This is a genomic window from Anaerobacillus sp. (genome assembly GCF_046314235.1).
In the GTDB taxonomy this organism is placed as follows: Bacteria; Bacillota; Bacilli; order Bacillales; family Anaerobacillaceae; genus Anaerobacillus.
The window spans coordinates 1-230,686 of record NZ_JBKBWN010000003.1; the positions used below are offsets into that span (position 1 = coordinate 1).

General features: G+C 36.1%; 215 protein-coding genes, 1 other RNA gene, 1 pseudogene and 5 riboswitches (1 of these 222 cut by a window edge). Of the genes and pseudogenes, 173 read left to right on the forward strand and 44 right to left on the reverse strand.

Annotated features, from left to right (window positions below; translation table 11 throughout):
- Together ACK4M9_RS04140 and ACK4M9_RS04145 are read left to right on the forward strand one after the other, a co-directional pair.
- Positions 1-367 (forward strand): FecCD family ABC transporter permease (locus ACK4M9_RS04140; protein ID WP_409848284.1); only part of this gene is annotated, 367 nt, incomplete at its 5' end.
- Positions 368-385: 18 nt separating this feature from the next.
- Entirely contained in the window at positions 386-1,219 is an 834-nt protein-coding gene (locus tag ACK4M9_RS04145; RefSeq protein WP_409848286.1) for an ABC transporter ATP-binding protein, read from the forward strand.
- Positions 1,220-1,469: 250 nt separating this feature from the next.
- On the opposite strand, the gene ACK4M9_RS04150 is transcribed toward ACK4M9_RS04145, so the two are convergent.
- The gene (locus ACK4M9_RS04150; RefSeq protein ID WP_409848287.1) at positions 1,470-3,038 is read right to left on the reverse strand and encodes a helix-turn-helix domain-containing protein; all 1,569 of its coding nucleotides are present in this window, start codon (positions 3,036-3,038) and stop codon (positions 1,470-1,472) included.
- Positions 3,039-3,156: 118 nt separating this feature from the next.
- Between ACK4M9_RS04150 and ACK4M9_RS04155 the strand changes: the two genes are divergently transcribed.
- From ACK4M9_RS04155 to ACK4M9_RS04265, 23 genes are all read left to right on the forward strand, one after another.
- Entirely contained in the window at positions 3,157-4,122 is a 966-nt protein-coding gene (locus ACK4M9_RS04155; RefSeq protein WP_409848288.1) for an ABC transporter substrate-binding protein, read from the forward strand.
- A 190-nt stretch (positions 4,123-4,312) separates the two neighbouring features.
- Complete coding sequence (locus tag ACK4M9_RS04160) at positions 4,313-5,116, forward strand: hypothetical protein (protein WP_409848289.1); 804 nt, start codon at positions 4,313-4,315, stop codon at positions 5,114-5,116.
- A gap of 263 nt (positions 5,117-5,379) precedes the next feature.
- Positions 5,380-6,516 (forward strand): ABC transporter substrate-binding protein, encoded by a 1,137-nt coding sequence (locus tag ACK4M9_RS04165; RefSeq protein ID WP_409848290.1) that lies wholly within the window; start codon positions 5,380-5,382, stop codon positions 6,514-6,516.
- Entirely contained in the window at positions 6,516-6,947 is a 432-nt protein-coding gene (locus ACK4M9_RS04170; RefSeq protein WP_409848292.1) for a periplasmic substrate-binding domain-containing protein, read from the forward strand. The genes ACK4M9_RS04165 and ACK4M9_RS04170 overlap by 1 nt, the downstream gene beginning before the upstream one ends.
- Complete coding sequence (nikB, locus tag ACK4M9_RS04175) at positions 6,948-7,892, forward strand: nickel ABC transporter permease (protein WP_409848293.1); 945 nt, start codon at positions 6,948-6,950, stop codon at positions 7,890-7,892. It begins immediately after the preceding gene.
- Between the two features lie 2 nt (positions 7,893-7,894).
- The gene (gene nikC / locus ACK4M9_RS04180; RefSeq protein WP_409848710.1) at positions 7,895-8,713 is read left to right on the forward strand and encodes a nickel transporter permease; all 819 of its coding nucleotides are present in this window, start codon (positions 7,895-7,897) and stop codon (positions 8,711-8,713) included.
- Positions 8,714-8,723: 10 nt separating this feature from the next.
- Positions 8,724-9,692 (forward strand): ABC transporter ATP-binding protein, encoded by a 969-nt coding sequence (locus tag ACK4M9_RS04185; RefSeq protein WP_409848295.1) that lies wholly within the window; start codon positions 8,724-8,726, stop codon positions 9,690-9,692.
- Positions 9,689-10,462, forward strand: a complete 774-nt coding sequence (locus tag ACK4M9_RS04190) for an ABC transporter ATP-binding protein (protein WP_409848297.1) — start codon at positions 9,689-9,691, stop codon at positions 10,460-10,462. Before ACK4M9_RS04185 ends, ACK4M9_RS04190 begins: the two co-directional genes overlap by 4 nt.
- Positions 10,463-10,479: 17 nt before the next feature.
- Positions 10,480-10,977, forward strand: coding sequence for a GNAT family N-acetyltransferase (locus tag ACK4M9_RS04195; RefSeq protein WP_409848299.1), 498 nt, complete (start codon positions 10,480-10,482; stop codon positions 10,975-10,977).
- Between the two features lie 3 nt (positions 10,978-10,980).
- Complete coding sequence (locus ACK4M9_RS04200) at positions 10,981-12,336, forward strand: MATE family efflux transporter (RefSeq protein ID WP_409848300.1); 1,356 nt, start codon at positions 10,981-10,983, stop codon at positions 12,334-12,336.
- Complete coding sequence (locus ACK4M9_RS04205) at positions 12,336-13,202, forward strand: DMT family transporter (protein WP_409848301.1); 867 nt, start codon at positions 12,336-12,338, stop codon at positions 13,200-13,202. The genes ACK4M9_RS04200 and ACK4M9_RS04205 overlap by 1 nt, the downstream gene beginning before the upstream one ends.
- Before the next feature lie 647 nt (positions 13,203-13,849).
- Positions 13,850-17,473 carry a hypothetical protein gene (locus ACK4M9_RS04210; protein ID WP_409848302.1) on the forward strand — a complete coding sequence of 1,208 codons (3,624 nt, stop codon included), beginning with the start codon at positions 13,850-13,852 and terminating at the stop codon, positions 17,471-17,473.
- 286 nt (positions 17,474-17,759) lie between these two features.
- Positions 17,760-18,323, forward strand: coding sequence for a hypothetical protein (locus ACK4M9_RS04215; protein ID WP_409848304.1), 564 nt, complete (start codon positions 17,760-17,762; stop codon positions 18,321-18,323).
- Entirely contained in the window at positions 18,320-19,087 is a 768-nt protein-coding gene (locus ACK4M9_RS04220; protein ID WP_409848306.1) for a cytochrome c3 family protein, read from the forward strand. The genes ACK4M9_RS04215 and ACK4M9_RS04220 overlap by 4 nt, the downstream gene beginning before the upstream one ends.
- 16 nt (positions 19,088-19,103) lie before the next feature.
- Positions 19,104-19,745 carry a tetratricopeptide repeat protein gene (locus ACK4M9_RS04225; RefSeq protein ID WP_409848308.1) on the forward strand — a complete coding sequence of 214 codons (642 nt, stop codon included), beginning with the start codon at positions 19,104-19,106 and terminating at the stop codon, positions 19,743-19,745.
- A gap of 9 nt (positions 19,746-19,754) precedes the next feature.
- On the forward strand, positions 19,755-20,417 hold the full coding sequence (locus tag ACK4M9_RS04230) for a tetratricopeptide repeat protein (RefSeq protein ID WP_409848310.1): 663 nt from the start codon (positions 19,755-19,757) through the stop codon (positions 20,415-20,417).
- A gap of 22 nt (positions 20,418-20,439) precedes the next feature.
- Positions 20,440-21,420 carry a 6-bladed beta-propeller gene (locus ACK4M9_RS04235; protein ID WP_409848312.1) on the forward strand — a complete coding sequence of 327 codons (981 nt, stop codon included), beginning with the start codon at positions 20,440-20,442 and terminating at the stop codon, positions 21,418-21,420.
- Positions 21,421-21,441: 21 nt separating this feature from the next.
- Positions 21,442-22,713 (forward strand): cytochrome c3 family protein, encoded by a 1,272-nt coding sequence (locus tag ACK4M9_RS04240; RefSeq protein WP_409848314.1) that lies wholly within the window; start codon positions 21,442-21,444, stop codon positions 22,711-22,713.
- 240 nt (positions 22,714-22,953) lie between these two features.
- On the forward strand, positions 22,954-25,488 hold the full coding sequence (locus ACK4M9_RS04245; protein WP_409848711.1) for a cytochrome c3 family protein: 2,535 nt from the start codon (positions 22,954-22,956) through the stop codon (positions 25,486-25,488).
- Between the two features lie 16 nt (positions 25,489-25,504).
- A complete protein-coding gene (locus ACK4M9_RS04250) occupies positions 25,505-26,413 on the forward strand; it encodes a hypothetical protein (RefSeq protein ID WP_409848316.1) in 909 nt (302 codons plus the stop codon).
- A 53-nt stretch (positions 26,414-26,466) separates the two neighbouring features.
- The gene (locus ACK4M9_RS04255; RefSeq protein WP_409848318.1) at positions 26,467-26,739 is read left to right on the forward strand and encodes a FeoA family protein; all 273 of its coding nucleotides are present in this window, start codon (positions 26,467-26,469) and stop codon (positions 26,737-26,739) included.
- Between the two features lie 118 nt (positions 26,740-26,857).
- Positions 26,858-28,852 (forward strand): ferrous iron transporter B, encoded by a 1,995-nt coding sequence (gene feoB / locus ACK4M9_RS04260; RefSeq protein ID WP_409848320.1) that lies wholly within the window; start codon positions 26,858-26,860, stop codon positions 28,850-28,852.
- A gap of 9 nt (positions 28,853-28,861) precedes the next feature.
- Entirely contained in the window at positions 28,862-29,014 is a 153-nt protein-coding gene (locus ACK4M9_RS04265) for a FeoB-associated Cys-rich membrane protein (RefSeq protein ID WP_409848322.1), read from the forward strand.
- A 254-nt stretch (positions 29,015-29,268) separates the two neighbouring features.
- On the opposite strand, the gene ACK4M9_RS04270 is transcribed toward ACK4M9_RS04265, so the two are convergent.
- Positions 29,269-29,721, reverse strand: a complete 453-nt coding sequence (locus ACK4M9_RS04270) for a flavodoxin (RefSeq protein ID WP_409848324.1) — start codon at positions 29,719-29,721, stop codon at positions 29,269-29,271.
- Positions 29,722-29,742: 21 nt separating this feature from the next.
- Positions 29,743-30,651, reverse strand: a complete 909-nt coding sequence (locus ACK4M9_RS04275) for a WD40/YVTN/BNR-like repeat-containing protein (protein WP_409848326.1) — start codon at positions 30,649-30,651, stop codon at positions 29,743-29,745.
- A gap of 234 nt (positions 30,652-30,885) precedes the next feature.
- Positions 30,886-31,053: riboswitch (M-box (ykoK) riboswitch) on the forward strand.
- Positions 31,054-31,315: 262 nt separating this feature from the next.
- On the opposite strand from ACK4M9_RS04275, the gene mgtE reads away from it, so the two are divergent.
- From mgtE to htpG, 15 genes and pseudogenes are all read left to right on the forward strand, one after another.
- Positions 31,316-32,683: a magnesium transporter gene (gene mgtE, locus ACK4M9_RS04280; protein WP_409848328.1), complete on the forward strand. Its 1,368-nt coding sequence runs from the start codon at positions 31,316-31,318 to the stop codon at positions 32,681-32,683.
- 3 nt (positions 32,684-32,686) lie between these two features.
- Positions 32,687-32,852, forward strand: a riboswitch (M-box (ykoK) riboswitch).
- A 60-nt stretch (positions 32,853-32,912) separates the two neighbouring features.
- Positions 32,913-33,014: pseudogene (locus tag ACK4M9_RS04285) on the forward strand (magnesium transporter); the annotation flags it as partial.
- Positions 33,015-33,230: 216 nt separating this feature from the next.
- Positions 33,231-33,662, forward strand: a complete 432-nt coding sequence (gene sufU / locus ACK4M9_RS04290; RefSeq protein WP_409848712.1) for a Fe-S cluster assembly sulfur transfer protein SufU — start codon at positions 33,231-33,233, stop codon at positions 33,660-33,662.
- A gap of 36 nt (positions 33,663-33,698) precedes the next feature.
- Positions 33,699-34,238: a dCTP deaminase gene (gene dcd, locus ACK4M9_RS04295; RefSeq protein WP_409848330.1), complete on the forward strand. Its 540-nt coding sequence runs from the start codon at positions 33,699-33,701 to the stop codon at positions 34,236-34,238.
- A 124-nt stretch (positions 34,239-34,362) separates the two neighbouring features.
- A complete protein-coding gene (locus ACK4M9_RS04300) occupies positions 34,363-35,352 on the forward strand; it encodes a CobW family GTP-binding protein (protein ID WP_409848331.1) in 990 nt (329 codons plus the stop codon).
- A gap of 170 nt (positions 35,353-35,522) precedes the next feature.
- Positions 35,523-35,792 (forward strand): 30S ribosomal protein S14, encoded by a 270-nt coding sequence (gene rpsN, locus ACK4M9_RS04305; protein ID WP_409848332.1) that lies wholly within the window; start codon positions 35,523-35,525, stop codon positions 35,790-35,792.
- Between the two features lie 71 nt (positions 35,793-35,863).
- On the forward strand, positions 35,864-36,952 hold the full coding sequence (locus tag ACK4M9_RS04310) for a CobW family GTP-binding protein (protein WP_409848333.1): 1,089 nt from the start codon (positions 35,864-35,866) through the stop codon (positions 36,950-36,952).
- 23 nt (positions 36,953-36,975) lie between these two features.
- Positions 36,976-38,157: a GTP-binding protein gene (locus tag ACK4M9_RS04315; RefSeq protein WP_409848334.1), complete on the forward strand. Its 1,182-nt coding sequence runs from the start codon at positions 36,976-36,978 to the stop codon at positions 38,155-38,157.
- Positions 38,158-38,376: 219 nt separating this feature from the next.
- Positions 38,377-39,099, forward strand: a complete 723-nt coding sequence (locus tag ACK4M9_RS04320; RefSeq protein WP_409848335.1) for a class I SAM-dependent methyltransferase — start codon at positions 38,377-38,379, stop codon at positions 39,097-39,099.
- Between the two features lie 19 nt (positions 39,100-39,118).
- Positions 39,119-39,511 carry a (2Fe-2S) ferredoxin domain-containing protein gene (locus ACK4M9_RS04325; RefSeq protein ID WP_409848337.1) on the forward strand — a complete coding sequence of 131 codons (393 nt, stop codon included), beginning with the start codon at positions 39,119-39,121 and terminating at the stop codon, positions 39,509-39,511.
- A gap of 225 nt (positions 39,512-39,736) precedes the next feature.
- The gene (locus ACK4M9_RS04330; protein WP_409848338.1) at positions 39,737-40,717 is read left to right on the forward strand and encodes a CobW family GTP-binding protein; all 981 of its coding nucleotides are present in this window, start codon (positions 39,737-39,739) and stop codon (positions 40,715-40,717) included.
- Positions 40,718-40,876: 159 nt separating this feature from the next.
- A complete protein-coding gene (locus ACK4M9_RS04335) occupies positions 40,877-41,875 on the forward strand; it encodes a permease (RefSeq protein ID WP_409848340.1) in 999 nt (332 codons plus the stop codon).
- A gap of 11 nt (positions 41,876-41,886) precedes the next feature.
- On the forward strand, positions 41,887-42,738 hold the full coding sequence (locus ACK4M9_RS04340; RefSeq protein ID WP_409848342.1) for a TIGR03943 family putative permease subunit: 852 nt from the start codon (positions 41,887-41,889) through the stop codon (positions 42,736-42,738).
- A gap of 98 nt (positions 42,739-42,836) precedes the next feature.
- Positions 42,837-43,733, forward strand: coding sequence for an oxidoreductase (locus ACK4M9_RS04345; protein WP_409848344.1), 897 nt, complete (start codon positions 42,837-42,839; stop codon positions 43,731-43,733).
- 158 nt (positions 43,734-43,891) lie between these two features.
- Positions 43,892-45,769 carry a molecular chaperone HtpG gene (gene htpG / locus ACK4M9_RS04350; protein WP_409848345.1) on the forward strand — a complete coding sequence of 626 codons (1,878 nt, stop codon included), beginning with the start codon at positions 43,892-43,894 and terminating at the stop codon, positions 45,767-45,769.
- A 151-nt stretch (positions 45,770-45,920) separates the two neighbouring features.
- Here the strand turns inward: htpG and ACK4M9_RS04355 are convergent, their stop codons facing one another.
- The 4 genes from ACK4M9_RS04355 to ACK4M9_RS04370 all read right to left on the reverse strand — a co-directional run bounded on the left by ACK4M9_RS04355 (position 45,921) and on the right by ACK4M9_RS04370 (position 49,989).
- Positions 45,921-46,619 carry a DUF1287 domain-containing protein gene (locus tag ACK4M9_RS04355; protein ID WP_409848347.1) on the reverse strand — a complete coding sequence of 233 codons (699 nt, stop codon included), beginning with the start codon at positions 46,617-46,619 and terminating at the stop codon, positions 45,921-45,923.
- A gap of 274 nt (positions 46,620-46,893) precedes the next feature.
- Positions 46,894-47,802: a hypothetical protein gene (locus ACK4M9_RS04360; protein WP_409848349.1), complete on the reverse strand. Its 909-nt coding sequence runs from the start codon at positions 47,800-47,802 to the stop codon at positions 46,894-46,896.
- A 19-nt stretch (positions 47,803-47,821) separates the two neighbouring features.
- Entirely contained in the window at positions 47,822-48,847 is a 1,026-nt protein-coding gene (locus ACK4M9_RS04365; protein WP_409848351.1) for a toxic anion resistance protein, read from the reverse strand.
- A gap of 155 nt (positions 48,848-49,002) precedes the next feature.
- The gene (locus tag ACK4M9_RS04370) at positions 49,003-49,989 is read right to left on the reverse strand and encodes a sodium:calcium antiporter (protein ID WP_409848352.1); all 987 of its coding nucleotides are present in this window, start codon (positions 49,987-49,989) and stop codon (positions 49,003-49,005) included.
- A gap of 111 nt (positions 49,990-50,100) precedes the next feature.
- On the opposite strand from ACK4M9_RS04370, the gene ACK4M9_RS04375 reads away from it, so the two are divergent.
- The 3 genes from ACK4M9_RS04375 to ACK4M9_RS04385 all read left to right on the forward strand — a co-directional run bounded on the left by ACK4M9_RS04375 (position 50,101) and on the right by ACK4M9_RS04385 (position 52,413).
- Positions 50,101-50,340 (forward strand): YqkE family protein, encoded by a 240-nt coding sequence (locus tag ACK4M9_RS04375; RefSeq protein WP_409848354.1) that lies wholly within the window; start codon positions 50,101-50,103, stop codon positions 50,338-50,340.
- A gap of 16 nt (positions 50,341-50,356) precedes the next feature.
- Positions 50,357-51,502, forward strand: a complete 1,146-nt coding sequence (locus tag ACK4M9_RS04380) for a glycerate kinase (protein ID WP_409848355.1) — start codon at positions 50,357-50,359, stop codon at positions 51,500-51,502.
- A gap of 305 nt (positions 51,503-51,807) precedes the next feature.
- Positions 51,808-52,413, forward strand: coding sequence for a YpjP family protein (locus ACK4M9_RS04385; RefSeq protein ID WP_409848356.1), 606 nt, complete (start codon positions 51,808-51,810; stop codon positions 52,411-52,413).
- Positions 52,414-52,560: 147 nt separating this feature from the next.
- Here ACK4M9_RS04385 and ACK4M9_RS04390 read toward each other — a convergent pair whose 3' ends face one another.
- Complete coding sequence (locus tag ACK4M9_RS04390) at positions 52,561-53,466, reverse strand: diacylglycerol/lipid kinase family protein (RefSeq protein ID WP_409848357.1); 906 nt, start codon at positions 53,464-53,466, stop codon at positions 52,561-52,563.
- 69 nt (positions 53,467-53,535) lie between these two features.
- Here ACK4M9_RS04390 and ACK4M9_RS04395 point away from each other — a divergent pair, with 69 nt between their 5' ends.
- From ACK4M9_RS04395 to ACK4M9_RS04450, 12 genes are all read left to right on the forward strand, one after another.
- Positions 53,536-53,859, forward strand: a complete 324-nt coding sequence (locus tag ACK4M9_RS04395; RefSeq protein WP_409848358.1) for a hypothetical protein — start codon at positions 53,536-53,538, stop codon at positions 53,857-53,859.
- Positions 53,860-53,980: 121 nt separating this feature from the next.
- Positions 53,981-54,181, forward strand: coding sequence for a twin-arginine translocase TatA/TatE family subunit (locus tag ACK4M9_RS04400; RefSeq protein WP_409848359.1), 201 nt, complete (start codon positions 53,981-53,983; stop codon positions 54,179-54,181).
- 102 nt (positions 54,182-54,283) lie between these two features.
- The gene (gene tatC / locus ACK4M9_RS04405; RefSeq protein ID WP_409848361.1) at positions 54,284-55,015 is read left to right on the forward strand and encodes a twin-arginine translocase subunit TatC; all 732 of its coding nucleotides are present in this window, start codon (positions 54,284-54,286) and stop codon (positions 55,013-55,015) included.
- A gap of 293 nt (positions 55,016-55,308) precedes the next feature.
- A complete protein-coding gene (locus ACK4M9_RS04410; protein WP_409848363.1) occupies positions 55,309-56,187 on the forward strand; it encodes a hypothetical protein in 879 nt (292 codons plus the stop codon).
- 672 nt (positions 56,188-56,859) lie between these two features.
- On the forward strand, positions 56,860-59,442 hold the full coding sequence (gene napA / locus ACK4M9_RS04415; RefSeq protein WP_409848365.1) for a nitrate reductase catalytic subunit NapA: 2,583 nt from the start codon (positions 56,860-56,862) through the stop codon (positions 59,440-59,442).
- 11 nt (positions 59,443-59,453) lie between these two features.
- Positions 59,454-59,903, forward strand: coding sequence for a nitrate reductase cytochrome c-type subunit (locus ACK4M9_RS04420; protein ID WP_409848366.1), 450 nt, complete (start codon positions 59,454-59,456; stop codon positions 59,901-59,903).
- Positions 59,904-59,933: 30 nt separating this feature from the next.
- A complete protein-coding gene (locus ACK4M9_RS04425) occupies positions 59,934-60,200 on the forward strand; it encodes a chaperone NapD (RefSeq protein WP_409848368.1) in 267 nt (88 codons plus the stop codon).
- The gene (locus ACK4M9_RS04430) at positions 60,197-60,748 is read left to right on the forward strand and encodes a 4Fe-4S dicluster domain-containing protein (protein ID WP_409848369.1); all 552 of its coding nucleotides are present in this window, start codon (positions 60,197-60,199) and stop codon (positions 60,746-60,748) included. Before ACK4M9_RS04425 ends, ACK4M9_RS04430 begins: the two co-directional genes overlap by 4 nt.
- A gap of 405 nt (positions 60,749-61,153) precedes the next feature.
- Positions 61,154-63,724 carry a nitrate reductase catalytic subunit NapA gene (gene napA, locus ACK4M9_RS04435; RefSeq protein ID WP_409848370.1) on the forward strand — a complete coding sequence of 857 codons (2,571 nt, stop codon included), beginning with the start codon at positions 61,154-61,156 and terminating at the stop codon, positions 63,722-63,724.
- A gap of 11 nt (positions 63,725-63,735) precedes the next feature.
- Positions 63,736-64,188 (forward strand): nitrate reductase cytochrome c-type subunit, encoded by a 453-nt coding sequence (locus tag ACK4M9_RS04440; protein ID WP_409848371.1) that lies wholly within the window; start codon positions 63,736-63,738, stop codon positions 64,186-64,188.
- A 22-nt stretch (positions 64,189-64,210) separates the two neighbouring features.
- Positions 64,211-64,477: a chaperone NapD gene (locus ACK4M9_RS04445; RefSeq protein WP_409848372.1), complete on the forward strand. Its 267-nt coding sequence runs from the start codon at positions 64,211-64,213 to the stop codon at positions 64,475-64,477.
- On the forward strand, positions 64,474-65,034 hold the full coding sequence (locus ACK4M9_RS04450) for a 4Fe-4S dicluster domain-containing protein (protein WP_409848373.1): 561 nt from the start codon (positions 64,474-64,476) through the stop codon (positions 65,032-65,034). The genes ACK4M9_RS04445 and ACK4M9_RS04450 overlap by 4 nt, the downstream gene beginning before the upstream one ends.
- Before the next feature lie 127 nt (positions 65,035-65,161).
- Here the strand turns inward: ACK4M9_RS04450 and ACK4M9_RS04455 are convergent, their stop codons facing one another.
- Positions 65,162-65,314 (reverse strand): hypothetical protein, encoded by a 153-nt coding sequence (locus ACK4M9_RS04455; protein ID WP_409848374.1) that lies wholly within the window; start codon positions 65,312-65,314, stop codon positions 65,162-65,164.
- A 165-nt stretch (positions 65,315-65,479) separates the two neighbouring features.
- Between ACK4M9_RS04455 and recQ the strand changes: the two genes are divergently transcribed.
- Positions 65,480-67,597, forward strand: coding sequence for a DNA helicase RecQ (recQ, locus tag ACK4M9_RS04460; protein WP_409848375.1), 2,118 nt, complete (start codon positions 65,480-65,482; stop codon positions 67,595-67,597).
- 51 nt (positions 67,598-67,648) lie between these two features.
- On the opposite strand, the gene ACK4M9_RS04465 is transcribed toward recQ, so the two are convergent.
- Both ACK4M9_RS04465 and ACK4M9_RS04470 read right to left on the reverse strand, forming a co-directional pair.
- Positions 67,649-68,302: a deoxynucleoside kinase gene (locus ACK4M9_RS04465; RefSeq protein WP_409848377.1), complete on the reverse strand. Its 654-nt coding sequence runs from the start codon at positions 68,300-68,302 to the stop codon at positions 67,649-67,651.
- Between the two features lie 20 nt (positions 68,303-68,322).
- Positions 68,323-68,967 carry a deoxynucleoside kinase gene (locus tag ACK4M9_RS04470; RefSeq protein WP_409848379.1) on the reverse strand — a complete coding sequence of 215 codons (645 nt, stop codon included), beginning with the start codon at positions 68,965-68,967 and terminating at the stop codon, positions 68,323-68,325.
- A 165-nt stretch (positions 68,968-69,132) separates the two neighbouring features.
- Here ACK4M9_RS04470 and ACK4M9_RS04475 point away from each other — a divergent pair, with 165 nt between their 5' ends.
- The gene (locus ACK4M9_RS04475) at positions 69,133-69,306 is read left to right on the forward strand and encodes a hypothetical protein (RefSeq protein ID WP_409848381.1); all 174 of its coding nucleotides are present in this window, start codon (positions 69,133-69,135) and stop codon (positions 69,304-69,306) included.
- A 310-nt stretch (positions 69,307-69,616) separates the two neighbouring features.
- Positions 69,617-70,459 carry a DegV family protein gene (locus ACK4M9_RS04480; protein ID WP_409848383.1) on the forward strand — a complete coding sequence of 281 codons (843 nt, stop codon included), beginning with the start codon at positions 69,617-69,619 and terminating at the stop codon, positions 70,457-70,459.
- A gap of 48 nt (positions 70,460-70,507) precedes the next feature.
- Here the strand turns inward: ACK4M9_RS04480 and ACK4M9_RS04485 are convergent, their stop codons facing one another.
- Together ACK4M9_RS04485 and ACK4M9_RS04490 are read right to left on the reverse strand one after the other, a co-directional pair.
- Positions 70,508-70,651: a hypothetical protein gene (locus tag ACK4M9_RS04485; protein WP_409848385.1), complete on the reverse strand. Its 144-nt coding sequence runs from the start codon at positions 70,649-70,651 to the stop codon at positions 70,508-70,510.
- A gap of 8 nt (positions 70,652-70,659) precedes the next feature.
- Entirely contained in the window at positions 70,660-70,848 is a 189-nt protein-coding gene (locus ACK4M9_RS04490; RefSeq protein WP_182080710.1) for an alpha/beta-type small acid-soluble spore protein, read from the reverse strand.
- A gap of 482 nt (positions 70,849-71,330) precedes the next feature.
- Between ACK4M9_RS04490 and ACK4M9_RS04495 the strand changes: the two genes are divergently transcribed.
- A complete protein-coding gene (locus tag ACK4M9_RS04495) occupies positions 71,331-72,596 on the forward strand; it encodes an L-lactate MFS transporter (RefSeq protein WP_409848387.1) in 1,266 nt (421 codons plus the stop codon).
- Between the two features lie 88 nt (positions 72,597-72,684).
- On the opposite strand, the gene fdhF is transcribed toward ACK4M9_RS04495, so the two are convergent.
- The gene (fdhF, locus tag ACK4M9_RS04500; protein WP_409848388.1) at positions 72,685-74,748 is read right to left on the reverse strand and encodes a formate dehydrogenase subunit alpha; all 2,064 of its coding nucleotides are present in this window, start codon (positions 74,746-74,748) and stop codon (positions 72,685-72,687) included.
- Positions 74,749-74,930: 182 nt separating this feature from the next.
- Here fdhF and ACK4M9_RS04505 point away from each other — a divergent pair, with 182 nt between their 5' ends.
- The 42 genes from ACK4M9_RS04505 to ACK4M9_RS04710 all read left to right on the forward strand — a co-directional run bounded on the left by ACK4M9_RS04505 (position 74,931) and on the right by ACK4M9_RS04710 (position 121,306).
- Complete coding sequence (locus ACK4M9_RS04505; RefSeq protein WP_409848390.1) at positions 74,931-75,806, forward strand: patatin-like phospholipase family protein; 876 nt, start codon at positions 74,931-74,933, stop codon at positions 75,804-75,806.
- A gap of 113 nt (positions 75,807-75,919) precedes the next feature.
- Entirely contained in the window at positions 75,920-77,707 is a 1,788-nt protein-coding gene (locus ACK4M9_RS04510) for a S9 family peptidase (RefSeq protein ID WP_409848392.1), read from the forward strand.
- Positions 77,708-77,980: 273 nt separating this feature from the next.
- Positions 77,981-78,514, forward strand: coding sequence for a zinc-ribbon domain-containing protein (locus ACK4M9_RS04515; RefSeq protein WP_409848394.1), 534 nt, complete (start codon positions 77,981-77,983; stop codon positions 78,512-78,514).
- A 238-nt stretch (positions 78,515-78,752) separates the two neighbouring features.
- Entirely contained in the window at positions 78,753-78,923 is a 171-nt protein-coding gene (locus ACK4M9_RS04520; RefSeq protein ID WP_409848396.1) for a hypothetical protein, read from the forward strand.
- Between the two features lie 213 nt (positions 78,924-79,136).
- Positions 79,137-81,485 carry a phosphoenolpyruvate synthase gene (gene ppsA / locus ACK4M9_RS04525; RefSeq protein ID WP_409848398.1) on the forward strand — a complete coding sequence of 783 codons (2,349 nt, stop codon included), beginning with the start codon at positions 79,137-79,139 and terminating at the stop codon, positions 81,483-81,485.
- 385 nt (positions 81,486-81,870) lie between these two features.
- On the forward strand, positions 81,871-82,104 hold the full coding sequence (locus ACK4M9_RS04530; RefSeq protein WP_409848400.1) for a helix-turn-helix domain-containing protein: 234 nt from the start codon (positions 81,871-81,873) through the stop codon (positions 82,102-82,104).
- Positions 82,105-82,227: 123 nt separating this feature from the next.
- Positions 82,228-82,557 (forward strand): helix-turn-helix domain-containing protein, encoded by a 330-nt coding sequence (locus tag ACK4M9_RS04535; RefSeq protein ID WP_409848401.1) that lies wholly within the window; start codon positions 82,228-82,230, stop codon positions 82,555-82,557.
- A 178-nt stretch (positions 82,558-82,735) separates the two neighbouring features.
- Positions 82,736-83,437 carry a YveK family protein gene (locus ACK4M9_RS04540; protein ID WP_409848402.1) on the forward strand — a complete coding sequence of 234 codons (702 nt, stop codon included), beginning with the start codon at positions 82,736-82,738 and terminating at the stop codon, positions 83,435-83,437.
- A complete protein-coding gene (locus tag ACK4M9_RS04545) occupies positions 83,409-84,083 on the forward strand; it encodes a CpsD/CapB family tyrosine-protein kinase (RefSeq protein WP_409848403.1) in 675 nt (224 codons plus the stop codon). The genes ACK4M9_RS04540 and ACK4M9_RS04545 overlap by 29 nt, the downstream gene beginning before the upstream one ends.
- Positions 84,084-84,348: 265 nt before the next feature.
- Positions 84,349-84,489, forward strand: a complete 141-nt coding sequence (locus ACK4M9_RS04550; RefSeq protein ID WP_409848404.1) for a hypothetical protein — start codon at positions 84,349-84,351, stop codon at positions 84,487-84,489.
- A gap of 24 nt (positions 84,490-84,513) precedes the next feature.
- The gene (locus tag ACK4M9_RS04555) at positions 84,514-86,337 is read left to right on the forward strand and encodes a polysaccharide biosynthesis protein (RefSeq protein ID WP_409848406.1); all 1,824 of its coding nucleotides are present in this window, start codon (positions 84,514-84,516) and stop codon (positions 86,335-86,337) included.
- 15 nt (positions 86,338-86,352) lie between these two features.
- The gene (gene galU / locus ACK4M9_RS04560; protein WP_409848407.1) at positions 86,353-87,228 is read left to right on the forward strand and encodes a UTP--glucose-1-phosphate uridylyltransferase GalU; all 876 of its coding nucleotides are present in this window, start codon (positions 86,353-86,355) and stop codon (positions 87,226-87,228) included.
- Between the two features lie 15 nt (positions 87,229-87,243).
- Complete coding sequence (locus ACK4M9_RS04565) at positions 87,244-88,410, forward strand: glycosyltransferase family 4 protein (RefSeq protein ID WP_409848408.1); 1,167 nt, start codon at positions 87,244-87,246, stop codon at positions 88,408-88,410.
- Complete coding sequence (locus ACK4M9_RS04570; protein ID WP_409848410.1) at positions 88,373-89,437, forward strand: glycosyltransferase; 1,065 nt, start codon at positions 88,373-88,375, stop codon at positions 89,435-89,437. Before ACK4M9_RS04565 ends, ACK4M9_RS04570 begins: the two co-directional genes overlap by 38 nt.
- Before the next feature lie 47 nt (positions 89,438-89,484).
- Positions 89,485-90,552, forward strand: coding sequence for a glycosyltransferase family 1 protein (locus ACK4M9_RS04575; protein WP_409848411.1), 1,068 nt, complete (start codon positions 89,485-89,487; stop codon positions 90,550-90,552).
- A 27-nt stretch (positions 90,553-90,579) separates the two neighbouring features.
- Positions 90,580-91,479 carry a glycosyltransferase family 2 protein gene (locus ACK4M9_RS04580; RefSeq protein ID WP_409848412.1) on the forward strand — a complete coding sequence of 300 codons (900 nt, stop codon included), beginning with the start codon at positions 90,580-90,582 and terminating at the stop codon, positions 91,477-91,479.
- Positions 91,480-91,510: 31 nt separating this feature from the next.
- Entirely contained in the window at positions 91,511-92,578 is a 1,068-nt protein-coding gene (locus ACK4M9_RS04585) for an EpsG family protein (RefSeq protein WP_409848413.1), read from the forward strand.
- Between the two features lie 81 nt (positions 92,579-92,659).
- Positions 92,660-93,274 (forward strand): sugar transferase, encoded by a 615-nt coding sequence (locus tag ACK4M9_RS04590; protein ID WP_409848415.1) that lies wholly within the window; start codon positions 92,660-92,662, stop codon positions 93,272-93,274.
- Positions 93,271-93,915: an acetyltransferase gene (locus tag ACK4M9_RS04595; RefSeq protein ID WP_409848417.1), complete on the forward strand. Its 645-nt coding sequence runs from the start codon at positions 93,271-93,273 to the stop codon at positions 93,913-93,915. The genes ACK4M9_RS04590 and ACK4M9_RS04595 overlap by 4 nt, the downstream gene beginning before the upstream one ends.
- Before the next feature lie 34 nt (positions 93,916-93,949).
- On the forward strand, positions 93,950-95,068 hold the full coding sequence (locus ACK4M9_RS04600; RefSeq protein WP_409848713.1) for a DegT/DnrJ/EryC1/StrS family aminotransferase: 1,119 nt from the start codon (positions 93,950-93,952) through the stop codon (positions 95,066-95,068).
- 22 nt (positions 95,069-95,090) lie between these two features.
- Positions 95,091-95,825, forward strand: a complete 735-nt coding sequence (locus ACK4M9_RS04605) for a glycosyltransferase family 32 protein (protein ID WP_409848418.1) — start codon at positions 95,091-95,093, stop codon at positions 95,823-95,825.
- Positions 95,826-95,834: 9 nt separating this feature from the next.
- Positions 95,835-97,073, forward strand: coding sequence for a glycosyltransferase (locus ACK4M9_RS04610; protein WP_409848420.1), 1,239 nt, complete (start codon positions 95,835-95,837; stop codon positions 97,071-97,073).
- Positions 97,074-98,105, forward strand: coding sequence for a glycosyltransferase family 2 protein (locus tag ACK4M9_RS04615; protein ID WP_409848422.1), 1,032 nt, complete (start codon positions 97,074-97,076; stop codon positions 98,103-98,105).
- 18 nt (positions 98,106-98,123) lie between these two features.
- Positions 98,124-99,287, forward strand: a complete 1,164-nt coding sequence (locus ACK4M9_RS04620) for a polysaccharide pyruvyl transferase family protein (RefSeq protein ID WP_409848423.1) — start codon at positions 98,124-98,126, stop codon at positions 99,285-99,287.
- 8 nt (positions 99,288-99,295) lie between these two features.
- On the forward strand, positions 99,296-100,492 hold the full coding sequence (locus tag ACK4M9_RS04625; RefSeq protein WP_409848425.1) for a glycosyltransferase: 1,197 nt from the start codon (positions 99,296-99,298) through the stop codon (positions 100,490-100,492).
- Positions 100,493-100,499: 7 nt separating this feature from the next.
- Positions 100,500-101,687: a glycosyltransferase gene (locus ACK4M9_RS04630; protein ID WP_409848427.1), complete on the forward strand. Its 1,188-nt coding sequence runs from the start codon at positions 100,500-100,502 to the stop codon at positions 101,685-101,687.
- 15 nt (positions 101,688-101,702) lie between these two features.
- Positions 101,703-102,881, forward strand: a complete 1,179-nt coding sequence (locus ACK4M9_RS04635; RefSeq protein ID WP_409848429.1) for a glycoside hydrolase family 88 protein — start codon at positions 101,703-101,705, stop codon at positions 102,879-102,881.
- 7 nt (positions 102,882-102,888) lie between these two features.
- Positions 102,889-104,448 (forward strand): lipopolysaccharide biosynthesis protein, encoded by a 1,560-nt coding sequence (locus tag ACK4M9_RS04640; RefSeq protein ID WP_409848430.1) that lies wholly within the window; start codon positions 102,889-102,891, stop codon positions 104,446-104,448.
- Positions 104,449-104,510: 62 nt separating this feature from the next.
- Complete coding sequence (gene galE / locus ACK4M9_RS04645; protein WP_409848431.1) at positions 104,511-105,542, forward strand: UDP-glucose 4-epimerase GalE; 1,032 nt, start codon at positions 104,511-104,513, stop codon at positions 105,540-105,542.
- Positions 105,543-105,584: 42 nt separating this feature from the next.
- Positions 105,585-105,893, forward strand: a complete 309-nt coding sequence (locus ACK4M9_RS04650; RefSeq protein ID WP_409848432.1) for a DUF5658 family protein — start codon at positions 105,585-105,587, stop codon at positions 105,891-105,893.
- A 692-nt stretch (positions 105,894-106,585) separates the two neighbouring features.
- A complete protein-coding gene (locus ACK4M9_RS04655; protein WP_409848433.1) occupies positions 106,586-109,444 on the forward strand; it encodes a hyaluronate lyase N-terminal domain-containing protein in 2,859 nt (952 codons plus the stop codon).
- 195 nt (positions 109,445-109,639) lie between these two features.
- Positions 109,640-110,428, forward strand: a complete 789-nt coding sequence (locus ACK4M9_RS04660) for a class I SAM-dependent methyltransferase (RefSeq protein WP_409848434.1) — start codon at positions 109,640-109,642, stop codon at positions 110,426-110,428.
- 197 nt (positions 110,429-110,625) lie between these two features.
- Positions 110,626-112,569, forward strand: coding sequence for an asparagine synthase-related protein (locus tag ACK4M9_RS04665; protein ID WP_409848435.1), 1,944 nt, complete (start codon positions 110,626-110,628; stop codon positions 112,567-112,569).
- A 14-nt stretch (positions 112,570-112,583) separates the two neighbouring features.
- A complete protein-coding gene (locus ACK4M9_RS04670) occupies positions 112,584-112,739 on the forward strand; it encodes a paeninodin family lasso peptide (protein WP_409848436.1) in 156 nt (51 codons plus the stop codon).
- A gap of 269 nt (positions 112,740-113,008) precedes the next feature.
- On the forward strand, positions 113,009-114,226 hold the full coding sequence (fliB, locus tag ACK4M9_RS04675) for a flagellin lysine-N-methylase (RefSeq protein ID WP_409848437.1): 1,218 nt from the start codon (positions 113,009-113,011) through the stop codon (positions 114,224-114,226).
- Between the two features lie 199 nt (positions 114,227-114,425).
- Complete coding sequence (locus ACK4M9_RS04680) at positions 114,426-116,360, forward strand: asparagine synthase-related protein (RefSeq protein WP_409848438.1); 1,935 nt, start codon at positions 114,426-114,428, stop codon at positions 116,358-116,360.
- 5 nt (positions 116,361-116,365) lie between these two features.
- Entirely contained in the window at positions 116,366-116,533 is a 168-nt protein-coding gene (locus tag ACK4M9_RS04685; protein ID WP_409848439.1) for a paeninodin family lasso peptide, read from the forward strand.
- A gap of 66 nt (positions 116,534-116,599) precedes the next feature.
- Positions 116,600-117,535 carry an aldolase gene (locus tag ACK4M9_RS04690; RefSeq protein ID WP_409848440.1) on the forward strand — a complete coding sequence of 312 codons (936 nt, stop codon included), beginning with the start codon at positions 116,600-116,602 and terminating at the stop codon, positions 117,533-117,535.
- Complete coding sequence (locus ACK4M9_RS04695) at positions 117,532-117,828, forward strand: lasso peptide biosynthesis PqqD family chaperone (protein ID WP_409848441.1); 297 nt, start codon at positions 117,532-117,534, stop codon at positions 117,826-117,828. The genes ACK4M9_RS04690 and ACK4M9_RS04695 overlap by 4 nt, the downstream gene beginning before the upstream one ends.
- A gap of 6 nt (positions 117,829-117,834) precedes the next feature.
- Positions 117,835-118,323, forward strand: coding sequence for a lasso peptide biosynthesis B2 protein (locus tag ACK4M9_RS04700; protein ID WP_409848714.1), 489 nt, complete (start codon positions 117,835-117,837; stop codon positions 118,321-118,323).
- A complete protein-coding gene (locus ACK4M9_RS04705; RefSeq protein ID WP_409848442.1) occupies positions 118,313-119,482 on the forward strand; it encodes a nucleotidyltransferase domain-containing protein in 1,170 nt (389 codons plus the stop codon). The genes ACK4M9_RS04700 and ACK4M9_RS04705 overlap by 11 nt, the downstream gene beginning before the upstream one ends.
- Before the next feature lie 12 nt (positions 119,483-119,494).
- Positions 119,495-121,306, forward strand: a complete 1,812-nt coding sequence (locus ACK4M9_RS04710; protein ID WP_409848443.1) for an ABC transporter ATP-binding protein — start codon at positions 119,495-119,497, stop codon at positions 121,304-121,306.
- A gap of 1,009 nt (positions 121,307-122,315) precedes the next feature.
- Here the strand turns inward: ACK4M9_RS04710 and ACK4M9_RS04715 are convergent.
- Complete coding sequence (locus tag ACK4M9_RS04715; RefSeq protein ID WP_409848444.1) at positions 122,316-122,438, reverse strand: anti-repressor SinI family protein; 123 nt, start codon at positions 122,436-122,438, stop codon at positions 122,316-122,318.
- A gap of 32 nt (positions 122,439-122,470) precedes the next feature.
- A riboswitch (cyclic di-GMP riboswitch) is annotated at positions 122,471-122,557 on the reverse strand.
- Positions 122,558-123,046: 489 nt separating this feature from the next.
- Between ACK4M9_RS04715 and ACK4M9_RS04720 the strand changes: the two genes are divergently transcribed.
- Positions 123,047-124,186 carry an MBL fold metallo-hydrolase gene (locus ACK4M9_RS04720; RefSeq protein ID WP_409848445.1) on the forward strand — a complete coding sequence of 380 codons (1,140 nt, stop codon included), beginning with the start codon at positions 123,047-123,049 and terminating at the stop codon, positions 124,184-124,186.
- A 107-nt stretch (positions 124,187-124,293) separates the two neighbouring features.
- Positions 124,294-126,069: a S8 family peptidase gene (locus tag ACK4M9_RS04725; RefSeq protein WP_409848446.1), complete on the forward strand. Its 1,776-nt coding sequence runs from the start codon at positions 124,294-124,296 to the stop codon at positions 126,067-126,069.
- A gap of 235 nt (positions 126,070-126,304) precedes the next feature.
- A riboswitch (cyclic di-GMP riboswitch) is annotated at positions 126,305-126,391 on the reverse strand.
- 152 nt (positions 126,392-126,543) lie between these two features.
- Here the strand turns inward: ACK4M9_RS04725 and ACK4M9_RS04730 are convergent.
- Positions 126,544-126,684, reverse strand: coding sequence for an aspartyl-phosphate phosphatase Spo0E family protein (locus tag ACK4M9_RS04730; RefSeq protein WP_409848447.1), 141 nt, complete (start codon positions 126,682-126,684; stop codon positions 126,544-126,546).
- A 390-nt stretch (positions 126,685-127,074) separates the two neighbouring features.
- A complete protein-coding gene (locus ACK4M9_RS04735) occupies positions 127,075-127,218 on the reverse strand; it encodes a hypothetical protein (protein ID WP_409848448.1) in 144 nt (47 codons plus the stop codon).
- A 151-nt stretch (positions 127,219-127,369) separates the two neighbouring features.
- Here ACK4M9_RS04735 and ACK4M9_RS04740 point away from each other — a divergent pair, with 151 nt between their 5' ends.
- The 3 genes from ACK4M9_RS04740 to ACK4M9_RS04750 all read left to right on the forward strand — a co-directional run bounded on the left by ACK4M9_RS04740 (position 127,370) and on the right by ACK4M9_RS04750 (position 132,566).
- Positions 127,370-129,361, forward strand: a complete 1,992-nt coding sequence (locus ACK4M9_RS04740; protein WP_409848449.1) for a sigma factor-like helix-turn-helix DNA-binding protein — start codon at positions 127,370-127,372, stop codon at positions 129,359-129,361.
- A 175-nt stretch (positions 129,362-129,536) separates the two neighbouring features.
- Entirely contained in the window at positions 129,537-130,184 is a 648-nt protein-coding gene (gene pgmB, locus ACK4M9_RS04745; RefSeq protein WP_409848450.1) for a beta-phosphoglucomutase, read from the forward strand.
- 75 nt (positions 130,185-130,259) lie between these two features.
- On the forward strand, positions 130,260-132,566 hold the full coding sequence (locus ACK4M9_RS04750; RefSeq protein WP_409848451.1) for a glycoside hydrolase family 65 protein: 2,307 nt from the start codon (positions 130,260-130,262) through the stop codon (positions 132,564-132,566).
- Positions 132,567-132,873: 307 nt separating this feature from the next.
- On the opposite strand, the gene yppF is transcribed toward ACK4M9_RS04750, so the two are convergent.
- Complete coding sequence (yppF, locus tag ACK4M9_RS04755) at positions 132,874-133,086, reverse strand: YppF family protein (RefSeq protein ID WP_409848452.1); 213 nt, start codon at positions 133,084-133,086, stop codon at positions 132,874-132,876.
- 266 nt (positions 133,087-133,352) lie between these two features.
- The gene (locus ACK4M9_RS04760; RefSeq protein ID WP_409848453.1) at positions 133,353-134,312 is read right to left on the reverse strand and encodes a polysaccharide deacetylase family protein; all 960 of its coding nucleotides are present in this window, start codon (positions 134,310-134,312) and stop codon (positions 133,353-133,355) included.
- A 115-nt stretch (positions 134,313-134,427) separates the two neighbouring features.
- Here ACK4M9_RS04760 and ACK4M9_RS04765 point away from each other — a divergent pair, with 115 nt between their 5' ends.
- The 5 genes from ACK4M9_RS04765 (at position 134,428) to ACK4M9_RS04785 (ending at position 138,434) form a co-directional block, all read left to right on the forward strand.
- Positions 134,428-134,583, forward strand: a complete 156-nt coding sequence (locus tag ACK4M9_RS04765; protein WP_409848454.1) for a hypothetical protein — start codon at positions 134,428-134,430, stop codon at positions 134,581-134,583.
- Positions 134,584-134,619: 36 nt separating this feature from the next.
- Positions 134,620-136,191, forward strand: a complete 1,572-nt coding sequence (locus ACK4M9_RS04770; protein WP_409848455.1) for a M2 family metallopeptidase — start codon at positions 134,620-134,622, stop codon at positions 136,189-136,191.
- A 38-nt stretch (positions 136,192-136,229) separates the two neighbouring features.
- On the forward strand, positions 136,230-137,156 hold the full coding sequence (locus ACK4M9_RS04775; protein ID WP_409848456.1) for a dipeptidase: 927 nt from the start codon (positions 136,230-136,232) through the stop codon (positions 137,154-137,156).
- A gap of 98 nt (positions 137,157-137,254) precedes the next feature.
- On the forward strand, positions 137,255-138,058 hold the full coding sequence (locus ACK4M9_RS04780; RefSeq protein ID WP_409848457.1) for a nitroreductase family protein: 804 nt from the start codon (positions 137,255-137,257) through the stop codon (positions 138,056-138,058).
- A 169-nt stretch (positions 138,059-138,227) separates the two neighbouring features.
- The gene (locus tag ACK4M9_RS04785; protein ID WP_409848458.1) at positions 138,228-138,434 is read left to right on the forward strand and encodes a hypothetical protein; all 207 of its coding nucleotides are present in this window, start codon (positions 138,228-138,230) and stop codon (positions 138,432-138,434) included.
- Between the two features lie 26 nt (positions 138,435-138,460).
- Here the strand turns inward: ACK4M9_RS04785 and ACK4M9_RS04790 are convergent, their stop codons facing one another.
- The gene (locus ACK4M9_RS04790; RefSeq protein ID WP_409848459.1) at positions 138,461-138,940 is read right to left on the reverse strand and encodes a DUF1722 domain-containing protein; all 480 of its coding nucleotides are present in this window, start codon (positions 138,938-138,940) and stop codon (positions 138,461-138,463) included.
- 100 nt (positions 138,941-139,040) lie between these two features.
- Between ACK4M9_RS04790 and ACK4M9_RS04795 the strand changes: the two genes are divergently transcribed.
- The 11 genes from ACK4M9_RS04795 to ACK4M9_RS04845 all read left to right on the forward strand — a co-directional run bounded on the left by ACK4M9_RS04795 (position 139,041) and on the right by ACK4M9_RS04845 (position 150,996).
- Complete coding sequence (locus ACK4M9_RS04795; protein WP_409848460.1) at positions 139,041-140,012, forward strand: YbgA family protein; 972 nt, start codon at positions 139,041-139,043, stop codon at positions 140,010-140,012.
- Positions 140,013-140,228: 216 nt separating this feature from the next.
- Positions 140,229-141,380: an exonuclease SbcCD subunit D gene (locus ACK4M9_RS04800; RefSeq protein ID WP_409848461.1), complete on the forward strand. Its 1,152-nt coding sequence runs from the start codon at positions 140,229-140,231 to the stop codon at positions 141,378-141,380.
- Positions 141,377-144,517 carry an AAA family ATPase gene (locus tag ACK4M9_RS04805; RefSeq protein WP_409848462.1) on the forward strand — a complete coding sequence of 1,047 codons (3,141 nt, stop codon included), beginning with the start codon at positions 141,377-141,379 and terminating at the stop codon, positions 144,515-144,517. Before ACK4M9_RS04800 ends, ACK4M9_RS04805 begins: the two co-directional genes overlap by 4 nt.
- A gap of 203 nt (positions 144,518-144,720) precedes the next feature.
- Positions 144,721-145,260: a peptide-methionine (S)-S-oxide reductase MsrA gene (msrA, locus tag ACK4M9_RS04810; protein WP_409848463.1), complete on the forward strand. Its 540-nt coding sequence runs from the start codon at positions 144,721-144,723 to the stop codon at positions 145,258-145,260.
- Complete coding sequence (msrB, locus tag ACK4M9_RS04815; protein WP_409848464.1) at positions 145,253-145,678, forward strand: peptide-methionine (R)-S-oxide reductase MsrB; 426 nt, start codon at positions 145,253-145,255, stop codon at positions 145,676-145,678. Before msrA ends, msrB begins: the two co-directional genes overlap by 8 nt.
- Before the next feature lie 424 nt (positions 145,679-146,102).
- A complete protein-coding gene (locus tag ACK4M9_RS04820) occupies positions 146,103-147,110 on the forward strand; it encodes a sodium-dependent bicarbonate transport family permease (RefSeq protein WP_409848465.1) in 1,008 nt (335 codons plus the stop codon).
- Positions 147,111-147,128: 18 nt separating this feature from the next.
- Positions 147,129-147,458: a P-II family nitrogen regulator gene (locus tag ACK4M9_RS04825; protein WP_409848466.1), complete on the forward strand. Its 330-nt coding sequence runs from the start codon at positions 147,129-147,131 to the stop codon at positions 147,456-147,458.
- Positions 147,459-148,224: 766 nt separating this feature from the next.
- Entirely contained in the window at positions 148,225-148,944 is a 720-nt protein-coding gene (gene pxpB / locus ACK4M9_RS04830; RefSeq protein WP_409848467.1) for a 5-oxoprolinase subunit PxpB, read from the forward strand.
- The gene (locus ACK4M9_RS04835; protein ID WP_409848468.1) at positions 148,928-149,926 is read left to right on the forward strand and encodes a 5-oxoprolinase subunit C family protein; all 999 of its coding nucleotides are present in this window, start codon (positions 148,928-148,930) and stop codon (positions 149,924-149,926) included. The genes pxpB and ACK4M9_RS04835 overlap by 17 nt, the downstream gene beginning before the upstream one ends.
- Positions 149,901-150,632, forward strand: a complete 732-nt coding sequence (locus tag ACK4M9_RS04840; protein ID WP_409848469.1) for a 5-oxoprolinase subunit PxpA — start codon at positions 149,901-149,903, stop codon at positions 150,630-150,632. The genes ACK4M9_RS04835 and ACK4M9_RS04840 overlap by 26 nt, the downstream gene beginning before the upstream one ends.
- 238 nt (positions 150,633-150,870) lie before the next feature.
- Positions 150,871-150,996 carry a hypothetical protein gene (locus ACK4M9_RS04845; RefSeq protein ID WP_409848470.1) on the forward strand — a complete coding sequence of 42 codons (126 nt, stop codon included), beginning with the start codon at positions 150,871-150,873 and terminating at the stop codon, positions 150,994-150,996.
- Positions 150,997-151,062: 66 nt separating this feature from the next.
- Here the strand turns inward: ACK4M9_RS04845 and ssrS are convergent.
- A non-coding RNA gene (gene ssrS / locus ACK4M9_RS04850) (6S RNA) lies at positions 151,063-151,244 on the reverse strand.
- A gap of 175 nt (positions 151,245-151,419) precedes the next feature.
- Between ssrS and ACK4M9_RS04855 the strand changes: the two genes are divergently transcribed.
- The 3 genes from ACK4M9_RS04855 (at position 151,420) to bshB2 (ending at position 153,488) form a co-directional block, all read left to right on the forward strand.
- Positions 151,420-151,986 (forward strand): GNAT family N-acetyltransferase, encoded by a 567-nt coding sequence (locus ACK4M9_RS04855; protein WP_409848471.1) that lies wholly within the window; start codon positions 151,420-151,422, stop codon positions 151,984-151,986.
- 484 nt (positions 151,987-152,470) lie between these two features.
- The gene (locus tag ACK4M9_RS04860) at positions 152,471-152,818 is read left to right on the forward strand and encodes a YojF family protein (protein WP_409848472.1); all 348 of its coding nucleotides are present in this window, start codon (positions 152,471-152,473) and stop codon (positions 152,816-152,818) included.
- A gap of 19 nt (positions 152,819-152,837) precedes the next feature.
- Positions 152,838-153,488, forward strand: coding sequence for a bacillithiol biosynthesis deacetylase BshB2 (gene bshB2 / locus ACK4M9_RS04865; RefSeq protein ID WP_409848473.1), 651 nt, complete (start codon positions 152,838-152,840; stop codon positions 153,486-153,488).
- Between the two features lie 78 nt (positions 153,489-153,566).
- Here the strand turns inward: bshB2 and ACK4M9_RS04870 are convergent, their stop codons facing one another.
- Both ACK4M9_RS04870 and ACK4M9_RS04875 read right to left on the reverse strand, forming a co-directional pair.
- Positions 153,567-153,806, reverse strand: a complete 240-nt coding sequence (locus ACK4M9_RS04870; protein WP_409848474.1) for a hypothetical protein — start codon at positions 153,804-153,806, stop codon at positions 153,567-153,569.
- 78 nt (positions 153,807-153,884) lie between these two features.
- Entirely contained in the window at positions 153,885-154,547 is a 663-nt protein-coding gene (locus ACK4M9_RS04875) for an HAD family hydrolase (RefSeq protein WP_409848475.1), read from the reverse strand.
- A gap of 135 nt (positions 154,548-154,682) precedes the next feature.
- Here ACK4M9_RS04875 and ACK4M9_RS04880 point away from each other — a divergent pair, with 135 nt between their 5' ends.
- Entirely contained in the window at positions 154,683-154,892 is a 210-nt protein-coding gene (locus ACK4M9_RS04880) for a YozQ family protein (protein ID WP_409848476.1), read from the forward strand.
- Between the two features lie 133 nt (positions 154,893-155,025).
- On the opposite strand, the gene ACK4M9_RS04885 is transcribed toward ACK4M9_RS04880, so the two are convergent.
- Entirely contained in the window at positions 155,026-156,258 is a 1,233-nt protein-coding gene (locus tag ACK4M9_RS04885; RefSeq protein WP_409848477.1) for an aminopeptidase, read from the reverse strand.
- Between the two features lie 141 nt (positions 156,259-156,399).
- Here ACK4M9_RS04885 and ACK4M9_RS04890 point away from each other — a divergent pair, with 141 nt between their 5' ends.
- Both ACK4M9_RS04890 and ACK4M9_RS04895 read left to right on the forward strand, forming a co-directional pair.
- Positions 156,400-157,074, forward strand: coding sequence for a peroxiredoxin (locus tag ACK4M9_RS04890; protein WP_409848478.1), 675 nt, complete (start codon positions 156,400-156,402; stop codon positions 157,072-157,074).
- A gap of 172 nt (positions 157,075-157,246) precedes the next feature.
- Positions 157,247-158,389, forward strand: a complete 1,143-nt coding sequence (locus ACK4M9_RS04895; RefSeq protein WP_409848479.1) for an alpha/beta hydrolase — start codon at positions 157,247-157,249, stop codon at positions 158,387-158,389.
- 66 nt (positions 158,390-158,455) lie between these two features.
- Here the strand turns inward: ACK4M9_RS04895 and ACK4M9_RS04900 are convergent, their stop codons facing one another.
- On the reverse strand, positions 158,456-159,835 hold the full coding sequence (locus tag ACK4M9_RS04900; protein WP_409848480.1) for an MATE family efflux transporter: 1,380 nt from the start codon (positions 159,833-159,835) through the stop codon (positions 158,456-158,458).
- 147 nt (positions 159,836-159,982) lie between these two features.
- Between ACK4M9_RS04900 and uvsE the strand changes: the two genes are divergently transcribed.
- The 10 genes from uvsE (at position 159,983) to ACK4M9_RS04950 (ending at position 169,161) form a co-directional block, all read left to right on the forward strand.
- Complete coding sequence (gene uvsE, locus ACK4M9_RS04905; RefSeq protein WP_409848481.1) at positions 159,983-160,858, forward strand: UV DNA damage repair endonuclease UvsE; 876 nt, start codon at positions 159,983-159,985, stop codon at positions 160,856-160,858.
- A gap of 160 nt (positions 160,859-161,018) precedes the next feature.
- Positions 161,019-162,191 (forward strand): aminotransferase A, encoded by a 1,173-nt coding sequence (locus ACK4M9_RS04910; protein WP_409848482.1) that lies wholly within the window; start codon positions 161,019-161,021, stop codon positions 162,189-162,191.
- 250 nt (positions 162,192-162,441) lie between these two features.
- Positions 162,442-162,552 (forward strand): YezD family protein, encoded by a 111-nt coding sequence (locus ACK4M9_RS04915; protein ID WP_409848715.1) that lies wholly within the window; start codon positions 162,442-162,444, stop codon positions 162,550-162,552.
- 41 nt (positions 162,553-162,593) lie between these two features.
- Positions 162,594-164,216, forward strand: coding sequence for a nitrite/sulfite reductase (locus ACK4M9_RS04920; protein WP_409848483.1), 1,623 nt, complete (start codon positions 162,594-162,596; stop codon positions 164,214-164,216).
- 3 nt (positions 164,217-164,219) lie between these two features.
- Entirely contained in the window at positions 164,220-164,420 is a 201-nt protein-coding gene (locus ACK4M9_RS04925; RefSeq protein WP_409848484.1) for a DUF3906 family protein, read from the forward strand.
- Positions 164,421-164,460: 40 nt separating this feature from the next.
- The gene (cobA, locus tag ACK4M9_RS04930; protein WP_409848485.1) at positions 164,461-165,909 is read left to right on the forward strand and encodes a uroporphyrinogen-III C-methyltransferase; all 1,449 of its coding nucleotides are present in this window, start codon (positions 164,461-164,463) and stop codon (positions 165,907-165,909) included.
- A gap of 19 nt (positions 165,910-165,928) precedes the next feature.
- Entirely contained in the window at positions 165,929-166,651 is a 723-nt protein-coding gene (locus ACK4M9_RS04935; protein ID WP_409848486.1) for a sirohydrochlorin chelatase, read from the forward strand.
- Between the two features lie 315 nt (positions 166,652-166,966).
- Complete coding sequence (locus tag ACK4M9_RS04940; RefSeq protein WP_409848487.1) at positions 166,967-167,695, forward strand: ZIP family metal transporter; 729 nt, start codon at positions 166,967-166,969, stop codon at positions 167,693-167,695.
- Positions 167,696-167,795: 100 nt separating this feature from the next.
- The gene (locus ACK4M9_RS04945; RefSeq protein ID WP_409848488.1) at positions 167,796-168,431 is read left to right on the forward strand and encodes a pentapeptide repeat-containing protein; all 636 of its coding nucleotides are present in this window, start codon (positions 167,796-167,798) and stop codon (positions 168,429-168,431) included.
- 259 nt (positions 168,432-168,690) lie between these two features.
- The gene (locus ACK4M9_RS04950; protein ID WP_409848489.1) at positions 168,691-169,161 is read left to right on the forward strand and encodes a GNAT family N-acetyltransferase; all 471 of its coding nucleotides are present in this window, start codon (positions 168,691-168,693) and stop codon (positions 169,159-169,161) included.
- Between the two features lie 93 nt (positions 169,162-169,254).
- On the opposite strand, the gene ACK4M9_RS04955 is transcribed toward ACK4M9_RS04950, so the two are convergent.
- Together ACK4M9_RS04955 and ACK4M9_RS04960 are read right to left on the reverse strand one after the other, a co-directional pair.
- Positions 169,255-169,608, reverse strand: a complete 354-nt coding sequence (locus tag ACK4M9_RS04955; RefSeq protein ID WP_409848490.1) for a DnaJ family domain-containing protein — start codon at positions 169,606-169,608, stop codon at positions 169,255-169,257.
- 251 nt (positions 169,609-169,859) lie between these two features.
- Positions 169,860-171,044 (reverse strand): class I SAM-dependent rRNA methyltransferase, encoded by a 1,185-nt coding sequence (locus ACK4M9_RS04960; RefSeq protein ID WP_409848491.1) that lies wholly within the window; start codon positions 171,042-171,044, stop codon positions 169,860-169,862.
- A gap of 135 nt (positions 171,045-171,179) precedes the next feature.
- Here ACK4M9_RS04960 and ACK4M9_RS04965 point away from each other — a divergent pair, with 135 nt between their 5' ends.
- The 4 genes from ACK4M9_RS04965 to ACK4M9_RS04980 all read left to right on the forward strand — a co-directional run bounded on the left by ACK4M9_RS04965 (position 171,180) and on the right by ACK4M9_RS04980 (position 174,234).
- Complete coding sequence (locus ACK4M9_RS04965; protein WP_409848492.1) at positions 171,180-171,380, forward strand: DUF6501 family protein; 201 nt, start codon at positions 171,180-171,182, stop codon at positions 171,378-171,380.
- 41 nt (positions 171,381-171,421) lie between these two features.
- Positions 171,422-172,075, forward strand: a complete 654-nt coding sequence (locus ACK4M9_RS04970; protein ID WP_409848493.1) for an oxidoreductase — start codon at positions 171,422-171,424, stop codon at positions 172,073-172,075.
- Positions 172,076-172,223: 148 nt separating this feature from the next.
- The gene (locus ACK4M9_RS04975; RefSeq protein WP_409848494.1) at positions 172,224-172,928 is read left to right on the forward strand and encodes an ABC transporter ATP-binding protein; all 705 of its coding nucleotides are present in this window, start codon (positions 172,224-172,226) and stop codon (positions 172,926-172,928) included.
- A complete protein-coding gene (locus ACK4M9_RS04980; RefSeq protein ID WP_409848495.1) occupies positions 172,915-174,234 on the forward strand; it encodes an ABC transporter permease in 1,320 nt (439 codons plus the stop codon). Before ACK4M9_RS04975 ends, ACK4M9_RS04980 begins: the two co-directional genes overlap by 14 nt.
- A gap of 173 nt (positions 174,235-174,407) precedes the next feature.
- On the opposite strand, the gene ACK4M9_RS04985 is transcribed toward ACK4M9_RS04980, so the two are convergent.
- Positions 174,408-174,635 (reverse strand): DNA alkylation repair protein, encoded by a 228-nt coding sequence (locus ACK4M9_RS04985; protein WP_409848496.1) that lies wholly within the window; start codon positions 174,633-174,635, stop codon positions 174,408-174,410.
- A 230-nt stretch (positions 174,636-174,865) separates the two neighbouring features.
- On the opposite strand from ACK4M9_RS04985, the gene ACK4M9_RS04990 reads away from it, so the two are divergent.
- The 9 genes from ACK4M9_RS04990 (at position 174,866) to ACK4M9_RS05030 (ending at position 185,092) form a co-directional block, all read left to right on the forward strand.
- A complete protein-coding gene (locus ACK4M9_RS04990; RefSeq protein WP_409848497.1) occupies positions 174,866-175,738 on the forward strand; it encodes an NAD-dependent epimerase/dehydratase family protein in 873 nt (290 codons plus the stop codon).
- A 190-nt stretch (positions 175,739-175,928) separates the two neighbouring features.
- A complete protein-coding gene (locus ACK4M9_RS04995) occupies positions 175,929-178,397 on the forward strand; it encodes a U32 family peptidase (RefSeq protein WP_409848498.1) in 2,469 nt (822 codons plus the stop codon).
- 295 nt (positions 178,398-178,692) lie between these two features.
- Complete coding sequence (locus ACK4M9_RS05000; RefSeq protein ID WP_409848499.1) at positions 178,693-179,025, forward strand: hypothetical protein; 333 nt, start codon at positions 178,693-178,695, stop codon at positions 179,023-179,025.
- Positions 179,026-179,159: 134 nt separating this feature from the next.
- Positions 179,160-179,621, forward strand: coding sequence for a spore coat protein (locus ACK4M9_RS05005; RefSeq protein WP_409848500.1), 462 nt, complete (start codon positions 179,160-179,162; stop codon positions 179,619-179,621).
- 324 nt (positions 179,622-179,945) lie between these two features.
- A complete protein-coding gene (locus ACK4M9_RS05010) occupies positions 179,946-180,158 on the forward strand; it encodes a hypothetical protein (protein WP_409848501.1) in 213 nt (70 codons plus the stop codon).
- A gap of 229 nt (positions 180,159-180,387) precedes the next feature.
- On the forward strand, positions 180,388-181,161 hold the full coding sequence (locus tag ACK4M9_RS05015; RefSeq protein ID WP_409848502.1) for a S1C family serine protease: 774 nt from the start codon (positions 180,388-180,390) through the stop codon (positions 181,159-181,161).
- A 141-nt stretch (positions 181,162-181,302) separates the two neighbouring features.
- Entirely contained in the window at positions 181,303-182,151 is an 849-nt protein-coding gene (gene glcT, locus ACK4M9_RS05020; protein ID WP_409848503.1) for a glucose PTS transporter transcription antiterminator GlcT, read from the forward strand.
- A gap of 319 nt (positions 182,152-182,470) precedes the next feature.
- Complete coding sequence (gene ptsG, locus ACK4M9_RS05025; protein WP_409848504.1) at positions 182,471-184,465, forward strand: glucose-specific PTS transporter subunit IIBC; 1,995 nt, start codon at positions 182,471-182,473, stop codon at positions 184,463-184,465.
- Between the two features lie 294 nt (positions 184,466-184,759).
- Complete coding sequence (locus tag ACK4M9_RS05030) at positions 184,760-185,092, forward strand: hypothetical protein (RefSeq protein ID WP_409848505.1); 333 nt, start codon at positions 184,760-184,762, stop codon at positions 185,090-185,092.
- A 685-nt stretch (positions 185,093-185,777) separates the two neighbouring features.
- On the opposite strand, the gene ACK4M9_RS05035 is transcribed toward ACK4M9_RS05030, so the two are convergent.
- Complete coding sequence (locus ACK4M9_RS05035) at positions 185,778-187,334, reverse strand: ABC-F family ATP-binding cassette domain-containing protein (RefSeq protein ID WP_409848506.1); 1,557 nt, start codon at positions 187,332-187,334, stop codon at positions 185,778-185,780.
- 282 nt (positions 187,335-187,616) lie between these two features.
- Positions 187,617-189,209 (reverse strand): ABC-F family ATP-binding cassette domain-containing protein, encoded by a 1,593-nt coding sequence (locus tag ACK4M9_RS05040; protein WP_409848507.1) that lies wholly within the window; start codon positions 189,207-189,209, stop codon positions 187,617-187,619.
- A 113-nt stretch (positions 189,210-189,322) separates the two neighbouring features.
- Here ACK4M9_RS05040 and ACK4M9_RS05045 point away from each other — a divergent pair, with 113 nt between their 5' ends.
- The gene (locus ACK4M9_RS05045; RefSeq protein ID WP_409848508.1) at positions 189,323-189,700 is read left to right on the forward strand and encodes a YncE family protein; all 378 of its coding nucleotides are present in this window, start codon (positions 189,323-189,325) and stop codon (positions 189,698-189,700) included.
- Between the two features lie 158 nt (positions 189,701-189,858).
- On the opposite strand, the gene proC is transcribed toward ACK4M9_RS05045, so the two are convergent.
- The 4 genes from proC to rarD form a co-directional block, all read right to left on the reverse strand.
- Positions 189,859-190,653 carry a pyrroline-5-carboxylate reductase gene (gene proC, locus ACK4M9_RS05050; protein WP_409848509.1) on the reverse strand — a complete coding sequence of 265 codons (795 nt, stop codon included), beginning with the start codon at positions 190,651-190,653 and terminating at the stop codon, positions 189,859-189,861.
- 62 nt (positions 190,654-190,715) lie between these two features.
- Complete coding sequence (locus ACK4M9_RS05055) at positions 190,716-191,930, reverse strand: DUF2515 domain-containing protein (RefSeq protein WP_409848510.1); 1,215 nt, start codon at positions 191,928-191,930, stop codon at positions 190,716-190,718.
- Between the two features lie 77 nt (positions 191,931-192,007).
- Positions 192,008-192,757 (reverse strand): YqcI/YcgG family protein, encoded by a 750-nt coding sequence (locus ACK4M9_RS05060; protein WP_409848511.1) that lies wholly within the window; start codon positions 192,755-192,757, stop codon positions 192,008-192,010.
- Positions 192,758-192,865: 108 nt separating this feature from the next.
- Positions 192,866-193,801 carry an EamA family transporter RarD gene (gene rarD, locus ACK4M9_RS05065; RefSeq protein WP_409848512.1) on the reverse strand — a complete coding sequence of 312 codons (936 nt, stop codon included), beginning with the start codon at positions 193,799-193,801 and terminating at the stop codon, positions 192,866-192,868.
- Positions 193,802-193,963: 162 nt separating this feature from the next.
- Here rarD and ACK4M9_RS05070 point away from each other — a divergent pair, with 162 nt between their 5' ends.
- The 4 genes from ACK4M9_RS05070 to ACK4M9_RS05085 all read left to right on the forward strand — a co-directional run bounded on the left by ACK4M9_RS05070 (position 193,964) and on the right by ACK4M9_RS05085 (position 199,926).
- Positions 193,964-194,416 carry a MarR family winged helix-turn-helix transcriptional regulator gene (locus ACK4M9_RS05070; RefSeq protein WP_409848513.1) on the forward strand — a complete coding sequence of 151 codons (453 nt, stop codon included), beginning with the start codon at positions 193,964-193,966 and terminating at the stop codon, positions 194,414-194,416.
- Positions 194,413-197,241 carry an MMPL family transporter gene (locus ACK4M9_RS05075; RefSeq protein WP_409848514.1) on the forward strand — a complete coding sequence of 943 codons (2,829 nt, stop codon included), beginning with the start codon at positions 194,413-194,415 and terminating at the stop codon, positions 197,239-197,241. Before ACK4M9_RS05070 ends, ACK4M9_RS05075 begins: the two co-directional genes overlap by 4 nt.
- Positions 197,242-197,349: 108 nt before the next feature.
- Positions 197,350-197,607, forward strand: coding sequence for a hypothetical protein (locus tag ACK4M9_RS05080; protein WP_409848515.1), 258 nt, complete (start codon positions 197,350-197,352; stop codon positions 197,605-197,607).
- 129 nt (positions 197,608-197,736) lie between these two features.
- A complete protein-coding gene (locus ACK4M9_RS05085) occupies positions 197,737-199,926 on the forward strand; it encodes a DNA topoisomerase III (RefSeq protein ID WP_409848516.1) in 2,190 nt (729 codons plus the stop codon).
- A gap of 134 nt (positions 199,927-200,060) precedes the next feature.
- Here ACK4M9_RS05085 and ACK4M9_RS05090 read toward each other — a convergent pair whose 3' ends face one another.
- On the reverse strand, positions 200,061-200,399 hold the full coding sequence (locus ACK4M9_RS05090) for a nuclear transport factor 2 family protein (RefSeq protein WP_409848517.1): 339 nt from the start codon (positions 200,397-200,399) through the stop codon (positions 200,061-200,063).
- Between the two features lie 173 nt (positions 200,400-200,572).
- Between ACK4M9_RS05090 and ACK4M9_RS05095 the strand changes: the two genes are divergently transcribed.
- Positions 200,573-200,881: a hypothetical protein gene (locus ACK4M9_RS05095; protein ID WP_409848716.1), complete on the forward strand. Its 309-nt coding sequence runs from the start codon at positions 200,573-200,575 to the stop codon at positions 200,879-200,881.
- Positions 200,882-201,012: 131 nt separating this feature from the next.
- Here ACK4M9_RS05095 and ACK4M9_RS05100 read toward each other — a convergent pair whose 3' ends face one another.
- Positions 201,013-201,648 (reverse strand): GGDEF domain-containing protein, encoded by a 636-nt coding sequence (locus tag ACK4M9_RS05100; protein WP_409848518.1) that lies wholly within the window; start codon positions 201,646-201,648, stop codon positions 201,013-201,015.
- Between the two features lie 208 nt (positions 201,649-201,856).
- On the opposite strand from ACK4M9_RS05100, the gene ACK4M9_RS05105 reads away from it, so the two are divergent.
- Positions 201,857-203,116, forward strand: a complete 1,260-nt coding sequence (locus tag ACK4M9_RS05105; protein WP_409848519.1) for a DHH family phosphoesterase — start codon at positions 201,857-201,859, stop codon at positions 203,114-203,116.
- Positions 203,117-203,387: 271 nt separating this feature from the next.
- Here ACK4M9_RS05105 and ACK4M9_RS05110 read toward each other — a convergent pair whose 3' ends face one another.
- Complete coding sequence (locus tag ACK4M9_RS05110) at positions 203,388-203,648, reverse strand: DUF2524 family protein (RefSeq protein ID WP_409848520.1); 261 nt, start codon at positions 203,646-203,648, stop codon at positions 203,388-203,390.
- A gap of 234 nt (positions 203,649-203,882) precedes the next feature.
- Here ACK4M9_RS05110 and ACK4M9_RS05115 point away from each other — a divergent pair, with 234 nt between their 5' ends.
- Complete coding sequence (locus ACK4M9_RS05115) at positions 203,883-204,338, forward strand: YtxH domain-containing protein (RefSeq protein WP_409848521.1); 456 nt, start codon at positions 203,883-203,885, stop codon at positions 204,336-204,338.
- 54 nt (positions 204,339-204,392) lie between these two features.
- Positions 204,393-205,133: a PRC-barrel domain-containing protein gene (locus ACK4M9_RS05120; RefSeq protein ID WP_409848522.1), complete on the forward strand. Its 741-nt coding sequence runs from the start codon at positions 204,393-204,395 to the stop codon at positions 205,131-205,133.
- A 275-nt stretch (positions 205,134-205,408) separates the two neighbouring features.
- On the opposite strand, the gene ACK4M9_RS05125 is transcribed toward ACK4M9_RS05120, so the two are convergent.
- The 3 genes from ACK4M9_RS05125 to ACK4M9_RS05135 form a co-directional block, all read right to left on the reverse strand.
- Positions 205,409-206,770, reverse strand: coding sequence for a PFL family protein (locus ACK4M9_RS05125; RefSeq protein WP_409848523.1), 1,362 nt, complete (start codon positions 206,768-206,770; stop codon positions 205,409-205,411).
- A gap of 14 nt (positions 206,771-206,784) precedes the next feature.
- The gene (locus ACK4M9_RS05130; protein ID WP_409848717.1) at positions 206,785-207,060 is read right to left on the reverse strand and encodes an ACT domain-containing protein; all 276 of its coding nucleotides are present in this window, start codon (positions 207,058-207,060) and stop codon (positions 206,785-206,787) included.
- A 172-nt stretch (positions 207,061-207,232) separates the two neighbouring features.
- Positions 207,233-207,309, reverse strand: a riboswitch (glycine riboswitch).
- Positions 207,310-207,797: 488 nt separating this feature from the next.
- The gene (locus ACK4M9_RS05135; RefSeq protein ID WP_409848524.1) at positions 207,798-209,027 is read right to left on the reverse strand and encodes an MFS transporter; all 1,230 of its coding nucleotides are present in this window, start codon (positions 209,025-209,027) and stop codon (positions 207,798-207,800) included.
- 231 nt (positions 209,028-209,258) lie between these two features.
- Between ACK4M9_RS05135 and ACK4M9_RS05140 the strand changes: the two genes are divergently transcribed.
- The 4 genes from ACK4M9_RS05140 (at position 209,259) to ACK4M9_RS05155 (ending at position 213,416) form a co-directional block, all read left to right on the forward strand.
- Positions 209,259-210,146: a 5'-3' exonuclease gene (locus ACK4M9_RS05140; RefSeq protein WP_409848718.1), complete on the forward strand. Its 888-nt coding sequence runs from the start codon at positions 209,259-209,261 to the stop codon at positions 210,144-210,146.
- A gap of 231 nt (positions 210,147-210,377) precedes the next feature.
- Entirely contained in the window at positions 210,378-211,046 is a 669-nt protein-coding gene (locus tag ACK4M9_RS05145; RefSeq protein ID WP_409848525.1) for a GNAT family N-acetyltransferase, read from the forward strand.
- Positions 211,047-211,125: 79 nt separating this feature from the next.
- Positions 211,126-212,028, forward strand: a complete 903-nt coding sequence (locus ACK4M9_RS05150) for a DUF4349 domain-containing protein (RefSeq protein ID WP_409848526.1) — start codon at positions 211,126-211,128, stop codon at positions 212,026-212,028.
- Between the two features lie 449 nt (positions 212,029-212,477).
- A complete protein-coding gene (locus ACK4M9_RS05155) occupies positions 212,478-213,416 on the forward strand; it encodes an NAD(P)H-dependent flavin oxidoreductase (protein WP_409848719.1) in 939 nt (312 codons plus the stop codon).
- 285 nt (positions 213,417-213,701) lie between these two features.
- Here ACK4M9_RS05155 and folE2 read toward each other — a convergent pair whose 3' ends face one another.
- Positions 213,702-214,607, reverse strand: a complete 906-nt coding sequence (gene folE2, locus ACK4M9_RS05160) for a GTP cyclohydrolase FolE2 (protein ID WP_409848527.1) — start codon at positions 214,605-214,607, stop codon at positions 213,702-213,704.
- A 252-nt stretch (positions 214,608-214,859) separates the two neighbouring features.
- On the opposite strand from folE2, the gene ACK4M9_RS05165 reads away from it, so the two are divergent.
- The 3 genes from ACK4M9_RS05165 (at position 214,860) to ybaK (ending at position 217,172) form a co-directional block, all read left to right on the forward strand.
- Entirely contained in the window at positions 214,860-215,585 is a 726-nt protein-coding gene (locus ACK4M9_RS05165) for a hypothetical protein (RefSeq protein WP_409848528.1), read from the forward strand.
- A gap of 66 nt (positions 215,586-215,651) precedes the next feature.
- On the forward strand, positions 215,652-216,617 hold the full coding sequence (locus ACK4M9_RS05170; RefSeq protein ID WP_409848529.1) for a 3'-5' exoribonuclease YhaM family protein: 966 nt from the start codon (positions 215,652-215,654) through the stop codon (positions 216,615-216,617).
- Between the two features lie 102 nt (positions 216,618-216,719).
- Positions 216,720-217,172 carry a Cys-tRNA(Pro) deacylase gene (gene ybaK / locus ACK4M9_RS05175; protein WP_409848720.1) on the forward strand — a complete coding sequence of 151 codons (453 nt, stop codon included), beginning with the start codon at positions 216,720-216,722 and terminating at the stop codon, positions 217,170-217,172.
- Positions 217,173-217,415: 243 nt separating this feature from the next.
- Here ybaK and ACK4M9_RS05180 read toward each other — a convergent pair whose 3' ends face one another.
- Both ACK4M9_RS05180 and ACK4M9_RS05185 read right to left on the reverse strand, forming a co-directional pair.
- A complete protein-coding gene (locus ACK4M9_RS05180) occupies positions 217,416-218,474 on the reverse strand; it encodes a DUF3900 domain-containing protein (protein ID WP_409848530.1) in 1,059 nt (352 codons plus the stop codon).
- A gap of 137 nt (positions 218,475-218,611) precedes the next feature.
- Positions 218,612-219,403: an alpha/beta fold hydrolase gene (locus ACK4M9_RS05185; protein ID WP_409848531.1), complete on the reverse strand. Its 792-nt coding sequence runs from the start codon at positions 219,401-219,403 to the stop codon at positions 218,612-218,614.
- 265 nt (positions 219,404-219,668) lie between these two features.
- On the opposite strand from ACK4M9_RS05185, the gene ACK4M9_RS05190 reads away from it, so the two are divergent.
- The 4 genes from ACK4M9_RS05190 to ACK4M9_RS05205 all read left to right on the forward strand — a co-directional run bounded on the left by ACK4M9_RS05190 (position 219,669) and on the right by ACK4M9_RS05205 (position 223,855).
- Positions 219,669-221,363, forward strand: a complete 1,695-nt coding sequence (locus tag ACK4M9_RS05190) for a M3 family oligoendopeptidase (protein WP_409848532.1) — start codon at positions 219,669-219,671, stop codon at positions 221,361-221,363.
- Positions 221,344-221,751 carry a thiol-disulfide oxidoreductase DCC family protein gene (locus tag ACK4M9_RS05195; protein ID WP_409848533.1) on the forward strand — a complete coding sequence of 136 codons (408 nt, stop codon included), beginning with the start codon at positions 221,344-221,346 and terminating at the stop codon, positions 221,749-221,751. Before ACK4M9_RS05190 ends, ACK4M9_RS05195 begins: the two co-directional genes overlap by 20 nt.
- 108 nt (positions 221,752-221,859) lie before the next feature.
- Complete coding sequence (ilvA, locus tag ACK4M9_RS05200; protein ID WP_409848721.1) at positions 221,860-223,065, forward strand: threonine ammonia-lyase; 1,206 nt, start codon at positions 221,860-221,862, stop codon at positions 223,063-223,065.
- A gap of 382 nt (positions 223,066-223,447) precedes the next feature.
- The gene (locus ACK4M9_RS05205; RefSeq protein ID WP_409848534.1) at positions 223,448-223,855 is read left to right on the forward strand and encodes a cupredoxin domain-containing protein; all 408 of its coding nucleotides are present in this window, start codon (positions 223,448-223,450) and stop codon (positions 223,853-223,855) included.
- 754 nt (positions 223,856-224,609) lie between these two features.
- Here ACK4M9_RS05205 and ACK4M9_RS05210 read toward each other — a convergent pair.
- Positions 224,610-229,004, reverse strand: a complete 4,395-nt coding sequence (locus ACK4M9_RS05210) for a S8 family serine peptidase (protein WP_409848535.1) — start codon at positions 229,002-229,004, stop codon at positions 224,610-224,612.
- 645 nt (positions 229,005-229,649) lie between these two features.
- On the opposite strand from ACK4M9_RS05210, the gene ACK4M9_RS05215 reads away from it, so the two are divergent.
- Together ACK4M9_RS05215 and ACK4M9_RS05220 are read left to right on the forward strand one after the other, a co-directional pair.
- Complete coding sequence (locus ACK4M9_RS05215; protein ID WP_409848536.1) at positions 229,650-230,384, forward strand: HAD family hydrolase; 735 nt, start codon at positions 229,650-229,652, stop codon at positions 230,382-230,384.
- A 264-nt stretch (positions 230,385-230,648) separates the two neighbouring features.
- On the forward strand, positions 230,649-230,686 hold the 5' portion of the coding sequence (locus ACK4M9_RS05220; RefSeq protein WP_409848537.1) for a MerR family transcriptional regulator. The gene runs 661 nt beyond the window's last position; only the first 38 of its 699 coding nucleotides appear in the window; it begins with the start codon at positions 230,649-230,651; its stop codon lies off the right edge, out of view.

The following is a 230,686-nucleotide window of genomic DNA, read 5'->3' on the forward strand; positions in this document are numbered from 1 at the left end:
AATTTATAAAGCAAGATACTTAAATGTCTTAAATCTTGGGGATAATACTGCGACTGGATTAGGTGCAGCAGTTGAAAGAGAACGTAGAAAGCTATTACTTTTAGCGGTAGGTTTAGCTGGTTCTTGTGTAGCTGTAGGTGGAGGAATTGCTTTTGTAGGCTTAGTTGCTCCGCATTTAGCAAGAAGAGTAGTTGGACCGAAACATCAAATCATGTTACCAACCACCGCTTTGATGGGTGCGTTATTACTACTTGTAGCAGACACGATTGGAAGAAATATTCTCTCTCCTTCTGAAATTCCTGTTGGAATTGTAGTGTCCATCTTGGGTGCGCCATACTTTATTTATTTATTAATGAAAACAAATTAAAGAGAGTGGGTATGTCGAATGGTCATGTTATCAACAGAGCAACTTGGGATTTCCTATGGAGATTTAGACATTGTTAAAGGTTTGAACTTAGAAATTCCAGAGGGAAAAGTAACGACAATTATAGGGCCGAATGGGTGCGGAAAATCTACTATTTTAAAAACGATGTCTCGTATTTTAGAAGCGAAAACAGGGGCAGTTTATTTAGACGGGAAAGCAATTCATAAGACACCGACAAAAGAAATCGCCAAAAAAATGGCGATTTTACCACAAACACCAACAGCTCCAAGTGGGTTAACCGTATCAGAACTTGTATCTTATGGACGTTTTCCCCACCAGAGAGGCTTTGGTAGATTAACAGATGAAGACCGAGAAATTGTAAGTTGGGCAATTGAAGTTACTGGAATGGAACAGTTCTATGATAGACCGATTGAAGCCCTATCTGGTGGTCAACGTCAAAGAGTCTGGATCGCTATGGCTTTAGCACAAGAAACCGATTTATTATTACTTGATGAACCTACTACTTATCTAGATCTTGCTCATCAGCTAGAAGTTCTACAGTTACTTGAAAAGCTAAATAAACAACAAAAACGGACCATTGTTATGGTTATTCATGATTTAAATCATGCAGCCCGTTTTGCTCATCATATGGTCGCAATTAATAATGGAATTATCATAAAAGAAGGAACAGCAAACCAAGTCATGACATCATCAGTTTTAAAAGATGTTTTTAATATTGATGCAGAAATTGTTGCCGACCCACGGACTGGAAAGCCAGTTTGTATCACTTATGACCTGTTAGGAAAAGAAACTAGCCATGTAAAAGAAAAGGAATTAGTGGGAGCACTAGCCTAAAATGCCAAGAAAAAGAGTACTAGAAAGTCAGTTCATGACTATCTTTGTACTCTTTTATTGATTACTGTTCATTACTTATTTTCCATAACTGCTTGCATAAAGCTGATTTATCTGGGACAAGAAAGCAAGAGAAATAAATCCCTAGTTATTTAAGATATATAAAATATAAAAACATTAGAGATCATCTTGTTAATAGGTTGTTATTTATAGAACATAATGGTCTGTAAATGCACTGCAATAGTTTACAATGTTAAATAAACTGCGAAAAATACTCCATACTTTTCTTCACCATATGTTCTCTGCCAAGTGGCCCCCAAGGATCCCATTCTTTACTTTCTGGGATATAAATTTGATGTTGACGAGCTGCACGTAATTCATTCCAATAAGGTGAATTCCTAAGTTTATCAATTTCGGATTTCTCAGTCCAGATAATTAAGATTTTTTCAGGATTTAAGTGAACGAGATCTTCTTTTGAGATGACTTTATAGCCAGAGTGATTTGAGCTTTCATCTGGTTGAAATCCTAAATCATGAAAGAACAAATAACTTACTGCATGACCGTTGTCCCCATATAAGCGAATTTCGTTACGAAAGATACGAATAATAACCCATTTCCCTTTACGGGTAAATTTCCGTAACATTGATTTTCCTTTTCTCTCATGAACTTCTATTTGTTTAATAACGCACTCCGCAACAGCCTCTCTTTCTAGTTTTCTAGCTAGTTCTATTTGATAGTCTTTCCAATTTTCTAAATCATCAAGGTAGATTGTATCATATGAATTATTTCGTAAATTATCATACTTGCAAAATCTAGTATCCATACAAAATAATAGGTCTGGACAAAGATTAGCAACTTCCACTTCACAAATTTGTTTTTCGATATTTAAAGGGGTACTTTCCATTAAATGTTTTTCTAAGTATGAGGGATAGCCCGTTTTTGTTGAATAATAGTTTGGTAATGACGGTGCTGCAATTGGTGTAATTCCCAATGATAATAGATGATCCTGTAACATGAGTCCACTTACGACTGCTATGCGAGTATCCTTATTTTTTATATAGATGGAAGGAGATACACCTACAGATTTCTTGAATACTCTACTAAAATATAACGGATCCTGATAGCCAATAGATTGAGAAATTTCTTTTAAAGAATGGTTCGAAACCTTTAACAGCTCTTTTGCCCGGTTAATTTTTAGCTCAGTTAAATAGTTACCTGGTGTTTGACCAGTCTCCTTTTTAAAAGCACGGCAAAATGAGCTAGGTGTTAAATTTACCATAAATGGTAGTTCTCCGATGTTATCGAGCTTTGTAAAATGTTCTTCCATATATTCAATTACTTTTTTTATCGAAGTCGGTTGATCTATTTGGAGAGAGTCCAACTCTATAACAAGAAAATAAAGTAACTCATAAAAAAGAGCCTTCCTTTTTAAAAAAGAATGAAAATTACTTTTCTTTAATTGTTCTAACTGAAGAAGTAAGTTTGAAAGTGTAATCTGTGATGAAATGCTTACTTTTATATAGTTAGATAAATTTTGCCATTCATTTTCATATGTAACGTTATTGGCGGAATACATTACGTAAAAAATTTGTAATGGTTCTTCAGCTGTTTTTATCTGAAACTCCATTGAAGGGTTTAGAAACAGACAATCACCAGACTTCACTTTATAGATCATATGATCAATAGAAACTGTAGCTTCACCATATTGAATATAGCAAATGGCATTGTATTGAAGGACCTTTTGCTTTAGTAGAGTATGTGGTTTGTAGAAATGCTTTTTAAATGATCGAAGGTTAAAGTCACTTTCTCCTCGAATGTTCATATAGTCCTCCTAACAAAACAATATAATCCATAATACCATGAAAAGATTGTCTATAGAAAATGATAATCATTCTCTATTATAATCAAAGAGTATTAAAAATATATTGGGGGTTTATATTGTGAAAAAAATAATTACTTTAGGAATTCTAATGGTAGCAATGCTTGTTTTACTTGTTGCTTGCCAAGAAAAACAAACAGCGACTAATGAGAAAGTGGTAGAAGCTGAAAATAAAGAGGTAAAAGTAGAAGAAGAGGTAAATTTAACACGTAAGATTAGACATTATAAAGGAGAAATTGAAATTCCAGCTAATCCAGAACGGGTAATTGTACTATCTCATGTTTCATGGGAAGGTTCACTACTTTCTGTAGGTGTAAAGCCAGTTGCTGCTGTTACTTTTGACGGAGAGTTTGCCCCACATTTAGCAGTGCACCTTGAAGGAACTCATAAACTTGAATATACAGTAGAACCAGACTTAGAAGAAATTCTAGCGTTAGAACCTGACTTGTTAATTGTAAGTGATCGCTTTGATAAAGTTTATGAACAACTACTAAAAATAGCACCGACTGTGATGATCGAGGTTGGTGGCGATTGGAAAGAAGATCATCTAAAGATTACTGAGGCCGTTGATAAGCTTGAAGATGGACTGAAAGTAATCGAAGAACTTAATGACAAGGCAAAAGTAACAAGAGAGAAATTAGCTGATATTGTGGCAGATAAAACAGTTTTATCTGTTGCAATTAACAGAGAAAATATTAGAGTGTATGGTCGTACAGACCACGCCATGAATGCCTTATTATATGATGATTTACAATTAACTCCGCCAGCAGGGATTCCATATGGTTTTGGGGAAAATATTTCTGTTGAAGGCCTGACAACGTTTGATGCAGATTTTATAATTGATTCAACATATTTTAACAGTGGTGATTACTATAATTCTGTTGTAAAAGGAAATGTTTGGAAAGGTTTGAAGGCAGTTAAAGACGACAATGTCTTTACGCTAACAAATGTGTGGGGCTTTTGGGACCCTATTGAGCGCTCGAATGGTATGGATGAAATTGTTGCCCTTTTTGAAGAAAAAAAATAAGAATCAATAGCCTGGCCTTATGTGTAAAGGACAGGCTTTCTACTGTGGGTAGAATTAAACTTTATATACCATCAAAAATATCCATAAAACTAATCAATTTTCTCCATGGTTATCTTAGCGAAAGAGTGATAAAATCTAGATTATATCTAATTAAGAATGATTTTCATACTCGGTAAGGAGTGATACTTAAATGGTAGCTATTGATTTTGAGTTTTTGGAAAAAGAATTTTATTATTTTCGCATGATTGATCATCCAAATAAACTTTACTCTGTTCATCTGGCTGACTTTAATAAAAAAGAGGTTATTAATGAATTTATCAATATTTATGGGGAAAAAATTAAAGCGTTGAATTCTGAGGTTGCTGCTACATACTTTTTTAGTATTTATGGTTGGATACTTTCTGGGCTTCAATATGTTCTATCCCATTACGATACAGCTTTAAACGTTTCATTATCGAATATTGAGCTACAAATGTATTATGATAAAGAGCATAATTATTATGGTCTTGGTTTTCGATTTATAGATTGTAAGGATTTTCCTTTGTCAACAGAACGGAACCAATGGAGAAGAGATGTACTAGAGAAATTATATTCTACTAATGTAGTGCCGCTAGTAAATTTATTTCACGAAGCTACAAATGTAAGATTACGCGATCTATATGGGCAGCTTTCTATTGGGTTATATCATGGGCACGATAGAGTGGTAGAGATATGCCAGTTGGTAGAAGAAGTAGCTAAAATCAAAGATGATTTTAATTTCTTAACAAAAGAGTTAAGTCCAACTATATTCAACTTAAAGAAAAATCCTTTTAATATTTCATTTGGCATGATTGAAAGTCCTCGGGAAGAAGGCGTCATGATTCGCATGAAGCCATCATGCTGTTTATATTATCAAACAGAAGGAGCAACAACGAAATGTTATGGGTGTCCTAGAATGACTAATGAAGAAAGAAGAGAGCGTAAAAATCAAATACTTGCAAGTATGAGTAATTAACGCTAATTATACAAAAATACTCCATTAACCAAAGTGCTTTTAAAAAAAGTATTTGTTCTAGATATATAATTTCACTTCAAAAAGTCTTAAGATGATTTTAGTTGTCTTAAGTCTTTTTTGTCTTGAAAAATCCAATTAATGTTTCTAGTAAACTAGAAAATTGTCAATCAAATTTAATTGACTTCTTACAAGGAATTGTTTATATTTTGATAGGTGATAATAATCGTAATCATTTTGATTTGTTTTAAAAAGGAGAGATTTTTTTGAAAAAGAATTCGATATTATTTTTCGTGTTAATAACAGTTATGTTTCTAGCGATAGGTTGTTCTTCAACAAAGGATACTGAAGTGGCTGAACAAAGGGATACAGAAACGAAGTCAAATGAAGAAGCGACAAAGGTTGAACCGAAGTCAGTAACATTAGTGTACAGCTTTGCACCAACGAGTTTAGATCCGCATACAGAGTCTATTACTGTAAGAGCGGGTATTACAGAAACTCTTGTGAAAATTGATGAAAATCTAGAGATACAACCGTGGCTTGCAGAAAGCTGGAAGCAAGTAGATGAGAAAACATGGGAGTTCAAAATTTACGATGGAATTAAATTTCATGATGGCACATCCGTTGATGGAACTGCCGTTAAAGCTTCATTTGAAAGAGCAATTGAGCTAAGTAAGGCGCTACAAACTTTATTAAAATTAGAAACAATTGAAGCGGAAGGCCAATATGTAACATTTAAAACGACTGATGAATATCCAGCTTTTATTTCAGAGCTTGTTCATACAAACGCGTCAGTTATTCAAGTAAATGCAGAAAATATTGAACAAGCTCCAGTAGGTACTGGACCGTTCAAAGTAGTATCTTACACTCAAGATGTTGAAATTCAATTAGAACGTTTTGATGAATACTGGGATGGTGCTGCGAAGCTAGACAAAGCAACAGTAAAGTTTAATTCAGACGGAAATGTTCGCGCTCTAAGTTTACAATCCAAAGATGCTGACATTGCATACCACATTCCAACAGAAGCAATCCAAACCATAGAACAAACAGATTTCTTACGCGTAGAATCAATTCCAAGCTTACGTGCTCATTTCATCCTTTATAACCAAAACAAACCTATGATTCAAGATGCGAAAGTTCGTCAAGCATTAGATATGATCATAAATCGCCCAGTAATTGCTGAACAAATTATGAATGGGCACGCTACACCAGCAAATGGTCCGTTTAATGTCAATCTTCCGTTTGGTAGTAAAGAGAATTTCACAGAGTTTAATCCAGACAAAGCAAAGGCATTATTAGTAGAAGCAGGTTATCAATTAAATAGTAATGGAAAGTTAGAAAAGGATGGAGAAGTGTTATCGTTAAAAATTGCTACGTATCAAGGTCGTCCTGAACTACATTAATGGCCCAATATTTGCAAGGTGAAGCGGGTAAAATTGGTATTGATATTGAAATCTTAATGATTGAAAATGTAGATAGTTATTTATTTGAAAAACAAGATGAATGGGATATGGTTACTTATAGTAACCTAACGACGCCACGTGGAGATGGAGGGTACTTCTTTAACGTAGCGTATCTTCCTGATGGATCTTTAAATCCAGGACAAATTAATTTGCCTGAACTAAATTCAATTATTGGTACTCTTAATGGAACTAGTGATCAACAAGCTCGTAATGAATTGAAAAAACAAGGCGTTGAAATTATTCAAAAAGAAGTGCCACAATCATTTGTTGTATATCCGCATATTGTAGTTGGTGTGAATGAGCGTGTGGTAAATTGGAAACCAGGAGCCGAAGAATATTATTTAATTACAAAAACGCTGGATGTGAAGTAGTTGACTAAGCTAGTTCTTTCTAGATTAGGTCAAATGGTGCTAGTTTTATTCATGTTATCAGTTATTACATTTACGTTAATGAAGCTAGCTCCAGGAGATCCAATTTGGTCTATTTTAAAAATCGATGAAGTAACAGTTACAATTGAAGAAAAAGAAGCGTTGCGAAGAGAACTCTTATTCGATCAACCAATCCACGTTCAATATTTGAATTGGATAGGCAATCTACTTCGACTAGATTTAGGAAACTCGTTTATTAGTCAGCAACCCGTAACGAAAGAAGTAGAAAGTAGAATATTGCCTACATTGTACTTAACTATTGGTGGATTAGTAGTAATGATGTCCATTGCCTTAGTATTAGGGATCCTTGCAGCTGTATATCAAAACAAGTGGATCGATCATATAAGTCGGTTATTAGCATTTTTAGGAGCGTCTGTTCCAACATTTTGGCTTGGGCTTATTCTTATTTACGTATTTTCAGTAAGGTTGGCACTACTACCTGCAATCGAATATGGAAGTATCAAAAACTTGATACTTCCATCTTTTACGTTAGGGCTAGGTCTTGCTGCAGTGTATGCGAGATTGCTTCGAGCCGGTCTTTTAGAAAGTTATTCACAAGAATATATTCGCGCAGCAAGAGCACGAGGACTTGGGGAATGGCGTATCCTACGCGTTCATGCCCTTCGTTCTGCCTTATTACCTGTAATAACGATGTTCGGGATGAGTTTTGGTAGTTTGCTAGGTGGGTCAGTTGTCGTTGAAGTTATTTTTTCTTATCCAGGACTAGGGAAGTTAGCGGTAGATGCTATCTTTAAGCGAGATTATCCAATTATCCAAGGGTATATTCTATTTACCGGTGTAGTAGTCGTATTCATAAATTTACTTGTCGATCTTTCCTATCGTTTCCTTGATCCAAGAATCCGCTATGGTAAGGGGGAACAAAAATAGTGATGAAGGTTATTTTACGAGATCCGATGTTAGTATTAGGTTTTTCGATTTTACTTTTTATTTTAACGCTAGTAATTCTTGGTCCAGTAATCGTCCCTAATGATCCGTTAGAAATGGATATGGGAAATCGTTTAGCGGGCTCTTCATTACGATACCCTTTAGGAACTGATTTTTTTGGGAGATGCATTTTCTCTAGGATTGTAGAAGGTGCAAAATATACGTTAGGGCTTGCTTTTCTTGTTTTACTAGCATCTGTAATGATTGGAGTTCCCATTGGACTATTATCAGGTTTTATTGGCGGGAAATTAGATGCAATTTTAATGAGAATTGTTGATGGCTTAATTGCTTTTCCTGATTTTATATTAGCTATAGCCATTGCTGGTTTTTTAGGCTTAAATATGACAAACGTAGTGATTGCTATTATTATCGTTAAATGGGTAAGTTACGCTAGACTAGTCCGCAGTAGTACACTAGCCGAAAAAGAAAAAGATTATATCTTAGCAGCCCAATTAAATGGTTCAAGGCATGGGAAAATCATCGTTAAACATTTGCTGCCTCATATTGCGTCTCAAGTCGCCATTGTAGCTAGCTTAGATTTAGGAAAGATTATTTTAATTATTGCTTCGTTATCGTATTTGGGAATCGGGGCTCAGCCACCTACACCTGAATGGGGGGCGATGTTAAATGATGCAAGAGCCTATTTTCAAACGTTCCCAACATTAATGATTTATCCAGGATTAGCAATTATGATGACCGTTCTTAGTTTCAACTTAATTGGTGATGGCTTAAGAGAAGCTCTTGATATAAAAAATCGAACGTGAGGTGATCGGTGTGACAGCAGCTATTTTACAATTGAATGATGTTTCCATTCAAAATAAAAGAACAGGGCAACAGTTGTTAAAGAGCGTTTCAGTATCGATCAACCCAGGTGAAATGGTTGCCTTAGTTGGCGAAAGCGGAAGCGGTAAAAGTATAACAGCCTCTCTAATTATGGGGCTTCTCCCTAGGCAGTTACAATTGAGTGGCGGAGTTATTTTTTTTCAAGGTGAAAAAATTGATCAACTTCCCCAAAAACTTTATCGGAAATTAAGGGGAAGAGAAATGTCGATGATTTTTCAAGATTACAATGGAAGTCTTACCCCTTTTATTAAAATTGGTGACCAAATGGTTGAAACTCTTCAGGTTCATGAAAAACTTTCAAAAAAAGCAGCAAAAGAACAGGCGTTAGCTGCATTACATCAAGTAAAGTTGCCTGAAAAACGTGTATTTGATAGTTATCCGTTTCAACTAAGTGGGGGGCAAAAGCAACGAGCCGCAATTGCGATGGCGATTATGCTAAAACCTGCTTTAATTATTGCTGATGAACCAACAACAGCACTTGATGTAATTACAGGTGAGAAAATATTAGAGCTTATTAAAGAATTACAACTAGATTTGCAGTGTGGTGTCCTATTGATTAGTCACCATTTAGGAGAAGTATTGAAGTGGTCCGATCGAGTTGCTGTTATGTACGGTGGTCGTTTAGTTGAAGAAGGATTAACCAAGGAAATTGGACAACATCCATATACCGATTTATTATTACGATCAAGGCCACAACTAACGAATGAAAGAGAAATGTTAAAGATGATACCTGGTGAACCAGGAAGTATCTCTCTTCAAGGATGTCCTTTTGCCAATCGCTGCCCTAAAAAAGTAAACAAGTGTCATGAAGACATAGAAGAAGTGTTTTTAAAAGAAAATCATCGGGTTTCATGTCACTTGCTAAATGAAACTAATTATAAAGAGGAACGTTTATTATGACGACAACGGTACTTGATGTTTGCCATGTAGAGAAGCGGTATCAACAAGAATTTTATGCAGTTCAAGATGTATCCTTTCAAATAAATGTAGGTGAATGCATTGGTGTAGTTGGAGAAAGTGGTAGTGGCAAAAGTACTTTAGCAAAATTAATTCTTTCGGTTGTTAGACCAGATAACGGAGAAATCTATTTTTATGGGAGTAGACTAGACCTATTAAAAGGTGAGAAACTAAGGCAAATGCGTAAACATATGCAGATGGTTTTTCAAGACCCTACTTCATCATTAAATGAACGTTTACCGATCATGAGTTCACTGATGGAGCCTTTAGATAACTTTAAAAAAGTAACCCCTTCTTTTTTGTCCGATGTGAGACAGTCAAGAAAGGAAACGGCTGTTAAACTATTAGAAATGGTCGGCTTATCTAGTGACTATTTAAAGCGCTATCCTCATGAATTAAGTGGTGGTCAAAAGCAGAGGGTAGCTATTGCACGTGCTATTAGTTTAGGGCCAGATTTATTAATTTGTGATGAGCCAACGGCTAGTTTAGATGCTTCGATCCAAGGGCAAATTTTAAACTTATTAAAAAAGTTACAAGAAGAACTAGAAATGTCTTATTTGTTTATTAGTCATGACATTGCGGCAGTTCAATATATGAGTGATAAAATGATTGTCTTGAAAGATGGGAAAATAGTTGATCAATTTGCCACTTCAGGGCTATTAAATGAAGATCGCCATGAATATACTCGTAAGCTTATTAGAGCAAGTACGTAAAAAGAGGTGTCAGTATAATGATTAAAGTGCGTGAAGTTGCTGAAAACGAAATTGAAAAAGTAGCCCAATTCCTTATCCGGACAATGGGCGAGGTTTATCCATTTCCATTAAGTGAGAGGTCTTTACAAGACTTATGGGAAATGAAGGAGCTATTTCTTGATCGACAGGACGCTGTTTTTTTAGCGGCTTTTAACGACCACGAAGAAGTAGTAGGGACATTGGCACTTTGCCGTTACGATAATCGGATTATTTCTATAAAGGATCACTATGATTTAGGCAGTACGTGTGAAGTAATTAAATGCTATGTTGACCCGGTGAAACGTCAGCAAGGAATTGGTTCATTACTCTTTGATGAGGCCCTTCAGTTTGTACAGAAGGCTGGCTATCGAACAATGTATTTACATACACACCGCTTTTTACCAGGTGGTTTTACATTTTGGAGCAAAAAAGGCTTTACGATTGTTCTTGACTGCCAGGATGAATTTGAAACCGTACATATGCAAAAAGATGTGTAACGAATGAGCGCATTACAATCATTGAAACAAACTAGCAAAACAACACTTACAAATCGTGAGTATCTTACGATTGCGATACCGTTAATTATTTCCACATTAACAACTCCATTACTAGGAGCTGTTGATACAGCCGTTGTTGGACACCTACCCGATCCAGTATTTATTGGCGGAGTGGCAATTGGAAGCCTGATTTTCAGTCAATTATATTGGGTATTAGGATTTTTACGAGTAAGCACTTCTGGTTTTACCGCCCAGGCAAAAGGGGCAAATAACGCTTCAGAACTATTTTTTTCTTTTATGCGACCACTAATAATCGCGGCGGTATTAGGAGTACTCTTTGTTCTTTTTCAGACACCGATAAAATTTGTGGCATTTACGATTTTCCAAGGTAGTGAAGGAGTACTCACTCAAGCGACCAATTATTTTGATATTCGGATCTGGGGAGCGCCGTTTGCCCTTATTAACTATGTCATTCTCGGTTGGCTAGTTGGGTCAGCCAATATTCGTTTAGCTGTATTTTTACAAATAGGGATGAATGTAGTAAATATTTTTCTAGACGTTCTATTTGTTTTCTACTTTGATTTTGGTGTCAAAGGAGTTGCTTTTGCTAGTTTAATAGCAGAAACAGGTGCTGTCTTTATCGGTTTTATTTTATTATGGAAACTTCGTTATTTCTCCAGTGTAACATCATCACTTAGTCATTTAGTTGAAAAATCTATGTTTATTCGAATGATTAAAGTAAATCGGGACTTATTTATTCGAACCATATGTTTACTGACTGTATACACAATGTTTACTGCAAAAGGGGCGAAAATGGGGGAAGTAGAACTCGCAGCTAATGCGATTTTGTTTCAGATTCATTTTATTTTTGCCTATTTTCTAGGTGGCTTTTCTAATGCTAGCAGTATTTTTATTGGCAGAGCAGTTGGAGGGAAACGAGAAGATTTATTTAAAGAAGCAGTTAAAATGTCAGTCAAATGGGGGGCTATTGCAGCTATTGTGGCTTCCATTGTCTTGTTTCTCACTAGTCAATGGGTTTTCCCATTATTCACTTCTATTGAGGAAGTATTAATGGTTTCTGACAAATATATCATTTGGCTATTATTATTCCCGTTAGTCAGCTTTTGGGGCTTACAGTTATATGGCATATTTTCTGGAGCGACTGAAGGTGCGCCAATTCGAGATTCAATTATTCTAGCACTTATTGTCTTTCTTCTTACCTATTATATCTTTATACCAACATTGGGTAACCATGGACTATGGCTTGCGTTTACTCTATTTTCATTGGGGCGGACATTGTTTTTATGGCCATATTTTGGATCTCTAAAAAAGAAATTATTTAAAAATGAGGTTAGCTGATGAAAAATGGTGTTATTCTTGCAGTGTTTTCTTCATTTATTTTTAGTATCATGAATGTTCTCGTGAAAGCAGTAAGTGTCAACATACCTACAGCAGAAGTCGTTTTTTTTAGAAGTGTCATTGGGGCAGTTGTTGTGTTTTGGTTGATGAAACAAAGTAAGGTTATATTTTCGAATAAAGGAGTTCCCCTTCTTGTAACAAGAGGAGTTCTTGGTGCTCTTTATTTAATGGCGTATTTTTACGCCATTGCTCATATGCCATTAACAGATGCTAGTATTCTTGTTCATTTATCACCTGTTTTTGTTATTATTTTATCAACCATTTTTTTAAAAGAGAAACTGTTAAAACAAGCCATTCCATATATCACCCTTGCTTTTTTAGGAGCCTTTTTCCTAATAAAACCATTTTCTTATTCAACGTATTCATTAGTAGCTCTATTGGGGGTTTTAAGTGCCTTGTTTGCAGCAGGTGCTTCTATCTCCATCCGCATGTTAACAAAAAAACATCATAAATATGAAATTATCTTTTACTTTTTAGTAACCTCAACAATCGTTTCTATTCCACTAATGTGGAAGAACTTTGTTATTCCTTCTTTTGTTGACCTTCTTTATTTGATCGGAATTGCCTTAATCTCGTTATTAGGCTTGGTTGTCTTAACAACAGCCTTAACGCACGAAAATGTTATTGTCGTTGAGGTTGTCCGTTATATTGGTATTTTCTTTAATGCGATATGGGGATTTTTGTTTTGGCTGGAGGTTCCAGATGTTCTAACGGTATTTGGTGGTGTCCTCATTATTGGGGCTTGTATTGCGTTATCTAAGAAAGAAGGGACCAGTCAGAAAGATAAACTAGCCTTGGATAAATAAAAAAATTCAGTAGAGAAAACGTCTCATTTTTTGAGATGTTTTTTCGTTTAAAAAAAACATTATTAATCGAAATAGTTCTTATTTACATAATGAAAAATGAGTTATATAATGAGTACGAATTCTAATTTGAGGTGATAATGATTATCAATATTCAATATTAATTGTTTTCTTTCAGTTAGCGCGGAACATAGAAACGACATAAAAAAGTTATTTATATTTAAAAAATTCGCTAATTTGACACATTTCCCAACAAAAATGAAGTAACCTATAAAATTTTTATTTACGCAAATTATTTTTAAGTATAAAATTTACCTAGAAGTAATAGATAATCATTCTCAATTAGTTCAGATGTTTAAAGTACCTGATTTATTAGTTTCTGATCTATAGTTCATTTCGCTTTTAATATTTTAATTAGTCTAAAAGAGAAAGTGCTACAATCTATAAAAATGGCACCACCATATTTTTCCGAAGGTATTTGCATTCGGAAAATCTTAAATATAATTAAATTGTACTACATAACTTTGAAAATCATTATCAATGAAAATTTGAAGAGAATTCCTTTCTTTTTTTTGCTCGATTTCAAATGAGAATGATAATCAAAAATTGTTGTAGTGAAAAAAGAAAAAGGAAAATGGGGAGGTTTTTGAATGAGCACGTTAGTAAGAAAACAAGGGAAAGCGATTGGCACTTATTTATTAATTCTTTTTATGCTATTCCCAAACTTTGCACATGCAAGTAGTAATCAAGTTACGAAAGCAGAGTCCGCAGTTGTTTCTTTAGAAAATGCAGCAAAAAGAGATTTAACAAGAAAAACTAATCTAGAGCGAGCAGAGCAATTGATACGTCCAGCTGAAAGAGAAGTAGCAAAATTAAAGAATGGCACAACAAAGACACAGCTCCAGAAAAAAACAACTACAGCAAAGAATAAAATTACAACCGCCAGATCAGTTTTCGATGCGGAGGCAGCGGTAAAGGCATTAGAAACAGCAGCGAACCGAAACTTAACTACAAGAACAAATCTAGAAAGAGCAGAAAGTTTAGTTCGACCAGCAGAGAGAGCGGTAGCCAAATTAAAAAGCGGAACAAAGAAAACACAGTTACAAAGAAAGATAACAACTGTTAAGGACAAAATTACAGCAGCAAGATCGGTTTTCGATGCAGAAGCAGCAGTAAAAGCATTAGAAGCAGCAGCAAGCCGCAATTTAACTGGAAATGCTAATTTAGAGCAAGCGGAAAGCTTAGTTCGACCAGCAGAGAGAGCGGTAGCTAAATTAAAAAATGGAACGAAGAAAACACAGCTTCAAAATAAAACAAAAACAGCAAAAGATAAAGTAACAACAGCTAGAACCGTCTTCAATGCAGAGGCTGCCGTAAAAGCTTATGAAAACGCCTCGATAAGTACTATGGCAAGAGTTGCAACTGCTGAAAAGCTTGAGTTAGATGCTAGAAATGCAGTCAATCTTGTCAAAAGTTCTACAACTAGAAGGGACTTTAATAATCGTATTGATGCTAAGAAATTACTAGTCGATGCGCAGAAACAAGAATTTAATCAAAGAGAGATTGCAACAGCAGCCGTCGTTGCCTATGAAAATGTATCTCTTACAACTTTATTAGAACTCGCAAATGTTGAAGCTTTAGAACAGTCAGCTAGAGCTCAGGTAAATTTAGTAGGTAGTTCTACCATAAGAAGCAGTTTGTTCTCCCGTATTACAGCTAAATCAACTTTAGTTGAAGCGTCTAAGCAACAACTTAGAGAAGCACAAGTTCCAAGTCTTCATAATAGCCAACTTGTAAAACATCCTGGGGAAGTTTTCATTAATGAAGAATATACTTTTGAAGTGCTGATCAGAGATACGAACAACATCCCAATGGAGGGTGTAACAACATTTTCATTAAATGATGGTAGTATCGTTGAAGTAGTAGACAATGGATCTGGAAACTACCAAATTACTGCTATTTATAGCAAGGACAAAGCAGAAACAAAATCTATCAATCTGAGAATTCACAGAGCAAGTAATATAAATGTCGTACAATTAGGCAGTTTACATTTTAAAGTACGTGAAGGTGAAGGGATTCCAAGCATTTCAAAAACATCTTATACTCATCCAATTGGTGATGTTTTTGTACGTGAAGCGTTTACGTTTGAAGTAACTTTAAGAGATATAAATGATCAGCTAGTAACTGGCCAAGATGATAGAATGTCAGTAAATAAAGGTTGGTATTCTATTATTGAAAAAGAAGGTCACCCTGGGGTTTATGTAGTAGAAATTACCCATGAACAAGTTAAAAATGAGAATTTTAAAGTAATGTGGAATGGAATTCAACTTTTTGAAATTCGAGTAGACATAAAGGCTCCTGTAGGCCCTGGAATTCCATCCCCAGCAACATCAACAATGACAAGACCAGAGGCTATTTATGTAAATGAAGACTTTGTAGTTGAAGTAACTGTAAGAGATATCCAAAGTAATCCTGTAAATGGTATTGATCCAAGTCGTTTTACAGCACCACAAGGTCACGCTGAACTAATGGGTGTTAAAGAGTTAGGTAATGGAGTTTATGAAATTACATTAAGAACCAATCGTCAAAAGGATAAAGAATCATTTAAGATTGCTGTTGACGGAATGGATTTAGTTGAAATTAAAGATGTTCCTGTCATTGGGTCAAGAGAATCTGGTGTTCCAAATATCATGAACAGTTCAATGGAAGCACAGGTCCAACCAATTTATGTAAATGAACCGTTTATAATAACATTGACAATTAAAGATTTTAACGCCGATCCTGTAACTGGAATTGCAGCTAACCGTTTTTCAGCACCACAAGGGCATGCAGATATAAGAAAAGTGGAAGAAAAAGCGAATGGCGTTTACGAAGTTAGCTTTACTGGAAATCGTGCACGAGCAATGGAAAACTTTAAAGTAGCAATTGATGGCTCAGACTTCATTGAATTAAGAGGTATAGCAGTAAATCCACCGAGAGAACCAGGATTAGTAAACTATTCGATGAGCACTATTGTAGGTCCAATTGGTAATGTTTATGTAAATGAGCCGTTCTTAGTAACTGCTACACTTAGAGATTTTAGTGGTAATGTAATTGCTGGAATCGCTCCAAACTTATTTGTGGCACCACAAGGGCATGCGAACATTACTAGCGTAGTAGAAACGTCTCCAGGTACGTATCAAATAATGCTAACTGGAAATCGACAAAGTTCTAATGAGCAAATTAGAGTGGAAGTTAATGGAGTAGATGTTTTTGGATTAAACAATATAGTAGTAGTTACTAAGCCAGTTCAACCAGTTCAACCAGTTGAACAAGGAGATGAAAACGAACCTATTATTTCTATTGGAACTCCTTTTGCTCTAACTAGTACTGTAGCAAAACCAGTAGGACTAGTTTTACAAAACCAACCTTTTACATTCCAAGTTACAATTCGTGATGCAAAAGGGGAACCAATACCAAACATAGCATCACAAATTAGAGTAAAAGATGCAACATCTTCAAGTGCTATTGAAAGTGAAACAACACCTGGTTTATACACAGTAACAGCAACTAGAAATCAATCACCAAGAACAGAACATCTATGGTTACAATTGAATACTCAAGACTTTATTCAACTTAGAAACTATACGATTCAATCTGGAGCTAATACACCGACTGCTAGTACTAGTGAAGTAGAATTTCCTACAGGGCTTGTTGTAAATGAAAGTTTTACTTTTTCAATAACTGTTCGAGACGAACAAGGAAATTTACGTGGGGGATTAGAAGATAGCATCTTAACTGGCTATAACAATATTAGAATTGATAGCTCTAAAGAAACAAGTGAAGGTGTTTATACAATAACTGCCACACCAACTGCTGCATTTGTAAATCAAAATATTTGGATTAGGATAACAGGATTAGGTCTAAATAACAACAACTTCTTCCAAGTTGAAAATATTTCTGCAGTAGCAGCCGATACCAATATTCAAACACCGAGTAGAGCGAATACAGAAGTGGTAGAATTCCCAAATGTATTGACTGCTAACCAACCGTTTACATTCAAAATTAAAATTAAAGATACGTTTAACCAACCAATATTAACTGTTACTAAAGAAAATTTATCTGCGAATAGTAGTACTGTTGTTTCTGATGTAGTGCATTTAGGAGAAGGAGAATATGAGGTAACAGCACAGAGAAATACAGTTGGTACAACGAAAGTCAAATTTGAATACACGCTTCCAGGAACATCTCAGAAGAGAGATGTAATAGAATTCAACTATCTAGTTTTTAACTAAATACTATAAGTTAATATATATTCTTGGCATCAATAAAGTTTTATGTCACTAAGATACTTTCTTGTATGTATCTTAGTGACTGTAATTACTTTATGTTGATGCCTCTTTTTTGAATATATAAAAATGTGTAAATGACGCAAAAATGTAGATAAATGTGAAAAATATCATTGACCGTTTATTTACTTATTTTTATAATTAATTCATAGATTTTTGATAATGATTATCATTTTTGCTGTTAATGACATTAACATAGAATAAGTGATTGTAGGGTGATAGAGTGCTACGAATGGCAGTTTTTACAGGGGTGATTTATTCGATCATTCTGAATTTAATCGTTTTTGCTTTTATAACAGCCACTGGAGGTTATTTTGCAAAAAATACAGTTGTACATTTCGGTATTATAGGTACTGTTTTGATCATCATTTCTTTAGGATATATCTTTCGAAAAAAACATTTAAAAACCTTAACATCTATGAAAACATGGCTTGATATCCATGTAGTGACTGGAACTATTGGGGCATTTCTTATTCTAATTCACTCAGAGTTTTATTTTCGAGCATTAATACCAAGTATAGCGTTGATTGCTTTAGAGGTAGTGATTATAAGTGGGATAATTGGCCGATATATGTTAAGTAAAATGCTAAAAACAATATCAGAAGAAAAGAGGAATTTAAAAGGGTTAGGAAAAGAAAATAGCGCTACGGGTGAAGATGATTTGTATTTTTTGGTTATGTCAGCGTCTTTAATGAAAAATTGGAAGTTTTTCCACGTTCAAGTGACTGTTTTGTTTGCTGTTACAACGCTTCTTCATGTCGTATCAGAATTCTATTATAGAGGTTTAAGATTATGAAGTGGACGACGACTAAAGCAATAATCTTGTTTTCTATAGTAGGATTTTTTTTAGTTTGTTTCATGTTCTTTTCGCTAAATGATGAACCTATTACGTTTGAAAGACATGAGGATATGACAGAAATAGAAAGTTCATGGGACTTAAATAAGTTAGCTACTGTATTTTATTCACCTGGCGAACTTCATTCTGTACATAATCAAGTCATTATTCAATGTCAACACTGCCACAAGCCACTAAACCAAGTTAGTAATGAACGGTGTTCAGGTTGCCATACAGAAAACGATTTTATTGAAAATACAAAGAATATCGTATTAAAAGATGCTCATTTAGAGATAACAGCAAATTTGCAGTCTTGCTTTGACTGTCATACTGAACATCAAGGATTTGGTGGTTCGATTAGTGGAGTCTTCAATTACGATGGACATCGCACCTTAATTGAAGAAAATTACCGTGAAGAATGTAGTCGGTGTCATTTAAGTGAAGCCAAAACAAAGCATGTAAATATGATTAACGAAACATGTAGTGATTGTCATAAGCTTGAAGAACCATTTCAATGGTCTGCTACAACATTTAATCATCTAAAAGTAGAAAAGTTAAAAATTGATATAAACATTCGTAATTTCACTAGATTACCTTTTCCTGATAAAGGTCAATGTAGTGATTGTCATGAATCCGGCTTTCATATCGAAAAAGAGAAAAAAGTTGATGGAGTAATAACGAACGTAGAAGGTAATTTTGATTGTACGATTTGTCATGGTTTTTAACAAGGAGGGGAGTATTATGAATAAATCAATTAGTAAAAAAATGAGTCTTGCAATTATAACATTTATTATATTAGTGGTGGTATCAAGTGGATTACTAATTTTAAAAATCGTCTTATGGAATGATTATGATGTAACCACTTATTATGAAAAAGATTACCGCAAAAGTATGGAAACGATAAAAAAAGACCCAAATGATCTTCAGGCAAGACTTTCATTGCTGGAAGGCTTTTATAGGAAAAACCAGTTCGAAGATGCTGAAGTACAAATAGAATATATAGTCGAGAATGCTGATGAACAATTTCCCCATCTAAATAAAGTGAAGTATTATCGAGCGTTGCTAAATGCTAAAAAAGGAGACTTTGATAAAGCGATAGAAGACTTTTCTGAAATTGTTAAAACTGATGTCACAAATGGTGATGCTTGGCTAAGTCTAGGTCATGTCTATTACTCTATTGGTGAATATGAAAGGTCAATAGAAGCTGTTTCAGTAGCAGAAGAACTTTTAAAAACCTCTGCAGAACCAATATATTTAAAAAGTTTAATTTTATTTGTAAATGGCGAATTTGATACTTCTCAAATACTATTAGAACGCGCTTTAAGTATTGACCCATTGCATCTAAACTCCCAAGAGTTATTAAGTAGAATTGTAGAAAGGTGAGGAAATTAAATGAATGGGGATTTAAGGTTAGGAAAGATACAAGTGATAGCGATCGTTATAGGTGCTTCTTTACTTACAATAGGATTTTGTTTTCTTGTTGTTAAAGCTTTTTTTGAAGACTCATCATCAAAGATGCTAACTAGTAAAGAAAAAGAGGCAATGTACTATGAAGAAAGGTTATTAATAAACCCAAATGATCTAAGTAATGCTATTTTATTAGCTTGGAATTACTTTGAACAAGGGAAACTTGAAGATGCCATAAAGCAACTAGAAAAGGTAATTGTAGAAGATCCTTCAAACATAGAAGCTCTATTTGCACTTGGTTTTGTTTATTTTGAGAATGGATTACTAGATAAGTCAGAAGATATATATAGACAGGTAATTGAGCTAGAACCATTACATGATCATGCCATTCATTCGTTAGGAATTATACTTAGAGAAAAGGGCAATTATGAAGAGTCCTTGAAAGTTCTATTACAAGCGTTGGACCTTATTCCGTTTTCGGCAGATTTAAATTTTGATTTAGCTTTGTTATATGAAAGGATGGGGATGATCAACGAGGCAATTGATCATTATAAAATAAGCGTAAACTTCATCCCAGATTATGATGAAGCTTTAGAGGGACTTGGAAGACTGGGAGTTACTAATTATCAACCAGTAAAGTATCACTGATGAATGAAGGAGAAATTTCAAAATGAAAGTAAAACATCTAGTAATCTTGTTAATAGTCATAATAGGTGGCATAGTTGGAGCATTTAGTTATTATTTTCTTGACTATTCAAGAACACCATTTAAAACTTTGCCAACTTATAATGCCAATAGAGAATTAAGCGATTTGACGTTTTTATACTCTTACGGTAATAACGAGGGAAGTGAACTGGAGTTGAAAATGCCACTCAATCTAGCTTTAGATGCGAGTGGAAACTCTTATGTTGTAGATAATGGAGACAGCCAAATTAAAGTTTATGACGCAAAAGGAACTTATATGTATAGTATTGGTTCACCAGGCACTGAAGAAGGGGAGTTATTAGCGCCTGCTGGTATAGCTTATCATAATGGTTTCGTTTATGTTACAGAACCGACGCTAGGTAGTATTCAAGCTTTTGAGATGAATGGAACGTATTCACATACTTTAGTTAAGGAGAGTAAAGAGAATAGATACTCTCCAGTAGGAATTAAAGTGACAAAAGATAATACAATTATGTTTACTGATGTAGCAGGGCATCGCATCATTGAAATTAATGACAAAGGTGAAGAACTTTTTAGCTTTGGTAGGCCTGGAAGTGGAGAAGGGGAATTCTCTTACCCTCACGATTTAGTATTAGATAGTCAAGAACGAATATATGTAGCAGATTCAAATAATGGAAGAATCCAAGTATTTGAGAGAAATGGAACTTATTTATTCCAAATAGATGGTAGTTTAAATGAAAACATGAATTTTGCCTTACCAAGAGGTATTGCCATTGATAGTTTTAATCGGCTAATAGTTGTAGATACGTTAGCAAATCAAATTCGTTTCTTTGAATTAAATGGTGAGCCTATGTTTGAATATGGTGATAGAGGATCTGATGATGGACTTTTAAACTTCCCTAATGGAGTCATAGTGGAAGGTAATAAAATTTTTATTGCAGATCGGGAGAATAACCGTATTCAAGTGTTTTCACCTGCTATGTGAGCAGTTAAAGAAGGGGGAAAAATGATGAAGAGAATGTTAACGAGAGTGTTGACTATATTTTTTATCTGTTTTTTTATCGAAAATGTTGCCCATGCAAAACCAAGTTCTGTTGAGGTATGGCAAGAAGCAAATAAAAATAACTTCAATGTTCACCTTAAGTGGGAGTTTCAACAAGGTGATAGATTGTTTCGAACTTTAAATGGTGATGAGTGGATAGAAATATCAATTCCAAAAAGAGAAAATGGTTTTGCTGTTGCAAAAGATACGAATAATGGAAATGGATTTAGACCGGCAAGTATTGTTTATTTTGAAGTCCGGGATGCAAATTACCAACGGGAGTTAACTAAAACTAAACATAATGTTAGAAATGCCGCGGTTCAAGAAACTTTAAAAAGAGTAAATGTCTTTATTGGGACAGGTGGTTCTACAGCCGAAAATGCCCATGGTAACTATGTAAGTAACACAAATACATGTAAAAGTTGTCATATTACACATAAAGCAGTTGGACCCAAATTAAATGCAGCAAGCTCAGTACGAGCTCTATGTGCAACATGCCATACAGCAGGTTTAGGTGGCAGTAGGTATGCAGCAGATTGGGGAGGAGTTGTAAGTCGTAATGGTAGTCTTACAGCATCATTGGCAGGACCAATAACAACTGGTACGGAAAAATCAGGCAGGTTCGGTACGGCAGCAAAAGCCAATGGCCCGCACGGGGGGAAGGCAACATCTGCGCATTCTTATATGGATGCTCATAAAGCACCAGGCGATAGTATTAGTGGTAATCGGCAAATGAGTTGTACTTCGTGTCATCAGGGGCATATTAATAATAACAATTACCGATTATTAAAAGATATTAACCCTAATGTAGTAGTTGAGGCGTACGCAGTGAATGTGAATGGATTAGAGGAAAAGGCGCGCTATAAATCAGGGATGAGTAGTTTTTGTTCGCAATGTCATGGTGATTTTCATAAAGGTAGTAGTACTGGAAACGTAGCAAACAACGGGATCTACGTCCACCCAACAGATGTTAATCTACTATATAAACAAGGAAATAAAGTAGAGCGATTAACAACTATGTTACCTTTAGAAAATCCTTTTAATTTAAATAATAATAATCCTAATAATAGTAAAAGCCCACAATACGAAAATAGTACATTAACATGTATTACTTGTCACTATGGTCATGGCACAGCAAAAGTTGGCACACAAAAGTCTAATTACGGTAATGGAAATTCAACAATGCTAAAACGTACAGATAATTTAGGGATGTGTCAAGAGTGTCATCAAAAATAATGAAGACTATAAAGAAGATGACAATGTACGTTGGAATTACCAGTTTTACTCTTGCAATTTCCTACCTTTTTATCATTGGGAGTAACTATGTAGATAATCTGCTGACACTTCTGATATATGTGATAACCTTGTTTTTACTATTGCCCTATTTTTCTTTTTATGTAGTTTCCTATTTTATCTATATGCTAGACAAGACAATGGGAAAATGAAATCAAATGACGTTAAGGGGGTGAGGCTTTGATGATAGCAAGAAGTCTTCCAGCGAAATTAATTCTCTTAGTTTGCTTAATAACAGCACAGATAGTAGTATCACCAACTAATTTTATCAAGGCAAATAGTACGTTTGAAAACTTGTCCCCACCATCAAACTTCATTATCGAAAATCTAGGTGATGGAAAATCACTTAAACTTAGCTGGGAGCCGTCTTCTCCTACGGTACGATATTATATATATAAAAGCATTGATAATCTTAATTTCGAAAAAATATTAGAGTTGCCAATTCAAGGAAGCAGTTATGTGGATCGTGCGGTTGAAGAAGGAACGAAATATTTTTACAGAATTATATCTGTTGATTTTATGGGGAATAAGTCAGAGCCATCTGTTAATCTTGAAGCAATTGCAGAAAAACAGCATCCAGCAATGCCTACAGGGTTTGAATTAAAGTTGGATGATGACTATAAAACCTTATATTTTCAATGGAATAAAAATGAGGAAGAGAATTTAGCAGGATATAATCTTTACGTTAGTTATGATGAGGTGAACTATCGAAAATTAAATGAACAGTTAGTTCAAGAAGAAAGCATTTCATTAGAAAATACGGAGAGTGATAGTAATCTTCCTCATTATCGAATAAGTGCTGTAAATGAGTTTGATTTAGAATCACCACTAACGTATGCGTTATCCTATTTGACTATTGGTGAAAAAATTGGGAATAACGCCATCAAAAATCATCAATTTATTAAAGATTTAAAATATTGGGGGTATAGTTCTTATCAAACTATTTCAAATAACTGGGATGAATCAACAGTTAAGTTTGATTTCGAAGGTTACAACGGTTTAATTAACAACGGTGATCAGAGTTTTGATAGTAAAGGTGGTTCTGTCAAGGTTGAACTAAAAGGCTCAAATAAACGTGCGAGAACAGGTATTTATCAACGTAAACTTAATGTTATACCAAATGGAGACCCAGTATTACTAAGTTTTGCATGGAAGAAGAACTATAAGAATGTTAATGCGAGACGTCAACAGATATGGGTAGATATTGTTAGACCAGATAGTTCTTGGGTAAGAATTTGGCAAGATACGACCACTAGGGATATGGAAACATATGAAATAGTTGAGAATTTAGATATCACAAGGCATTTTAATCAATCTGGCACGTACGAACTTCGATTTATGGCTTGGATTGAAACAAATGTTCAAGCAAATGCTGAAGTTCAAGTTAATTTTGATGAAGTGTATTTAGACTTACCAAGGGCTCCAGAAGTGCCTCTTGGGCTAACGGTTGAGCCTACTTCAAAAGGCGAAGCATTAAAAATTTCATGGTTAGTCTCAAGGCCAGATGTTCTCGGCTACAACATTTATCGAAGTGAGCGAGAAGAGTATGGAGTTTATAGAAAAATAAATCATGAACTGGTAACTACAAATTTTTATCATGACGAAAACTTGCAAAATAATCAACTGTACTTTTATCGAGTTACAGCTGTTGATTATAGAGGGTTAGAGTCTATACAGACTAGACACATTAGAGGGGTGCCAAACTTTATTGATGAATTAAACCATCCTCATCATAGTTATTCAGAAAATACAAATGCTTGTAGTTCTTGTCATATATCACATCAAGGTAGTAATGAGAGATTACTAACTAACGCTTCTGAGGCTCAAGTATGTTTGACTTGCCATAATGGTACTGGTAGTCGATATAATACAATGGTGGATTTTTCAAGTGGTAATGTTGCTTTTCACCCTGTAAAAGGAACTGAAGTTTCTCCTGATGGTGAAATGAGTTGTAGTAGTTGCCATAATCCCCATGCTGGAAACGGTATGAGAACAACACCAAGATACGCAGTAGGTAGTTTAGAAGCTGTTCCTGGGGTAAAGGTGGAGTATGGAGTTGAACCATTTACCCAGCCTGTCACTTATGCATTAAGATCGTCCATAGATTATGAGTATCAGCTTTGTTTTGTTTGTCATTCATCATATAATGAAAAACCAGTTGATACAGTAAGTACAAATACGGCAAAAGAATTTCATCCTGAAAATCTCTCTGGACACCACAATGTATCTGAATATCAAACCAGTGGCTTTGGTAGCTATATTAATGGGTGGACAGCGGACAGCCCAATGTTTTGTACAGACTGTCACGGTAGTTCTTCCATAAACAATCACGAGGGTGTCCACGGTTCGCAAAATCTTAAACTCTTAAAGCAACCTTTTAATGAGAGAACGAAAGGTATGGATAGCAACAACCTGTGTTTAACATGCCACGACCCACGCTCATATGGCACTGGCGGAAATAATCAAGGAAAAACAAGGTTCTGGGGTAGAAACAAAAATATTAATCTCCATAATATTAACAAACATCGTGTGGCTTGTGCTCAATGTCATTCCGCAGTACCTCATGGAATTGGGAGACTCCCTGCCTTATTAGTAACAACGGAAGACCCAGCCCCTTACCAAAAATATCGAACTAGTACAAATACCAGGATCTTGTATCCGCCTGATGGAGATTGGTCAGATAAAAAGACATGCGGAACAAATGGGAATTGTCATTAAAGGAGATTGACAAAGTATGTATCAGAAAATTATATTCTTTACATTTGTGCTGGGAATTTTCTTTATAGGCTCTAAGGTAGAAGCGGTTTTTAAAATAGACAATGTGTCCCAACATAAAGTTGCCCCTATGATTAGGATTTTTACTGATGAAACGGAATTACCTAAGACAGGAGTAAATCGAGATGCAAAGCCTCAAAGTGGAGTTGTACAAATTGGCGAAATAGAAGGGATATATCGCTGGGTACCTAATGAAGATCTTGAAGTAACTAAAATCCAATTTTTCAGTTCTGCACCTGGAAAGGCAGTAATTAAAATCTATAGTGATAATGGATTTGGAGATCCCGGAGATGTATTAGGAGAAGCACTTTTCTACTCTAATCAAGAAGGATGGCAAGGCGTAAATCTAACAGATTTTGTAAAAGTTAATAAAGACATTCCTTATTTCATAGGTTATGCACATGAAAAAGAAATAACAAACTTTTTAGCAGATAATTCTAATGAGCTGACTGACTTTTATTGGAATAAGTGTGAATTTGATAAGGTAGTAGATTACCTTATTCCGTCTATACCTATAATTAATGAGGTCGATGTTTCCTTAGACTATATTACGTTTATGTGGGACCCATCCTTTGATAACTTCGGTATTAAAGGGTACTTAGTCTATCGAAATGGAATTGAATTAGGGTTTACCAATGAGCTCTTCTTTTTAGATTTTTTTGTTAATGATGAAGAAAATGAAATAGAGTTTTCGTACACCGTACAGGCAATAGATACTTCCAATAACTATTCCGAACTTAGCGAGGAGATAGTGGTTAGAATTAATACCGATAGACCAAATGTAGATACAGAAGACATCTTAATAGAAAATCATTACGATCAGTTAGAGGAAATCGAAATTGAATTAGAACGTGAAGCAGCAGACTGAAAGAAGTATTAGCGTTGGATTAAAAGAGACTATAATTCTTTTGGGGGGATTAGATGTTTAAAAAGTTATTTGGATTTATGACAACTATGGAAAGATGCAGTAGTGAAGGAACTACCTTGGCAAACGCGAAGATTAACAAAGAATACATCATTAAAGAAGTTAGGACCAATGATGAAGAACTTAAGAATTTTTTATTTACATTAGGATGTTACGAAGGGGAAATAGTAACAATTCTTTCTATCCTAGCTGAAAACTATGTTATTTCTATAAAGGATGCAAGGTACAGTATTGATAAAGATTTAGCTGAAACGATCATTACAAACTAGTTTTATTAATCTTAGACACCACTAACTTTTAGGACGAATTTTTTAGAAACTTCTATGAAATTATTATTAACAAAAACTTGGCTAAGCAAACAATTTAATAAATATGGAGGAATATATAATGCGAGTAGCACTGACAGGAAATCCAAATAGTGGAAAAACTACGTTATTTAATGCAATCACTGGTAGGAATGAGAGTGTAGGTAACTGGGCAGGTGTAACGATTGATAAAAAGGAAGGGGAAATTAAGAAAAATCTTAATAAGTCATCGGAAAATATTAGAGTAGTAGACCTTCCAGGGGCATATTCAATGTCACCTTTTACTTCAGAGGAACATATTACGAGGGACTTCGTAAAAAGTGAAAAACCAGATGTAATTATTAACATTCTTGATGCAACCAATTTAAGCAGAAGTTTGTTCTTTACAACTCAGCTTCTTGAACTAGGCATTCCAGTTGTTGTTGCATTAAACAAAAGTGACTTATCAAAGAAGAAAAAGACAATGATTGATGTCGATAAATTATCTGAACAATTGGGTTGTCCTGTTGTGAAAACAGTATCAACGACGAGCGATGGTTTAGAAAACCTTTTCTGCAAAGTAGTGGAGGTGAAAGGTAAAAACCAAACAGCACCATTTGATAGTAAAGGTTTAAATATGGCAGATAAAAGCTCAGTAGAAGCATCTGACAAAAAACGATATGAGTTTGTTAAAGGCATTGTTTCAAAAGTAGAAGTTAGACAAATGAGTGGTAATATTCAAACGAAGCAAGATATAGCTGATAGAGTATTAGCACATAAATGGTTGGGGATTCCAATTTTTGCAATAGTTATGTGGGCAGTATTCTCTATCTCACAGACTCATGTTGGACCGATCTTAGCTGAAACGTTTGTTGGTTGGATAGATGCATTCTATGGTTGGACTGAAGGATTACTTGGTGAAGAAGTTTCACCTGTACTTGCAGCGCTGTTACTAGATGGTATTATTGGTGGAGTTGGAGCAGTTTTAGGTTTCTTACCACTTATCATGGTATTATTTTTCATGCTGGCATTACTTGAAGATTGTGGTTACATGGCTCGTGTTGCGGTTGTTTGGGATCGTTTTTTCAAACGAGTAGGTTTATCAGGTAGATCAATTATCCCTATGATTATTGGTACTGGTTGCGGTATACCAGGTGTTATGGCAACGAGAACCATTAAAAATGAAAGGCAAAGAAGAACTACGGCCATGCTAACAACTTTTATGCCATGTGGAGCAAAATTACCTGTTATCGCTTTATTTGCAGGTGTGTTTTTTAATGATGCAGCATGGGTGGGTACTACAATGTACTTTATGGGTATTTTAATAATCATTGTAGGAGCACTAATCGTAGTAAGAATAACAGGTGAGAAACATACAAAATCATTTTTCATTATGGAGTTGCCTGAATATAGCCTCCCGAATATTAAAAGAGCTACTAAATCTATGCTTTCAAGAGGGAAAGCTTTTATTGTTAAGGCTGGTACAATCATACTTATTTGTAGCGCAGTAGTTCATATTTTACAGACATTTAACTGGAAATTTGAAGTCGTTGCTGAAGGTGCGGAAGGAACAAGCATTCTAGCAAGTATCGCATCACCATTTGCTATTTTATTAATACCATTAGGTTTTGGTGCATGGCAACTAGCAGCAGCTGCAATTACTGGCTTTATCGCTAAAGAGAACGTAGTTGGTACACTAGCAGTAGTATACTCAATTACAAACTTTATTAATCCTGAAGAATTTGCACTAGTAGGTGATGGAGCAAGCGTTGCAAGCATTATGGGTTTAAGTTCTGTAGCTGCATTAGCATACCTAGTGTTTAATTTGTTTACACCACCGTGCTTTGCTGCTATTGGTGCGATGAACTCTGAGATGGAGAATAGGAAGTGGTTATGGGGTGGTATTGCGTTCCAATTCGGAATGGGTTATGTAGTGGCATTTATTACTTATCAAGTAGGAACTTTGATTACAACGGGTGCTTTTGGTAGTGGTTTTGTTCCAGGGTTAATTGGTGTCGTTGTATTGGTTGGTTATGTTGTATATCTTATGAAAAAAGGTGATGAAAAAGCCCAACGAAAGTTAGCGTTAAGTGCTTAGGAGGGAACTATGGCAAATATAATTGTATTTCTAGTTATTTTAGTAATCGTAGGTGCTGCAATAGCAAAGATTATTAGCGAAAAGAAAAAGGGAGCTAAATGTGTTGGGTGTTCATCATACAGTGAAGCGAGCAAAAGTAATTGTTGTGACACTCGCAAGTAGAACAACATTCATAATTTGGAATTCACATAGAGAAGATGTTAAGGTAGGTTACCAGTAGCATTCTGAAGATAGTTAAAGTAATTTAATAATATGTAATGTAAAGAATGCGATAGTATATTGCTTACCATTAAAAAAGAACTATTGAAAAATCGGCTTAATTTTTCAGTAGTTCTTTTTCTTCATTTTCTTTTAACTGTAATAATACTTGAGATACAACTGCAAGTATGGTAGCTCAAGTAAAAAATTCATTAAATTTACCCCATTACTTTTAAAGCTTTTGCAAAATCTACACCGAACTGAATAGAGCGATCTTCATCTTCACCTTCAGGGCAATTTTCTACTTTTAATCCTTCTAACGCAAGCTTTCCACCTTTTTCTTTAATTACATCTTCTAAAAGGTCAACGGCACCACAATAAATCGCATAACCTGAATCACCTGTACCAAAAACTGCAAACGTTTTACCGCTTAAATCGATTGTTTCCATGTCGTCATATAAATCAAGAAACTCGTCAGGTAAAGCACCTTCACCCCATGTATAGGCACCTAAGATGATGTTTTCATATTCTTCTAGAGTACTTAAATCAACGTCAATGACATCTTTTTTGTCTACTGTTACACCTTCAGTTTGAAGCCCCTTTTCAACTAAGTTTGCCATTTCTTCGGTGTTACCTGTCATACTTGCATAGACTAATAATACTTTGCTCATTAAAAATTCCTCCCCGATTGTTTAATGTTGAATAAGGTGTTGGTATTCTGAATTTGAGTATAGGGATGTATAGAGGCCAGCCACTAGAAATTCATTTTGTTGATTTGAAACGCGCCAGCCATGCCCATGAACAATGGCGCATGGGACAATTTTGTTCTCATCTAAGTATACTCTCGAAACTTTTCCAACACCGTTTTCATCTTGAGAAGTAGATGTATACAGGAAGCCATCACTTGTAGATAAGTCTAAGTAACAGCGCTCCTTGCAATCACTCTCACAGGTTTCCCATTGATATTTTTTGGAGCTTGAAATGGATTCGTGACAATACTCCACAGTTCCTTTGAAGCCTTTACAAGTTCCTGTAGCAGAAACAATGAATTGATTGTGTTTTAAAATAGCGGCAACCATTCTTGTATCTCTTTTAATTCGGACCATCTCAGAATGTTGCAAATCAATTCTCCAAATTCCGCCATGCTGTTTATGCACTTTTGTGCCAACGTACACATATTGACCATCTAAAAAAATTGAACGAATTGATGGTTTATTACCTAGTAAACTTTGAAAAGGATGCAATGTTTTCCAAGTCTTACCGAAATCAGAGGAAAGAAATAGGACATTGTTCCCGTGGGTTACAACAGTGCCGTCATTGTTTGCGCAAATACTCCATATCGAACCACTTGTAGGTAAAGTTGTCATTTCCCAAGTACATCCGTAATCGGTGCTACGAATAAAAATTCCGTTATCACCAACTCCATAAACGATAGCCTCATTAAATGTTAAGTCTAAAATGCGATGATCTAGCTTTAATAATTGTTTCTGTATACCATTCTTTTTAACTAATATAATTCCGCTATTTACAGCTAGAATATAGTCACCATTGAGAGCTATAGTAACAGCAGTGGCACCTGACAAACATTGAGAAATTAGCATGTTATACCTCCTGGAAACACCATGATATTGATAATCATTTTCAACTACGTTATCATTTTAATTGATGATGATAATTGTTGTCAATTATAATTTTAAGAGCGATTTTAAAAAAAAACGCTCAAATTTTTAGAATATAAAAAAATAAATAATATCGTTGCTTACATTAAATAAAAATATAAAAAACTATTTATCTATTGACAAATCGGAATGATTAAGATAATTTTAATAGTGAATTAAATACCTCGTTAGGTGAGGCTCCTGTGCTGGAGATATGCTGCTGCCCAAAAATGTCGAAAGACGCCAATGGGTCAACAGGAACCATCGAATTAAGGTGGTTTTTAACGTAGCTGGAATAAATTCCTATGCCGCACAGTGCTAAAGCTCTACGAATGGAGGGAAAAGAACGTTTTTTGTTTTGTCTATTGTTTTATCAAGGGCAGAACATCGTTATTTTTGTTGTGCTTAAAGCACCTTCATTCGTGAAGGTGTTTTTTTACGTTTAATAAAACTGGAGGTGGGGAAATGGATAGTGACCCGGATAGTACAAATAATTTATTAATAAAACAAACGAAATTAATACACATTACTATTAAGAATAAGTGGAATTCCATTTCTACATCCCAGGTGTTAGTAATGCTGAATTCCTAATCAGGAGGTAAGCATCATGGTAAAATTAGACCAACAAAACCGTGAAACGTATACAAAACAAATCATTCAAACACTTATTGACCAAAATATGAATGATTTCCGGGAGTTATTTTTTGAATTACACCCAACAGATCAAAAAGACATTTTAAATATTGCAACAAAAAAACAAAGAGGGATTATCTATAAGTTCGTCAAACCTGAAGAGTTTGCAGATATTTTCCAGGATCTAGAGTTTCCTAAACAGAAACTTTATATTGCAGAATTACAACAAAACTATGCTATCGATATGATTAATCATATGCCTTATGATGATATTGCTGACTTTTTTGCACAGCTTCCAGAAAGTACGAAAGAATTATATCTTAGTAAGATGGATAGCGCAGAGGCAGAAGAAGTAGTTCAATTACTTAAATACGATGATCAAACAGCTGGGGCAATAATGACCACTGAGTATATCTCCGTTTCTTCTTCAGACACTGTAGCCAATGTCATGGGGCGTCTACGAGTCGAAGCACCAGAGGCGGAGACGATCTATTATTTATATGTCGTAGATGAACAGCTTAAACTAGTAGGAGTTGTTTCCCTTAGAGATTTGATTGTTGCAAATTTAGAGCAAAAAATTGATGAGATAATGTTGACGCGCGTAAGAGCTGTAGAAACCCATACGGACCAAGAAGAGGTCGCAAGAATAATGAGAAAGTACGACTTTCTTGCGGTTCCGGTAACAGCACAAGGAAAACTTGTTGGAATTGTAACGGTCGACGATATTATGGACGTTGTTGAAGAAGAAACAGAAGAAGACTTCGGAGAAATTTCTGCCGTTCGTGGATCTATTGATACAAATGTTTCTTGGTTCTCTGCAGGTTTAAAGCGTTCACCTTGGATTATTATTTTAATGTTCTTAGGTTTAGTTACAGCAGAAGTTATTGGTGGCTTTGAAGATACATTAGCAGAAGTCATTGTATTAGCTGCCTTTATTCCGTTAATTATGGATTCTGCTGGTAATACAGGGACTCAGGCATTAGCGGTAGTAGTTCGTGGGTTAGCAGTAGGTTCAATCGAAAAGAAATCTATAGGGAAAATGCTTCGACGCGAATTTGGAACAGGTATTATGTTAGGGGTAGTTTCTGCTATTACTTTAATAATTGTTATTCCTTTCTTATATGAAGGTGGAATTATTTTAGCGGGAATTGTAGGAGTATCTTTATTCTTTACGTTAAGCTTTTCAACAATGGTAGGAGCAACGGTTCCATTAATTATTAAAAAGTTGAAAATCGATCCAGCCATTGCATCAGGTCCATTTATTACAACGATTAATGATATTATGGGATTACTTATTTATTTCACAATAGCTACTGCATTACTTGATTATATTCCACAATAAAAATATATGCTTCGTTAGGTGAGGCTTCTGTGTCGGAGATACGCTACTGCCCAGAAATGTCGAGAGACGCCAATGGGTCAACAGGAACTATCGATTAAGGTAGTTTTTAATGTAGCTGGAATTTATTCCTATGCCACACAGTGCTATAGCTCTACGAACGGAGGGAAAATAACGTTTTTTGCCTATTGTGTTGTACTTAAAGCACTTTCATTCGTGAAGGTGTTTTTTTGATCCAGCAGTTGCTTCTGGTCCATTTATTACAACAATTAATGATATCATTGGACTGTTAACATATTTTTCAATAGCTTCATTACTATTAAAGTATTTATAAGAAAAACCACAAAAATTGGAACGATTTACTTTTATAGTAGTCGTTTTAATTTTTGTGAGCAAATTGGAAGAATAGTATTGATCGTTTTTCTTTACATAAACCCAATGACGGGGTATTATTTATTATAAATCGTAATTATTATTATTTAGATAGTGTATTGTATGTATTCTACTATTACTTCTGTTAAGTAAATGAAGAATTTTATACGAGGGAGTGATCGGATTGTTAGACCAAATATACCGCCAATTAGTTGTAGATCATTCGAAAAATAGGCGTAATCATAGAAAGCTTGATGGGACAAATGTTAAGCACCTACATTATAAAAACCCGACCTGTGGAGATGTTATGACTTTATTTATGAAGCTATCAGAAGAACAGGTGATTGAAGATATCTCCTTTATTGGAGAAGGGTGTAGCATTAGTATGGCATCTGCATCAATGATGACAGAGTTACTAAAAGGTGTACCTATGGATGAGGCATTGAAACTAAGGAGTGCAATGGAGCAGTTCATCAAGACTGGTGAAGTTGCCGAGGACTGTGATTTAGGAGATTCGTTATCATTACAAGGAGTTCATAAATTAAGAGCCCGTCATAATTGCGCACTGATGGCTTGGCAAGCCTTTGATCGAGTAATTGAAAAATCTTAAGCACTAGAAAGAAAACAATAGAAATGAGGAGTACACTTGATTTTAACAGGAAAGACAATTGCAGAGAAAGTAAAAGTGAAGGAATTAGTAATTGAACCAATATCAGAAGAACAATTTCAACCTGCATCTGTTGATTTGCGCCTAGGTGATCATTTTCTTACGATTGATGAACATGTAAATGGAATTTTATCTTTAGATAAGCCTGCCAAGTACCGAGAGATTATTCCACAAAATGGCTCAATTATTATCCCCCCTCGCTCCTTTTTATTAGCGACAACGAAGGAAACAATCGAACTTCCAAATCACTTAACGGCATTTGTAGAAGGTAGAAGTTCAATTGGTCGTTTAGGGTTATTTATTCAAAATGCTGGCTGGGTTGATCCCGGTTTTAGAGGTCAAATAACATTAGAATTATTTAATGCTAATAGCCTACCAATCGAATTAACTGTTGGAAGACGCATTTGCCAATTGGTTATTGCTGAAGTGAATGAAGAAGCAGAAGGTTATGCGGGCAAGTACTTAAATCAAAAAGGAGCAACCCAAAGCAGAATTTTTAAAGATAAAGATATAAATTAGTTTTTTGCGTCCACGTATATAAATAAACTTAAAGTAGTAAGTATTTTTTTTGTAAAGAAGGCAATAATACCCAGTGTAAATCGAAATGATGTCGTTTTATTAAACAGGAAATTGGAGGAAATGTATGGTACTTAGCAAACAAAAAAAAATCCCCGTTACTATTTTGACGGGATATTTAGGCGCAGGAAAAACAACCCTGCTAAATCGAATTTTAACAGAGAAGCATAATCAGAAAGTAGCGATTATTGTAAATGAGTTTGGAGAAGTAGGAATTGATAATCAGCTAGTTGTAAATTCTGAAGAGGAAATCGTAGAAATGAATAATGGTTGTATTTGTTGTACCGTTCGTGGCGATCTCATTCGAATTTTACGTACACTTGCTTTTTCTATGGAACAAGGAGATGTAATGTTTGATAGAGTTCTTATCGAAACAACGGGACTTGCAGATCCAGCACCAGTTGCCCAAACATTTTTTATGGATGAAATCGTCTCTGAGAAGTTTGAAGTAGATAGTATTGTCACAGTGGTTGACAGTCTCCATATCACAAAACATTTTGATACCAAGGATGAGGCCCAAGAACAAATTGCTTTTGCAGATATTATCATTCTAAATAAAACCGATTTAGTAACTGATGAGGAATTGGCGGATATCGAATCAAGAATAATTCAGATGAATCCAGCAGCAAAACGATTATATGCTGAAAATTGTAATGTTAATTTAAAGGACATTTTAGGGATAAATAGCTTCGATCTTAATTTAAAGTTAGAAATTAATCCCCACTTTTTAGACGATCATCATCACCACCATCATAACGATAAAGTTACTTCAATCGCATTTCGCGAAGAAAAACCTCTTGATATAAGAAAAGTAGATCAGTGGATGAGCTATTTAGTACAAGAAAAAGGCGAAGACTTATTGCGATATAAAGGTATATTTCATATCAAAGATTCGAAGGAACGAATCGTATTTCAAGGCATCCATATGCTTTTTGCTGGAAAGGCGGATCGGAAATGGCGTGATCATGAGACGAAAGTGACAGAACTTGTTTTTATCGGGAAAAATTTAAATAGGCTAGAACTAGAGCGACAATTTAATGCATGTATTGCAAATTAACGTAGAGAGTTATTGAATGCAGTATAAGAAGGAGAGAAGTAGCAAAACGAATAAATAGGTTTTGTCACTAGTATAGATGAGTATATTTACTGTGATGTAAAGATATTTGGAACATTAAAATAGTAATGATTACGACTATCATTGTAAATTTAAAAGGAGAGTTTCTTAAAATGGCTAAAAAATCTATGGTAGCAAAAGAAAAAAAACGACAAGAACTTGTTGCAAAATATGCGGATATTCGTAGAGAGTTAAAAGAAAAGGGAGATTATGAAGCTTTGGCTAAACTGCCAAGGGATTCATCGCCAACGCGTCTAGTAAGAAGATGTGAAGCTACAGGAAGACCAAGAGGTGTGTTGAGAAAGTTCAAGTTATCTCGAATTAAATTTCGTGAGCTAGCTCATAAGGGTCAAGTTCCAGGAGTGAAGAAGTCTAGTTGGTAAGCAATCTCCCACCCGGGAGTTTTTCTTTTCACTAAGATGTAATACCGATTTTAGGGGGTGTTTATATTTATATGGAGAAAATTCCAATAGTTCTTGTCAGTGGTTATATTGGTAGTGGAAAAACAACCATTATTAATCAAATAGGAACAGCATGTAAACGTCCAGCTGTTATTACTTACGAGCCAGCAAATGTGACATTAGTTGAACAAATTCATGATGTTAGAAAAAGGACTACTACTCATCATCATTGTTCTTCATTGTTCCATGCGAAGACTGTTGATGAGATGTTAAGTACTTTAGATAAGTTAGCAAAAGATTGCTCGGCCGACAATATATTTATTGAATTGGCTGGTACGGTAGAACCCTATTCTATTGCAAGACTCCTTGAAAATCATAAGCAAGAACCATATTCTCTTAAATCGGTACTGACAGTGATCGATGCCAAAAACTTTTGGTTTGATTTTACTTCTAATACAGAGGTGCTCTTTAATGAGGTGGAATGCAGCGAACACTTGTCAATAGCAGATGTCTTAGTTGAACAAATTGAATTTTGTAGTAGCTTAATATTGAATAAATGTTCGGCTGTTAGTAAAGAAAGTAGCGATGAACTAAAATGGTTGCTAGAAAAGTTGCAAAAAGAAGCTTCCATCATCAAAACAACTACTGGTGAAATTCATCTTCAAGATGTTTTAGATGAGAATGAGCTTGATATAAGCAAAATAAAAATGTCCGCAGGTTGGATCTCTGCACTGATGAAAAAGAAAAATCGATTTCAATTAGTCGATGATTATGGAATAGGTTCTTTTATTTACGAAAGAGACATTCCATTTCATCCTGAACGTTTTCAACAATGGTTCGAATACTTTCCGCCAGAAATTATCAGATCAAAAGGAATTCTTTGGTCAATTTCGGAATTGGATACTCCTTTATTGTTGTCGCAAGCGGGGCGTTCTTTAACGTTAGAGGAGGGGGCTGATTGGGACTATTTTCAGAGAAAAACTGATTATCTAGGCAAATTTAGTGGTAGAAAAACAGAATTAGTTTTTATTGGGATCGACTTAAATAGGGAAGAGATTATCAAGCAATTGGATAGTTGCTTAGTGACAAGTGAAGAGCTTCAACAAGCATGTGTGACTTGTAAGAGTTTATTAGAGAATTAATTATTATTAAAGGAGTAAAGAAAATGTCTAAAAAAATCCCCGTTACAGTAATCAGTGGTTATCTAGGTTCTGGGAAAACTACATTATTAAATCACGTTCTGAAAAATCGCCATGGCTTACGAGTTGCGGTTATTGTTAATGATATGAGTGAGATTAATGTTGATGCAGATATCATAGAAAAAGGAGGGTTCAAGAGAACCGAAGAAAAATTAGTCGAAATGTCAAACGGTTGTATTTGTTGTACACTCCGTGAAGATCTTTTACTAGAGGTAGAAAAGCTAGCAAAACAAGGTGATATTGATTACATCGTCATTGAATCGACTGGAATATCGGAACCAATCCCAGTAGCCCAAACGTTTTCATACATAGATGAGGAAATGGGAATTGACTTAACGCAATTTTGCCGCCTCGATACAATGGTAACGGTAGTAGATGCTAATCGATTTTGGCACGATTTTGATAGTGGTGAAAGTTTACTAGAACGAAAGCAAGCGCTAGGTGAGGATGATACGAGAGACGTTGGCAACTTACTTATTGATCAAATTGAATTTTGCGACGTCCTAATTCTAAATAAATGTGACATGTTAAGTGAAGAAGAAGTTAGGCAGTTAGAAGGAGTCCTCAAAAAACTTCAGCCACAAGCAAAGTTCATTAAAACCAATTATAGTAATGTCGATATAAATGAAATTCTAGATACAAAGCTATTCGATTTCGACAAGGTCAGCATGTCTGCAGGATGGTTGAAAGAATTGGAACAAGAAGCACATACTCCGGAAACAGAGGAGTATGGAATTAGCTCATTTGTTTATCGACGTACATTGCCATTTCATTCCGAGCGGTTCGTGCAATGGTCCGATAATTTCCCTGATGAAGTAGTTCGAGCAAAAGGGATTGTTTGGTGTGCTTCAAGAAACAACCTTGCAATTCTTTTATCACAAGCAGGTCCAGCAAAATCGCTAGAGCCTGTCTCTTATTGGGTTGCTTCTTTACCAAGCGCAGAACAAGAAAGTATTTTACGAGACAATAAGCACTTATTAGAAACATGGGATCCAGAGTTTGGCGATCGTAAGACAGAGCTTGTTTTTATTGGAATCGATATGGACAAAGAAAAACTTACAAAAGAGCTTGATCGCTGTTTAATTAGCCCTGAAGAATATGACAAAGATTGGTCGACATTTGTTGATCCATTTCCTTGGGATGTTTAAATGATAGATTAGTAAGATTATAGCAAACTAGATAGACCGATAGGTTTTCAGTTATGTTTTTTAGCTGAGAACCTTTTTTTGCATGAAGGTGTTTTTTGAGTATTAACTATATGTCGAATTAAATATCTTAATCGATTTTACAAAAACACTATCACCGTGTTAGAATTGAATTAAATCGTAATAATTACGATTTTTAAATGTTTTTTAGGAGGGAGTATCTTGGGTTGTTGGTATGAAGACCACTTTCAAGAAGATTACTTAAAAATCTATAATCATCGAAATGAAAATGCAGAAACTGAGTTACAGAATATAATGAAATTTATCCCGTATCAAGAAGGTCAGAAATTGCTAGATCTTTGCTGTGGTGCTGGAAGACATAGCCGTTGGTTTGCAAATCAAAAATTAACAGTAACAGGAGTTGATCTATCACTTGCCCTTTTGCAAGAAGCAAAAAAGCATTTGAATCGTGAAGAAATAAATTACGTTAAGTCAGACATGAGAGAAATCAATTTTGAAAATGAGTTTGACATCGTTGCCAACCTTTTTACAAGCTTTGGTTATTTTGATAGAGATAGTGAAAATGAACGGGTGTTTTCCCGTGTTTATTCTTCATTAAAGACAGGTGGATATTTTCTCTTTGATTACTTAAATCCAATGTTTATAAAAGGCAATTTGGTGCCGTTTTCACAAAAATCAATAGATGATACAGAAATACTTGAGTATCGAAAAATTGTTACGAACACAGTTGTAAAACGAATTATTATGAAAGATCTGTATTCAAAGCGAATTTATGAAGAGCGAGTTAAACTTTATTCAGAAAAGCAAATTAAAAAGATGCTAGAAAATAATTCATTAAAACCACTCCACTTATTTGGAAACTATGATGGAAGCCCTTATATCGCTGAGAATTCACCGAGGTTAATCTATATTTGTCAAAAGTAAAGAAAGGGAGGTAGCAAAGTTGGCGACCTGGAATTTAACAGAAACACACCTTCATCTGCTCATATGTAATGGGAGTAGTTGTAATAAGGCTGGCGCTGAGCAATTAACTCAAGCAATTCGCAAAGAAATCGCAGATAGATCGTTAGACTGCTCCATTCATACGACGAGAACTCTTTGTAATGGAAGATGTCATGATAAATGCGTAGTTATAAGTTATCCAGATGGACATTGGTACAAAGAGATGACTAGTGAAGATGCTTCTCCTTTGATCGAAAGACTCTTAATGAAAAATTGTTTAGAAGAAAAAGTTAGTCATTATTTTGAGGGGAGTGGGTTTGTACCGACAGTAGGAACTTTATTAGGAAAAGATAAAGATCGAGAAACAGTTATTAAAGTTTCAAAGAAGTTCTAATAATTAATAAGTGGCGTAATAATTGTTCTTTCGGAGTAACTATTGGTATCTTATATACATATAGAAATGGGAGCAATCTTTTAGAATGAATGAGGCTTGTTCAATTCAGTAAGTGACTTGTATTTATGAACTCTTAGAATATGACAACTTATTATAAATAGGAATAATTACGAATTGTTTCTAATATTGATGAAAGAGATTAAAATTGCTTTCAGAGGTGAGATCATGTCAAAGATACCTGTATTCATTTTAAGTGGCTTTTTGGGTAGTGGGAAAACGACACTGTTAAAACGGATGTTACATGAGTGTAATAAGAAAAATCTTAAACCAGCAGTATTAATGAATGAACTAGGAAGTACTGATACGGATGGGAATATTATAAATGAACAGAACAATGAAATAATGGAAAAATTATTAGATGGATGCATTTGTTGTAGTAAAAAAAATGAAGTCTTAAAATGCATAGAGAAGTTACTTCTACAAAAGCCTGATGTCCTAATAATAGAGTTAACCGGAGTAGCAAATCCAGAAGAAGTGGTGGACTCAATGACTGAGCCTCAATTAATCGATCGCTTATCGGTTCAAAAAATTATCTCAGTACTAGATGCAGAAAATATTTTAGAATATAACAGTATTTTAGAATCAGATCGAAATATTGTTGAAACAAATCGCAGACAAATTGAAGTTGCAGACCTATTAATTATTAATAAAGTAGACTTAGTAACGGATGGGCGAAAGTTAAAAATTGAAAAAATAATCCGCAAACACAACAGTGTATCCCCTATTTATTATTCCACTTATAGTGAAATAGATTTGGGTGAGTTGTTTGCTGATATTAAGCCATATAATGAACAGAAAATGATTATTAAGATAGGCAAAGAGAAGGTTGAACACCATCAACACACTCATCCTAAACAGACCCATACTCACTCGTATTCAAGAATTAATACAATCTCATTGCCAATCGATTTTGATACGAACACCGGACAAATAGAGAAATTTTTAAAAAAATGGCGACCAAATTTGCTTAGGGCGAAAGGATTTGTACCGATTAAAGAAAAAACGTATTTAATGCAAACAGTCCTAAAACGTACGTCATGGGAAAGTACCAATTTTAGTGGTAGCCATTATATTGTAATGATTGGCATCGACTTAAATGCGGAATTAATAAAAAAAGAGTGGGAGCGACTGTTAATTGCGCAATAACTAATAAAATTCATTAAACTATAAATAAAAAAATAAAGGTGTCTAACTCCAAGCGCTCTGCGCTTTTTTTGTTTTAAATCGTAATTATGTTGTTTTAACGGTCTTTTATAACTTTGTCCGCATATATTCCTATTATGAAATTAGTTATGGAGGAGTCATATGTTAAGACAAATACAAGCCAATTTAGTAGAGATAACAGCATTTATGATTTTCGTCTTAGTTGTATATTTAGTGAAAATAAGCGAGGGAATTTCAACTACAGTGTTGTTTATTCCGGCTTCATTATTAATGTTTAATACGATTTTTTTAAGTATTCTAATTGAAGCAATACCGTTCGTTTTGATAGGTGTCTTCATTGCAGGGATGATTCAAGTTTTTGTAACGGAAGATCAATTGTGTAAATTGATCCCTAAAAATCGGTTTTTAGCCGTTACAGTTAGTTGTGTAGTTGGAGCGTTATTTCCTGCATGTGAATGTGGGATCGTTCCGATTGTTAGACGTTTGGTGGCTAAAGGTGTACCCATTTTTGCAGGTGTTGGTTTTCTGTTAACTGGTCCATTAATAAATCCAATCGTTACATATTCGACTTATATGGCTTTTGGCCAAGACTTAAGAATAGCAGTTTTAAGAATGGCACTAGGTTTTTTTATTGCACTAATTATTGCATTATTCGTTAGCTTATTATTTAAAGGCAGCCAATTAAAAAAAGGACAAGAAATTGGACGAGAGTCCTATGTTACGAAACCTCCATTAGGAGAGAGATTTAAACATATGTATCAACATGCAATTGATGAATTTTTTAGCATGGGAAAATATTTGGTGATTGGAGCTTTGTTAGCGGCATTTGTTCAAACATATGTCTCTACAAAAGCAATCCTAGGGTTAGGGGACGGGATTGTAGCCTCTACGATTGTGATGATGGGTTTAGCCTATCTATTATCGCTTTGTTCTGAAGCAGATGCTTTTATTGGAGCTTCATTTCGTCACTTATTTCCTGAAACTTCAATACTTGCATTCTTAATTTATGGTCCAATGTTAGATTTGAAAAATACGATTATGATGATGAGTATTTTTAAATTTAAATTTGTAATTGTGTTAATTACGATAATAACGTTCGTTGTATGGGGATGTTTAATGATATTTGATAACTTGATATAAGGAGGATTCGGATGAACTTTCATTGGTTACAAGCATTAAGGGCTCTTATTTTACTATCATTTTCTGCCTATATTTTCATGTTACACCATACTGGAAATATTGGCAGATTTATAAACCCCCAGTATGTATTGTTTAGTCAGATTGCTTCGGTCATTTTTTTGTTTCTCTTTTTTATCCAAGTACCAAGAATATGGAGAGATCGTTCCGAAGTAGATGAAGACCATAGTAACTGCGGTCCATGGGGGTGTAATCATGAAGATGGCTACATGCAACGTTTTTCTATTAAAACTGTCCTATCATATGGCATTATCTTAATTCCTTTAGCTACCGGTTTTTTATTGCCTGGGAAAGACCTAGATGCATCAATTGCCTCAAAAAGAGGCGTGTTTATTACCTCGTCAAATCATGCTGATCAAGAGGAGTTAAATTGCAGTGATGAAGATTTGTTAATAACAGACACACTTTTGCAACAATCGAACCTTTTAAATGAAACTTTCCTTGTCTTAGATTCAAATAACTTTGCATCTCATGTAAATATAATCTCGCAAAACGCTGAACTATTTAAGGGAAAGCCTATTCAACTAGAGGGCTTTGTATTGAAGGATGAATCTTCTGATGAAAACCATTGGGTAATAGCTAGGTTCCTTGTTACTCATTGTGTAGCTGATGCAAGTGTTATTGGTGTCTTAGTTAAACTAGAAGAAAATATCGAAATCATTGAAAATTCATGGGTAAAAGTGCAGGGTATTCTAGAGGTAAGTACACATAACCAACGTACAATCCCGTTAATTGAGGTCAAGAAATGGGAGCCAATGAAACAACCAAAAGAGCCTTATGTTTATCCAAGTAAAAATCAGAGTTAAAGAATAATAATATATGACAAAATATGCTATAATTATACAAAATCAGCTGTTCATGAAATTATGGCAGGTTGGAATTCTAAGAACAGAGGTGTATACATTTGGATAAACAAGATTTAACAGGAAAAACAATCGTTGTGACAGGAGCTAATAGTGGGATCGGCTTAGAAGCGGCCAAAATCCTCGCTAATCAAGGTGCTCATGTGATTATGGCTGTTCGAAACGAACAAAAGGGTGTAGATGCAGTCGCAGCTCTTAAAAGTGTCAATAAAAATGCGATAATCGAAGTCATGAAGTTAGATCTCGCTGATTTAAGTAGTGTTCGAAGTTTTGTAGCAAAGTTTAATGAGAAATTTAGTAATTTAGATATTTTAATTAACAATGCTGGTATTATGAATCCGCCCTATGGCCAAACAAAGGATGGCTTTGAATTACAATTTGGTAGTAACCACTTAGGGCATTTTGCTCTAACTGGCTTGTTGCTTCCTTTATTGAAAAATACGCCAGGCTCTCGTGTGGTTACGCTAAGTAGTATTGCCCATAGAGGAGCGTCAATCTACTTTGATAATTTGGATGGATCAAAAGGATATAAGCCGATGAACTTTTATAAGCAAAGTAAGTTAGCCAATTTACTGTTTGCAAAAGAATTAGATAAGAGGTTCAAACAACATGGGATTTCAACAATTAGTTTAGCTTGCCATCCTGGGATTACTGCGACGAATTTGTTTAAGCTTGGGAAAAAAGATTCACCGCAGCTTTTGCAAAAATTATTAAAATGGCTGTTTCAATCTGTGGAAATGGGTGTTTTACCAACGATTTACGCAGCAACTGAAGCGAGCTTGAGCGGTGGTGAATATATAGGACCAGATGGTAGAGGTAACCGTACCGGAAATCCTGCGCTCGAAACTCCAGCCGCTAGTGTCTATAATAGAGAAACGATGGAAAAGCTATGGGATGTTTCAGAAACATTAACAGGAGTCGTTTATGACTTTTCATAGCAGTTTTTAGTGGTAAAATTGTTGACACAACTAAATCAATATGGTAAATAAAAAGAAGGATTAGCACTCATGTGAGTAGAGTGCTAATCCTTCTGTCACCTTTTGCCTACGCCATACCTACATATCAGTAAGTTTACTAATTGAAGGGAGAAATGATCATGACAAAAACAGAATTCAAAGCAGAATCGAAACGACTATTAGAAATGATGATTAACTCGATTTATACTCAAAAAGAGATTTTTCTACGAGAATTAATCTCGAATGCTAGTGACGCAATTGACAAGCTCTATTACAAAGCTTTAACAGACGATAACGTAGTTTTTGATAAAGATAGTTACTTTATCAAAGTTGTTGCGGATAAAGATAATCGGGTATTGAAGCTCATTGATACTGGAATTGGAATGACAAAGGAAGAACTCGAAACGAACCTTGGTACAATTGCTAAGAGTGGCTCTTTATCATTTAAAAAGGAAACTGAACTCAAGGATGGCCATGATATCATCGGGCAGTTTGGGGTCGGATTTTATTCAGCGTTTATGGTTGCAGACGTTGTTTCCGTAATCAGTAAAGCGCAAGGAAGCGATCAGGCATACAAATGGGAGTCTGAAGGGGCAGAAGGCTACACGATTGTACCGTATGAAAAGGAAACTGTCGGTACGGAAATCATCATGAAAATAAAAGAAAATACCGAAGATGAATCTTATGATGAATTTCTCGAAGAATATCGCTTAAAAGCAATTATAAAAAAATACTCTGACTTTATTCGTTACCCAATTAAAATGGATGTTACGACAAGTCGTCCAAAAGGTGAAACGGATACTGAATTCGAAGAGTACCAAGAAGAGCAAACAATTAATAGTATGGTTCCAATCTGGCGAAAAAACAAAAGTGAACTTACAACTGAAGATTATGAGAACTTCTATAATGAGAAACATTACGGCTTCGATAAACCGTTAAAACATATTCACATTAGTGTTGACGGAACGATCCGCTATAATTCGATTTTGTATATTCCAGAAAAAACACCTTACGACTTTTATTCGAAAGAGTTTGAGAAGGGGTTAGAGTTATATTCAAGCGGCGTTTTAATCATGGATAAGTGCGCCGATTTATTGCCAGACTATTTTAGTTTTGTTAAAGGAATGGTTGATTCAGAAGATTTATCGCTGAATATTTCTAGGGAGATGTTACAGCATGATCGCCAATTAAAGCTTATTGCCAAAAATATTAAGAGTAAAATAAAGAGCCAACTGCAATCACTTCTGAAAAATGAGCGAGAGAAATATGAAAAGTTCTATGGTTCATTTGGGAGACAACTTAAATTTGGTGTTTATAATGATTTTGGAATGAATAAAGAAGAGCTACAAGATTTATTAATGTTCTATTCTTCAAAAGAGAAGAAGCTAGTAACGTTAGATGAATATGTTGCAGCAATGCCTGAAGATCAAAAGTACATCTATTATGCTTCTGGTGAAAGCCATGAGCGAATTGAAAAACTACCGCAAACCGAGCTTTTAAGCGAAAAGGGCTATGAAATCTTATACTTTACTGATGACATTGATGAATTTGCTATAAAGATGTTAATGAGCTACAAAGAAAAAGAATTTAAGTCAGTATCGAGTGGCGATTTAGGGATTGCAGCAGAAGAAGATCAAACGGATGAAAACGAAGTAAATGAGAATAAAGAGCTATTTGAATATATGAAAACAGCTCTGGGAGATAAAGTAAAGGATGTAAGAATTTCAAAACGATTAAAAACGCATCCAGTCTGCTTAACTACTGATGGCGAAGTGACGATTGAAATGGAGAAAATCTTAAAAGCGATGCCAGATAACCAAAACATTAAAGCAGATAAGGTTTTAGAGATCAATATCAATCATGATGTTTTTAAATCCTTAAAAGATGCTTTTGCAAACGATAAAGAGAAATTAGCTTTATTTACTAGCTTACTTTACAACCAAGCACTTCTCATTGAAGGCTTACCAATAAATGATCCATTAGAATTTACGAATGATATTTGTAAGATAATGGTGTAATCCTATCAAATGAGGCTGTCCTAAAAGTGTCTAACACCACGCGGATCCTATTAAATATAGACGTACAGATTTATCACATGTCTATATTTGGTGTCTAGCGGTGTCTGATACTTTGTTTTAGGGCAGCCTTATTTGTTTGTTCTGTACCACATTAATAGTTCCAGCGATAATGACCTGCAATCGGTGTTTTGATTGACTTTAACTTAATTTCTGCGGCGAACGGTGGGTTATTATGAATAATATAAGGTGTACCATCTTTTGCACGGCGATCAGATACAATGGCAACATGGTGAAAACCGTCTAAATAGACAACTATATCACCGGGTTGCCATTGCCGTAGATTTTCAATATCCCCAGCAATTAATTCAGTTGTTAGCACTTGAGCGAATCTTTCGAAGTAAACGTATTGATTTGGGACACGGCGGAAATCAATGTTAGGTTCTGGTTTTCCATTTACTCTTGGATATAAACTTGTATTTTTCTCAATATCTTCATCGATTAAATCTTTTAAGTTAGTATCTATACCAAAGAGACCACGCCAAATAACATCAGTACAAACTCCTTCATCATCTGGAGGGTAACCACCATCATAATAGTTACTTTCGTATTTTGTCCGCTGTTGTACCTCTACCCGAGCAGCGTTTACGATATCAATCGGGTCTGGAATGCCATTGTTATTCCGATCAATTTGAGCATAATCATCTGGAACAATGACTGATTTTGTAAACGGAGACTCAATGTTGATATTCATAAAATCAAGAATAAGGCCACTTCTAAAAAAGGTAATAAAGGTTAAGCCACCAATTACTGCAAAAGTGCCAAAAAGAATGAATAATTTTTTTAGGTTCATGAAATCCCTCATCACTAGTATTTTTATTATAATTTTACTACTTTTGAAGACTAATAACCATATTTTAGAAGATTAGGTTACGCTGGATTTCCTTGAACAAGCCTCTAAAATTCTTTAGAATTTTACAGCGAAGAGAAAGGAAATCCAGCGGACTTTTAAAGCCTAGATAGTGGAGGCATGTAGTATTTTACTTATTAAGTTAATTATATAACACTTATGATACCAAAAAGCGCTAAAACCACAATCGGGTTCAAGCGCTTTTTCTCATTCTTTTCTATTTATCATAGCGGACCTTATTTAACCTTAACAGATGTTCCATTCTCTCCAATTTCATTTTTTCCATTTGATCAATTATTTCAAGAATCTTTAATTCAATTCTCGAAATCGCGACAAAAACATTTTCTTTTTGAGCAAGCTGTTGCTGGGGAGTTAAAGATATGAAAGAATGAAGCAGGTTCGGAAGGTCTTCCCGAAGAACTCGTTTAATCATATGGCGATCTTCTACTTCTAGCAGATGAAAGTCAGGTGTAATTTTTTCAATATGGTGGACAATTCTTCCTAGACGATGTTCAATAATTGGATCAACGGCAAGGCTATGGTTATGGTTTGAAATGCGTTTCATTTCGACAAGTAGGTTCCGTAGCTCTTGTTGCTTCTCAGTGATTGGACTGTTCGTAACTTGAGGTCTTACTTCAAGTTCATTATGCCTGACTAACCTACCAGTGAGTGCATCATCGAGCATATCTAATTTATAAAAGATACTTTGCAAATAAGGAGAACGTTTGACAGAACGAACAAATGATTGTCCTTGGTACGTATAGTATATAGTTGAGTCAACAACCTTGCCAACTCCATTATTTGCTTTGAAAATTTTCCGATAGACATCAATAATTATCCGCTTTTTAATCGGAGCCTCCGAGCCCCTGATGTCACAAAAATCTAAGCGCATTCGCTTCTTTTTAATTTTAAGCAGGATTTTAAATTGGGGTGTTTTTCGTTTAAAAATACGGTTAATTCTCTCCATTTCAGAAAGTTGGACAATATCATCGATTAACTTTTCAGTTTCCGAAAAGAGAGCCTGGCTATATTGGTCAGAAATGTATTCATCTTTTACAGGTTTGAGCCGATCCGGAAGTAAATTTTCAAAAAAAGGATTTTCAAAAAGTCGCGAAAATAAGGGCATTAACAACCCTCCTCACTAATTAATCTAATAATTTCTGTTTCATTTGCGTATTCAACTCATCTAACTCAACAATAAAACGTTTGCCACTTTCAATAATTCTTTCATTTGAACTTTCGGTTATTTTGATAGCGGAATAGACATCCTCATACGCTTTACGGAAGGTTTCAATAGCAATTGCCGGTTCCTCAAGCATTTTTAACGTTTCTTCAGTGTTGGATTTTAGCATTTGTGCATTAGATAAAAGCATGGCTTCAGTTGCTTCATTAACGTTTTTAACGGCATCGATCACTGTTTTTTGATTCCCAAGTGCTAATTGAATCGAAGCTGTCACAGTAATAATATTTTTAGTCATTGTTATTGCATTGAAAATTGCTTCCTCAAGTTTTTCATTGTTTTCAACAATTAAATCAACACTTGCTAATGATTGTTGTAGAACAAGAACAGCTTGTGACATGTTTTTAATACGGGAAATGACTTTTTGTTGTCCTTTTATAAGAGCTGGCTTCTTGTCTGCCCAATCGTCTTCAGACATTTTTTCTTCTAACAAATAATTTAGCTTTTTTCCTACTTCAATCTGTTCATTTAAGCCATTAATTCGAGAGATCGCAACTTCCTTTAATTGGTGAAGCATAACCGTATCTTCTTGCAACTTATCTTTACCAACAAGTAAAGCTCCGATAACGTTGTCTACTTGAGATTCAACTGTTTTATATTTTCTTGCATATTGTTCCATTGGATTTCTTCTTAATAAACGATCGATTAAGCCTTGGACTTGCCCTTTCTTTAAATGGCTAGGTTCAAGTTCAGCAACGATCTCTCGAAGCTTTAATAAATTTTTAGGAAGTTCATTGTTCGGTTGATCCATCATTTCTTTTACAGGCCTCTTGAGGGCCTCAAGGGATTCTCCGGCACTTTTTTGAGCATCTGCCCCTAAACCATTTAACCGTTCAAGTAATCTGTTTACGTCTTCTTCACCGTTTAACGGCTGAAAATATTCTTTTACTTTATGATCTATGTCTAACTTAAATGTGTTTTTTTCTTCCATTAGTATCCCTCCAAGCTATTCTAATGATTCATACGAATATACAAAGAAAATGTTTCAATTATCGCTAATTTTCTCCTGAATTATATAATGAAATAATTATCCCTTCAAGGCTTATAGTAAAATAAAAGGAAAAGTCTGGTGACTTTTCCAAATAGTTAAGAATAAAGAAAGATGTAATAACTCGTTGCAATATAAGAAAAAAGAATCAGTAGTGATGGAATTGAGTAATTAAACGTTGTTTTAGGTCTAACTCGAATTAATAAATAAAATGTTAGCAGGTACAAAAAGATAACTAGTGATGTTGTAAGCTCATGAATTGGTTCCACATGTACTAGCAATGGTCCTTGACGATAAAAGATATCTGTCCCACATAAAATTAAAATATTAAATAAATTACTTCCTAAGATGGAGCCGATCGCTAAATTGAAATTTCGCAACTTACAAGCGACGTAACAAGCAACTGCTTCAGGTAGAGAAGTAGATGCTGCAATTAGAAAGCTTCCTACAAAGCTTGCTCCAAGTCCAGTCACAATTGCAATTCGATCACCAACTATCGTTAATATTGATCCTGTGATTAGAATGATGACTGCTGCCACCGAAAAGCGAACCATCGCTTTTCTTGCGGTTAAGTTGGCAATTGGCACTTCTCGTGGCGTCTCAATCTCCTTATTTTTAGAAGTTTGTTTTAATTTCGATAGGATAATCATTCCTAAGATATAACAGGTTAGAATAATAAACGTATCAACGCCGATTCCTAAAATAATAAACATGCTGTTTAGACGTAATGAAAACAGGACAATAAACATTAACGCAATACCTATCCCGATTGTATACCGGTGCTGTGTCCAAACACGCTCAAAAAATTGATCTTTGCGAAAATAAAGGTCTATACACGCAAGAATAACAAGGTTAAATAAATTACTACCAAGTATACTACCTACTGCTAAATCAGGATTATTAAGCATTACAGCTGTATAACTCGTCGTAATTTCAGGAAGTGAGGTTGCTCCTGCTAATAACATCGAGCCAATTAACATGCCACCTATGGCTGTTTTTTCACTTATAACGTCTGCATAAGTAGATAATTTCGTGGCTGTAAGGACTGTAACAACAGCTACAAGAAAAAATAGCAAAAATAACATGATTATCACCTCTCGTTGAGGATTTTTCCTTTGTGTATTGATTATCATGCACTTATTGATAAAATTAAATGATATGAAAGTGGTGGTAAATTTTTTTTAGAGGGTGAAAAGATGAAACAACATAAAAAGCAAAAACAAAAAGATGATGGTACAATTCATTTAAACGAACGGATTAGTCCAGATGTTTTAGAAAAGTTAAAACAAACGAGTAAAGAGTTAAAAACAGAAGAGATTAAAAAGCAAGAAGAAGCAAGGGAGAAGGAAAGACAACGTAAAGTTGAAAAAGAAAAAAATAAATCGTTTGAAGATTTACTCAATGAGAGCAGCCTTGATTGGACAAACTACAAATAGTGGGAAGTGAGAACTGATGAAGCTTGTTATTGCACCTGACTCTTATAAAGAAAGCTTATCAGCTAAACAAGTAGCCGATACCATTGAAAAGGGATTTCGTACTGTTTTTCCGATGGCAACGATCACAAAAGTACCAATGGCTGATGGTGGCGAAGGGACAGTTCAGACATTAGTCGATGCAACAAAAGGAACGCTTATTTCGGTTCCTGTAAGAGGACCATTAGAAGAGGAAGTACAAGCATTTTTTGGGCTCCTAGGGGATCAGGAAACGGCAATAATTGAAATGGCATCAGCATCTGGGCTTCACCTTGTCCCTCCAGCAGCCAGGAACCCATTTTATACTACAACAATAGGTACAGGAGAGCTTATTAGTAAAGCTCTTGATTATGGCGTGAAGAAAATCATTATTGGGATTGGTGGGAGTGCTACAAACGATGGCGGAGCAGGAATGGCCCATGCTCTAGGCGTTAAATTTATTAAAAAATCAGGTCAGGCATTTTTTCCATATGCTTATTTACTTAACGAAATTGAACATATTGATACGTCAAGTTTAGATAATAGAATAAAGAGCACATTGATCGAAGTTGCTTGTGATGTCACAAATCCGCTTACAGGGTTGAATGGCGCTTCTTATGTCTATGGGGCTCAAAAAGGGGCTACTCAGTCACAAATGAAGTTACTTGACAATAATTTAGAACACTATGGTAAGAAAATTAGCCAATACCTTCATAAAGAGGTAACTAATATTCCAGGTAGTGGGGCAGCAGGTGGTCTTGGTGCAGGTTTAATGGCTTTTTTAGACGCAAAGACGATAAAGGGAATTGATGTTGTCATTGATGTAACAAAATTAGAAGATAAAATGAAAGATGCTGATCTTGTCATTACAGGAGAGGGACAAATAAATGAGCAAACACCATTTGGAAAGACTCCAGTTGGAGTGGCTAAGCTAGCAAAGAAATATGGTGTTCAAGTTATCGCAATAGCTGGGTCATATGTAAAAGGTTACGAAAAAGTGTATGATTGTGGAATTGACGCTGTATTTGCAACAATACCAACAGCGATGCCTTTACAAGAAGTGCTTTTAAAGGCAGAAATGAACTTGTATGAAACATCGGTAAACGTTGCTAAGTTATGGAGAATAGCAAAACAAAATCATAAATAGAAAGGGGGTATGAATGTGAACAGGAAATATTTATCGATCGCAGCTTTTATTATCTTAGTTATTGTTTACTTTTTATTTATTAGACCATACTTACTTCAGTTTGGGTAAGGATGGTACAGTTATTGATAAATATTAAACCAATGATCAAGAAGATGTCGCTCGATTTCCTAAACGAGCGTCTGAAATTGGTTAGGTTTTTTCAACGAATAAAATGGTATCTGCGTATGGCTCCTAGAAAATACTTTCATAGACTTTTAGTTTAGTTGTGGTAAAATAATAGAAAAGTACTTAAGGGGCGTTTACATATGAGACTTTGGTTGACTAAACTTTCAGTAGTCTTAATTACCTTTATGACGTTCGGTATGTTTATCCCGCCAACCTACTTAGATGCCGAAGCTTCTGATCAAGAGGTACAAGTAGACGAGGAAAAACAACTTTCCGAATTACCTTTAACTAATTTTAATGAAAAATCTGAGTTAAATCATACAGATGATATAGTAGATATTCATGAACAGTTTATTTCATACGTTTCAGAGCAAGCAAAGCGACAATCACTTGAAAAGTTTGGTCCGAAAATTGCTGATGCAGTAGGGGATGAATTTTTAGAGGTCATTCTTCCGAAAATTGAAGAAGTCATTCGTGATTTAGCTAACCAGGCTCGCGAGGAAGAATTAGTAAGTTTTGAAGTATCTGAAAAACCTTCAAATGGTTATGGGGAAAAAATCTTTCATATTTTTAACCAACAAACAGGATTGGATGTTGCTCGTTTTCATGTGCGTAGAGTAAATCACCCTCGTGAAGGTCATTCGTTTAATTTTCACTACCATCTAGTGAATGATCAATTCGAACAACATTTTGATTTAGGTGATATTTACTGGGCTAAAAATACTCCGCCGAAATGGATGTCATAGTTTATCGCTTTATATAATTAAATTTAACAAAAGAGGCTATTCCTAAATAAGTATCGCTCACCACGTGATGAGCCGTACACTTATCGGTTAGCCTCTTTTTTTAGATTAAAATGATTAAGAATTAAGTATAATGTAATGTTGTTCTGATTAAATAATTACGTTTAAATGACTTTTTAAAACGGTTATGGAAACCGGTGTATTCCCTAACATCTCTCCATCTGCTTGAACAGTGGTAGTACTCTTTGATGAGATATTGATTACTTCTCCTTTATCAGTTGCTACACAACGGTGAAGTGTATGTTTTCCTAGAAACACTAGAGGAAAAAACATTAAAAGCTCAAGCCTTGATAAAGAGTGTGCAACACAAATATTTACGATTCCATCGGCCTTGTCTGCCTCAGGACATATTTTTAAGCCACCACCATAATAAGGCGTATTGGCTATGGCAATTAACCAAACATTAGAGAAAACTTTCTCTTTGCCATCTATATTAATGGTTAGGTCCGTCGGCTGATATGAAAATACCCCTTTAAGTACTCCAAAAACATATGCCAACTTCCCTAACTTAAAGGTATTTAACCATGGCTTTAGTCGAGAGTGATTTGTGATTTCAGCGACTTTAGCGTCAAAGCCCACGCCAACAATTGTCGTGCAAAGTTCGTCATTGACTTTTATTAAATCAATTCTTTCAGTTTGTCCATTTAGAATTTTTCTTAACGCTTTTCGACTATTTTTGGGGATTTTTAATGCTCTAGCAAAATCATTTCCAGACCCTGCAGGGATAATGCCTAACGGCACCTGTGTATTCTCTATAAATCTCAAAGCATGGTGGACTGTACCATCGCCACCAATAATAACTAATGCTTTTACATTTATGGTAGAAATATCTAATTTGAGATCAACTAAATCATCGGGTTTAGTTATTAAATAGGATTTAAATTCAATTCCCATCTTTAATAATAACGGTAACGTCTGCTTCCAAACCTTTGTTCCTTTTCCAGAATGATTATTAATGATAAATAAATACAATTGATCACCTATTTTCTTGAACATGTCCTACTTTTTATATAATATAGTATACTATGAGTCTAAGGATGTAGAAATAGAAAGGAATGCAAATCTATGAAACAATGGCTAATTTTAAGTGTCGTCATATTTTTATTTTTGTTAGTTTGGGGAAGTCTCGTCTATCTAATTGTATTTAAACAAGAGTCTCCTCAAAGGTACGCTCATAATTTAGCTGAAGTTTCCATTAATGTAAATATGAAAAAAGTCCGAAAAGAAAACGAACATGTTGTCGAAGAAGTTTTATTACAAGGATATACTAGGGAGCAAACTGAGTTAAATAAGTTGAAAAATCCACCGTTAAAACTTGGAATCGATTATGGACAAGGTATTTCAGTTGATGACCTACTCCGAAGTATTGAAATTGACGTGAATAATTAATAAATAAAATAAAAACTATAAAAACATACTGTAGAATATATAAATAGGTTCATGTATACTAGTGGGGTAATGAATAAAGTAAATAACATTTTACTATTTACTTATATGGGGGGCGCAACTAATGTTAACAAACATCGGAATTCCAGGCTTAGTATTGATCCTTGTTATCGCATTAATTATTTTTGGACCAAAGAAATTACCAGAATTAGGGAAAGCAGTTGGTCAGACATTAAGAGAATTTAAGTCATCAACCCGTGAACTAACAAATGATGTTATGGAAGAGTTCGAAGACGAAAAGGGTAACTCAAAATCTAAAAAATAATATATAATCAAGAAAAAATCAGAAAAATATAATTGTGAAAGATGTGAGATCTGTTATTGTCCGTCTTGCATCTTTTTATGTTGTTTAAGGAGCTGTTAAAGCATGACTGATCAAAGTATGAATCTCCTTGATCATTTGGATGAACTTCGAAAGCGTATAATGATCATTTTAGGAGCATTTATTATCTTTTTTATTGCCAGCTTTGTGTATGTAAAGGAAATTTATGATTGGTTTGTTAAAGATTTGGATATGCCACTAACTGTTTTAGGGCCAATGGACATTATTTACGTTTATTTTATGCTTGCTGGTGTTATTGCTATCGGATTAACAATACCTATCATCATTTTCCAAATATGGTTATTTGTGAAACCAGCTTTGACTAGACGTGAACAAGCGGTAACCTTGATGTATATCCCTGCATCGCTATTTTTATTTATAGCAGGACTATCATTTGGGTACTTTGTAGTATTGCCACTAGTACTGAATTTCCTTGTCGGTTTAGGTGGGGAAATGTTTACGATGATGTTTACTACGGATAAGTACTTTAGTTTTGTTTTACGAATGACAATTCCGTTCAGTATTTTATTTGAAATGCCATTGGTTGTAATGTTCTTAACAAGCTTAGGAATTGTTACTCCAAAAGCAATGCAGAAAAATCGAAAATATGCATTTTTCTTTATTGTCGTAATCTCAGTTTTGATTTCACCGCCAGATTTTATCTCTGACGTGTTAGTAATTATTCCACTTATCTTCTTGTATGAAGTGAGTATCGTTTTATCAACGATTGTTTATCGCAAGAAAGTCAAACGTGAACGACAATTAGAAAATAAATAAGTGAATGAGGCTGTCCAGTAAAATGTTAACTCGCCCCACTGTATGAAAGATGATGCTAAATTTGGTGCTATCTTTCTTAGAACAGTAGCAGTTTAGCATTTTGCTTATGGACAGCCTTTTTGGTTGTGTTGAGAGAGGGATAGTTCATAATGGCTTGTTACAATTTTTAGAATAAAGCGGCTATAATGTACTAAATGTGTCACAAAATAATGATCCAAAATAACGTATAGTTAGTAATACGAAGATTTTTCGATTTTACTCATAGGTCCTATATTAAGGGGTGAGACAGATCTATGAACGTTATTTTGTATTGTCTAAAGTCCATATTTTTCGCGTTAATCGTTGCTTACATTAGTTTAATTGGGACATTAATAGGGCAATCTGTTGCATTATTTATGGGATTAGGACGCTCTAACCAGACTACATTCATTGAAAGTATTTCAGGTGTTATACCGTTCTTCATGGTGACATCCTTCATTGCAATTGTGATTGGGGAGATGTTTAAAAAGCTAGAACAATCTAGTTTAGAAAGATTTGTTTGTATTTTTTTCTATCATTATTTCTTTTTCTATGGTCTGAAGATGCTAGATAAGATTTTTAGTGGAAACGACTTCAGTCTTGCCTATGAATTAATCAGTCAAATAGTCCCTGCTCTGATTTTTGCCTTCTTAGTAACAATACTTTGGAAACCTGAAAAAATCGGTGAACCATTTATCTACCAACTGAAAAATTATCTAGTAAATTGTAAATTTAAAAGATGGTGGCTAAGGTTTATTATCGGTTCAGTTATTTTTGTAGTCATCTTTTACTTTACTAATTGGTTAATCGCCCCTTTTTTACAACAGTATAATACGACTCTTACGCATCATGCACCTAATGGTGTATTAATTAAATTATTTGCAGGTGTATTATATGCTCTTACAATATTACCAATTTTTATAAGGTGGAAAGAAACAAAAACAAGTATCCTTTATTGGATAGGCTTTCCGATTTTTCTGCAAATTGCCGTATATCCCGCAGTTGTAGAATTTTGGCTTCCTATGGGGCTGCGATTCCCGTACCTCATTCAATATACGGTTATTTCGTTTTTGTTGGCAATTTTTTATGTAGGTCTATTTTATGTACCTAAAGAAAGTGAAGTAATTGACGATCAATTTAAATGGATGTATTAGTTCAGAATTGCTATGGCTAATCATAAAGAAACTGCTTGTTTTAGCAGTTTTTTTTTTAAGATAAGAAAGCTTAACTTTTTGAACTTAATAAGTTATCTAGCACCGGCTACTCCTGTGGTTACTCGTCCAAAGCTTGCAAGATGTGTAATCAAGAAGTTGCTTGTCAGAGCCGCTAGGCTAAGCTTTTGAAAACTCTTTATTCCTTTAAAAGGTAAATTTGTTCAAATTTCGATCATATATAATGTGATATTAATCACATTAACAGATCAGTTTTGACGGGTAAAATAGAGTTAGTTGTGAAATCCCTAGGAAATCGGGACGTTCGCAGCTAAGAAAATATGGAACTCTATTTGACTAGCATTTAATCGTTAGGAGAGTTTAGAACTGGGTGTGCCTAGGTAACGCCTTTTAGGCAACTAAATAAGAAAGCGCTTAAAACACTAACGTTCAAATTAATTAAGATACAAAATTAAGTAGTGGCGTATCGTATGCTTCTCACAAACTTCGATTTCTTAAATGGTGAAAAACATATGTCTGATCATGTGATTGTAGCTTTTTATGGTACATGCCTAGTTGCATCTTCCATGAAGCTTTATCAAGCGGTCTTAGACCGTATATACAAATAGAAAAACAAATTCGAATGCTAAATGAGGTTAAGGGGGAAGAGTTGTAATGGAATTAACTCGTAGAAGCTTACTAAAAGCAGCGGCAATTTCATCAGCAATGATTGCAGCAGGGTGTGCACAAAAAGAAGTGGCTACACCAGAACTAAAAGAACCAGAAAAAGACCCTGTCGAAGTAAAAGCACAATCAATTGAGCCAGATGAGTGGAAAACATCCGTATGTCGTTATTGCGGAACTGGTTGTGGTGTTTTAGTTGGGGTTAAAGATAAAAAGGTAATTGCCGTTAAGGGAGATCCCGAAAATCGATCAAACAGAGGGTTAAATTGTATTAAAGGGTATTACTTAGGAAAGATTTTATTCGGAAAAGACCGCTTAACAAAACCGTTAATTCGTGAAGACAACAGCAAAAAGAGAACAATGGATGGCTTCCGTGAAGCATCATGGGAAGAAGCTTTGGATTTAGTTGCGAGCAAAATAAAAGAAGCGCGTGCTGAAGGACCAAATGGAGCTGCATTCTGGGGTTCTGGGCAAATGACAGTTCATGAAGGGTACGTAATGTCTAAGTTTTGGAAAGCGGGACTTAAGAGTAATTGTATCGATCCGAATGCACGACTTTGTATGGCAAGTGCGGTAGTTGGCTTTATGACAACGTTTAACTCAGATGAGCCAATGGGCTGCTATGATGACCTTGATTTAGCTGATACATTCGTTACTTGGGGAGCTAATATGGCAGAGATGCATCCAGTATTATATTCCCGTATAGCAGCTAGAAAATTATCAGGTACAGATGTTAAACACTATGATTTAACAACTTATCATACGATGACTTCAGAAAATGCAGATAAAGTATTGATTTTCAGACCGCAAACTGACTTAGCAATTGCTAACTGTATTGCAAACTATTTAATTCAAACGGACTCTTATGACAAACAGTTCGTTAAAGATCATTGTCAATTCTTTGGTGGTACAGAAGATCTTGGTCATACTTGGGATGACAATTACGATGCATCTGAAATAGGTCAAAAGGTTATGGGTCACGAAGAAATTACATTTGAAGACTATAAAGAGCGCGTTTCTGTCTATACATTTGACTATGTTGCTGAGCTATCTGGTGTCCCAGCGGCAGATTTAGAAGCATTAGCAAAAGAATTTGCTGATCCAAATCGGAAAGTAATGTCAACATGGACGATGGGTGTTAACCAACATACTCGTGGTACGTGGATGAACAACTTAATTTATAGTGTCCACTTATTAGCAGGGAAGATTAGTCAACCAGGTTGCGGACCATTCTCGTTAACAGGTCAGCCAAGCGCGTGTGGTACTGCCCGTGAAGTTGGAGTATTCTCTCACCGTCTGCCAGCTGACTTAGTGGTTGGAAACCCTGACCACCGTAAATTTACTGAGCTTATTTGGAATTTACCAGAAGGGTATTTAGAAGAAAATGGTGTTGATAAGCCAGGCTTCCACACAATCAAAATGTTCCGTGAACTTGGAAATGGAAATGTGAAATTCCTTTGGAGTATGGCAAATAATTGGGCTCAAACACTTCCAAAAACAAACCGTTATCGTGGAATTGATGAAAATGGAAAGGGTGTTATTGACGGCTTTATTGTTGTCTCTGAAGTTTACCCTACTCGTTCAACTGAAATGGCGAACGTTGTCTTCCCAGCAGCAATGTGGGTAGAAAGAGAAGGGATGTTTGGAAATGCTGAACGTCGTAATGCGATTTTTGAAAAATGTCAAGAACCGCCAGGAGAAGCTAAGTGGGATGTTTGGACAATGGTTCAACTAGCGAAACGCGTTCTTGAAGGTGAGAAGATTGGTGAAAAAGATGCTTTTGATGTGTTATTTGGTAAAGATGGCACAGATATTTGGGATTATGCTAATAATGATTTAATTGATGAGCATGAGGCTTGCGAAAAATTATGGAATGAATATCGTTTGTTTACAGCTCCACATTTACACCCTAATACAGAAGTTCAAGAAATGGGAGCTAAATTAAAAACAAGAGCAAAAGAGTTAGGTCCTTACAGTGAGTACTTAAAGCAACATGGTATGCGCTGGCCAGTTCGTGAAAAGAATGGAAAATGGTTAGAAACTAAATGGCGTTATGCTAATGGAAAACAAGAAGATGGTTATGATGAAATTGGTATTGAATTAATGGGCGACGGTAAGAAGAAATATAAGGATCTTGATTTCTATAAGTCATGGGAAGATCATAAGCCAAGAATTTATTTTAGACCATTTGAAGAACATGCGGAAGTTCCAGATGAGGAATATCCAATGTGGCTATGTACAGGTCGTGTTTTAGAGCACTGGCATAGTGGTTCAATGACACGCCGTGTACCTGAACTACATCGTGCTGTACCTGAAGCGTTATGTGAAATCCACCCTGACGATGCAGCGGCAATTGGCATTCAAGATAAGGACTATGTCATTGTTGAATCTCGTCGTGGGAAGACACGGGTAAAAGCTACTACAACGGGGCGCGGAAAACCACCAAAAGGATTAGTGTATGTTCCGTTCTTTGCAGAAGAAACAATGATTAACGATACTACTCTTGACGTGCATTGCCCGCTTTCAAAAGAGCCTGACTACAAAAAATGCGCTGTTAAAGTCTATAAGGCATAGGGGGGACTACCATGAAAAAAACAAGTTATTTCTTATTCGCAGTCTCTGTTGGAGTGTTAATCTTTGCAGTTGTTGTTGGAATGGCTCTTTTAAATGACTCAAGCAGTGAACATGTTGCACAACCAAAACAAGAGGCACCAAAACAAGAAACATCTAAACAAACAGCTGAAAATATTGTTGTGCCACAGTTAAATCAGGAGAGAGCGGAAGCTGCAACAATGGTACTAATTTCTGCACCAACGCTACAACCAGTTGACCATGCAGGCAGATGGAACCCAAAAACACAGGGTGAAAGCTGTTTAATGTGTCACGAACAAGCAGAAGCAATGGGAGCAAAAGTAATCCCGATTGACCATTTCGTTGATGAAGACCGTACGAAAGGGATTTTTGGACCAAGATATGTTTGTGTTACGTGTCACGGTTTAGACTCTGGAGAAACAAAAGCAGCGTTTAATGATTAAGAACTAATTACTAACTACGGAGGTGTAGGCATGGTCATTTCAGGATTTATGCTAATTACAATAAAGGGAAAAACAGAGGCAGTGATTGAACAACTACAGAAGCTTCCTGGGGTAGAGGTTCATCATGTTGAGCAAGAGGTAAAAGTGGTTTTAACACTTGAAGCCCCTTCTGTTGATGAAAGCTATCGTATTGGAGAGGCATTTAAAGAAATAGATGGAATTGTTTCGATCTGCCTTGCTTACACCAACTTTGAGGATGATGAAGCAATGCAACATCAGCCGAGTGTTAAACAATGAATGAAAATTTGAACCGTAGACAATATATAAAGGAAAACTTTCGTTCATCCTTTCAATTTCTAGGGTCAATTATAGGAGCTACTATTGAAAGTGAACGAAACTTTATTCGACCACCAGGTGCGGGTGATGAACTTGCTTTCATTGCTACATGCACCCGCTGTGGCGTCTGTGAAGATGTTTGTCCCACAACAACGATTGGACTATTTTCAGTAGATCATGGGGCGAAACTTGCAGGAACACCTTTTATCAACCCAAACGAATCTCCTTGTACATTTTGTAACAAGTGTATTACTCATTGTCCAACAGGAGCGCTAGAAAAGGTTGGACCTGAAGAAAAACTTGGAGTAGCTGAAGTTTTCGAGTTTAATTGTTTGGCATTTAAAGGGACCATCTGTGATTATTGTGTAAGAGCATGTCCATTAGGTACAAAGGCATTATTAATAGAAGATGGGAAGCCAGTCGTAGCTGAAGCTCATTGTAATGGGTGTGGGATGTGTGTTCAGGCTTGTATTCAAACTTATAAAGGAATATTTGTTAAAGCATTATAATAGTTCGTAACAAGAGGAGGATGGCCAATGGTCATCCTCCTCTTGTTTTAAGCGCAATGACTAGATTTAAATAAAGGTATATTGTCAAGTGTACTTATTGAAAATACGGTGAAAAAGAACATAAAGTTCAAAAAATTATCACATATAGACTTATCAGAAGTGATATATCTCACAAAAGTTATATAATTTACACGGTACAATTAAGTAAAAGTTGTAAGTTATTAAAAAAATATCAAAAAAGTCCTTTTGTTGGAAATTTGTAATCGAAACAACTCCCATGTGATCCAAGCGAGTGGGGTCTGCATTAATGCTTGCTGCCACGTAGCTTTATCAAATGGTCTAAGACCATATAAATACATGATTCATAGCTTCGAATTCCAAATGTGATTAGGGGGAAAAGTTATCATGGAATTAACACGTAGAAGTTTACTAAAAGCAGCTGCTATCTCATCGGCAATGGTTGCAGCAGGGTGTACACAAAAAGATGTAGCAGCACCAGAACCGAAAGAACCTGAGAAAGATCCCGTTGAAGTAGAGGCACAAACGATTGAGCCAGATGAGTGGAAAACGTCAGTTTGCCGCTACTGTGGAACAGGTTGTGGAGTATTAGTCGGGGTTAAAGACAGTAAAGTTATTGCTATTAAAGGGGATCCAGAAAATCGCTCAAGTAGAGGCTTAAATTGTATTAAAGGCTATTATTTAGGGAAAATCTTATTCGGTAAAGACCGTTTAACAAAGCCTTTAATTCGTGAGGATAATAGTAAGAAGGGGACAATGGAAGGTTTCCGTGAAGCGTCTTGGGAAGAAGCTTTAGACTTGGTTGCTAGCAAAATTAAAGAGGCACATGAAACGGACCCTAATTCAATTGCCTTTTGGGGTTCAGGACAACAAACAATCCACGAAGGTTATGCCTCTGTGAAGCTTTGGAAAGTTGGGTTACAAAATAACAATATTGACCCTAACGCTAGACTTTGTATGGCTAGTGCGGTTACTGGTTTTATGTCTACTTTTCAATCCGATGAACCAATGGGTTGTTATGATGATTTAGATATGGCAGATGTTTTTGTTACTTGGGGGGCAAATATGGCAGAGATGCACCCAGTACTTTACTCTCGTTTAACTGCTAGAAAGCTCTCAGATCCTAATGTTAAACATTATGACTTAACGACCTATCACACTCGTACTTCTGAAACAGCTGACAAAGTGATGGTGTTTAGACCACAAACAGACTTAGCAATCGCAAATTGCATTGTTAACTATTTAGTTCAAACTGGTTCTTATGATCAGAAGTTTATTGAAGAGCATTGCCAATTTAAAGCAGGTCAAGAAAACTTAGGTCATGCAACGGAAGATGACTATGATGCAACTGAAGTTGGTCAAAAAGCAAATGATTCTTGGTCAATAACGTTTGATGAATTCAAAGAAATGGTTTCAAAATATACGTTTGATTACGTTTCTGAATTATCAGGAGTTCCTGCTGAAGATTTGGAAGCTTTAGCGAAAGAGTTTGCCGACCCTAATAAGAAGGTTATGTCTACATGGACAATGGGAGTTAACCAACATACACGTGGAACATGGATGAATAACTTAATTTACGATATACACTTAATGTCAGGGAAAATAAGCCAACCTGGTAGTGGGCCTTTTTCTTTAACTGGTCAGCCTAGTGCATGTGGCACAGCACGTGAAGTCGGTGTATTCTGTCACCGTTTACCAGCTGACTTAGTTGTAAACAATCCAGAGCACCGTCGTTTTAGTGAAATGATTTGGAATTTACCAGAAGGATATTTAGATGCGATTGAAAAGCCAGGTCTTCATACAATGGCCATGTTTAGACAGCTAGGTAACGGCAATGTAAAATTTCTCTGGAGTATGTCAAATAACTGGGGCCAAACTCTTCCAAAAACTAACCGTTTCCGCGGAGTTGATGCTAATGGTAAAGGGGTAATTGATGGTTTTATCGTTGTATCGGAAGTGTATCCTACTCGATCAACAGAGATGGCTAACGTTGTATTCCCAGCAGCGATGTGGGTAGAAAGAGAAGGGATGTTTGGTAACGCGGAACGTCGTAACTCTATATTTGAGAAGTGCCAAGAGCCTCCTGGCGAGGCGAAGTGGGATATTTGGACGTTAGTTCAAGTTGCCAAGCGGGTTCTTGAAGGGAAAAAAATTGGTGACCATGATTCCTTTGATGTTGTATTTGGAAAGTATGGTCCAGATATTTGGGATTATGAGAAGAATGATCTAATCGATAATCATGAAGTGTGCGTCAGGCTCTTTGAAGAATACCGTTTGTTCAGTGCCCCACATACACATCCTAACCAAGCTGTTCAGGAGCTAGGTCACAAGTTGAAAACAAGGGCGAAAGAATTAGGACCTTACGAAGAATATTTAAAACAACATGGAATGCGCTGGCCAGTTCGTGAAGTTAACGGAGAATGGATGGAAACGAAGTGGCGATATGCTCATGGAAAGCAAGAAGAAGGGTATGACCAAGTTGGAGTAGAAACGTTTGGTGAGGTTGGTAAATATAAAGATGTTAGCTTTTATAAATCAAATGATAAACGTCCAACAATCTTTTTTAGACCGTTTGAAGATGCCCCTGAAATTCCAGACGAAGAGTATCCATTATGGTTATGTACTGGACGTGTGCTAGAGCACTGGCATAGTGGCTCGATGACCCGCCGTGTACCTGAGTTACACCGTGCTGTACCGGAAGCGCTATGCGAAATGCACCCAGATGATGCGGCTGCTATAGGAATTAATGATAAAGACTGGGTCATTGTTAAATCACGTCGTGGCGAAACGAAAGTAAAGGCAACAACTACAGGTCGTGGTAAACCGCCAAAAGGATTAGTGTTTGTTCCTTTCTTCGCAGAAGAAGCGTTAATAAACGATACAACGTTAGATGCTTATTGTCCAATATCCAAGCAGCCAGACTATAAAAAATGTGCTGTAAAAGTCATTAAGGCATAGGGGGGACTACCATGAAAATAACAAATTATTTTTTATTCGCTGTCTCTGTGGGAGTAGTAATCTTTGCAATAGTCGTAGGGGTTGCTCTCTTCAATGACTCGGGAAGTGAACTAGTAGCAGAACCAAAGCGAGACGCACCAAAACAAGAAGCGAAAAATGAAACGGGTGCTAAAAATATTGAAGTACCACAGTTAAAACAGGAAAGAGCTGAAGCTGCAACAATGGTGTTAATCTCTGCTCCTACTTTACAACCAGTCGATCATGCAGGTAGATGGGATCCAAAAACAAAGGGTGCAAGTTGCTTAATGTGTCACGAACAAGCAGAAGCTATGGGAGCTAGAGTAATTCCGATTGACCATTTCGTTGATCAAGACCGCACGAAAGGAATTTTTGGACCAAGATATGTTTGTGTTACATGTCACGGTTTAGATACAGGCGAAACAAAAGCAGCGTTTAATGATTAACAACTAACTCGGAGGTGTAAGCATGGTCATTTCAGGATTTATGCTAATTACAGTAAAGGGAAAAACAGATGCAGTCATTGAACAACTACAGAAGCTTCCTGGGGTAGAGGTTCATCATGTTGAGCAAGAGGTAAAAGTGGTTTTAACACTTGAAGCCCACTCTGTTGATGAAAGCTACCGTATTGGAGAGGCATTTAAAGAAATAGATGGAATTGTTTCTATCTGCCTTGCTTACACAAACTTCGAGGATGATGAAGCAATGCAACATCAAGAGAGTGTTCAACAATGAATGAAAAGTTGAGCCGTAGACAATATCTAAAGGAAAATTTCCGTTCTTCCTTTCATTTTCTAGGGTCAATAATTGGAGCTACTCTTGAAGAAGATCGGAACTTTATTCGTCCACCAGGTGCTGGCAATGAACTTGCTTTCATTGCTACATGCAATCGCTGTGGCGTTTGTGAAGACGTTTGTCCTACGTCAACGATTGGTCTGTTTTCTGTAGATTATGGGGCGAAACTTGCGGGGACTCCTTTTATCACCCCGAACGAATCTCCTTGTACATTTTGTAACAAATGTATTACGCATTGTCCAACAGGGGCGCTCGAGATGGTCGGACCCGAGGAAAAACTTGGAGTAGCTGAAGTGTTTGAGTTTAATTGCCTGGCTCATAAAGGAACAATGTGTGATTACTGCATAAGGGCTTGCCCACTAGGGCGTGATGCTTTAACCGTGGAGAATGGTAAGCCAAAAGTGATTGAAAGCAATTGTAATGGCTGTGGTCAGTGCGTCGCGGCTTGTATTCAGACGTATAAGGGAATTTATGTAAAAGCTCTAGAAGTAAAATGAAGAGGTTGTCCCATAAGTGACAGCTCACCTTGATATGCACGATATCTTGTATGGTTTCCTAAGTGAAACTATACAAGATATCGTGCCTTAGGTGACTGTTACTTAGCTCAGGGACAACCTCTTTCTTTTACCTTTTATCGTTGTTTTGCTTGCCAGCTTGGCCAGCTTCGACATATGGCTCGCGCGCAAACTCTTGAGTAGGTGAGTTTCCAAGAGGACTCACATGAGCACCATGCTTATTTTTCCCTTCTTTTCTAGGGTTGCTTTTTCGCTTTGTCATTTTGATCAGCTCCTATCCATTGAATTAGGGTACATCTATTATTATCTGTAATTACGAAGTTTCTATTAACTGTTGGAGACCTGTTTTTACGAATATATAAACTTCCACAATACATCTCTCTATGTTATGGTTACATTGATACTTTTTTGTTACGGAGATGGGATTATGTTAGATAAAGAAATGGCAACACCATTAACAATTTTAAAAAAATACTATGGATACGATAGTTTTAGGCGCAATCAACAAGAAATCATCACAGCACTACTGCAACGAAATGATACATTATGTATTATGCCAACTGGAGGCGGAAAATCGATCTGCTATCAGGTCCCGGCAATGCTTTTTAACGGGATTACTGTAGTTATTAGTCCACTCATTTCTTTAATGAAGGATCAAGTCGATACGTTAAATAGTATTGGCGTTCCAGCTATTTATTTGAATAGTACAGTTTCACACGCTGACCAAGCCAATATCATGAATAAAATTAAACTAGGTACGTATAAGCTCGTTTATGTTTCACCGGAACGATTGGAATCTAATCAATTTTTGTATTTTCTACAGCAGTTACCAATTGATTTAATCGCCGTCGATGAAGCACACTGTATATCGCAGTGGGGACACGATTTCCGACCAAGTTACGCCAGAATTGGTCATTTAATGCAACAACTATCACCAAGACCGGTGATTGCCGCTTTTACAGCAACAGCCACAAAAGCTGTAGCCGAAGATATCAAACAAGGGTTAATGTTAAATTCCCCATTAGATTTTGTATCTGGTTATGAACGCGAAAACTTAGCCTTTTCTGTTGTGAAAACAGGGAATAAAAAGAAATATTTACTAGAATTTATTAAGCGCCTGCAAGGTGAGAGTGGAATTATATATACAGCAACAAGAAAAGACGTTGAAGAGCTCCAGCCTTTTTTAGAGAAAAATGGAGTACAAGCAGTTACTTATCACGGGGGTATGGCAGAACAAATTCGTAATGAGCATCAGGAAAAATTTATTTATGATGATGAAAAAATAATTATTGCCACGAATGCGTTTGGGATGGGAATTGATAAATCGAATGTTCGCTATGTTATTCACTATCAGTTACCAAAAAGTATGGAAGCTTATTACCAGGAAGCAGGTAGAGCTGGTCGAGATGGTGAAAATAGCGAATGTGTATTGCTCTATACGAGCAAGGACGTTCAAACACAAAAGTATTTAATTGAACAAAATGCTTCTGAGGGAGACCGGAAGGATCATGAATATAGTAAACTTCAAGCAATGGTTGACTACTGTCATACGACGAAGTGTTTACAAAGTTACATTGTAAACTATTTTGGTGATACCTCTGACACTGATTGTGGCAAGTGCTCTAGCTGTAAATCAGATTTAGAGGAAGTAGACGTGACAACTGACGCCTTAAAAATCTTTTCCTGTATCGTAAGGATGAAAGAACGTTTTGGGGTAACGTTAGTCGCTCAAGTCCTTAAAGGATCAAACAACAAACGGATTAAGGATTTGCATTTAACGGGATTAACGACCTACGGAATTATGAAAGATAAAACCGAAAAGGAAATAAGTGAACTTACGCAATTGTTTATTGCAGAAGGGTATTTAGCCCTGACTACAGGCCAATATCCTACAGTAAAACTAACAGAAAAAGCTGTTTCTGTGTTGAAAAATGGCGAGAAAGTACTCCAAAAAGTGAGGCCAACAAGAAAGGAAGAGCCAATTCACTCTGAACTGTTTGAAGTGCTTCGTCAATTACGTAAAGAGCTAGCAGAAGAAGAAAAACTTCCACCATATATTATTTTTTCAGATGTTACATTAAAAGAGATGTGCAAATTTCATCCTAAGACGAAAGCTGATATGCTCCAAATTAAAGGGGTAGGGGAAATGAAGTTTGAGAAATACGGAGAGAGGTTCTTAGAAGCGATTATCAATTTTGAGGGTGAAAATAATCTGACTGAATCTATACTAGAAGTACAAGAAAAACCAATGAAAAAAGAAGAAGATCTCAGTTATTCGATTTCACTTCAGCTCTACAAACAAGGGAAAGATATTAATGAAATTGCCCTAGAACGAGGCTTAAAAATAACGACTGTAGAACAACACCTAATTCAAGGCGCAATAGAAAAAATTGAACTTGATTGGGAAAGAGTTTTACCTAGTTCATATCTGCAGTTAATTAATGAAAAACGTGCAGAACTTGGTGGGGAGAAACTGAAGCCTTTGAAAGAAGCACTACCAGAAGAAATTAGCTATTTTCATATCAAACTTGCGTTATGTATATAAAAACAAGAGGTAGGAAATATTCTACCTCTTGTTTTTTACTAAATTTCCGAATTATTTTAGAACGACCTCTCTAGTCGTCAAACGTTCAATTTCCTTAATAATTGCAGCAATGGACTCAGGGTCGTGACTATCATACTTTTCAATGTCTAGTCTTAATATAGGACATATTGTAAACTCGTTAATCCAGTTGTGATAACGAGCATATAAATCTTCCCAGAATTTAATAGGCGTGTCTGTCTCCATTTTACGACCACGTCTATGTATACGCTCGATAATTTTCTCAAGTGACCCATCTAGGTAGATCAACACATCAGGCTTGGGAAAATAAGGTGATAAGGTCATAGCTTCAAAAAGCGAACTATACGTCTCAAAATCACGATCACGCATGTTACCTTGATCATATTGGAGTTTCGCAAAAATCCCTACGTCTTCATAGATACTGCGATCTTGTACATAGCCATAGCCACTTTCAAACATCGCCTTTTGTTGTTTAAACCTTTCTGCTAAAAAGTAAATTTGTAAATGAAAAGACCATTTTTTGAAATCAGCATAATAGTCTTCCAAATATGGATTTCCGTCAACCTTTTCATAAGATGCTTTAAAGTTTAAAGCATTAGCTAAATTTCTTGTTAAAGTGGATTTTCCAACTCCTACAGTTCCTGCTAATGTGATTAAAGCATTACTCTTGATTTTTGTTTCAATCATGCTTTTCAACTCCAATATTATTAGTTATTTACGGTATTTGCATAGATGTGTTCATCTATTTTTGAAATAATTGTATCTAAGTCAGCTTTATTTTTTACAAAATCAAGATAATCACCTTCAAAGGTTAAAACAGGAACATTTGGGTGATCGACAATGAATTTTTCCATAAATTGATCATAATCCTTTGTAAGCTGTAATAAATAGGCTGGATCGATGTTTTTTTCGATATCTCTACCACGTAATGAAATTCGTTCTAACAACGTAGTTAAACTAGCTTTTAAATAAATTATTAAATTAGGCTCAGGCATATTTGCTGTTAAGATATAGTAAATTTGTTTATACTTTTCGTACTGTTTCCTTTGTAATGTTCGTTCAGCAAAAATTTGATTTTTAAAAATATGATAGTCAGCGACAACAGGTGCATTTTTTGCTAATTGATACTTTTCAATATCTTCCAGTTGTTTATAGCGGTTACATAAAAAAAACATTTCTGTTTGAAAGCTCCACTCGTCAATATCTTTATAAAAATTACCTAAAAAAGGATTTTCTTCGACGATTTCATTTAACAATGTAAACTGATAATAATTAGCAATTTCTCTAGCTAGAGAAGATTTTCCAACCCCTATCGGTCCTTCAACAGCGATAAATGGTACTTTTTTCAACATTTTCCCTCCTTGTTCAACAACAATAGATAAAGGTTATTTTAACATAGAGGTTATTTTTCGGATAGATATATATTCACTTTTGCAGTTTTTGTTTTAGAAGTTAAGTATACTTCCAATACTTTTGGTAAAAATAGGGTTATTACCTATATTTAAGGAGGAGTTTTGATGGAAATTGATATGAGTGTCGATCAGGTTATTAGCTCAATAAGTCAATTACATTCAAGTGGTGAAGTTTTAGCGAAGAAAAAAGTGAAAAAATCGCACCCAGAATTAATGAGAAGCGCCCTTCACTATTTCCCAAGTTGGGAACATGCAATTAAAGAAAGTGGAGTAGAGTAAAAAAGGGAAAAGAGCAAAAGAACTCTCACGGTTTTTTGCTCTTTTTCTTTTTTATGGATAATTCAATGAATTTCATAATTCATTATTTCCGCTATTAAGTTCTAAATGTAGTTGCGTTAAAACCATTCGCAACAACATTTAGTTTGATATAGCTCGATTAATGTTATGAAAAGCACTCAATTATTAACAATTGAAGGTTTTTTGTTTAATGGTGTTAACACGATTCCTATTTTTATAGTATGATAGAAATAATTAAGTAGTTTACTATATTATGTAAGAGCATAAAGATCTTTAAGAATGGGGTGCTTATGTGAATAAGGTTAAAATTGTTACAGATTCGACAGTCGACGTTCCAAAAGAGGAACTGGATGCATTAGGGGTAGAGGTAGTACCGCTTACGATCACAGTAGATGGAAAATCCTACGCTGACGGTGTCGATGTTTCAGCAAAAGAATATATTACATTGCTTAAAGAAGCAAAAGAAATTCCAAGAACTTCACAACCTGCAGCTGGTGTTTTTGCTGAAGTCTATGATCGTCTAGGTGCAGATGGAAGCGAGATTATTTCAATACATATTACAAATGGAATGAGTGGGACGTATAATTCTGCACAAAACGGTGCCCAGATGTCTAAAGCAAAGGTGACTGTCATTGACTCCAAGTTTATTTCCTTTGCATTAGGGTTTCAAGTGTTAGAAGCGGCTAAGCTAGCACAGGAAGGAAAAACGGTTGCGGAGATTATTGATCGAGTCGAGAAAATCAGGATGAATTCATCACTCTACATAATGGTTGATACGTTAGAATATTTAGTTAAAGGTGGAAGAATTGGTCGAGGAAAAGCTTTAGTAGGCTCATTATTAAAGATAAAACCAATTGCCTCTCTAGCTGATGGGGTATACACGCCAGTAGCAAAAGTGAGAACATACGTCCAACTTATTAAGTATTTACTAAAGCAACTAGAAACAGAAACGGCTAACAAGACTATTAAAGCAATTGGAATTGCACAAGCAGATACCCTCGAATTAGCTACTGAGCTAAAAGACGCAGTTGCAAAAGCGTCTGGTTTTCATAATATTAAGATTGTCGACACGACGCCAATCATTAGTACCCACACAGGACCAGGGGCTTTAGCATTAATGTACTTTGCAGAGTAGGTTTTTAAGCAAAAAACAAAGAGGTGACAATCAGTCACCTCTTTAAATTTATCCTCTTGGAACACGTTTATTTCTTTTCTTTGCTTTTGCGAGATCTACTGATTCATCTGCAAACTCTTCGTTATAAACGCTTTCTGTTGGAGTGAAATTACTTTTGGATGCAGCATCACGAAAATGTTTTCGTTTCGTCATGACTACCCCTACTTACCATTAAGCTGTTGTTCAGCCATCTGAACAAGACGCTTAGTAATTTCTCCGCCTACAGAGCCATTAGAACGGGATGTATCATCTGCATTCAATCTCACACCAAATTCTTGGGCAATTTCATATTTCATTTGATCTAATGCTTGTTCAACACCAGGAACTACTAATTTATTTGTACTTGGCATCTTAATCCCTCCTTACACAATATGCTTACCTGTAGGAGAAATTATATGAATTGTATATATAACCAAAATGATTAATTATAGGGTAACTAAACGAAATTTGCTAGCTAATTCAAGAAAAAATCCTTCATCGATGAGATTGAACCTGTCAGTCTCAAGAAGTCCTTCCCCTAGTAGGTCATCGCCTTTACCGAGATATTGTGAGTTAACGAAAATTATTGTAATTTTTAATTCATTCCTTCCTTGCATTTGCTTTTAATATACCCTAAACAAAACTGTTTTGTGATAAAAAGCACCTATTTTGTGAAATTGTCAAAAATACGTAATAAAAAATAAAATTTTTTATGAAAATGTGAAAAAAAACATTTTCAAAAAGATGATTTATAGCTAAAGTAACATTAGTACTTATTAATTCGTCAGATCATCAGATGAATAAGTAATTAAATTTAAAACCATAATTCTATGGCAGAAGGGAATTAATAATCATGAAAGAAAAAAACCGGTGGTTAATTGCGTTATCGGCAGTGGCAATCCATTTATCAATTGGATCAGCTTACGCGTATAGTGTATACGTAAAGCCATTAGAAACATTAGGGTGGCAAAAGACCGAAGTATCGTTAGCTTTTACAATTGCAATCTTCTTTTTAGGAATATCTGCAGCGGCGTTTGGTCAATTTGTGGAAAAGCAAGGTCCTAGGAAATCAGCTTTGTTAGCTGCAACTTTGTTTACTTCAGGGATTTTAGGATCTGGTTTGGCTGTATTAATGGAATCATTACTATTGTTTTACCTTACTTTCGGGGTATTGGGAGGTATGGGTCTAGGGTTAGGGTATATTTCACCCGTTTCTACCTTAGTAAAATGGTTCCCTGACCGCCGAGGTCTAGCAACAGGTATGGCTGTACTTGGTTTTGGAGCAGGAGCTTTAATTACAGCCCCAATTGCAGAACGATTAATTGTTAATATTGGTGTATCTAACACATTCTTTACTCTTGGTGTTGCTTACTTTATCCTAATGTTTCTAGGGGCATCTTATATTGCTAAGCCACCACAAGGATGGGTACCAAAAGGAATGGAACCAGGGACTGTTAGTGGTGGAAAATATGATATTAAAGGAACACAAGATTTAGCACAGTTAACAGCGAAAGAAGCTGCTAAAACCAAGCGCTTTTGGTTGTTATGGGTGATGATGTTTATTAATATTTCAACAGGTTTAATGTTAATTTCAGTAGCCTCTCCAATGGCACAAGAAAAAGTGGGAATGACTACTGTAGCCGCAGCAAGTATGGTGGCCTTAATGGGTCTATTTAACGGGGCTGGCCGAATTGCGTGGTCAAGTGCGTCAGATTTCATTGGAAGACACCGAATTTATGCGATTTTCTTTAGCATTCAACTAGTCGCATTCTTAATCTTACCAAATATTGAAAATGTACTAATGTTCCAAATCTTAATTTTCATAGTGCTTACGATTTACGGCGGAGGATTTGCAGCATTACCAGCATTTATTGGTGACTTATTTGGTACGAAGCAGTTAGGAGCTATTCATGGCTTAATTCTTACTTCGTGGTCAATGGCTGGAGTAATGGGGCCGTTATTAGTAGCCTATATTCGAGATACTACGAACAGTTACAATGCAACTTTTTACGTGTTTGTGATCTTTTTAGCCATTGGTTTAACGACATCGTTCTTTATGATGAGAGATATTAAGCGAATTAAAGCAATTAAAGCATTAGAAGTTCAAAAAGCTAGCTAAGGACAATAAAAAGAGCGCCAGGCACTCGCCTTGCGCTCTTTTTAGTTTTAGTAGATATGCAGTTACTCTAGCTCTTTATTTACGGCCGTTAAGATATTTTCGAGATTTTGACAGCACAAGCTTTGTATTCGGCAGTACCTGAAATCGGATCAAATTCATCAAGCGTTAGAGAATTTGTAGGAACGTCTGCCCAGTGAAAACTCATAAACACATCGCCTTTTTGCATTTTCTTACAAACCTTCGCTTTAACTTTTACTTTACCACGACGTGAGGCAACTTCGACATATTCACCATCTTCAATGTTTAATTCTAAACCATCCTCAGCATGCATATCGACGGTTTCTTCTGTTTGCTTTAACTTCACATTTGGTGGATAATATCTTGTTTGTGAATTTGTATTATATTGCTCTAAGCGTCTACCAGTTGTTAATGTATATGGATATTCTTTGTCAGTTGGTTCGGCTGGTAAAGAGAAATCAACTGGAACAAATCTTGATTTTTTAGCGAGCTCAATTCCTTGATGAAATCTTTCATGTAAGAAGAATGTACCAGGATGGTCAACGGTAGGGCAAGGATAATGCAATCCACCTTCATTATCAAAGCGTTCATAAGTCATTCCACCAAACAAGTCTGGTGCAAGAGTTCTTACTTCATCCCATATTTCTTCACTTGTGTTATAGCTCATGTCATAACCCATTAACTGAGCTAACTCACAAAGGATTTGCCAATCATCTTTAGTATTTGGATGGGCTTCAATTCCTTTACGCGTTCTTTGGACACGACGGTCTGCGTTTGTATAAGTACCATCAACCTCGGCCCATGACCTAGCTGGTAGGACAACATCAGCAATTTTTGCTGTTTCATGTAAAAATAAATCTTGAACGATTAATAAGTCAACATTTTCAAGTGCGGCTTTCGTATGATGCATATTTACGTCTGCCATGATCGGATTTTCACCAATTACGTATAATGCTTTCATTTTTCCGGCAGTCATTTTTTCTAACATGACCGTTTGTGTATGGCCGTTATGGGCAGGTAAGCTAACGCCCCAAGCATCCTCAAAGATTTTACGATGCTCATCATTGATGACTTTTAAGCCACCAACAAATTGGTTAGGTAAACATCCCATATCACCAGCGCCTTGAACATTATTTTGTCCACGAAGCGGTAAAATACCAGTGCCTTCTTTTCCGATGTTTCCAGTTAGAAGGGCAATGTTAGCAATATCAAATACATTGTTAACACCAAAATGATGTTCGGTAATTCCTAATGTGTAAGCAATCATGCCGTGGTCAGCTTTAGCATAAGCTCTTGCCACTTCACGAATATCATCAGCAGGAACACGTGTAATTGTTTCGGCGTATTCAGGTGTATATGATTCTACTTTAGCTTTTAATTCCTCAAAGCCCTCAGATACTCTCTGAATGTAGTCTTTGTCATATAGTTCTTCTTTGATAATGACATGCATCATTGCATTTAATAACGCGATGTCACTACCGACTTTAAGTTGAAGATGCTTCTCAGCTGACTTCACCATATCAATTTTCCTTGGATCAATAACAATTAATCTTAGGCCAGCTTTAACCGCCTTTTTAATTCGGTTTGCAATGATTGGATGAGCATCTGTAGTATTAGAACCAATTAATAGTAAAACTTGGGCTTTATCAAAATCTTCAAAACGGTTAGTAGGTGCACCAGTACCACCAAAAACAGTTGCCAGACCGGCAACGCTAGGAGCGTGTCAAGTTCGGTTACAACCGTCAATATTATTCATTCCAAGAACGGCGCGGGCAAATTTTTGAGTGACATAATTCACCTCGTTGGTTGCTCTGGCGCACGCAAATATTGAAGTGCTTTCTGGACCATACGTATTTTTAATTGTTGTAAGTTTTTCAGCAATGAAGGTTAATGCTTCTTTCCATGATACTGGTTGAAGTTCCCCATTTTTACGAAGTAGTGGTGATGTCAAACGATCCTCAGCATGAACGTAATTGTAAGCAAAAGCCCCTTTAATGCATGTTTGCCCTTTGTTTACACTACCTTCTCTGTCCCCCCGGACTTTGACAATTTTATTGTCTTCGATTTCGGTAATTAGACTGCAACCTGTACCACAATAGCTACAAATCATTTTTACTTCTTGTTTGTTCCCCATTTTCAAAACTCCCCTCTCTGTGTACAATCTATGACAACAAAAATTAGAAAACTACCATAAACTTGAATCTCCCCATAAAAATGGTAGTTTCTAGGCCTTGCATTATATTATAATTGTATCAAAGTTTCATAATTAAAAAAGGACAAAAATCACATTCAGGTGACTGAAAGAGGGAATATTTCGTGAAAAATGTAGGCTTAGTTTTAGAAGGCGGAGGAATGAGAGGGGTATACACTGGCGGGGTTCTAGAGTACTTTCAAGAACAACAATTGTATTTCCCTTATGTCGTCGGTGTTTCTGCTGGCGCATGTAATGGAGCATCGTACATTTCTAGACAAAAGGGGCGAAATCATAAGGTAACAATTGATCTTGTTAACCATCCAAATTATATATCTTATAAAAATTTATGGAGGAAAAAAGAGCTTTTCGGAATGGATTTTATTTTTCATGAGATACCAAACAGTCTCGTGCCATTCGATTATGAGACGTTTGAACAGGTACCAGAAAAATTCTATATTGGTACAACGGATTGTCATACCGGTGAACCTGTTTTTTTTGAGAAAGGCCACTGTTTGCGTGATGATTTATCACTTGTATTAAAGGCATCTAGTTCAATTCCGTTGATGGCACCAGTAGTCAAATATAAAGGGTTGGATTTATTAGATGGTGGAGTTAGTGAACCGATTCCTATCCATAAATCAGTCAGCGATGGCAATAATAAACATGTTGTTATCTTGACAAGACCTAAAGGATATCAAAAACAAAAACAGCGCTTCACCTGGGTTTTACATAAGCGCTATAAACAATATCCGAAGTTAATTGAGGTGATGGAACATCGTTATCAAAAATATAACTCGTCGCTTCAATACATAGAAGAACAGGAAAGGATGGGGAATGCCTTTGTTTTTAGACCATCTCTTTCTTTGAAGGTAGGGCGTATTGAACGAAATAAAGAAAAATTAACCGAACTTTATACACTAGGTTACAATGACGCAAAAAAATTACATTCCCAACTTAATGACTGGTTAGAAGGATCATTCGTTTCGTGTGTCGAATAATTATGTTACATTCTTAGTAAGAAAGATTGTTGATTGGAATTTGGGTGAAAGATTAACCTGAAACGAAAACCTAAATACTTTTCAACAACTTACAATAAAAGGGAGGTATATCTATGATTCAATTTCCAAAACCAGATGTTGACCAGTTTTTCCGTACATACACCATTACGAACTTTGCAGTGAGTAAAGATGAAAAGAAGGTTATTTTTAGTTGTAATTTAAATGGTAAGCAAAACTTATGGGCGATCGATTTCCCAAATCAGTTTCCGTATTTATTTGCTCAAGTTGATCAACAATGTAACTTCATTAAATTCGATCAAGAAAATCGCTTTGTGTTGGCAGGCTTTGATAAGGATGGCGATGAGAATTATCAAATTTACGCCTTGCCATTTGAAGGTGGGAAACCACAACCGCTTATTACAGGTGAAAAAAATGATAAATATTTCTTTGCCGAGTTAACTAAAGATGGTGAAAGGCTTTACTACGTGACGAGTAAAAATAATCCACAATTTTTAAACATTCATCGGTACGACTTGAAAACCAATGAAGATCAGATTCTTCAAAAGGGAGAAGGTGCACCGACCTTTATGGCGGCACTTGCACCAGATGAGAGTAGTTTCGTGACAATTAGTTCACTCGCTAATACTTACCAACTTGCGAATGTCGTTATTAATGGTGAGAAGCATCTATTAACCCCTAATAAAGAGGAGGTTCATACAGTTTCAGACCCAGTTTACACTAGTGAAACAATGATTTATTTTGTCACAAATTACGGGGAAGAGTACTCATATATCGCCTCTTATGATCTTAGTAGTAGGGAATTTAATGAAGTGTTAAAAATAGAAGCTGAAAGTGTGACAACACTAAAATGGAATAAAACCTTAAATACGTTTTATATTGTGACTGAAAAGGGAGTAACCGATTATCTTTATTCGTATTCTCTAGCTACGGAGGAAGTGACAATCCATTCAATTCCTACCGATATTATCGAACAGTTAACGATTACTGAAAGTGGAAGCGTGTTTTTATTAGGCAGAAGTGCCACAATTCCTTTTAACATTTTCAGATTAAAAGAAGAGAATAATTGGGAGCAGCTAACAACAAACAATGTATTAGGCATTAGTTCACAACAGATGGTAGAACCAGATGTTGTAAAGTACAAATCATTCGATGGTATGGAAATTGAAGCATTGCACTTCAAAGCAAAGTCAGAAGTTGATAATGGCTATACTATTTTCTGGCCGCATGGTGGTCCACAAGCAGCTGAACGAAAAATGTTTCGAGCGATGTTCCAGTGCTTTTTAAACCGTGGCTATTCTATTTTCGCACCTAATTTCCGCGGAAGTACTGGGTATGGTGCAACATTTACGAAGCTTGTTGAAGGAGATTGGGGAGAAGGCCCACGCCTGGATTGTGTCCATGGTATCCAATGGTTATTTGATCAAAAGGTTACAAGTCCAGAAAAGCTGTTTGTTGTCGGTGGTAGCTATGGTGGTTACATGGCCTTACTCCTTGCTGGAAGACATGCAGATTTATTTAAAGCAACCGTAGATATCTTTGGGGTAAGCAACTTGTTTACTTTCCTTAATTCTGTGCCTGAACACTGGAAGCCAATCATGAAGCGTTGGTTAGGTGACGCGGAGATTGATAAAGAGAGACTAAAGAAAGATTCGCCAATCACCTATTTAGAAACTATGACAAATCCTATGCTAGTCATCCAAGGTGCGAACGATCCACGGGTCGTTAAAGAAGAGTCAGATCAAATTGTCGCAGCGCTAGAGAAAAATGGTGTAGATGTAGAATACCTTGTTTTAGACGATGAAGGACATGGCTTCTCTAAAAAGCATAATGAAATAGCCGTATATGAAAAAATGCTTGAGTTTTTAGCGCGACATCAATAAGACAAGCACTAGCGCTCGGAGTTAGACAACTTTTAAAGTTCAAAAAGTTATACTTTCTTACCTTTTATAAAGATAATAAGCGGAGAGTCTGCCAAAAGTGTCAGCTCACATCGAACTACAATTAGAAGTGTAATAATTTATGCACGTTCTATTTGTAGTAGATGAGGTGACGAGTACTTGCTTTTGGTACAGACTCCGCTTTTTTGTTTGTTGATCATGAAATTGTGATAAAATGAGAGTAGGTTTTTAAGGGATTTGTGGGGTGCATGAAACATGATAAATACACGTAAAGCATATCGAATGCTAGTCGTTGTTCTATTTTTTGCCTTAGTTAGTTTGATTTCAAGATCGATTATTTACTTAATTTTATCAGTAGCCATGGCAACAATGATTATGTTTTTATTAAGTAGTGCAAAAAAAACGAGAAATCAGCAAGGCGTAAAAATCAACCAGACAGTTGTTGATAATGATCAAAATGTTCGTTTACATAAATTCTTAATTGGTACAACTGTTATAGGCGCGCTGATGCTAGGATATGGATCGCTGTTCTTTGCTGAAACTACTTTTTTTCACGAGCTAGTAACCATACCTAATCAATTGTACGTGGCAAATGTGATTATATTTGCTGGTTTTAGTATTGTTCTTATAAGTTTGTACTTTATTATCCGTGAAATGCTTGGTGTAAATGTGAAGAATTCCAAAGTTATCCAAAAAAGTAAACCGAATATTTATTGCGGTAACTGTGGCGCTAAAAACAATACCGACCATTCGTATTGTTCAAGCTGTGGAACAGAATTAACAAAATAGAGGTATTCTGGAAAGCTTTTAGCAACCGTGCAAACAGGAACCGTTTCAGGGGGATTGTTTGGACCACTTATCGGTGGTAGTTTAGTAAATGTTTCATAAAATGCTGAAAAAGTCACATCTAAAAAATCTGAGCATATATATAGTAAAGTTAAAGATCTGTAAAAAAAAGTGTCATTTTAACACAAGAATTCATTTATTTGTTAAACTTTTTGTATAACCTGCGAAAGGATGATCAGTTATGCTCCTGACGTTAAAGGAAAAAAAGTTCTTAATTCAAATGTTAACTAAACAAAAATGTAGCCTTTGGAGCTCGAAACAAGAAAAGTTAATGGCTGAAGAGCTTCTAGAAAAGTTTGAACAAAATATTAGAAATGAAAAAACAAATGATATGAAGCAGTCCCGATTATAAATAACCGAAGGTCGACCATCTTTTGATGGAATGACCTCGGTTATTTTTTTTTGTTTCCCCCAGATTGTATATTCCTCTAAAAAATCAGGTCATATGATCATCAATTTTTATGTAAGTTAACATAATTGAAGAAAATCCAAATAAAGTATAACATTAATATTATTATGTGTTATACTAATTAAGAATTTAATAACTTAAAGGGGAGATTTAACTTTGGCATCATTTCAATATATTCGTTGGTTTAAAGAAATAGCAAAAAACGATATTCCATTAGTAGGTGGGAAAGGTGCAAATTTAGGTGAGTTGACGCAAAACGGCGTTAATGTCCCACCAGGTTTTTGTGTGACAGCTACCGCTTACAGTGATTTTATTAAAGAAAGAGACATAGATAAGAAAATTAATAGTATTATTTCGAACATCGAGTGTGAAAACACGACCGAATTACAGATTAAGTCACAACAAATTCGTAGTTTAATTGAAAAAACAGATATGTTAGAGTCCGTTGAAAAGGAAATTCGTGAAGCTTATGCCCAGTTTAGTAGTCTAGTAGGTCTTGAGTCGCCACGTGTAGCCGTTCGCAGCTCAGCAACAGCAGAAGACTTACCAGAAGCATCTTTTGCAGGTCAACAAGATACTTATTTAGAAATTTCCGGGATAAACGAAGTCATTAAGCATGTGAAAAAGTGTTGGGCTTCCTTATGGACAGCACGTGCGATATATTACCGTGAAAATCAGGGTTTCTCTCATTTTGATGTGTCGTTAAGTACTGTCGTTCAAAAAATGGTTGATAGTGAAAAGTCTGGTGTGCTTTTTACAGCAAATCCGGTAACAAATAATAGAAACGAATTAATGATTAACGCTAGCTGGGGATTAGGAGAAGCGGTTGTCTCTGGAATTGTTACTCCAGATGAATATTTAGTAGATAAACCGTCTCTTACAATTACTGAAAAGCAAATTGCATCGAAAAATGTCATTGTTGTCAAGCATAAGGAAAAAGTAGGGACAGTAGAAGTAGCCGTGAAGGATTACTTAGGTTATGAACATGTTACTGCTCAATGCTTATTGGATGATGAAATTAAATACTTGTGTAAAAACAGTTTAAAAATCGAAGAGATCTATCAGGCGCCTCAGGATATTGAATGGGCATTAGATGCGGATACGAAAGAGTTATACATTTTACAAGCACGACCAATAACAACGCTAAAGGAAGAAGGGGGAGAAACAACAGAAGTGAAGATTGAACGTCGTCCACTTGTACGCGGGCTTGCAGCTTCTCCAGGAATGATAAGTGGTATCGTTAGAAAGATAAAAGACATAACGGAAATTTCGCGAGTTGAAAAAGGGGATATTCTTGTTACTGTGATGACAAACCCTGATATGATCCCAGCGTTAAAAAGAGCTGCGGCTGTTGTAACTGATGAAGGGGGACGTACTTGCCATGCTGCGATTGTCTCAAGAGAATTAGGGATTCCTTGTATCGTTGGTGCAGGTACGGCGACAGAAGCCCTACAAGAAGGTATGGAAGTAACAGTTGATGCAACAAGAGGTGTCGTATACAGCGGGAAAATTGCAACTGAAAAGAAACAAGAAAATTCAACTAATGCAACTCAAGCTGCCATTAACGATGCAATCCTAGCACAACTTGCGCCAATTACAGGCACGAAAGTGTATATGAATTTAGGTGAATCAGAGATGATTCATAAATATAAAAATTTACCTTTTGACGGTATTGGTTTAATGAGAACTGAATTTATTTTCTCAAATATTATTGGTGCCCATCCAATGTATTTAGTGAAAACTGGGCAACAAGAGTACTTTGTAAACAAAATGGCTGACGCGATTACAACCGCAGCAGAAGTCCTTTATCCGAAACCAGTAGTTGTACGTTTAAGCGACTTCCGCTCAAACGAATTCCGTGGTTTAGAAGGCGGAGAAGAAGTTGAACCAATTGAAGCGAATCCAATGATTGGCTGGCGTGGAGTTTCTAGATATATTTCTCCAGATTACGAAGCAGGCTTCCGTCTAGAGTGCCAAGCAATCAGAAAGGTCAGAGAAGAATACGGTTTAAGCAATGTTTGGGTGATGCTACCGTTTGTTCGTACACCTTGGGAAGTTGTCAAAGTGAAACAAATTATGGCTGAAGAAGGCTTAGTCCAAAACAATGAATTCAAAATTTGGATTATGGCAGAAGTACCATCCGTTGTTTTTGCTGCGGAAGAATTCGCGCAATTAGTCGATGGCTTTAGTATCGGAAGTAATGATTTAACACAATTAATCATGGGAGCAGACCGCGACTCTGGGATCTTAAATAGCATGGGTTACTTTGATGAAAGAAGTCCTTCTGTTAAAGCAGCGATTAAAATGTTAATTGAAGCTGCTCATAAGCACGGTAAAACAATTTCAATATGCGGTCAAGGACCATCTCTCTACCCTGAATTCACCGAATTTCTAGTCAATGAGGGAATTGATAGCATTAGTGTCAACCCTGATACCATTAACTACACGAGAAGACTAATTGCTTCTGTAGAACAAAAGATTATCTTAAATAAACTTCGTAAATAATTAAATAGAGAGGCTAACGAATTCGTTGGCCTCTTTATTTAATTAGAAGGATTTTGTCTATAACTAAATAATTGATAATGACCAAACTACAATGAGAAGTTGATCTTTTCCTTTCGGTTCACTTTAAAACTGTAGCGAATTTAGAGGCTCGTTCAAGGAAATTCCAAGATTACTTTACTTCTAGTTTGCCTTAATGGGTTATAACTCTTTCAAATTCAGTTTCTATCAAAGCAATTTCTGTTAAAAAACAAGAGATTCGTAAGATTTGTTTACTATAAAGAACATTTACGTTATAATATTCTTTATAAAGAACATGTTAAGGTGAATGTAAAAGGAATTGAATAAAATTGTTCGCCTAATGATAACAACTAAAGGAGTTGAATTGATGAATGGGGGGAATATTCGAGAGTTAAGAAAAAAGAAACGAATGTCTTTAGATCAACTCTCCGACCTTTCCGGTGTATCTAAATCTTATATTAGTTACATTGAACGCGGGTTACAAACAAATCCAAGTCTATCAGTATTAGGAAAAATGGCAAAAGCATTAGACGTAGAGCTTATATACTTAATAAAAATACTAGATACCTCAGAAGAAGAGAAATATCCCACCTCCGTGTAGCGAGGTGGGATATTTTCTTAAAAGTTTTTATTGTTCAAATTGACAATCCATGATATAGTCATTTTAAAGATGTTCTTTAAAAAGAACGAAAACACATAAAAGGATTACTGGGGTGAAGAACTAATGAGTATGATTGGCCAGAAAATCAAAGAGTTGCGAATGCAGCATGGAATGACTTTAAAAGAATTAGGGGGGGCAATTAATTTTAACTATAGTAACTTGTCGAAAATAGAGCGTGGGAATCGAAAACCGGCAATTGATGTTTTAGAGAGTCTTTCCAACTATTTTAATATTGATATAGCTTACTTTTTTAGTTCTCCTCAAAAAACACATAGCAAAACAGAACTTCCTGACATTGAATTAATCCATTTTACAAAAGAGTTGAAACAAAAGAATATTAGTTTACAAGAATTAAGAGAGTTAGTAGAAAAGATTGAGCCTGGTGGAAAATAAGTTTTCTGAAAAGTTGGTAAATAATGTTGACACGTTCTTTATATAGAACTAAAATAACGTTAGACATAATTTTCTAAAATGAACAATTATATTTAACTGATGAACATTAACCATACATACTTAGTTTTATAAAAACCTATGAATAGCAACTAAATTATAAGTACGGGTGGAGAGAGAGATGGCCAAGGAAATTAATTTAAGAGAAATCTTTATGATTTTTAAAAAGCGTTTTTGGATTATTGTTATTATTACGATCATTGCAACAGCAGTTGGTTACTTCCAAAACAATTCTAATCCCACCTCACTTTATCAATCATCGAGTCGGATTATCGTTGGCGCAAATTCTGAGTACATGAAGACGCTCATGGTTATTATGAAAGATCCAGTGATCATGGAAAAAGTAGTAGCGAGATTAGATCTAAATAGGTCCGCTGAGGCGTTGGCAGGACAGATAAGTGTTGATAGTATTAATAGTTCGCAGGTTGTAAGAATTAATGTCGTAGACACAGACCCAGTTGTAGCCGCAGATATTGCAAACGCAACAGCTAGTGTCTTTAAAAGTGAAATTGGGAATATCGTTGATTTTAATGACGTAAGTTACCTATCAGAAGCGAAAGTTAATCCATTTCCAATCAACAGTAAGAGTAACCGAACGATAAAAATTGCTTTTGTGATGGGACTAATCATCGGTGTAGGTTTTGTATTTTTACTTCATTCTTTAGATGATACAATCCATTCGCACCAAGAAGTTGAAGAACTAGTAGGAGTTCCAGTTTTAGGAACCATTTCTAAAATGAACAAGAGAAATATTAGAAAGAGAAAAAAGAAACAATTAGAAATTGAATACGGGGGTGAGCTGTTTGATCTTAAAAAAACTTAAGGAAATTACTACAACTACTAAGAAAAGAAATTTAATCACATATAGTAACCCCGATTCCATCATAACTGAAGAATATAGAACGATTCGAACTAATATTCAGTTCACTTTAGATGAAAAGCAATATAAATCGATCTTATTAACATCACCTTCAAAAGAAGAAGGGAAATCAACAACCGTTGCCAATTTAGCTGTTTCGATGGCTCAGCAAAAGCAAAAGGTATTAGTTATTGACGCAGATCTTCGTAACCCGAGAATTCATTCTATTTTTAAACTAGATAATTCAGTGGGCTTAACATCTTTACTTACAAGTAAAAATTGGTTAGAAAGTGCAATAAAGAAAATTAATATTGGGAACCTAGATATCTTAACAAGCGGGCCTATTCAAAATAATCCCGCAGAATTACTTGGGTCAAAAGAATTTCAAGAACTATTGCAGCCGTTATTTAAAATGTATGATGTCATTTTAATCGATTCACCGCCAGTATTGGATGTTACAGATACAAAACTTATTGCCAATCAATGTGATAGTGTGGTTCTGGTCTTAAAGGAAGGTAAAAGTAAAATTGAAAAGGCTATAGAAGCGAAAAAAGTTTTAAAGTTTGCGAAAGCCAAGTTAATCGGAACAATTATTAATGAGAAGTCATAGCTATTTTTTTTAACTGAAATGTTCTTTATTAAGAATAAAAACGTACGCTAAAACATACTGTTTTTGGTGATATCTCCTTACCACTATCAACGGAGGTACTCGGTCATGCTGTGGGTTGAAAGATACCTTAGACGTTTGTCGTCAAGAGTATGGAGTGAGGGAGGGTTAGATGCCCACATTTTACTAAAATTTTTAACTATGGGGTTTTATCAAAACCCTATAGTTAAGAACTTTAATAAAATTTCTAAGGAGTGCAAAAGTATACATGCGAGAAGTAGAAAAAATTCCAAAGTCGATCAAAAAAACAGTGAGATATATTAAACAAGATTCCTCAAAAGAGGAGCTTAGTAAGATTAAGAAAATCATTGAAGATGCCATTGAAAGAAGAACATATCTGTTGAAATAAAGTTATAAAAGGGGGGATGGACTGATGACTTACCGACAGAGACTATCATTATTTATTGTTATCGACTCTTGTATTGTCATAACCGCAATATTTATTAGTCATATTTTGGTCAGCACAAATTTTGCTACGATGACTGTACCGATTGTGATTAGTTCGATCATCATTTTGTTAAGTCATCATTTTTTCGCAATTGCGTTAAAGTTGTACAAAAAAGCATGGGAGTACGCAAGCATCGGGGAGTTATTAATCATCTTTAAAGTAGTAACATTTTCGATCATAATCGCCGCATTCGTACAACAATTTATCCTCAAGGAGACTTTCTTTAAAGCATTGGCAATCACATGGATGCTTCATGTCATGTTGATTGGTGGATCACGCTTCTTTTGGCGCATCTTACGGGATACGTATATGAATGAGTCAGATGACAAAAAACGAACGCTGATCATTGGAGCAGGGTCAGCAGGGACGATGGTAGCAAGGCAATTAAAAAATAACGGTGGAGAGCTTTTACCGATAGCCTTTATCGATGATCAAATTAGAAAACAGCATTTAGACATTTTAGGGATACCGGTTGTCGGCGGTGTTAACAGCATTGAAAAAGCTGTTCTAGATTTAAAGATTGATTTTATTATCATTGCGATCCCATCTCTAGGGAAAAAGGAATTAAATATTATTTTCGAGGCATGTGCAAAAACAAAGGTGAAAACACAAATCCTTCCGATGCTAGAAGATCTTGTGACCGGAAAGGTTTCTGTTAACGAGTTCCGTGATGTCCAAGTAGAGGATCTTCTTGGTAGAGAACTCGTTCAACTAGATATTGAGAAAATATCAGACTATGTAACAAACAAAGTTGTCTTAGTAACAGGAGCTGGAGGGTCGATCGGTTCTGAGATTTCGAGGCAAGTAGCCAACTTTCGTCCGAAAAAGCTAGTACTACTAGGGCATGGTGAAAATAGCATTTACTCAATTGAAATGGAATTAAAAGACTCATACCGTGATACAAATATTGAATTTATTACAGAGATTGCTGATTTACAAGATAAAAATAAGATGATTTCAGTAATTAGTACATATCAACCAGATGTGGTGTATCATGCGGCTGCACATAAGCATGTTCCTTTAATGGAACGAAACCCTGAGGAAGCTGTAAAAAACAACTTAATTGGAACGATGAACGCAGCAAAGGCAGCTAGTCTTGCGAATGTTAAAACATTTGTCATGATCTCCACCGATAAAGCAGTTAACCCAACGAGTGTCATGGGGGCGACAAAACGCCTTGCAGAAATGGTTATTCAAGATATGGATAAGAAAAGCAAGACGAAATTCGTAGCGGTTCGCTTTGGGAATGTATTAGGCAGTAGAGGCAGTGTTATCCCATTATTTAAAAAGCAAATTGAAAAAGGTGGACCAGTAACTGTCACTGATCCTGAAATGGTGAGGTACTTCATGACAATACCCGAAGCATCGCGTTTAGTGATTCAAGCGGGGGCGTTAGCTAGAGGAGGAGAAATCTTTATCCTCGATATGGGTGAACCAGTAAAAATTGTTGATCTTGCGAAAAATTTAATAAAGTTATCAGGACACTCCATTGACGAAATTGGCATAGAGTTTACCGGGATGCGGCCAGGCGAAAAGTTATTTGAAGAACTGTTAAAAAAGGATGAAGTTCAAGAACTGCAAGTATACCCAAAAATCTATATTGGTAAATCAGCCGAGTTATATATCGATGAAATCGAAGAGATTGTCCAAAATTTTGCTAATTTAGATCGAGAGACACTTAGAGAAACGTTACTAGATGTCGCAAATAATCGGAATAAAATTCACCCACTAATGACAATTTCAGGTTAAAAAGGAGTGCATTACATGAAAGTTAGAAAAGCGATTATCCCAGCTGCTGGACTTGGAACAAGATTCCTGCCAGCAACAAAAGCGATGCCAAAAGAGATGTTACCAATTGTTGATAAACCAACGATCCAATATATCATCGAAGAGGCAATTGCATCAGGAATTGAAGATATTATTATTGTCACTGGTAAAGGCAAACGAGCAATTGAGGATCATTTTGATCATTCATTTGAATTAGAGCAAAATCTCCTTCAAAAAGGAAAATATGAATTGCTAGACGAAGTTCAAAAATCTTCAAAACTAGTAGACATTCATTATATTCGCCAAAAAGAACCCAAAGGCTTAGGTCATGCAATTTGGTGTGCACGAAAATTTATCGGCAACGAGCCATTTGCCGTTCTTTTAGGCGATGATATTGTTAGTAGTGAAAAGCCTTGCTTACAGCAATTAATGGAGCAATACGAACGATATAATGCCTCAATCATTGGTGTCCAACATGTTTCTGACGAACAAATATCACGCTATGGAATTGTCGATGCGACCGAAATCAGTGAACGGTTCTATACAGTAAGTAATTTAGTAGAAAAACCCAAAAGAGAAGAAGCACCGTCCAATCTAGCGATCTTAGGGCGTTATATATTAAGCCCTAAAATATTTGAAATCTTATCCAAGCAACTTCCTGGTGCCGGTGGTGAAATTCAACTAACGGATGCCATTAGTACTTTAAATCATCATGAGGCTGTTTATGCTTATGATTTTGAAGGGATTCGCTATGATGTTGGTGAAAAAATGGGCTTTATCCAAACAACGATTGAATTTGCCCTACAGCGAGAAGATTTGAGGGAAGACTTATTAAACTACTTAAAAAAAGTTGTTGAAAAAAGAATTCATTAAATAGGGTGGTCAAACATGCCTAAAAAAATCTTGTTTTGCGCAACTGTCGATTACCATTTTCAAGCCTTTCACTTACCTTACATGAAATGGTTCAAGGAACAAGGCTGGGAGGTTCATGTCGCAGCTAAGGGTGACATTCAATTACCTTATACTGATGTTAAGTATAATATTGCGATTGAAAGATCCCCATTCAAGTTCAGTAACATTAAAGCTTACTTTGAATTAAAAACTATCATGAACGAAAACGACTTTAAAATTATTCATTGCCATACCCCGTTAGGTGGGGTACTAGCAAGACTAGCAGCTCGTAAAGCAAGAAAACAAGGAACGAAAGTCATCTATACAGCCCATGGTTTTCATTTTTGTAAGGGAGCATCACCTCTAAACTGGTTAATTTACTATCCAATTGAAAAGCAACTGTCTAAGTACACAGACAGCTTAATTACGATAAACGAAGAGGATTATCAGCTAGCTACAAACAGAAAATTCAAAGCTGGAATAATCGAACATGTTCATGGCGTAGGAGTCGATACGAAACGTTTTATGCCAGTCGGTGAAGATGAAAAGAGAACACTCAAAAAATCATTTGGCTATGAACCAGATGATTTTTTATTATTTTATGCGGCAGAATTCAATGAAAATAAAAATCAGCAACTACTGATAAATTCACTTGCCTTAATCCAAACCTATATGCCAAACGCTAAGCTGCTTTTAGCAGGGGAGGGCGCCTTGCAGGATCAATGCCGAAACTTGGCTAAGATGCTTGGGATTGAACATATGATCGACTTTCTAGGTTTTCGTAAGGATATTGCAAAACTCGTACCAATGTGCGATGTTGCAGTAGGTTCAAGCTATCGCGAAGGACTTCCGGTAAACATGTTGGAAGCAATGGCTTGTGGGTTACCGATAGTTGCAAGCATCAATCGTGGACACGTCGAATTGGTTCAAGACCAGATCAACGGATATCTTGTATCACCGAATGATTACGGTCAATTCGCAAGAAGTTTGCTGAAACTTTACCAATCGAAAGATCTCCGTGAGCATATGGGCGTAGCGAGTCGAAATCTCGTTAAACCATTCTCACTAACAGAAATCACGACTGAATTAGATGCAATCTATACACGTTATATGTTGGAGGAACAAGATGAAACCAAAAGTAAGTATCATCGTGCCTATTTATAATGTAGATGCCTATTTAGATAGGTGCTTTGAGAGTTTGCTTGCACAAACACTAACAGAAGTAGAAATCATCGCTGTTAACGACGGGTCTACTGATAATAGTTTAGAAATTTTAGAGAAATATGCAGACAAAGATGCCAGAATAAAGGTGATAAATAAGGAAAATGGTGGAGTATCATCAGCTCGAAACACTGGACTTTCTTTGGCAACTGGAACTTATATAGGTTTTGTCGACCCTGATGATTGGGTTGATGAAAAAATGTATGAGGTTATGTATAACACAGCCATAAATCAAGGTTCTGATATCGTTATGTGCTCTTACATGCGAGAATTTGGTAGTCATGCAAAAGAAAAACGATTTAATTTAGCAGATCAAATTACCTACAGAGATCAAGAAGTTCAAGAAATTTTGAGAAGATTAGTAGGCCCCCTTAAAGAAGAAGTAGCTCAACCGGAATTTTTAGACGCGTGGGGAACCGTTTGGTCGAAACTATATCGTAGGGAAATCATTATTGATAATTACATTAAATTTACTGATCTAAATGTCATTGGAACAAATGAAGACACATTATTCAATATACAGTCATTCTACAATGCGGAAGGTTTTACTTTTATTAATCAGCCATTCTATCATTATTGGCGAGCAAACAGTACATCGGTTACAACAGGCTACAAACCTGAGCTAATGGAAAAGTGGGCAAGTTTGTACCGAATTATCGAAAATTTTATCAGAGAAAAAAATTTAAATAATGATTTTCAATTGGCTTTAAATAATCGAATCAGTATGAATACGTTAGGTCTAGGTTTAAATGAGCTTAGTAAAGCTAACAAGGCATCGGTAGTAAAAAAAATAAATAAAATAAATAGAATTTTAAACGATACACGAATAAAGAAATCTTTTAGTCAACTAGAAACGGAGCATTTCCCATTTATATGGAGGGTTTTTTATAATTTTGGAAAGTATCGTTTTTCGGTAGGTTTTTATGGCTTATTGCTAAGCATTGAACTGTTAAGAAAGTTAATTAGATAGGAGTGTTTCAGCTGGAACCAATTCGTATACTTCAAGTTGCCTCAATAATGAATCGTGGTGGACTTGAAACGATGCTAATGAATTATTACAGAAAAGTCGATCGTTCAAAAATACAATTTGATTTTATGGTTAACCGAACGGAACGCGGTCATTACGATGATGAAATTGAAACACTTGGTGGAAAAATATATCGAATGCCTGCTATTAGACCTGGTAATTATCGTAAGTACTTTCGTATGCTAGATGAATTTTTTCAAAAAAATCCTGAGTACAAAGTTGTTCATTCCCATATTAATGAGAATAGTAGTTTTGTATTAAGAGCTGCTAAAAGAGCAGGAGTGCCATGTAGAATTGCCCATAGTCATATAAGCGATTTAGGATTGGATATTAAATTTCCATTTAGAATTTACGCAAGACTGGCTATGAAAGAGCAACCAAATCGTTATTTTGCTTGTTCAAATCAAGCTGGTCAGTGGTTATTTGGGAAGAAATCTCAAGAAAAGGTCATTATTCTAAATAATGCTGTAAATGTAGAGGAATTTAGGTTTAACCAAAATGAACGAGTGGAAATCCGAAGTGAGCTTAACGCAAAAGATCGTTTAGTTATAGGTCATATAGGTAGATTTAACAAACAAAAAAATCATGATTTCATTATTGATATTTTTAGTGAGGTACATAAAATAGATCCAACTGCACTTCTAGTTCTAGTAGGTGAGGGACATTTAAGAGATAGGATCGAGGAGAAAGTAAAAAAGTTAGGATTAACAAATCATGTACGTTTTCTAGGGGTTAGGAAAGACATTTCAAAACTGATGCAAGGCTTTGATTTATTCTTATTCCCTTCACTTTTTGAGGGGTTGCCTGTAGTTTTGGTAGAAGCTCAGGCAGCAGGGCTTAACTGTATAGTCTCTAATTCTATTACCAAAGAGACTGATATTACAGGCAAACTTCAATTTCTAAGTTTAAAAGATTCACCGACATTATGGGCAGAGAAAATCCTCTCATCTAGTGTAGACCATGTAGATACCTCTCAATTGTTACAAGAGAAGGGCTACGACACTGCAACAATGGCCAATTGGTTAACTAATTTTTACATTGAGAATACAACTGCGTAAGGTGAATGAATGATTGGAGGTACCTTAATGAAGAAGACCTTAACAGTTTTTACCCCAACATTTAATAGGGCATATTGTCTACATTTGTGCTACGAAAGTTTAAAAGGACAACATAACCAGGATTTTGTATGGTTAATTGTTGATGATGGTTCCACAGACAACACTAGGGAACTTGTCAAGAAATGGATTGAGGAAAATGAGATCGAGATAAATTACCATTATCAAGAAAATCAAGGTATGCACGGAGCTCATAATAAAGCATATCAGTTAATTGATACGGAACTGAATGTTTGTATAGACTCTGATGACTATATCGCAGATGATGCAGTCGCTAAAATACTATCGTTTTGGGCCAAATGTGGGAGTAACAAAGTTGCGGGAATCGTAGGTTTAGATGCAAATTATGAAGGTATGATAATTGGAACAAAGATGCCAGAAAATCTTACGAAAGCGACTCTATCTGATTTATATGGAAAACATAAAATAAAAGGGGACAAAAAGTTGGTGTATCGTACAGAGCTAACACGCACAACGCCTCCTTATCCCCTGTTTCCAGGTGAGAAGTATTGTCCGTTAAGTTATAAGTACATCTTGATTGATCAACAATACCCTCTATTAATTATGAATGAGGTTCTTTGTCATGTGGAATATTTAGCAGACGGTTCGAGTCTCAATATGATTAATCAGTATAAGAAAAACCCTCGGGGCTTTTCTTTTTTTCGTAAAGTAGCGATGAAATATGCTCCAACTTATAAAGAAAGATTAAGAGAAGCTATTCATTACGTATCTAGTAGTTTAATGATAAAAAACTACAAATTTTTAATAGAGTCACCATGTAAGTTAACTACTCTTTTGGCAACTCCGGTTGGAATGCTGTTGTACTTCTATATACTCAATACTAATAGGGCAACAGTAAAAAGTAATTAGTTTTAATTCCTTTATCGAAAGGATTTAATCAATGACTGTATTTTATCTTAATTTATCAATCGTTTATGTATTTGCATTATTGTCACGATTTGCTGCCAAAAGTACTGGGATAGATCCTACCTACATAAAGCCAAACAAAATCGCGGCATTTTTTGCTTTAGCTAGCTTGGTTTTAGTAGCCGGTCTTCAAAATAATGTAGGAGACACATATTACTATATGCATTCCTATAGAATTACTATTTTCAGTTTAGAAAATATTGATTTTAAAGGAGATTTTGGGTTTAATCTACTGCAGATGATACTACAGCAGATTTCAAGCGATCCTCAAATATTAATTTTTACAACTGCCTTATTAACCAATACACTGATTGTAATAACGCTGTACCATTACTCAAGATTATTTGATTTAAGTTTGTATGTATATATTACAATTGGATATTTTTTAGTTTCAATGAATGGTATTAGACAATACTTAGCAGCAGCCATCATATTTGCTGGAACTAAATTTTTGATTGCTGGGGATTGGAAAAAATATATGCTTCTTGTTCTTTTTGCATCAACAATACATCAAACAGCACTATTGCTGATCCCAATTTACTTTATTGTGAGATGGCCGGCCTGGTCAAAGTCAACTTATTTATTATTAGGAGGAAGTATTTTTATCGTTTTAAGCTTTAATACATTTATGGATCTATTGTTTAAAGCAATTGAAGAAACACAATATGGTGGATACAAAGATTTTCAAGAAGGCGGGGCTAATATTCTTAGAGTTGTCGTAGGTGCTGTTCCGGTTGTGATTGCTTACTTTGGAAGGGAAAAGCTCAAGAATATATTCCCTAAAAGTGATGTTATAGTTAATATGTCCATACTAGGCTTAGTTTTTCTTATAATATCGACACAAAATTGGATATTTGCTAGATTTGCTATTTACTTTGGACTGTATCAGTTGATTTTAATCTCTTGGATTGTCAAGGTTTTTAGAGAAAAAGATCAAAAACTAATCTATTATGGTGTTTTAATCTGTTATTTTATCTACTTTTATTATGAACATGTTATTGCGTTAAACATGTATTACAGAAGTGATTATATCAATTTTTGATATAGGGACTATAAATATCTTAAAGAATTCAATTAAATAATTGTCTGATAACACTAAATAGTAGTTAGGGCGGTGCTAAGGATGAAACGATTTATTGATTTATTAGTTGCAGCAACATTGTTAGTAATATTGCTTCCAATATTAATCGTTGTTGCATTATTAGTTAAAGTTAAAATAGGGTCACCGATCCTATTTAAACAACAACGCCCAGGACTATATAGTAAGCCTTTTTACCTTTATAAGTTCAGAACAATGACAGATGACAAAGACAGTGATGGTCAGCTATTGCCAGATTATATTCGCTTAACGGATTTTGGAAAGTTTCTTAGAAAATATAGTCTAGATGAATTACCGCAACTAATTAACGTTCTAAAAGGTGAGGTTAGTTTAATCGGTCCTAGACCGTTATTAATGGAGTATGTACCATTATATTCTGATCAACAATTGGTCCGTCAGAATGTGAAACCCGGGATCACCGGTTGGGCTCAGGTGAATGGGCGAAATGCAATTACTTGGGAAGAAAAATTCGAGTTGGATGTCTGGTACGTTCATAATCAAACGTTCTTTCTTGATATGAAGATATTAATGTTGACGGTGTTCAAAGTAATAAAATCTGAGGGGATCAATCAGCAAGGAAATGCCACGGTGGAACGTTTTAAAGGTTCCAACTTTCTAATAAGAGAGGGTTACGAATGAATATTGTTATAATAGGTCAAGGTGGCCATAGTAAAGTTATTGAGGATGTTATATTCGCAAATAGTGATGATCACATTGTTGGTTACTTAGATGATAAATATGAAGACGTAACCAGCATTAATCAGGCGTATTATGGACCTATTTCATTCGCACATGAAATGATTAATTCTTTTAATGAGATCAAGTTTGTAATAGGAATTGGTAATAATCAGATACGAAAAAAAATCGTTAAGCAGTTAAATTTCCCAGAACAATTCTATGCAACCCTTGTCCACCCATCAGCTGTGATTAGTCCTAGAGCACGAATTGGTTATGGAACAGTTATTATGGCTGGTGCCATTATTAACACTGATGCTAGAATTGGTCATCATACGATCATTAATACTAGTTCTGTAGTCGAACATGATAACTGGATTGGAGATTTTGTTCATATTTCTCCTAATGCAACGTTAACGGGTACTGATTATGTTGAAGAAGGAGTTCATGTAGGTGCAGGTGCAACGGTACTACCTAACATAACAATTGGTGAATGGGCGGTTATTGGTGGTGGTGCTACAGTCATTAAACATATTCCTCCCAATTGTACGGCTGTAGGAGTACCAGCTAAAATCATTGCGAAAGAGAGGGCTGAATTTGTCTAAATATAACAAGAGAATATTCTTATCACCCCCGCACATGAGTGGGATCGAAGAAAAGTTTGTAAAAGAAGCATTTGAGACAAATTGGATCGCCCCGCTCGGACCTAATGTAGACGCATTTGAGCAAGAATTAGCAAATTACGTAGGAGTCAATGAAGCTGTAGCCTTAAGTTCAGGTACTGCAGCCATTCATTTGGCTCTTATTTTATTAGGAGTAGAAAAAGGAGATAAAGTCTTCTGCTCGAGTCTTACCTTCGTCGCAAGTGCAAATCCCATTCTTTATCAGGGAGCAGAACCAGTATTTATTGACTCGGAGCCTGAGACTTGGAATATGTCGCCAGAAGCGTTATCTAAGGCAATGCAAGATGCAATGCTAGATGGAAAGCTACCTAAGGCTGTCATCGTTGTCAACCTCTATGGTCAAAGTGCAAAAATGGCCGAAATCGGTTCGATCTGTAATGAATATGGTGTCCCCATCATTGAGGATGCTGCAGAATCACTTGGTTCAACTTACGCAGGAAAGTCTAGTGGGTCATTTGGGACATTCGGAGTCTATTCTTTTAATGGTAACAAAATAATTACGACTTCAGGCGGTGGAATGCTAGTTTCTAATGATATTGAAGCGATCCAAAAAGCGCGTTTTTTAGCAACACAAGCAAGAGATCAAGCACTACACTATCAGCACAGTAAACTTGGCTTCAATTACCGGCTTAGTAATATTTTAGCAGGAGTAGGTAGAGGTCAGTTAACAGTATTAGAAGAAAGAGTCATTGCGAGAAGGCTAGTGTTTGAACGATACGTAGAACAGTTATTAGATCTACCTGGTATCACCTTTATGCCAGAGTTAGAAGGTACTCGCTCCAATCGGTGGCTAACTGCGTTAACAATCGATAAATCAGTAACAGGCTTCTCCGTGATGTCACTTATAGAAGCATTAGCTGAAGAAAATATCGAAGCTCGTCCAGTTTGGAAGCCGCTTCATAAGCAGCCCTTATTTGATGGCTGCTTATATTATCCTAATAACTCACATGAAAGTGTTTCGGAGCGATTATTTCAGACGGGGATTTGTTTACCTTCTGGAAGTAACTTATCAGAAGAAGAACAACTAAGAGTTATTAATTCTATTAGGAAGATGGTTGAGTTAAAGGTAACGTAATCTTGTACTCGAGAGGTGAACTATGAGTAGTGCTATACCAAAAGTTATTCACTATTGCTGGTTTGGTGGAAAAGAAAAACCTGAAATTGTGAAAAAATGTATACAATCTTGGAAAGAACATTTACCAGATTATGAATTGAAAGAATGGAATGAAAGTTCCTTCGATTTAAATAGTAATGCCTATGTAAAAGAAGCCTATGAAAATAAGAAATTTGCCTTTGTCAGTGATTACGTTAGGGTCTGTGCATTATATCATTACGGAGGAATTTACTTAGACACGGATGTAGAAGTATTTAAATCCTTTGATGATCTCTTGCACCATAATTCCTTTTGGGGATTTGAGCAGGGAAATTATATTGCAACAAGTACTATCGGCTCACAAAAGGGAAATCAGTTAATAAAGATTTTCTTAGACTCATATCAAGATAGAAAGTTCTTGAAGGATGATGGAAGTTTAGACGAGTTAACGAATGTGGCTGTCATTTCAAAGATATTAACAGACCAAGGCTTAACTCTAAGTGGGCAACGGCAGGAGATAGAGGGATTAGGAACCTTTTATCCGCAAACTTTTTTTTCACCTTATGATTATATTAATTGCAGGAAGTTTATAACAAATGACACATATGCAATGCATCATTTTTACAAAAGTTGGCTACCTCCCAAAGCAAGAATAAAAGGAAATCTAAAATTGATTGCTTCAAAGATTATAGGTGGTAATAACATAGCAAGAATTAGAAAGCTAGTCTCTAAAACGTAGGAGGAGCCCATGAAAAAAATATTAATAGCTTCCTTCGACATGGAAGTAGGCGGTGTTGAGAGAAGTTTAATCAGTATGCTAGAGAACTTTGATTATAGTAACTATGAAGTGGACTTAATGTTGTATCGTCATCAGGGTGATTTTATGAACCTTATACCTAATCAAGTCAATTTATTACCCGAAGTCCCTAAATATACTACATTCAGAAAATCAATAAGTGAATTAATTAAAGAAAAAAGCTTTGCTATTGGTGCAGCAAGACTTCTGGCAAAAGGTAATGCTGATATGCTAGGAAAATTAAAGAATATGACAGAACCAGGTTATTATCAAATGCAATTGATGTGGAGGTACGCCATTCCGTTTCTTCCCATTTTAGAGAAACAATACGATGTTGCTATAAGTTATCTTTGGCCACATGACTTTGTTGCTAAGAAAGTAAAAGCTAAGAAGAAAGTAGCTTGGATCCATACTGATTACTCTACTGTTGAAACGGATATAAAGATGGATCTCATAGTATGGAATGAATTTAATTATATTGTTGCAGTTTCTGAGGCGTGTAAACAATCATTTATAAAAAAATATCCTTCATTAGCTAATAAGGTATTAGTTATTGAAAATATAACCTCTCCGGAATTCATTAGAAAAATGGCAGATGAAGAAATTAATAATCCAATGGTTATAGATAAAAGATTTAAACTTGTGACTGTAGCTAGACTATCCCATGCAAAGGGAATTGATAATGCAGTAAGAGCTCTTAAACTCTTGAAGGAAAAAGGTTATAGAGATATTGCTTGGTACGTAGTTGGTTATGGTGGAGATGAAGAGATGATAAAGGAATTAATTGCTGAAAATGAATTGGAAGATAGTTTTATTTTATTAGGAAAGAAATTAAATCCTTACCCATTCATTAAACAAGCTGATTTATATGTTCAACCTTCTAGGTATGAAGGAAAGGCAGTTACAGTGACTGAAGCTATGGTATTAGGAAAACCTATTCTTATAACAGATTATTCAACAGCCAGTAGTCAGATTGACAATGGTATGAATGGAATTATTTGTGATTTGAGTATTACCGGAATTTCTGATGGTATAGAAAAGCTCTATCACAATAAACAATTAAGAGAAAAAATAATTAATAATAATCTTCGAAAAGACCATAACAATAAATTTGAGATAGAAAAACTTTATAAGAAATTACACGAGCACGGGCAGGTGCTAGAGAATTTTCAAGCTAAAGGAGTCATTTAAGTGAGTGCAAAAGTAAGTGTAATAATTCCGGTTTATAATGCTGAAGAGTATCTTCCAGATTGTATAGAATCACTTCTTGATCAGTCCTTATATGATTGTGAATTTATTTTTATTAATGATGGTTCAAAAGATGGAAGTCAAAAAGTTATCGAAAATTATAGAGAGAAAGATCACCGTATTGTTTTAATTAATCAGGAAAATCACGGAGTAAGCATTGCTAGGAATAAGGGTTTAAGTTTAGCTTCTGGAGAGTACGTAGGTTTTGTAGATGCGGATGATTATATTGAAAATGATATGTATGAAGTTCTCTATACCGAAGCCGAAATAAGTAATTGCGATTGTATAATTAGCAATTTCGAAAGTGAAATTGAGGGACATAAGGTTATTACAAAATATCCTTTTCCAGTGAATGTATTTTTAAATAGAGATTATATAAACAAAGAGATATTACCTTACTTTATCATGTTTGATAACTTAAACACAGCATGCAACAAATTATATAAAAATAAAATGATAGAAGAACATAATTTTAAATTTCCAGAAGGTGTTTCATTAGGTGAAGACGGGATGTTCAATATGTATTTTTTTAGCCAAGCTTCCTCTATTAAGTATATAGATTATACTGGGTATCACTACAGAGAAGTTAAAGGAAGTGCAACTAGGAATATCTTACAAAAAGATTACTTTAAAAGAGCACTAGAAGATTATGAATTAGAATTACCTATAAAATTATTATCCGATATTGATAAAAAAAGAGTGAAACAACTAAAATCTATTAGGCTAATAAGAAAAATTATGTCATACATACATGTGTATTTTTCACCTTCAGATGAAGTTAAATTTAAAACTAGATATGGTTACATAAAAAAGATGATTAGCCATCCCGTAATTCAAGAAGCACTGCCACAGTTTTATAGATTTAATAAAGAAAAGTTAGGTAGATATGAAAGAATGTTACTAAAAATGATAGAACAAAGATCAACAATTGGTCTTTATTTCCTTACTTCATATAGTAGATATAGAAATAAATAGTGTTATGGGGTGTTCAAATTGAAAATAATGATGTTTGCTCATGATGGTAGTTTAAATAGAGGTTGTGAGGCTATCGTTCGGTCCTCTACTAGTTTAATAAAGAATAAAATTAATACTGCTAAAGTTTTTCTAGCTTCAGGGAAACCAGAAACCGATAAAGTAATTACCCAATTGGACGGGATATACGACGGATCAAACCAAAACATTAAAAAGTTCTCATATCCTTGGTGGATATCTTCAATAAATGTAAAATTATTGAATAACGAATCTTATGCTTTAGGAAAAGTTCACCAAAATATTATCAAGCATATAGATAAGATGGATATTTATCTTTCAATTGGTGGTGACAACTATTGTTACGGTGAACAGCCAGGATGGTATGAAATTAACAGAAGAGTAAAAGCAAAAGGGAAAAAGTTAGTTTTATGGGGCTGTTCGATTGGTGAAGAAGATATGTCGGAGAGGAAGTTAGAGGATCTCAAGTTATTTGATCTAATTCTAGCTCGGGAAACACTTACTTACAATATGTTAAAAAACAAAGGGCTTAAAAATGTCAAATTATGTGCCGATTCAGCGTTTACAATGGAAAAGGAAGAACTAGAATTACCTGAAGGTTGGCAAGTTGGAAATACAATTGGCTTGAATTATAGTCCATTAGTTTTAAATAAAAACAATCAATCTGAATATGCAGTAAAAGAACTGATAAGTCACATCTTAAATACAACAAACTTTACAATAGCTCTAACACCACATGTAATTCAAGAGAGTAATAACGATTATGAAATACTTAATAAATTTTTTGAGGAATATGCGAATACAGGAAGAGTGATTATCCTTCCAGATAACTTAACTGCACCACAATACAAAGGTTATATTTCAAGAATGAAGTATTTTATTGGAGCAAGAACCCATGCGACAATTGCTGCTTATTCAACATTCGTGCCAACTATGGTATTAGGTTATAGTGTAAAGTCTAAAGGAATAGCCAAAGATTTGTTTGGTGAAGAAAAATTAGTATTAAATATAGATGAAATTTCAGATCCTACAAAACTAATTTCTAGTTTTGACGACATGGTTAAACAAGAAAAGGAAATTTTAGATAGCTTGAAAAAATCAGTACCAAACATAAAGAAAATGTCATACAAAGCGGTGGAATATTTAGAAGAGTTAGCAAAAAACTGAGGTGTGTTATGAAGCGGAATATATTATTTGTTATGCCTAGCTTATCTGCAGGGGGCGGAGAGAAAAGTTTAGTAAATTTATTATCTCAGATAGACTACAATCAATATAATGTCGATCTATTTCTGTTAAATCATGAAGGGATTTTTATGGAATATATACCAAAAGAAGTGAATGTCCTTCCTTTACCACAAAACTATATGAACTTTATCTTACCATTACATAAATCTGTTAGTGGCTTTATGAAGAATGGCAAGCTAAGTTTAGTTTATAACAGATTGATGTTCACTATGAAGAACAAATTATATAGTAATACTTCTATAAAAGAGCAATATAGCTGGAGAAATATTCGAAGCTCTTTGGAAACTTTGGAGAAAAAGTATGATGTAGCAATAGGATTTCTTGAGAAAAGTTCTACCTATTTTTGTGCTGAGAAAGTTAATGCTACGAAAAAGGTTGGGTGGGTCCATATTGATTATGACAAGTTAGGAATGGATCCCAAATTTGATGGCAAATACTTTGGAAAATTGGATCACATAATTACCGTGTCGGAAGAATGTTCAAAGATTCTTAAAGAACGATTTCCAAGTGAAAGTGAGAAAATTCGTGTTATATATAACATTGTATCTCCAAATATGATTAATAAAATGGCGGATCAAGGAAATGAAACTCCATATTCAAAAAAGGAGAATGAGGTTACAATCTTGTCTATTGGTAGACTACACTATCAAAAGGGATTTGATTTAGCTGTTAAAGCTTGCAAAATCTTAGTCGATAGAGGACACAGCCTTAAATGGCATATCATTGGTGAGGGTGATGAACGGGAAAAACTAACTAAACTAATAAAAGAAAATAATTTGGAAAATAATCTTATTCTATTAGGTCTAAAGTCTAACCCATATCCATATATCAAACATGCTGACATTTATGCTCAAACATCTAAGTTTGAAGGGAAATCAATAGCTATAGATGAAGCGAAAATTCTTCAAAAACCTATTGTAGTTACAAATTATAGTACAGCAAAAGATCAAATATTAAATGGAAATAATGGACTTATTGTAGAGATGGAAGATGTAGCTATCGCTGATGGGATTGAAAGATTAATAAAAGATCACAAGCTTAGAGAAAAATTAAAAGGAAATCTCTCAAAAGAATGTTTAAGCACAGAAGAAGAGATTAATAAATTATATAACCTTTTTAGGGTGTGAATAATAAATGAAGAAGAATGTACTTTTTATAATGAATAATTTAACATGTGGGGGAGCAGAGAAAGCTCTAATTTCACTATTAGAAACTATCGATTATTCCGTTTATAATGTTGATTTATTCTTGTTTAAACATAATGGCATCTTCCTTAGTAAAATTCCGAGTCAGGTAAATCTATTGGAAGAACCTTTAAAATTTAAATATTTTGATATGTCAATAAAGACAGCATTAAAAGAGTTGGTAAAAGAAGGAGATTTAGTTTCGGCCTTTTCTCGAATATGTGCCGGATTTATTTTTAACAAGGAGAAAAATAGAGCTCGATGTGAACAAAGGGTATGGAAATTTTTATCCAGGTCTATGAAACCACTAGAAAAAGAGTATGATGTTGCGATTGGATACTTAGAAAAAAATCCAATTTATTTTTGTATTGAGAAGGTTCAAGCAAAAAAGAAAATAGGATTTATTCATAATGATTATATAAAATTAGACATGGATCCGAATCTCGACCATAAATACTTCAATAAATTAAATAATATTATTACAGTGTCTGAAGAATGTGCGGATGTATTAAAGAAAAAATTCCCGATGTATAAAGAGAAAGTTTCAGTAATGTATAATATCGTTTCACCAAATATCATAAATAAAATGGCTACTGAAAAGATAGACTTATCATATAAAGGAATTAAAATTATTTCTGTTGGTAGATTAAACTATCAAAAAGGTTATGAATTAGCAATAGATGCATGTAAACAATTAGCACAACAAGGATATGATTTTAAGTGGTACGTGATTGGAGAGGGAGAAGAAAGGCTTAAATTGGAAGAACTAATAAAAATAAACAACCTTGAAGAGAGATTTATATTATTAGGATTAAAAGAAAACCCATATCCGTATATTCGAGAGGCGGATATTTATGTTCAATCTTCTAGGTTTGAAGGAAAGTCGATAGCTATTGATGAAGCGAAGATTTTGAATAAACCAATTATAGTAACTAATTTCAGTACAGCAAAGGATCAAATTAAACATGGAGAAAATGGATTAATTGTTGAAATGAATGGGAAGTCAATAGCTGAAGGTATTGAAAATGTTATAGAAGATCAAGCACTAAGAAATAGAATAAAACTAAGTTTATCTAAAGAGAAATTGGGAACTGAAGAAGAAATCAATAAACTGTACAACTATTTCAATGCTGTTTAGAGAGGGTTTATAGATATGTTTTTACAAGAGATATTAATTTTATTTTTAGGCATAATAACTGTAATTATGCTAATTGACGTTGTACCAATCTTTAAAGACTGGTTAAATAGAATTCATATTGGAAGATACATTAATAAAATTGAATGGAAGCGTTCTATTACAGAAGTGGGAATAAACTGGTTGAATAAAACACCTAAGATTAAAGTTACGGATAATACAAGATTAGTAGTTATTGATATGTTAAAGGGGAATTATACAAAAAGCACAATCCAACATTGGCAAGAAGCAGCAATATTGTTAGGCTTAGCTGAACACGTAAAAAATAGCAACGATGAAAACTGTAAACAAGAAATAATAAAGTATCTTGATAATAAATTCGATAAGCAATTTCAATGGGCTGAAAAACCAATTCATGTTGATGGAGCTATCTTAGCTTATGCAATTATGAAATTGAACTTTATTGAAACGGATAAATACAAACCTGCATTAGACTATGTATGGGAACTAATTAAAGAACATACCGGTGAAGACGGAACCGTAGGATATAGGAAATCTATGATGAACTACAGATATGTAGATACAATAGGTTTTATATGTCCTTTTTTAGTTGCTTATGGTGTTAAATATAACAAGGAAGAATGTATTGATTTAGCAGTTAAGCAATTAAAAGAGTATGAGATTTATGGGATGCTAGGTCAACATCATATACCTTGTCACGCATACAAAGTTGATAATAAGGTTCCATTAGGGCTATATGGGTGGGGACGAGGACTAGGTTGGTATGCAATTGGTCTAATTGATGCATGGAATGAGTTACCAGAAAAACATAAGTATAAGCCCCTATTAGAAGATAGTGTAAGAGTTTTTGCAAAGGCTATAATAGGCTTCCAACAGCCAAACGGTTCTTGGAACTGGACTATAACTAGAACGGAAGCTCGACCAGATTCTTCAACGACAGCCACATTAGCATGGTTCTTAATAAATGCTTCAAAAACAGAGGGGCTATCGGCATTAAGTATAGAAAGTGCTGAGAAGGCAATTAATTACTTAATGAGTGTAACCAGAAGATATGGTGCAGTCGACTTTTCACAAGGAGATACGAAAGATATTGGAGTCTATTCAATGTTATTTAGTATTTTACCCTTCACACAGGGGTTTTGTATTCGTATTATAAACCATCTAAACATAAGGTAGTGTAATAATGAGAATAAAACATTCAATCTTTAACATAGCAGCAGGGTTAGGGAGTCAAGTAATCATAACAGCTCTAAGTTTTATTTCAAGAACGGTATTTATCACGTACCTTGGTATTGAATACCTTGGTATTAGTGGGTTATTTACAAGTATCTTAGCAATGTTAGCTCTTGCTGAAGCTGGTATTGGTTCTAGTATTATCTATAGTTTATATAAACCTGTCGCTGATAATAATCATGAAAAAATTAATGTATTAATGAAATTATACAGAAATGCTTATATGGTAATAGCAGGAGTAGTTCTAGTATTAGGACTCTCTATAATGCCGTTTCTTCATGTTTTTGTAAATGATACAAGTGTTGATAATATTATTCTCATTTACCTAATATTCTTGATTAACACAGTATTACCTTATTTATATTTACACAAGCATTCTTTTTTGAATGTCTGTCAAAAAACATATATCATTACTGGTATCTTTACTGTTTCATCAATTGTTTCTGTTATACTAAAAATCGCCATTTTATATTACACGCAGAATTTTATATTATATCTAGCTGTTGAAAGTTTTATAACGATGGCGACGAGTATTATATTAGCGGTTATTGTAAATAAAATGTATCCGTTCTTAAAAGAAAGGGTTAAAGCAAAGTTAGATCCTGAAACCAAAGCAAATATCATTAAAAATATTAAAGCAATCGTATTGCAAAATATAGGTGTTTATTTAGTTTTTGGAACTGATAATATTATTATATCAACTTTTGTAAGTGTTACCGCAGTAGGGCTTTATTCTAATTATCATATGTTAATTGAAATTTGTAGAACCTTTGTAAATCAAATTTTTAATAACATATACCATAGTGTCGGAAATCTTGTTGCAAGTGAAACAAGAGAGAAGATTTATAGTATTTATAAAGTCACAATGTTACTCAATTTCTGGCTATATTCATTATTTACGATTTGTTTATTAATTCTTCTTGAACCTTTTCTAACAATATGGATAGGTACAGAATTTTTAATGAGCCATGGTATCCTCTTCGTGCTTATGATTATTTTCTATGAACGAGGAATGAGAAATGCTATCACAACAGTGAAAAATACTTCTGGGATTTTTCATGAGGATCGCTTTGCTCCGTTATGCCAGGCAGCCGTAAATCTTATCGTTTCAATAGTTTTAGTTCACCATATAGGAATAATAGGTGTGTTTATTGGAACGTTAGTTAGCGCCTTAATTGTTCCATTTTGGGTAACACCTTATTTCGTTTATAAAAAAGTATTTGGTCTCTCCTTAGTTAGTTACTTTACTAAGTACTTCTCATTAATAGCAATTGGTATAGCAACTTACCTGTTTACTAATTTTGTTTCTAGTTTTATCACAATAAATAGTATTCCTTCATTTTTAATTAGCGCATGTATCTGTCTACTAATTCCTAATATGATTTATGTTAGCATTTTCTATAAAACAAAGGAATTTCAGTACTTATTACAAGTAGTCAAAACATTAGTCTCAATACTTACTGAAAGATTAGGAAAGAAAACAAGTGTAAGGAAAAATGCAGCATCATAACATTGAGATCTCTCCAGAGGTCTCTCTTTTTTTTATGTAGATCTATTAAAGGAGGATCCTAAATGAATATCCTAGTTACAGGTGGAGCCGGTTATATCGGCAGTCATACGTGTGTTGAATTATTAAACAATGGCCATGAGGTAATAGTAGTTGATAATTTATCAAATAGTAAAATCGAAGCTTTAGATAGAGTAACGAAAATAACGGGCAAAGAAATTAAATTCTATCAAATAGATTTATTAGACAAAGTTTCACTACACAAAGTTTTTGCTCAAAATGAGATTGACGCTGTTATCCATTTTGCTGGATTAAAAGCAGTAGGGGAATCAGTAACACTCCCGCTAAGATATTATCAAAATAATATTACTGGTACTTTAAATTTATGCGAAGTGATGGAACATAATGGTGTATATAAGATGGTCTTTAGCTCGTCAGCAACTGTGTATGGCTTACAAGAAACTGTTCCACTTACAGAAGATATGCCACTTCAGGCTATTAATCCATATGGTAGGACAAAACTAATGATTGAAGAGATATTAGAAGACCTTAATCTGTCAAATAAAAACTGGAGCATTGCATTATTACGCTATTTTAATCCAGTAGGTGCCCATCATAGTGGCTTAATTGGTGAAGATCCAAGTGGTATCCCTAATAATCTTGTTCCGTATATCACTCAGGTTGCAGTAGGCCAATTACCAAAATTAAATGTTTATGGTGGAGATTACCCTACTCCTGATGGAACAGGGGTTAGAGATTATATTCATGTTGTTGATTTAGCAGTTGGTCACATTAAGGCTCTTGAACGTATTATGATGGTAAATGGAGTAGCTGCTTATAATCTTGGCACTGGTACTGGATACAGTGTATTAGAAGTGATTTCTACCTTTGAAAGAGTAATAGGAAAAAAAATTCCGTATAGTGTAATAGAACGAAGACCAGGCGACATTGCAATAAGCTATGCAAATCCACATAAGGCAAAAGTAGAACTCGATTGGACTTCAACCAAAGGATTGGTACAGATGTGTGAGGATTCATGGCAATGGCAAGTGGAAAACCCTACTGGTTATGAAAGGAAAGACGAATTAAATGTTTAGCTTATGTCACGAATTTAATCTTTTACTAAAGGAGAGATAAATTTGTGGCATTTCCTAATACTTTCTGTTCTCAATTTACTTGATGGGATTTTTACTTTTTGGGGCTTGTCATTCAACTTTATAACGGAAGCAAATCCGTTGATGGATTGGTTGTGGATGAAGAGCCCCTGGCTTTTTATTGGATTTAAAGTATTTCTAAGCTCTTCAATAATAATACTCGCCTTCCATTCGAAGCATCTCTCTAACCAAAGAAGATGGAAAATTTTCTTATTGTTAGTTAATGTGTTGTATAGCTTTATACTATTTCTTCATTTTTATTGGGTTGGGAATCTAATATTTTTATCCTTTTAACTTATTTTTGTACAAACTTTTTGGGGAACTTTGCACTACAGTTTTCCAAAATATATTCAAGATGGACATAATAAGAGTCATTTTTTCTGCTCATAACAAGCAAAATAAACAGGGGAGAAATCCTAGTTCATAATATAGACATGGTGTAAGGATGTTACAAAATAACAATTTAACCTAGGATGAAAAATGTTCCATGGGGTTATTGTAGACTAGTAAATCAAGGGTGTTAAAAATTTCAGTTTTCAAAATCTAGTACACAGTTGCCCCATGAATTAAGTTTAATCTTCGCTCCGTTAGTAAATCAATCTTCTACGTCTACCGTAAAAGTCGAAAAACCACCGCTTCACAGCCACTAATTTTAACCTCAATTGGAAAACTCAAATATTATTATTTTTCTTAAATAGATAGCCTATACGAATAACTGTTTACTAATAAAATCCGCACTTCTATAGTGTAAAGTACAATCAACCCACTGTTATTAAAAGTATATATAAGTAGCTAACTATCTTTTCTTTTTAAGAGCTTTAAAGAATGGTGGTGACTAAAGTCAAATGGAACAAGAAAATATTGGCTTGAGAATTGATGGAGGGTTATTTAAAACTATTACGATTGACGGTGGAGATTTTTTTAACGAATTATGGGATGTATTTATTGACGGAGGGTATCTTTAAATTTAGAAAGGGGGATTAAGTTTGTCTTACAAAATTATTTTAAGACGTGGCTTAAAAGAAGATTTACCGAATTTAGACGAAGGTGAATTAGGATATTGTATAGATACGAAAGAAATATTTGTTGGCTCAAATGATGGAAATCAAAAGTTGGCAGATCACTTTTCAATTCAAGAACTACTCAATTTTAAGGCTAACAAAGAAGAAGTTGATATACAATTCGAAGATGTTGCCTCTAAATTCGATAAAAAAGCAAGTATGGATTATGTTAATGAACAATTAGTCACTAAAGCGGACATATCACATGACCACACTTTAAATAGTATAACAGATGTTGATACTTCAACAAGTTTACCGAAAAATGGAGACGTTTTAGTATATCAAAATGGAACGTGGAAACCTTCAGAGAATAAAAATTCTGAATCGGTTAGAGGTAATATGTATGTGATTGAATTGGATCGTTGGGGAATAACGCAAGGAATTCCTAGTAAACCATATGTTGATGCAGATTATATTCGGGCTGATTTAAATATCCAAGGAATAAATAATGCCCTATCTTTTGCTAAAAGTAATGACTTTACTAATGTAGTGTTACCACGGGGCGATTATGCCTTATGCTATCCAAGAACTATTCAAATGGAAAGCCATATGACCTTTCATTTAAATGGTTCTACTCTTAAGGTTATTTATGACTCTGATAAAAAATCACCTTTTGATACACGGACTGGGAGTGATTTTTATAACTTTATTGGGACGAGTATTACGTTTAGTAATGTATCTAATACCCATTTAATAGGTGGTACACTAATAGGGTGTAGGGCGGATCGTAGTTTTGCAAATCCTAATGAGCGTAGCCAAGAACACACGTATGGGATATTACTGACTCGAGGAACAAGTTTTAGTTCAATCAAGAACTGCGTCGTTAGAGATTTTATGGGGGATGGAATATCTATGGATAGTAGATCTCCTGAACAATTGGCTGAATTTAATTTGAATTTAACATTAAACAGTATAGATTCCACTGGTCAATTAATCCCTTCTAATAATTCATTAACCTCAGGTTTTATTACACTAAGAGATTATTCAGTTTTCTCAATTGCGGGACTTGGATATAGTAGAGTAACAAATATATTAACAAAAGAAGTTGATGTATTTTTTTATCGAGAGGACAATAGTTATTTATCAAAACGTCAAATGAATCAAAAAATATATACTCAAATTACAGCACCTATAGGAGCAAAGAAAGTAAGATTTGTGTTCAGGCAAGAAACAAATCCTCTAAAGAATATGAGTATTACTTTACGGTATGGTAACCCTCCTCATCACAATATAATTGAAAAAAATGAAATTCTAGCCAACCATAGAGGCGGTATTACTCTAGGTGGTAGTTATAATGTCATTCAGCATAATGTAATTAGAGATAATGGATATCATCAATTAGATGATAAACCATTATTCAATGATCCAACTAGATATGGAATTAATCAAGAAGACTCCTACGGAGATAATTGCGTTATCAGGCACAATCTTATTTACAACACAAATCATGGAATTCTTGCAGGATGTTACTCAATTCATATTGAAAACAACCATATTTATAATGTTACAGGTATAGGAATTAATCTATATACTCTTTCTTTTGCTACAGTAAAGGGAAATTACCTATATCGATGTGGCGCTAGTGCATTTGGATTAATGACAGCCAATTTACCAGGAGCTCATGTTCACATTACTGATAATAGCGTCCATCATGGTATCGTAAATCTTAACAGTTCTAATGGCTACACTTTAGCTGTTAGAGGAAATACATTTATAAACGTTGAGAGAATTAATATGCCAAATTCTTCAACGAATGTGTTTAAAGAAAATATTGTAAAGTTCACTAGCCAATATCAAGGAAATGAATCTGTCATGTTAATTAATAAAATTCAACAATGTATTTACGAATCAGAACTAACCAATCTTCTAAGAGTTCACTTTATCACAAATGAAATGAATGGAAATACTTTTCATAACATTAATGTTTATTTAGATACAAGGAATAGTAACCAACAGAGAGAAGAAGTAAAAGTTCAAGATTGTTATTTTTCATATAGTAGATTAGATAATCATATTTTTGGAAGAAAGGAAAGGGAAGTTAATGTTTCTGGAAGTGTTTTTCAAAACTCAAGACTATATGTCGGTAATATAAATAAACCAAATGAAAATCCTTTACTATCAGTAGAAGATAGTAAATTTTTCATAAACTCAATTACTACTCTAATTAATAATGACATTAATAACGAAGATGGCTATGGAATTATTATCTTAAAAAACTGTGACATTGAAATAGCGAACGCAAATTTTGGTCCTTTAATTACAAATGCATTTACAAGGAATACATTTGAATTTTATATGAAAAACTGTAAGTTAATGTATTCTGGTAGTGATATGTTAAACCTAGCATACTATAGTAGATTAACAAGTATGAGGAAATTTATTTCTGCTAATAATCAGTTTGTGAATATTAACGCACCTGCTGAAGACACAGATTTTTTTGTAGGATATGACCCTGAAACCCATAACATTAACGAACCTAGTAAAGGCTACTACCATTCAACCAAGATTATCTATAATGCTAATCCAATTAAAGGCGGATATATAGGTTGGGTTTGTATCCAAGAAGGTTTTGCAAATCAAAACTTCTGGGAGGGAAATACTAGTTATCCTGTTGGAAAATTAATTAATGCCAATAACAATGTATATGAATGTACATCTGCTGGAACAACAGGTACTACACCACCGTCACATTCCTCTGGCACTGCCAATGATGGGTCTGTTAGTTGGTTATTTAGGGGTAAAAGGGCCAGGTTTGCTCCCTTTGGCTTAATAAAAGCTGACTAAGTTTACTATGTGAGTAAATATCTTTAACCTTAGTTCTGTATGAGCTAAGGTTATTCCTATTTTCAAGAATGAAGATTTGGAAAAAGGAAAAAAATAAATAAATAAAAATCAGAACAAAAATTAACACTTGTTCTTAATAAAGAACGATGTTATATTTATTTTAAATAACATAGTTACATTAAAGGGGAAAGTCTTATGAATGCTAAAACTACGTTTTTCGGTACAGCAAAGCAAACAGTTAAAAAATACCGTCATTCTAAAAATAAAATAATAAAATTTAGTCTCCTATTTTTGAGTTTTATTTGGAACGCAACACAAACTATCAAACGAATATGTGTAGACAAAGATTTTCGTTCTCTTGCTCTATTGCAACTACTCCATCCTAACAAGGTACATCAAACAACTCCTCTTACCTTTATGGATCGTTACCCTGCAATTTTTTCAGCATGCAAAAACTATTTTAATGGAAAACAAGACTTGAAAATACTTTCTTATGGTTGTTCTACCGGTGAAGAAGTATTGACTCTTCGTAAATACTTTCCCGATGCCGAATTAATAGGTGCAGATATTAATAAGCAAAGTTTAGCAATCTGTAGACAACTTCCTGTCGACAAAAATATCTCATTCTTATATTCTTCACACAGTGAGATCAAAAAGCACGGACCTTTCGATGCGATTTTTTGTATGGCTGTATTGCAAAGAAAACCACATGATATTGCAGCAAAAGGTATTACTAATCTAAAAAAAATCTATCCTTTTGATAAATTTGAACAACAAATTATTGAGTTCGATCAAATAATTAAGCCACAGGGGTTAATGGTTATTCATTATACACAGTATTCATTTGAGGATACTTCGCTAGCTTCAAATTACAAATCTTTAGGTTATTATAATCAAAGTGATTATCATTCACCTGTATTTGACAAAAAGGGTGAATTAATTAAAAATCCCCCCCCACAAAAAAGTATTTTTATTAAATTATAAATATTAGAAATTTCATTAGAAAAGAATAATACCTCTTGGAATAATCTTTTTAGCTAGTTGACTTTTATTTTATAGGGTGGTATTTTAATACTATCTCGTTCTTTAAAAAGAACATAAAAGGTGGTTTTGTTAGATTTTACAAAGATTTTGATCTTTATTTAGGACTGTTTCCCGTTTTTTTTAGGAGGTTTTACTTAATGAGTGCAATTGCTGGCATACAATACTTTAATAATGAACCGGTCTCTATTGATCATAGTAAGAGAATTATGAAATCTTTTGCAAAATTTCCAGCACAGGATAGTAAGACGTTAATTAAGGAGTCCATATTCCTTGGTTGTCATGCCCAATGGATTACACCTGAGTCAATTGGCGAACAATTACCTTATTATGATCAAGATAGGGGAATAGCCATTACAGTCGACGCTATTATAGATAATCGCAAAGAACTTTTTGATAAACTAGACATTGAAAAGTCACTTAGGAAAGCCATGCCTGATAGTCAGATAATATTATTAGCTTATTTAAAATGGGGAGAAGAGTCACCGAATTATCTAATAGGTGATTTTGCGTTTATGATATGGGATGAAAGAAAACAACTACTTTTTGGAGCAAGAGATTTCTCGGGTAGTCGGACCTTATATTACTATAATGACCTAAAGCTATTTGCATTTGGTACTACAATTGAGTCACTGTTGTCCCTCCCTCTTATAGAAAAGCAGCTAAACGAACAATGGCTTGCTGAATTCTTAGCGATATCGGGGATGATTGATACTGTAGATGGCTCAATTACTCCTTACAAAAATATACAACAGTTACCACCTTCACACAGTATTACAATTATTAAAGGAAATGTGAGTCTGAAAAGGTTCTGTAAATTGATTTCTGCTCCTAAACTAAAACTGAAATTTGACTATGAATATGTAGAGGCATTTCAAGAAATTTTTCAAGAAGCTGTAATATCAAGACTTCGTACAAACCGACAAGTTGGTGCTCAGTTGAGCGGTGGACTGGATTCTGGCTCAATCGTAAGCTTTGCAGTAGGAGCCTTAAGAAATAAAAAAAAGAAATTACATACATTTAGCTATTATCCTCCAGATGATTTTGTTGATTTTACCCCTAGTCACATTACACCAGATGAGAGAAGTTTTATTAAAAGTACAGTAAATTATGTTGGTGGTATTAATGACCACTACCTTAATTTCGAAGGCAGAAATCCATATACAGAGATAGACGATTTCCTAGATGTAATGGAAATGCCATATAAATTTTTTGAGAATTCCTTCTGGTTAAAGGGAATGTTTGAAAAAGCTCAAGAAGAAAACGTTGGGATTTTATTAAATGGAGGTAGGGGAAATTTAACGATTTCATGGGGATCGGCAATTGACTACTACTCTATATTATTAAAAAGATTTAAATGGCTACGCTTATATCAAGAGTTGAACCACTATAGTCAAAATGTAGGTGGAGCTAGGTTACGAAGGTTACCCGTCATTACCAGAGTTGCTTTTCCGAATCTTTTTGCATTATTAAGTTCAAAAGACCATGTATATAGAAATCCAAGACTTATCTCTCATGAGTTTGCAGAACATACAGATGTCTTTAACAAGCTAAAAAAGTATGGAATCGATGAATCAGGTTGGTTCTCAGAGTCCAATATTTACAAACAGAGAAAAAGACATTTTGACGATGTTTTTCACTGGAATGCAAGCAATACCTTAGCAACGAAGCTATCATTGAGACATGCCTTATGGAAACGTGACCCTACGAATGATCTTAGAGTCGTTCGCTTCTGTCTAGCATTACCAGAAGAGCAATATGTTAAAAACGGGATGGATCGAGCACTAGTAAGAAGAGCGACAAAAGGCTTACTACCAGATGAGATCCGTTTAAATCAACGTATTCGTGGCGTGCAGGGTGCAGATTGGGTTCACCGAATGATACCTAGTTGGAATGGTTTTCTAAAGGCCGTACAGGAAATGATTAATGATAAACAGGTAATGTCCTACTTAAACAATGAAATAATATTAAGAACCTGCCAAAATGTTAAAAATGGTGTAAGCCCCAAATACGTCTTGGATCCTAATAGTAAGGTATTAATGCGTAGTTTGGTAGTATACAAATTTTTGAAAAAGTTAAATTGAAAGGAGGTGATTTAGTGAAAAAACTTTGGAGTAAACCCCAATTAGAAGTACTTGAGGTTAGTAAAACAGCCGCATCAACTGTATCCGGACCTTATACGGATGAAGCTTATGTACCAGGTGAAAGTGTTGACCCTAATGATCCAGGTACTTGGAATCGATTTACAAGCTAACTTTTTGAGATTTTAACTAATATGTAAAAAAATATATAAATACTAAAACTACACCCTTATATCATGCATATAAGGGTGTAACTATAATTAAGCTTAATGAAGAATATTTTTATCTATTGATTAGTTTACATAAATCCTAAAAACCAATTCAGTTGAGTTCTTCATAATAAAAAAATGAAACAGAAATGATTGTTGTTTTAACTGTTAAGCATAAGGTATGTTTTAAAGAACGTTTTAACGTGAAAAAAATGAGGGAAGTAGGATAGCTAATGGAACAAAAAAAGGTACTAACACCAACGTACATGAGAGACTTTTCATGCATTGGAGCTGATTGTGAGGATACATGTTGCTCTGGTTGGCAAATAACAATTGATGAAAAATCCTATAATAGATTATTAGATGAAGATGATAATGAAAATAACCTTTCACTTTCACAACATGTAAAATTATTAAAATCCTCTAATTCTAATTCTGAAAATTATGCTGAAATTGTATTGAACTCTCAATCTTTTTGTCCACTTCTTAGTGAAAACAGGTTATGTACCTTACATAAAGAAAAAGGTGAGGAATTTCTACCAAATATTTGCGCAGCCTTTCCTCGTATTTCTAATATTGTAAATGGAAATTATGAAAAATCCCTTACTCTATCATGCCCCGAGGCAGCACGTAAGGTCCTTTTAAATGAAGAGGGAATAAGGTTTGATGAAATGTTTGAAGAAATAGGGGGAAAACAATTATTAAACGGAAAAATAAATACAGTTAAATTGCAAGGAGTAAAAAGAGAAAGAAATTACTTTTTAGAGTTAAGAGAAATCAGTATAAATATATTACAAAATCGAGATTTATCTTTATCTAGTAGGCTAATTAAATTAGGGGAATTCCTAAAAGAAGTTCACAAATCGTTAGTGAATAGTATTGATGGGAATATTCAATACCAAATAGAGATGTTCAAACATATCACAGTTTGTTATAAAGGAAGAGAGGGGGGGAACGCATCATCTTTCTCAACTGAAGCTCAAGTAACACTAATAAGAGGTTTAATTGATAAAAGTATCTTTACTGGAATTAAAGAAAAGCGCTATTTAAATTGTTTGCTGGAAGCATTGGAAGGATTAAAATACACCGGGAGTAACTTAAATCAAGAAAGTGTAGACATTTTCAACTATCACTCTAGCAAGTTAACAGACAAGTATGAACACATATTGGAAAACTACTTAGTTAATTACTGCTTTAAGAATTTATTTCCGGTAACAAAAGGATTGTTAGAGGATTATATGATCTTAATTGTACATTATGCTTTAATAAAGTTTCATTTAATTGGCCTAATGAATCGTTACGAAGATCAGTTTAATACACAACACATAATAACATTAGTTCAATCCTTTTCTAGAAATATTGAACACTCTTATAATGAGTCTAGTAAATTTATCGATTTCTTAAAAGAAAATGAGATAACATCTTTTGAGTCCGTGTCGGTTTTGATATGACCTGAAGGATAATATCTATTAAATTGCCTATGAAAAAAATATAGATTGCCAAGTTATTGACACCAATTAATAAAGGTGGTATAAATTAAATATATCGTTCTTTAAAAAGAACGGAAGAGTTAGTAAAATTCGTGGAATATATTTTTTTATTCTGTTTGTTCTTTATAATGAACTCGATAATTACAACAGGAGGAGAGAAATGGCTGCAATAACTGGTATCATTCATTTTAATAATAAGCCTGTTCCTTCTGATCATGTTAGTAATATGATGAAGGTATTAAATAAATACCCTGCTGATGATGTGCAAGTATGGATAGAGGATTCAGTATTTCTTGGTTGCCATAATCAGTGGATCACACCAGAGGCTATAGGGGAGAAAGTTCCTTATTTTGATTATCAGAGAAAATTAGTTATTACAGCTGATGCGATTATAGATAATAGGGAAGAACTTTATACAAAGTTAAACATACATATTAATGACCTCCCTGATAGTCATTTGATATTACTGGCATATGAAAAATGGGGAGAAGATGTAGTTAAACATTTAATTGGTGATTATGCTTTTATGATTTGGGACGAAAAACAAAAGAAACTATTTGGTGCCCGAGATTTTTCTGGTGCAAGAACACTTTACTTTTTTTCTCATCACAACTTATTTGCTTTTTCAACAATTATAGAACCATTATTTACATTGCCCTATGTAGAAAAAAAAATTAGCGAAGAATGGCTTGCAGAATTTATTGCTATACCCAATATGGTTGAGGCAGTTGATATGTTTGCTACTGTATATGAAAACATTAATCAAATCCCCCCAGCACATACGGTTACTGTTATTTCAGGTAATGTAAAATTCAAAAGGTATTGTAATCTTGGTGAGCAATCTGAAATAAGACTAAAAAATAACTATGAATATGAAGAAATGTTTCGTGATGTATTTAAAACAGCCGTCAGGAGCAGGTTACGAACATATGGTAAAGTAGGCGCTCAATTAAGTGGCGGTCTTGATTCAGGTTCAGTGGTGAGCGTTGCAGCGAAAGAATTAAAAAAAGAAAATAAGATGTTACATACTTTTAGTTATATTCCAACAGACAATTTTAACGATTGGACCTCTAAGTACTTTATTGCTGATGAGAGACCATTTATTAGAGCTACGGTAGACCATGTAGGAAATATTCAAGACCAATATTTACCTTTCAATGGAAAGGACTCTTACTCTGAGTTAGATGATTTTCTAGCTATTATGGAGATGCCTTATAAATTCTTTGAAAATACAGTATGGCTGAAAGGGATAAATGAAAGTGCACAACAGCAAGGTATAAAGGTTCTATTAAATGGAGCAAGAGGCAATCACTCAATTTCTTGGGGCTCGTTGTCGATAACTCTAGACTATTATGCAAATTTATTTAAAAAGCTTCGATTTTTCAAGCTTTATAATCAACTTAATTTGTATTGTAACAATTATAGTACTGGGAAGTCAGTCATGATTCCTGCTGTTGCAAGATTAGCTTTTTCTCAACTGATAAATAAAAATAAGGAAGAGGAAGTTAGGCCACCTTTGTTAATTAATTCAACTTTTGCAATTAAAACTAAGGTATTTGAGAAGCTTCAGCAATATGGTATGGACCAGTATGGTAATTTCTATAATCAAACCGATTATAGAAAAAGTCATTTTGAGCAGCTTCATACTTGGAATAAAACAGGTGTAGCTACAACGAAATTATCTTTACGCTATTCTTTATGGGATAGAGATCCTTCAAATGATATTCGTGTGATAAGTTTCTGCTTAGCAGTTCCTGAAGAGCAATATTCAATTGAAGGATTGGATCGATCCTTAGTACGTAGGGCAACCAAGGGTTACCTTCCTGATAAAGTTCGGATGAATTACAAAGTTCGTGGTGTACAATCAGCAGATTTAATTAATCGAATGTTACCTGTTTGGAATGTATTTATTGAGGAAATCGAGATGCTCACCAGGGACTCTATGATGTCAGAAATTTTAAATGTTAAATTAATTAAGGATGCACTAAAGGCTATAAAAGAGCCACGCCCTGATTTAGTATTTGAAAGCGATTTTAGAATATTAACTAGGAGTTTAGTAATATATCGATTTATAAAAGATCTTGAAAGGAGGTGATAATTATGAAAAAAACTTGGAAGCAACCTGAACTAAAAGCTCTTAACGTAGGTATGACAATGGGTGGAGCTGGTGAAGCTCAAGCTGATAGCTATTGTACTAGTCAACATCCAACCATTGATCCAGATGGAAAGATTAACAAGGCTTGTGCAAACCCAGACTTATTAAGTTAATTTATTTAAAAAAACGCCCTTATATTCTAAAACTATAAGGGCTTTAAAAAAATAGGAGACTAGATAATGAAAGAAAAGTATATGAGTTTTTATCAAGCTTTCGGGCTAAATATTCTAAGTGAATTAGTGCTTCCTGAACTGTCATTGATAGCTGATGAGCAAAAAATATGTGATATTGAGATAATTAAAGCTGATTTGAAGAACATGTGGGAGGAATTGAGTGAAGGTACAGAAGACTATTTTTTATATCAAAAGAATCTAATCATGTTTCGCATGCCAGGAACAGCTATTTTCTCAATAGAAAATGGAAACACAATCTACGTATCACCATTTGAGGAAGCACAAGAAGGCCATATCCGCTTATATCTTCTCGGAACATGCATGGGTGCTATTTTAATGCAGCGTAAAATTCTGCCATTGCACGGTAGTGCCGTAGCTATTAATGGAAAGGTGTATGCCATCGTCGGTGATTCAGGTGCTGGCAAATCGACGCTAGCTTCCGCTTTTTTAAGTAGGGGTTATCAGTTACTAAGTGATGATGTTATACCCGTTTCCTTTAACGAAGTTAACATTCCAATAGTAACACCGGCGTACCCACAGCAGAAGTTATGGATTGAGAGTTTAGATGCATTTGGAATGCAATCCGATCTTTACAGGCCAATAATTGATCGTGAGACGAAGTTTGCCATCCCAGTTTCGGATCACTTTGTAAATGAGGCCCTGCCACTAGCTGGAATTATTGAATTAACCAAAACGGAAAGCAGCGAGATTGATATTAAACCTATTAAGGACCTTCAACGCTTCCATACTTTATATTACCATACGTACCGTAATTTTTTCATTAGCCCTCTTGGTTTGATGGAGTGGCATTTTAACACTTCAGCTAAGATGTTAAATAAACTTGAAATGTATCAGATTAAGAGGCCGATTTCTAAATTTACGGCCCACGATCTAACTGAAGTGATCCTTTCTACTATTACTAAGGAGGTAAGTGTTGGATGATTAAAAATCAAATAGTTTCTTTGAGTAATACTGTGTGCCAAGGCACTGGCAATATCGTCAGTGATATGGACGGTGAAAAAGTGATGTTAAGCATTGCCAAGGGGAAATACTATAATTTAGGTGATATTGGTGGTGAAATCTGGGAGCTAATTCAAACTCCTATCCCAATTGAAGAGGTGATAGCTACACTTACTTCTCTATATGATGTAGAACAATCGATGTGCCAAGAGCAAGTATTATCTTTTCTTGGATTATTGGCCGAAGAAGGATTAATTGAAGTTAAAGAATTATAGGGGATTATTTACATGTTAAATAAGCTAAAGATATTTTTAAAGTTTGATAGAAAAACAAAGTTATTGCTATTAGAAGCGTATCTAAATTTAGCATGGGCGCGATTTTTGAAGCTGCTACCCTTCGCTAAGCTTGCCCCTTCATTAGGCAAACAAATGGAAGAAACCTCGTCGACACTGATAAATGCTAACAAAGAAACGCTGAGAAGTGTGTCAAATGCGATCCATATGATGAGCAAATATACATTTTGGGAAAGTCAATGCCTTGTAAAAGCTATTGCCGCAATGAAAATGTTAGAAAAACGTGGGATTGAAAGCACTCTTTATTTGGGAACCGCTAAAGATGAAAAAGGAATGCTTATCGCACATGCCTGGCTGCGCAGTGGACCATTCTATGTTTCCGGTTCTGAAGGCATGGAAAAATTTACGGTTGTTAGTAAATTTGCTAAGAAAATGACAGAGTCACAAACTAAAGGGGTAAACGATAATGGTGGATAATCTCTCTTTAAATACAACAACTATACCAAAGGAATTATCCCTCATCTTAGATTTGTTAAAAAAAGAAGAAGGTCAAAAGGCAGCATTCGAAGGTATTGACTGGGATTTGTTGATTAAGCTTTCCATTCATCATCGTCTCTATCCCATTCTCTACTCAAAACTTAAACAGGTGGATTGCCCCTATATTCCGAATTATGTCATTCAAACGCTAAGCAACCATTATAAGAGGAATACATTTCAAATGCTTCATCTATGCGGAGAAATGCAAACGGTTAGCGAACTGTTTTTGAAGCAAGATATTCGTCTTATTTTCTTAAAGGGTCCAGTACTAGCACAGTCGTTATATGGTGACCTATCGCTTCGTACTTCATGTGATCTAGATTTTCTCATTCCTATTGAAAAGCTTGACGAAGCAGAAGCGCTTCTAGTTGATCTTGGTTACGAGAAGGATGATTACATTAAGACGGTACTTAACGATTGGCGCTGGCGGCATCATCATGTTACATACTATCATGCTCAGAAGGGGATTAAACTAGAAATTCACTGGCGTTTACACCCTGGTCCAGGGAAAGAACAAACCTTTGATGAGCTATGGAAGCATAAATGTACGAGTACTTTAACAACAAAACCTGTTTATTATTTAGGGAAAGAAGATTTATTTCTCTTTCTTATTACACATGGCGCTCGTCATGGTTGGTCGCGTTTGCGGTGGTTGCAGGATATTCATCAACTTCTACAACAAGATTTAAACATTAGCAGACTAGCTCAAATACTTACGAAATACCAATATCAACAAGTGGCAGGGAAAGCTATTATTTTAGCATCACAGTTGTTTAATACTATCCTCACTCGAGAAGTGGAACAGCTAATCCATGGTGAACGACCAAAGAAGTTAGCTCAGGATACAATGTTTTATCTAGAAAAAATGGTGAATTTGCATACAGATCCTGTTCCTGAAGATGTGTCCCGTTATCATAAAAGGTACTTATTTTCCTTAATGTCATTTCAGCAAAAAATGTTATTTATTTTAAGTTTTCTGTATCCTTATCCGGAGGATGCTGAAACATTACCATTACCGAAAAAATTACATTTATTATATTTTCCACTACGTCCTTTTTTATGGGTCTGGCGAAAAACGAGGAAGCATGCGTTATCTTAGGAGGCAATAAAAATGAAACACATTGTTTACTTTTTAAAACAAATCCATGCCTATGCTGGTAAAATTCTTTATATTAACCTCCTAGCGATGCTGTTTATTAGCTTACTAGATGGAGTTGGGATATTACTATTAATCCCAATGATAAGTATGAGTGGGCTTGTTGATATTGATGCCACTGGAACACCATTAGTAGGTATTTTTGATTTTCTCCAGTCAATTCCAGTTTCAGTAGGGTTGCCTGTCATCCTCGGGATATTCGTCCTTATAGTTATAGGTCAAAATTTACTCCAACGACAGATAGCTATAAAAGGATCTATCATTCAACACGGTTTTTTTAGACATCTTCGGATGAAAACGTATGAAGCTTTACTCCATGCGAATTGGAATTTTTTCATAAAGAATAGGAAATCTGATTTGGTCCATTTAATGTCTGCTGAAATTGCTCGTGCCAGTGCTGGTACTCACTCCTTCTTACAATTTCTTGCTTCGTTAATTTTTACATGTATCCAAATTATTTTAGCTTTTTGGTTGTCACCAACGATTACAGGATTTGTCTTAGCTTCTGGGTTAATTCTTCTCTTATTTAACCGCAAGTTTTTAAAACGATCTTTAGAGCTTGGAAACCGCCAATTTACGCTTGGGAAAAGTTATTTAGGTGGAATAACAGATCAAATTAATGGAATTAAAGATATTAAAAGTAATACATTAGAAGAAACAAGAATGCAGTGGTTTCATAAGGTCACGAAAAGCATGGAAGAAGAACAAATTGAGTATACGAGGTTAAAAACAAAATCACAATTGTACTATAAAATAGCTTCATCTGTTTTAATTGCAGGTTTTATATTTTTAGCAGTTAACCTGTTTAACGCTCAAGTTGCTCAGCTAATGCTAATTATCGTTATTTTTTCTAGGCTATGGCCAAGAGTGGCTGGCATCCAAGCTTCTTTAGAACAAATTGCCACAACGATCCCAGCGTTAAAAGCAGTGATAGCGTTGCAAGAGGAGTGTAAGATTGCAAGAGAATTTACAATGAATGAAGAAAATATCCATCCTCTAAAGATTAATAGGGGGATGGAGTGTAGAGATATCTCTTTCCGCTACAACCCTAAAGAATATAAATACGCCCTAAAAAACATCAACATCTTCGTCCCTGCCAATCAAATGACCGCGGTCGTCGGCCCATCTGGAGCAGGGAAGAGTACACTTATTGATTTGTTAATGGGGCTAAATCAACCTGAAAGTGGAGAACTGCTTATCGATGGGGTTCCGTTAACAAGCGAGAATCTGATTTCATTAAGAAGAGCGATCTCCTACGTTCCACAAGATCCATTTCTTTTCAATGAAAGTATTCGTGAGAATTTGCAATTAGTTGCACCGGATGCAAGTGAAGCAGAAATGTGGGAAGCGTTGGAATTTTCTTCAGCTGCTGAATTTGTTCATAAGTTACCACAAGGACTTGATACACTAATTGGTGACCGTGGCATTCGCTTGTCAGGTGGGGAGAGGCAACGGATTGTTTTAGCTAGGGCAATTTTACGTAAGCCATCGATTCTTGTATTAGATGAGGCGACAAGTGCGTTAGATACAGAAAACGAGTCAAAAATCCAAGAGGCGTTAGAAAGACTAAAAGGAAAGATGACAATTGTAGTGATCGCACACCGCTTATCAACAATTCGTAATGCCGATCAAGTAGTTGTCTTAAATGAAGGTGAGATTATTCAGCAAGGTGGATTTAGCCAACTTGCCAAGGAAAAGCGCAGTATGTTTAGCAATTTACTTAGTAAGCAAATGGAACTAGTCCATTCACAAGAGGCTGGGACATAAGTAGAATACTCTCGCTTCAAAATTTGGAAATAGAAAATGCATGAAATCATGGTTTGAAACTGATTTCATGCATTTTATTCTGAATGAAGTTTTCTACAACAGCCTTGGTTTTTAGCTGGTTTAGATCCCAAGCCAATCGGAAATTTAAAATATGTTGTGAGGTTATCCAACTATATCTACCGTAGCAAAGATGTTTTTCGTGCTAATACCTTTAACAAGAAGAGCCAGGTTCGGACAGGGTTATGCTCAGAAGAAGAAAAGTAGTCTGAACTTGAGCCGAGTTCGGACCTGATTAGGCCTAGAAGAAGGAAAGTAGTCTGAAGAAGAGACAGGTTCGGACAGGGTTATGCTTAGAAGAAGAAAAGTAGTCTGAACCTGAGCCAAGTTCGGACTTGATAAGGCTTAGAAGAAGAAAAGTAGTCTGAACTTGAGCCGAGTTCGGACCTGATTAGGCCTAGAAGAAGGAAAGTAGTCTGAAGCAGAGCCAGGTTCGGACAGGGTTATGCTCAGAAGAAGAAAAGTAGTCCGAACCTGAGCCGAGTTCGAACCTGATAAGGCTTAGAAAAAGGAAAGTAGTCTTAAGTAGAGCCAGGTTCAGACATGAGCGCTTTTCGAATATGATAAGCAGCTTTTTTATAGTATTTGATTCTTGTCTGATTATCAAGACAGTCTTTATAAAGGTGATAATTATAGACGTATAAACAGCGATGATAGGTCCTTTTTGTTTTTTTGATCAAACTTTTTGAAAAAAAAGAACATTCTGAAGACCTCCTCTTGTTGAGCGTTTTCCTAGTGAGTCAAGGTAATCAATAGCCAACAACATAAATGGATGTTTGGTTAACGTACTTTTTCCTTAATTTCTATTTATGCATTTGGCTTTGGGATTATCCTTGCCAACTCAAAATAACTGAAAAGAAAAAAGTGATTGCTCTATAAAAGAAGCAACCACTTTATATTTTCTGTTATTGGTTTTATGTATTTGTAAGCACTGAGACGATTTTTTACTTTCCTAATATCTTTTGTGCATCAAGAGGAACTCCATTATTTCATCCGTACTAATTCCAATCACCATCGCCTCTTTGATTAATTCTACCCATTCCTGATCCAAGTTTTCAAATGAAATGTGCTCCAAGCAAAGTTCCCTCCTAAAATACTTTCCGTACCCCAAGCAGTCCAGCCGTCATGGTTGAAACCAACTTTAGACCTGTGACTTTGCGTCCCTATCTTTCAATAGATTTGCCTTTTATTGAAAATTTAGAAAAATTAGTGTATTTTTTATTATTCTTTCATCTACTATTGTAGTATAAGGCTCGAACTAGTTTTTTTGTGTAGAATCGTGGAAGAATTTTCAAATTTCATATGACAAAATAAGGTAAAAAAATCCTGTTTCAATAGGTCTTTACACCTAGTTATCGACAATTGTTAACTCCTATTTTATTGAATGTTCTGAAAATAGATATATCGCCAATATCGTATGTTTAAAAAAATGAAAAATAACAAATTTATTGTCGAAAACTTCTTATAGGAAATGGATCGATTGTAAAATTTTATAAACATATTTTAGGACAAAGGACTCAATAATAGAAGAGCGAAAGAAAACACCTAACATTACATTATAATTAGTGCGAAAAATTTAAGATTTTTAGAACTTTGTAGAAAAAATCTAATTATTATTAACTAACTTTTTTAATTGTTTTTTGTTATTCTAGTAAAAGCTGTTTTATTGAATGAAAGGGGAAGATGGAAATTTTATTTAGTAGTCAATTTTTAAAAGTTAGAGCTAAATTGATGATAGTTTCATTTGTTCTTTGTATTGTTTTAGTAGGTTGTAGTGATCTTCCAGAAAATGTAACTTTGACGAATGAAACTACTGTTTCGGGTGAAGCGACGATTCATTTTATCGATGTTGGCCAAGGGGATGCGACGCTTTTACAAGGACCTAATTTTACGGTGTTAATTGATGCAGGGCGGCATGACCGAAATGATGTTGTTCCTTATTTAACATCTGTTGGTGTGAAAGAATTGGATTTGCTTATTGGAACACACCCGCATGCTGATCACATTGGACAAATGGATAAAGTGATGCAAGCTTTTCCTGTGAAGGAGGTCTGGATGAGTGGCGACTCTCATACTTCAAAAATTTTTGAACGTGTCCTTAATGCGATTTTTGAGCACGAGGTTGAATACTATGAGCCAAGAGCTGGTGAGCAATTTGACATTGGTTCATTACATATACGTGTAGTTAATCCAGTCGAGCTAACAGGAGACCTTCATGATGGTAGCATTAGTTTAGTTGCCACTTACGGTGACATTTCGATATTGTTGACTGGAGACGCTGAAAAGCAAACAGAAGCCGCGATGCTAGACAGAAAAGAAGCGATCAATGCCCATATCTTTCAGTTAGGACATCATGGCTCGAGCACTTCTAGTACAGAAAAGTTTGTGAAGGAAGTGAATCCTGAAATTGTCATTTATTCAGCAGGTGCTGATAATTCCTACGGACATCCACATCAAGAAGTAATTGAACTGTTTAGTACCTTGCACATTCCAATGTATGGAACGATCAAAAATGGAACAATTGTCATTTCAACTGATGGTCTTGCCTATACAATAAATGCTGATCAATTGACGAGTAAGGAGCGAAAAACTGAACTAGATCAGTCACAACAAAAGCCTGAGATAGCAACATCTTCGTGTTTAGATATAAACAACGCTTCTATTGAAGAGTTATTAAAAATTACTCATATTGGCAAGGAACGTGCCGAGCAATTAATAAATTTACGTCCATTTAAATCAATTGATGAACTTAGTCGGATTAATGGAATTGGAGAAGGAAGATTGAAGGATATTAAGGCTGAGGGGTTGGCGTGTGTTCGTTGATCACGTTGTGAAATCAAAGAGCACTGATTTGCTCGTTGATTTCTACATTAAATTTAAAAGTAGGTGCATCCTAATTGTATTGAAGAATACGTTAGGAGGTCGTTAATATGCGTCGTTTAGCAACGATGTTTAGTATTGTTATGATAGGTGTAATTGCAATTTGGTATGCCAATGATCATGAAACTGAGGAGTATCATGGGCAAAGTCAGATGGTAATGATGCAGCAAAAAGCGCTCGATCAAGTAATGGCAAAGGATTTATCGTTAACTACATCAATGTTTATTGATCAGCTGAAAAATCAGCTACTTCGCTGGGGGGAACAGGATTTCTCTAATGAAGAACTTTACGAAAAGTTCCAAGAAGAAATGATTAATCATCATCATTTTGAGGCGTTTGCGATTATGAATGATGGCCAAATTGAACATATGGCTGGAGAACTTCATGAGCAAGATTTACAAAACCTTAGTCATACAAACAAGGGCTTAGAGAGCTCAGATCCTTATACAAAAAACGGAAATGAATATATGCTCGTTGGCTGCACTGCTGCTAACGGTAAAAAAGTGGTAGGAGAAGTGAATTTATCATTCGTAAAAAAATATGTTCGAGATTTAGCGCATGTCGTTGACGCTAATGGGAATTTTTTTATCGGTGGGGAACAAACCGAGCTTGAATTTGAAGGCGAGGGCATCCGTCCAACCGTAGCAACAGAGAGAGTTCCAGAACTAGGGTGGCAAATTAGCATTCAGTCTTTACCACAAGCGCTAGATGATAATGAACACTATGTTGAGCATGAGGTTATTATTAGTTTTGCCGAGGGAGTAAACGGAGAAGAGTGGATAAGATCATCACCATTAACGTTAGTTAAAAATGGTGGTCCATACTATGTTGTTCGTGATGAAACAAGATTAACTGAGCAACTTGTCTCGGAATTAAGCTTGTTAGAAGAGATTGAAACCGTTGAGCCTAATTATTTTTATACGAAACAAACACAAGAACCGTTTATAAGACGTCAAGGTGAGCAAATTCCAAATGATGAATTTTACGAACCGTATCAATGGAATTTATCACAAATCTTCGCGGAAATTGGTTGGAACATCACAAGTGGTACAGAAGATGTCCCAATCGCTATTTTAGATAGTGGTGTCGATCCGGACCATGAAGATTTAAAAGATCGTATTTTATATGGATACAATGCCTTTAAAGACGATGGTGAATTTTTTGATGAACATGGTCATGGGACTCACGTTGCCGGAATAACAGCTGCGACGACAAACAATGTTACAGGTATCGCAGGTGTCTCCTGGTCTAATCCGCTCTTACCAGTCAAAGTGTTAAATGAAGACGCCGAAGGAACAGCTTTTGAGGTGGCAAATGGCATTCGTTGGGCGACAGATCATGGAGCGAAAGTGATCAACATGAGTTTAGGTGATACATTTAATTCAAGAATTATGTATGATGCAATTCGCTATGCCTATAAAAATGATGTTGTCTTAATTGCTGCAGCAGGGAATGATAATGTTGAAACTCCAATGTATCCAGCAGCGTATGATGAGGTCATCGCTGTATCTGCTGTCGATAGTCAAAGACATAAAGCAATCTTCTCAAATTATGGAAATCACATCGACGTTACAGCACCAGGTGAGCATATTCCAAGTACGTTTCTAGACAATGCTTATGTGATGATGTCTGGAACTTCGATGGCAGCCCCTCATGTTGCGGGTCTAGCAGGTTTAATTAGATCGATTAATCCAGAACTGACAAATGTAGAAGTAGCTGAGATTATTCGTACAACCGCTAATGATATTGGTCCATTAGGGTATGACCCATTCTATGGTTATGGCGAAATTAATGTAGTCAAAGCTTTACAACAATTAAAAAAATAGTAAAAGGCTGTCCGCTGAGTGTCAGTCACCTCGAAGTGTTACTGTAAATAGGAGTGTCGCTTTGTACACACTATCTACATACGAGGTGGCTGGCACTTTCCAGTTAGGACAGCCTCTTACTTTGCCGTTTGTTCTTTTAAGACGTTTCTTGCGCTTTATGTTTAAATCATTTCTTGTATTGATCATCGTGATCTTCAAACAATGTAGATCTTTACAAGAAAAGATTTGTCGTGTTTTCGGAAACTGGCTGGCATATTGAGATGTCAATGTAGCCCCTTTAGCTTTGCGTCGCCACTTTTCAATGGTTTTGCCTGTTCGTACCATGATGCTTCCCTAAGCATTCATCTCGAAATGAACTATAGATAGAAGTTGCTTTGTGTTAACAACTTTTTAGAGTAGCCGAGGTGATTGGACTTTTGTCAGCACCAAATGTAAAGCTTGAAGAAGAGAACGTTTAAACACAGCAAATTAAGATTATTGGGGGATCGTTTGAACTAAGTTAAGTAGCTCGTCCAGCTCTTGACTGCATTTGATCGTCTTTTTTGACGTCATCCCTGTAATACTAGCTAAATAAATCATTTGCATTCGTTTTTTTTCAATTACTTGCGCTAACATTTTGACAAGTCACTCCTTAAATCTGCTGTGTTTGATAGTTACCATTATTCAACAAATTCCATTAAAATTAAACAGTTTCGCTAAAACTAGTCATCAGTCTCGTGAATTTCTAAAAAAATGTCACTTTATCTGACATTTCGACAGATTTCTGTATTTAACAAAAGCTTATGAACAATTTTTTCATAGAAAACCGAAATGTCTGCAAGAACTACTCCACTATTTCTACATTTTAAAAGTCGCTGAATTCCCTTTCTCTTCGCTGTAAAACTCTAACGATTTTTAGAGGCTTGTTCAAGGAAATCCAGCGACATTTATTTAATGAAAAAAAGCACCTAAGAAAGATGCTATTTAAGGATCAAAAGGATTATTAATTTTTCTAAACGGGCTTTTTTAGTACTCAATTTCATCGTAAGCTTTAGGCTGGGGATCGCGTTCCTCTGGCGTTATTATGTCATATTTAATTTTAACTTCAGAGTTATTTTTGTTTTTATTATGTTTCTCGCTACGATCATTCATTTTTTTTGTTTGTTTCAAGATATTTACACCTCTTTATGTTATGATATTCCATATTATTCCCTTTTCTTCAAATTTCATGTTACAGTAAAATTTCCATAGAAAACCGACTTGTCTGCAAGCACCATACTTAGAAAAGTCGATCATTGTAATTGATAGGAGAGATCACCACTTGAATACGAAAGACAATGAAGTTGCCAAACAATGGGCAATGAAGCATAAACAATTTTTGTACATGCTAGGTTATACGTTTATAGAGGACGAAATCGTGATTGAAGAACTATTGCGACAAACGATAAAAGCTTTTAAAGACGGGGAAGAATTCAATAAAGAACAGTTTAAGTTAACTTATGTTAAGAAATGCCTTAGCAAAAAGCTGTCCAGCAGTCATACCGATGTCCTTGCAAAAATGCCTGCACCATATCGTCATTGCCTATTTTTAAAATATGTTCTTCAAATGGGTCCTAAAGAAATTGCGCTGTATTTATCAATCTCTGAAAAGCATGTCGAAGAGTATTTGCTTTTAGGGTTAGAAGCTCTAGTTGCTGAGGAAATAGAACTGAAAGGAAGTCAGTTATCCGTTCAAACTTTATTAAATTATCATCAAGGGCTCGTAAGTTTTGCCGAATATAAAGAGATTAATAATTTACTAGTAGAAAACAAGGTTTGTAGTCAAATTCTAGAGAAACTCATCGATGTATTCACAGAACTGCAAAACCTTCGGGATAACTTGAAACCATCCCCCTATTTTTTAGAGGGGAACCGTCCGCTTACAGAGAAACAGATCAAACGAAAGAAATATCGACAACGCTCGTTAACCGCTGTTATGAGTTTCATTTTGGTAATTTCAGTCCTGATTGGATCGATAGGGGTTGATGCTATTCAACATAAATGGAAAGTTTGGACCGCAGAAGCAGTGGGGTATGGTGAACCGGTTTTTATGAGTGCGATTGATCAGGATATAGAAATTATCATTACCCATGTTGCTGCAGATGATAGTCAAACGATTCTTTATTACGAAATACATGATTTAAATACTGAAGCTGTTGATGAAGAAGATGATTATCAGTTTACGATGATGGATAATAAGTTTGAACTTATCGACAAGGAGATATGGGAAGGGCACCACCGTGATTCATACAGCGCGCCAAGACATTTCCAATGGGGACGAATAACTGAATATCCAAATCAAGGACGCCTTATTTTACCGGCACTTAAAAACCAGAGTGAAATTGTGACGGTACGCTTTTATTCTCTTGAACAAGTCAAAAAAGGAATTGATATGTTTTATGGTGGCTATGATTCTGGTGCTATTAAGCACGTTAGAGGTGAATGGGTGATTGAGGTACCGGTTACGAAATATGAACCGATTACGGTTGATATTGATCAAACGGTAGAGGTTATGGGGGAGAATATTTACTTTTCTCATCTAGAACTAGCGCCTACAGGAAGTCTTTTACTTTATAATATTGATGAAAGTACGGAACGGGGAGACTATGATTTATATTCCTCGCATAAAACAGTAGGTTATGAGTATCATGAATTACATTTCTCGCATATTGAGGACAATGAAAAGATTTATTATCCTGATTATTATCTGCACCGGTTTATAGAGGAAGATCAATTAGGAAAATGGAACAGGATGTTTCCATTTGAGTCACTCTATTATGCACAACCAAGCGAGTTAGAAGTTATTTTTGATCGATTGGTAAGTAACTATAGTACTGAGTTGGAGGTTTCGATTAACTACGAGCAATTGCCGATGGAGTTTTCGTTTTTGGATACGATCATTACAATTAAAGAGGTAGAAAAAACGCCGTATGGTGCGATACTTATAAAAATGGAAGAAGAAGTGGATCTCAATCGTAGTTATGACCAATTTCACCTTAGTGTACATCAAAATGAGGACGATTATTATGGAGGCTATGGGCACTCTACAAAAGGGATTTGGATTGATAAACAAGGAAACCAATATCATAGTTATGAAGAAATGATGGACACGGTTGCGCCATATGAACTAAAGTATTTATCTACAGAATTGGATCTCGAAATCTATATTAATGAACAAGAGTGGAATGAGTCGATGTTACCTGAAAAGTTTATTATCCATGGATATTCGAAGACGGAATTTCTTAATGAACGTTTAAAGATTAACCTTAAATAAATGATATGGCTTAAGCTAAAGAAGAGAGGCTTAAGCCTTATTTTTATTTAATAAGTGTGCAAAATTAGGGGATATTGTTACAGAAAAGAAAAACTTGTTCTAAACCGCTTTCTTTTTCTGATTTTGTAGAGTAAAATGAAGTTGTTTGAGATATATAATGTAAAGGGGGATCACTATGACTCCAATAAAGGCGTGTATATTTGATTTAGATGGTGTAATTGTTGACACTGCAAAGTTTCATTACTTAGCATGGCGACGACTTGCCCAAGAATTAGGCTTTGATTTTTCTGAAGAGGATAATGAGAGGTTAAAAGGTGTTAGTCGCATGGACTCACTGAATATCTTGTTAGAGATCGGTGGAGTTGAGTTAGACGATGCTAAGAAAGAAGAATTAGCACAGAAGAAGAATGACTGGTATGTTGAGTTAATCTCAGATATGGATGAAAGTGAAATTTTACCAGGAACGACAGAGTTTTTAACGATGCTTAGAGAAGCAGGGATTAAGATCTCTCTTGGTTCAGCTAGTAAAAATGCGAGAACAATCTTAACAAAGATTGGCTTAATTGAAATGTTTGATGCGATCGTTGATGGAACGCACATTTCAAAAGCAAAGCCAGACCCTGAAGTGTTTCTACTGGGTGCAAAAGAATTGGGTGTTGAACCAAATGAATGTGTTGTTTTTGAAGATGCTTTCGCTGGAGTAGAAGCAGCAATTAATGCAGGAATGTATGTGATTGGGATTGGCTCAAAAGAAACTCTACATAGAGCAAATGATGTTGTCGCTTCCTTAGCAGAAATGACGTTAGACAGGTTAGTCAAATAACTAGCCTTTATTTTAACGGAAAATGCGCAAACGGTTGCCTTAAAAGCAGATTAATAGAAGGGGTAGGAAGAAACTATGAAACAGTATTTAAAACTTGATGAATGGTCAATTATTGAAGAAGGTTTTGATCCAGAAAACCACGAAGTCTCTGAAAGTATTTTTAGTATCGGGAATGGTCATATGGGCCAAAGAGCGAATTTCGAAGAGGATTACACAGGGAAAACTCTTCAAGGAAGCTACATGGCTGGGGTTTACTACCCAGATAAGACTCGTGTTGGTTGGTGGAAAAATGGCTATCCGGAATATTTCGCAAAAGTACTTAATTCAACGAATTGGATTGGTCTAAAGCTAGAAATCGATGGTGAGAACCTTGATTTAGCAACTGTTCCAGTAAGGGAATTTGTTCGTACGTTAAACATGAAAGAAGGCTATTTAGAGAGAGCTTTCGTTGCTACCTTAAATGGTGGGAAAGAAGTAAAAATCAATGCTAAACGTTTTGTGAGTATCGTTGATAAAGAAATCGGTGCAATCCGTTATTCCATTACGCCTATAAACTTCAATGGTGAACTAAAAGTTACCTCGTACCTAGATGCAGACGTGAAGAATAAGGATGCTAACTACGATGAGAAGTTCTGGGATGAAGTATCCAAAGAAGTAACGACTAATCATGCGTCAGTTACAGTTATCACGAAGAAAACTGAATATGTGCTTTGTACTACAATGAAGACAGAGCTAGTTCATGATGGTTTAAAGGTAGCTTTTAACCCTGAAGTGAGTGAGAAAGAAAAGTATGTTGCACATACGTTTGCACATGCCCTAGTTGAAGGAAAAGAAACAGTGATCTACAAGTATGCTGCAAATGTAACGTCAAGAGATCATGATGCTTCTGTTTTATCTAAGGTTGCTATGGATCAACTTCAAGTTGCATTAAGCAAAGGGTTTGAAACAATGTTGGCCCAACAAGCTACAGCTTGGGCAGATAAGTGGAAAGAAAGTGACATTGTCATTGAAGGCGATGTTGCTGCTCAGCAAGGAATTCGTTTTAATATTTTCCAGCTTAACCAAACTTACACTGGTGAAGATGATCGCTTAAATATTGGTCCTAAAGGATTTACAGGTGAAAAGTATGGCGGAAGTACGTATTGGGATACAGAAGCTTATTGCTTACCGTTTTATTTAAGTACGGCTGATCCGAAAATTTCAAGAAACTTACTTGTATACCGTTACAAGCACTTAGAAAAGGCGATTGAAAATGCTGAAAAACTAGGCTTTACTGATGGTGCTGCACTTTACCCAATGGTAACGATGAACGGTGAAGAGTCACACAATGAGTGGGAAATTACTTTCGAAGAAATTCACCGTAATGGTGCGATTGCTTATGGAATTTACAATTATGTAAATTACACTGCAGATAAAGATTATTTAGGTGAGTATGGTTTAGATGTGTTAGTCGGAATTTCAAGATTCTGGGCACAACGTGTCAATTATGTTCCAGCAAAAGATCAATACATGATGTTAGGTGTTACTGGCCCAAATGAGTATGAAAACAACGTTAATAACAACTGGTACACAAACCGTATTGCAGCTTGGACACTTGAGTATACATTATCAGTCATGGATTACCTTCAAGAAACTGATAAAGCACGCTTTGAAGAATTACAAGGTAAACTAAATATCACTTCTGAAGAAACAACTAAATGGGTTGATATTATTGAGAAGATGTACTATCCATATGATGAAGAAATGGGTATCTTCCTACAACAAGATGGGTTCTTAGACAAAGAATTAATAGCAGTGAAGGATTTGGATCAAAAGCATTTACCTTTGAATCAGAATTGGTCTTGGGATCGTATCCTTCGTTCATGCTTTATTAAACAAGCAGATGTTCTTCAAGGAATTTATTTCTTAAATGATGAATTCGATATGGAGACAAAGAAAAAGAATTTTGATTTCTATGAGCCAATGACAGTTCATGAATCGTCGTTATCTCCTTGTGTTCACTCGATTTTAGCTTGTGAATTAGGTTATAAGGACAAAGCTTATGAAATGTATTTAAGAACGGCTCGACTTGATTTAGATAACTACAATAATGACACTGAAGATGGTTGTCATACTACTAGTATGGCTGGAACGTGGATGAGTGTTGTTCAAGGATTTGGCGGCTTCAAGGTAAAGAACGACCAATTAATCCTGAACCCATTTATCCCAGGTGAATGGAAGTCTTTCGCATTTAAAATTGTATTCAGAGGGGCTTTATTAAATATCAAAGTTTCTGCAGATCAAATTACAATTACAAATGAGACAGAAGTAGCGACACCTGTCATTATCCATGGAACAAAATATACAGTGGATGGCAATGATACGTTAGCAATTCAGTACTAAGTAAACATTAGGCAAAGTATACTCTTGCAAAACATAAAAAGAAGCAGTTGACAATCGTCGACTGCTTCTTTTAAATGAAAGAACGTTTTTGAGCAAAAAAACTTTCTAGAAGATGTCGCTGGTTTTCCTTGAACGAGCCTCTGAAATTCGTTAGAGTGTTACAGCGAAGAGAAGGGGAAGACAGCGACCTTTCATTGAATTTGGTGGGGGCATGGTTTTCGCCCACATGTCGGTTTTAATGAAATATAGTTTTTGTTGTTGATGAAAAAACGGTATTAAGTAGTTAAGAGAACATTAGAAGGAAAGCTTAACTAATTAACTCAGGAGTCTCTTCTTCTAAGTAATAATCTGGTTTTGTTGCGCCTCTTAGCATAAGTTCGTGCAATAGAAGCTTATACTCATAAATTGTAATGTGATTATTTAAGTAAGATAAAGTGGCGAAATCTAGCAGCTGGTTGACATTTACCGGCTTAACATTTTTAACTGAAATATACCTTTCAATAAGCATTTTTACGATCATAGCCGTTCCCCCTAACAATACTCTTATATTTAGATTTATCTTAGCATGGAAACAACGGTTTTGATTTGTTTAGAATTTTTTAACTTCAGACATTTATTTACAAAAAATGATCAGTTATTACAAATACAAACTGTAGTTACTGTTAGGGATTCGGGGATCTACACAAAATATGAAAGGTTTATGAGAATTTTGAAGTTTTTTCTTTATAAATTATATTCTATTAATACAATGTAAATGTACTTAGTTACGAGAGATATGAGATATTGCTACCTAACAACAGGTTTGTTAACGATACCTCGTTTTTCCAATTCTTTCATCTCTATTTCTGTTACATCCTTAAATGATCTAAATGTATAGCCGTTTTTTTTATAATAGTCGATGACATCAGGGAGAATTTTTACAGTTGCTTTGTTTTGAGCAATATCGTGAAATAACGCAACGACGAACTTGTTATTTTCAGAGCCACTAATTACTTGTTTTAGCATTTGGTCGGGAGATTTCGAAATTGGGCTAGCGTCTCCTGAGATTACATTCCAATCAACATAACTATAGCCACGTCCTCTTAGGTCTGCACTTATGTTTGGCATATAGTCCTTACCTCCGTACTTTATAGAGGTTTGATTTGAAGATCCACCTGGAAATCTAACGATCGAGGGTGCTTGAAAACCTAAAATTGATTTATAAACTTCTTCTACTTTATTGAGATCTTCATAAAACGAATCAAAAGTGGAATAAATCGAATATTTATGAGAATATGAATGTGGTAATATCATATGTCCACTATCATATGTTCGCTTTACGATGTCGGGATATTGCTCCATCATGTTTCCAATCGTAAAAAAAGTGGCAGGTACTTCTTTTTTCTTTAAAATGTCTAAAATTTCATTCGTAAGGGGGGAAGGGCCATCATCAAACGTTAAAAAAACCTTTTTTTCAGGTTCTTTGTTGGAACTGGACTTGCTTAGTTCTGCTTTCAGTTTGCGAATTTTTTCTTTTAATTGTTTGATTTCTTGATTTTCGTTGTTATCTTCGGTTAGCTCAGGAGTTAATTGTTCGACATTTTCCACTTCGTTCATGGATTGAATTTTGAGTTGTTCCTCAAGTGAAGCTAACCTTTCGTTCGCTTGTTTTAGTTGTAATGCGGATTGATTTACTCCGATGGAATAAGCCGTGAATATGAAAATGGCTGATAAGAATAGGAAGCTGATATACGATTTTTTTCCCATGCGTTCACGCCCCCTTCAAATTTGTGTTTGTTTTTCCTAGTTGACTTTCTTTATTGTGGACGTTTTTTTGGAATAAATGTTTTAAATTTGATAGCAAAAATTGGAGGTTTTTTATATGGAATGGCCGATGATTTTACTAATAATTATTGGAATATTTTTATTTATTAAAGTGATAAGTAAGCTTGTTAGAATTATTATTGGAGTTGCGATATTGGCAATGATCGCTTACTTCTTTTTATCGATGGACTTAGGGATGATTTTGCTTAACTAATTTGGCATTATGATTGATTATATTGGAGGGATACATATGTCTTTACAGCAATTTTTAGAAGAACAAAATCATACTATCGCAAAATTATACCGAGAGTATGCAGAAGCTAGCTGGAATACGTCCACAACGGGCGATGAAAAGTGGCAACAAACGACTGTTGAGCGTGGTGTAGCGATAAAATCTTATTTCAGTAATAGTGAACTATATACGACTGTTAAAGAGTACTTAGCCTTGGAAAATTTAGACCCATTACATAAGCGTCAGCTTCAGTTACTATTGTCGAACTTAGTAGAAAACCAACTTCCTGAAGATGTGTTACGAAGGATGGTCGAGCTTTCCACTGAACTGAATAGTACGTTTAATTTGTTTCGTGCAGAAATAAACGGTGAAAAGGTATCAGAAAATGAAATTCGCCAAATTTTAATCAGTAGCAATGATCTTGAGAAAAGAAAAGAAGCATGGGAAGCGAGTAAGCAAATTGGCAGCGTTGTTGCTAAAAAGGTAGTAGCCCTTGTAAAAATGCGGAATGAAGCTGCTAAGCAGTTTGGTTTTGATAATCATCATGATATGGCGTTTCAATTAAACGAATTAGATCGTGATCAAATCTTTTCAATGTTTAAGTCTTTAAAGGAACAATCAGATTCTGCTTTCAAAAAAGTAAAAGCAGAAATGGATGAAGAGCTTGCTGAACGGTTTGGTATCGCAGTTGCTGAACTTCGTCCGTGGCATTACGGTGATCCTTTCTTCCAAGAAGCTCCTCCGTCAAAAGACCTTAATTTGGATCAGTATTTTGAAGGGAGGGATATTGAAGCAATTACCGTTCGCACGTTTGAAGCAATGGGACTAGAGATAACAGATCTCCTTGAAAAGAGTGATTTATATCCACGCGATAAAAAAAATCAGCATGCATTTATGTCGAATATTAATCGTGAAGGCGATATCCGAGTGTTATGTAACATCAATGATTCGGAATATTGGATGACGACAATGCTCCATGAGTATGGTCATGCTGTTTATGACAAATATGTAGATCCCAATCTCCCTTTCATGCTTAGAAACTACGCTCATATTTTGAGCACAGAAGGAATTGCGATGTTTTTTGGGCGGATGTCTAAATATCCAGAATGGCTACAAAAATTCGTTGGGATTGAAGAAAAGGAAATTGCAGAATTAACTCCGAAACTTGCGAAAATGCTTCAAAGACAAATGCTAATTTCTGCTCGTTGGATTATGACTTTTGTATTTTTTGAGAGGGAACTTTATGAAAATCCTGACCAGGATCTGAACTCTCTTTGGTGGAAGATCGTTCAAGAGGTTCAGTTCGTAAATCCTCCAGAAAATCGAAACGAGCCGGATTGGGCAGCAAAAATACATTTTACAATTGCGCCTGTGTATTATCAGAACTATTTGCTAGGAGAACTTACAGCGTCTCAGTTACAACAATTTATCGAAACAAATGTCTCAGAACAATTGTATACACCTGAAGTAGGGAGTTTTCTAAAGGAACAGTTCTTCTTTCATGGTGCTCGTTTTCATTGGAATGATAAAATTGAGAAAGTAACTGGTGAAAAATTAAATCCTAAGCATTTTGTTAAGCAATTTATGTAATTAATCCAATAGTTTCTAACGACGGGGGAGTGGAAAAAATGAAAATTATTGATACACATTGTGACGCCTTATTAAAGCTTTGGGAAGATAGAAGTCGTTCTTTTACGAATAGTAGCGACATTGAAACAAATTTTGAGCGCTTATCACAAGGTGGTGTAGCTGCACAGCTATTTGCAATTTTTATTGAACCCGAGCTTCCTTCTGATGAGAAGTATCAAGTTGCTTTGGAGCAAATTGATCTTTTTCATACTGAGGTTATTGGTCGTCATGAGCGCATGAAGAAAATTGAGAATTGGTCTGATTTTCGATTGTTAAACGAGGACGAGATTGGCGCTATGTTAACATTAGAAGGTGCAGATGCTTTTGGAAATGATTTAAACAAACTCAAAAATCTCTATAACTTAGGTGTAAAATCGATCGGGTTAACGTGGAACAACGCTAATTTAGTAGCTGATGGTGTTGGTGAAAGTCGTGGTGCCGGATTATCAGACTTTGGAATAGAAGTTGTTAAACTAAATAATGAACATCAAGTTCTAACTGACGTTTCGCATTTAAGTGTAAAAGGATTTTGGGATGTCATGGATTTAGCAGACTATCCTATCGCCACACATTCAAATTCGATTACCTTATGTGGACACCGAAGAAATCTGTCCGACGATCAAGCGAGGGCGATGTTTAAGAAAAATGGATTAGTCGGGATCGTTTTTAACCCACCGTTTCTTACTGAAACAGGTACTGCTTCGATTAAGGACATCGTCCGTCATATTGAACATTTTTGTGCCCTTGGTGGCGAGAAGCATATTTGCTTAGGCTCTGATTTCGATGGGATTGCACAGTTTGTAAAGGATTTAGAAGATGCTTCTAAATACCAACTACTGATTAATGAACTCCTAAAGTATTATACTGAAGAACAAGTAGCGGGATTTGCTTATAACAACTTCTTAAATTTTATTCCAAAAGACTAGTTGCCACTCTGTGAATTTATCGCAAATACACATTTCCATTGCTATTAACTATGCTATAATAATTTTAAAAGAAAGTTATATGCAAGGTGGTGTGTGTGATGTCTTTACGTTTTGAAAACTGGTTTAAAGCAATCAAACTTCGTCGTTCGAGAAGAACTTATGTTTCTAAACAAATTGAATTAGAAGTTAGTAGTTCATTACAAAATGTGATTAGCGAGTTAAATGAACGTTATGAAGAAGTGAGATTAGTTTATATAGAGAAATCACCAGAAGAAGTTTTCGTAGGCGCTGTTGGGCCTTATGGCAAAATTACAGGGGCTGTCGCCTATTTTGCTTTAGTACTAAATGAAGATAGCAATTTCAGCTTTGAAAAGGCTGGTTTTATCGGTCAGGCAATCGTTTTAGAAGCTGCTACGCACGGTCTTTCTACCTGTTGGGTTGGTGGCCATTTTAATAAGGGAATTGCATGCAAACAAGTTAACTTGGACAACAATGAAAAGGTCGTAGCGGTTATTCCGGTTGGTTATGCAAGAAAAAATCTTAGCTTAACCGAAAAGATGATGAACCAAGTCGGAGACTACCATAAACGTAAGTCGGTTACGGAAATTGTCGATGGGTTACCAGAAGAACAGTGGCCCGAGTGGCTTCGTTCAGTTATATCTGCAGCAAGCCTTTCACCTTCGGCCTACAATCGTCAATCTGTACAATTTATTATTGGGGAAGATGAGTCGATTACTATAAAAATAGCTAATCCAAATGAAGAGACGAATGTTCCAAAAGGGATAGACAGAGGAATTGCCATGTTACATATTGAAGTTGCTACAAAACACCATAACATTAATGGGAATTGGCAATTTAATCATGAGGATAACGTAGTAATCTTTCGAAAATTGGGCCAATAAATTCCTTTTTACTCATATTATGGTAAAATTAGCTAGGATATATTTAGAGATAGGCTGTAGACATGATAATCTACAGTCTTTTTTGTAGAAAAAACTAGGATAGGATTTTTAATCAACTTCCTTACCGAGAGTCGCTGATTGCCTTAAATAAACAGAAAAAGGAGTGAGTTTGATGGAAAACAAAATTGCCCGGTTATTATTTGTGATTGGGATAATAACCATCTTTTGCGGAGGGATGTTCGGCCTTGTACTCATGATCGACGATATTTCAGGGCTAATGTTCTTTATCAGTGCGGTTGTTAGTGGTGTGTTTGTCATAGGTTTTTCTGAAGTTATTAAACTATTAGATGAAATTAATAGAAAGCTCGATCGCTAGTATCATGAGAACAATAAGTTTTAAGTCTATATACTTTTATAAAATGAAGCGGTGATAAGATACACTTCTTTTTTTAACTGAACTTCATTCCATAGCAGCTGTGGGAATAAAAAATTCGAATTTAATAAGTAAGTTTCTTCGTATTTTTCTGCTAATAGGACAATCAAGGTCATTACTTTTTCAACCTGGCTTGGCATAGAAATGAACGATGTAAGGGGAGATTCTTTAAGGTCTTCTAATAGTTGAAAGAATAATTGTTTTTCTTCTTTAGAAGCTTTCTTTTTGAAGTACCCCCAAGTATGCTCTAGCGTATTAACAATCGCTTTTTTTGTATATGGTAATTTCCGCATCAAAACGAGTTTTTCGTAGATGGCATAGTAATCATCACTATTGTCTGCGTTCTTAAACATCTTTTTTATACAGCTGTAGTTTTCGTAGCCCTTGGCCATAATATCATATTTGTTTCTTGACCAAAGCTTCTCGGTTGCTATTTTAATCTTTTTCATATAATTGACTCCTAAGGGAAATAATGATGGAGACTTTCCTTATATATTATAACGCAATATTAAAGTGAATAGTATTTTTACATAGGCAATGGAGGCTAAGATGGCAGAGTTCGTTAAACCGAAAGTAGTTGTGAGCAAGTGTTTAGAGTTTCAGGAATGTCGCTATGATGGAGAAATTATTCGTGACCAAACGGTACATAATTTAATGCCTTATGTTCAGTTTATTCCTGTATGTCCAGAAGTGGAAATCGGATTAGGGGTTCCAAGAGATGTCATTCGGATTATTGACAATAGTGGAAGTGACCAGCTTTATCAACCGGCCAAAAAGTTAGATTTAACAAAGCAAATGAATGAATTCTCTGAACAGTTTTTAGCCGAGGTTGGTGAAATTGATGGCTTCATTTTAAAAAATCGTTCGCCAAGCTGTGGAATAAATGACGTCAAGGTGTATGGAGGAGCAGAAAAATCACCTGTCGTTCGCTCGAGTAGTGGTTTATTTGGTTCGAAAGTCCAGCAACGTTTTGCTCAATTAGCAATCGAAGATGAGGGGCGTTTAAAGAATTTTACGATTCGTGAGCACTTCTTTACGAAATTGTTTACGATCGCTTCTTTTCGAAAGTTAAAAAAAGAAGGGCTACTTGCTGATCTTGTTGAATTTCATGCTAGAAATAAATACTTGTTTATGGCGTATCAACCAACAATCTTAAAAAAATTAGGGAACATTGTTGGCAATCATGAGAAAAAAACGCTACAAGAGATCTTTGAATGCTATGAAAAAGAGCTTTATAAATTATTGAGTAAGCTTCCGAAATACACTTCAAATATTAGTGTTAGTCAGCATTTGTTTGGCTTTTTCTCGAAAGATTTGTCGGTGAAGGAAAAAGATTTTTTTATTTCGATGATCGACAAATACAAAAAAAAGAAAGTGCCGTTAAGTAGTGTTGCTAGTCTTTTGAAATCTTGGGCGCTTCGCTTTGACAACGAATATTTACTAAAACAAACCTACTTTGAACCCTACCCAGAACGACTAATTGAAATTAGCGATTCAGGGAAAGGCCGAGATTATCGATAAATGGGTTGAATGTCAGTTCACCACAACTTTACTAAAGTTAATCGGGAATACCGATCTCTTTATAGTAAAGTTGTGACAGCTGACATTTTTTTGTTTATGTAAGGTTATCGTTCTGAATAGATTCCTCAGCTTTTTCTCATGCTCATAACAGACTATATGTTCCTCTTCGTGGTAAAATAAAATTATCATTGATAATTATTTAAGGGGGCTTACAATTTGAAGTTTATACATACAGCTGACTGGCATTTAGGCAAGCTAGTTCATGGGATTCACATGACAGAAGATCAAAAGCACATGTTGCAGCAGTTTATTAAAGTAGTAGCCGAAGAAAAACCAGACGCAGTCATTATAGCTGGTGATTTATACGACCGCTCTGTCCCTCCTACAGCGGCAGTTGAAGTTCTCCATGACGTTTTGTATACGATTACAACAGAGCTTAATATACCGGTATTAGCTATTTCCGGAAATCACGATAGTGCTGAAAGAATTCATTTTGGCAATCAGCTATTTCGAAAAAGTAACCTATACATTGAAGGGAAACCTATAAATACAACGACACCAGTTCACATCAATGGGGTTAATTTTTATTTAATGCCCTATGCAGAACCTGGAACAATCCGTTATTTATTAGATGACCATACGATTTTTACTCATGAAGATGCGATGAGAAGAATGGTCGATAAAATTGAACAATCGCTAAATACGAATGAAGCAAATGTCATGATTGGACATGCTTTTGTCGCGGGTGGCATGCAATCTGATTCAGAGCGCAGTTTGTCTGTAGGTGGCTCTGAGATCGTTAGTGCTGATGTTTTCTCACCATTTAACTATACGGCACTGGGGCATCTTCATAGTCCCAATGCGATCACACATCCTACTGTATACTACTCAGGATCATTAATGAAATATTCATTTTCAGAAGCAAAGCAAAAGAAATCGGTTTCTATCGTGGAAATAGATGAGAAAGGCACTGCAACTGTTACATATAAGAGTCTAACTCCGAAATTTGACATGCGCATCATTGAAGGCCATTTAGAGGAATTGTTAGATATAAACTATTATCAATCTCAACAAGTTGAAGACTACTTGAAAATCTCGCTCCATGATGAAGGGGCGCTTATTGATCCAATTGGAAAGCTTCGTGCAGTCTATCCAAACGTTCTCCATCTAGAACGATTAGTAGAACAACGAGATGCAAAGAAAAATAAATTGTTTCAAATTGAAGCAAGCAATCAAAAAGGGAGCTTGGAGTTATTCACCGATTTTTATCAAGAAATGACAACAAATAACTTCACAGATGAAAAACAAGAAGTTCTGACTAAGATTATTGAAACAGTTGAGGGAAATAAGGGGGTGGCCTGCAAATGAAGCCTTTAAAATTAACAATGCAAGCTTTCGGTCCTTATGCGACAAAGCAGGAAGTTGATTTTACAAAATTAGGAGAAAAAGCAATGTTTGTTGTTTCAGGACCAACAGGTGCTGGTAAAACGACAATCTTCGATGGCATCAGCTTTGCAATCTATGGTAAAGCAAGTGGCGACGATCGAAGTGGCTTTGACCTACGCAGCCAATTTACACAAGATGATACGATCACAGAAGTTTCTCTTACCTTTGAATTAAGGGGGAAACGTTACTTGATAACAAGAAGCCCGCAGCAAGAAAAGAAAAAAGCACGTGGCGAAGGAACGACAACAATTGGAGCGAAGGCTGAACTGTATGAACTCGGAGAAAATGAATGCCTTCTTGCAGCTAATGTGAGAGAAGTTGATGAAAAAATTCAAGAAATCATGAAGATTGATTGTCATCAATTTCGCCAAATTATGATGATCCCCCAAGGGGAGTTTCGTAAACTATTAGTTTCTGATAGTAAGGACAAAGAAAAAATCTTACAAAAGCTGTTTCATACTGAACACTATAAAAGCATTGAAGAAAAGCTAAAAGAGAAGGCGGCAAACTTAAGAAAGGAAGTTGAACGAAGTATTCTTGAGCGCAGTAACTTTATTAGCCGGATTCAAACTGATGGAAATGAGAGGCTAGAAACACTATTAGCCGAGGATTATGTTAACGTAATAGAACTTTTAAAAGAATTAAAAAATGTCGTGAAAGAGGATGAAGTGACATTAAAGAACTTTGCAACGACCATTGAAACAAAAGGCGAACAACGGCAACAGATTGAAAAAGAAATCCATCATGGAAATGCTATATTAGCGCAACTGGATACAAAGGAAAAATTAGCTGCGCAAAAAGAGCAGCTAGAAGCACAGCAACCAATGATTGAGCAACTCATCAAAGCGATTGATCTAGCTCAAAAAGCAAACACCGCTCACCAGTACGAAGAACGTAGTAGTGAAGTAGCTAAAGAAGTTGTAACAAAGGCTCAAGAGTTAACTAATGCTAAGGCGCTTATCGCTAAGTTAACAACTGTTTTGAAAGAGCAACAAGTACGTCTCCTAGCGGAGGAAGGAAGAACAACTGAAAGAGAAGCGGTACAAAAAGAAATTAGTCGCTTACAGCTTATGGAAAAGGATGTTCTTTCATTCTCTAATCTCGAAAAAGTAGTAAATCAGCTAAGTACAGCATTAGACAACATTAAATTAACAAAAACAAATCTTGAAAAGCAGTACGCTGCTATTGAAGTTAATCTCGAACGATTAGCTAAAGAAAAAGAAGTGATAAACGAAGCAAAGCTTAATAAAGCTGAAGCGGTAGTAAAGCTTTCTACAGAAGAGCGAATGTTAGAGCGGGTTACGGAGTTACTGAAAAATAAAAAGCAATTAATCTCCTTTGAAAAACAATTTTCTGCAACAGAAGATGACAGGGAAGATATAGAAGATGCTTTAAATGAAAAAAATGAACAGTTAGAACTGTTATTAGAGTCATGGAATAAAGGGCAAGCTGGTTTGTTAGCACAAAATTTATTAAATAATTGCTCATGTCCGGTTTGCGGATCTTTAGATCATCCAAACAAAGCTGTTATCCATGAAAATATGCCAACAGATGAGCAGCTAAAAGCTACCCAAAAAGAAGTAAAAACATTAGAAAAAGAAAAAGCTAAAGTTGATGCGCTTTATTTTGAAGCAAAATCGAAATTTGAAACACAAATGGATCAAGTGATCAAATTAGCAGATGATGTAGGACTGAATATCCCACATCAACTACGATCATTTGCGTTAGAAGATTTAGAGGAACATTATCAGCTTCGTTGTAAAGAACTAAAAGCCGAGCTAAATGAACTTCAAGAAAAAACAGAAAAAGCAACAGGAATAGAAAGCGAAATTAGTGATTGTACGAAGGAACTTCATAACGTAAAACATCGTCTAGAAACGTGTAAGGATGAACACGAAAAACTTTATACTAACTTCATCGAAAAACGCCGAGATCTTGCTCGCTTAACTGAATCATTACCAGTGGACTTACGGAGTGAACAGGCATTTCGTAAACAAATGTTCAATGTACAAGAACAGTTCAAACAGTTAGAAAGAGCGTTACAAGATGCTCAAAAAGCTGTAACAAACACAAACCAAGAGATTGCTGTTATAGAAGGCTCGATGTCATCACTCCAAAAGGTTGTTACCGAATTAACAGAACGGCAAAAAGAGTTACGACAACTATTTTTAGATAAATTACAGGAACTTGGGTTTGCCTCTGTTGAAGAATATAGTAAAGTAAAATTACCCGAGATGGAAATTCGCAAAAAAGAAGCGAATGTTCAAGCTTACCGCGAAGAACTTAGATCGATTACTGATCGTTATCTCGATTTAGAGTCAAGCTTAAAAGATATTGAGAAACCAGATCTAGAAAGTCTAAATGAAAAGTTAACAGAAATAAATGCTGAAATTGCTGGATTGCAAGAACGGCGAAATATCCTTTACCATAAGGCACAAACAAATAGGAATATCGCCGAAACAATCGAAACAATTAATAAACAAATGGCCTCAGTCGAAGCTGAGTATAAAACCGTAGGCGAATTAGCAGATATCGCATCTGGGAAAAATACGTACAGAGTAACGTTTGAGCGCTTTGTTTTAGCTGCATTTTTAGATGATATTTTATTAGCAGCTAATGCTAGACTCAATAAAATGACAAATGGTCGTTATCAGCTACAAAGAAAAACAGAACGTTCGAAAGGAAATGCGCAAAGTGGTTTAGAATTGCTAGCTTTCGATCAATATACTGGCGGCTCACGTCATGTAAAAACATTATCAGGAGGTGAGAGCTTTAAAGCCTCGCTTTCATTAGCACTAGGCCTTGCTGATATTGTTCAAAGTTTTTCTGGCGGTGTCTCAATGGAAACGATGTTCATTGATGAAGGTTTCGGTACATTAGATCCAGAATCTCTAGAAAATGCCATTGATACATTAATTGACATTCAAAGTACGGGAAGACTAGTGGGAATTATTTCTCACGTGCCTGAACTAAAAGAACGAATTGATGCCCGCTTCGAAGTAGCGGCGACACAAGCTGGAAGTGTTGTTTCCTATTTTGGCGATACGGCTTCGGTTTAACATGGAAAAGAAAGGCTTGTGAGTAAGGCACAAGCCTTTCTAGATTCTTAAACCTAGATGAGATGAAAATCCTATAAATTTATTGAATGATAATGGAAAGTGACTGGAGTCAGAATAAATCTGGAGTCTCTGAGCATTGTTTGAGATTATGAAGGGAACAATTGCTATAATAAACTAACTAAAACGAATGAAAGGATGGTAATATGCCTATTGAGAAAGCAACGTTTGCAGGTGGCTGTTTTTGGTGTATGGTGAAACCGTTTCACGAGCAGGAAGGGATTATTGATGTCGTTGTCGGTTACACAGGCGGACATACAGTGAATCCAACATATAAAGAAGTTTGTCAGGAAAATACTGGTCATTATGAGGCAGTAGAAATTACCTTTAATTCTGATGTCTATCCATATGAAAAGTTACTACAGCTGTTTTGGCAACAAATTGACCCTACTGACCCTGGTGGACAGTTTGGCGACAGAGGCCAATCCTATCAAACAGCTATTTTTTACCATAGTGAAGAGCAAAAAGAACAAGCTGAACGATCAAAGCAAGAACTAGCTGAAAGCGGTCGTTTTTCAAAGCCAATCGTCACACCAATTATTCCAGCCAGTACTTTTTACATCGGTGAAGAATACCACCAAGACTACTATAAGAAAAATCCAACTCATTATTCGTTATATAGTGTTGGATCTGGGCGTGTTGGATTTATAAATACACATTGGAAGAAGGGTGAAAACGATGAGTGAAGATCTAAAAAAAAGATTAACGTCGATCCAGTATGAGGTAACCCAACGGAATGGTACAGAACCACCTTTTAAAAATGAATACTGGGATAAAAAAGACGACGGGATTTATGTAGACATCATCTCTGGAGAACCTTTGTTTTCCTCAACAGACAAGTTCGATTCTGGATGTGGCTGGCCGAGTTTCACTAAAGCAATTGCTGACGACCTAATTGTCGAAAAAGCAGACGTAAGTCATTTTATGATTCGTACAGAAGTACGAACGAAGAAATCAGATTCCCATTTAGGTCATGTATTCAATGATGGTCCGCCACCAACGCACTTGCGTTATTGTATTAATTCCGCAAGCCTACAGTTTATCCCTAAAGAAAAATTAGTTGAAGCGGGTTATGGAGAATATTTAGACTTATTTACCAACTAAAATTAATTAAAAACGGGTTAGGTTTTCGAGTGCATTTATAAACTAGACAAACTTTATTGTGCTTACGAAAGCTTATGTTGAATAAGAAATACTAAAAACCACCAAACTCACTTTCTGCACTGTACGATACCGCCAATTGAATAACCACCTAAGAGGGACGATCATTCAGTGATCGTCCCTCTTAGGTGACCAATACTGCGTAAGCAAACACTTTTATTTATGAGTTTATAAAAGAGGTATTAAGGCAGTAAAACTATAAGTTAAAAATATTTTGTTTATAGAAGAGGGAATTGACAAATGATAACCGTATTCCAATATCCAAATTGAAATCCATTTAAATATTCTTATTTGCAGTGATTTCACAGGTCAACGGCAGATATAACCTTAGCTCAAATATATTTAGCACAAATAAGGAGTTGGACAGATGGAGTTTTTATTTGATTTTTTGATGCGAATTCTCGTGCAGTTTCAATCCCCGACACTTGGGTTTCTTATAGGCGGTATGGTGATTGCGGCCCTTGGCAGCAATCTGAAAATACCTAATGCGATTTACCAATTTATTGTTTTCATGCTTTTGATGAAAATTGGGATCCAGGGCGGTATCGAAATTCGTGGTGCCGACCTGAGCGCCATGTTCCTACCCGCTGTATCAACTGTTATCATTGGTATAATAATCGTACTATTAGGAAGTTTTGTTTTTTCTTTTTTGCCAAGTATTAAACGAGAAGACGGTATTGCTACTGCCGGAATATTTGGCGCGGTGAGCGCCTCGACACTGGCAGCGGCTATGGTCCTTCTTGAAGAAGATGCAATTGTTTATGAAGCCTGGGTTCCGGCGCTTTATCCGTTTATGGACATTCCAGCTCTCATTTTAGCTATTGTTCTAGCCAACATTCATCTAAAAAAACAAAATGAAGGTAAAGACAGTAAAGTTGATGTGTGGGGAATTGTCAAAGAAAGTCTGCGCGGCTCTGCTTTATCCGCCCTTATTCTTGGTTTGGTCCTTGGCTTGCTCACTAAATCGGAAAGTGTACTGGAAAGTTTTTATGAGCCGCTTTTCCGCGGGTTTTTGTCCGTGTTGTTGCTAGTCATGGGAATGGAGGCTTATTCACGTCTCAATGAGCTACGAAGAGTTGCGTACTTGTTTGCAGTTTATGCTTTTATTGCGCCCATTTTACATGGATTAATGGCGTTCGGCCTGGGATATATTGCTCATGCGACTGTCGGTTTTAGCCCAGGTGGTGTAATCCTGCTATCGGTGATCTCGGCTTCAAGCTCTGATATATCTGGCCCACCAACATTGAGAGCAGCCATTCCTTCCGCCAATCCGTCGGCTTATATTGGTGCCTCTACTAGCGTGGGAACGCCCGTTTCAATAGCAGTTTGCATCCCACTCTTTATTGCTCTTGCAAAAGTGGTTTTTAATCTATAGGAAAGGAGAATACTAGTTATGACTCTTTATAAGGCAGAAAAAGTGGTGATTATCACAGAGAAATTAATTTTAAAAGGTGTATGCGAAATTATTGAAGCTTGCGGCGGGAGCGGATATACCATTGTCGCGGCAGGAGGTAAAGGCAGCCGTAATGTGCGCTCGACCTCAGACCGTGCCTTGGTGATTGAAGATTTTGCGAATGTTAAAATTGAGGTCATTGTGAAAGACAAAACAATGGCTGAAACCATCATGGTTCAGGTTGCAGGGAAATATTTTGAAAATTATTCTGGTATAACCTATGTCGAGGATGTCGAAATCCTCCGCCCTAAGAAGTTTAACAATAATTAAGTTTACAATATTTTACAAATGGTTACTGATTATGGATAACCACCATTTGATCGATTGTCGTAACAAAATACCTTTTGTAATGGTGTCCTTGCTAACCTACGGAATAAGCTTAGAGCTTTTTAATCATTTTATAGAATCCGCTCAACGGAATAATTGTAACTACTGCTCGGCAGTTGAAAGCTCCGAGCTTTTTTGCGTGAAAACACAGGCGTCATTGCTCCTTGGATTCCTTAGCTTGGTAAATGGCTTTCTTTCTTCGGTTAATTGGTTTAATTATTCAGCGTTTTTCTTTATGTAAAACAGCTTCGTTTTATTATCTTTTACAAAAACTAATCAAACTTTGGAATTTCTAAATAAATATTAAGATAGACCAAAGCCAAAAGACTAAATCCCATAAAAAAAAGAAATATGAAACCAGCTATAACCTCATGCTTTCCTAACCAATTTAACATTTTTTTCATCGTAATCACCCAATAGTTATCATCCTTCTCAATCGATAATCTTATTCACCCTCAACAATAATTTTGGGGAAACCTTTCAGAAACATAGTTACATTGCTATTACTTTATCGATGATTTTCGCTGGATTTCCTTGAACAAGCCTCTAAAATTCGTTAGAATTTTACAGCGAAGAGAAAGGAAATCCAACGACTGTTTATGAGAGTCGTGTGTTGTTACTAGAATTGTTATGTTGTATCGCTAACTTAAACTATTGTGAAACACAACCGTTGGCGCTATGATCTATTATAGAAGGGAAGGGATCGCTTTTGATAGTAATAGAACCATTAGGAGATTGTGGCTTGCTAGTTCAATTCGGTGAAAAGGTTAATGAAGATGTTCAGATGAAAGTTACAGCATTTTCAAAACGATTAGCTATGACACAAATTGCAGGATTTGTTGATTATATTCCAGCATATACAACCGTCACTATAATTTATAATCCGCTCTATTTCTCGAAAAGTAGAGAAATGTCCCCTTTTGATAGTTGTAAAGAAACTGTAGACAAGCTACTGAAAACAACGGTGTTTAAAAATATAGAAAAGAAAAATTCTCTAATTACTATTCCGATTTGTTACGGAGGTCAGTATGGGCCAGACTTAATAACAGTCGCAAAGGAGCATTCCTTGAGTGAAGAAGCAGTAATTAAGATACATAGCGAAGCAGAATATACTGTGTCAATGATCGGCTTTGCCCCTGGTTTTCCCTACTTAAATGGCTTAAATGAGCAAATTGCAACACCGAGGCTTGCTACACCTAGAAAAGAGGTAGCAAAAGGATCTGTAGGAATTGCAGGAACTCAAACGGGTATCTATTCTATTTCTTCACCAGGTGGTTGGCAAATCATTGGTAGGACGCCTGTCAGTCTTTTCGATCATCAAAAGACTGAACCGAGCTTGTTACAGCAAGGCGATCGTGTTCGTTTTAATTGTATATCAGAAGCGCAATTTGATTTATGGGAAGTGAAAGAAGATGAGTATCGTCGTTAATCAGGGTGGTGTAATGACAACAATTCAAGATTTAGGTCGATATTCCTATCAACGATATGGAGTCGTTGTAGGTGGAGCAATGGATAGTTTCTCCCATAAACTTGCTAACCTAATCGTTGGTAATAATTTAAACGAGGCAACGTTAGAAATTACGTTAGTAGGTCCAGAGCTCTATATCATCGAAGACACACTTTTTTCGATTTGTGGTGCTTCTTTTCAAGCAAAGATTAATGATGTACGCGTGCCAATGGGAAGACCGATCTTTGTAAAACGAGGAACAACATTAAAGATTGGTCGTTGTCTAAATGGTTGTCGCGCTTATATTGCTTTTCAAGGTGGAATTGATACTCCATTTGTACTAAACAGTCGTTCAACTTATGAGCGTGGAAAGTTTGGTGGGCTTTGCGGGGAGCGCCTTAAAAAAGGAGATATTATTCCGTTGAAAGAGCAAGTGCAGAAAAAAAACTTTCTTAATGTTCATCATGATTTTTATTCTACGACTCGTTGGTTTGTAAATCCCTATCGAACTAGTAAGGAGATTAGAGTTACTGAGGGGAGGCAACGATGTCTTTTTACTGAAGAAGCAATACAAAGCTTTTTTACGACAAAATATCAAATCACCGTAAATTCAGATCGAATGGGCTATCGTTTAAAAGGGGAAGCTTTGCAATTAAAGCAAAAGGTAGAATTAATCTCAGAGGCAACAGTCTTTGGGACTGTGCAAGTTCCCCCAGATGGGCAACCGATCGTTTTGATGGCTGACCGACAAACGACTGGTGGTTATCCGAAAATAGCGAATGTGATCAGCGTAGATTTACCTATGTTAGCTCAGTTGAAGCCAGGAGACGAAGTCCATTTTAAAGAGGTTTCTTTAAAAGAAGCACAAAAACTATATGTAGAACAAGAATTGGATTTAAAAAAGCTTGCTTTTATATTAAAAGATAAGGAGAGAAGCGATGAGAAAGATAGATTTAAACTGTGATTTAGGTGAAAGCTTTGGGATTTATCAAATCGGGCGTGACAACGAAATTTTAAACTACATTACCTCAGCAAATATTGCTTGTGGCTTTCACGCGGGGGACCCAAATGTAATGCAACGAACAGTAGCTGTTGCCATGGAGAAAAATGTCCAGATCGGTGCTCACCCGGGCTTTCAAGATATCGCAGGTTTTGGGAGGCGGCAAATTGAGATAAGTCCTAATGAAGCTTATAATCTTGTCATTTATCAAATTGGTGCACTAAAAGCTTTTGTAGAGGTTGAAGGTGGTAAATTGCATCATGTTAAGCCGCATGGAGCCTTGTATAATATGGCTGCTAGTAATTCAATCCTCGCCGAAGCGATTGCGAAAGCGGTCAGGGACGTTGATCAAAGCTTGATTTTATATGGGCTAGCCGATAGTGAGCTCACAAAGGCTGGGGAAACCTACGGACTTCAAGTATTTCATGAAGTGTTTGCGGACCGGACGTATCAAGCAGATGGGATGCTGACACCTAGATCAGCTAGCCATGCAATAATCACTGATGAAAATGAAGCTCTGAACCAGATATTAATGATGATCAACGAGGGAACTGTTAAGTCGGTCGAAGGGACCCATGTGCCAATAAAAGCTGATACTGTTTGTATTCACGGAGATAATGACCATGCCTTAGCTTTTGCGGTGAAATTACACAAGGCTCTAGGCTTGTAGCTGAAAGCTGTTGATAAAATAACGAAGAATGTTGAGGTTCCCTAATTACTAAACAACAATGTGCCGATTAAAGAGTGATAACGACTTTATTTATTACTTGTCACAATTGAGTTTCTAATGTCCCATTGTCATAATCAATATTTAAAGTACATAAGATTTTCTATACTATCCTTTGCAGGGAGTAGATAATTCTAATTCACATGAAGACAAATCTAACGAAAATGGAGTGTTGTTATTCATGGCAAAAAGGAAGCGTATTAGAAAAACAATTCGTATGGTTTTAAGAGAAGCAAAAAAAGAAAGAGACTTAAAAGAACATATGCAACATTTAAGAACAGATAGGCAAAAAGACAATATCGAGTAAATATAAACGCTAAATACCACAAAAGCCTGCGTCCCAAGGGGATGCAGGCTTTAACTTACTATGTAATGAATTCCCGCTCTGACGTAGCTCCTCGTGTCTCAAAACCCGCTAATAGCAGGTGGGTACTCTCAGTCAATTTTTCAACGTCCAATTCGCTTACTTGGCTTGTTGTCCAATTGGCAATTTGAATTCCCGTAAACAATGCATCGGTTTGAGACATCTTAAGCCCACGTTCATCGCAGGATGTGTTTGTTTTTCTTATATTTGTATAATAATATATTCTGTTTAATGAAGCAATAGTAGTTTTTTACCAGTGACAAAGCAGGAATTGTTTACTGGAGTGTCAAATATACTTATAGCATTCTAGTTTAGTTAGAACAATCAATTGGAGCTATACAGCCTTAGTTGGAAGGAGGGGGAATTATGTGTTTCTTTGAGACAAATCGGTTATTTTTAAGACCATTTGAGCCAGAAGATGCCGAGATCGTGCAAACCTTAACAAGTGATATAGATTTAGCTCGAACAACTTTGCATATTCCTTATCCTTATCCAGATGGTTATGCGATACATTGGATCACAAGTTGTACTGAAAAATTCAAAAAAGGGAGCAGCTATTCTTTTGCTATTATCTTAAAAGAAACGTTGGAACTAGTTGGTTGTATGACTTTGACATTAGCTTTAAATCATAAACGTGGCGAATTAGCCTATTGGATTGGTAAACCGTATTGGGATAATGGCTTTGCTACTGAGGCCTCGAATAGATTAATAGAGTTTGCTTTTTACGAACTCAATTTAAACCGCGTTTGGGCGTGTGTGATGAAAAAAAATAAAGCCTCGATTGAAGTGATGAAAAAGTCTGGACTTTTATATGAGGGAACGCTGTCGCAACACGTGTTTAAATGGGGGCAGTACGAAGATGTTGCTTACTACGGAATAGTTAAAGAGCAATATGAGAAGACAAACACAGAAAATGCTCTAGTCGAAACCTAAACAAGTAGTCCTAGCTAAATTAAGGGCTTCTTTTTTGTATAAAAAAATGTTTGAGCATTAACATTAGATGTCGCTGGATTTTCATGAACGAGCCTCTAAAATTAGTTAAAGTTTTACAGCGAAGAGAAAGGAAATCCAGCGACTTTTAAATTGTAGCTCAAGGTACCAAAGAGAGCGGCTGATCTTCATTCAGGGTTAAAATAGGAATCATGCATGTTTAGTTTATAAAGACGAGAAGATGTCGCTGGATTTTCATGAACGAGCCTCTAAAATTCGTTAGAGTTTTACAGCGAAGAGAAAGGAAATCCAGCGACTTTTAAAATTGTTGATCAAGGTACCGAAGAAGTCGGCCTTATTTTCATTTAGGGTTAATATCGAAAATCATGATTGTTTTATATGATATAAATTAGGATGAGTTGTAAAAGTAAGTACTTTAAGAAAAGATATGTTAAAATGCAAGAAAGTAATTGCAGGAGGTTTTTTGATGAAGCCAATTGATGCCAAACAGGTTGAAGAAGTGATCAATCAGTTTAAAAATAAACCAATTTTTCTTCACTTAGAAACGACAAACGGGGCGTATGCTGCACACCGCAATGAAGGGATGTTGGCAGTAAGTGCGTTTATTCGAAATGGGAAAATTGAATTCTCAAATGGGAAAATAACAGGGGACCATCCCTATCGTGTAGGGTTAAAGCTAGAGGATGGCTGGGTCTATGCTCAAGGGTTAACTGATTGGGAATTTAATGAAGAAGGACAATTACTGTTAGCTGGTCACGATAGCGAAGGGAAGATTGCGATTTCCTTACAGCTAAGTGAAACTGCTTTTAAGTAAATGGAAAGGAAGATCAAGAATGAAAGAAAAACACGTTTTAGTAGTTTTTCCACATCCAGATGATGAATCTTTTGGCCCAGGTGGCACAATAGCGGAATATTCACATTTAGGGATCCCGGTAACCTATGCATGTTTAACTTTAGGTGAGATGGGGCGGAACATGGGAACACCGCCATTTGCAAATCGAGAAACTCTGCCATATTTGCGCAAAGTAGAGCTTAATGAGGCATGTACGATTTTAGGAATTAATGATGTAAGAATGTTAGGCTATCGAGATAAGACAGTTGAGTTTGAAGACGAAACTAAGCTAATCGAGTCGATAAAAGCAATTATTGATGAAGTTAAACCATCCTTAATAATCACTCATTATCCGGGGCATGGAGTTCATCCTGATCATGATGCAACTGGGCATGCCACAGTTGAAGCGGTTAGGCTTTTATCAGAAGAAGATCGTCCTAAGGTTTACTGTATGGCGATAACGAATAATCGTGAAAAGGAATTAGGAAAACCGGATGTTATCCATGATGTTTCTCATTTTTTTGATGTAAAAGTCGCAGCCATTAAAGCCCATCGATCACAAACTGAAGCTATTTTCAAAGAGAACAAAGATCAAAAGGCTAGGTTAAAAAAATGGCTAACAGAAGAACAGTTTTGGATTTATCGATTTTAAAAAGGTAGTACTTTTCATAATGGTGACCATTATGATGAAGTACTACCTTTTTTCTTAACGAAGTTGTTGCTGGATTTTCTAAAACGAGCCACTAGAGTCAAAATCACCTTTAATCATGTCAAGCAGTTCAGAATAAGCATCTTCGTCCTCAAAGAGAAGAGGGTTCCATTCGGTTTCAATCCATTGGATGAGCTGGTTTTTATCTTGAAAAACTTCACCACTAGTATCAGCTTTTCGCAACATGTATCGACCGTTATCTTCGTCAATTGTTACTAAACAGGGGATTGCACCATCTTTTGCTTTTATCGCAAACTCCATTCTTTTCATCCTCCTTCATTTCTCTCTTTTTAGTTTTTGTTATAAACCAAAATTTCATGAGAGGAGAACTAGGCCGAGCTATGAGAGTATTTCCCAGTTACGCTCAGTTGCTACTTGTAAGAGACGCGGTTCAGGCTTTACAGCAACAGGATTTCCAACTAATTCAAGGACATTTAAGTCAGAATAACTATCTCCATAGGCGTAACTATTTTCCCAATCAATCTCATCATTTGCTAGCTGAGCATGGATATTGGCTGTTTTTCGTTCGCCATGGATGTGAATGACCGGTGTATGTTTATCAATTTCTTTGTTTTTAAAAGGGATACTTGTCCCAATGATACAATTGAAATTTATATCCTTCGTGACTGCGTGAAGTAACGGTTCAAACGCTCCTGAAACAAGCATAATATAGTAGCCATCTTTACTATGTTGCTCTAACCTCTGCAAAACAGGCGAACTTAATTTTTGACTCATTTGCTGACCAATTTGTGAAAAAAACTGTTGAATTTCAACTTCTGGTGTTTTTCGAAACGCAGATATGTAGGATCTCATTGAATATTCTTTCATCTTTTGCTCGGGATATAGCTTTAGTTTATACGCGACATATACGGGAAGAATCTTTGTAATGAAGCGACGATATTTATGATTATGAACTGGATGAGTTTTCAAATGTTTCATCATTAGAGAAAATGTTTCTTCAGGGTATAGTGTTCCATCAAAATCAAAGATTGCTACCTTCAAATTAAGCTTCCTTTCCAAATTGGATTTCTTAAAACCAATTGTATGATTTTGTTAATTACAAATGCAAGTTAATTTTTTCGGTAATCAATACAACGATGGGTACGAGGCCATACTAAAAATAAAGGGGGTGTTAGTATGGCTAAGAGGGATGAAAACAACAGCAGCAATGAAATAGCAGAAAAATCATTTGACCCTTCGGATTATTGTAGTAAAAATGAAGTGGAAAAAGGACTTGCCATCACTCATGAACAAGTAAGCGACACATACACAGAAGGTACAATTGAAGGTGAAATCGATAACATTGAGAAGAAATTGAAGGAGTATCCGCATCGTATTAGTAAGTGAAAATAATCAAAAAAATGGGGAGTTTCCTCATCGTTCATTTAAATACGAAAGTTAAACTTGACGCAATGAAAACGAGCTTGAAAACAAGCTCGTTTTTCTAATACCGTATTTTGATGGACACTTGTAAATTTTCTTAAAACGCCCAATTTCCATTTCTAAATAAAGGCTCACGGTTGCCATCCTTTGTAATCCCATCAATGTTCATTTCACTAGATCCAATCATGAAGTCTTCGTGAGTAATACTTGAGTTTGCACCGTTTGCTTGCAACTCTTCTTTTGACATTGTTTTACCGCCCTCAAGGTTGAACGAGTAAGCATTCCCTATGGCTAAATGGCTTGAAGCATTTTCATCAAATAACGTGTTATAAAAAATCGTGTTTGAATTAGAGATCGGTGAATCATGAGGGACAAGAGCCACTTCACCAAGAAAATGAGAGCCCTCATCTGTTTCAATTAAACGTTTTAGCATTTCTTGCCCAACTTCTGCCGAGAAATTAACAATTTTTCCGTTTTCGAATGTAAGACTAAAGTTGTCAATAACATTTCCGCTATAATTTAACGGCTTCGTACTAGCGACAACACCGTTAACTCCGTCTTTTTGAGGTACGGTAAATACTTCTTCAGTTGGCATGTTCGCAACAAAGCTCACTCCAGCTTCATTTTGACCACCGCCACCAACCCAAACGTGCTTTTCTGGAAGCGCAATTGTTAAATCTGTTCCTGGTGCTTGATAATGAAGTTTTGCATATTTTTTGCTATTTAAATAATCTACTTTGCTTAATAGTTTACTGTTATGCTCTCGCCACGCTGTTACAGGATCTTCTAAATCGGCACGAGTAGCCATGAAAATTGCATCCCATAACCTTTCAATACTTTCTTGTTCAGAGGCTTCAGGGAAAACCTTCTGTGCCCATTCTTTGGATGGAGCAGCAATTACACACCAACTTACCTTATCGGCTTGAACGTAATTACGATATTTTTCAAGAGCTTTACCTCTAGCTTTATTAAAATTCCCAATACGCTCTGGATTAACATCTTTTAATAAATCAGGATTAGAGGCAACAATACTCATGAAAGCAGCACCATTTTCAGCCATTTCCTCAAAGCCTTTCGCTTTCCACATAGGAAATTCGGTAAAAGCCTCATCAGGAGCTAGTGTGTATTTTAATAAAGTAAGTTCTTCGTCGTTCCATTCGATATGAACTTCTTTTGCTCCTGCTTCATACGCCTTTTTTGCAACAAGACGAACGAATTCGATATTGCTTGTCGGTGCATTGATAACTAACGTTTGACCTTTTTGAATATTAATCCCAACTTTAACTGATATTTCAGCATATTTCGCTAAATTTTGTTCGAATGTATTCACTTTTGTAACTCCCTCACATATGTATTTTTCCTGCCAACTTATATTTTAACAAAATACAGTAAGATAGGAAAAGATTTTCGATAAAACACCTCGTGTTTAATAGGCGCATATACATAAGTTATAGAAAGGAGTGCAAGAGCCGTGACACATAATGAAAATTGTCCACCGTTAATTGGTGATCGCTTTCCTGAAGTTGAAGTTAGGACTACATTAGGAAAGAAGAAACTCCCTAATGATTATGAAGGGAAATGGTTTGTGTTATTTTCACATCCTGGCGACTTTACGCCTGTCTGTACTACTGAGTTCATCTCAATCCAAAGAAAGAGTGAACAATTTAGAGCTCTTAATACGGAACTCATTGGCTTATCCATAGATGGTGTGTTTTCCCATATTAAATGGGTGGAATGGATAAGAGATCATTTTCAGGTTTCGATAAGTTTTCCGATCATTGCCGATGAGTTGGGGGTTTTAGCCAAAAAGTTAGGAATGCTATCTCCACAAGTCGGACCCTTAACAGTTCGAACCGTTTATATCGTTGATCCTAAAGGGAAAATTCGCTTAATGATGAATTATCCGCCTGAGGTAGGGAGAAATAGTGAGGAGCTTTTACGAGTCTTGAAGGCCTTACAAACAGCTTCAGCTCATAAAGTAGCTACTCCAGCAAATTGGCCACACAATGAATATCTTGGTAACCAAGTGATGCTGCCACCACCTAGTAATTTTTATAGTATTCAAAAAAGACTTGAAGATGCAAACCTCGGGAAGGTAAACTGCTTAGACTGGTGGTTTTGTTATAAATCTTTGGAAAAATCGTAGAACGAGGTTGAATAACTAGACTTGTACGCTAAATACTAATTGAGTCGTCTCCTTCAGATCATTAAGGCGGAGATGACTTTTCTAGTTTCTTTAGAAATGATAACGGGAATATAAAAAACGTAACTAAAATGAGTTTGAATTTGGGAAGCTATAAGAAAAGGAGGCGTCTATTTTGAAGGTTCTAAAAAGAATTCTTGCGTATTTGGCAGCTTTGTTTCTAATCTGCACAAGCTACGTAATTTTGTCCGTCCATTATTGGTCGATTACCGATGAGGGGCGCCTACCACCAAAAACTGCGGTAATCCTACATGCTGTAAACAATAATATTATTACATCAGATATGAAGCCGCCCAAATTTTTAATCCAACCAAGACCAGCGACAATTGCGAGAGAAGATATTCAGATTACAGTTGCAGACGGCGTACAAATTCCTGGAAGAGTGTATTATCCCAAAAAAGAAGGTCCTAATCCGATCATTATGTATTATCATGGTGGTGCCTTTCAAGAAGGGTACGGAAACATCGAAACACATGACAATATTGTTAGGGTCCTTTCCGCTAGAACTCAGAGTGTTGTTATTGCAGTAGGATATCGAGTAGCTCCACAATATGTGTTTCCAACGGCAGTTGAAGATAGTTATGATGCACTACTTTGGGCTTATGAAAATGCAACGGAGTTCAATGGTGATCCGAGCCGGATTGCTGTAGCAGGAGATAGTGCTGGTGGGAACTTAGCTACGGCTGTTACCTTAATGTCACGTGATTTTGGAGGTCCGGCTATTGTTGGTCAAGCCTTACTTTATCCATTAACAACCTTCCAAGATATGCCTCTCCAATCGCGAATTATTTATGATAGTGGTTATTATTTATTATCTAGAAGTGTCATGTATCGCACACGAGAATTGTATACCCCGAAGGAAGAAATGTGGCTTAGCCCATATACGTCACCACTAAATGCTGAAAACCTAGAGGATCTTCCTGCTACGTTAATCATTACTGCTGAGTTTGACCCATTAAGAGATGAAGGTGAGCAATACGGAGTACGGCTAGCAGAATCAGGAGTGCCTGTCACTCATTTGCATTATGAAGGTGTCATGCACGGCTTCATTTCGTTTTATGAAGTCATGAATTTAGGTAATCATGGCTTAGGTGAGACTGTTTCATTTTTAAAAAGTGTCTTTGCAAACGAACATATAGCTCAAACAGCCCTCGAAAAAACAATTGTTAGAAACCCTCGCGGCAAAGAGGGGATAAGGGAATATCTCGAGGCTTATGCGATGGCAGCTTTTTTATTATATCAAGAAGTAAGGAGATAAAAAGCTAAGGAACTTTTGCGTCATATGAAGACAAAACACAAAAAAACTTGGCCAGCTAAGGCCAAGTTAAGATGGAATTTTAATGGATAATTGTGTTAAGGACGCTATATGTTTTCTTTGTACATACTGCAAACGAATAAATAAGAAAACCGCACCAGTAGCAAGCCCGGTAATTAATCCAATCCAATATCCGAAAGCTCCAAACTCTGTAAAGGTTGCCAGTAGATAGCCTAATGGTAAGCCAATGATCCAAAAAGAAAGTACGGCCAACAGAAAGGTGACATTTACATCCTTATAGCCTCTTAGTGCTCCTTGGAGTGGTGCACCAACTGCATCTGACATTTGGAAGAAGATCGCGAAGATAAGAAATTGAGATATTAACTGCAATACTTCGGGTTCGTTTGTATAAAGCATGCCAACTTGTTCATTAAAAACTAGTAGAATGATCGAGCAAACAATTCCAAACATTAACCCAAGACCAATACCTAAATAACTATAGTTTTTAGCATCTTTGAAACGTTTCGCGCCAACTTCAAACCCTACAGTAATCGTTAACGCCATTGAGATGCTTAATGGTAGCATATATAAAAACGATGCAAAGTTAATCGCAGCTTGGTGGGCGGCAATCGTAATCGTGCTATATTGACTCATGAGCAGAGTAACGGCAGCAAAGATACTTGTCTCACAAAAGATCGCGAGTCCACTTGGAACGCCGATTTTTAATATTTCCTTCCAAGATTGAAGCGAAACGCTGGCCCAACTTCGAAAAATGTTATATTCTGCAAATGGTGTAACGCGGTGGATAAAATAAAGGGATATCAGAAAAATACACCAATATGTGATTGATGAAGCAATACCAGCACCAATTCCGCCTAATTGTGGGAAGCCTAATTTACCAAAGATTAAAATGTAGTTAAAGAAAATGTTAATGGGTAATGATAACAGTGTGATAATCATTGTTACGCGAGTATGTCCTAAAGCATCAATAAAGGAACGTAAAATGGTGTAGCAAAATAATGGGAAGATACCAAATGCTAACGCAAGTAAATATTTTTTGGCGATCGCTGCCACAATCGGATCTAAGCTCATTAAATTTAAAATCGGGTTTATGAACAAAATGCCGATAATTATCACGACTATAGCCAAAACTATAGATAAGTAGATTCCTTGTACAACTGCAAAAGGAACATCTTTTTTATTTTTAGCACCAATATGATGAGCAACAATCGGAGTCATCGCCATTAATATCCCTGAAAGTCCCGTAAAGATTGGTACCCAAAGACTTGAACCAATAGCGACACCAGCCAAGTCATTTGAACTTACATTTCCACTCATCGTTGTATCAAAGAAATTCATCGAAAAAAGTGCAAACTGAGTCACTAAAATCGGGACGACAATATATAAAAATTGCGCAATCTTTTCTTTAATTGTAAGGGTCTGTTTCATAACATCCCTTCTTTCTAAATTTAGTCATATGAACGGAATTATAACAGATAAGTGCTTGCTCGAATAGCACTTTTATTTTCCTTTATTTTAAAAAACGAAGGTTCGCTATTCTTTATGGCTGATCTACTAAAATTTGAAGGTGATAAAATGAAACTTGGTTACGCCTGCTTAAATGTGACATTAGGCTTGAAAATGAGGACATGCCGATTAAAAACGGTTGAACTTGAGGGAATGGCAAAAGTTAAAGAGCTAACTCTAGCTAATTTAGAGTCAGTGCAAAGCATACTGAAATGGAATCAGGAGAATAATATTGATTTTTTTCGGGTCAGTAGCGACATCGTTCCTTTTGGAAGTCATGAGATTTTAACGTGGAATTGGTGGGAAGATGAAGATGTTTTAGCGATTACTAAGGAAATAAACGCGTATCAAAAAAAATATCAGATGAGATTAACTGTTCACCCAGGGCAATTTACGATTATTAATTCACCTAATGAAAAGGTTGTAACGAATGCGTTTCGGGAGCTACAGTATCATTATAAGTTAATGGAGCTAATGGGCGGGACTGATATGGTTATTCATGTTGGTGGTGTTTATGGAGAGAAAGAAGAAGCGAAAAAGCGTTTTAGTGAGAATTATAAAAAACTAAGCCCTGAAATTAAATCGATCTTAATCTTAGAAAATGATGATAAGTCTTTTCATGTTAAAGATGTTCTAGATATTCACGATGAGATTGGTGTACCTGTTTGTTTTGATATTCACCATCATCATTGTAACCCGTATGAGGATTTAGTGATCGCCTTTTTGCTAGACCGTGTTATTGCTTCTTGGGAGCATAAGAGGTTACCCAAAATGCATATTAGTTCAGGGCGGAATTCGAAAACAGATACATCACATCATGATTATATTTTACGAGAAGATTATGAATTATTGCTCCAACTACTAGGGCCGCGCAGGACGGATTTAATGTTTGAAGCGAAAAAGAAAGAATTAGCGGTTTTAAAAATAAGAGAAGCTTTAAAATAAAGGTAATAAAAGATTCCTGTTTCTGATTTTTTTTGCTAAAATACTGATAATACATAAGTGAATTATTAGCGACAAAAAGCTAGATGTAGTTCTTAGTAGCGTCGACTGATGCTTATGAAACTAAAAAACATTTTAGTATTGTCAGGAAAGGAAGTCCCAAATGGAACATTTAGTTAACAATCAAGTGAAAAACATACAAATTTCAGGGATTAGACAGTTTTTCAATATGGTGGCCCATTATCCTGATGCCATTCAACTAACAATTGGCCAGCCAGATTTTCCGACACCCGCACACATAAAAGTAGCCGGTAAAAAAGCCATTGATGAAAATAAGACAGGTTATACGAAAAATGCTGGTTTAGACGAGCTTTGTTTAGCAGCTTCACAATTTGTAGAAACGAAATATGGTCTCTCATATAACCCTAAACAAGAGGTCATTACGACAATCGGAGCAAGCCAAGGTATTGATATTGCTTTTCGAACAATTTTAGAAGCGGGTTCGGAAGTAATTCTTCCTGGACCAGTTTATCCTGCGTATGAGCCAATCATTAAAATGTGTGGTGCTATTCCAGTTTATGCCGATACTAGAAATACTGAATTTAAAATGACCCCAAAGCAAATTGAACGCCTGATTACGAGTAAAACAAGATGCGTAATGTTACCATACCCGTCTAATCCAACTGGCTGTATTTTAACAAAAGCTGAGTTAGCAGAAATTGCAGAAGTATTAAGCAAACGCGATATATTCGTTATTTCTGATGAAATCTACAGTGAATTAGTTTACGGCACGGAGCATTGTTCGATCGCTTCTTTTCCTGGTATGAAGGAAAAAACGATTATTATTAATGGCTTGTCTAAATCTCATTCAATGACAGGATGGCGGGTTGGTTTTGTCTTTGCCCCGGAAAATATAACAAAGCATATGTTAAAAGTCCATCAATATAATGTAAGTTGCGCTAGTGCAATTTCTCAGTGGGCTGCTGTTCAAGCATTAACTGAAGGTATTGATGATGCAGCTGGGATGCGTGTCGAATACGAAAAACGCCGTGATTATGTTTACGATCGACTAGTATCCATGGGTATTGACGTTGTAAAACCAGAAGGAGCGTTTTATTTATTTCCATCGATTGAGAAGTTTGGTATGAGTGCAAATGAGTTTGCGACTCGTCTCTTACAAGAAGGGAAAGTTGCTTGTGTACCAGGCTCAGCGTTTTCAAGCTTTGGTGAAGGATATCTCCGTTTATCTTACGCATATAGTATGGAAATTCTCGAAGAAGGCTGCAATCGCCTAGAAAAGTTTTTAGCGAGTTTAGATGTGGCTGCTGCAAGGTAACGAGTTAGATCTACTGTATTAAGGGGAGATTTTAGAGTGCGATTATTTCGCACTCGTTTTTTTATAAGCTTAAAGTAGAGTTTGGCAGCATAGTTTCACTACTTACGCCATCTTTTTAGTTGACTTTCGTACGCGACAGTCTTAAAATATCAATTAATCATATAAAATAACTAGGGATTAAATGAGCGGCTAAGTAAAAGGAGGACTTGGGGTGAAGAACAACGAAAATTCTGAGCTAGAACATGTATTTTTGAAAGTACAAGAAATGTTAAAAGATATGAAATTCGGATCAATTTCATTAATTGTTCAAGACGGTAAGGTCATTCAAATTGAAAAGAATGAGAAACATCGTTTGAAATAATTGATTAGTAGAAAAGTAGGTTACAAGCTTAGGAGGCTATTATGGCATACGAGAAAATTTGGGCAAATGACGAAAGTAAGCTGAGTAAAGAGGAAATTCACAAGTTGAAAAAAGATGGTTTAGATATCTTAAATGATATTGATCGTTATGCAAAAGAAGGTTTTGCTTCGATCCCTCAAGAAGATTGGGGACATTTTAAATGGGCTGGGCTTTATTTACAAAAGCCTAAAGAAGCTGGCTATTTCATGATGAGGGTTAATATTCCAACAGGAATTATTACTAACGAGCAAGCCATTACATTAGCTAACATTGGAAAAGATTATGGTCGTGGAGTTATCGATATTACTACTCGCCAAGCGATTCAATTTCATTGGTTGACAATTGAACAGCTTCCTGACATTTATAAGCGTCTAGGAGAAGTAGGCTTGTCTTCGATCGGTGCCTGTGGTGATATTCCGAGAACGATTGTAGGAAATCCTTTAGCGGGGATTGACCGTAATGAATTAATGGATACGAGAGCAATTGTAAACGAGGTGTATGATTTTTTCCAAAGAAACGAAGATTTTTCTAATTTACCGCGTAAATTTAAAATGTCAATTTCTGCAAACGTTCAAAATGCTGGACATGATCTAATTAACTGTTTGGCGTTTACGCCGGCTACCAAGGAGATCAATGGTGTAGAACAAATCGGCTTCCACGTCAAAGTGGGTGGTGGGCTTTCTTCAAAGCCTTATTTAGCTGAAGAGTTAGATGTATTCGTACTTCCAGATCAAGTCAAGGATGTAGCAATCGCGATTACAACGATTTATCGTGACTACGGTTACCGTCAAAAACGTCACCGTGCTCGTCTAAAGTTTTTAATGGCTGATTGGGGTCCAGAAAAATTCCGTGAAAAGCTTATTGAAGTGTACGGTCATGAACTTCCTTCAAAAGGTGTGGATAAACTTGAAAAGTGGAATGCCGGATATTTTTACGGTGTTCACGAACAGAAACAAGCAGGGTTGAATTACGCCGGCTTTAACGTTCCGGTTGGACGAATGAATTCAGAGGAGTTAATAACGCTCGCCGAAGTGGCTAAAAAATATGGAAATGGTGAAATTAGAACTTGTAATTCACAAAACATCGTTATTCCAAATGTTCCAGATGAAAAAATTGCGGCTTTAATCGCTGAACCGATTTTTGAGAAAATCACGTTACAACCGAAAAGCTTCATAGGTTACTCAGTTTCTTGTACTGGAATAGAGTACTGTAATTTAGCGTTAGTCGAAACGAAGGAGACGACGCGCAAGCTAGCTGAGTATTTAGATGATCACATTCAGTTAGATGTACCGGTAAGAATTCATATGGTTGGGTGCCCTAACTCGTGTGGTCAACGTCAAATTGCTGATATTGGTTTACAAGGTGTTTTGATGAAAACAAAAGAAGCAGGGATGGTCGAAGCATTTGAAATTTATGTTGGTGGTACGTTAGAAAAAGAACATGCTCAATTTAATGAAAAGTTAAAAGGGCGAGTCATGTCAGAAAAGCTACCTACTGTATTAAAAGATCTTTTTAAGTTCTTTAAAGCGGAAAAAATCGCTGGAGAAACCTTCTATGATTTTGTCCAAAGAGTAGGAGTAGCAACTCTTCAAGGGCAGTTAGACAACATTCTAGCGGAGGCTTAAATCATGAACTTATACCATTTTAAGGTGTTAATTAATAGCGATGAGGTTACCGTTATTGTTGTCGCTGAAAATGATAAGCAGGCATTTAAAAGAGCGGAAATTGAAGTTGAAGCAAGCTTCTTAAAGCTACCAGACATAAAAGAAATTGTATTATTAGAACGGAAAAAAGTAGCGAGTAAAGGTACTGCGTTCGTAGTTAAATAAAGATATAATATTGTAACTTTACACGAGGAGGTGACATGCCATGACCGCAAAAGGATTTGTTTATCTTGTTGGAGCAGGACCAGGAGATCAAAAGCTTATTACTGTCAAAGGGTTAGAAGTATTAAAAAAAGCAGAAGTGGTTCTTTATGATCGTTTGGTTAATCCTCTGCTTTTACAAGAAGTAGATGCAAATGCGGAGTTGATTTATTGTGGCAAGTTACCAGATCGCCATATTTTAAGACAAGAAGCTATTAATGACCTGTTAGTTGAAAAAGCAAAAGCGGGAAGGTTAGTTGTCCGTCTTAAAGGTGGCGATCCTGGTGTTTTTGGTAGAGTTGGCGAAGAAGCTGACGCTCTAAAACGAGAGGGAATTCGTTATGAAATCGTCCCTGGAATTACTTCGGGTATTGCCGCTGCAGCTTATGCGGGCATACCAGTTACCCATCGTGAGTATGGAACAAGCTTTACCGTTGTTACAGGCCATGATAAGTCGGTAGATGGCAAACCACTAATAAACTGGCAAGCTCTTGCTCAAGGGATTGATACAATAGCTTTTTACATGGGTGTGAAAAACTTATCATATATTTGTGAGCAATTGATAGGCAATGGCAAGCCTGCTTCTACAAAAGTCGCTGTAATCCAATGGGGGACGACAGGTAGGCAGCGAGTTGTCGAAGGTACGTTATGTTCAATCGTTAGCGAAGTTGAGAAACATGCGATAAGTAACCCGGCCATTACTCTTGTCGGTAATATTGTCGCTCTTAGAAAACAATTACAATGGTTTGAAGAGAAACTATTGCTAGGTAAAAAAGTGATTTTTCCTAATGGCGAAGAAGCTCAAATAAGCTCTTTAATTAATAATGGTGCAGAGGTACTCACTTATCCACGGCAGCATTGTGAAGTGCTAACGAATGAATTAGCATTTGTTAGTAAGCTAGAGGAAATTAATAGTTATGAGGATATTTTATTTACAGCAAAAGAGAGTGTTTCCTTATTTTTTGAGAGTCTGATTAATCATAAGGTCGATATTCGTTGTTTAAAGGCAAAATTTTATTATACTGATGACGAGACAAGGGGAGCATTACTTCAGCGAGGAATAATTGCTGACCAATCTACTACATTAAACCATAGCGTCATAATTGGTGCAGAGGAAATGAAGCGAGGATCTAAAGGTGACTATTTAGGAACACACCGCCTACAAAATCATCTTCCTGTTTCGGTTGCATTTAGGCGAGTCGTTGAGGAGGATGGATTTAATACGATTATATTCGCAAGTGCTAGTTCGGTCGAATTATTTATGGAACAAGCAAAAATAGATGGCTATCAACCACATGAAGTTATTCGTCACTCTCAAGTCATTTGTATTAATGAAGGAGCCTACTTAACAGCAAAACGCCACAATATTCAAGTTAACATCTACCAAAACAATACACCAGTAGAAAGTCTCCCACAGCTACTCTTAAATTCAATTGAACAGGTAGTCTTGTAAAGAAGGGGGATAGGACATTTTGAAAGCAGTACTATTCGTTGGACATGGCAGTCGAAGAAACAAATCAAATGAACAATTTATTCAATTTGCAAAGGCGGTAGGGAACGATTGCCAAGCAGGCCTATTTCGATATGCGTTTCTTGAATTAGCAACACCGTCGATAGTGGATGAAATTAAGGTTTGCGTAGAACAAGGCGCAACAGAGATTGTTGTCTTTCCGTTACTACTGTTGACAGCAGGGCATGCAAAAGTCGATATCCCAAATGAAGTGGCAAAAGGGAAGGAAATGTTTCCTGCTGTTTCATTTCGAATTGAGAAGCCTTTAGGAATTCAAGAAGTGCTTATCTCAATTTTAGAAAAACGACTGCTCGAAAAACAATTTCTTCGGAGTGAGAAGACGCTAGTTATTTTAGTAGGTAGAGGAAGTAATGATCAAGGTGCGATAAATGATTTTGAAATGGTTGGTCAACTGTTAAGAGAAAAGCTACAGTTTAGCCAAGTCGAAACGGCGTACTTAGTAGGTGGTCATATTTCTTTTAAGGATTGTGTGCAAAATGCCAAACAATTGAACTTCAATCAAATTTTTGTGTTGCCTTATTTATTATTTACAGGTCTCTTACTAAAGGAAATGGAGGAGTTTGTAACTGAACTAGAAGATGAGCGGATTATCATGTGTCAGCCAATCGGCGCAGATAAAACGGTCGTTAACCTAGTGAGTTCGTTGATTAATGAAATCGTTTAATATAATTAGTGGCTGTCCCATAAGTAAAGGTCGTCATCTCGATGCTAGAAATAGATTTGTACTAACATACACTTCTACCTATCCTATCATTTTGAGGTGAACTGATCCTTATGGGGCAGCTTTTTTTTGATTGCTTGTAATAGCCAACAGAAACCAAAAAATTAATATTGTAATTTAACAGTGTTAAAAATTTTGGTGCCTATGATATATTTACTTTATTGATGTAAAGTATTAAAAAACAAAATAATAGAAGTGGACAAACGACATAAGATAAAATAAAGTGTATATTATCATCAACTATTCAGTGGAGGAAGTATGGAACAATTTTTCGTTGCCAGTGTATTATCTGCTCTAGCCACAGGGGTTGGAGCGTTACCTGTTTTATTTTTTCAAAAGGCTACGCATCGTTGGCGCGATATTTTATTAGCATTTACAGCAGGTGTAATGGTTGCAGCAGCAACGTTTGAGCTAATTCCTGAGGCAATTGAAATGTCTAATATTCTAATTATGTCGGTAGGTGTGTTGGCAGGGGTTGTCGTTTTAACAATGCTTGAACGAACGATACCTCATATTGATTTAAGTCATAATAAGAAGAGAATAGATTTCGATCAAAAATCTTTATTAATTATTGCAGCAATAACTCTACATAACTTACCTGAAGGTTTATCGGTTGGAGTCAGTTACGGTAGTGAAATTGAAGGATTAGGTCCAGTGATCGCCATTGCGATTGGCTTACAAAATGCCCCGGAAGGTCTTTTGATTGCTTTGTTTCTAGTACAACAACAAGTCAGCAAATGGAAGGCGTTTATTTTAGCAACACTAACTGGTGCTGTGGAAATTGTTACAGCTGTTATTGGTTTCTTTTTAACATCCTACGTCGCAGGTCTTGTTCCTCTAGGACTGGCATTTGCAGCGGGTTCGATGCTTTATATCGTATACAAAGAAATTATCCCTGAAAGTCACGGTGACGGACATGCTTTGAGCGCTACATATGCCTTTGTTGTTGGGTTATTGGCAATGATTTTTTTAACGAGTGTATTCTAAAAATTGTAATAGCAAATTAGTTTTTAATAAACATAAGTCTCCTAGAAAGAACGGGTTTAGTCAGCTAAGTAATCAATAACCGAAAGAAGGTATAAAAAATTTGAGAATTGACATTCCAAAAATAGCGCATGAGTTAACTGAGAGGAATTTTAGTGATATTTATTATGAAGAAGACCCAATACATGAAATTTGTAAAATCACCGACTCTGATTTTACAAATGAAGCTATAGATAGAGTCCGACTTTATAATACAGTGTTAAAAAATTGCAAGTTCACGAATACAGATTTTAGTAATATTGATATGACAGATGTTCGATTTGAAAACTGTGATTTATCGAATGTTAATATGAGTAATTCTTCCATTCATAGAGTTGAATTTATTAACAGTAAGTTACTCGGTACAAACTTTCCAGAATCCTACATAGGTAATGTTAAATTTGAGAATTCAATATTAAACATGGCTACATTCGGAAATTCAAAACTTGAAAAAGTTATATTTAAAGATGTTTCATTACAAAGTACTGATTTTTATGACTGTAAACTAAAAAAAGTGGAATTCGAATTATGTAACCTTAATGGTGCAAACTTTGAACAAACATCACTAAAAGGAATAGATATTAGTACATCTAATTTTGATTCACTTACAGTTTCACTAGATAATTTAAAAGGATGTAAAGTATCTACATATCAGGCCATTCAATTTGCATCCCTAATAGGATTGGTTATTAAAGATTGATAGAAATGAAAAGAAAAGAAAAGAAGAGGCTGGGACAAAAGTGTCTTCCACCACGCCGATCGCTACTAAATAGAGACGTACAGGTTGATCATATGTCTATATTAGTGCCTGGCGGTGTCTGACACTTTGGTTATGTCCCAGCCTCTTTAGTTCGCGAATAGCTTGTTTCTACCTCTGAAGTAAACCCGTTATTTCTAGAAAGCTTGTTTGGTGTGGTAAAATTAGCCGATATTTAAAAAGATATGGAATGGTGAAAGTTATGTCAATCTCATTTGAAACAATTACTGAAGAAACGTTATATATTGCCCTAGAAATCATTAATTCAAATCCAGAATATAATCTTCGCGGATATAACAAAGAACTGAGGAGCTCAGAAGAGTTAAGGCTAGAATTACTAAACGATAATACGATCAGTGCTTTCATTAAGCTTGATGATACATATATTGGGATTATTGATTATTTAACAAACAACCCAAAAGATAATTACCCATGGTTGGGGTTAATATTAATCCACAGAGATTATCAAGGATATGGTTTCGGTAGTCTTGCTTATACACTTTTTGAGACGGAATATTTAAAGTCAGATGTTATTCGGATTGGCGTTTTAAAAGAAAATGTGAATGCCCGAAGCTTTTGGGAGGGAAAAGAGTTTATTTATTATCAAACAGTGGTAAATGATAGAGGCAAGGAAGTTGATTGTTTTGAGAAAAAATTGAGTAGAGATGAATAATAGTTTTATAAATAAACAAGGCTACAGCAAAGTTTTAGACACCGACCACCGACGGACGATGTCGTGATCTAAACTTATGTTGCAGCCTTTGACTTATTGCCAACGGTTTATTTGTGATTTTACGTCTTCAAAGGATATTACCATTTTCTGCATTGGAGCAGGGCAAATCGAATTGTATTTTCTAATGAGGAGATTAATAGAACTAATTTCTTCTTCAACTTTATTACGAGATGAAATGTCTTCAAGTAATGGTAGGATTTTATGGAGTCGGTCACGGACCTCATGTTGCAATGCAACCCATTGCGGTAAGTATCCGGCATTTTTTACAGTGCGATCTAGTACATTGCCTTCCAAAATTTCTCTCGATAATGGTTTACCCATTCCTTTTAACTTACCCTCATTTTTGTCGTCTTTATTGATGATGTCTCCAAGCCAATCTCTAGTCATATTAACGCCCCTTTAAGAAGATAGAGTGGTATAAACTTTCTTAAACCCTATATCTGTTATATCAAAAGCTACGGATAGTTTCCAGAACTTAAACTCAGCTAAGCTTTAGTGGGAAAAGAGGCTGTCCCATAAGTGTCAAAGTACCTCGAAGTCATACTATAGATAGAAGTGTATGTTTGTACAAAATCTATTTATAGTAGACGAGGTGACTGATACTTTGCTTTTGGGACAGCCTCGAAAACCGGGCAATACTACTTTCTTGAAGTAACCTCATAAATAGCGAACTTCAAATAATTACCTTCATCTGCACCTAAAATTTGAGGGTGGTCATATCCAGCACCACTCCAATGGATTTCTCGTAAAACTTTCTGGGCATCGAAAGCCGCATCTTGAACCATTTGCTCGAACATGCCAGGATCAACATGATAAGAGCAACTTGCCGTTACAAAGTAGCCACCTTCTTTGACAAGTTTTAAGCCATGTAAATTAACATCCTTGTAGCCACTGTATGCTTTATCTACGGCGTGTCGTGTTTTTGCAAAGGCAGGGGGATCTACGATAACTACATCCCATTGTTTCCCTTGTTGCACAGCTTCTCGTAAATAATCAAAAGCATTTGCTACGACAAAGTCAATATTTTCGGTGAATCCATTTAACTCGGCATTTCGTTTCGCTGTTTCAATGGCATGCTCTGAAATATCAACTGCTGTTACATGCTTTGCGCCGTATGAATAAGCATTCAACATGAATGATCCAGTATGTGTAAAGCAATCTAATACGGTCGCTTCAGGTGTAATTAGGGGCTTGATAGCCGCACGATTTTCACGTTGATCAAAGAAGAAGCCTGTTTTTTGACCACCTTCAATATCAACAATATACTTTACTCCGTTTTCTTCAATTTCAATTTCGGTAGGCGATTCGCCATACCAAAAGCCTTTTCCTTGTTCCAAACCTTCTAATTCACGTACATATACGTCATTACGTAAGTAGACAGCTTTCGGGTTAAATACTTCAAGCAGTCCTTTAAGAATCATATCTTTACGAACTTCCATTCCTAATGAAACGATTTGGACAACGAGGACGTCTTCGTATTTATCGACAACAAGTCCAGGTAAGAAATCAGCTTCTCCGTATATCGCTCGACAAGAACGTACTCCAGGAATAAAGCGTTGGCGATATTGCCAAGCTTTTTGAATTCTATCGATAAAAAACTGTTCATTGAGTTCCTCGTCGCGATACGTTAAAATACGCACAATCATTTGTGATTGTGGATTTATGTAACCTTTTCCTAGTAAATGATCTTGGTGGTTATATACTTCTACAGTGTCTCCTGGCTCGTAATCACCTTTAATTTTTGCTACTTCACTTTTATATACCCAGGGATGACCTTCTTCTAGACGCTTTTTTCGCTGTCTGTTTAAAATAACTTTTGCCACATTCTCAACTCCGTTTTTTCTTAGTATAACCTTCTCATCATACAGAAATAAGTATTTGTTGGCAATGTTCGTTGCTATGTAAATTGTCGTTCTTTTATGTTAAGATAAATAATTATATTATAGGAGTGAAAACAAATGATCCATACGAAGTGGCAAAATAGCCCAACGCTTAAAACGGTGAAATGTGTACATACAAATGCAGAGAAATATACAGTGAGTTCAGCTTTAACAGCAGGGAAAATGTATGAAGTGAAAAATGAAACAGAGGAATTTATTTTCGTGATTGATAACACAGGGAAAGTTGGCGCGTATTACAAAGACTATTTCGAGTTGTAAGGTGGTTTTTTACCGCCTTTTTTTATAGTAGGAGGTATATTATGAAGACTGCATTATTAATAGGAGCTTCAGGTTTAGTAGGGAACGAACTATTACATCGCTTATTAGAGAGTGAGCAGTATCGAAAAGTAGTAACACTAACACGAAAACAGCTAGACGTAGTTAACAAAAAGTTGGAGCAACATGTTATTAATTTTAATGAATTAGATAAGTATGAAGATTTATTTTCGGTTGATGTTGTTTTTTGTACGTTAGGAACGACGATGAAAAAAGCGAAATCGAAAGAGAATTTTGTCAAAGTCGATTTTGATTACCCGGTTAGCGCTGCTAAAATCGCTAAACGACAAGGTGTTATGCAGTTTTTCATCGTTACGGCTATGGGAGCAAATCAACATTCATCGATTTTTTATAATCAAGTAAAGGGAAATGTCGAGGCGGCAATAAGACAGTTAAATTTCCCTTCTCTTTATATTATTAGGCCTTCTTTACTGTTAGGAAAACGAAATGAGAGCAGATTTGGTGAAGATATAGGTCAAGCTCTAACGAAAACAATTCCATTCATGTTTAAAGGACCATTAGAAAAATATAAACCTAATCAAGCTAGTGATGTAGCAAATGCGATCTATAAGCTTTCATTGAAAGTTGAAAGTGTTACCCTTATCATCGAATCAAAGCAAATTGAGGAAAATAAATAGGTTAAATTTTGAAGAAATAGCGACAATGCTATTTCTTTTTTTTTGTGTTGACAATTTTGTAAATAGTAGGTAGAATAACTCTGTATTAAGTGTACTACCTTAAATAATACAGATAATACAAAAAACGTTGTTGAGAGGGGTAAAAAAGTTGATTACTATAGAAAATTTAAATCACTCTTTTTTCATAGGTAAGAAAAATGAAGAAAATGAAATTACCGTATTAAAAGATGTTTCATTGACGATTAAACAGGGGGAGATAGCTACTGTTGTGGGAAGAAGTGGGTCTGGGAAATCGACACTGCTTAATATCATTTCGGGCTTTTTAACGTCTACATCAGGGAGAATTATTGTCAAGGATATCGATGTAACAAATTTTAATGAAAAAAGATGGGCAAAGTTTCGGTTAGAGCATTTAGGATTTATTTTCCAAAGCTTTCAATTAATCCCGAGTTTGACGACATTTGAAAACATCGAGCTTCCATTAACGCTTAAAGGGATCCATCCAAAAGAGCGAGTATCATTAGTAAACGCCATGCTAGAAGAAGTAGGCTTACAAAACCACGGGAGCCATTACCCTAATGAATTATCTGGGGGGCAACAACAGCGGGTAAGTATCGCACGCGCGTTAATTACAAACCCTTCGATTATTTTAGCCGATGAGCCAACAGGTAGTTTAGATTCAGAGACAGAAAAAGAAATTCTCCGCTTAATCAAAAAATTAAATCGTGAAAAAGGAATTACCTTTTTTATTATTACTCATGATGATAATGTTGCATCGATTTCAAGTAGGACGTTCCAACTTCATGACGGTGTGTTAAGTGAAACTGGAGGTGTTTTATATGAGGCTAAATGATCAATTCAAATTTATCCGTAAGAATATGAAGAAAAATAGAATGCGAGTGTTTATGACGATTTTGGCAACGACGATGGGTTGCGCCTTTTTAATCGTATTAGCTTCAGTTGGTTTTGGGGTTCATAAAAGCATTACGAAAGAAATGACCGACTATCAAATCTTAACTGAACTTCGTGTCCATGGAAAAGAAGTAGACGGTGAATTTTCAGGGATACAAGAAGAAGACATTGAAAAACTGAAAGAATTAGATGAAGTAAGTGCGGTTGTTAGTAGGGTTCACGTTTATGGGGATTTAAGCGCGGAAGTTGATGGCATATCTACTCAAACGAATACAATATTGACGAATATGGAAGAAGAAATGAAAGCTAATTTTGAACTCTCAGAAGGGCGAGTTCCGCAATCGAAAAATGAAATTATTGTGGGCTCCCATTTTGCAAAAGTGTTGTTAACTGAAGAGCAAATCAAGCAACAACAACTTTTTTATGAAAAGGGTGAAGGTGAACTCCCTTCAGGCTATACTGGAGATCTTCTTGGGCAAGAGCTAACATTTACGATGACGAAAGAGGAAGAAGGTAATATCACAACTGAGCAGCTTCAATTTACGATTGTAGGGATCTCAAAACTTCCATCAAGGGACTGGATGGAGGATAGAGCCTTGTATATTAGCAATGAATATAATCAACAAATCCTTATGAATACTACTGTAATGGAAGAAGAGTTAGAGCATAGAAAACGCCATCCGTTTGATGAAGTAAAGGTGTATGCTGCGAGTGTGAATGAAATTGAGGATTTAAGTAAATCGTTAAAGGAAGACGGCTATCACGTTTACTCGATCTCTGATGAATTAAAAGGAATTAACTTATTTTTTACGGCACTTAAAGCAGGGTTAATCTTTGTTGGAACGATTACAGTGATCATTGCATCGATTGGGATCTTTAATACGATGACGATGGCGGTGACAGAGCGAACACAAGATATTGGGATTATGAAAGCGATTGGTGGTTGTCCATCGTTTATCCGTAAAATGTTCTTAATGGAATGTGCCTTTATTGGGATTGTTGGCTCAGTCATTGGTGTGATCATTTCGTATGTGATTAGTTTTGCTGCGAATTTCATTATTCCGATGATACTAGAAGCAGTGACAGACACAAATGGTCCTATTGAGTTTACGTTTTCACATATTCCTCTAAGCCTTGTCTTAATTGCTGCTTCGATTAGTATTGGTGTCGCAATACTATCAGGATTACGCCCGGCGGTTAAGGCAACGAATATTAATGTGTTGTCAGCATTAAGAAGAGAAATGTAAATAACCACTTATACTAATCCAGATTTTTAAAATCTGGATTTTTTTTTGTTGATAAGATTTTATGAGCATTTAATAATATATTTTTTAAACAATTTAAAAGGACCAAAAATAACTTCTATTAGATTTCGCTGAATTTCCTTGAACGAGCCTCTAACATTCGTTGGTTTTACAGGTTATTGAAGTAGGGCAGCTTTGATGAAACGATTTTCATCTTCTACAAGTCCACAGCTTGCGCATTGAACTCGTTTGTCAGGGCCGTTGTATCTTAAGTGATAAGGCTCTAGATTATTAAGGGCAGTGTAAGTGCCTGTGTTTGTATCCATTTTCACGGCAGTTACGACTTGGTCAATGATGTTAAAGCGACTTTTGGCTTTGCATGAAGGGCAACGATAGGTAGTCATGATGAAACTCCTTTCAATTAAAAGTTAATTTTAGTATATCTAACGATATTTACATTATTCAGGGGGGACTGAAATATGGGGATAGCTTTTTCAAAAGCCCTGATGGAAATAGAATGTAAACTTCTTCGTCGATATGTGGTTAAGAAAAGAGCTAGTAGTTTTTAAATTGGACAAAAATGATTGGAAATTAGTAAAGTATAGATAGAAATCATATGGAAGGGGCCGGATGGATGAAAAGAGCACTTGTTTTAGGTGGGACGAAGTTTTTTGGTAAAAAATTAGTCAGAAATTTACTAGAAGAAGGGGTAGAAGTAACAATCGCTACTCGTGGCAAAACCGAAGATGGATTTGGCGACCGAGTCAACCGGATTCCGATTGAACGGGGAGATCGAGCTACACTTGAAAATTTAGCGTTTCAAAGTTGGGATGTTGTCTATGATCAAACTTGTTACTCTCCACAAGAAGCACTTGATGTATGTGAAGTTTTAGAAGGGAAAATTGGTCGATTAGTTTTCACGTCTACTGCTGCAGTATACGAAGGTGGATCTTTCTTAAAAGAGGATGAATTTGATCCTTATCATTTTGAAATAGGAGAGTTACAATCTCGTCAACATTACAAAGGTGTTGCTGGCTATCAGCAAGCAAAGCGACAAGCGGAAGCAGTTTATTTTCAAAAAGCTGACTTTCCAGTAGTAGCCGTTAGGTTGCCTTTTGTTGTTGGGAAAGATGATTACTCAGAACGGTTAAAGTTTTACGTTCAAAAAGTGAAGCGTGCTGAAGAGATGTATATACCAAAGCTAAACGATGTGCTAGATTTTATCACATCTGATGAAGCTGGACGATTTTTAAAATGGCTTGGGAAGAGTGAGTTTGTTGGTCCAATTAATGGTGGCGCTAAAGATGAGGTTACCTTTAAACAGTTTATTGGAATGATAGAGGACATTGTAGGCAAAAAGGCAGTTTTAACTGATAATGAAAAAGCTGCAACACCGTATGTCTTGTTTACTGCTTTTGCGCTAAGTGTAGAAAAAGCGGAACATTTAGGTTATAAGTTTCCTACGATTGAGGAGTTTTTACCAGCATTGATTAATTATTATGCGTAAGACTTTCATGTTATAGTTAATACTTAAACGGTTTTATTCCCTAAAATTAAAAGCTGTCTACTCTGAGTAGGCAGCTTTTAAATTGCCGCTAGCACATTTCTAAGTAAGTTTCCAATGCAAAAGTAGTATAAATAGTTTACAATAGGTTAGGTTGATTGATAGAGATAACGGAAGGGAAGAGTTGAAGCAGATGACGAAAAATACAGTCGAATTATTAGCGCCAGTAGGGAACTGGGAGTGCCTTCGCGCAGCAGTTGCAAACGGGGCAGATGCTATTTTTTTCGGTGTTGATAAATTTAATGCCCGTGTTCGTGCGAAAAACTTTCAAATGGATGAATTACCAACGATTATGGCTTATTTGCATAAGTACAATGTAAGGGGCTATGTGACGTTTAATATATTAGTTTTTGAAAATGAATTAGAAGAAGCAAGAACGTTAGTCAATGCCTGTATTGATGCAGGGGTCGATGCCTTGATCGTTCAGGATATGGGCTTAGTTGAGATGATCCGCGAGATTTCACCTAATTTTCCAATTCACGGTTCCACGCAAATGACGGTTACTTCAGCAGAGGCTGTTGAATTTTTAAAGCCTTTTGATATTGAAGTAGTTGTGTTAGGACGTGAAAACAACTTAAAGCAAATTAAAACGATTTCCGATAAGACGAATGTACCTTTAGAAGTATTCGTTCATGGTGCACTTTGTGTTTCTTACTCTGGTCAATGCTTAACATCGGAAATGTGGGGTGGACGTTCAGCAAACCGTGGCGAATGTGCACAAGCATGTCGTCTTCCATATGATTTAATTGTTGATGGCGAGCGCAAAGAAATGGGCAATATTGCTTACGTCTTATCACCGAAGGATTTAGCGGCAATTGAGCTTGTTCCAGAATTAATTGAAGCTGGTGTTTCTTCGTTAAAAATTGAAGGACGAATGAAGTCTCCAGAATATGTTGCAAACGTCGTAAGTAAATACCGTAAAGCGATTGATGAATATGTGGCAGGGAGAAATTATCAACCTTCAAAGGCTGAGTTACGTGAACTTGAGCAAAGTTTTAGCCGTGGTTTTACGTACGGCTTTTTAAAAGGGACAAATCACAAAACACTTTTAGATGGTTCGTTTCCGAAAAGCCGCGGTGTGCTATTAGGGAAAGTGAAAAAGGTCTTAAAAGATGGTGTATTATGTGAGATCCAAGCTCCATTAAAGCGAGGCGATGGGATCGTCTTTGATGCGGGGCGCCCAGATCAAAAAGAAGAAGGTGGGCGTGTTTATGATATTCGTAAACAAGGCACGAAAATTGAGGGCGAAGCTCAACATGGATTAATTGAAATCGTCCCAGGTCGTCACGATGTGAACTTAACGAAAGTCCGTGTTGGTGATAAAATCTGGAAAACAAGTGACCAAGAGTTAGAACGTCGCCTCCAGAAGACGTTTGAAAATGAACAAGCTTATCGAGTTTTCCCAGTAAAGGTGAGAGCGACAGGAAAAGCTGGCCAACCGTTAGTGACACAATGGCTAGATGAAGAAACTGGCATTTCCGTCACTGTTCAATCAAGTGTAGACCTAGAAGAAGCTCAAAAACGTCCGTTAACGAAAGAGTTCTTACAAGAACAATTTGGACGTCTTGGTGGTACGATTTTTGAGTTAGCTGAAATTCAGTTGCAAGTAAATGGAGACGTTATTGTCCCTATGAAAGAATTAAATAAAATCCGCCGTGAAGCAGTCGAGTTACTTGTGAGTAAACGTCAAGAACCACGCGTTTATGTGAAAAATAATGAGGTAAAAGCGTCTAGGAAAAGAGCTGCAAAAGCTAAGGTGCCTACAAAGCTTATCTCCTTATGTCGCTCACTTGAACAAATTGAGGCTTCGTGTAAAACGGATGTTGATTATATTTATGCTGACTTTGAATTTACAAAGGATTACCCACAAGCAGTGGAAGTTGCCCGTCAATACGGCAAGCCTATTGCCCTTGCGACTCCAAGAGTACACATGCCAGGTGAACAAGGAGTTTTAAACCAAATTTTAAGAGCGGAACCAGATGCCATCTTAGTCCGGAACCTAGGTTCTGTCCAATATTACCTCGAGCAAAAAGTTGAACTGCCGCTAATTGGAGATTTTTCTTTAAATGTTGCCAACCATAAGGCAGCTGAAATGTTTTTAAATCGTGGCTTAGAAAGGGTTACCCCTTCATATGATTTAAACATTCAACAAATGGTCGACTTACTTGGAGAAGCACCTGCACATGAAATGGAAGTTGTTATTCATCAGCATTTACCGATGTACCATACCGAGCATTGTGTTTATTGTACGTTTTTAAGTGAAGGAACAGATTATACAAACTGCGGTCGCCCTTGTGAAGATCATCGAATTTCATTGGAGGATCGAGTTGGCTTTTCACATCCAGTTCGAGTGGACGTCGGCTGCCGAAATACAGTCTTTAACGCAATTGAACAATCGGGTGCCGAGTATATATCCCATTTCAAAGATTTAGGGGTCGGTTATTACCGAGTAGAGTTTCTAGAAGAAGACGCTGCGAAGGTGACTGAAGTCCTTTCATTGTACCGTCAAGCTTTAGAAGGCAAACGTACAGGTACGAGCGTCTGGAAATCACTAAAGGCAACGAATCAATTAGGAGTAACAAGAGGTCAATTAGTTAAATAAGATGTCCGGGGAGAGTCGTTTCGACTCAACTTCTAGAAGAAATAAGAAAAGACCAAAAGAAGATAATAGAAAAACTAGAGCTAGAGGACAAATGATCCTCTAGCTTTTTCAGTTTATGAGGAACTTTCCGTCGACAAAATGTCCACCTGACACGGACTTTTTGCTGGAAATGTCTTTTTGATGTGCCAGGCACCTTATTATGGGAAACAAGCGGATGCCTAGCACCAATGATCTAATTTCACATAAGCTAATAGTGACTTGTACGTAATTAGAGATGAAGGGAAGTTGTACTATTATGGATAATGGAGAAAGCCAACAAAAGCTCATGGAATTAGTTGTTGATAAAGTGTTACAAAAGCACGGCGTGATCGACCAAAAGCCTCAGTTAGATCAAGCTGAAAAAGAAAGAATTGCCGAGATTGTGCAAAATATTAAAGCTGATGTTGAAACGTTTTTAGAAAATGCGAATAAAACAAAGACTGAAAATGACTTTCCACAAAATAATGTTGAAAATGTAAACGTCGCTAGAGATGAAGTTGTAGAACAGGTGATCAAAAAGGCGCCAATATTTTCAAGTAATAATGATGTAAAAGCTGTTAAGACATTTTTTAATAGACCCAAAAAGTAAGGCCTCGTGATGAGGTCTTTTTTTTTAGTTGTTACCAATACCTAAAATTGTGCGTTTGACTTGATGACATTGTCCATTCGCTAACCATCTACCCAACATATAGTAACAGTGTAAACCTAAAAGGAGGTATAACTATGAATCAAGAAGAATTTCGTTCAACTAGTAAGAAAAAAAAATGGTCAGCATTAGATTGTAAACCACATCCTCACTGTCCGCCAAAGCAAGAGGACGAAACTCAAGCTGCAGAGCAAGTAAATAAAACATTACAATTATCTGAAGAGTATATTTTAATTAAAGACTCTTGTGATGTCACAGTAAGTACAACAGATACGAAAGCAGCTGTATCGTTACAAGCTTCATTACAAGCGATCATTGCGATTATCATTTCAATCTCAATCGCAGATAGCAGTAAAGCAGAAAAAATCACGCAGGAACTTTTACAGACTGCGAAAGTTAAGCAAGTAACGTACCAAAAAACAATCATTGAAAATTCTAAAAATGTTGATGTAACGACAACAGACACTCAAGTAACAGTTAACATTCAACTATTAATTCAGTTATTGTTAGCGTTAATTGTTCGTTTAGATATCCTATAATGAAAAAGTCCATTTGGGGTGTGAACTCACCCCATTTTTTTTATTGTTAAGGAAATAAAAGGTTTTTCACATGTGAATTAGTTTAATTTATAGTGATAGTCTTGCTCCACCGCCCAGCCCCTCGAGGTCAAATAACCTTTCAGAGAAAAAGTGAAATGCGCACTTTTTTCTGAAAGAACATTTGCTTGTCGGGGCTAACAGGACGCTGGCGCTTTCTTATTTCCACTGATAACCAAGGATGTTTTAGACTAAGCAAACCTATCCTAAATTTGTAGTTGTATTTTTAGATACACTACAATCCAGCAAAAAAATGGGGGCTCTAAAATGAACTGGTTATTAGGTCGAATAATGAGACAAATATTTCAGATGATCGTGATGAAAAAACGACGCAATAACCGAAGTTTGTTGTTATCAATGGTTGGTCTAGGTCTTAGTGCTGCTGTGCTAAGATTGCTGAAGGGTCGGAATGCTAATACGCCGATGGATCCAATTAATCAAGCAGTTGGAGAAATGGGTATAAGAAATCCATTAGGGTAACAAGAGTTTTTGAGGGACTGAGTAGAACAGTCCCTCTCCCTTTTTATAAGCGTTAATTTAGATTTAAGCTTTTTGGTGAGTATGCAGGCCTCCCCTAGTTTTTTAGTTACTCTTAATTATTTTGGTAGAAATACAAGCAGAGTTAAAGATGTCAGTGATCCATGTGTGTTCTCAATGAAAATATAAGTTATAATAGACTATATAAATTTTCTATTTTTGGAGGAAAATAATGAGGGACGATAAAGATGATTTAGATGAGCTAGTAGATCCTGATTGGGAGCCTTCTCCTGAAGATTTTTTAATTGAGAAAGTTGTTGATGAAACAGAACAGAAACACAAAAAAAATCATCAAAGAAAATGGATTAAGATCATCTCGATCGGTATTGCTTGTATGTTAGTTTTTCAAGTCGTAGCTGTCTTTTTTAGTACATTTAGTATTGATGCCATTCATTTTTTAAAAACTTCGTATCGCCTCTCACAGCAAGAAGATGTGAAAGAGTATAAGAAGGCTGTTGTTACGATTCAGGGTGATCGTTCAAGAGGGACGGGCTTTGCGGTTTCAGCAGATGGATTAATCGTAACGAACCACCACGTCATAGAAGATCAACAAAAAATTATGGTTGGCTTTTATCAAGGTGAGCTCTATGAAGGTGAAGTGATAAGTAGTTATCCGGAATTAGATATTGCTTTTTTGAAGGTGGGTGGTGATAAACTCCCATTTTTGCCATTAAGTAAAAGTGATGGTCTAGCAAACGAGCAAATTTATGTAATCGGTAATCCGTTATCATGGACTCAAATTGCTAATGAGGGTGCTATTCTTGATACGAGGGATTTAACCATTATTTCAGCACCTATTTATCGTGGCAATAGCGGTAGCCCAGTCATTAATATGGCTGGTGAGGTCGTTGCTGTTGTTTTTGCGAAAAGAAGAACGAATGAATATGGTGGTAAATCAGTAGGGCTTGCAGTCCCCATCGAAAAGGTACTAGAGCTTAAGCCATAATAGGTGCCAGGCACCTATGTATCCATTGAGGTGCCTGGCACCTCATTATGAGGCACCGCTTTTAAAATCCTAGTTGACAGGCTTTAGTGATTCCGATACGATAAAAACACTGTTGAATTTATTAGAAAGGAGGAAATTAGAATGAGTGAAAAACTTCTTACAGTTAATAAGGTTCTTAATAATAATGTTGTCATTGCCCAAGATGATGAAAAAAAAGAAACCGTCATCATCCACAAGGGGATTGGGTTTGGCAAAAAGCAAGGAGATCAAATTCCTTTAAATCATGTTGAAAAGGTCTTCATCCTAAAAGATCAAAAAGAACAAGAGCAATATAAAAAGCTCGTGCCGCACTTAGAAGAAAGCTTTATTGGACTTATGAATGATATTATCCATTTTATTCAAACCTCTGTTGATGAAAATTTAAATGAACATATTCATATTGCTTTAACGGATCATATTGCGTTTACAATTTCAAGAATTAGACAAGGTCTTGCCTTGAAAAATCCTTTTTTACAAGAAACGAAAACACTTTATCCAAAAGAATTTGAAATTGCCAATGAAGTAGTGGCGATGATTAACAACTACAGTGATGTAGAGATACCTGTAGAAGAAGTAGGTTTTATCGCGCTGCACATTCACAGTGCAGTTACATTGAAAAGTATTTCTGAAATTAATCGTCATTCACAACTAATTCATCAACTTATTGGTCTAATTGAGAATGCTCTAGAAGTTCAGATTGATCGTGATAGTCTTAATTATCTAAGATTAGTTCGTCATCTTCGTTTTACCATTGAGCGTGTAAAAACAGGCGAAAAAGTGGAAGATCCAGTTAAATTAAGAGAGGTATTGCAAAAAGAATATCCAGTATGCTATAATCTTGCTTGGAAAGTGATTAAAGTAATGCAGCAGTCATTAAAGGAACAAGTCTTTGATGCAGAAGCCGTATACTTAGCAATTCACTTACAAAGGCTTTCTAGTAAAAGTGAATAAACACAGTTCTTTACGTGTAACTGACTCGATCAGGCATGAGTGGAGAAAGGGACGGATATCAAGCTAACCATAATGCTTGACGGTTCGGGTTACTCTTTTTTTACTATGTCTTTTTTGTGTGTCGAAAGAAAGCGTTTACTAAAAGCCGAATAAAAAAAAGATTATCTTTACGTGTAACTGATTCGATCAGGCATAAGTGAAGAAAGCTGCAATTGGTGCATTGGAACCTTGCGTTCATTATGCTTCCATCTTGTACTTTTTTCCCTTATGCCTGTTTTTATGTTCTCGGAAAGATAAGAAAACTGAGGAGGAAATCATCATGTTTAAGAACTTTTTTGGAACACTCCAAAAAGTAGGGAAGGCGTTAATGCTTCCTGTAGCACTACTTCCTGCGGCGGGGATCTTACTTGCTTTTGGTAATGCCTTGCAAAACCCGCAATTAACCGTTAGGATGCCGTTTTTAGAATCGGAATTGATTGTCCTAATTGCACAAGTAATGGAGCAAGCAGGCGGAATTATTTTTGGTAACTTAGCTTTATTATTTGCTGTTGGGGTAGCTGTAGGTTTAGCAGGTGGAGACGGAGTTGCTGGACTTGCGGCGATTATCGGATATTTAATTATGAATGTCACTATGGGAACCTACTTAGGAATTACTCCAGAAATGGTAGGTGCAGACCCAGCTTATGCAAACGTACTAGGGATCGCAACACTGCAAACAGGAGTTTTTGGAGGAATAATCGTTGGTATTATCGCATCTATTCTTTATAAAAAATATTACAATATTGAATTGCCATCATATTTAGGTTTTTTTGCAGGAAAGCGTTTCGTACCAATTATAACTGCGGCGGTAGCTGTTGTATTAGGTGTTGCAATGGTTTATATTTGGGGCCCGATCCAAAGTGGTCTTAATACATTCTCACATAGTATGATCGATTCAAACTTAACAGTTGCAGCGTTTATATTTGGAGTCATTGAAAGAGCGTTAATTCCATTTGGTTTACACCACATTTTCTACTCGCCATTCTGGTTTGAGTTTGGGCAATACGTTGATCAAGCTGGAAACGTAGCTCGTGGTGACCAACAAATTTTCTTTGCGCAAATGCGTGATGGTGTTGACTTTACAGCTGGAACATTCATGACGGGTAAATTTCCGTTTATGATGTTTGGTTTACCAGCAGCAGCACTTGCAATTTATCATTGTGCAAAGCCTGAGAATAAAAAATATGTTGCTGGGATTATGGGTTCAGCAGCGTTAACATCGTTTTTAACTGGTATTACAGAACCGATTGAATTCGCGTTTCTTTTCGTAGCACCATTATTATTCGTAATTCACACAATTTTTGCGGGTCTTTCATTTATGATTATGCATATTTTAAACGTAAAAATTGGCATGACTTTCTCTGGTGGTATTATTGACTTCTTATTATTTGGTGTATTACCAAACCGAACTGATTGGTGGTTAGTAATTCCGGTCGGGTTAGTCTTCTCGGTTATTTATTACTTCGGTTTCCGCTTTGCGATCCAGAAATTCAACTTGAAAACGCCTGGACGAGAAGATGAAAAAGTCGATGCAAGCAGTAAAAATGGCAAAGTTGACGATCTTCCGTTTAACGTATTAGCAGCAATGGGTGGAAAAGAGAATTTGGATCATTTAGATGCTTGTATTACTCGTCTACGTGTATCTGTTAAGGATATTAACAAAGTAAATAAAGCTGAACTAAAGAACCTAGGAGCTGCAGGTGTACTTGAAGTAGGAAATAACATTCAAGCAATCTTCGGTCCTAGATCAGAGAATATCAAAGGGCAAATCGAGGATATTATTTCTGGTAAAACACCAGTAAAAGCAGTTGAACAAGAGAGTGCAGTTGTAAATGAAAAGGCAGTTAATGAAGCATATATTTCACCAATGGAAGGGGAACTTTTACCTCTTTCAGAAGTACCTGATCAAATCTTCTCGCAAAAGATGATGGGTGACGGCTTTGCAGTTTTACCGAAAAGTGGTGAAGTAGTAGCCCCAGTCGCTGGTAAAGTGCTTAATGTATTTCCAACGAAACACGCGATTGGATTAGTAAGCGATGGCGGCAGAGAAATCATCATCCATATGGGAATTGATACAGTGAAGCTTAAAGGTGAAGGTTTTGAGGTATTTGTAAAAGAAGGTGACATTGTTCATCAAGGTCAAACGTTAATGAAAGTTGATCTTAAATATATTGAAAAGAACGCTACCTCTATCATTACCCCAATTGTGTTTACTAACCTTGCTGATGGTGAAAAGGTTAATGTTTCATCAGGTAAAATAACAATCTCGAAATAAGATTAAATTTCTGGTACCGCTAGTCGGTACCAGTTTTTTTATGGAAACTATTTTTGAGCATTTGCTAAATGTCGCTAGATTTCCTTGAACAAACCTTTAAATTCGTTAGAGTTTTACAGCTCAGAGAAAGGGAATTCAGCAACTTTTAAAATGGAGATGGTGGTGGTGTGGTTCGAACGCTTTATTAGTTAAAAAAACTTACTTGAATGAGAGCTTTTAGTATGAAGTCGCAAAGAGTGAAATAAGTTAGTAGAAAAGAGGTTGGGCTTAAAATAAATGAAAAGGGGGAGACATATGAGGAAAAATAAAATAACAGTTGTACCAAAAAAGCGGCAATATAAAAGGGTTCAGTCCGCAACGATCATAAGTGAAGAAAAACTAACCTTATTGGACGGAAGGGCAGTTCGCAGTCAAGTGTGGGAAGAGGGGAATCGGACATTTACAACTTATTTTTTCCCCAATGAGGGTATTGAGGAATTGTCAAAGGAAGAACTATATCATTATTTAGTTAATCAAGGAATTCGAATAAACGGACCATTTTCGAAAGGGAAAGTAGCACTTCAAAAATTTCTAGATGAAAATAAACAACAATGCTGGGGACTTACAGTGATAAATGCAAATAAATGATAATGAAAAACCCCTCTAGCTTCTGCTAAAGGGGTTTATCACTCTAGGCGACTCAACCATGCCGTCCATCATATCTTATTCGAAAACACAAATCATTTTTCACTGCTATATTATTAAGCAAGATTATGATGTTTGTTGTTTCCTTAGGTTAGGGTACAGCTTGTTACTGTTCAGTAAAGCAATTCTTCAGTGTTTTAGCTATTCCTTTCGTTAGTATTAGGCTAGCATTTTAGCTTACTGACAGTCTTCAGTTAAAAACATTGGAACTTAGTGGTTAAGTCCTTTATTTACAAAACCTCAGACAAACTAGCGTAACTTTTTACTACCAATAAGTGAAGCTGTTTCCTTTTCAGTGTTTTTCAGGTTTACAAAAGTTAAATGGTTACTTCGTTTTTTGCAAAACTTTCGGACACTTTTGGGATTAACTTTGGAACTTGCTTTTCTTTTAACTACAATTCATTCCATTCCATAGAACATGTTTCTATTCAGTTTTTCGGTAAGCGGTTTCAAGGAAACCAACGTTGGAATGATTGAGTCACCTAGAGTGATAAGTTTTTCTGTTTGACCTCCTTTCTTTAGTTATAGTATACCATGTTTACCAAGAAAAAATAATGAACGATTTGTGAAATTTTTACAGTAATACAATAAGAAAAACCGAGCTAAATGCTCGGTTCATGTATATTTTTTAAACTAGTTTTGTTGTCCAAGATTCGCAGTTCCATGTTTCAGTAACTACGTCTTGATAAAATTCTGGTTCATGACTAATAAGGAGTATGCTTCCTTTATATTCTTTTAATGCTGCTTTTAATTCAGCTTTTGCATCGACATCTAAATGGTTGGTTGGCTCGTCGAGAACGAGGATATTTGTTTCTCTATTAATTAACTTACAAAGACGAACTTTCGCTTTTTCGCCACCACTTAGAACAACAATTTTACTTTCGATATGCTTAGTTGTTAATCCACATTTTGCAAGGGCAGAGCGAACTTCATACTGGGTTAGAGAAGGGAATTCACTCCATACTTCTTCAATACAAGTATTGTTGTTGCCAGATTTTACTTCCTGTTCAAAGTAGCCGATATGTTGATATTCACCAAGTTCTACACTACCAGCAAGAGGTTGGATTTCACCCATGATACTGCGGAGTAATGTTGTTTTACCAATTCCATTAGCTCCGACTAGAGCGATTTTTTGGCCGCGTTCCATTCGTAAGTTAAGTGGCTTTGAAAGAGGACTGTCATAACCGATGACAAGATCCTTCGTTTCAAAGATAAGCTTACTCGTTGTTCGCGCAGGTTTAAAACGGAACTCTGGTTTTGGCTTTTCTTTTGATAATTCGATGACGTCCATTTTATCTAATTTTTTCTGACGAGACATTGCCATATTACGAGTAGAGACTCGTGCTTTATTACGTGCAACGAAGTCTTTTAGTTCAGAAATTTCCTGTTGCTGCCGCTTGTAAGCAGATTCTAACTGCGACTTTTTCATTTCATAAACACTCATGAAATGGTCATAATCACCAACATAGCGGTTAAGTTCTTGATTTTCCATATGGTAGATCAAGTTAATCACACTATTTAAAAACGGGATATCATGGGAAATTAAAATAAACGCATTTTCATAATCTAAAAGATAGCGTTTTAACCATTCGATATGCTGCTCATCTAAATAGTTTGTCGGCTCATCTAATAGTAAAATATCTGGTTTTTCAAGTAAAAGTTTCGCAAGTAAAACCTTTGTTCTTTGGCCACCGCTTAGATCTTCAACATCTTTTTCCAATCCAATGTCATCTAAGCCAAGTCCACGAGCAATTTCCTCAATCTTAGCATCAATAATGTAGAAGTCATTGTTTGTTAGCATATCTTGGATTGTGCCCATGTCATCTAAAAGTTTTTCTAACTCTTCAGGCGTGGCTTCGGCCATCTTATCACAGATTTCATTCATTTGAGTTTCAAGGTCAAATAAATATTTAAACGCCGTTTTTAAGACATCACGCATCGTCATCCCACGCTCTAACACTGTGTGCTGATCAAGGTATCCTACGCGAACATTTCTTGACCATTCGACTTTACCTTCATCTGGCTGCAATTTACCAGTGATAATGTTCATAAACGTCGACTTACCTTCACCGTTCGCACCGATTAAGCCGATATGTTCACCTTTTAGCAGGCGGAAAGAGACATCATTGAAAATGGCTCGATCACCAAAGCCGTGACTTAAATTTTTAACTGTTAATACACTCATGAGCTACACCTCTATAAATTGGGAAGATCCCAGTAATTTAGTAATTGGATAGAATTTTTGCATACTTAATAGATTATAAACGAGATGAGCACTGTTGACAAAGGAAAAATGCAACACTTTAGACAATTCGTTAATAACTCTGTGATTTAAAGCAATAAAATAGAGGTTGTCCGAAGCTAAGTAACAGCCATCCGAGGGACGATTGTAGAGTTTTACTTAAAAAACAATACTACAAATCATGCCTATACGGTGAGCTATCGCTTAACGGACAACCTCAACTAATTATTTTTTAACTGTTTCTAAATACTCATCATATGTCATTTGCTTATCAACTAAACCATTTGGCGTAAAGTCCATAATTCGGTTAGCAATTGTTTGAATGAACTGATGATCATGTGAAGCGAAGATCATTGATCCTTTAAATGCAGTTAAACCGTTGTTTACTGCCGTAATTGACTCTAAGTCCAAGTGGTTAGTTGGCTCATCTAAAACTAATACGTTAGCGCCACTTAACATCATTTTTGAAAGCATACAACGTACTTTCTCGCCTCCAGATAGAACGCTCGCTTTTTTCAGTACTTCTTCACCAGAGAAGAGCATTCTTCCTAGGAAGCCACGTAAAAAGCTTTCACTATCATCTTGAGGAGAAAATTGACGTAACCAATCAACTAAGTTTAGGTCGCAGCCTTCAAAGAATTTCGAGTTATCTTTTGGGAAATAGGCTTGCGAAGTCGTTACTCCCCATTTGAAAGAACCACTGTCAGCTTCCATTTCGCCCATTAAAATTTTAAAGAGCGTTGTTTTAGCTACTTCATTTGCACCAACAAGGGCAATTTTGTCACCTTTATTCATGATAAAAGAAACATTGTCTAAGATTTTCTCGCCATCGATTGTTTTCGATATTCCATCAACACGTAGAAGATCATTCCCAATTTCACGGTCTGGTGTAAAGCCTACGAATGGATAGCGACGCGATGATGGGCGAATATCATCTAGTGAAATCTTATCTAATAGTTTTTTACGAGATGTTGCCTGCTTTGATTTTGATGCATTCGCACTAAAGCGAGCAATAAAGCTTTGTAATTCTTTAATTTTTTCTTCCTTTTTCTTGTTTGTATCCTGTGCCATTCTAGTTGCTAGCTGGCTTGATTCGTACCAGAAGTCATAGTTTCCAACATAAAGCTGGATTTTTCCGAAGTCTAAATCAGCAATATGCGTACAAACTTTGTTTAAGAAGTGACGGTCATGGGAAACGACGATAACCGTATTTTCAAAGTTAATCAGAAACTCTTCAAGCCATTGAATTGCTTTAATGTCTAAATGGTTCGTCGGCTCATCTAGTAAAAGAACGTCAGGCTTACCAAATAGAGCTTGTGCAAGTAATACTTTAACCTTTTCTCCACCTGATAAATCAGCCATTTTTTTATTGTGTAAGTCATCGCCAATACCAAGACCTTTTAAAAGGATCGCAGCCTCAGACTCAGCTTCCCAACCGTTCATCTCTGCAAATTCACCTTCAAGCTCAGCAGCTTTCATACCGTCCTCATCAGTAAAATCAGCCTTCATGTAGATCGCGTCTTTTTCTTGCATGACTTCGTAAAGGCGAGCATGTCCCATAATAACGACTGTCATTACTTCAACATCTTCGAACTCATAGTGGTTCTGTTTTAGTACTGCAAGACGTTCGCCAGGACCCATATGAACATCGCCAGTTTGCGATTCAATTTCTCCTGATAAAATCTTTAAAAAAGTAGATTTACCAGCACCATTAGCACCGATTAATCCGTAGCAATTTCCTGGGTTAAACTTAATGTTTACATCTTCGAATAATTTTCTATCTCCGTAACGTAAGCTAACATTTGAAACAGTAATCATGTAATTATATTCCTCCATCAAGTCAATATCCTTAAAATTATAACAGAAAAATGGGTAGAGGACAAAGATGTTTACGAAAAACAGTATACATTCTAAACATCGGTAGTCATAACATGACTGTTGTCGATGCTGAAAAAGAGGAGATTGTCAATCACTTCCCGGTAGGACGTGGGATTGAAGGGGGAGCAGTTCATCCAAATGGAAAGCAATTATATGTGGCAAATCAGGAAGACGATACACTGTTTGTCATCAATGTTGAAACGTTAGATGTAGAGCACAAGCGTTGTACTGGTTTCGTACCGATCCGAATCGTTTTCTCACCAGATTTTTTATTGAGTTTCTACCATTTTTGTCGTTTGGCGAATAATCTAGCTAGTTTGGCTAATAAAATTAATTTTTCGCTAGTAAACTACACATTTTGGATAGTAAATTGGACAATTTGGCTAATAACTCTTATTCGCAGTAAAGGTGAACTAAACTTTTATCTATAAAAGAGTTGTGAAATCATGGATTTTCATTCTTATTAAACAACAAACTTGAATTTTTAAGAGAAAAAGAATGGGTTTTGAAGAAAAGAGGGTGGGAAACTCTAAAAAAGCTGCTGATTTACTTTCTTCTCTTCAAACCATTCCCAGCTAAACAGCCTCTATTAGTTCTTCCTCCCGCGGGCATGCTCATTTGTCGCCTTAACGGCAGCACCAATAAGATCAGAGAAATCCGCTTCTGCCAAAACCTTTAACCCTGCAGCCGTTGAACCACCAGGGGTTGTCACTTGTTCACGTAGAACGCTTGCTGGAGTTCCGGCTTCAAGCATTTTAGCTGAACCTACAACCATTTTTGTCACTAGCTTACGAGCTTGGTCAGGAGTCACTCCATAACGAACAGCAGCTTCTTCTAGCGCTTCACAAAATAAGTATAGAAAAGCAGGGGCGCTACCAGTGACGGCAGTTAAGTCATGAACTTGTTCCTCTGTTAACTCCTCATAATCGCCGATTGCCGCAAGAATCATTTCGATCGTTTGACGTTGCTCACTTGTTACATAGTGACCGCAAACAAACGTAGATATGGAAGCTTGTAATTGCGCTGCAGTGTTAGGCATGATCCAGCATACTGGAGTTCCTTTAGGAAGGTTTGCTTCCATAAAGGTCGTGTCAATTCCAGCAGCAACGGTAATGACAAGTTGTCCACTGATTAGAGGGGAAAGGTCTTGAAATAACCTTTCATGACTACTCGGGGGAGCTGCTGAAATGATTACATCAGCTTCTCCTACGACTGTACGCCAATCTTGAGCCTCATTAATTTCATACTTGGCAGCTAACTGGAGCCGCTTTGCTTCATCTGTATGATTTGTAACTGTAATTGTAATGTTTTTGTCTTTTTGTTCGATAAGTCCGGAGATAATTGCTTCAGCCATTCTCCCAGCGCCGATCATTAGTATATTCATCTGTCCACGTCCTTTCCATCATCTACAATAGCAAATCGTAGCAGGGAAAGAAAGGGAAATGGCTATTCCTTGATCATCTCAAGAGCTGAGCTAGCAGCGATCATTTTGTTTACATCTTGACAATATTGTCTTGAAATATCGAATGGTGTTGGTGTGTGAACTTCTTGAAAGTAATGAAGAATATCGACCTTTTTATCGAACCAATCATGTGTATCAGTAAATGTATGACTGACATCAGACCAAGCGTTTTTTAATGTCGGACTATATACCGTAGGGTTTGACGGGCGACAAGAGGCACTAAAGGTATGGACTGCCTTCCCTTCAACACTAGTAAACATTTCTGGCCAGTAGTCGCTTCTTGAGCCTGTGTGAGGAACTGAAGAGGCGAATTGATAAATATCATCGTACAAACGTTCAAAGCCAAATAAGAGACAATAAAGCTTTTTACCAATCTCTACACGATGTCGTACATTTGTGAAATCTGCTACAGTCAAGCCTGCTAGGCGGTTTTTCCCCTTAATCGAATAAGGAAATAAAACATACGTAAATTGAAGCCATTCTTGAAGTTTAAAAAGAATATTTTCGAGGACTTTTTCTTTATAGATTGGATGTTGCACGACTCTTTTTTCAATGTAGTTTTGTTCATTAATAATCAGGGCGACAGTAAGTAGCTGACTATCTTTGTTTTTGAAAAAGTAGTCCCAAAATGGGCGCATAAATTGTGAGACAGAGAACTTTGGTAGTAAATAAAATAAATTTTTGTTTCTTTGTTTACTAGCCTCATATAGTAACAGTTGCGGGTAAACATCATGAAAAATTAACACATTTGCCCGTTCCAAAAAAGAGAAAAAGTCGTTGCGAGATTTTGTTGGTAGTATTTTTGCTAAGATGCTACCTCGTAGATCGGTCATGTTCCAGCCACCATTTCTAGAAACGAGATGGGCTATAAGGGCCCAATGAATTTCTGGGTGCTTACGGTAAAAATCAAGGTAGGCTTTTGTTCTAGTGACATTGTTTTGATTGAACTTACTAGTTTTTGTTTCAATTTCTTTTACAATCGTCCGATCAAATTGAGTGAAGGCGGTAGGAAATGGAGTAGAATACTTAAGTTGAGTTTCCATACTTTTTAATAAATCTTTATTAAAAGCAAGCTTGTTCCACCTTATAGGGGTGTTCTTTTCGTATTTATTTAATTCGTGAGAATCAATGAGTAGATCATATCCGTACTTTGGAAGTTCAATAGCTTTTTGGACGATAGTCTTCATTTTATCAATCATTAAAATCCCTCCATTATTCAAAATATGATTAGGGGGATTTAATGGTTCTTCTAAGGTGATTAATACCTAATTCGCCGCTAAGACTTATCTTTCCACAGCTTATGAAAGGGGCACTTTGAAAGGCTTGTGTCATCGTCACGTAAAAAATATTGTTTCCATTCATAATTATCTTCTTCACCATACTTTTTTAGCTCTGGATGGGCAGGTGCTGTATCATAATCAGCTAATCGTTGGCGAATTTTCTTCTTTAGCTTCTCGTTTGAAATAGGAGAGGAGTTCAATTCATCTAATACCCAGCGAGGTGTAATCGCCAATGTGAAAACCTCTCCATGCCGGCTTTGGCGGTTAAGATGGGCTGGAGTACCGCAATAAACAAAATATTGCTCTTCGTGAAAACAAAACTCCCAAGCATTTTCGCTAGGGTCAACAGGAATATGATCTGGCCAATTTTTTTCATCCTTATCACTAAGCTGATTGAGTAATGACCAAAATAGCTCTTCATAATCAGTTACTGAAAAGGAATTTCGGAGAGCTTCTGGTGTCTCGAATAGAACAACAAGCGATGAAAGGTTTCCAGTGCTTCTTGATGTTTCACTGTATTTCTTTAGTATAACTGCTAATTCAGTAACAGCTGCATCTTTGCGTGGATCAGAAACGAACCCATATCGGAAATGGTTGAGATGGAAACCTTGCGTTGCCGGAATACATGGAAATAAGTTTTCCTTGTCACTCATCTTTGAAGCGAATGCTTCGTAAGCTTGTAGTTGCCAAGTTTCTAACGAGGGTTGCCCAGAATTAATTTGCTTTGTGTTAAAAAGTTGCGTCATGGAAAAACTCCTCCTTACACCACAGAATATTGCCGTGTAAGGAGGAGGGTGACTGTCCGAAATGCCCAAGTTTAAAATAAGTTGTTATTTTTGGAGCACCTACAAATGTTAACTTGCTGGTTGTTTCTCTAGTGGTACATGTTGGAGGCGCTTAAAGAGCTTTGTTTTAGAAAAAGTGTAGATCGCTAACGCTACCCAGATAAACGAGAAAGCAAGAAAGTGGATGCCACTAAATTTTTCACCAAACAAGAAAATCCCGATGAGAAGTGAAATTGTAGGTGCTAAATATTGTAAAAAACCAATCGTTGCTAATGGAATTCTTCTAGCTCCAATCGCAAATAAAAGTAATGGGATGGCAGTTGCTGCTCCAGCACCTACAAGTAGTGTAAACGTTGATAACGAACTGAGATAGAAAGCATCTCCAATTGAAGAATAGACGATCGTTAAATAAATAAGAGCTACGGGCGTAACTAATACGGTTTCTACAGCAAGCCCTGTTAATGCGCCTACGTCTACCTTTTTCTTAATTACTCCGTAAAAGGCAAAACTAACTGCAAGCGTTAGTGATATAAACGGGATTCCTCCCGTATAAATAGCTAATATGAGAACACCAACAGCCGCTAATAAAAACGAAATCGTCTGCCATTTCGTTAATGTTTCCTTAAAGAAGATCATTCCAAAAATGACACTGACGAGGGGGTTAATATAATAGCCAAGACTAGCCTCTACTAAATGTCCATTGTTGACAGCCCAAATGTACGTGAACCAATTAAAGCTTATAAAACAAGCTGCTAATGTAATGAAAACTAGCTGTTTCTTATGTGTGAAAATTGATTTAACTTCTTGAAAGAAAGTCGGAATTTTTCGCATAACTAGTAAAATTCCAAACATAAAAACTAATGACCAAATAATTCGATGAGCAAGGACAACGCTAGCAGGTACGTGACTTACTAATTTCCAATACAATGGTAAAATTCCCCACAAAAAATAAGCACCTAATGCTGTTAACAATCCAATTCCGTGTTGATCGATTTTTTTCCCCATTGCATACCCTCACTTCTTTCGATTTCCTCTTACACATTTTATCTAGATAAAGCAATTTAGTAAATGAAAAATTTCGGCATTCGAAAAAAACATTTTCCTTTACGAAAACTAGTTTAGGTTATAAACTGTTTAGGGGGTAAACTACTTGATTGGAGCCAAACAATGAATCAACAAAAAATGAAAGAACTTATTGAGCAATATGCGAATGTTTATTTATTCGCCACAAAGAAATTAGAAACATTAATTTCCGATAAAGTTATACCTATGTCAATCGAGCAATTTGGGATGCTTCGTTTCCTTTATCTAGATGGCGAGCTGACACTGAAAGAAATCGCTGATAAATGTGGCGTACATAAAAGTGCGGTAACTGCAAAAGCAGTACGTCTTGAAGAGAAAGGCTTGATTGTACGTAAAGCGCACCCCGAGGATCGGCGTTCTGTTTACTTAGCACTAACTAAAGAGGGCAGAGCGGTTTATGTACATTCTGAAGAAGCGATGATTTCCTTTATTTCCAGTTTTTTTGAGCAGTTGGAACCGAATGAAGTAGCAGCTTTTTTAAATGTTTATGAAAAAATAAATAATATGATACGAGAGAAAGAGGAGATAGACAGATGATGCGTAATTACAGATGGGTTTTTATTTTGCCTCTTTTATGGATCGCGGTTGGAGCATGGCTTCATTTAAACGCACCGAATATGGAGCAACTCGTTCGTGAAAAAGGGCAAATTTCCGTTCCAGATGGTTTTCCATCCAAAATAAAGGCGGATATGTTGGAAGAGCATGGCGGAGCTACTGGTGAGGCGGTTCTTGTTGTCTATCATGATGATGCGGGCTTAGATCAAACTCAGTTAGAAAACATTGAAGCACAAATCGCACAAATTGGAACGCACTTAGGTAGTGCGAAGGTTGAGCAGATCATTACTCCTTTTGATAGTGATGAGCAAAGGGAAATGCTCATTAGTGAAGATGAGACAACAATGCTCGTCGTTTTAATGGTTAAGATGGGAGTTACAGAAGTTACCTATGTGCGACCTGAAATCGAAAAGGCTGTAAAAGTAGACGGTGTTTCATCATACTTAACAGGCTCAGCGATTATTGCTGAAGACGTTATTATTAGTTCGGAAGAAGGATTAGCAAAAACGGAAATTATTACGGTTGTTTTTGTTCTTGGAATACTCCTGTTTGTATTTCGTTCATTAGCAGCACCACTAGTTCCTTTAATTACAGTAGGGGCATCTTATATCGTTAGTGTCTCGATCGTCGGCTACATGATTGAATACTTAAATTTCCCAGTATCAAACTTCACGCAAATTTTCATCGTTGCTGTCCTGTTTGGGATTGGAACTGATTACTGTATTTTACTTTTGACGCGTTTTAAAGAGGAGCTAATTTTAGGGAAGAGTCGTGTCGAGGCAATGGTCGACACATATAAAGCTGAAGGTGCGACTGTTTTTTATAGTGCCTTAACAGGATTTATTGGCTTTTTCGCAATTGGGTTTGCCGACTTTGATCTTTACCGTTCAGCAGTCAGTGTTGCGGTAGGAATCCTTGTGCTCATCGTTGGTCTTTGGGTTTGGGTACCGACGGCAATGCTTTTATTAGGTGAAAAATTATTTTGGCCAGCCAGAGGCGAGTTAACTAGTAATAAAAGCTGGCTATGGGATAAATTAGGACGCTTTTCTGTTTATAAGCCAGGCTGGACGCTAATCGTCTTAGCACTATTAATAGTACCAGCGCTGTTGCTACACCGAGGCGCAACCTCAATGGATACTCTAAATGAAATTGGTAACGAATTTGATTCGGTCTATGCTTTTGAGCTTGTTTCAGAGAATTTTAGTGAAGGGCAAGCGTTCCCTGTCAATGTCGTCTTGGAAAACGATGAAGAATGGAGTCAGCAAAAGTGGATGCCTTATATTGAGCTCGTCACTCATGAACTTGCAAAAATAGACGGTGTTAAAGAAGTTCGCAGTGCGACTCGACCTAAAGGTGAAAAAGTAGAAGAGTTTACGATTCCTTACATTGTAGGGGAAGTCGATAACGGCTTAGAGGAAGTCTTAGATGGACTTAAGGAAGTTCGCGAAGCACTCCATGAAATTGGGCTTGAGTTAACGGATAGTCAAGTTGAGATGAGGACGGCCCAAGAAGAGGTAGATCAGCTTGTTTCTGGAACGAAGGATCTTCAAGATGGCACAAAACAGATCCAAACGGAGATGGGTAAATTAAGTGCTGGAACAAGGCAATCCGCTGTAGGACTATCGCAGCTTAATGAAAGTATTGGTGGCATTGCCGCGCAAATGAACCAGCTAACCGCTAGTGGAATGCTTCCTCCTGAGATTAGCTATGCGATTAATGAGTTAGCTGCAGGCTTAGGTCAAGTTAGTGGCGGGATAGCGGAAGTTCAGGGCGGCTTAAATGAAATCGGAACAGGTCAAGAACAAATCGCGACAGCTACTGGTGACGTAGCATCTGGTATTGGTAAAGTCCGTGAGGGGCAAAGTGAGATTGGTGGTGCTTTCGGAGATATTGAGAACGCATTTGCTGAACTTGCGGACGGGATGAATGAGCTTGCTGATGGTATTGAAGAAATCGAAGAAGGTCTAGGTGAGGTCCGCGAATTATTCCAAGAAATTGCAGCACAACCAGTAAATCCTCTGTCTGGATTTTTCATTCCTAAGGCCGTTTTTGAAGATGGTGACTTAGATCCGCTTTGGGATACATTTGCAACACCTGACCATAAAATAGCTAAGTTTGACGTTATTTTAGATGTTTACCCTTATAGTAATGAGGCGATTGATGTTGTGAATGATATCGAAGCAAGGATGCAGATTGCCTTAAAAGGAACTCCATTTGAGGATAATCGCTTTTCAATCGGTGGATTAGCAAGTGTGAATCGTGATTTAAAGACGATATCTGACGAAGACTTTAATCGAACAGCACTGATTATGCTCTCAGGTATTTTCATTGTTCTTGTCTTCTTATTACGCTCACTTGTGATGCCTTTATATATTATGGCTTCACTAATTATTACGTATATTGCTTCCATTACGTTTACGGAAATCGTTTTTATCGACATCCTTGGCCATGCCGGGATTAGTTGGGCTGTTCCATTCTTCGGGTTTGTGATGCTGATGGCCCTTGGGGTTGATTACTCAATCTTCTTAATGGGGCGTTTTGGTGAATTGGTGAGAGATCTGCCACTCAAAGAAGCGTTAGTGAAAGCAATGGGACAAATCGGAACAGTCATTTTGTCTGCGGCGATTATTCTCGCTGGAACATTTGGAGCGATGATGCCTTCAGGTGTGATGTCGTTGCTCCAAATAGCGACACTCGTTTTAACTGGTTTATTACTCTATGCGTTTGTCATGTTACCATTGTTTATTCCAGTCATGGTACAGATGTTTGGAAACAAAAACTGGTGGCCTTTTAAAAGTAAAATCTAAGTTATGGAACCAATTCTGCTAATGGTGGAGTTGGTTCTTTTTTAGATGTTTTAGCTTGGACGTCTTTGGGAATAGAAACATATACTCATTTCAAAGGAGATGAACATAATGAAACAAGAAAAAGAACAAATTGATGAAATGATCAATGAAGGTCTTGGTGGTGGCGTCATCGATGATGAGAAAGATAAAGAACAATTAGAAAATCCACTTTCCAAAAAGAAAACTGAACCTATAAAAGATAAAAGCTTAAATACAATGACGACGAATTTTGAGGAGGTTAAAAGGCTAGGGAAAGAAATGGAAAGTATGAAGACTAATAAAGAATTAAAAAAAGAAGGAATGACGTCAGATCCAATTCAAGAATAACATCCGCATTTGCGGGTGTTTTTTCTTTGGAATTAATGTTATTTTAGTAACGGCGCTCCACCTGAAAGTGCCTACAATTCAAACATATGATATAGTAATGGGTAGCGAAAGTTTGAAAGGATGTTTTTCATGAAAAAAGTAGTTTTATGTGAGAAGCCCTCAGTGGGTAGAGATATTGCCCGAGTGCTCAACTGTTCCAAAAAAGGTGACGGATACCTAGAAGGTCAAGAGTACATTGTTACGTGGGCATTAGGTCATCTAGTGACGTTAGCTGATCCAGAAACGTATGACGATAAATATAAAGCATGGAAATTAGAAGATTTACCGATGCTACCCAACGAGTTAAAGCTTGTCGTTATTAAAAAGACCGGAAAGCAATTCCAAGCTGTAAAAACGCAGCTACTGCGTAAAGACGTTGGCGAAGTCATTATTGCGACAGATGCGGGGCGTGAAGGAGAGCTAGTCGCTAGATGGATTATTGAAAAGGTAAATGTGAGAAAACCGTTGAAGCGACTTTGGATTTCATCGGTTACAGATAAAGCTATTAAAGATGGTTTTAAACAATTAAAAAGTGGGAAGCAATACGAAAATTTATATCATTCAGCAGTGGCAAGATCAGAGGCTGATTGGTTTGTTGGAATTAATGCGACTCGTGCATTAACGACAAAACATAATGCGCAATTATCTTGTGGGCGCGTGCAAACGCCGACAATTGCGATGATTGCAAAACGCGAAGAAGAAATTAAACAATTTAAGCCAAAAGATTTTTATGGAATTACTGCGCAAACAGACAAAGGACTTAAGCTTGTTTGGCAGGACCAAAAATCGAATGATCTAAAAACGTTTGATAAAGCTGCAAGTGACGAGCTTGTAAGGTTGTTAAAAAATACGAAATCAGCTCAAGTGATCGCTGTTGAAAAAACGGCTAAAAAAAGCTATGCACCACAGCTATATGATTTAACCGAATTGCAGCGTGACGCCAATAAAGCTTTTGGTTATTCAGCGAAAGAGACGCTCTCAATTATGCAAAAGCTCTATGAGCAGCATAAAATTTTAACGTACCCAAGGACTGATTCGAGGTACATTTCTTCGGATATTGTAGCAACGTTAAAGGATCGTGTGAAAGCCTGTGGCATCGGACCTTATTCAAAAGCAGCAGCAAAAGTATTGCAATCCTCTATTAAAGCAAATAAATCGTTTGTAGATGATAGCAAAGTATCAGATCACCATGCGATCCTACCTACAGAAGAGTTTGTTAATCTCGCAAAGCTATCGGATAAAGAGCGCAAAATCTATGATCTAGTCATCAAACGCTTTTTAGCCGTACTTTCGCCACCTTTTTTATACGAGCAAACAAAGCTAAAAGCCAAGATTGGTCAAGAAACTTTTGTTGCTAGTGGAAAGATTATTCAATCACATGGTTGGAAAGAAGTCTATGAAAACCGCTTTGATGATAGTGAGGAAGATGATCTGAAAGATCAACAGCTACCGAATATTTCAAAAGGTGAGCAGTTAAACGTTCTCTCAGTCACGCAAACAAAAGGGCAAACAAAGCCACCAGCACCGCTTAACGAAGCGACATTACTTTCGGCGATGGAAAACCCAGCTAAATATATGCCTTCTAATGATAAGGAACTGGCACGTATGTTAGGGAAAACAGGTGGTCTCGGCACCGTTGCAACAAGAGCGGATATTATTGAAAAGTTGTTTAATACGTTTTTGATTGAAAAAAGAGGCAAAGACATTTTTGTAACTTCAAAAGGGAAACAGCTTCTTGATCTTGCACCTGAAGACTTAAAATCACCAGCTTTAACTGCTGAGTGGGAAATGAAGTTAGAAGCAATCTCGAAGGGGCAACTTAACAAAGATACTTTTATTAACGAAATGAAAAGCTACGCAAAACTTGTAGTCAATGAAATAAAAAATAGTAAAGAAAAGTTTAAACATGATAATTTAACAGGTAGTAAATGTCCTGAGTGTGGCAAGCCGATGCTTGAGGTTAATGGGAAACGTGGAAAAATGCATGTTTGCCAGGATCGTGAGTGTGGCCATAAAAAAACGATTTCACAAACGACGAATGCAAGATGTCCAAATTGTAAGAAGAAGCTTGAACTTCGCGGTCAAGGCGAGGGACAAATTTTTGTTTGTAAGTGTGGTCATCGTGAGAAGCTATCGACGTTTACAGAACGACGAAACAAGGAGAAAAACACAAAAATCTCGAAAAAAGATGTTTCAAAGTATTTAAACCAGCAAAACAAAGGTAAGGAAGAACCGTTTAATAATCCGTTTGCAGAGGCACTAGCTAAACTGAAGAAGTAGAGAAGCGGGCATGTATTATTGTGTTCATAAATTAGGAGAAAATACGAATAGCCCCAAAAATGGAGTACTGAATTTACATTCGCACTCCATTTTTTGTTTCTATAACTTATTAAGCGAACATGGAAAGGTATTTTTTAATTCAAAAACCTCACATGAGTGATTAACCCATTTTCAATTTTGTATACTGCGACAACATGTCTTTCCTCTGTTGAGCCTCGAGAGCCTGTCACCCGTTCTTCATCAAGGACATAATTTTCAAGAACAATCCTTGACACTAAGCGGCAATGAAGGTCCGGGCTTTCTTCAAAAAGGAGTTCATATCGTTTTCGCATTGCTTCTTTATTTTCCATTAGTACGTTTCCTGTGCCATCCTCCACGAAACAGGCTTCTGAGTAACATTCCATAAATGCAATGATATCTCTGTTATTGTAAGCCTCTAATTGTTTTTGTGCTGGTAGTGAAATGTCAGTCATAAATGTACCCCCATCATATGTATTCAAATGTATTATACACTTCTCGAATGAGAATGTACTCCCATGTAAAAAATAGATAAAAACAAATAAGGAGTCTAATCTACATGGAAGAGAATGTAGCTGAGCTTAGAAACCAAGAATTAAGCGAAAAAATTAAGAAAGAACTCGCCGGAATGTATTTCACTAAAAATTTTCGCTCAACAACTGCCGAAGAGTGGTATGTATTTTTACCGAGTTACAATGATCCGAATTCTTCAGGCGCAGTTGGAAAAGCGATTATTCATTACGATCTTCAGGGCAATCGGGATATTTTTATTAATACTACGATTATTTTAGATGATCCTAAGCTCTATGAACCTACATTATATCCGCTCGTTTATGCAGTTAGTGATGAATTAATCAATCGCTTAGTAGGCTATGCGAATACCTTACTCTCTGTTCACGCTGGAGAAAATTCATTTCAAGCGGAATATGTTAGATAAGAAAGGAAAAGAGGCGGTCCAAAGTAAATAATCAGTTACCTAAGGTACTAAAAATAGATAGTGCATAAGGGTACACGTCTATGAATAGTAACACCTGGAGGTATACAGATACTTAGGGGACAGCCTCGTACTTATGAGTATATAGGGTTTAATGGGTTTTGTTTTTCACGCTTTCTCCTGTACATGTTTTCATCTGCGAGTTGGATCATCGCTTCAAAGTTCTTATCTTGTGAACAAGTAGCTATTCCCATAGAAACACCAATTGGGAAGCCGTATTGTCCTGAGATATCGACAAGTCTTTTGTTAATACGTTCATTTAATGATTTGAGGAATTCAGTATTAAGATTAGGTGCAATAATTAAAAACTCATCGCCACCCCAGCGCACTACCATGTCTGTTTTACGAGTTTCTGATGTTAAAATGTAAGCAATGCGTTTAATTACTTCATCACCAACATGATGGCCATAAGTATCGTTTATCGTTTTAAAAGCATCGATATCTACAATGCAAATTGCTAAATCTGATTTTTTCTTTAATAGCCTAGGTAGTCTATCAGAAATGAAAGCACGATTATAAAGGTTTGTTAACGGATCTCGTTCCGATTTTGTCTTCGTTTGGTCATACATAATTCCAACCGATAAAAAGAATATTTGGTTAATGATTAACAACATGAGAAATAAGTCTTTACTAAAATCGACATACACAAATGCGACGACTAAAACAATTAAACTTAAAATTAATGAAGTTCTTTTTCCGATATGTTTCATATTAGATCACCTACAGTTATTATCGTCTGATCTGTAGCCCGTTGTAATAGATAAAATAATGGTAATTGAGTTTACAACAGGTAAAAAATGAAGGGCTTTGATATTGTTCATGTTTTTAGAAATGAATATGTTCATCTATCTCGATATAATGCGCATACTAAATTTTATTAGTGCAGATTTTAAATATCGATAGTAGGAGTGAGTAGAGATGTACCGTTTATATACTCATAATGATTTAGACGGAGTTGGCTGTGGAATTATCGCAAAATTAGCCTTTGATGGCAATGTGGAAATTCGTTATAACTCAGTCATGGGGTTAGACTTTCAAGTGTCACGTTTTTTAGAGAAACCTAAAAAAGAAGACATCGTTTTTATTACTGATTTATCTGTTAATGAGAATAACGAAAAAGGGTTAGACCAATTTGTCAAGAAAGGCGGCAAGGTTCATCTAATTGACCATCATAAAACAGCCATTCATTTTAATGACTATAATTGGGCAAAAGTGACGGTCCAATACGAAGATGGTAGGTTGGCATCAGCGACAAGTTTATTTTATGAATATTTGTTAGAGGAAGGTTTGTTAACTGCAACGAAATCTATTGATCAGTTTGTAGAACTGATCCGTCAATATGATACGTGGGAATGGGATCAAAACGGTAATACTGGAGCAAAACGTTTGAATGATTTATTTTTTATGCTTTCGATTGATGAATTTGAAGAACGGATGGTAGAACGCTTAAAGACAAATCAACCATTCAAATTTGATGATTTTGAAGAGAAGATGTTAGCCCTAGAGGAAGAGAAAATTCAACGATATGTTCGCAAAAAGAAACGAGAATTAGTTCAACTATTTATTGAAGATGATTGTGTTGGAATTGTTCACGCGGAATCCTATCATTCAGAGCTTGGCAATGAATTAGGGAAGGATAACCCGCACCTTGACTATATAGCAATCGTAAGTGTTGGTGGGAAGAGGATGAGTTTGCGGACCATTCATGATCACATCGACGTTTCAGCCATTGCTGGAAAGTATGGAGGTGGCGGTCATGCCAAGGCATCAGGTTGTTCATTAACACCAGAAGCTTATGATTATTTTGTCGCAGAGCCATTTAAACTAGATCCTATGCGAGCAGACGCGTTTCGTAACCAATATAACCAGAAAAATTCAGCATACGGTTGCCTTTACGAAAATCGAGATGATGACCAATTTTTTGTTTATTCGACTGAAGATGAGTTGTGGATCGTAGAATTAAATGGATTATTGCTTGAGGAGGAATTTTCATCGTTTCAGGAAGCAGAAAACTTTATTAAACGCCATTACTCAGCTTGGCTTGTTAGAGATGAAGTTTTTGTCCAGTTTATGATGGAGAATGTTATTGAACTGAAGCTATATGCTGCCGAGCAAGGAGACATCGCTCCTTATCTCATATCTAGGAACGAAACTGATAAGCAATTGTTCTCACATTGAGAGAACGTAAGTAGTTTTTAAATTGTTTAGGCTATTACTTAAAATAAAAGGCTGTCCCAAAGCAAAGTTTCAGTCACCAACGAAAGTTCACTTTTCACCAACACGGATGTAAATATGGACGACACAAAACATCCAATCGAAGAAAGTGAACTTTCCTGTAGATGCTTTTTACAGGGGAGACACCTCGTTACTAGCAATAGAACGTGTAAAATATACACTTCTACTGCTGGTACACTTCGAGGTGTTCTGGCGTTTATGGGATAGCCTCTTCTTATATACCTCGGATCATCACTGTCTTTGTTTCGCGTAACTGATGCTGTACATCTTCTAGTTGGTCTCGTTGTTGAGGGGATGCAGAAGTTAGCACTTCGCTGATTTCATCATCAAGTTCCATAATTTGGTTCATGATAAATGGATATTCAGTTGGGTCATTCTGTTGTATTAGCTTTACGTCTAATAGTTCTTTATGGGCACTCTCAATCGTTTCGTGTGCTCTAGTTAAATAACTATCAATTTGGTCCTTCTGTAGCATAGTGATCGCCTCCATTTTTGCTCTTTTCACTTTTTCATTATGTGTTCGCTGCAAAGCTTTTATGCAAGCTCAATGGTCTTTAATGAAACCCAATGTTTTAAAATAATAAAGCGGGGTATTGTCTTACTAAGCCAACAAATTAGTAAACTAGGAGTGATTCGTTTTCGTGTAAAGGAGTAGGAAACAAAAAAGACAAGCTAAGAAAAAACTATAACTTTACGAGGAGAGATGAACATGGATAAACAAAAAAGCTTAATAGTAGGAACAATGATCGGTAGCGCAGTGGGAGCAGCGATTGCTGTGCTGACAACACCAAAGTCAGGTCCCGAGCTGCGAAGTGATATAAATGATAAAATTGAAAACAGTAAAAATAAAGCAGAGGAAGCAGCAAGTATTTTGAAAGAGAAGATTGATGCATTTACAGAAATTCTCGATGAGCGATCTCCAGATTTAACTGATACGGTGATTGAAGAAGCAAGTTATATTGTTGATGAGGCAAAGAAAGCACTTGAAGAGCTTCGCAGTAAAGACGAAATCGATGCAAAAGAGATTAAAAAAATAGTGAAAAGTATGATGAAGGAAGAAATGAAGTCAGGCATAGAAATTGGGAAGGTTGTTAAAGAAGAGATCAAGGAGATACAACGAGACTTCAAAAAAGAAATAGAGGCTCTTTCAAAAAAAATATCTTAAAGACTATTAACTTACTAAAATATAGGACATTCAACATTTAAGGAGTGTTATGTTATGTTACACAATATTAAAGAGTTGAAAAAATTTGATATTATCGCTACTGATGGGCCAATTGGTACTGTTCATGACTTTGTATTAGATGAAAAACATTGGACGGTAAGGTATTTAGTCGTTGATACGTTGAAATGGCTACCTGGAAGAAAAGTACTTATTTCGCCAATGTCTATTAAAGACTTTGATTTAGTTAATGGAAACATCAAGGTTTCTTTAACAAAAGAAAAGATAGAGAATAGTCCAGAACTTGATGAGCATCTTCCAATTACAAAAAATTATGAAGTAGATTTAATTCATTATTATGGTTTAAGACCTTATTGGAGTGGTCATAGTTCTTGGGGAGAGTATATGTATCCAACAGAATTGGCGTCTTCTCAACATGAGGAGCACGTGGGAAGAGAGTTTGATGAGGAGAATACGTTACGAAGCTTTAGCGAAATTTCTGGATACGCAATTGAAGCAAGGGACGGTAATATTGGCCATGTTGAGAACTTCGTCATTTGTGATCAAACATGGAAAGTTCGGTATCTAGTTGTTGATACGAAGAACTGGTGGGTTGGAAAACATGTATTAACTGCACCACAATGGATTTCGTATATTAGTTGGCCAGAAAAAATAATGAGAGTTGATTTGAACAAAGCTCAGATTGAAAATGGACCTGAATATAATCCTGATCAAGTAGTTACGAAGGAATTTGAAGATGAAATCTTTACGAAATATGATAAATCAAAGTATTGGTAATAACAGAACAAAGCGTAAGCGCGCTTGGTAGTACCGACAAGCAAATGTACTGTAAGAATTAAGTGTGGCAATAAAAGAGGCTGTTCCAAGGTAAAGTATCAGTCACCTCGACTACTAAAAATAGATTTTGTGCATCTATTTTATAGTATGATTCGAGGTAGCTGACACTTTATGGAACAGTCTTTTTATATTAATACATGGAGATGCTCTGCCACTTGTGGGACAGCCTTTTTATATTATTACACGGAGGTGCTCTCCCCCTTATGGGAGTCTTTTTAGTTAATTAATGCCTGAAGTGGTGCAGGAATGCGGCCACCACGACTTATTAATTTATCAGAGCCAAAAGGATTTACTCCCATTACTGGAGCCCGTCCAAGGAGACCACCAAACTCAACCATCTCTCCTTCTTTTTTACCTGGAACAGGGATGACTCGGACCGCTGTCGTTTTTTTATTAATCATTCCAATCGCGGCTTCATCTGCAATCATTGCTGATAATGTGGCTGCAGAGGCATCACCTGTGACAGCAATCATATCAAGACCAACTGAACATACGCATGTCATTGCTTCAAGCTTTGATAACGTTAACGCACCATCAACGATTCCACGGATCATCCCGTTATCTTCACTGACTGGAATAAAGGCGCCACTTAACCCACCGACATAAGAGCTCGCCATTGCCCCACCTTTTTTCACAGCATCGTTCATTAATGCTAGTGCGGCAATTGTTCCATGTGTTCCGACGCGTTCAAGACCAATTTCCTCTAAAATTTCAGCAACGCTGTCATTAATTGCATTTGTTGGCGCTAGAGATAAATCCATAATTCCAAATGGAACATTTAATCGCTCAGCGACGACACGGCCAATTAATTCTCCAGCACGAGTGATTTTAAATGCTGTTTTCTTAATAATTTCTGATACTTTTCCAAGATCAACATCAGGGTAGCGACGAAGTGCGTTAAGAACGACTCCAGGGCCGCTAACACCAACGTTAAGAACAACTTCACCTTCGCCAGCGCCATGGAATGCACCAGCCATGAACGGATTATCTTCAACTGGATTACAAAAAACAACGAGCTTTGCACATGCTAGACCATTTTGGTCTTTCGTACGTTCAGCGGCATCTTTAATAATGATCCCCATTTGCCTTACAGCATCCATATTAATTCCGGTTCTTGTTGTTGCAACAGAAACTGATGCACATACACGTTCGGTTACGCTTAATGCTTCAGGGAGGGCATCAAGCAACGTTTGATCGCCTTTAGAAATGCCTTTATGAACTAAAGCCGAGAAGCCACCAATGAAGTCTACCCCTAAGACTTTTGCAGCTTTATCCAACGTTTTAGCGAGTTGAACTGCTTGTTCTTTTGTAGCATTACCTAATATCTCAGCAACCGGAGTAATTGAAATACGTTTATTAATAATTGGAATTCCGTACTCCTTTTCAACGGTTTCCGCTACAGACTTTAAATCTTTTGCGTAGTTTGTTATTTTTTCATAGACACGAGTATTCATTTTTTCAAAGTCGGAGTCAGCACAATCGCGAAGGCTAATTCCCATCGTGACTGTACGGATATCAAGACTTTCCATTTGTACCATTCTAATCGTTTCTTGCATTTCTGCTAGTGCAATATTCATTTTAAGTTTCCCCCTTAGACACGATGCATCGCTTTAAATAAATCCTCAAGCTGAATGTTAATCTTTAAGCCCATTTCTTTATTAATCGTTTCAAATTGATCTTGGAGCTTGTCGAGGTTATCAATATCTGTCACATCTACTAACATCATCATCGTAAAAAAATCTTGAAGGATCGTTTGACTAATATCGAGAACATTTACATTGTTATTTGCTAAAACATTTGTTACTTTAGCAATAATCCCAACCTGGTCTTTTCCAATTACACTAACTACTGCACGTCTTTTTTCCATCATGCTCACCTCGTCCTTAAACTTAACTTACATAAAACTTAGCATACCCATTTGTTTGGATATGAAAAATCTGACTTTAGCACTTTAAAATAATAAAGTTACTAAAATACAAAAAAAGATTGGAATTTTTCCAATCTCAAAAGGTAATAGAATAACGTACAAGAATATGTATAGTTACTCTTCTGTCCTTTTGCCTGAGATTGTGAATCCTTCGGCGCCGCAAGTTGCGGACTCTCCAGAAGCTGCTCCTACTATAGTTTGATCCATAGTATTCATCGCTTGCTTTTTTAATTAACAAGATATTATCAGGTTATTGTGAAATAGTCAACATGATATTGTCATGGTTTGGCGAGTATTTGGAATAAGGGAAGAATAGAGCCTGAAAACATCAGGAGAAGCAAAACTCGGTCACTAATAGACAAGAATAGAACCCGACATTACTCGGAGAAGCAAAACTCGGTCACTAAAAGGCAAGAATAGAGCCCGACATTATCTGGAAAAATAAAACTCGGTCACTAATAGATAAGAATAGAGCCCGAAAATATCCGGAGAAGCAAATTTCGGTCACTAATAGGCAAGAATAGAGCCCGACATTATCTGGAAAAATAAATCTCGGTCACTAATAGATAAGAATAGAGCCTGAAAATATCCGGAGAAGCAAATTTCGGGCACTGAAAATAGAGTTCAATGTTAAAGTTGGTAATAACTGCATCCAAAAAATCTCTTGTTTTATTTATTTATTTATTTATTTCTCTTAGCTTTTCGTCAGTAGGTAAGAAGAATGTGAGAATTCCCAGAAGTGGTAACGATACGACTAAGAGCATCGTATTCGTTAAGCCAACCCAGTCAGCAATAACACCAAGTGCGACAGAACCAATGGCACCCATTCCGAACGCTAGACCAACAATTAACCCTGATACCATCCCGATTTTTCCTGGGACGAGTTCTTGTGCATAAACAACGGAAACTGAGAAACTTGATAAAATAATGAAACCGATCGCTCCTAGTAGTACGTAAGAAAGTACCGGCCCTACATGTGGGAGTAACAAAGCAAGTGGGGCAGAACCTAACATGGATATCATTAAAATATTTCGTTTGCCAAAACGATCTGCTAATGGCCCACCGGCTAAAGTACCAACAGCTCCAGCGCCTAAAAAGATAAAAATATAGATAAGTGCCTTTTCAACTGAAAAATTAAATTGCTCCATTAAGTAAAAGACGTAAAAGTTAGAAATCCCAGCATGGAACCAAGAACGAGCGAATACGAGAAAAACGAGGAGAATAATTGCAAATAAGACAATTCTTCGTGTTTCACGACTTCCTTGTACTCCTGCTTTTTCGATGCGTTGCTTCTTAGCGCTTAACTGGACCTGTTCCTTATACCATCTAGCAATATATATTAATAGTCCAATAGCGAGTGCTGCGACAAGTGTAAACCATATGGAGCCAAACTGACCAAATGGTACGATAATCAAAACGGTAATTAATGGAGCAAGTGCTTGCCCGGCGTTACCGCCAACTTGATAAATAGATTGCGCAAAACCACGACGATTTCCAGCTGCCATGTAAGCAACTCGTGATCCTTCTGGGTGAAACGTAGCTGAACCTAAACCGATAAAAATAACCGAGATTAATACAAGTGAAAACGAAGGCGCAAAAGCAATGCCGAGAACGCCGACAAAAGTAAAACATAACCCAATAGGTAGAGCGTAAGGTGAAGGCTTTTTATCAGTATAGAAACCGACAACAGGTTGAATAATTGACGAAGTTAAATTTAGGGCGAATGCGATGAGACCGAGTTGTGTAAATGTTAGACCCATAGATTGCTGTAAAATTGGAAACATCGCTGGAACAACAGCTTGAATTGCATCATTTAAGAGATGGACAAAGCCAATAATTAATAGAATATTGTACATTGTTTTTTGTTCTGGTGAAGCTATTGGAACCTGTTTTTGTTGTAATTGCATAGACGCTACTCCTTCTTATTAAGTCTTTTTTTATCTTAACATTTTATGATAAAGCTTTGAACAGAAAATAACGAATATTAGCTTCTCACTATCATTCTATCCTGATTTTTGGTAACATCGTAGTTATGAGTTTTAAATTGCGCTTTTTGTAAGAGGAGCTGCATGGGTTAAAACGAGAAGACACTTACACGAATAAGGGAGCTGATCTTTTTGTCTAATAAAGAATCTTTAATGATTATTGATGGTATGGCTCTTCTTTTCAGAGGCTATTTTGCTACTTCTTATAGCGGATATATTATGAAAACGAGCAAAGGTGTTCCTACCAATGCAATATACGGCTTTGTTAAATACATGCAAGATGCGATAAGTACGTTTCAACCGAGTCATGTTTTATGCTGCTGGGATATGGGAGCACGTACGTTTCGTAATGAGCTTTATCCAGCGTATAAAGCAAACCGTGGCGAGCCACCTGAAGAGTTAATTCCACAATTTGATTTAGTGAAAAAAGTAGTTGAGAGCTTTAATATTCCTAGCATTGGCATTGAAGGATTTGAGGCGGATGATTGTATTGGCACGATTGCGAAAAAATATAGTCACAAACTTAAAATTCAAATTTTAACAGGTGATCACGATAGCCTCCAGTTAATTGATGAAAATATCCATTCCATTATCATGAAAAAGGGTATGTCAAACTATGAAGTATATACGCTTGAAAAACTACTAGAAGAAAAAGAACTGACACCTGCGCAGTTCATTGATTTAAAAGGTTTAATGGGGGATACGAGCGATAACTTCCCTGGAGTTAAAGGCATCGGTGAAAAAACTGCCATTAAGCTACTAAAAGAGTATCAATCCATCTCAGGGATTTTAGAAAATTTAGCTAGTCTATCCAAGGGGATCCGTACTAAGATTGAAACTGAGTTGGACATGCTTCATTTATCTCGCAAATTAGCGGAAATTCATTGTGAGGTTCCGGTTGAAATTGTCCTAGAGGAATGTGTTCGTAACATTGATGAGAAGAAAGTAACAGAAATGTTTGAGGAGTTAGAATTTCACCGTCTCCTAAAAGATAAATCGTTTTTAGAACGACTAAAAGTAAATATTCAGCCTTTGTGTTAATAGAAATGGGGCTGTCCCAAAAAGTAACAGTAACTTTGTCTACTAGAATAGATTGTGTGCAAACATACACATCTATATTGGTAGCGCACAAGGTGACTTACTAATGGGACAGTCTCTATTTTTTGTTCTAGTGATTTTAATGATTTAAATGGTAAAATAAGGTGTACAAAACAGAAATAGACAGACTCGTATATTACTTATGTGAATTTGCTTTAAGAAGGGGTGTTACGATTGTATCGAAAAGAAATATACCACTTTCATGAAGGAAAGCCGTTAAAAGTAGTTGTGCGAAATTATCAAAAAGCTGATTTTAATCAGTTAATAGAAATTCAACAAGAAAGCTTTCCGCCACCCTTTCCTAGTGAACTATGGTGGAATGAAGAGCAGTTAACGAATCACGTTAGTCTTTTCCCAGAAGGGGCACTTTGTCTTGAAATCGAAGGCGAATTAGCTGGATCTATGACAAGCTTACTTGTAAGTTTTGATACAGCTAATCCAAATCATACGTGGGAGGAGATTACAGATAACGGATATATTCGTAATCATCAAAGAGACGGCAACACGCTTTATGTTGTTGACCTTTGTATAAGACCTTCGTTTCGTAAGCATAAGTTAGGTAAGGTCTTAATGGATTCAATGTACGATGTTGTTGTTTATCATAAACTAGAACGCCTATTAGGTGGTGGGAGAATGCCCGGGTATAAAAAGCTGGCGCAAGATCTAACACCAGAGCAGTACTTAGAAAAACTTGTTCAAGGGGAGTTACGAGACCCGGTCATTTCATTTTTGCTTCAATGTGGTAGAATGCCAGTTGCCATAGTCAGAAACTATTTAGAAGATGAGGATTCTTGTAATTATGGTGTATTGATGGAATGGAAAAATCCGTTTAATCAAAGGTAATTATAGCTGAGAGAAGAATCTTGAAACTTCTGCTCAACAGAAATCGTCTAATAATAAAAAGATAAAGGCGGGGTTAATTGTGAAAAACTTTAAAAGATTGAAATTTTTCCTTTTTATATTATTGATATCGATACTTGTCTCTTGTGGTAGTAGAGGAGACTCAAGCTCGTCAGAAGGCTATTACGCCGAGGATGCTGCGATCGAAGAAGTACAATCAGAAAGGAAAGCTCAGTATGGCGGTACGGCTAATGAAGTAGGAACTGATCCAGAAATTCTCTCAACGGATCGAATGGTCATCTACAATGCAAATTTGTCACTAGAAGTAAAAGACTATCATAAAATTGAAGCAACCATTCAAGAAAGGGTAGCTGCTCTTGGTGGCTATGTCGTCGAATCAGCGATTTATCATAGTGGTGAAGATTGGATTAATGGGAATTTAGTTGTTAAAGTTCCGCAAAAAAACTTTAATCCTTTCATTAATGAAGTTGAATCAACGAGTGTCAAAGTCAATGAACGGCAAATTAGAGGGAACGATGTAACTGAAGAGTATATTGACTTAGAATCGCGATTACGATCAAAGCGAGTCGTCGAAGAAAGACTGCTTAGTTTTATGGCGAAAGCTGAAAAAACAGAGGATTTATTAAAAATTTCAAAAGACCTAGGAAGTGTTCAAGAGGAGATTGAACAATTATTAGGTAGAATGAATTATTTAAAAACAAATGTAGATTACTCGACCATAACAATCCATTTATCGGAAAGACTTGTGACGGTTCCATCAATAAAAGACAGTGAAGCCCTAAATACATGGGATAAAGCACAAAGCTTGTTTATGGGTAGTGTGAACACACTCATTTCCTTTTTCTCTGGAATGATCGTTTTAGCAATTGGTTTAAGCCCGATTGTTGTACCACTAGTATTGATTGTTTTTGTGATCCTAATGTGGATGAGAAGAAAACGAAATAACAAACCTTTCGAGGGGTAACTAGATTCACTTCCAAAGGAACTTCATCTTCATTTATGCTATTGCCTCTCAAGCACTTGAGGCTAAGGCCGATTTATAAAAAACTACATTATCTAATAGACTGCCATCAGGTGGTCTATTTTTTCAATTTAGAAGTGATTTTGACGACAAAATCGATGTAACTTTAAGGAGTCAAGTGAAAAAATAAATAATTTTTCAAAAAAATTAATACCAAATCTTATTACTAGGTGACAAATGTAACTTGTGTACATATGGTTTATTTTGATACGATTTTATTAATAGAAAACGAATAGAGTTATATTACTGAGGAAAAATAGAAATACTTGGTTAATATGTCTATTCTTTCAGCCTTTATTACTTGGTAGTAAAAGGTGAATATTCTTTGTAATGAAAATTAGTTTTGATGAGGGGGAGCTCTGTTGAATATACCACAGTTAAAAATTGCTCATATGACACCGAAAGTACCAATTATGCAAGGCGGAATGGGAGTAGCGATTTCATTAAGCGGTTTAGCTTCAGCCGTTGCTAATGCTGGTGGAATCGGGATCATTTCCGGAACTGGAATACCGATCGATGAGATGAAAGCGCAAATTCGTAAAGCGCGCGAATTAACGAATGGCAAAGGTTATATTGGAGTTAATGTTTTGTTTGCGATGACCGATTTTGCTAATACAATTAAAGCCGCTATGGAAGAAAAAGTTGATTTTATCATTTCAGGAGCAGGAATTTCGCGTGATATGTATCAGTGGGGCAGAGAATACGGTGTTCCAGTCATTTCTATCGTTTCTTCGGGTAAGTTAGCAAAAATTTCGCAAAAGTTAGGAGCAGCAGCTGTTGTCGTTGAAGGCTTTGAAGCTGGTGGCCACTTAGGAACTGATCGTCCGCTTTTTGAGATTTTGCCTGAAGTAATCGAAGCTGTTGATATTCCAGTTATTGCAGCCGGTGGAATAATGACAGGAGAAGATATTGCCAAAGCGCTCGAAATGGGAGCTGCAGGCGTTCAAATGGGCACACGCTTCGTTGCGAGTGTCGAATGTGACGCTCCGGATGCTTACAAGCAAAAATATGTTGATTGCCAAGACGGTGATACCGTTTTAGTAAAAACGACGGTTGGTCTTCACGGAAGAGCCATTAAAAATAGTTTCGTTGAGAAAGTGAATAATCTTGAAAAAATAAAAATTGAAAAATGCCATTCCTGCTTGAAGCAATGTAATTATCAATTCTGTACCTTAGATTCATTGGTGCAAGCCGTTAAGGGAAATGTAGAAAATGGCATTGTTTTTGCTGGGGCAAGAGTTCATGAAATTAAAGAGATCTTACCAGTCAAAACAATCATTGAAAATTTAATGGGAGCATGTGAACGTACACTTTCATTAAAAACTGTATAAAATATAAGAAACGAGACTGTCCCATAAGTTTCAGCTCACCTCGAAGTGATATTATAGCTAGAAGTGTATGTTTGTACACGGTTTCTAGTAGTCGAGGTGACTGATCCTTTACAATGGGACAGTCTCGTTTTTTTTGATTTGTCGTTGCTCGTGGTACTGGTCAGAAAGCACAGATATTGGATGTGTAGTGGATCATTTAAACCTAACTTTTCCATTTGCCTCTCACGGTTATCCACAGATAATTCTGAGTCCAAAATCAATTGCTTCGCTTAGCAGAGAACTTTTTTATTGTTTTTCAAATGTAATCGAAGCAATCGCATCATGGACATGAATCGATTCTTCGTTGCGGCACTCTACTGAAAATGCTTTAACAAATGGGTTTTCGTAAAGGTCAGCAGCAACAAGACGTACCATATCTTCTACGAACCTCGGATTCTCATAAGCTTTTTCTGTTACCATTTTTTCGTCAGGACGTTTTAAAACAGGATGTAGCTGGGCACTTGCATTTGATTCAGCAGCTTCTAAAAGGAATTTCTTCCAATCAGTTTCTCCAACGCTATCAGAATAAAGAACTGTTTCAATCCGGACATAGCCTCGTTGATTATGTGCACTATATTCGCTAATTTCCTTTGAGCAAGGGCATAAAGTAGTAATTGCTGCAGTTAAACCAGTTTCATACGTGCATTGGTCTGTTTCACTATTATAGGTAACTGAAATTTTTGCATCAGCGTGCATTAGGCCAACCTTAGCTAATGCAGGACTCTTTCGTTCAAAAAACCATGGGAAGGTTACTTCAATTGTAGCTGAGGTTTGTTCCATTTTTTCAGCTAGTTCTTTCGTGAAATTACGTAGCTGTTCAAAAGAAAGAACAAAACCTGCTTCGTGGTATTGCTGAAGTAATTCAGTCAAACGACTCATATTAATGCCTTTTGACATTTGGTGTAGACTTGTTGTCAACGCGAACGTTGCAATCGTCGTTTGCACTTTAGGCTCTAATTCAGAGTGAACAATTACCGGGTGTTTTACATTACTAATTCCGACTGAATTGATCGCGAAAAGAAAATCATTTGGTGTATTTTGTAAATCAGGCATCGTTTCTTTATCTGTTGGCTTTGTTCCCTTTATTGGTGGTACTGACCCAAAGCGTTTATGTCTTTCTGCTTTTGAAGGCAAACCTAATGTTTTTATCATATTCATAACCTCACTTTTTTTCTGAAGCTCGTTGGTAATCGGTTGATTTTATTATATTAACATTATCGACATAGTACAAAGAATATGAACTGAAATGGTCTTTATTTTTTTTAGAATACTAGAAACTTGGTATTTACACCTTTTTAAAGCAAATTTTAAATTCAGACAATCTCGTAATTCGTTTTCCTTTGTTCTCTATATGGTTTTTTTTGCATATTTTAAAGCAAAGGAAAGATGACGGGAGGGAAATCAGTGAACCGTTTTGCTTACTATAGTGAAGATCCTGAACAGGTCGAAGAATATGTAAAATCGATCTTACCATTTATTTCTGATATTCGTGAGTTCGAAATTCTTTATATTGAACAAACGCCCTATATAGAAGTGATCGAAAAAAGTGGAAGCCTCCACAGAAGAGTTTTTTTTAGTCGAAAAGAGTATGAAGCGAGCGTGAAAAATTCTTATCGTGAATGTTTGAAAACGCTGAGATATACGTTTATTTTAAGGGATGATACGTTAAATGAAGTTTGGCTTAATACAAGTAGTAAAATGATTGAGACGTTAAACATTCTCCATATGCTTGGAATTAAAGAGTTTCATCACTATCGTAATAAAACTTCATATAAAGCTACTAATCTTGTTCCTAAGCATGACTTTAATGTGCTCGTTGAAGATGTAAATGAAAATAAATTGTTTTTAGCGAAATTCCGTTTCCCGTACGCCTGTAAACGAATTAAAGCGGTGGAATATATTCAACAGTTTGGGTATTTAAAGCCTTACGCCACAAAATTTGAATACGGTGAAGATATTACCTATTTTGATAAAAATACAATCCGTGAAGCAGAGGCATATGAATATGCTACAAATAATTTATTTCTTTTCGAAGATGATAGCCTTGACTTAAAAACAGGAATGAAAATTATTGAAGAAGTAGCAAAGTTATCAGGCGGAGATGTAAATATCGTTTTGATCTCAAAATAAAAAATCATACGCCTATATTCCTTTTCATACATTGTACTAATGGTTAGTTGAGGAGGATGGTGGAAGGTGCGAAGAGTAATCCCCAGTTTAAAAGTGAATGAGACGATTAAAGAACACTTTTTACTTACTAGCTTACAAACGAAGCTTGGGAAAAATGGCACATATTTTGAAATGACTTTAGCCGATGCTTCTGGTGAGATAAAGGCGCGAAAATGGGATTTAACCGAAAAAGATTATCAGCTTTATGATGTTATTCATAAAGAGCTACCGCAAGTTGTCCTAATTAAAGGAATCACCCGACAGTTTCAACAAACAATTGATTTGAAGGTTTTTTATATCGTATATCCTGATGAAGAAACGGTCATATCGATTTCGGAATTTTTACCAGCAGCGCCAATTGATGTTGAAGATGCTTACCTAGAATTAGAAGAGACGATTACTAGTATCAGAAACGAGTCGTTAAAAAAAATTGTTGGCGAAGTATTTCATTTATATAAACCGTTTTTGGCACAATATCCAGCATCAATCCATGGACATCAAGGTTATGGTGGACTGTTATGGCATATACTTAACACGGTAAGGCTCTCTGAAACAGTCATCGGACTTTACCCAAACATGCTTAATCGAGACCTTCTTATTAGTGGTGCAATTTTACATGATCTAGCAAAGATTAAAGATTATAAGTTGGAAAAAGGGATTGTCACGAAAGTAACTGATAGATCAAAATTTGTTGGTCATATCGTTACAATGGCCCATGATATTAGGGAAACAGCCCGGATGTTGAATATTGACGTCAATTCTATCGAAGTTGAGTTACTAGAGCATATGATCTTAAGCCATCATGGTAAAGGGGAGTATGGTAGTCCAGTACAACCAAGCGTCCCTGAAGCATTTGCTCTCCATTTAGTCGATGTCCTTGATACTAGGCTAGGTGTTGTTCAACATCTTTTGGAAAAAACGCCACAAGGAGAATGGTCCGAGTGGTCAAAAGTACTTGAAAAAAGAATTAAAAAAATAAGACTGGAAGGATGACTTTTTCATAGTCATCCTTTTTAGGTTTCTTTTTTATTTTTAGCAGAACGATTATAATAAATTGAGGTGAAAAAAGTGGCAAAAGAAAAAAAGACAAATGCAATGCGAATGTTAGATAAAGAGAAAATGAAATATGAGATTTATACATACGAAAGTGAAGATGGCAAAATTGATGGTGTTTCAGTAGCAAAAAAGATTGATCAGGATGTCCGAATTGTTTTTAAGACTTTAGTAGCCCAAGGTGCTAGCAAACAATATTTTGTGTTTGTCGTACCGGTGGAAAAAGAGTTAGATTTGAAAAAGGCAGCAAAGTCTGTAGGGGAGAAAAAGGTCGAGTTAATCCCAGTAAAAGATATCACGAAGCTTACTGGTTATGTACGTGGTGGTTGTTCACCTATTGGCATGAAAAAGCTCTTTCCGACTGTTCTCGATGATCATGGGCAAGATATCCCATCGATTATAGTAAGTGGTGGGAAGATTGGGATACAACTACAGTTAGCGGTATCGGATTTGGCAAAAATAACGAAAGCGGAGTTCGCAAGTCTTGTTGACTGACACAGAAAATCGGCATGGCAACGAAAGCCATGCCGCCACTATCTCCAATTTAATAGTCTCTGTATTCCACTCACTTCGCTTTAAATTCACCAAATTTTAGAGGCTCGTTCAAGGGAACCTTTAGGTGCCTGGCACCTAAAGGTTCCCATATTCAACAAAAAATCGATGGGTTTGCCCTCATCGCTCTAAAACTCTAATGTATTCTAGGGGTTATCAAGGAGATCCACCGACATCTTCTGCACCCTATTTTCTGCCGAGCTTCTCGACAATCTCATGGAGTTCAGAGGGCTTTAAAAACTCAACAGGAGAGACGTTTTTTTCAAACTGAAACATATCGCCCTCAAGGAGGACGACATAACGGTCGTTTACTTTTGCAATATGAATACAGTCTCCGAAATCAGCGAGAAGGCCTTTAATTGACATATGATCCAATTTCAGCTTTAGTTCAATTTCAGGTGCGTGCTCGACAATCCGCGTCGTTGCTTCCATCACTTGTTCTTCTGTCCACTTTTCTTGTAGCTCACGTTTAGGACTCGTTGCCCAAACTTCTAAATCAGTTTCAGCTTGAACGCGCTCTTCAGATGGCTCTGAAAAGACATGATCAATTTCTTCATATACCAAATCAACGACTTGTTGTTTAACAATCTCGGGCATTGATTTCTCATAAGTAACCCCTTTTAAGAAATCCTCAAAATAACGTGCATGTGAGGCTTGGTGGATCTTTAATTCACCAACTTCTAGCATTCCTTCTTCAGGCATGTAAGGGTATTGAATCGATTTCATATTCTTAGTTGTGATTGCCAACTCTACGTTATTTATAAGCGTTTTTTCATCCGTAATTGAAGCGACTTTTTGTTCAAAATCGCATTTCATGACAAACACAAACGGTTCATCAAAATATTTGTTAAGTTTTGCTGAAGCGATGATTAGAACACCGCCACGAACCGCAGTAGTATCTGTATACGTTTGAATAAGTTCACGACAACTTTTTGAAAAATCATCAATTTGCGCAGCGCCTCGTATTCGATTGAACAAGTTATAATTTGGGTTAGATGCTAAGTCATAACCAGGTTCAACGATAAAACGACCAATTTTCGTCGGTACTTGCTCTGATTTCGGATGGCGTTCGACTTTCCGTTTCGTTATTTTCATTAATTCGCCATCCAAGAAAGGCTTAAGTGGGCTTTCTGAGTACTTGTATTCGTCAAGTGTAGCAAGCTGTTTATATGTTTTATTGGCTTGTTCGCCACTACCTTCGATATTAATAATTGAAAAGGATAAATATTGAATATCAAAATCCATTTGTTAGTCCCCTTTTAAGTTGTTCTAGTTAGCTTAGAAAAACAGAAAAGGACAGTTGTCAAAAAGACAAAGTCCTTAAATAAATGTAAAATAGAAACTTTACCCAAGCTGCTAGGTTTGGACTTAGATTTTCTATTCTATAAAACTTCTTTTAACTGTTTCTGTTGATAAATAAAATTAATAGAAGCTGTATTAAATTTTTCAGGTTGATCAATGTTACAAACATGGCCTGAGTTTTCGATACATTCTAATACTAGTTTGTCATTTTGCCCGACTAACTCTTCTACTGGGGGAAGAAATAAATAATCTTCCTTACCCATGACAAATAATGTTGGAATGTTAAAGAAATCTCGTTGAAGCTTTCTTAAAAATGGATTAATCGCTCTTGTTACAGAGAACCATTTGATAAACTCTTTTTGGCACATTTTTTTTGCTTGATCAACAAAGGCATTACGCGATTCCGTATGTGTGGATCTAGGCATGATAATCCATGCAAATAAGCGATACAGCCACATATAGGGAATAAAGTGCTTTCCAAGATTTCCTACTGTTATTAAGAAATTTGTACGGATATCTAGCTTGATTACAGCCCCACCTAGAATCATTGAACTAATGCGTTCAGGATGTTTTTGAGCCATCGTTTGAACGACAATTGTTCCAAGCGATACACCAACAAAATGTGTTTCTTTAATATTTAAGTGATCTAACACTTCAATGACATCTTCGGAAATTTGCACGAAGGAATCACCTTTTTGCCAACGTGATTTCTTAGATTTTCCATGACCCCTGAGGTCGATTAGTAGAACATTAAAATGCTTACGGAAATCTTTTATTTGTTTAAAAAAAGTGTTGGAGTTTCCGCCAGCACCATGAATAAACGTTACCCAAGGTTTTTCTTCGCTGTTTAAATATTCACGATAATATAGCACGTAAACAGAACCTCGCTTTATGAATAGAATAACTTTTGTTATTATAACATGACTTCACTAGATTAGGGGTATATAAGCTTACTAGTAAATATTAGTTCATGAAATATTCATAAAAACTATCATGTTTTCGGCTTTCAAGCCAGATTCAAAAAGTTGGTCGAGTCTAGAAAATCTCAGCTTATTATGGTACAAGTAAGATTGAAGGTATTTTTCTGAAGTAAGGCGAAATATACATAACTAACGATACATAGAGAGGAAGAGGTTAATGAATTTTCAACAATATGATTATGTAAGACCAGACATGCAACAAATTGAAGTTGAATTTAATGTACTTCTAGAAAAGTTTTCAAATGCAGAAACGTTTGAAGTGCAAGATCAGATGATGACAGGTATTAATAGGCTTCGTAATGAGTTTGAATCAATGTCGCAACTTGTGTATATCCGACATACGATTGATACAAATGATGAATTTTACAAGAGTGAGCAAGACTTTTTCGATGAGGTTGATCCAATCTACCAAGGCTTTGTTAATCGCTATTATGAAGCATTAACAAAATCTAATTTTCGTAACGAATTGGAAGGGAAGTGGGGCAAGCAACTTTTTGCGATGGCTGAATTATCGCAAAAAACGTTTTCTCCTGAAATCGTCGAAGATTTACAACTTGAAAATAAGCTTTCAAGTGAGTATACAAAGCTTATTGCTTCAGCAAAAATTGATTTTGAAGGTGAAGAACGTAATCTTTCTCAATTAGTTCCGTTCCAGCAGTCAACAGATAGAGCGATGAGAAAGAAGGCAATGGAAGCGAGATACAATTTTTTCTCGGAAAACGAAGCGAAAATTGATGATATTTATGACAAGCTAGTAAAAGTCAGAACGAAAATTGCTCGTAAACTTGGCTTTAATAACTTCGTTGAGCTTGGGTATGCCAGAATGAATCGGATTGATTATAATGGCGAGATGGTCGCAAACTTCCGTAATCAAGTAAAAGAGTTTATCGTTCCTGTTGCAACGCAATTAAAAGAAAAGCAACGTGCAAGGATTGGTGTCGATGAGCTGAAATATTATGACGAGGATTTTTCATTTGCAACAGGAAATGCAACACCTAAAGGAGATCCAGAATGGATTGTAGCCAATGGTGAAAAGATGTACGCTGAATTGTCCGAGGAAACAAATGAATTTTTTACGTTTATGAGAGAAAAGCAGCTGTTAGATCTCGTTAGTAAAAAAGGCAAGGCTGGTGGAGGCTATTGCACATACATTGATAAGTTTGCTTCGCCATTTATCTTTGCTAACTTTAACGGTACCAGTGGAGATATTGATGTGTTAACACACGAAGTCGGTCATGCTTTTCAAGTTTTTTTAAGTCGTGGCTTTGCAGTTCCAGAATATCATTTCCCAACTTATGAGGCTTGTGAAATTCATTCAATGAGTATGGAGTTTTTCTGCTGGCCGTGGATGGAATTATTCTTTAAAGAAGATACAGATAAATATAAGTTCAATCACTTGAGTGAAGCATTACTGTTTCTTCCGTACGGGGTAAGTGTTGATGAATTCCAACATTTCGTTTATGAAAATCCTGATTTAACTCCTGAGGAACGAAAACGAGGTTGGAGAGAGATTGAAAAGAAATACTTGCCACACCGTAATTATGATGAGAATGAGTACTTAGAGCGTGGTGGTTTTTGGCAGAAACAAGGGCATATTTTTAATAGTCCTTTCTACTACATCGACTATACGTTAGCGCAAATTTGTGCGTTCCAATTTTGGAAGCGCGCCAATGAAGATAAAGAAAGTGCATGGGCTGACTATATTACGTTGTGCAAACAAGGTGGAAGCCAGTCATTTACTGAATTAGTAGCAGTAGCTAACCTAATATCGCCATTCAAAGATGGTTGCGTCGAATCAGTGATCGGTGAAATCACTGCTTGGCTTAACGGGGTTGAAGACAATAAATTATAAAGCAATAATCTTATTTGATGGTGTTTGTCATTTTTGTCAAGGTAGTGTTCAATTTATCATTAAAAGAGATGACAAAGCTTACTTTCATTTTGCGTCACTTCAAAGTGAGATAGGACTGAAATTAATTGATGAGTTTGGTGTCCCGAATAATATCAAAAGCGTCGTCTTGATAGAGAATGAACGATTTTATACAAAATCAAAAGCAGCGTTAAAGATTTGTGGTCATTTAAATGGGTTTTGGCCGATATTTAAAGTTTTTATGATATTCCCGGCACCCCTACGCGATTTTTTCTACGATTTCATTGCTAAAAATCGCTATAAATGGTTTGGAAAGTCAGACGCTTGTATGCTCCCGTCGCCTGCGATTAGAAAACGGTTTTTAGAATAGAAAAGCGGAAGCGCCTTTAATAGGTCGCTTCCGCTTTTTTACTTGCATAAACTAATTATGCTTGTGAAAAATAGGGTTAATTGCAAGCCGAGAGGGAGAGAAGTGTTAATGCCAATCACTTTAACAGATGTTGAAAAAGCAAGAGAGAAGATGAAGGGGATTGTTCATATAACGCCACTTGATTATTCAAGTACATTTAGTGAGCTTTCTAATAATGATGTTTTTTTAAAACTAGAAAACCTACAAAAGACTGGTTCTTTTAAAGTTAGGGGTTCATGTAATAAATTGTTTTCGCTAACAGATGAAGAACTTAAAAAAGGGGTTATCGCAGCCTCGGCAGGAAATCATGCTCAAGGTGTGGCTTATTCTTCAAAAATGTTAAAAATTCCTTGCACCATTGTCATGCCAAAAGGGGCACCGCTAAGTAAAATAGAAGCGACGAAGCGCTATGGTGCCGAGGTTATTTTAAAAGGAAGTAGCTTTGATGAGGCCTTACATTTTGCTATTGAAATGCAACGAAAAACAGGGGCAACCTTTGTCCATCCATTTGATGATGAGGCTGTAATTGCTGGACAAGGGACAATCGGCTTAGAATTAATGGAACAATTACCTTCAGTGGATGCTATTGTTTGTCCAGTTGGCGGTGGCGGTCTCATTGCTGGAATAGCAATGGTCGTAAAGACCATCAACCCAGCTATTAAAGTTTATGGCGTTCAAGCATTATCATGTCCGAGTATGAAACATTCGCTTAAAGCGATGACGCCAATCGAAGTTGAGGCGCAACCAACGATGGCTGATGGTATTGCTGTCAGAAAACCAGGTATACAAAATTTCGAGATCATTCGTAACTATGTAGATGATATATTTTGCGTTGATGAAATGGAGATTTCAAGAACGATGCTCATGGTCCTTGAACGAAATAAATTACTCGTAGAAGGGTCTGGCGCGAGTTCTTTAGCAGCTTTACTTTATAAGAAAATACCGATTCAAGGGAAAAAGGTTGTTTCCATCTTGAGTGGGGGCAATGTCGATGTCAATTTTATCTCTCGGATTATCGAACATGGGATGGTCGAAGCTGGACGATTTGTTCATTTATCAACGATCTTGATAGATAAACCAGGCCACCTTCAAGAATTTTTGCAATTAATTACTGAGCTTGAAGGAAATATCTTATCAATTTCATTAGAACATGTAGGAGAAAATATTTTACCTGGGTACGCCAAGTTAATCCTTTCGCTAGAAACGAAGGACAAAAATCATGTAGAGAAAATATTAACAAACCTAAGGGAACGACGGTATGTGATTGATTTATAAGAGTGTTTATGGGGAAGTTGCCTACTAAAATATGTAAAACCGAGTCCGCTAAAAGAGAGTTCGAGGACACGACCTCCTAAAACCTGTAAAACTGAGTCCGCTAAAAGAGAGTTCGAGGACACGACCTCCTAAAACCTGTAAAACTCAGTCCGCTAAAAGGGAGTTCGAGGACACGACCTCCTAAAACCTGTAAAACTCAGTCCGCTAAAAGAGAGTTCGAGGACACGATCTCCTAAAACCTGTAAAAACCAGTCCAGTAAAAGTAGCTTCGAGGACACGACCTCCTAGAAACTATAAAATCGAGTCCGGTAAAAGAGTTTATATAGGTGTTTTTGTATAATATTAATTTTTTAGCACATACTTCCCTTTGAGGTGAACAAATATGAAAAAATTACTAATTATCGGTTTTCTTTGTTTTATGATGGGTGTTCAGTTAATGGAAGTAGAAGTGGTTTCGGCAAATAATGATGAGGAACTAGTGATCCAAATTATTACTACAGAGTTTGAATCTGAGACTGAAGATGGCAAAGAAATCGAAGTTTATCGTTGGGACCCTGGAACAGTTTTTGTACCAAAGGGAAAAGAGGTTACGCTAAGTTTTTATGGAGTAAAAGGCAAGGAACATCCTTTTTATATTGAGGGTACTGATGTTAAGGGGAATGTAAAAAAGGGCGAAGAAACGAGAGTGAAGGTACGTTTTGATAAAAAAGGTATTTATCGCATCGTTTGTACTGCCCATGAGACAATCGAGCAAAATGGACCAATGATTGCTTATATTGTCGTGAAATAAATTGTATTTAAATGAAAAAACGAGCTTGGGTTCCCTAATCCAAGCTCGTTTTTTAAACGTTAGGATCTTCTTTAGCGTTATGGATCACCGATCAGTGCTAAAAAAATTCCTGCGTATAAGAAAAGCAGTGGCTAGGCCAAAGTTTTCTTTCTTATGAAATTAGAACTTAAAATTTTGCCGCGATAATGTCTTTCTGTACTCTTAAAACCCTAAAAAACAAAAGCCCTACCTCTCTTTTATCGTTACGACTCCTAGGCCGTGCCACTAATAATAAGGTAATCTAAGTGTTTAAGATGCCAGATGATTTTACTCGTAAATGCTAAATATAGTTGTTATATATAAATGTGTTTTAATTTACGTAGGAATAGAAAATCCAAGAACTTTAAGTTGCTCATAAGCAATAGATGTAACTATATCATGTTATCTTAAATAAAGCAAGTAAATCAAGTGTACAGAATTACGTAAGTCGCCATTCGATCTCACCGGATTTAGTTGCTTTATCTATGTTCACTTTAAAATCAACATTTGGTGAGCAAGTGTTTTATTAATGATTAAACTTATATAAATTTTCTGTTAAGAAAAAACAAATAAGAAATTAGTTAAAAAGAAAATAGAGGGTGGGACAAAAGTGTCTGACACCACTCGGCTCTTACTAACTATAGACGTACAGATTTATCATATGTCTATATTGGGCCTAGCGGTGTCTGAAACTTTGTTATGTCCCAACCTCTTTGATCAAACTATGATGTTGTCATTATTTTCCGTTACCCTTACCAGGCTTACCGGGCTTATCTGGTTTACCAGGCTTATCAGGTTTACCAGGTTTTTCGTTGCCACCATCGTCGTTGCCATCTACATTTATAAATAGTTTTCCTGCTGCAATTTGGCGAGTTACGTTGTTGTAGTCATCTTTTACTTTAACTTCAATTTCAGCACCTTCGGCTTGCACGTTTGAAGTAGCCGTCCAATATCCTACATAATGTCCAGGAGCCACTTCTTGAAGTGGTAATTCCATAGCGTTACTTATATCTAGGTTTGTAAGTGGCATTAAAATTGAAAACGTTGCATTTAGGCCAGTTTCACTGTTGAACTCAATCATAACTGATTCACCGGCGTTAAGACTTACATCATCAGTAGGGCGTAGATTTGTGATTTCAGGAGCGTCATAGTTAACTAAAACTGTTATTGATTGTTCTGTACTATTACCTGCCTTATCCTGTGCCAATACTGTAATCGTATTTTCCCCATTATTGAGCATTACACGGTGTGAGTATTCACCATCTGTAACGGTGACATTAGTTCCGTTTACAGATACGAAGTCAAGGTTTGCGTCAGCTACAGTTCCAGTAACTGTTGCAGTTTCACGATTTGTTTTCGTTCCGTTTTCAGGACTTGTAATGGTAAGTTCAGGATTGTCTTGATCTAACACAACTGTTACTGGCTCAGACTCTTCTGTTGTACCATTGGCTGTTGAAGCCTTTGTCGTTAAGACATTTGTACCCTCTGTTATCTGTATGTCAACAGAGAAAGTTCCTTGCTCAGTAGCAGTGGCAGTAGCGACTTCCTCACCATTATTGAATACATGAACGGTTGTTGTAGGAGCGGCCTTTCCTTCCACAGTTACATTTTCAATATTTGTAAATGTTCCATCGACAGGTGAAGTAATGGTTGGTGGTGTCACTTCAAAATTGACACGGGCACGAATCATGTAGTTACCTTCTACCTCAGGAGTAGGAGCCCAAGCACCACCAACTAATTGCCAGCTACGTCCGGCATATGGACCATTTTCATCTGTTGCTAATCCAGGTGTATTAGGATTTGGATGTGACTGAATGTATACCATGTAGAAGTCCTGTTCTACGATGATACCATGTTCAGAAAGATCTACATCTGTCCATTCACCATTACGTAACGCAGTAGCGTCGATTGGTCCTGCAAGCTTGTTTCCAGGAGCTCCGTCTGGTCCAGTTGCATCATATACGGCTACTTGGAATGCGGTTCCCCCTGGAACAGGCCATTCAGTATCCCAAAAACGGAATACACCGCCTGTAACGAGTGCTGTATCTTGACCTTCAGGTAGAGACATTTTTACGGCCCAACCATTACCAGCATCGAAAAATGCACGAGCATTTTCAGCTGTTCCGTCATCGTACCCAATTTCGCCTGGGTATCCAATAAACGGTCTAAGACTAACATTCTGTTCGCTCGTTTCATTTCCTGAAACAGTTATCGCTATATTTTCACTATAGAAGGATGGAGCCATGACCCGTAAAGTGTACTCGCCCTCGTATGCAGTTAAAGAAAACTGTCCTGTTGCATCTGTTTCTACTGGTGCAATAGCTGCATCTTCAACAAGTAATAATGTTGCGTTAGCAACAGGGTTTCCTGTAGCACTGTTCACAACAACCCCGTTTACTGTTCCTTTAGGCATTTCGTCTAATACGAAGTTAGCAATTGCTTCACCATCTACTGGAATTTCAACTGTTTGCTCTGATGGATAGTATCCATATGCTTCAGCTTTAACTGTAAATGTACCAGCAGCATGTAACAATTCATAGTTTCCATTTGCAGGATTAGTATTTACAGAGCGGTTAGACTCAACGACTGTTACTTGAGCATGAAGTGGGAGTCCAGACGTGGAGAACTCACTAGTCTTCGCTTCTTCAAACTCTAGCAGTGATCCAATTGGGTGAATTTTATCTGGATCTACTTTCTCCGCTTTCACTGCAACAGAACTGTCTTTTGAACCCTTGGTCGATTTAGTTTTTTCACCTTGCAGTAGAGACTCAGCTGAAAGTTGGACATCATCTAAATACCAGCCAGGACGAACAACACTACTGTCAGTTGTTACGTTAAAGCCAATTAAAATTGTCTGTCCTGCGTAAGCAGTTAGGTCTACTTCTCGATCAACCCAACCATTTGAAACGTCGTCGAAACGGTATGCCTGAGTCCAGTTTTCACCGTCAGTGGAAACAAACACATGACCAAAATCCCAACGTGTTTCCATGTTGTGCCAGCTCTTATACTGTAAATAAGCTGAGCTACCCTCTGGTAGTTCTACCGGAGGCATTACTAGTGTCATATTGGCATTATTATCATAATTCCCGGCAAGATTAGTAGCATAGACATTTTCACCGGAATAGGCACCATTAGGTCCACTCGTTGGCACACCCCACTGCCAGCTATTATTTGCACCAAACGAGTACCAGCCTATTGGATCTGATTCAAAATCTTGGAAGTAACCAAGTGAAATACCTGGATTGACATCAACTTCATAAATGTCAGAAGTTACTTCATTGCCACCAAAGTCAACGATATGCCAGCGATAAGATACAGATGGCACGGCAATGTTGTCACCTAGGATAGCAGCTTGGTAGACTGCATTGTTATACGTTCCAGATGTCCGTGTCGCTTCAACGTTCACCCAATCACCATCGCTATTTTCATACTGAAGATGAACGGAAGAAATGCTTACGTTATCTTGAACATGAATGCTTAAAGGTAAACTCAACCCAGCAAACGTTTCACTAGGAGGTGTATGTGTAAACGTAGGAGCTTCGTCATCTACTCCGTCACGCGCTACTTGCCCTTTTACTTTACCTAAACCAGAGATAATAGAAGAAACAGCATCATGGACGTTTAGTAACCCGTATCCATATCCGTTATTTGGAGACTCAGGGAAAGTAGAGTCGGTTAAAGGTGTAGCTGTTGTTAAGAGAATTTGTTCAAGTTCTTCTACAGTTAAACTTGAGTTTACTTGTTTTAATAATGCTACAGCTGCTGAAACATGCGGTCCTGCCATAGACGTTCCATTCCAGCCACCTTCATAGCCACTCCCAGGGACAGCCGAACGAATGTTAACACCTGGAGCAGAGATTTCAGGCTTCATATGACCGTAAGGAGAAGGTCCTTGTAAAGAGAAGCTTGCTAAGATATTATTGCTATCTGTTGCTCCTGTTGCAAAAGATTCAGGGTAGTTTGCAGGTGTAGCTACAGATCCAGGACCACCAGGGTTTCCAGCACGAGTGTTTCCAGCTGAAAATTCAGGGAAAATTTCTGCTGCACGCCATGCTTGAACCATTGGACGATACCATTCGTCTAAGCCAGGACCTCCACCCCATGAATTATTGACAACATCAGGAGCCATTGCTGGATTTGGATTGCCGTTAGCATCTTTTGGGGCTAGAATGTATTCTCCAGCTGCTAAGAGTGCTGCGTCTGTTCCACCAGAAGCAGTAAATGCCCTAACTGCAATCCATTTTGCGCCAGGAGCTACTCCTATTTTATTTGTACCGTTAGGTTCTACTCCTACCATTGTTCCTGTTACATGTGTACCGTGACCATGGTCATCATAAGGAACAGATTGACCAGCAGTCGCATCAAACCAGCTAAATTCGTGATTAACAGTATCTGTATTAGCATCATACCCACGATACTGTTGTTTTAAAGCTGGATGGTTCCATTGAACACCTGTGTCGATAGAGGCTACTACAGTACCGGTGCCGTCAATGCCCATCTCCCAAACTTGTGGAGCGCCAACTCTATCAATATTCCATTCTATATTTTCGATAGTTGACTCCGTGTTCTCGACTAGTAAACTATTGCCGCGATTCGCCGGTTCATGTAACTGACGAACTTCATTTGGAAGAATTTTTTCAACCTCTGGAAATTCAGCGATTTTCTCAGCTACTTGTTTCGTAGCAGTAACGGCCATACCGTTTACAATGAAGAAGGACTGAATTTCTTTTGCATTCCCAACACTTGCCTCCTTTTCAAGATATGCTAAAACATTAGCTTGAGTGGAGATAGCTGTCGATCGAAGCTCTGAAACAATGGCATTTCGTTTGATAAGCTTCTTTTTTGCAGCAGAAGCAAGCTGTAGTTCAGCTTGTTTTTCAGCCGATTTTGCAACTTCATTTGCATCCACTTGTTCTTTAAACTTGATGAGAAATGTGACCATTTTTTCATCTTTGAATTGATCACTTAATCGTTTACTAACTTTGTCCACAGCAATCTCTTTTTGATTGCCTAAGTAAGAAAGTGAAGCATTTTTTGTTTGTGCACTTGCAGCCGTCATAAAACTTGGAGCAAGAAGTAAAATACAAAGCATAATCATAAATACTTTACATAATCGTCTTTTTGTACGCATTTTTCATCCCCCTTATTTTAGATGTGTGCCTTTTTTCTGTCCTCCTTTCAAACTTAGCTACCTTTGCCTTGTTACTTTTATAAATAACAAGGCACCCTTCCATACGTCGAATGATGTTAATTTTTACAACGTTTGGAATTTATGTAGGTATCTAGATGCAACTTAAGCTTAATAAACGATTATTGGGAAGAGTGTCGAAATTCGAAACAAAAAAACTGAATATTCTTAAAATGAATAAAAAGTCACAAATGGAAAAAATTTCATATAGGCTAATTGACGGGATAAATAGGTTGGTTATCAAAAGAGATCGATGGTAAAAACTTCAAGTTATGCAGAGTCGACATAAGGCGTACAGATATTGCGTTAAGAATTAGGTAGTATGGGCGAATATAACTAAAGTAATATTCGTGTGAACAAAAGTAGTATAAATACGTAGTTAGGACTAGTGTTTATTTAGTAAAAGAATAGTAATGATGTATAAAGGGGACTAACAATGTGTTTTTATTCTATTTTTATGTATCAAATAGACTAGAAAAAAATGCAAATAGGAGCATAGTCTTATGGTGAAAATAAACCTCTCATTTTTGAAATATGTTATAATTTGGTTTATGTAAAAATGAAATGATAGATATAAGGAGCTTATCGATGACAAAAGTTATATTATTTGATTTAGATGGTACATTACTTCCAATGGATACTGATGCTTTTGTAAAAGATTATTTAAAACAATTAGCCCCAAGGGTTGCTCAAATTATTGATCCGCAACAGTTTCTTAAAGCACTTTTTACAGGAACTGAAGCGATGATGCGAAATCTTGAAGCAAAGAAAACAAATGAACGTGTATTTGAAGAAACATTCCTAGAGCTAACGAAATTGAATAAAGAAGATATTTGGCCGACACTGGATGACTTTTATACAAATGTCTTTCCAACTCTATCACATTTGTGCAACCCGACCCCGATGGCAAGACAAGTGGTTGAATTAGCGATTAAACAAGGCTATCGAATTGCTGTGGCAACAAACCCAGTATTTCCGAAAGTAGCTATTTATGAGCGCTTACGGTGGGCTGGGATTTCCGATCTGCCTTTTGAGGTAGTGACAGTTTATGAAAATAGTGCCTTTACAAAGCCACATGGCGAGTATTATCAAGAGATCTGTGACCGACTTGGGGTGCACCCTGAGGAATGTTTGATGGTTGGAAACGATAAGCAAGAAGATATGGCCGCTTCAAAAATTGGCATGAAAACTTTTTTAGTAGAAGGTTGTGTGATTGATCGTGGTGAACCAAACTTTACAATTGACGATCAAGGTTCTTTGGAAGAGTTATATGAGAAGTTATTAAAAAAAGATGGGGTATTTTCAACTGAAATAAAAATATAATCAAAACTGTCTACAAGTTGTCGCTGGATGTTCTTGAACGAGACTCTAAAATTCGTTAGAGTTTTACAAAAAGAGAATGTCACCAGCGACTTTTCTCATTGATAGTTTTATTGCGAAGATTTTAACTTAACTATACAAATTTTGCCGAACATGCACTTCTTTTTAGAAGTTTTGTCACCTTGAAGGAAAAAGGGGAGCCTCATCTTTAATAGTATAAAAACAAAAGTTTTCCCTTTCAATCTAAGAGAAGAGGTGTAGGCAATAATGTATACGATTAAAGATGTATCCAAACAATTGAAAAT

What these genes read in the sequence shown, in the direction of transcription:
- ACK4M9_RS04370 (WP_409848352.1), bottom strand. Translation starts at nt 49,989, where the DNA reads ATGTTATTTTTGCTATTTTTTCTTGTAGCTGTTGTTACAGTCCTTACA.
- ybaK (WP_409848720.1), top strand. Translation starts at nt 216,720, where the DNA reads ATGCGAATGTTAGATAAAGAGAAAATGAAATATGAGATTTATACATAC.
- ACK4M9_RS04510 (WP_409848392.1), top strand. Translation starts at nt 75,920, where the DNA reads ATGATTCAATTTCCAAAACCAGATGTTGACCAGTTTTTCCGTACATAC.
- ACK4M9_RS04225 (WP_409848308.1), top strand. Translation starts at nt 19,104, where the DNA reads ATGAATAAATCAATTAGTAAAAAAATGAGTCTTGCAATTATAACATTT.
- ACK4M9_RS04240 (WP_409848314.1), top strand. Translation starts at nt 21,442, where the DNA reads ATGATGAAGAGAATGTTAACGAGAGTGTTGACTATATTTTTTATCTGT.
- ACK4M9_RS04470 (WP_409848379.1), bottom strand. Translation starts at nt 68,967, where the DNA reads ATGTTGAAAAAAGTACCATTTATCGCTGTTGAAGGACCGATAGGGGTT.
- ACK4M9_RS05010 (WP_409848501.1), top strand. Translation starts at nt 179,946, where the DNA reads ATGAACTGGTTATTAGGTCGAATAATGAGACAAATATTTCAGATGATC.
- bshB2 (WP_409848473.1), top strand. Translation starts at nt 152,838, where the DNA reads ATGAAAGAAAAACACGTTTTAGTAGTTTTTCCACATCCAGATGATGAA.
- ACK4M9_RS04420 (WP_409848366.1), top strand. Translation starts at nt 59,454, where the DNA reads ATGAAAAAAACAAGTTATTTCTTATTCGCAGTCTCTGTTGGAGTGTTA.
- ACK4M9_RS05190 (WP_409848532.1), top strand. Translation starts at nt 219,669, where the DNA reads ATGAATTTTCAACAATATGATTATGTAAGACCAGACATGCAACAAATT.
- ACK4M9_RS04195 (WP_409848299.1), top strand. Translation starts at nt 10,480, where the DNA reads ATGATTAAAGTGCGTGAAGTTGCTGAAAACGAAATTGAAAAAGTAGCC.
- ACK4M9_RS05035 (WP_409848506.1), bottom strand. Translation starts at nt 187,334, where the DNA reads ATGAGTGTATTAACAGTTAAAAATTTAAGTCACGGCTTTGGTGATCGA.
- ACK4M9_RS04245 (WP_409848711.1), top strand. Translation starts at nt 22,954, where the DNA reads ATGATAGCAAGAAGTCTTCCAGCGAAATTAATTCTCTTAGTTTGCTTA.
- ACK4M9_RS04605 (WP_409848418.1), top strand. Translation starts at nt 95,091, where the DNA reads ATGAGTAGTGCTATACCAAAAGTTATTCACTATTGCTGGTTTGGTGGA.
- ACK4M9_RS04840 (WP_409848469.1), top strand. Translation starts at nt 149,901, where the DNA reads ATGAGAAAGATAGATTTAAACTGTGATTTAGGTGAAAGCTTTGGGATT.
- ACK4M9_RS04705 (WP_409848442.1), top strand. Translation starts at nt 118,313, where the DNA reads ATGGTGGATAATCTCTCTTTAAATACAACAACTATACCAAAGGAATTA.
- ACK4M9_RS05105 (WP_409848519.1), top strand. Translation starts at nt 201,857, where the DNA reads ATGTACCGTTTATATACTCATAATGATTTAGACGGAGTTGGCTGTGGA.
- ACK4M9_RS05180 (WP_409848530.1), bottom strand. Translation starts at nt 218,474, where the DNA reads ATGGATTTTGATATTCAATATTTATCCTTTTCAATTATTAATATCGAA.
- ACK4M9_RS04395 (WP_409848358.1), top strand. Translation starts at nt 53,536, where the DNA reads ATGAAACAATGGCTAATTTTAAGTGTCGTCATATTTTTATTTTTGTTA.
- ACK4M9_RS05125 (WP_409848523.1), bottom strand. Translation starts at nt 206,770, where the DNA reads ATGAATATTGCACTAGCAGAAATGCAAGAAACGATTAGAATGGTACAA.
- ACK4M9_RS04880 (WP_409848476.1), top strand. Translation starts at nt 154,683, where the DNA reads ATGGCTAAGAGGGATGAAAACAACAGCAGCAATGAAATAGCAGAAAAA.
- ilvA (WP_409848721.1), top strand. Translation starts at nt 221,860, where the DNA reads ATGCCAATCACTTTAACAGATGTTGAAAAAGCAAGAGAGAAGATGAAG.
- galE (WP_409848431.1), top strand. Translation starts at nt 104,511, where the DNA reads ATGAATATCCTAGTTACAGGTGGAGCCGGTTATATCGGCAGTCATACG.
- ACK4M9_RS04710 (WP_409848443.1), top strand. Translation starts at nt 119,495, where the DNA reads ATGAAACACATTGTTTACTTTTTAAAACAAATCCATGCCTATGCTGGT.
- ACK4M9_RS04190 (WP_409848297.1), top strand. Translation starts at nt 9,689, where the DNA reads ATGACGACAACGGTACTTGATGTTTGCCATGTAGAGAAGCGGTATCAA.
- ACK4M9_RS04235 (WP_409848312.1), top strand. Translation starts at nt 20,440, where the DNA reads ATGAAAGTAAAACATCTAGTAATCTTGTTAATAGTCATAATAGGTGGC.
- napA (WP_409848365.1), top strand. Translation starts at nt 56,860, where the DNA reads ATGGAATTAACTCGTAGAAGCTTACTAAAAGCAGCGGCAATTTCATCA.
- tatC (WP_409848361.1), top strand. Translation starts at nt 54,284, where the DNA reads ATGACTGATCAAAGTATGAATCTCCTTGATCATTTGGATGAACTTCGA.
- ACK4M9_RS04215 (WP_409848304.1), top strand. Translation starts at nt 17,760, where the DNA reads ATGGCAGTTTTTACAGGGGTGATTTATTCGATCATTCTGAATTTAATC.
- ACK4M9_RS05045 (WP_409848508.1), top strand. Translation starts at nt 189,323, where the DNA reads ATGACTGTTGTCGATGCTGAAAAAGAGGAGATTGTCAATCACTTCCCG.
- ACK4M9_RS04455 (WP_409848374.1), bottom strand. Translation starts at nt 65,314, where the DNA reads ATGACAAAGCGAAAAAGCAACCCTAGAAAAGAAGGGAAAAATAAGCAT.
- ACK4M9_RS04430 (WP_409848369.1), top strand. Translation starts at nt 60,197, where the DNA reads ATGAATGAAAATTTGAACCGTAGACAATATATAAAGGAAAACTTTCGT.
- ACK4M9_RS04795 (WP_409848460.1), top strand. Translation starts at nt 139,041, where the DNA reads ATGGCAGAGTTCGTTAAACCGAAAGTAGTTGTGAGCAAGTGTTTAGAG.
- ACK4M9_RS04585 (WP_409848413.1), top strand. Translation starts at nt 91,511, where the DNA reads ATGACTGTATTTTATCTTAATTTATCAATCGTTTATGTATTTGCATTA.
- ACK4M9_RS04990 (WP_409848497.1), top strand. Translation starts at nt 174,866, where the DNA reads ATGAAAAGAGCACTTGTTTTAGGTGGGACGAAGTTTTTTGGTAAAAAA.
- ACK4M9_RS05085 (WP_409848516.1), top strand. Translation starts at nt 197,737, where the DNA reads ATGAAAAAAGTAGTTTTATGTGAGAAGCCCTCAGTGGGTAGAGATATT.
- ACK4M9_RS04995 (WP_409848498.1), top strand. Translation starts at nt 175,929, where the DNA reads ATGACGAAAAATACAGTCGAATTATTAGCGCCAGTAGGGAACTGGGAG.
- glcT (WP_409848503.1), top strand. Translation starts at nt 181,303, where the DNA reads ATGAGTGAAAAACTTCTTACAGTTAATAAGGTTCTTAATAATAATGTT.
- ACK4M9_RS04550 (WP_409848404.1), top strand. Translation starts at nt 84,349, where the DNA reads ATGCGAGAAGTAGAAAAAATTCCAAAGTCGATCAAAAAAACAGTGAGA.
- nikC (WP_409848710.1), top strand. Translation starts at nt 7,895, where the DNA reads ATGAAGGTTATTTTACGAGATCCGATGTTAGTATTAGGTTTTTCGATT.
- ACK4M9_RS04870 (WP_409848474.1), bottom strand. Translation starts at nt 153,806, where the DNA reads ATGGAGTTTGCGATAAAAGCAAAAGATGGTGCAATCCCCTGTTTAGTA.
- ACK4M9_RS04760 (WP_409848453.1), bottom strand. Translation starts at nt 134,312, where the DNA reads ATGGGAAAAAAATCGTATATCAGCTTCCTATTCTTATCAGCCATTTTC.
- ACK4M9_RS04380 (WP_409848355.1), top strand. Translation starts at nt 50,357, where the DNA reads ATGAAGCTTGTTATTGCACCTGACTCTTATAAAGAAAGCTTATCAGCT.
- ACK4M9_RS04635 (WP_409848429.1), top strand. Translation starts at nt 101,703, where the DNA reads ATGTTTTTACAAGAGATATTAATTTTATTTTTAGGCATAATAACTGTA.
- msrA (WP_409848463.1), top strand. Translation starts at nt 144,721, where the DNA reads ATGCCTATTGAGAAAGCAACGTTTGCAGGTGGCTGTTTTTGGTGTATG.
- ACK4M9_RS04955 (WP_409848490.1), bottom strand. Translation starts at nt 169,608, where the DNA reads ATGACTAGAGATTGGCTTGGAGACATCATCAATAAAGACGACAAAAAT.
- ACK4M9_RS04450 (WP_409848373.1), top strand. Translation starts at nt 64,474, where the DNA reads ATGAATGAAAAGTTGAGCCGTAGACAATATCTAAAGGAAAATTTCCGT.
- ACK4M9_RS04400 (WP_409848359.1), top strand. Translation starts at nt 53,981, where the DNA reads ATGTTAACAAACATCGGAATTCCAGGCTTAGTATTGATCCTTGTTATC.
- ACK4M9_RS04170 (WP_409848292.1), top strand. Translation starts at nt 6,516, where the DNA reads ATGGCCCAATATTTGCAAGGTGAAGCGGGTAAAATTGGTATTGATATT.
- ACK4M9_RS04465 (WP_409848377.1), bottom strand. Translation starts at nt 68,302, where the DNA reads ATGATTGAAACAAAAATCAAGAGTAATGCTTTAATCACATTAGCAGGA.
- ACK4M9_RS04310 (WP_409848333.1), top strand. Translation starts at nt 35,864, where the DNA reads ATGGAGAAAATTCCAATAGTTCTTGTCAGTGGTTATATTGGTAGTGGA.
- ACK4M9_RS04685 (WP_409848439.1), top strand. Translation starts at nt 116,366, where the DNA reads ATGAAAAAAACTTGGAAGCAACCTGAACTAAAAGCTCTTAACGTAGGT.
- ACK4M9_RS05090 (WP_409848517.1), bottom strand. Translation starts at nt 200,399, where the DNA reads ATGACTGACATTTCACTACCAGCACAAAAACAATTAGAGGCTTACAAT.
- ACK4M9_RS05070 (WP_409848513.1), top strand. Translation starts at nt 193,964, where the DNA reads ATGAATCAACAAAAAATGAAAGAACTTATTGAGCAATATGCGAATGTT.
- ACK4M9_RS04160 (WP_409848289.1), top strand. Translation starts at nt 4,313, where the DNA reads ATGGTAGCTATTGATTTTGAGTTTTTGGAAAAAGAATTTTATTATTTT.
- ACK4M9_RS04555 (WP_409848406.1), top strand. Translation starts at nt 84,514, where the DNA reads ATGACTTACCGACAGAGACTATCATTATTTATTGTTATCGACTCTTGT.
- ACK4M9_RS04365 (WP_409848351.1), bottom strand. Translation starts at nt 48,847, where the DNA reads ATGGAAGAAAAAAACACATTTAAGTTAGACATAGATCATAAAGTAAAA.
- ACK4M9_RS04515 (WP_409848394.1), top strand. Translation starts at nt 77,981, where the DNA reads ATGATAAATACACGTAAAGCATATCGAATGCTAGTCGTTGTTCTATTT.
- ACK4M9_RS05110 (WP_409848520.1), bottom strand. Translation starts at nt 203,648, where the DNA reads ATGCTACAGAAGGACCAAATTGATAGTTATTTAACTAGAGCACACGAA.
- ACK4M9_RS05030 (WP_409848505.1), top strand. Translation starts at nt 184,760, where the DNA reads ATGAGGAAAAATAAAATAACAGTTGTACCAAAAAAGCGGCAATATAAA.
- ACK4M9_RS05155 (WP_409848719.1), top strand. Translation starts at nt 212,478, where the DNA reads ATGACACCGAAAGTACCAATTATGCAAGGCGGAATGGGAGTAGCGATT.
- rpsN (WP_409848332.1), top strand. Translation starts at nt 35,523, where the DNA reads ATGGCTAAAAAATCTATGGTAGCAAAAGAAAAAAAACGACAAGAACTT.
- ACK4M9_RS04665 (WP_409848435.1), top strand. Translation starts at nt 110,626, where the DNA reads ATGAGTGCAATTGCTGGCATACAATACTTTAATAATGAACCGGTCTCT.
- pgmB (WP_409848450.1), top strand. Translation starts at nt 129,537, where the DNA reads ATGACTCCAATAAAGGCGTGTATATTTGATTTAGATGGTGTAATTGTT.
- ACK4M9_RS05210 (WP_409848535.1), bottom strand. Translation starts at nt 229,004, where the DNA reads ATGCGTACAAAAAGACGATTATGTAAAGTATTTATGATTATGCTTTGT.
- fliB (WP_409848437.1), top strand. Translation starts at nt 113,009, where the DNA reads ATGGAACAAAAAAAGGTACTAACACCAACGTACATGAGAGACTTTTCA.
- ACK4M9_RS04580 (WP_409848412.1), top strand. Translation starts at nt 90,580, where the DNA reads ATGAAGAAGACCTTAACAGTTTTTACCCCAACATTTAATAGGGCATAT.
- yppF (WP_409848452.1), bottom strand. Translation starts at nt 133,086, where the DNA reads ATGATCGTAAAAATGCTTATTGAAAGGTATATTTCAGTTAAAAATGTT.
- ACK4M9_RS05140 (WP_409848718.1), top strand. Translation starts at nt 209,259, where the DNA reads ATGATTATTGATGGTATGGCTCTTCTTTTCAGAGGCTATTTTGCTACT.
- ACK4M9_RS05215 (WP_409848536.1), top strand. Translation starts at nt 229,650, where the DNA reads ATGACAAAAGTTATATTATTTGATTTAGATGGTACATTACTTCCAATG.
- ACK4M9_RS05115 (WP_409848521.1), top strand. Translation starts at nt 203,883, where the DNA reads ATGGATAAACAAAAAAGCTTAATAGTAGGAACAATGATCGGTAGCGCA.
- ACK4M9_RS04575 (WP_409848411.1), top strand. Translation starts at nt 89,485, where the DNA reads ATGAATCGTGGTGGACTTGAAACGATGCTAATGAATTATTACAGAAAA.
- ACK4M9_RS04600 (WP_409848713.1), top strand. Translation starts at nt 93,950, where the DNA reads ATGAGTGGGATCGAAGAAAAGTTTGTAAAAGAAGCATTTGAGACAAAT.
- ACK4M9_RS04410 (WP_409848363.1), top strand. Translation starts at nt 55,309, where the DNA reads ATGAACGTTATTTTGTATTGTCTAAAGTCCATATTTTTCGCGTTAATC.
- ACK4M9_RS04340 (WP_409848342.1), top strand. Translation starts at nt 41,887, where the DNA reads ATGAACTTTCATTGGTTACAAGCATTAAGGGCTCTTATTTTACTATCA.
- uvsE (WP_409848481.1), top strand. Translation starts at nt 159,983, where the DNA reads ATGAAACTTGGTTACGCCTGCTTAAATGTGACATTAGGCTTGAAAATG.
- ACK4M9_RS04145 (WP_409848286.1), top strand. Translation starts at nt 386, where the DNA reads ATGGTCATGTTATCAACAGAGCAACTTGGGATTTCCTATGGAGATTTA.
- ACK4M9_RS04315 (WP_409848334.1), top strand. Translation starts at nt 36,976, where the DNA reads ATGTCTAAAAAAATCCCCGTTACAGTAATCAGTGGTTATCTAGGTTCT.
- ACK4M9_RS05015 (WP_409848502.1), top strand. Translation starts at nt 180,388, where the DNA reads ATGAGGGACGATAAAGATGATTTAGATGAGCTAGTAGATCCTGATTGG.
- ACK4M9_RS04770 (WP_409848455.1), top strand. Translation starts at nt 134,620, where the DNA reads ATGTCTTTACAGCAATTTTTAGAAGAACAAAATCATACTATCGCAAAA.
- ACK4M9_RS05095 (WP_409848716.1), top strand. Translation starts at nt 200,573, where the DNA reads ATGTATTTCACTAAAAATTTTCGCTCAACAACTGCCGAAGAGTGGTAT.
- ACK4M9_RS04825 (WP_409848466.1), top strand. Translation starts at nt 147,129, where the DNA reads ATGACTCTTTATAAGGCAGAAAAAGTGGTGATTATCACAGAGAAATTA.
- ACK4M9_RS04270 (WP_409848324.1), bottom strand. Translation starts at nt 29,721, where the DNA reads ATGAGCAAAGTATTATTAGTCTATGCAAGTATGACAGGTAACACCGAA.
- ACK4M9_RS05060 (WP_409848511.1), bottom strand. Translation starts at nt 192,757, where the DNA reads ATGACGCAACTTTTTAACACAAAGCAAATTAATTCTGGGCAACCCTCG.
- ACK4M9_RS04610 (WP_409848420.1), top strand. Translation starts at nt 95,835, where the DNA reads ATGAAAAAAATATTAATAGCTTCCTTCGACATGGAAGTAGGCGGTGTT.
- ACK4M9_RS04150 (WP_409848287.1), bottom strand. Translation starts at nt 3,038, where the DNA reads ATGAACATTCGAGGAGAAAGTGACTTTAACCTTCGATCATTTAAAAAG.
- ACK4M9_RS04565 (WP_409848408.1), top strand. Translation starts at nt 87,244, where the DNA reads ATGCCTAAAAAAATCTTGTTTTGCGCAACTGTCGATTACCATTTTCAA.
- proC (WP_409848509.1), bottom strand. Translation starts at nt 190,653, where the DNA reads ATGAATATACTAATGATCGGCGCTGGGAGAATGGCTGAAGCAATTATC.
- ACK4M9_RS04590 (WP_409848415.1), top strand. Translation starts at nt 92,660, where the DNA reads ATGAAACGATTTATTGATTTATTAGTTGCAGCAACATTGTTAGTAATA.
- ACK4M9_RS04265 (WP_409848322.1), top strand. Translation starts at nt 28,862, where the DNA reads ATGGCAAATATAATTGTATTTCTAGTTATTTTAGTAATCGTAGGTGCT.
- ACK4M9_RS05080 (WP_409848515.1), top strand. Translation starts at nt 197,350, where the DNA reads ATGAAACAAGAAAAAGAACAAATTGATGAAATGATCAATGAAGGTCTT.
- ACK4M9_RS04630 (WP_409848427.1), top strand. Translation starts at nt 100,500, where the DNA reads ATGAAGAAGAATGTACTTTTTATAATGAATAATTTAACATGTGGGGGA.
- ACK4M9_RS04980 (WP_409848495.1), top strand. Translation starts at nt 172,915, where the DNA reads ATGAGGCTAAATGATCAATTCAAATTTATCCGTAAGAATATGAAGAAA.
- ACK4M9_RS04570 (WP_409848410.1), top strand. Translation starts at nt 88,373, where the DNA reads ATGAAACCAAAAGTAAGTATCATCGTGCCTATTTATAATGTAGATGCC.
- ACK4M9_RS04205 (WP_409848301.1), top strand. Translation starts at nt 12,336, where the DNA reads ATGAAAAATGGTGTTATTCTTGCAGTGTTTTCTTCATTTATTTTTAGT.
- ACK4M9_RS04390 (WP_409848357.1), bottom strand. Translation starts at nt 53,466, where the DNA reads ATGTTCAAGAAAATAGGTGATCAATTGTATTTATTTATCATTAATAAT.
- ACK4M9_RS04820 (WP_409848465.1), top strand. Translation starts at nt 146,103, where the DNA reads ATGGAGTTTTTATTTGATTTTTTGATGCGAATTCTCGTGCAGTTTCAA.
- ACK4M9_RS05120 (WP_409848522.1), top strand. Translation starts at nt 204,393, where the DNA reads ATGTTACACAATATTAAAGAGTTGAAAAAATTTGATATTATCGCTACT.
- htpG (WP_409848345.1), top strand. Translation starts at nt 43,892, where the DNA reads ATGACAAAAACAGAATTCAAAGCAGAATCGAAACGACTATTAGAAATG.
- ACK4M9_RS05075 (WP_409848514.1), top strand. Translation starts at nt 194,413, where the DNA reads ATGATGCGTAATTACAGATGGGTTTTTATTTTGCCTCTTTTATGGATC.
- ACK4M9_RS04985 (WP_409848496.1), bottom strand. Translation starts at nt 174,635, where the DNA reads ATGACTACCTATCGTTGCCCTTCATGCAAAGCCAAAAGTCGCTTTAAC.
- ACK4M9_RS05040 (WP_409848507.1), bottom strand. Translation starts at nt 189,209, where the DNA reads ATGATTACTGTTTCAAATGTTAGCTTACGTTACGGAGATAGAAAATTA.
- ACK4M9_RS04520 (WP_409848396.1), top strand. Translation starts at nt 78,753, where the DNA reads ATGCTCCTGACGTTAAAGGAAAAAAAGTTCTTAATTCAAATGTTAACT.
- ACK4M9_RS04925 (WP_409848484.1), top strand. Translation starts at nt 164,220, where the DNA reads ATGAACTTATACCATTTTAAGGTGTTAATTAATAGCGATGAGGTTACC.
- ACK4M9_RS04855 (WP_409848471.1), top strand. Translation starts at nt 151,420, where the DNA reads ATGTGTTTCTTTGAGACAAATCGGTTATTTTTAAGACCATTTGAGCCA.
- ACK4M9_RS04720 (WP_409848445.1), top strand. Translation starts at nt 123,047, where the DNA reads ATGGAAATTTTATTTAGTAGTCAATTTTTAAAAGTTAGAGCTAAATTG.
- ACK4M9_RS04220 (WP_409848306.1), top strand. Translation starts at nt 18,320, where the DNA reads ATGAAGTGGACGACGACTAAAGCAATAATCTTGTTTTCTATAGTAGGA.
- ACK4M9_RS04910 (WP_409848482.1), top strand. Translation starts at nt 161,019, where the DNA reads ATGGAACATTTAGTTAACAATCAAGTGAAAAACATACAAATTTCAGGG.
- ACK4M9_RS04385 (WP_409848356.1), top strand. Translation starts at nt 51,808, where the DNA reads ATGAGACTTTGGTTGACTAAACTTTCAGTAGTCTTAATTACCTTTATG.
- ACK4M9_RS04970 (WP_409848493.1), top strand. Translation starts at nt 171,422, where the DNA reads ATGAAGACTGCATTATTAATAGGAGCTTCAGGTTTAGTAGGGAACGAA.
- ACK4M9_RS04860 (WP_409848472.1), top strand. Translation starts at nt 152,471, where the DNA reads ATGAAGCCAATTGATGCCAAACAGGTTGAAGAAGTGATCAATCAGTTT.
- ACK4M9_RS04690 (WP_409848440.1), top strand. Translation starts at nt 116,600, where the DNA reads ATGAAAGAAAAGTATATGAGTTTTTATCAAGCTTTCGGGCTAAATATT.
- ACK4M9_RS05000 (WP_409848499.1), top strand. Translation starts at nt 178,693, where the DNA reads ATGGATAATGGAGAAAGCCAACAAAAGCTCATGGAATTAGTTGTTGAT.
- ACK4M9_RS04640 (WP_409848430.1), top strand. Translation starts at nt 102,889, where the DNA reads ATGAGAATAAAACATTCAATCTTTAACATAGCAGCAGGGTTAGGGAGT.
- ACK4M9_RS04445 (WP_409848372.1), top strand. Translation starts at nt 64,211, where the DNA reads ATGGTCATTTCAGGATTTATGCTAATTACAGTAAAGGGAAAAACAGAT.
- ACK4M9_RS04540 (WP_409848402.1), top strand. Translation starts at nt 82,736, where the DNA reads ATGGCCAAGGAAATTAATTTAAGAGAAATCTTTATGATTTTTAAAAAG.
- ACK4M9_RS04950 (WP_409848489.1), top strand. Translation starts at nt 168,691, where the DNA reads ATGTCAATCTCATTTGAAACAATTACTGAAGAAACGTTATATATTGCC.
- ACK4M9_RS05130 (WP_409848717.1), bottom strand. Translation starts at nt 207,060, where the DNA reads ATGGAAAAAAGACGTGCAGTAGTTAGTGTAATTGGAAAAGACCAGGTT.
- ACK4M9_RS04440 (WP_409848371.1), top strand. Translation starts at nt 63,736, where the DNA reads ATGAAAATAACAAATTATTTTTTATTCGCTGTCTCTGTGGGAGTAGTA.
- ACK4M9_RS05100 (WP_409848518.1), bottom strand. Translation starts at nt 201,648, where the DNA reads ATGAAACATATCGGAAAAAGAACTTCATTAATTTTAAGTTTAATTGTT.
- ACK4M9_RS04360 (WP_409848349.1), bottom strand. Translation starts at nt 47,802, where the DNA reads ATGCCCTTATTTTCGCGACTTTTTGAAAATCCTTTTTTTGAAAATTTA.
- ACK4M9_RS04485 (WP_409848385.1), bottom strand. Translation starts at nt 70,651, where the DNA reads ATGACGAAACGAAAACATTTTCGTGATGCTGCATCCAAAAGTAATTTC.
- ACK4M9_RS04330 (WP_409848338.1), top strand. Translation starts at nt 39,737, where the DNA reads ATGTCAAAGATACCTGTATTCATTTTAAGTGGCTTTTTGGGTAGTGGG.
- feoB (WP_409848320.1), top strand. Translation starts at nt 26,858, where the DNA reads ATGCGAGTAGCACTGACAGGAAATCCAAATAGTGGAAAAACTACGTTA.
- ACK4M9_RS04790 (WP_409848459.1), bottom strand. Translation starts at nt 138,940, where the DNA reads ATGAAAAAGATTAAAATAGCAACCGAGAAGCTTTGGTCAAGAAACAAA.
- ACK4M9_RS04255 (WP_409848318.1), top strand. Translation starts at nt 26,467, where the DNA reads ATGTTTAAAAAGTTATTTGGATTTATGACAACTATGGAAAGATGCAGT.
- ACK4M9_RS04475 (WP_409848381.1), top strand. Translation starts at nt 69,133, where the DNA reads ATGGAAATTGATATGAGTGTCGATCAGGTTATTAGCTCAATAAGTCAA.
- ACK4M9_RS04835 (WP_409848468.1), top strand. Translation starts at nt 148,928, where the DNA reads ATGAGTATCGTCGTTAATCAGGGTGGTGTAATGACAACAATTCAAGAT.
- ACK4M9_RS04780 (WP_409848457.1), top strand. Translation starts at nt 137,255, where the DNA reads ATGTCTTTACGTTTTGAAAACTGGTTTAAAGCAATCAAACTTCGTCGT.
- ACK4M9_RS04210 (WP_409848302.1), top strand. Translation starts at nt 13,850, where the DNA reads ATGAGCACGTTAGTAAGAAAACAAGGGAAAGCGATTGGCACTTATTTA.
- ACK4M9_RS04845 (WP_409848470.1), top strand. Translation starts at nt 150,871, where the DNA reads ATGGCAAAAAGGAAGCGTATTAGAAAAACAATTCGTATGGTTTTAAGA.
- ACK4M9_RS05005 (WP_409848500.1), top strand. Translation starts at nt 179,160, where the DNA reads ATGAATCAAGAAGAATTTCGTTCAACTAGTAAGAAAAAAAAATGGTCA.
- ACK4M9_RS04660 (WP_409848434.1), top strand. Translation starts at nt 109,640, where the DNA reads ATGAATGCTAAAACTACGTTTTTCGGTACAGCAAAGCAAACAGTTAAA.
- ACK4M9_RS04940 (WP_409848487.1), top strand. Translation starts at nt 166,967, where the DNA reads ATGGAACAATTTTTCGTTGCCAGTGTATTATCTGCTCTAGCCACAGGG.
- ACK4M9_RS04335 (WP_409848340.1), top strand. Translation starts at nt 40,877, where the DNA reads ATGTTAAGACAAATACAAGCCAATTTAGTAGAGATAACAGCATTTATG.
- ACK4M9_RS05135 (WP_409848524.1), bottom strand. Translation starts at nt 209,027, where the DNA reads ATGCAATTACAACAAAAACAGGTTCCAATAGCTTCACCAGAACAAAAA.
- ACK4M9_RS04490 (WP_182080710.1), bottom strand. Translation starts at nt 70,848, where the DNA reads ATGCCAAGTACAAATAAATTAGTAGTTCCTGGTGTTGAACAAGCATTA.
- ACK4M9_RS04730 (WP_409848447.1), bottom strand. Translation starts at nt 126,684, where the DNA reads ATGTTAGCGCAAGTAATTGAAAAAAAACGAATGCAAATGATTTATTTA.
- napA (WP_409848370.1), top strand. Translation starts at nt 61,154, where the DNA reads ATGGAATTAACACGTAGAAGTTTACTAAAAGCAGCTGCTATCTCATCG.
- ACK4M9_RS05205 (WP_409848534.1), top strand. Translation starts at nt 223,448, where the DNA reads ATGAAAAAATTACTAATTATCGGTTTTCTTTGTTTTATGATGGGTGTT.
- ACK4M9_RS04765 (WP_409848454.1), top strand. Translation starts at nt 134,428, where the DNA reads ATGGAATGGCCGATGATTTTACTAATAATTATTGGAATATTTTTATTT.
- ACK4M9_RS04275 (WP_409848326.1), bottom strand. Translation starts at nt 30,651, where the DNA reads ATGCTAATTTCTCAATGTTTGTCAGGTGCCACTGCTGTTACTATAGCT.
- ACK4M9_RS05055 (WP_409848510.1), bottom strand. Translation starts at nt 191,930, where the DNA reads ATGATTGATAAAATGAAGACTATCGTCCAAAAAGCTATTGAACTTCCA.
- ACK4M9_RS04695 (WP_409848441.1), top strand. Translation starts at nt 117,532, where the DNA reads ATGATTAAAAATCAAATAGTTTCTTTGAGTAATACTGTGTGCCAAGGC.
- ACK4M9_RS04530 (WP_409848400.1), top strand. Translation starts at nt 81,871, where the DNA reads ATGAATGGGGGGAATATTCGAGAGTTAAGAAAAAAGAAACGAATGTCT.
- ACK4M9_RS04200 (WP_409848300.1), top strand. Translation starts at nt 10,981, where the DNA reads ATGAGCGCATTACAATCATTGAAACAAACTAGCAAAACAACACTTACA.
- ACK4M9_RS04725 (WP_409848446.1), top strand. Translation starts at nt 124,294, where the DNA reads ATGCGTCGTTTAGCAACGATGTTTAGTATTGTTATGATAGGTGTAATT.
- msrB (WP_409848464.1), top strand. Translation starts at nt 145,253, where the DNA reads ATGAGTGAAGATCTAAAAAAAAGATTAACGTCGATCCAGTATGAGGTA.
- ACK4M9_RS04805 (WP_409848462.1), top strand. Translation starts at nt 141,377, where the DNA reads ATGAAGCCTTTAAAATTAACAATGCAAGCTTTCGGTCCTTATGCGACA.
- galU (WP_409848407.1), top strand. Translation starts at nt 86,353, where the DNA reads ATGAAAGTTAGAAAAGCGATTATCCCAGCTGCTGGACTTGGAACAAGA.
- ACK4M9_RS04230 (WP_409848310.1), top strand. Translation starts at nt 19,755, where the DNA reads ATGAATGGGGATTTAAGGTTAGGAAAGATACAAGTGATAGCGATCGTT.
- rarD (WP_409848512.1), bottom strand. Translation starts at nt 193,801, where the DNA reads ATGGGGAAAAAAATCGATCAACACGGAATTGGATTGTTAACAGCATTA.
- ACK4M9_RS04425 (WP_409848368.1), top strand. Translation starts at nt 59,934, where the DNA reads ATGGTCATTTCAGGATTTATGCTAATTACAATAAAGGGAAAAACAGAG.
- ACK4M9_RS04300 (WP_409848331.1), top strand. Translation starts at nt 34,363, where the DNA reads ATGGTACTTAGCAAACAAAAAAAAATCCCCGTTACTATTTTGACGGGA.
- ACK4M9_RS04900 (WP_409848480.1), bottom strand. Translation starts at nt 159,835, where the DNA reads ATGAAACAGACCCTTACAATTAAAGAAAAGATTGCGCAATTTTTATAT.
- ACK4M9_RS04750 (WP_409848451.1), top strand. Translation starts at nt 130,260, where the DNA reads ATGAAACAGTATTTAAAACTTGATGAATGGTCAATTATTGAAGAAGGT.
- ACK4M9_RS04775 (WP_409848456.1), top strand. Translation starts at nt 136,230, where the DNA reads ATGAAAATTATTGATACACATTGTGACGCCTTATTAAAGCTTTGGGAA.
- ACK4M9_RS04355 (WP_409848347.1), bottom strand. Translation starts at nt 46,619, where the DNA reads ATGAACCTAAAAAAATTATTCATTCTTTTTGGCACTTTTGCAGTAATT.
- recQ (WP_409848375.1), top strand. Translation starts at nt 65,480, where the DNA reads ATGTTAGATAAAGAAATGGCAACACCATTAACAATTTTAAAAAAATAC.
- ptsG (WP_409848504.1), top strand. Translation starts at nt 182,471, where the DNA reads ATGTTTAAGAACTTTTTTGGAACACTCCAAAAAGTAGGGAAGGCGTTA.
- ACK4M9_RS04680 (WP_409848438.1), top strand. Translation starts at nt 114,426, where the DNA reads ATGGCTGCAATAACTGGTATCATTCATTTTAATAATAAGCCTGTTCCT.
- ACK4M9_RS04250 (WP_409848316.1), top strand. Translation starts at nt 25,505, where the DNA reads ATGTATCAGAAAATTATATTCTTTACATTTGTGCTGGGAATTTTCTTT.
- folE2 (WP_409848527.1), bottom strand. Translation starts at nt 214,607, where the DNA reads ATGATAAAAACATTAGGTTTGCCTTCAAAAGCAGAAAGACATAAACGC.
- mgtE (WP_409848328.1), top strand. Translation starts at nt 31,316, where the DNA reads ATGGTAAAATTAGACCAACAAAACCGTGAAACGTATACAAAACAAATC.
- ACK4M9_RS04375 (WP_409848354.1), top strand. Translation starts at nt 50,101, where the DNA reads ATGAAACAACATAAAAAGCAAAAACAAAAAGATGATGGTACAATTCAT.
- ACK4M9_RS04535 (WP_409848401.1), top strand. Translation starts at nt 82,228, where the DNA reads ATGAGTATGATTGGCCAGAAAATCAAAGAGTTGCGAATGCAGCATGGA.
- ACK4M9_RS04625 (WP_409848425.1), top strand. Translation starts at nt 99,296, where the DNA reads ATGAAGCGGAATATATTATTTGTTATGCCTAGCTTATCTGCAGGGGGC.
- cobA (WP_409848485.1), top strand. Translation starts at nt 164,461, where the DNA reads ATGACCGCAAAAGGATTTGTTTATCTTGTTGGAGCAGGACCAGGAGAT.
- ACK4M9_RS04965 (WP_409848492.1), top strand. Translation starts at nt 171,180, where the DNA reads ATGATCCATACGAAGTGGCAAAATAGCCCAACGCTTAAAACGGTGAAA.
- ACK4M9_RS04920 (WP_409848483.1), top strand. Translation starts at nt 162,594, where the DNA reads ATGGCATACGAGAAAATTTGGGCAAATGACGAAAGTAAGCTGAGTAAA.
- ACK4M9_RS04595 (WP_409848417.1), top strand. Translation starts at nt 93,271, where the DNA reads ATGAATATTGTTATAATAGGTCAAGGTGGCCATAGTAAAGTTATTGAG.
- ACK4M9_RS04495 (WP_409848387.1), top strand. Translation starts at nt 71,331, where the DNA reads ATGAAAGAAAAAAACCGGTGGTTAATTGCGTTATCGGCAGTGGCAATC.